Source organism: Chryseobacterium sp. POE27, from assembly GCF_039727685.1.
In the GTDB taxonomy this organism is placed as follows: Bacteria; Bacteroidota; Bacteroidia; order Flavobacteriales; family Weeksellaceae; genus Chryseobacterium.
In genome coordinates this window covers 2660685-2891370 of sequence record NZ_CP152475.1, presented here as the reverse complement: position 1 = coordinate 2891370, position 230686 = coordinate 2660685, and the positions used below count along the sequence as shown (strand labels likewise).

The window sequence follows — 230686 nt, the reverse complement described above, 5'->3', positions numbered from 1 at the left end:
AATTTTTAAAATTTTACCTAAATAATTATCCGTTCTCTGCGCATAAACTCTTGTTTGTTTATCGGATCTTTCGCCAGTGCTCACAAACAAATTCCCATCCTTGCCAAATGCCAGCCTGCTTCCGTAGTGTTTATCGCCGTCATAAGTAGGAGTCGCACGAAAAATAACTTTTACATCCGTAATATTTTTAAAATCAGGTGAGAGTTTACCTTTTGCTACTGCAGTATGATTTCCTTTTTCGTAAGGTTCTGAAAAACTGAAATAAATCGTATTGTTTGTTGTAAAATCAGGATCAAGAGCAACATCAAGCATTCCACCCTGCCCTTTGTCATCGACTTTGGGAAAACCATTAATTTTAGAGATCTGCTTGCCATCTGTTGAAACTACATTCATATAACCCCTTTTATCAGTAATCAAAAGTCTACCATCGGGCAGATTTATAATTCCCCAAGGTTTTCCCAGATCACTGCTTAAAACTTCTACGTTGTAAGGCGTTGAGGTTTTTACGGCTTTAATTCTTGTTTGTCCCACAAAAGCTGGTTTATACTCCGGTGAATTGGGTTCTTTTGTCTCAACACTTCCATCATTTCCGACCTGCTGCGCATTGAGTTTATTTTCTTTACATGATGAAAAAATCAGAAATAAACTGACCGCTGAAATGTAAAATTTATTGATTTTCATATTATTATATTAAGTGATTCTCCTAAAGAATGGAAAAATAATGCCATAAAATTTTGGAAAATAAAATTTTTATTCTACATTTGTAGAACAAAATAGCAAATCGTAGAATATGAAAGAAATAAAACTGACAGATTCTGAAAAAGACCTTATGGAAATTCTTTGGGAAAAACAAAAAGTTTTTATGAAGGATATTTTAGAATCGTATCCTGATCCTAAACCCGCAACCACAACCGTTGCTACACTTCTCAAAAGAATGCAGAATAAAAATTTTGTAGGTTACACACTGTATGGAAATTCCCGCGAATACTTTCCGAAAATCGCGAAAGGAGAATATTTCAAAGAAGAAATGTCTTCTATGATTGACCGTTTTTTCAATAGTTCCGTGACTCAGTTTGCTTCGTTTTTTACCTCGAATGCAAAATTGTCTCAGAAACAACTGAAGGAACTCCGTGAAATCATTGACCAGCAAATCGACGAAAAATGATTTTCCTTTTAAAAATAATCCTGTGTTCTTCATTGCTTTTTGCCGTGTATTACCTGTTTCTGCAGAAGGAAAAAAATGTATGCGTTCAACAGATTTTTTCTGATTTTTTCGTTACTGTTTTCTTACACGGTTCCGTTTATTTCTATTAAATCTGAAACTCCTAAACCTTCAGATCGCTTTCAGACAACCATCGAAGCAACACAAAACGTTTTAGATCTTAGCTCTGGACAAGAAAGTTTAGACCCGATTAATCTTATCTGGATTATATATGGAATTATAACACTGATTCTTTTAACAAAGACCATCCACTCTATTTTAAAAATTAAAAAAATAAAGGGTGAGAAGATAATTTATAAAAATCAGACTGTAGTTTTGGCTGATGAAAACATTTCCCCTTTCAGCTTTTGGAACACCATTTATCTTGGGAAAAATTATCTGATCAACAACCAGATTGATCCACGGATTTTCCTTCACGAAAAAAAGTCATATCGACCAGAAGCACAGCATTGATCTTCTATTTATTGAAATTATTAAAATCGTAACATGGTTTAATCCTTCTATTTATTTCTACAAAAAAAGCCATCGTTGCCAATCATGAATTCCTGGCAGATGAATCTGTATTAAAGAAAAAATTTAACGTAAAAGATTATCAGCATCTTATTCTTGATGAAATTATTTCACAAAAAAACTACAACCTTACCCATACATTCAATTTTAATAACACCAAAAAACGATTTATTATGATGAACACTAAAAAGTCTAAACTGACAAAACTCAAAAAAATATCCAGCATACCTGTTTTACTTCTTGCGTTCGGATTATTTGTGCAGAAAACATATGCCAATCCGATCGAAAAAATCATTGAGGAAACGCAGAATAAGATTTCAGAACCTTTGAAAAACTCAGTTTCTGAAGATATTGGAAAGACATTTAGCGATGTTGAAAATGAAATTTTAGATCAACCAATTGAAACACGACCAATACGATTTGAAAATACAAACAGTAGAAAAGCTGTTCAGGATACAATTCGCCCGAAAGAAGGTAAAAGCACAAATATAAAAGAGGAAACAGCAGCAAGGAACACAGAAACAGCAACGCCTAAAGACGATGTGACATTACTTCCACAGTATCCTGGAGGATTTAATGCATTGAGAACGAAGATTTCAAAGTTATTTGACGCATCAAAAATGAATGCTGACAAATCCAAAAACCTCAATAGAGCTGAACTTACCTATACCATTGATGAAACAGGAAATGTTATTGATGTAGCCGCCACCGGAAATGATGAAATTTTCAATACTGAAGCGATTTCAGCACTAAAGAAAGCCAATGAAAATGTTGTCTGGACACCTGCGGAAAAAGACGGAAAACCTGTCCGATACAGAATGAAAATTCCGTTGACTATGTCTTTTCAGTAAATTATTAAACACTCATCTCGAGTGTTTTTTTATTTTCAATGCTTTAGAATTTTTCTATGGATACTATTTTTTCGAGGTATCGAATACTTTTCAATGTCAAATATTTCTTTCGTACTTTTGTTAGATAAGATCACAATTTTCTATGCAATTCAACCTTCAATCAGAATATAAACCTACCGGCGACCAGCCGCAAGCCATTGAAAAGCTTACAGAAGGTATCCAAATCGGTGAAAAATACCAGACTCTTCTGGGCGTAACCGGTTCCGGTAAAACCTTTACCGTAGCCAATGTCGTACAGAATGTACAAAAGCCAACACTCGTCCTGGCCCACAATAAAACGCTGGCAGCACAGCTCTTCATGGAATTTAAGGAGTTTTTCCCGGAAAATGCCGTTGAATATTTTGTAAGCTATTACGACTATTATCAGCCGGAAGCTTATATCGCAACAACCGGAACTTATATCGAAAAAGATCTCAGCATTAATGAAGAAGTTGAGAAACTAAGACTTTCTGCAACGGCAAGTTTACTTTCCGGGAGAAGAGACGTTCTGATCGTAGCATCGGTATCATGCATCTATGGTATAGGAAATCCTACAGAATTTCACAAATCACTGATTTCCATAGCGATTGGAGAGAAAGTTACGCGAACAGCACTTCTGCACTCGCTGGTTAATGCACTTTATTCAAGAACATTAAATGAGTTTCAAAGAGGAACATTCCGGGTAAAAGGCGATGTTATTGATGTTTTTCCTGCCTATGCGGATAATGCCGTAAGAATTCAGTTTTTTGGAGATGAAATTGAAAAAATTCAGAGTTTTGACCCCGTTTCTGGAAATGTAACTTCCAGTTTTGAGCAGATACAGATCTATCCCGCCAATCTTTTCGTAACCTCAAAAGAAACTTTGAATGGTGCCATTCGAAATATTCAGGATGACCTTGTAAAACAGGTAGATTTTTTCAGTTCCATTGAAAAGCCATTAGAAGCAAAAAGACTTCAGGAAAGAACGGAACTGGATCTCGAAATGATAAAGGAATTGGGGTATTGTTCCGGAATTGAAAATTATTCAAGATATTTGGATGGCAGATTGCCTGGCACGAGACCTTTCTGTCTACTGGATTACTTCCCGAAGGATTATTTAATGGTTATTGATGAAAGCCATGTTACAGTACCGCAGGTCCACGCCATGTACGGCGGCGACCGGAGCAGAAAAGAATCTTTGGTGGAATACGGATTCAGGCTTCCTGCTGCGATGGACAACAGGCCTTTAAAATTTGAAGAATTCGAAGCTATTCAGAATCAGGTAATTTACGTTTCTGCGACACCTGCAGATTATGAACTGGAGAAAACTGGAGGTGCCTATATTGAACAGATTATACGCCCTACAGGTCTACTCGATCCTATTATTGAAATAAGACCTACGTTAAATCAGATTGATGATTTAATGGAAGAAATTCAAAAAAGATCTGATGTTGATGAAAGAGTTCTTGTAACTACTTTAACAAAAAAAATGGCGGAGGAATTAACCAAATATTTCACAAAATTCGGAATCAGAACGAGATATATCCACTCTGACGTTGAAACGCTGGAACGTATTCAGATCATGCAGGATTTGCGTGTAGGGCTTTTTGATGTTTTAATCGGAGTAAATTTATTGAGAGAAGGGCTGGATTTACCTGAAGTTTCTCTTGTAGCCATTTTGGATGCCGATAAAGAAGGAATGCTGCGAAGCCGAAGATCCATGATCCAGACGGTAGGGCGGGCTGCGAGAAACCTTAACGGGAAAGCCATTATGTACGCCGATAAGATTACAAAATCAATGCAGGCCACACTGGACGAAACTGAATACCGTCGGGCAAAACAAATTCAGTACAACGAAGAACATGGTAAAGTTCCTGTTGCTTTAAATAAGAAAATCTCCGAAAGTTTAGTCGGGAGAACTAAAGATTTCCCGGATGAAAGATACACCCAGAAGGAAATTCTTCAGAAAGTGGCGGAGGCAAAAGCCAATTACACCACCGAAGATATCGAAAAAGTAATCTTACAAAAGCAAAAAGAAATGGAATCTGCGGCAAAAAATCTGGATTTTATTAAGGCAGCAAAATTGAGAGATGAAATTGCAGCTTTAAAGGGATGATAATAGTTTCGGCGGCACCAAAGGTGCCGCCGAAACTATTCAAAACCTATAGGTCTTGTTTTTTATATTTTTCATAATTCACGGCTCCTCCGCGAATAGGAATCAGCAGATCCATAAGGCCATTTAATTTGATCTCATAAATTGTTGACAGCTGCATTCCTAATTTTCCTTTGGGCATTCCTTTACGGTGAAACCACTCAAGGTAACTTACAGGCAGATCTGCCAAAACCGTTCCTTCATATTTCCCGAAAGGCATTTTCACCTCACAAATTTCTTTTAATATCTCGGGGTTTATTCCGTATTCCATTTTATACAATTAAATCAATTTTCTGTTCAAGTTCATCATCTTTATCCGGTAACTTGAGATCCGGTGTATCATCATCCGAAAATTCATTTCTGTAAACCTGGATCAGCAGTAATGTAAGAGAAATAAGAATGGGACCGAAAACTAATCCCATGAAGCCAAAGAGATTCATTCCCATAATAATTCCGAAAACAGTATTTAAAGGATGAATATCTTCCAGCTTTTTCAACAGCGTAAAACGCAAAACATTATCCGTCAAGCCAACAACAACAACACAATAAGCCGCCAGCCCAAGTCCCATTCCGGTATTGCCTTCAGCAATCATATAAATACAAATCGGGATATAAATAATGGCAGCACCTACAACAGGGATCATAGAAGCCGCCGCCGTTAAAGCAAAAAGCAACACCGGGCTTGGTGCTCCGAATATAAAATATCCTATCAGTGCGACAATACCCTGGCCAAGAGCCACTACAGGAATTCCTATAGCATTTGCCATGATCAGCTTTCTCATTTTTTCGCCTATTAAAGAAACGTTTGATCGCTTCAATGGAGCTGAAGATGATAATATTCTTTCAAAAAAATCTTGGCCTTTCAAGCATGAAATAAAGAATAAAATACATTGACATGACAACAGTTAATGTATTGAAGGTACCGCTCAGCGCTTTGGTAGAAAACTGTCCGACATTATTCTTAAGCTTATCCATATTTTCTTTGCTTAAGATATCAAAACCGGTTTTGGAATAGATATAGGTATGAATTTTTTCAAGAAAAATATTAAACTTATCCATATAAGCCTGTGCATTTCCCAGCTTTTCAATCAATAGATCGCCGATAAAATAAACAGGAAGAATAAGCACGACAAGACTTGCAAACATTAAAGCCAATGAAGAAGCCCATGGTTTCCATTTTTTTTCTTCCTGAAGATAAAAATTATATTTTCTGCAAACTACATAAATGGTAATCGCTCCCAAAACAGAAGGGATAAAAAGAGCAAGATTGAAACAGATTAATCCCGTCAAAACCAAAATGATGGCAAGAAGTGAAACCTGCTTTATTTTAACACTGCTTATTTGTTCTTGTTTATTCATTATTTATTAAACATTATTTGTCTTGGTTTTCCCAGATAAGCGCAGTACAAAGAATACATTACTACAAAGATAAATGGCGCCGTTAAAATGATTCCGATAAAACACAGTACAATTCCTGCCATTGATAAAAGGAACCCTACAAATGTTGCGCCAAGGAAAACTCCGTAATTTTCTTTTACGATATTAAATGATTTTCCTAAGGCTTCCGTTGCAGATACATTTTCAAATAACAAAATCGGATATCCCAACATCAGGAAAGGATATACAAAAATGATGGGCAGGACACACAACGAAAGAGCAACTGTAGAAATTATTCCCGCTAATAAAGCGTAGATTAAAATATTGACAAAATTCTGTTTGTAACCAATGAAAAGATCAGAAAATTCAATAGGGTTTTTCGTATTGTATTTATTGGTCATGTAAATTAACCCAACATACAGAGGAGAAAGCAAAAGCCCCAAAAGTCCCGATAAACCAAAATACAGAGGCATTCCGGGTGCACTGAAAACCGAGAAATTTGAAAAATCACCAGAATCGCGCATTTCTTCAATCATCGCGGCAGAATTCATTCCCGTAAGAGACTGGATAATTGCACCTAAAATGCTATAGATAATCATCGCAACTACCGCGTAAAGGAAAATCCCTTTATACATTTCGAAAGCATGAGAAATAACGGATCCTGTACTCTTTTCCGGAACAGAACCCTGTTGGTCAAATTCATTAAATTCTGACATAATGTGATTTTTTTAATGTTATTACTACCAAATTAAACTTTTTCCGGCAGAAATACATTAAAAACAGTTTAAAATTAATTCTTCTCTGAAAAAATAACCTTATAAAGCGAGTAAATCATCGCGTTCCAGAACGGAAAAGTAAATAATCCTCCTATAAAAAACAACGCAAAACCAATATATTTAAACAAAACAGCAACCATAATGCACACCAAAATTTCCAGGAAATACATTCTGAGTGCTTTAAAATTTAATGAAATTGATTCTAAAATACTTTTGTTCATAAAGAACATCATCGGCGCCACAAACATTGTAATCGCAACCCAGATTACACCCAATATAATCGTTTGGATACTGTATGCAAAAATGAAATACCAGAAAATATAATAACCAATATATTTAAAAAAATTCAATCCGTTGTATCCGGTAAAAAGATCACCAAGTTCAATTTTTTCACCAAGATCCATCTTTCTGTAGATCTGGTAAAAACCGAGATTCAAAGGGTACAAAAATATATTTGTTCCCATTATCCAAAGCGAAAAATTCTGAAAATTTTCCGTTGAAAGAAGCTTCTGAAGTTCTGCCGTGTACACCTGAACGCCTTCTTTAGCATACTTTGCAGTTTCTAAATAGCCCGTTAAAATTCCATATTTCGCATCGCAGAAAAACAATACGGTCATCATAATTCCAAAATATATGATGGAAAACATCAGCTGAAAAACCAATGTTTTATTCCAATAGAAAAATGCCTGCTTCAGTATAAGATCTAATCCCGGTTTCTGTGGATATTTGTTTTCCATGAAAAATATTTTGTGCAAAAGTAAACATCAATAATTACTTTTGCGGAATGTTTTCAGTGAATCATCAAAAATTTATGGAAATGGACGAACTTTCGCTTCAGAAAGTTCCTTATTTCTTCATTGTCGATTTTCTTGCGCAGAATGTTGAAATATTTAAAGAAAATGAAATTAAAAAAATCAGGCTTATTAATTGATTTTCAAAACTTTTCAAACATAAAAAAACAACATGCATTATCCAAAAAAATAGAATGGAAATCATTTCCCGAGACGTTGGAAAGCTTTAAAAAAGGCTTTGATAAAGTTCAAAAAAATATTCGCTTAGGAAACTCATATCTGGTAAATTATACCCGAAAAACAAAAATTGAAACGAATTTAACACTGGAAGAAATTTTTTATCATTCTTCTGCGAAATATAAAGTGTTTTATAAAGATTTTTTTGTATTTTTTTCTCCTGAAACTTTTATTAAAATCATTGACGGCAAAATCCTTACTTATCCCATGAAAGGAACTATTGATGCTTCGCTTGATAATGCGGCAGAGATCCTCAAAAATGATAAAAAGGAAAAAGCAGAACATTACACCGTGGTAGATCTGCTGCGAAATGATCTCAGCATGGTGGCAGATGATGTGAAAGTTGATAAATTTCAATATACCGACTTCATTAAAACCAAGCAAAAAGATCTGTACGCCATGAGCTCTGAAATTTCAGGAACCTTACAGCCCGAATATGACGGAAAAATAGGAAGCATTATGGAAAGAATTCTTCCGGCGGGATCTATTCTCGGTGCTCCAAAACAGAAAACATTGGAAATAATTCTTGAGGCAGAAGAATACAGCAGAGATTATTACACCGGAGTTTGCGGCTGGTTTGATGGTAAAAACCTCGACAGCTGCGTGATGATTCGTTTTATTGAAAAAGAAGGCGATGAGCTGTATTTCAAAAGCGGCGGCGGAATTACGCACATGAGCAGATTAGAAGACGAATATCAGGAAATGAAAAACAAAATTTATGTCCCAATTCATTGAAAGTATTAAGATAGAAGATCAGGAGATTTTCTTATTAGATTTGCATCAGAAGCGTGTAGACGCGACTTTTGCCCACTTCGGAAAAGAAGGCACGATTGATCTTGCCAAAATTTATAAACATCTCGAACATGATGAAGATGGTCTTTTCAAGTTAAGAATTGTTTACAGCCTGGACAAAAAAATCCGGACTCAGTTGATTCCTTACGCTATTCCTGAAATTGAAAACTTTCAGATGGTGGAAAACAACAGTTTCGACTATTCTTTCAAATTTGAAGACCGAAAAGAACTGGAAAAAATGAAAATGAAGGCTAAAGCCGAAGAGATCATTATCATCAAAAACAACCATATTACCGATACTTCCTACTCGAATCTTCTTTTTCTTAAGGGGAAACAATGGTTCACCCCAACTTCTTATCTTTTAAATGGTGTACAGAGACAAAACCTTTTAAGAAAAAAAGAAATTAAGGAAACCGAGATTACCTTACAAAACATCAAAGAATTTTCTCATTTTCAGATCATTAATGCTTTAAATGACTTTGATGAAAATTTCATTTATCCTATTGACAGAATTATTAACTTACCGGGAAATGAAGAATATTCTGATCTTTAATTTTCCTTCAGATAATTAAAATATGCTTTCTGTATATCGGCATTGTTTTTACCGTAGGTGTTGACTTCCAATATTTTAGACTGCACATCCGGTTTGAAGAAATTCTCAAGTACGCGATCTAAAGTTAATTCTTCATCGACTTTAGTGTAAGAAAATCCGAAATGTTTTGCCAGAAACTCTGCATTCTTATGATGCTTCGTGGCAATAAACTCGTCCAAAGTATTCGGATTTGCATTTCCAGGTCCTGGAATAATTTTAAAAATATTTCCTTCTCCATTATTAAAAATCATAATTCGTACAAACGGAGGAATATATTGATTCCAAAGACCATTGACATCATAGAAAAAACTTAAATCTCCCGTAATCAACAAAGTAGGATTAGAATTTTTTATGGCAAATCCCATTGCCGTGGAAGTGGAACCGTCAATTCCACTCGTTCCTCTGTTGCAGTAGATTCTTCTTTTACCATAATCAAAAAGCTGTGCATATCTGATCGCAGAGCTGTTACTAAAATGTATATTGTAATTTTCAGGAATTGCCTGTGATATTTTATTGAAAAAATAAAAATCAGAAAATTCTACAGTATTTAAAAACTTTTCGTGCTTTGCATCTTTTTTATCCCTCAACACATCCCAGAGATTAAAGTACGGACTTGGCTCGAGATTAATGAATTTCAGCAATTTAGAAAAGAAAGTTTCCGGTTTCACTTCTACTTTCTCCGTCAATGCAAAATAAGTGTCCGGCTGCCATACTTCATCCAGATGCCAGTGCTGTTTTGGACGTGCCTTTCTAAGAAATTGTTTCACTTTTTTTGAAACTACATTCTGTCCTACCGTAATCAGCAGATCAGGGGCATAGGTTTTAAAATCTTCTTCCGTAAAATTAAAAACATAGCGATCAATATGCCTGAAAAACTTTTCATAATGAAGGTTGGAATTTGCTTCACTTAAAACCACAACAGAATGGTTTTTAACCAATTGAGTCAGCTGATTTTCAAGCTCCGGACTATAATCCCTTGTTCCTACCAGAATCATTATTCTCTGCGAAGTATTCCAGTCAGCCACTAAATTAGATGGAATTTCGTATTCTTTTTGCTTTAATGTTTTTTCTATCGTAGGAAAAGTCGGCAGCTCCGAAACCAGCTCATACAGAGGCTCTTCAAGAGGAATATTGATATGAACAGGTCCTTGCTTTTCAATACATAATTCAATGGCTTTTTTAATAGTATCAAAATTAAGGTCTTCCGCGTTTTCCTTACTGTCTTCAAGTAACTGGAAATCTCCGTAAGAATGCTGATGAAAAAGATTATTCTGCCTGATGGTTTGTCCGTCAAAAATATCCACGTAATCCATTGGTCTGTCAGCTGTTAACACCAAAAATGGAATGTTGGAATAAAAAGCTTCCGTAACCGCAGGATAATAATTTGCTGCCGCCGAACCACTGGTACAGGTTATTGCCACAGGTTTCTTCTCGCTCATCGCCATACCTAATCCTACAAAAGCCGCACTTCTTTCATCAACAATACTGAAACAGTTGAAGCTGTCCGTCTCCGAAAAATGGATCGCCAAAGGAGCGTTTCTGGATCCCGGTGAAATGATAATATCTGAAATTCCGTATTGCTGAAGAAGATGTGCGAGTATCTGAATACTTCTTTTGGAAGAATATTTTTTCATAAAGCAAATTTAGCGGATAAATGCTTAACACGAAAAGAATTTAATTTAAAAAAACTGTAATTTAGCCATTCGTTAAATTTCTAAAAATGGACAAAATACCTAGTGTAGACCTGCGTGATTTCCTTTCGGGTGACCCGGAACGCAAACAGAAATTTGTAAATGAAATCGGAAAAGCTTATGAAGAAATTGGTTTTGTTGCCTTAAAAGGCCATTTTCTTGATGACAAATTAGTAGATGAACTGTATGAAGAGGTGAAAAACTTTTTTGAACTGCCAACGAACTCGAAACAAAAATATGAGATTCCGGGGATTGGCGGACAGAGAGGCTATGTAGGATTCGGTAAAGAAACTGCAAAAGGCTTCAAAAAAGGAGACTTGAAGGAATTTTGGCATTTCGGGCAATACGTGTCTGATGATTCCAAATATAAAAGCGAGTATCCTGACAATGTAATTGTTGAAGAGCTACCAAAGTTCAATGAAGTGGGTAAAGAAGCTTATCAGATGCTTGAAAAAACAGGACAGTATGTGCTTCGGGCTTTGGCATTGTATCTTGATCTGGATGAATTTTATTTCGATGATAAAATTGCGGAAGGAAACTCTATTTTAAGGCCAATTCATTATCCGCCAATCACAGAAGAGCCGAACGATGCGGTAAGAGCAGCAGCTCACGGCGATATCAATCTGATTACCCTTTTGATGGGATCTCAGGGGAAAGGTCTTCAGGTTCAGAATCATAAAGGAGAATGGATTGACGCCATCGCTGAACCTGACGAACTGATGATCAATGTTGGAGATATGCTTTCCAGACATACCAACAACAAACTGAAATCTACGATTCACAGAGTGGTAAATCCGCCAAGAGAACTGTGGGGAACTTCAAGATATTCCATTCCGTTCTTTATGCATCCTGTGAGTTCGATGTCGCTGAATGCTCTTGAAAACTGTGTCGACGAAAACCATCCGAAATTGTACGAAGACACTACAGCAGGGGAATTTTTACATGAAAGATTAATCGAATTGGGATTGATAAAAAAATAATAGTGAAACCGGGTTGTCTAGCCCGGTTTTGTTTTTTTAAAAGTTCGCGTGAAATTTTTCTATTAGAATCTTCTTGTATTTTTCAGCTCTTACCAGATCTTTTTTATGAACCCAAAAATCATAAGAACTTCTGAAGTAATATTCCTGGCATTTTGGCGGTAAATATTGATTGATTTCATCCTCATCCGTATGCTCTATAATGTCATATTTCGGAAGTTTCAGATTGAGCAATTTCCGATGTAAGGAATATCTGCGCAGAATATCATAATCTACCCATGAATTACATGAGAAGGTCGCTATATCTTTTTTAAAATACTTTTCAAAATAATAAAGCATGAGTTGTTTTTCGGTATTAGTCAATTTATTGCTTCCGAAACTGACAAAAACAGTAAAAAACCAACGATCTTTAGCAATCTTCTCAATTTCTTTATAGTTCACATCTTCTCTTCCGGATGGTGAGCTGTTTAGTCGTTCGGCTTTTTTTAATACATCTGCTAAATACATTTCTGAAGTACGGATAAACCCTTTAGCATCATTGTTTTGGTAATATTTCTGATATTCAGATATCTTTAAAGTTAAATCATTTTCCATCTTTCCGTAAACAAAGTCATGAAGCGCGCTTTTATCTCCTGTAAATTTTACAGAATCCTGCTTAAGGTTTATATTTAAAGAATCCTGCGGATTTAAAAAAAGGAAAATATTTCTTTTAATTTTTTTGTCGTTCTTATAAAGAACAGAAATATTTTTCACTTCATTTGTTAAATTCAGGGCTTTCTTTTGATTAACTCCAATATCAACTTTTTTCTGAGCGTATTTAACCTCAATCGGGAAATTACTCTTATTGTTAATCGCTATATTCTGAGCCGGACACAAGCAGGAGAGCACCAGAAATAATAATATTTTACTTTCTATTTTTATTCTTACATATTTCATCAGGGATAAACTTAAGAAAATTATTTAAAGAATTTAAAATAAATTAATATACCACTCTGTATTGACATATTATTTTTTTGATTATCTTTACATAAGTATCAAATTTTTAACTAAAACAATATGAAAAATTTAAAAAAACTAAGCAAAGGCCAATTAAAAAACATTAAAGGAGAAGGAATCAATCTTCCGGAGCCTGAATTTTGTATGTATGCATGCGGAAACATCATCGTTTGCGCAGCTTGCAGTAAAGATTTCAAATGTCCGGTGGATGACACTATGTAATTGAAATTCAGAAAAATCATAAAGAAAGCCGTTCCTTTTGGGAGTGGCTTTCTTTCAATCAAAGAACCTCAATTGCTGATCTTTTGTTCCCGTAAAATTTTTGGTTGAAAGCTTAGGAAATTCCTTACCGTCAAAAAACTTTTTACCTCCTATTTTAAAGGTATTGTGAATCATTTCTGCAATATTCCCCTCTCCTTTTTGCCTGTTAAAATACCTTTTATCCCCCAGTTTTCCACCTCGCATGGAGCGGATCAAATTCAGAACTTTCTGCGCACGGTCCGGAAAAGCATTTTCAATCCAATTCACAAACACAGGTTCCACCGTATCATTTAACCTCACCAAAGTATAGCCAAAACTTTGCGCTCCCGCATCCGCAATAGCTTTTAAAATCGTCAAAGGTTCATCGCTGTTCAGTCCCGGAATGATGGGCGCTATCATTACATTCACAGGAACTTTGTTTTCAGACAATATTTCTATAGCTTTTAATTTGTTTTTTGCAGAACTCGTGCGTGGCTCCATTTTTCTTCGCAGATCTTCATTAATAGTCGGAATACTTAATGAAACCGAAACAAGATTTTGTTCAGCCATTGGTTTCAATAGATCAAGATCTCTCAGCACCAAAGCATTTTTTGTAAGGATATTAACAGGATGCCTGTAATCGAGACAAACCTGCAGAATTTTTCTTGTGATCTCAAACTTTCTTTCGGCAGGCTGATAACAATCTGTATTCCCTGAGAGCAAAATCGGTTCCGGTTTATAATTTCTTTTCTGAAAAAATTTCTCTAAAAGTTCAGGCGCATTTTTCTTTATCATGATTTTCCTTTCAAAATCAATTCCGGCGCTGTATCCCCAATATTCATGAGTAGGTCTTGCGAAACAGTATGAACAACCATGCTCACAACCCTGATACGGATTCATTGAATATTCCATCGGGAGATCTTCGCTTTTTACCTGATTTACAATTGTTTTCGGAAAAACTTCTGTAAAAGAGGTTTTCAGGGATTCAAAATCTTCATCTTTAGGTTCAAAGGTGTAACGATCGAAACGGTTGATTACATTTCGCTGAGCTCCCTGACCTTTTATGATGTTTTCGTTCTGCATTGCACCGTAAAATTAGAACGGAAATTTTACATAATAATAAGTTTTAACATTAAAGTTTTCCACAAAAAGATCCGGCACTGATACAGTGCCGGATTGTCATAAATTGAATATATTTTACTACTTCAGTGCATAAAATTCTATTCCATGATAATCTTCTTCCTGACTTTTCTTATCGAAATGTCTATGATAATCTGAATAGGAATCACTGTATTTTTTATCTTTTCTGTGTAATATTTTCTTAATTCCGATGATACTTAATACCGCCAAAAGACCAACTCCTCCTGCCAGTATAACTCCAACTTCCTTTTTCATATTTTGCTTGATTTATTAACCCTTTTACTGCAAAAAAGCATACCCAATTATTATTTCAAATGTATAATTTTTGTTAACATATTGAGCATACATTAAAATACCACATGAAAGACAATTGGTTTAATTATTGTATTTTAAAATAAAAAAGTATTATGGAAGGCACAGGAAATATTGACAAAATGACAACATTAAGCCAGGTCATGACAAGACTTGCGCAAAGAGGCATTCACAGAGAATTCAGAATGAATGAAAATGGTGAGGTAAAATTGGATAATTCTGAAAAATCATATCTAGCTAAAGAGCTTACCATCATAAAAACCTACCGCTTTGAAGGAGCAAGTAATCCTGATGACAGTGCGGTACTCTATCTGGTAAAAGGCTCTGACGGAAATCTGGGCATCATCATAGATTCATACGGTGCGGAAAGCAATCATCCTAAGGAATTTGACAATTATCTTCGGGAAGTCCCTATTCTTGAAAGCGACGAATTTGATTTTGATTAATATTAAAAAGCCCGGAACTATTCAGTTTCGGGTTTCTCTTTTTTCTTAAATATTCCTTTTAGAAATCCTTTTTTCTCCTGATCTTTATCTTTCTGCTGAGATTCTACATGATTCTTCTTCATAGCCTGACCGATCTGCCTGGCAGATGTTTTCATATCTTTTACATCTTCTTTTACATTTTTCACGGTAGTTTTAGCTTTATCTGCCGTTTTTTTAGCTTTATCAATATTAATACCGATAAGTGTTTTCTTTAAACCCTGCTCGATACCTTTCCAGAAAAGATTGAAAAATGATTTGGTAGGATCTCTTTCTACATCTTCTACATCAACATCTTCGGGAAGTTTCCCGGAATCTGATTTTACGAGAAGATTGGCAATAGCGGTAAGGAATCCTTTTTTCTCTTTGTTTTCTTTATCCAAAATAGCGACCTTCAGATCCTTATGTTTAAGGTTGAATTTCCCGTTCAGTCCTTTAGGGTTTCCCTTGAAATTGAAAAGCATTTCCTGAATCGTTCCTGTAGCGGTAACATGCAGGTACGGGCGGATAAAAGGATTAATTCCTGTAGCAGGAAGATTGGTCGTTCTTCCGGAAATCGTAAAGTTATCTCCTTGATCGGCAACATCGAAGCCCCAGTTTACAGAAAGTGGTGCCATATTCATGAATGAACAGTTGATTTTAATGTCAACCTTTGTAGGTTTACCCTTCATTTTTGCAGAGTTGAGGTTTGTAACATTCATATTAAAGTTGCCGAACGTCAGTTTTCCCGGGCCTGCACTTTCCGGGGTATCTTCCTCATACACCAATTTAGAATCCTTAAGATTAAGATGATTCACAACCATCGGAATCTTAATAGAACGCAGCATTCTTGAGTACAAAGGTTTTTCCTTCGGATCATCTTTAGGAATTTTACTTCTGAAAATATTGGCATCCGCATTCTGAATCGTAACATTTGAAGTATTTATTAATTTCTGGTCCGAAAACAGATCCCAACTTCCATTCGCTGTAATCTGATTGGCTGTAATATCATATAAATCCCTTTCTACAGGAATCATTCTGATAAACTGAGCCCTAGAAACACGCGGTTTCATTGCAAAATCTGTTACTTTGATGTTGTTTTGATCCAGTTTTAAAAGTCCGGCTGTCATATTATAGAACTGGGTTTTATAGGCGAAATTCTTAGTCGAAAGAACGTATTTTTTTATTTTCGCTTCAATCCCGGAATTATCCTTTTTTGATAACAATTGAATATCATTAATAGTAGCATTCAGATCACTAAAACTAAGAGGCTGATTGTTTTTTTCATACGTAATATCCGAATTCTGCAAAACCACTTTTCTGATCAGAATAGGAAATTGGATTCCATCTAAATTTGGTTTCTTGATGGGTTTTACCTTTGCCGTACCGGCTGTAATTTTACCTTTAATATGGCTCAGGAGAATGTCTTTTACATCAAGATTCATTTTTTTATCAACGAAATCCCATTTATTAATAGTAAATCCGATATAATCTGCCACAAGATTCATTGATGTTTTTTCCGGCGTGGTACCGTTCGGAACAATTGAAATACTTTTTATTTCTCCTTTTTTAGGGGTTAAATTAAAACTGCCGAACGTAAAATCCTGGTGATTGGAAAACAAGACATCTTTCCCGGAAACTTTAAAATCTTTGTATCCTACAGGAATTATTTCTGCTCTGGTTTCTTTATCGAATTTCAGCTGGCTCACATCTACATTAAGATCTTTCGCATACATAAGCTTAGTGCCGTTCGGTTTCATGATCTGCACCGTAGCATTATTCAGTTGTATATTTTCGAGATTTAATTCAAAATCGGAAGGCTTTTTCAACTTCACAGGAACTGCGCTGGTAGTGTATACCAAAAGATTGGGATCATAAAAACTAGCATTACCAAGAGAAACTTTATTTTTTTTCAGAACCACGTCTTTAAATTCCATCTTTTTGATGACAAACTGAAACAGCTTATTTTTTTTAGGGTAATATTTTTTAAACTGATCAAAATCCAATACCGGAACAAGCTGAAAATTATCTATAGACATCTGTCCGTCTGATGTTTTAATGGAATTAATTCTTAAAGCATACACATCATCGGGACGAATAAAAAAATTCTTTCCCTTAATATCATATTTATCAAAAACAACAGGAAGCTTGTCTTCAACGGATTCTTCGGTAAGCTGCAGATTTTCTACATACAGGTAAAGATTCTGAACGGATATAAACTTTTGTTTAGTATGCCTGAATACACTGATATTTCCGTCATTAATTCTGATATTCTCAAAATTTACAGGATTTCTTTTCTTGCCGGTTTTGTCATCTGCGGGCTTGGCGAGAATTACATTCAGATTAGGTTTCGAAAGCAGAAGATCCGATGAGCTGATCTGCTTATTAAAAAGGGCATCATAAATTCCGAAACGACTTATTTTCAATGTATCGATAGTACCCTGAAGTCCTATTACATTGATATTTTGTGGATTTTTACTATTGACCGATATTTTAGTAGCCAGAATATTTCCGGACAACAAATCAACCTCCATATTCTTGTAGGAAACCTTGTAATCGGTATTATTTTTAATGTATTTCGGGAGCTGGGTTTTAAGCCAGATGTTGAGTCCAAAATTCGCCAATAAAATAATCACCAACAAAATTCCCAGACCAACAAACATCTTTTTAACCCATTTTTTCATGCTTACTTATTTTGTTTTATTGGCATAAAGATCAATTCTTTATACCGAGTTCAATCACATACCCTTCATGACTCCTGATATTGATAAATTCTCCTCCGTCAAAGCCCAGATACTGTCCTTTAATACCCGTCAGTTTTCCGGTAAATTCCGGTCTTTTATCGAGCGTGAAAGATGTTACTTTTTCCGGTTTTTCATAGGGATAATCCAACCTCCACAGATCTTCACCTTCACTGTAAAATTTTTGGAAATCCTCAGGAAAATATTCTTTTATTTTCTGCTGAAAATCTGCTAAATCGATATCATCTTCCAGATCGTCCTGGAGCATTTTTTTCCAGCTGGTTTTATCAAGAACATGTTGTTTGAGAGCAACCTCTATCATTCCCGCTTCATATCTGTTTTCAGTTCTAGCGATAGGCAGAGCAAAAGTCGCGCCCTGATCAATCCAACGTGTCGGGATCTGTGTATTTCTTGTGACTCCCACTTTCACTTCTCCCGTATAAGCCAGATAAACCGTATGAGGCTGAAGCTGAATTCCTTTTTCTACTTCCAAATCCCGTTCCGCAATTCCCAGGTGTGCTGTAGAAAGCTCGGGACGAATGATCGTATCACTGGCATAGGGACTTTCAAAAAAACAGCTTTTGCAGAAACCCATCCTGTAAATAGGTTTATTCTGCTGGCAGTTTACACATTGAAACCCGGTATGCTTTATAGTTAATTCTTTCCCGAAGAGCTCATTCATATGAATAAGATCACCCGAAAGATTAAGATAATATTGAATCGGCTCATCGTTGAAGCTGGTCATTTTTAAAATTTGTCCCTGAAACTGCATATTAGTTCTATTACTTTTTAAAGTAAATTTAATGATTATATTTTCAAAAAATAAATTTATATTTTTGCGTAAATAAAAGTCACGAATGATCTATCTAGTAACTGGCGGAAGCGGATTCATTGGTTCTCACCTGGTTGAGAAATTATTAAAAAAGGGACATTCTGTCATAAACATTGACAATTTTGATGATTTTTACAATTATCAGATAAAAATTAAAAATACATTAGAGTCAATTGATAAAAATTCGGATTTTGAGTTTTCTGAAAAGGAGAAAGACATTCAGCATTTAATTTCTATTTCAAAATCAGACAATTATACACTTTATTATCAGGATATCCGGGATAAGGTTGGCTTGGAGGAGATTTTTAAAAAACATAAAATCGATTTAATTATCCATCTTGCCGCATTGGCAGGTGTTCGCCCATCCATCGAAAGGCCGCTAGACTATGAAGAAGTCAACATCCGCGGGACCATGAATCTTTGGGAATTATGCAAAGATTTCAATATTAAAAAATTCGTTTGCGCTTCATCTTCAAGCGTTTACGGAAATAATGAAAAAATTCCTTTTTCTGAAACCGATAATGTAGACAATCCTATTTCGCCTTATGCTGCGACCAAGAAATGTGGAGAAATTTTAGGCCATGTATATTATGATTTGTATAAAATCGATATGATTCAGCTGAGGTTTTTTACGGTGTACGGCCCCAGACAAAGACCGGATCTGGCCATTCATAAATTCACAAAACTAATTTCGGAAAATCACGAAATCCCTTTCTACGGCGACGGAACTACCGCCAGAGATTACACCTATATTGATGATATCATTGATGGCATCACAAAATCCATTACTTATCTGGAAAACCATTCAGGTATTTATGAAATTATAAATCTTGGAGAAAGCCAGGTAATCAGTCTTCATCAAATGGTTTCTACGATAGAAAATGAATTGGGAAAATCTGCCATCCGGAAAAATCTGCCAATGCAGCAGGGAGATGTCCTTAAAACCAATGCAGATATTACAAAAGCCAGGACATTAATAGGCTATAAACCTGACACAAACTTCCAAAATGGCATAAAAAAATTTGTGGAATGGTTTTTGAGAAAATGACCTCAAGTGGCTACAGGAGATTATTCTAAGGGTTTCCGTGGCTTATAAATGAACAAAATTTAATAAAAAGAATTGAAAATCAGGTATAAAAAAAGCGTATAATATAAGCTATTTTTATACTTTTGCAAAAAAAATTAAAAAATTATGTACTGGACATTAGAATTAGCTTCATATTTAAGTGACGCACCTTGGCCAATGACAAAAGCAGAGCTTATTGATTATGCAATCAGAACTGGTGCACCTATGGAAGTTGTGGAAAACCTTCAGGCCATCGAAGATGAAGGAGAAATCTATGATGCAATCGACGAGATCTGGAGCGACTATCCTACGGATGAAGATTATCTTTGGAACGAAGACGAATATTAATTGAAAGCATTAAGCTTTAGGCCTGGCTTAGAGCTTTTTTTGCCCTTTTTTATATATCAATTTTACACGATAAGCGTGTTATTAAAAACGCTTAAAGCATATCGCTTAGGCATAAAGCAAAAAATTTATGAGTTTTTTAAACAAAGTTCTTAAAGGGTTTTTGGGAGACAAAAAAAGCGCAGGACCTAAAAGAAGTAAAAAAAGTTGTAACAAAAATCAAGGCTGTTGAACCGACTATTCAGGAATTATCTGATGATGGTTTAAGAGAGAAAACTGCTGAGTTTAAAGAGAACATTAAAACGGCAACAGAAAAAATTACTGCTCAGATAGAACAGATCCAGGAGCAGATAAAAAATTCTAAAAACGTAGACGAAAAAGAAGCGCTTTTTTCAAAAATTGAGGCTCTAAAAAAGGAATCATACGAAATTGAAGAAAAAGTTCTCAGCCAGATCCTTCCTGAAGCTTTTGCACTGGTAAAAGAAACAGCAAGAAGATGGGCTCAGAATGGCCAGATCCGTGTAAAGGCAACCGACTGGGACAGACAGCTGGCTGCTGCAGGAAAAGATTTTCTGGAAATCCAGGGAGATGACGTTATCTGGAAAAACTCATGGGATGCAGCCGGAACTCCTGTAAACTGGGATATGGTGCATTACGATGTTCAGTTTATCGGAGGGGTAATCCTTCACAGCGGAAAAATTGCCGAGATGGCAACCGGTGAAGGTAAAACGTTGGTAGGTACACTTCCTATTTTCTTAAATGCACTTCCCGGAAGAGGGGTTCACGTAGTAACGGTGAACGATTACCTTGCCAAAAGGGACTCTGCATGGATGGGACCATTGTACCAATTCCACGGAATGTCAATCGACTGTATTGATAATCACCAGCCGAATTCGGACGGAAGAAGAAAAGCATATAATTCAGATATTACCTACGGAACCAACAACGAATTCGGGTTTGATTATCTGAGAGATAATATGGTGACTTCCCCTTCAGAACTTGTACAGAGAGAACTGAATTTTGCCATTGTCGATGAGGTTGACTCCGTATTAGTAGATGATGCGAGAACACCGTTGATTATTTCGGGACCTGTTCCTCAGGGAGACAGACAGGAATTTGACGTGCTGAAACCTTCTATCGACAGAATCGTTGAAGTTCAGAAAAAAACTGTTTCCGCAATATTTAATGAAGCTAAAAAATTAATTGCAGCAGGAAAAACAAAAGAAGGAGGATTCAAATTGCTTCAGGCCTACAGAGGTCTTCCTAAAAACAGACAGTTAATTAAATTCTTGTCAGAAAGCGGAAACCGTGCATTGCTTCAGAAAACAGAAGCACAATACATGCAGGACAACAACCGTGACATGCCGATTGTAGATAAAGATCTTTACTTCGTCATTGAAGAAAAAAACAATCAGGTTGATTTGACAGATAAAGGGGTGGAATACATGTCTCAGGGTAATTCTGACTCTAATTTCTTCGTACTTCCGGATATCGGAACTGAAATTGCTGAATTGGAAGCTAAAAATTTATCTAAAGAAGAAGAATTTGAAGCCAAAGAAAGACTTTTCTCCGATTTTGCCGAAAAATCCGAGAGAGTTCACACGATGAGCCAATTGCTTAAAGCCTACACCTTATTTGAAAAAGATGATGAGTATGTTGTAATCGACGGTGAAGTAAAAATCGTTGACGAGCAGACGGGTCGTATTATGGAAGGAAGACGATATTCAGACGGTCTTCACCAAGCTATTGAAGCGAAAGAAAATGTAAAAATTGAAGCTGCAACACAGACTTTTGCAACCATTACGCTTCAGAACTATTTCCGTATGTACAACAAACTTGCGGGGATGACCGGTACTGCAGAAACCGAAGCAGGCGAGCTTTGGGAAATCTATAAATTAGACGTTGTGGTAATTCCTACTAACCGTCCTATTCTAAGACATGATAAACAGGATTTAGTTTTTAAAACTAACCGTGAAAAATATAACGCAGTCATTGAAGAAATTGAAAAATTAACAGCCGCAAGAAGACCTGTTCTGGTAGGTACAACTTCAGTTGAAATTTCTCAATTACTATCAAAAGCACTGCAGTTAAGAAAAATTCCTCACCAGGTTCTTAACGCGAAACTTCACAAGAAAGAAGCAGAAATCGTTGCAGGAGCAGGACAGCCGGGAGTTGTTACCATTGCAACAAACATGGCGGGTCGTGGTACGGATATTAAGCTAACGAAAGAAGTAAAAGAAGCCGGAGGTTTAGCGATCATCGGAACAGAAAGACACGATTCAAGACGTGTTGACCGACAGTTAAGAGGTAGAGCGGGACGTCAGGGAGATCCGGGAAGTTCTCAGTTTTATGTGTCTTTGGAAGATAATTTGATGCGTCTTTTCGGATCTGAAAGAATCGCTAAAATGATGGACAGAATGGGTCATAAAGAAGGTGAAGTTATTCAGCATTCTATGATTTCCAAGTCGATTGAAAGAGCTCAGAAAAAAGTAGAGGAAAATAACTTCGGAACAAGAAAAAGACTTCTTGAGTATGATGACGTAATGAATAAGCAACGTGACGTAATTTACAAAAGAAGAAAGAACGCCTTATTCGGAGATCACCTGAAGTACGATATTGCCAATATGATTTTTGATGTGGCCAATTCTATCGTCACAAAAGGGAGAGCTACAGGAAACTATAAGGATTTTGAGTTCGAAATAATCAAGACTTTCACCATGGAATCTCCGGTTTCTGAAAATGATTTTAAATCTAAAACCATTCAGGATCTTACCAATATTTTGTTTAAAGCTGCGCAGGAAGATTATCAGATGAAACTGAATCTGCTGAAAGAAAAATCATTCCCAATTATTGAGAATGTGTATCAGAATCAGGGATCGATGTTTAAAATGATTCAGGTTCCTTTCACTGACGGACACAAAACGATGACGATCGTTACAGATCTTAAAGAAGCGTACGAAACTCAGTGTGACAGCTTAATCAATGATTTTGAAAAGAATATTACCCTATCAATCATCGACGAAAACTGGAAGCTTCACCTTCGTGAGATGGATGATCTGAGAAGATCTTCACAGGGAGCTGTATATGAACAGAAAGATCCGTTGGTAATTTACAAACAGGAATCTTTCCATTTGTTCAGCGAAATGATCGACAAACTGAATAAAGAAATTATTTCATTCTTATATAAAGGAGAAATTCCTGCATAAAATAAATAATTTCAAAACGATACAAAACCGTTTCAGAACAGCCTGGAACGGTTTTTTGTTATTCTGCGTATATTAATTTTATGACAAATGTCAATTCAATTATTTATTTAGAATAATTAAAAACAATATATTTGCAGAAAATTTTACTTTCATGAAAAATGTACTGATTTGTGCGTCACTATTGGGTTCTATGCTGACATTTGCTCAGGAGAAAGATTCTATCAAATCTAATGATATTGAAGAAGTCGTTGTAAATGGGAAATATTACAAAAAGTATGTAGAAAAAGAAGGATCTTCTTCATTACGTCTGAATGAAGAGCTTATAAAGATCCCCCAAAACATTTCCATTATTACTAATAGAGCCTTAGAAGACCAGCAGGTTACTACAATTTCGGATGGACTTTTAAGAAATGTGGCGGGAGCTCAAAGATTAGAACATTGGGGAGAAATGTACTCAAGAATTAATATGAGAGGATCTCGTGCAGGTGCTTTTTTTAACGGAGTAAATGTAACATCAAATTGGGGTCCATTATCTGAAGATATGAGCTATGTTGACCATATTGAATTCGTAAAGGGGCCTGGAGGATTTTTAATGTCTGCTGGAGAGCCCAGTGGAATTTACAATATTGTTACTAAAAAACCTACAGGAAATCCATTTAATGGTTCAGCCAGAGTTACATTAGGCAGTTTCGATATGTACAGAGCTGAAACAGACTTGGACACCAGAGTTTCTAAAAAAAGTTTCAGTTCGTTTAAATTTAATGGGTTCACAAAAAAATAGTTTCAGAGACTATGAATTTAATAATAGATATGTTGTAAATCCTTCTGTAAAAGTAGAGTTGACAGATAAAACAACTTTAACTGCGGAATACATCTACCAAAAAGCAAAAATGTCCGAGGTAGGTTCAGCTTATGTATTCTCTACAGAAGGTTATGCTACCAGACCTGTAAATTATACACATACTGATCCCGGAATTATGCCTTCAAATATGGAAGACCATACTGTGAATCTAAATTTACAACATCAGTTTAATAAAAACTGGAAATTAACAGCTCAGGTTACTTATCTTAATGATTACACTAATGCAAGTGACATTTGGCCGGATGCAGTTAATCCAGACGGCACCATGATTAGAAGACTTTCTTACTGGGAAGGCTCCAATGTTATGAGATTCGGACAGGTTTACTTGAATGGATACGAAAAAACAGGAAAAGTTTCACACAGGATTCTAGCCGGTTTAGATTTAGGAAGTAAAAAATATTTAGCCGACTGGAATTATTCTCACGTTTTAGATTCAACACCATTTAATACTAATATTTTAACGTATCAACCTGTAACTAATGGATATGGATATGAAGGTTGGATTGAGCGAATCAATAATTCGCCTTTAAACCAAAGAGCAACTCCGGGAGGAACTATTGATCAAAATTATTCCGGTGTATATTTGCAGGATGAATTAGGATTTTTTGAAGACAGATTACGTTTAACAGTCGCTGCGAGATATACAAATATCAAACAAAACAATTATGGGGATACTTTTGAAGCAGATAAAATCTCTCCAAGAGTCGGTTTAAGTTATTCTATTGATAATAATACATCCGCATATGCTTTATATGACCAATCTTTTACACCACAATCCGGCTTGTTCAGAGATGGATCTACTGCAAAACCTTTAACAGGAAACAGCTATGAAATAGGATTAAAAAGAGATTGGTTTAATGGTAAATGGAATACAACGTTGTCCATCTATAATATCAGAAAAGACAATGCTATAAGTAGTGATCCAACAGATCCAACCTACAAGTATTCAATTCTGGATGGGAAAACTGGTGTTCAAGGTGTAGAATTCGATCTGAAAGGAGAAATCTTGAAAGGCTTTAATGCAATCTTGAATTATGCTTATACAGATAATGAATATAAAGAGGCAATAACTTATATAGATCCACTAACAAATACTCCTAAAATTCTTCACAAAGAAGGAGATAAAGTAGCAGGCTACGCAAAGCATACCTTAAACGGGTGGTTAAATTATACATTTACGAATGGTGTACTTGAAGGATTTGGACTTTCTTTTGGAGGCAGTTATTTAGCGGACAGAACATCATGGACATGGGATTCCACGGGTACAACTAAACCAATGAATGATTATTTGAAATTTGACGCAGGAGCTTCTTGGGAAAATTCAAAAATACGCGTGAATCTTAATATCTTTAATGTATTTAACAGATACCTTTATTCAGGTGCAAATTATGGTTCGTACTATTATTATCAAGCAGAAGCGCCTAGAAACTGGAGATTTTCAATTTCTTATAAATTCTAATAATTAAAAGTTAGCCTCTCAAAGGGTTAACTTTTTTCTCATCCCATGAGAAAGAAGCATCATCATAAAAAAAAGCCTTCATTTGTCAAAAAATGGTCTGCCAAACTGCACTTGTGGTTTGGCTTATCTGTTGGTTTGATTATTTTTATCGTTTCGCTTTCAGGGACAATATATGTTTTTAAGAATGAAATTCAGAATGTTCTGAGAAAAGATGCGATATATGTAAAAGCTGAAACGATTACGCAAAAACCAATTTCCATTGAAGTTTTAAAAGAAAAAGTCTCTTTGAAAATTCATGAACAATTTCCGGTAGCTTCTGTTGAAATCCCTTTGGATAAAAACAAATCCTACGAATTTCTCTACTACGAAAAAGATAAAAAAGCGTGGAATTATTTTGACGAAGTTAAAATCAATAAACTAGTATATGTCAATCCGTATAATGGCGAAATTCTAGGCGTTTACAATGAGAAATACGATATTTTTCCAATCCTTAAATCCATTCACTGGAGTTTATTGTTAAAAACAGACTGGGGAAAATATGTTGTAGGAATTCCTGTTGTGCTTTTCGTCATTATGCTAATCACCGGAATTATTCTTTGGTGGCCGAAAAATAAGAACGCAAGAAAAGGACGCCTTTCATTCGACTGGAAAAATGTAAAAACCTGGAAGCGTAAAAACTACGATCTCCATAATATTCTTGGATTTTATGTCTCATTTATTGCTCTGTTATTAAGCTTATCCGGAATCTATTTCTCATTTCCGTGGGTGAAAAACACTTTTAATTTGGCATTATCCGGAGCATCAGAACTTCCCAAAGAAAAAGAGATAAAGTCGCAGGATTCGCTTTCAACCAAAAACAACTCGGTTTTTGACCTTGTTTCACAAGAGACAAGAAAATTGTATCCAACTTCATCAAGTTTCAGAATTCCACTAAATGGGAAAAATAAAAAAGGGAAAGAATTAAAAAATATTCCTGTTACGGTTTACGGTGAAGAAGTAAAATTTGCAATAAGATACCAGGTTGTTTTTGATAAATATTCAGGGAAATTATTATCCGATAAACCTCATCATAGACTTAATAACGCTGAAAAATATGCCCATGCCAATTATGACATCCATACAGGTTCCTACTTTGGGATCTTAGGGAAAATCATCTGGTTCATCGCAGGGCTGGTTTGCACATCATTGCCGGTAACCGGATTTTTAATATGGCTAGGTAAAAAAAAGAAAAAAGGAATTAGAACATCATGAAAAAGATCATCTTATCAGTAGCCGCTTTAACTGCGATTACAATTACAGCACAACAAAAAGACTCTTTACAGATAAAAAACGTGGATGAGGTCGTTCTGACGGCTTCCAGAAAAAGAGAAAATATCAAAGAAATTCCAAGTTCTGTAACAATTGTCAATCAGAAACAGATTCAATCGCAACTTACTGTAAATTCAGATATCAGCAATATATTACAATACACCGTTCCCAGCCTTGCCACAAGCTCGGGAATGACCACAAATAGCGGCCAGACTCTGAGAGGAAGACAAGTTTTGGTGCTGATTGACGGAATCCCGCAGTCTACCCCTTTACGTAATGGTTCAAGGGATATCCGATCTATTGATCCATCGGTAATTGAAAGAATTGAAGTGATAAAAGGTGCCACATCAATTTATGGAAACGGATCCGACGGAGGAATCATCAATTATATCACCAGGAAAGCCGGCAGTGACCGTAATATTTCAGGGCAATCGCAAATCGGGATTACCGGGCAGCTTTACGGAGGAACGTTAGGTTTTCGGGCAAGCCAGTTTTTAGCCGGAAAAATTACTTCGAAATTTGATTATGCTGCCTCCATGGCGTATGAAAAGACCGGATATATGAAAGATGCTGATGGCATCAACCTCAGCCCTACTTCAAGCCCTGCCCGAATGAATAATTACAACGGAATGCTCAAACTTGGCTATAATCTGAACGAAAAACAGAGAATAGAAGTTTCTTATATAGGGTACGCTTCAAAATCTGATCTCGATCTTGGCCTTAAAACCGGAAAATACGGAATTTCTCCAACGATTGGGGAAGGATCAGCGATAAACCAGGAAACAACCCCACAGGGAACACCAAGAAATCATAATTTCAAGCTCAGCTATGATAACAGAAATCTGTGGAAAGGTACTTCTCTGAACATCAATTTATATCTACAGGATTTCAGAACCGTGTACGGATACAGCGATACCTTCCTGAACGGCGGGCAGTCTAATGTTATTTCAAAGAAAAAAGGAGCACGTTTTAACTTAGATACCCAACTTTGGAATACACCGAATTCACAAGGAGAAATTATATACGGAGCTGATATTTTGAATGACCAAACTGTTCAGAAACTGGAAGACGGCAGATATTGGACACCCGATATGGATATGACCAACATCGCTCCTTTTATGTTAGTGAAAATAGATTTATTTAAAAAATTCATCCTGAAAGGAGGACTCCGTTACGAAAATATAAAGGTGAAAGTCGGCGATTTTAACACTCTTTCCACCATTAAAAATGACGGAACATTTACCAAAAGTATTTTCGTAAAAGGCGGAGATCTGGAATACAATGCCCTCGTCGGAAATATCGGATTCCGTTATAATATTAACCCTGAAATTAATATTTTCGGAAGTTTTTCTCAGGCTTATTCCATCAATGAGTTGGGAAGAATCTTAAGAACCTCAACTTCAGATACAATTAATAACCTGGAAACAAAACCCATCATCGTAAACAACTACGAACTTGGAACAACCGGACAGATTACCAGATGGCTCAATTATGAAGTGACTTCTTATGTGAGTACCTCAAAACTGGGAGCCTCTTTCATTCAGAGTCCGGATCGCGCACTGATGATTCAGAGAGCGCCGGAAGTGGTATATGGCGTTGAAGGGTTTTTACATTTTAATCCGGCAAGATGGATCAATTTCGGAGGAAGCTACAGCTGGATGGAAGGAATCACTTCTCCAAAGGACGACGGCGATTATTCAACCAAAATCAACAACAGCAGGATTTCCGCACCGAAGGTTTTAGCCTATATTCAGGTAAGACCAATTCAGAATCTATCCGTAGGATTGGATATGCTTCATGCGTTTGAGCAGGACAGATTCCAGCCGAATGCCAAGACAGGACTGTATGTCTACGGTGAAGGAAAAGTTCCCGAATACACAATTTTCAACTTTAAATCCAGTTACGAAATTAATAAAAACTGGAGAGTTGCCGCAGGAATAGAAAACCTTTTCAACAGAATGTACCAGCCTGCAATTGCCTGGTGGGCGGCCAGAGACAGTGATTTTACCAATGCCCTGGGAATGAGAGGAACATTTATGGTGGAATATAAATTCTAAAATAACTATTTATAAATATTCTAAATAAATTTAAAGGCTTATCTTTGCCGTACTTAAGGATTTTTATGAGAAAAAAACATCATCATAAGAAAAAAACAAGCACTTTTAAAAAATGGGCAGGCAAACTGCACCTGTGGTTTGGTCTTGGGATCGGGTTCTTAATTTTTATCATTTCCGTTACGGGAGCCCTGTATGTTTTTAAAGATGAGATTGAAAACTTTACCCGAAAGGATGTTATCTATCACAACGAAAAAAATATTGAACAGAAGCAGGTTCTTCCGATCCGTTTTCTGGAAAAGGCTGTTGTAGAACAGGTAAAGGAAAAATATCCGGTACATTGGGTAAATATTCCGATTGATAAAAAAATGTCGTATCTCTTTTACTGGTACGAGCATGACCCGAAAGGCTGGAACTATTTTGATGAATTTCCGATCTATAAAGTCGCTTATGTAAATCCTTACAACGGAAAAGTTTTAAGAACCTACGATGAGAAAAACGGATTTTTCCAGATCGTAAAAATGATTCACTGGAGCTATCTTCTCAAACAGTCATGGGGAACGTATCTGGTGGGAATTCCTGTGATTATTTTCATCATCATGCTGATTTCCGGGATCATCCTCTGGTGGCCCAAAAAATAAAGCGGCTAGAAAACAACGTTTCTCCTTTAAATGGCAAAATGTAAAAGGCTGGAAAAGGAAAAACTATGACCTTCATAATGTTCTTGGCTTCTATGCTTCTATTTTTGCTTTAATATTTTCGATTACAGGATTATTTTATGCTTTCTTTGTCGTTCAGGCAGCGATTTACTTTATTTTTTCTGGAGGAAAGACGGCTTATCCTGATTTTTCATCGATCAAAACCAAAGCTCCGATCGAATTGAGAACCGAAGGAACTTTAGACAAAATCAGCAATACCGTTAAGGCAAAATATCCTGATTCTTATGGATTTTCTATTGATCTTGGCCATGAACACATGGATGATCACGAACACCCGAATTTTGAAGTTTATGTGAAACATTTATCTTACTCTTATCATAAAAGCAGCAGTCTTATTTTTGATGAAAATTCTGGAGAATTGCTTCATACTCATGATATGAAAGACAAAAATTTCGGTGAAAAAGCTGTTAGTGCCAACTATGATATCCACGTTGGATCCATTCTGGGACTTCCAACAAAGATCATAGCTTTTTTCGTGAGCCTCATATGTACCTCATTACCAGTGACTGGCTTTATGATCTGGTGGGGAAGAAGAAAAAAGAATAAACTGAAAACAACATAATATTTTTTTTAAATAAAATGCTGCTTAATCGTCTAATAATAAGATCTTTTTTATAATTTTAACCTTTTACAATTATTAAGAAGAGAAATGTCATTAGTAGATTTGTCAAAACACGTTGCGCTGGGAATTGATATCGGCGGAACGAACACAAAATTTGGAGTGGTAAACCACAGAGGTGAAGTTTTGGAAAAAGGAAATATCCGAACAGATGCCTATCCTACCGTAGAAGAATATATTGATGCTTTATACGAGGCTGTTTATCCACTGATCGAAAGCCACGGAAAAGAAAAAAACTTTGATGGGATAGGAGTAGGTGCTCCAAATGCCAACTACTATACGGGAACTATAGAGCAGGCGCCCAATCTTCCCTGGAAAGGAGTAATTCCGTTTGCGGAACTGATAAAAGCCAAATTCGGACTGCCTTGTACCATCACCAATGATGCCAATGCTGCTGCCATAGGGGAAATGCTTTTCGGAGCCGCAAGAGGGATGAAGGATTTCATCATGATCACTCTGGGAACCGGTGTGGGAAGCGGTATCGTTGCCGGGGGTAAACTGATCTACGGACATGACGGATTCGCAGGTGAACTTGGACATACCATCGTGAAACCAGGCGGAAGAAAACATTGGAGCACAGGTTCTGAAGGCTGTCTTGAAGCCTATGCTTCTGCAACAGGAATTTCAATTACCGCAAAAAAAATGCGTGCCGAATTTCCGGAATCTATGTTGAATCAGTATCCTGAAGAATCCATCAATTCTAAAACGGTACACGAATGTGCCCTGAAAGGCGATCCTATTTCTATAGAAGTTTTCCGATATACGGGTCAAAAATTAGGTGAAGCCCTGGCCAATTTTGTTATGTTTTCGTCTCCTGAAGCGATCCTTCTTTTTGGCGGAGTGATCAAAGCAGGTGATTTTATTTTAAAACCTACAAAACTTCATATGGAAAGAAACTTACTTCCTATTTTCAGAAATAAAGTGAAACTGGTTTTCAGTGAGCTTGACGAAGCAGATGCTGCTATTTTAGGAGCAAGTGCTTTGGTTTGGGAGAAATAAATTGAAAGTTATTTACATAGATACAAGCATCCTTTTTAAGGGTGCTTTTTTTATTGCTAAATATTTTAACGCAAAGAGAAATTGTTGTCTCGCTGATTCGTTCTTTGCTCTTTTTAAAATATTCGCGCTTTTATAGTTCTTTGCGGTAAATATTCACGCAGATTGGCAGATTGAGCAGATTTTTGTTTTTGGAATTCATAGTTATCCTGTTTTAATATGCTTAAAATCTCAAAGCAAATTATTAGTAGCTTCTGTAAAAAATAATTTGTCTCATCTATCGTCACAATTTGTGTTTAGAAATCTTTGAAAGTATAAATTGAAAAACTTTTCCTTATTTTTGATCTGTTTTTTCTCCATTACTATTCCTTAAACGAGAAAATATTTAAATACAATAATCAACCAAAATGGATAATAATAATTTAGAGCAAATTACGTTCGGAGGTGGATGTTTCTGGTGTGTAGAAAGCTGTTTTAATATGCTGAAAGGCGTACAATCTGCTATTTCAGGATACTCCGGTGGACATAAGGATAATCCGACCTATGAGGAAGTATGTACCGGAGAAACAGGTCATGCGGAAGTGGTACAGATTACCTATGATCCAGCAATTATTTCTTACGAGCAATTGATGGATGTCTTTTTTTCCTTCACGATCCTACTCAACTGAACCGTCAGGGTAATGATATCGGCACTCAATATCGTTCGGTAATTTATTATAAAGATGATGCAGAAAAGGCAAAGGCTAAAGAGGCTATCGAAAAGTCTAAGGAGTCCGGAAGATGGCAGGGAACTTACGTAACGGAATTAACGAGATTTGAAAAGTTCTGGCCGGCGGAGCAATATCACCAGGGATATTATAATGAGAATCCTACGCAGCCTTACTGCAGTGCTGTTGTCGGACCGAAAATTCAGAAATTCAAAAAGCATTTCGGTGAGCTTGGAATGCTGAATGAGTAATAGAGTAAATGAGTGCTGTTTCAGAATATGGGACAGCACTGTTTTATCTAAAAACACTGTTCTTTTAATCCGGACAATGCTTTATTTATTCTGGCCAATGCCTTATCAGGTTGAGACAAAGGCTTATTTACTTTGGAACGTACCTTATATACTTTTGCCAAAACCTTATATACTCCGGAGGATGCCTTATACACTTTGGAGGATGTCATATTTATTTTGTAAGAAGCCTAATATGTAAATTGAAAAGGCTTTCATCAATCTGAAAGCCTTTTATTATTTTTTCCTGTAAAACATTTCCGTATGTGGAATATCATCTTCAAGGTATTTTTTGCCGGTGTCTTCAAAACCGAATTCTCCGTAAAAATTCAATAAATAATCCTGAGCAGAAATCCTTATTTCAGAGGTGTGAAAACGTGCTTCGATAGTATCAAGCGCATATTGTATCAACTGTTTCCCCAGTCTTTTTCCTCTTGCCTTTTCTGTGGTAAGAACTCTTCCGATGGAGGCTTCGGGATATTTAATTCCTTTATCAAAAATACGGCAGTTGGCAAGGACTTCGCCGTTTTGTTCCGCCCAAATATGAACTGCTTTCTGGTCATAATCGTCAAGATCCGGATACGGACAGTTTTGCTCTACCACAAAAACATCTATTCTTGCTTTTAGAACATTGTATAATTCGGGAACGGTAAACTCGTCGAATGTTTTGATTTTCCAGAGAATGTTATTCATCGAAGCTTACATTATTATTAGCCAAAAATTCGTTGGTCTTCTGGATAAAGTTAAGAATTTCGTCACAGCCTTCTTTTTTCTCCGCAGACGTAACGTAGATTTCAGGAAGATCTTCCCATGTTTTGTGAAGCTCAGCTTTATAGTCTTCAACATTTTTTATAGCGACATTAGGCTTCAGCTTATCCACTTTGGTGAAAACAATGGAAAAAGGAACTCCGCTTTCGCCACACCACTGAATAAATTCCATATCAATCGTCTGGGGTTTGTGGCGGGAATCTACGAGAACAAAAAGATTAACGAGATTTTTTCTGTTAAGTATGTAATTGGTAATCAGCTTTTCAAAATCTTTCCTTATTGACTTTGAAACTTTGGCATAGCCATATCCCGGTAAATCCGTTAGGTACCAGCTTTCATTGATCAAAAAATGATTGATAAGCTGTGTTTTCCCGGGTGTCTGCGAAGTTTTAGCAAGATCCTTATGGTTCATCATTGCATTGATCAATGAAGATTTTCCTACGTTGGATCTCCCTATGAAAGCATATTCGGGAATATTGGGCTCCGGGCAATCCTGCCATTTTCCGCTACTCTTTACGAAGTTTGCTGTTTTAATAACCATTTTGAAATATTTTTAGAAAAATAAACCATTAAGAAGTTCTTAATGGTTTATCTGTATTTTAATTTAGACTTTATCTTTTAACCAGCTGTACAGAATTTCATTGAATTCATCTGGCTTTTCCATCATCGCTGCATGACCGCATTTTTCAATCCAGAACAGATCTGAATTCGGAATAAACTTGTGCATATCCTCCGCAACTTCAGGGGGTGTCACATTATCCTGTCTTCCCCAGATCAGGCAGGTGGGCGTTAAAATCTTCGGCAGATCATGAAGCATATTATGTTTAATAGCACTTCTTGCCAGCATAACGGTTTTAATTCCTTTCATTCTGTCATTGACTACCGAAAAAACCTCATCTACAAGGTCTTCCGTTGCAATCTTCGGATCGTAAAAAACCTCTTCCGTTTTCTTTCTGATATAGGAACGGTCATTCTTTCTCGGAAAACTATCCCCGAACGTTCTTTCATATAAACCGGAACTTCCTGTAAGAACAAGATTTTTGATAAGATCTGGTCTTGCCAACGTTAAAATCAACCCGATATGACCTCCCATTGAGTTTCCTACAATGGTTACAGGTGCATCTATATGAGTTTCTATAAACTTGGCGATATATTTTGCTATCGTTGTAAGATTGGTATTGAGTACCGGCAAATCGTAGATTGGCAACTGAGGAACATATACTTTGAATCCTCTGTCTGAAAAAAAATCCACCATCTTATCGAAATTACTCAACCCACCCATTAAACCGTGCAGCAGCACCAATGGATGTCCTTCTCCCGCCTCAACGAAGGTATATTTCTTTTCTTTTTTTGTACTGAATATCATATGATGCCTTTAATAAAGCCTTGCAAAAATACAAATTAAACCTCAAAAATATTTTGATAAGCCTAATTTAAAATAAAAATAATATACCAAACTCTTTTTTAAAGCTTTTTTTCTTAAACACTTTGCTATGGCTTGAATAACAACCGATACAACAATCTACATACCAGTTTATTATATAGCTGGAATTCAATCTTTAATAAAACTTATCAACATTAAGGCAAAAAGTGGGGAAAAGTGGGAACTTTTGGAAATTATTATATAAATTTGTCCCAAATGAAAAATTTCATTGGAACATATGAGTGTAAAATCGATGATAAAGGGCGCTTAAAGCTACCTTCTTCTTTGATTAAACAAATGGAAAACTTCGACGACAAAGCGTTTGTAGTTAAGAGATCCGTGTTCCAATCCTGCCTGGAGGTTTATCCCATGAATGCCTGGGATAAAGTGATGGGCAAAATTAATAAACTAAACAGATTCATTAAAAAGAATGCTGATTTCATTAGAATGTTTACGGCAGGTGTAAAAACAGTAGAGCTGGACAATGCGGGAAGACTTCAGATTTCGAAAGATCTTATGACTTTTGCTGATCTTCAGAAGGATATTGTAATTACCAGTGCAGGAGAACTTTTCGAGATTTGGGATAAAGACGCTTATGAAAAAGTGATTTCCATTAACGAAGAAGATTTTGCAAGCCTCGCCGAAGATGTGATGGGCGCTTTCGATGAAGAATAAACAAAGCTGATTATTAATTAAAGCTAAAAAACACAACTTAAACATGTATCATAACCCCGTTTTGTTGAAGCAAAGTGTTGATGATTTGGTGACGAATCCAGACGGAACATACGTGGACTGTACTTTTGGCGGCGGCGGCCATTCAAGAGAAATATTGAGCAGACTCTCTGATAAAGGAAAACTTTTCAGCTTTGATCAGGATCTGGATGCGCTGAAAAATACAATTGATGATCCGAGATTTACATTAATCAATCAGAATTTCAGGTTTCTGGAAAACTCATTGCTGATGTATGGTATTTCTCAGGTTGACGGTATCCTGGCTGATCTGGGAGTTTCATCCCACCAGTTTGATGAGGCAGACAGAGGCTTTTCAACAAGAAGTAATGCACCGCTGGACATGAGAATGAACGTGATGCAGAATCTTGATGCCAAAAGGGTGATCAATGAATATGAAGAAAGTGAACTGGCCAATATATTTTACCATTACGGTGAATTGAGAGAAGCAAGAAAACTGGCAAGAGATATCGTTCATCACCGGAAAACAAAAAGCATAGAAACAACGGAAGATCTGAAGAAAATGTTCAGCTATATTCCGCCACACAAAGTGAATAAATTTTATGCACAGCTGTTTCAGGCCATCAGAATAGAAGTAAACCAAGAGCTGGAAGTGCTGAAAGAAATGTTGGTTCAGGCCTACAGGGTATTAAAGCCGGAAGGCAGACTCGTCGTAATTTCTTATCATTCTCTGGAAGACAGGCTGGTTAAAAGATTTTTAAAAAACGGAATGTTTGAAGGCGAGCCTGAAAGAGACATTTACGGAAATTATAAAAAAGCGTTTGAGCTGGTGAAAAGTAAAGCAATCATTCCCGATGACAAGGAAATTGAAGAAAACTCAAGAGCCAGAAGCGCAAAAATGAGAACAGGAATAAAAGTTTAAAAGTGAATGAGTGAATTGTCAATAATGAATTTTTAAAATTGACAATTGACAATGAAATGACTTCACTGCTTAGCAAATTGACATAACATTGGCAAAAAGAACAACATATCGTCCTCAGAAGAAACTTACTTTTATAGACATTATAAAAGGAAACTTCCTGAATCGTGATGAGATCAAAATACATTACAGGTATTTTCTGCTGTTGTTTATTTTAATGATGGCGATGATTTACAGTAACCATCTGGTGAATAAGAAGATCAAAATCGTTAATGCCTTAAAGGAAGAAACGGAAGAGTATAAATCAAGAAACGCTTACGCACAAAGTAAGCTTATCAAAGTAAAAATGGAATCGGAATTGGGGAAAGAGGTTGCCCGGGATTCGTTAATGACCTTGGAAAGCCACCCTCATAAATTGCTCATAAAACTGGATAGTACGGATGCAAAAACAAAATGAATACGATAACAAGCGTAAGAAAACATTACGTTGGGGCTACCTCTTTGCAGTGGTAGCTTTGTGCGTGTTTGTCATGTTCTTAGCGAGGATCGTCATTCTTCAGAATACCAACGTCCAGGAAATTAAAGACGATTACATTAATAAGAATTATCGCGAAGCTACTCTTAAAGCAGCTCGTGGAAATCTATTTGCTTCGGATGGCTCCATTCTCGCAACGACTGTCATGCGTTACGATATTTATCTTGATTTTAAAACAATGAAGGATACCATTTACACGAATAATATTGGTGCATTGACGGATTCTTTAAGTAAAATGTTCGGAAAGCCAAGAGGCGAATTCAGGAAAAAATTTGACGAGCAGAGAAAAAAGAAAAACCAATATTATACGTTGGTAAAAGGTCTCGATTTTGATCAGTACGACAGAATCAGAAAATTCCCGATCTTTAAAAAGGGCAAAAATAAAGGCGGCTTCATCGTCGACAGAAATTACAAGAGAGAGCTTGCCACTTCTGAGATAGGTGCAGGAACGATCGGGATGGATGACGGCGTACACACTGCCGGCCTTGAAGGCGCTTTCTCAAAATATTTAAGAGGAACCGACGGAAAAAGGCTTGAACAAAGAATCAACTCCTCTCAATGGAAGCCAATTGACTTCTGGAAAGTTCAGGAACCTGTGGATGGCGAGGATGTTTATACGACTTTAGACCTTAGAATTCAAGACATTGCGCATTCAGCTTTACAAAAACAGCTTATCAATTTCGAAGCAAAACACGGAACGGTGATCGTAATGGAGGTTGAAACAGGGAAAGTCCGCGCCATGGTCAACTTAAGAAGAGATGACAACGGTGACTATGTAGATTCCTACAATTATGCTTTAAAAGACAATATTGAACCCGGTTCTACTTTTAAAACCATTTCGCTTCTTGCAGCTATGGATGATGGTTTCATCGATGAAAATACAACGGTAGATGTCGGGAACGGAGTCTGGGTGTATGCAAAACAAAGAATTTCCGATGGCCACGGTGGAGGAACGTATGACATCAGTGATGTTCTGGCCAAATCCAGCAACGTTGGTTCGGCCAAGCTGATTACAAAATACTATGCAGAAAAACCACAGATTTTTCTTGACCATTTAAGACGGTGGAAATTGTTTGATAAAATGGATATTGAGTTGCCGGGAATCACAAAACCTAAAATTGTAACACCCGAAAACAAAAGATGGAACGCCGCAACGCTGGCATCAATTGCCTACGGATATTCGTCAAATATTAACCTGTTACAATTGGCCACGTTTTATAACGGTGTTGCCAACAAAGGTAAAATGCTGAAACCCCTTTTCATCGATAAAATCATGAAAGACGGAAAAGTAATGTACACCGCAAACCCTGAAGTAATGGTTAATAAAATGGCATCCGAAAAGGCCATCAGTATGATGACTCATGCTTTGACGAAGGCTGTGGAAAAAGGAACGGCAAAAAGTATTTTCACTCCCAATTTGAAAATGGCAGGAAAGACAGGAACGGCAAGATTTGAATACTGGCTTCCAGGGCCAATGAAATACCGCGCATCGTTTGCAGGGTTCTATCCCGCAGATAATCCGAAATATACGTGTTATGTAATGATCAGCGAGCCTAATACGGCAAAAGGATTTTACGGAGCCACCGTTGCCGCACCGGTATTTAAAGAGATTGCAGGAAAAACCTTCCTAAAAACACCTCAGAATATCGAAAGAGAAATGCTGGTCGACAAAAAGGTAAACCTTAATAAAATGGTTGAACCTAATGTAAAAGTCGCCGTCAATAATAAACAAATGCCCAATGTTGTAGGACTTATCGGTAAAAACGTAATCCCACAGTTGGAAAATTTAGGATATCGTGTTGACTTTAAAGGCGTGGGAAGAATTAAAGAGCAATTTCCGCTGGAAGGCACCATGATTAGTAAAAATCAGAGAATTTATTTGTCTCTGCAGAATTAAAGAGAGTCCCGAAGGGACGATTTAAAACAGAATAGGATAAAATCCTATTAAAAAAGAAAATATTTTAAGAATATAAAGCATCAGTATAAATGCAGTTAAATGAATTATTAAAGAGAATTCCAGTTTTAGAAATTCACGGTGATGATAGTTGTGAAGTTTCAGAATTGGTATTCGACAGCAGAAAGGTTACGGAAAACTCATTGTATATCGCAATGAGAGGCACGGTTGTGGATGGGCATTCATTTATTGCATCTTCTGTTGAGAGAGGCGCAAAAGCCATTGTTTGTGAAGAATTCCCTGAAAATATAGATGAAAATGTCACCTATGTTAAAGTAAAAGATTCTTCAAAAGCTTTAGGACAGATCGCTTCCAATTTTTACGGAAATCCTTCAGAAAAATTAAAACTAATCGGTGTTACAGGAACCAATGGCAAAACATCTGTTTCTACGCTGCTTTTTGATGTTTTTAAAAATTTGGGTTATGACTCGGCTTTGCTTTCTACAGTGGAGATTAGAATTTCAGATCAGGTAATTCCGGCAACGCATACGACTCCTGATGTTATTACCATCAATAAAATTTTGGCTCAGGCCGTTGAAGAAGGATGTGAATTTGCTTTTATGGAAGTCAGTTCCCACGGGATTGCCCAAAACAGAATTGAGGGACTTCATTTTAAAATCGCTGGTTTTACCAATCTTACTCATGATCATCTGGATTATCACAAAACTTTTGATGAATATTTAAAAACAAAGAAAAGATTTTTTGATGGACTTGATGCCGAATCTGTTGCGATCACCAATATTGATGATAAAAACGGAAACGTAATGCTTCAGAATACAAAAGCTACGAAAAGGTCTTATGCCTTAAAAACAATGGCAGACTATCACGGAAGATTACTTGAAGTAGATTTTAACGGAATGCTGCTGAATTTCAATGGAAAAGAATTCTGGACTACACTGACAGGAAAATTCAATGTTTATAATTTATTGCTTGTTTTCGGAATTGCTTCTGAGCTGGGCTTTGAACAGGATGAAATTCTTCAGGCGATCAGCCAGTTGAAAAGAGTTTCGGGGAGATTTGAGACGTTCAAATCAGACGGTGGAATCTTTTTTATTGTAGATTATGCCCATACTCCTGACGCCCTGGAAAATATCCTGGACAGCATTAATGATATCAGAACGAAAAACGAAAGACTGATCACAGTATTCGGTTGCGGAGGCGACAGAGATCACTCAAAAAGGCCTGAAATGGGAAATATTGCCACGAAAAAATCAACATTGGCCATTATCACTTCAGACAACCCGAGAACGGAAGATCCGGCAGCTATTATTAAAGAGATTGAAGCAGGCGTTGAGCCGCAGAATTTCAGCAAATACACTTCAATTCCCGACAGAAGAGAAGCGATAAAAATGGCCATAAAATTTGCCGAACCAAAAGACATCGTGCTTGTAGCCGGAAAAGGGCATGAAAACTATCAGGAAATCAATGGTGTAAAACATCATTTTGATGACAAAGAAACGATTAATGAGCTTTGGAAATTAATGAGCAAATAAAAATTTATAATCGATAATTGATAAATGTTAATTGATTTTATCATTCATCAATCATCATTTATCATTTATTAAAATTTGAAAAAATGCTATACTATCTATACGAATATCTGACCGACCACGGCATCCATGTTCCCGGACTTGGATTGTTAAAATACATCTCTTTCCGTGCAGGAATGGCGGTTCTGTTTTCTTTAACCATTGCGCTTATTTATGGGAAAAGAATCATCAATTATCTGAGAGCAAAGCAGATGGGCGAACTGGTGCGCGATCTTGGACTGGATGGGCAAAAGCAAAAAGAAGGAACTCCTACAATGGGAGGTCTTATCATCATTCTGGCAACCCTGATCCCGGTTTTATTGTTCACAAGAATCACAAATATTTATATCGTTCTTCTCATTGTTTCGGTATTATGGATGGGTGCCATCGGTTTTCTGGATGATTATCTGAAGAAAATTAAAAAGAATAAAGACGGTCTAAGTGGTAAGTTTAAGATCGTAGGACAAGTTGGATTAGGGTTAATTGTCGGTGTTACAATGTATTTCCACCCCGATATTACGGTTAAAAGAAAATATGCCGATGCCAAAGTGGTAAACCGCAACAATGTAGAGCAGAATTTTATGCCAACAGAAAAAATCGCCGTTTCCACAGTGCCTTTTGCTAAAAATAATGAGTTTGACTACAGTGGTATGCTGTTTTGGATGAATGATAAGGATGCTCACGAATGGGCGTGGATTGTTTTCATTCCCATTGTTATTTTTATTGTAACGGCCGTATCAAACGGCGCCAATATTACAGACGGAATCGACGGCCTTGCCGCAGGAACCAGCACGGTTATTCTACTGACACTCGGCTTGTTTGCTTACCTTTCGGGAAACATCATTTTCGCTGATTATCTGAATATTATGTTTCTTCCGAATATGGGTGAAACCACCATTTTTGTCGTAGCTATGGTAGGAGCTGTGATTGGTTTTTTCTGGTACAATACCTATCCTGCACAGGTTTTTATGGGAGATACCGGAAGCTTGATGCTGGGAGGCGTAATCGCTGTTTTAGCTATTATTTTAAGAAAAGAATTGATGATTCCCATACTGTGCGGAATCTTTTTGATAGAAAACATTTCCGTGATGCTACAGGTTATTGTTTTCAAATACAGAAAAAGAAAATACGGGCTGGAATACGCCCAGAACAATAGATTATTCAGAATGTCACCCCTGCATCATCATTATCAGAAAGGCGGTTTCCACGAAAGTAAAATCGTAAACAGGATGATCATTATAGGGGTAATGTTAGCAATTGTATGTCTCATTACATTGAAGATGAGATAAACCGGCAGTAAGCATCAGGCTTACAGCATAAAGCAAAAAAGTATGAAAATAGTTGTTTTAGGAGGAGGAGAAAGCGGTTGCGGTGCTGCTTATTTGGCTAAAAAACAAGGTCTGGAGGTATTTCTTTCAGACAAAGGAGCCATTAAAGATCAATATAAGCAGTTTCTTACAGATAATGAAATTGAATTTGAAGAAGAAAACCACAATGAAGAAAGAATTCTGAATGCCGACTGGATTGTCAAAAGCCCGGGAATTCCCAAAAAAAGCGGAGATCATCTATAAGATTCATGATAAAGGAATCAGGCTTTCTTCTGAAATTGAATTTGCTTCGGAATTTACAGATGCCAAAATTATTGCCATTACAGGAAGTAATGGAAAAACAACGACCACGTCTCTGATCTACTATATCCTGAAAAACGATGGATTGAATGTAGGTTTAGGCGGAAATATCGGTTACAGCTTTGCCAAGCAGGTTGCCGATGAAAATCATGAATATTACGTATTGGAAGTCAGCTCTTTCCAACTCGATGATATTCAGAATTTCAGACCATACATCTCTTTATTACTGAATTTGTCACAGGATCATCTGGATCAGTACAATTACAATTATGAAGAATATGCTTTGGCGAAATTCAGAATAGCTGAAAACCAAGAAAATGATAATTTCTTCATTTATAACAAGGATGATGAAATGAGCAAAAATATCCTTGAAAAGCTGGAGATTAAAGCGAAAATGATTCCTTTCTCCACCAAAGAAAGACTCAACGACGGAGGTTTTGTAGATGAAGACCGTATTGTGGTGAAGATGAAAGATGAATTCTCCATGAAAATTGAAGAATTGTCGCTCCTGGGAAATCATAATGTTGCCAACAGCCTGGCAGCGTCAATTGCCGGTAAGATATTGGAAATCAATAATGAAAGCATAAGAAATTCATTAATGACTTTTCAGGCGGTTGAACACAGGCTGGAGTTTGTCACAGAACTTGAAGGGGTGAAATACATCAACGACAGCAAAGCAACCAATGTCAACGCCACCTATTATGCCTTGGAAAGCATGAAAAACCCAACCGTTTGGATCGTGGGCGGAATAGACAAAGGAAATGACTATACCGAAATTGAAGATTTAGTTAAAAGAAAAGTAAAAGCAATTGTTTGCTTAGGTATTGATAATGAAAAAATTATAAACTTCTTTAAAAATAAGAAAGAGTTTATTTACGACACTTCAAGCATGGAAGAGGCGGTAAAGATCTCAAAATCTCTGGCTCAGAAAGGAGATACTGTTTTGCTCTCCCCATGCTGTGCAAGCTTTGATTTATTTAAAAGCTATGAAGACAGAGGAAAACAGTTTAAACAGCAGGTATTAAAAAATAAATAGAGTCCCAAAAAACTCCCTCTCCCTTGGAGAGGGTTGGGGTGAGGATATTATGAACGAACAAGACACAGAAAACAGATTTGAATTCCTGAAGGGCGATAAAGTACTTTGGATGGTCATTCTTGTGATCTCCATTTTCTCTATTTTCCCGGTCTATTCTGCAAGCTCAAATCTGGAATATATTGTGAATAACGGGACCACCACAGGTCACGTGATTAAGCATATGTTCTTTGTGGTCTTAGGTCTTGCGATCATGAGAGTAGTAGGAATGGTGAAATATGAATACATCGGCAAGCTCAGCAGCATCCTGTTAGGTTTAATGATTATTCTGTTGGTAGTCACCATGTTTACCGGCCAGACCATCGATGGGGCAAGTGCTTCCAGATGGCTAAAAATCCCCGGAACACCGATATCCTTTCAGCCATCTTCATTTGCTTTCCTGATGCTGATTATTTATCTCTGCAGGTATTTAACCAAAAAGATCACAAGAGAAAGGCTTCCGATTGAGAATATTATGTACATATTCGGGCCTATTCTGCTGGTTTTTGTACTCGTTGCAAAAGACAACGGATCTACGGCATTAATGATTTTAATGGTCTCTGTCATTGTTTTGATTATCGGGCAGCTGCACTGGAAATATATTGCAGGATTTATCTCTGTATCATTTATCGCCATTGTTTTGTTTTTAATTGTTGCTTTAAATACCAACCTTATCGGAGGAAACCGGGTACACACCTGGATGAGCCGTATCGAAACATTTACCTCAAGCAAAGCCAAAACAGCAGATGTTGACGATGAAAGTGTGAAAGCCAAAAACTACCAGGTGATGCAGGCCAAAGCGGCTATTGTCCATGGCGGAATTACCGGAATGGGACCCGGAAAAAGTGCATTAAAGCAAATGCTGCCACAATCTGCCTCCGACTTTATTTTCGCAGTGATTGTTGAAGAATACGGACTTATAGGAGCGGCTTTTCTCATCAGTCTGTATCTCATTATGATGATCAGGATCGTGATGATCGCCAGCAAGATGCCGGCTTTCTTCGGATCGTTGCTCGTGCTCAGCCTCGGGGTGATGATCTTTGTGCAACTTTCCGTAAATATTGCGGTGGCCATTAATCTGATTCCGGTGACTGGTCAACCATTGCCATTGATCAGCTACGGAGGAACATCCATGCTCGTCACCTATTTACAGCTGGGAATTATTTTAAATATCAGCTCAAGAATCCAGATTTATGATGAAGAAGGATTGGGCAAAAGGCAAAGTATTGCAGAAATAAATGACATTGCTTAAAGTAACAGAGAGTCCCGAAGGGACGACATAAATCAGGATAGGATATAAATCCTATTAAAGATATAATGAATGAATGAATGAATTATTTAATTGATTAAATATATAAAAATGAACAATCAATCAGCCGGTAGTCAAAAGCCAAAAGCCCTTCGCATACTGTTATCCGGAGGCGGAACAGGAGGACATATCTTCCCGGCAATTGCTATTGCAGACGAAATCAAAAAGAGATTTCCTAAGGCCGAGTTTTTGTTCATTGGTGCCAACGGCAAAATGGAAATGGAAAAAGTTCCGCAGGCTGGGTACAAAATACAAGGAATCGATATTACCGGAATCAACCGCGGAAATATCCTTTCCAATTTAGGGTTGCCTTTTAAGATTTTAAAAAGTTTATCCAAGTCCAAAAAAGATCATTAAAAACTTCGCCCCTGATTTGGCTATAGGCACAGGTGGTTTTGCCAGCGGGCCGGCTCTGTATGAAGCCAGTAAACTGGGGATTCCGATTTTTATTCAGGAGCAGAATGCACACGCAGGCGTAACGAATAAAATTTTAAGTAAAAAAGCAAAAGCCGTGTTTACCGCTTATCCCAAAGTAGAAGGCTTCCCGGCTGAAAAAATAAAGTTTCTGGGTAATCCCATTCGTTCAACTATTGTTTCCGGAATGCAGGATATTGTTCAGGCAAAAGAAAAAATGGGTCTTGATAAAGATAAACTGACCATTTTATCTGTCGGCGGATCTTTAGGTTCAAGAACATTAAACAATGCCTGGAAAGAAAATCTGGAAAACCTAAAGGAAAAAGGCTACCAATTGATCTGGCAGACCGGAAAACTGGACTATAAAGAAATTGTTGATGGGTTTCAGTTGTCAGTTGATGGAAATAACCAACAACCAGCAACCAGCAACCAGATACAAATAAAAGAATTCATCAAAGACATGGAAACCGCTTATTCCGCAGCAGATGTTATTGTTTCAAGAGCGGGAGCCATTGCCATTTCAGAACTGGCAGTAGCACAGAAACCGGTGTTATTGGTTCCATTTCCTTTTGCAGCGGAAGATCACCAGACTAAAAATGCGATGAACCTGGTAGAAAAAAATGCTGCAAGAATGGTAAAGGACTCTGAAATACAGGAAAAATTCTGGAATACCCTTTCAGAGATCTGCGAAAGTGAAGAATTGAGAAAAGAAATGTCTGATAATCTGAAATATTTTGCTAAGCCAAATGCAGCTAAAGAGATTGTGAATGAGATTTTTAAAGTGATATAAGTATAGTAGATGTCAAACGAACTATCAGTATATAGAAAATTCATTTATAAAGATGATGCTTTAGAATTAATTAAAATTCTTGAAGTTAATCATATTGATTATGAATTGGCAGACAATTCCTCCAGATTAGATTCAAACTTTGGAGCAGATGTCAACAGTCAGGAATTTGAATTAAAAATCCAGAAAGAAGACTTTAATAAAGTTGAAGAATTAGAGGAAAAGCTTGTAGAAAATGATGTGCAAAATGTTGAAAAAGATTATTATCTTTTTGAATATTCTGATGAGGAGCTTATTGAAATTATACTAAAAAAGGAAGAGTGGAGCAAATTTGATTACATGCTGGCTCAGAAAATTTTAAAAGAGAGAGGAAAAGAAATTAGTCCGGAAGTTCTCACGGTTATTACAAAACAAAGATTAGAGGAATTATCAAAAGAAGCTGAAGTTCCGAAACTGTGGTTTTACTTAGGATATTTCTTTGCATTTATTGGAGGCTTTTTAGGTATTATAATAGGATATACCATAATGTCTTACAAGAGAAATTTATCAAACGGAGAATCTGCTTATGTCTATAAGGAAGAAGACCGAAAACAAGGCAGGAATATATTAATCTGTTCAATAATCGGAGTTGTTTTTTGGATTGTTGTCAGATATTTAAACAAATATTAAAAATGAACATTTTAAAAACATATCAGAATTTTTACTTCGTGGGAATCGGAGGTATCGGGATGAGTGCTCTGGCACGGTATTTCCATGCTTCGGGCAAAAAAAGTTTCGGGGTATGATAAAACCAATACCAAGCTTACGCAGGCTCTGATGAACGAAGGAATTGATATTGTTTTTGATGATATAATTGACGAAAAAATCACGTCTCTTCAAAAGGAAGATACATTAGTAATTTATACACCGGCTATTAAAAAGCTTAGGATTTTAGATTATTTTAATAACAATCAGTTTGAAGTCTTAAAACGCGCAAAAGTTTTAGGGTTAATTACGGAAAATACAGATTGTATCGCAGTTGCCGGAACTCATGGAAAAACAACAACTTCTACATTGGTTTCGCATTTATGTAAAGAAGCAGATTTGCCGTTTTCCTGTTTCCTTGGAGGAATTTCTGAGAATTTTAAATCGAATTTCCTTTATAATGGGACACAGTATTCTGTGGTTGAGGCAGATGAATATGACCGAAGTTTCCTGAATCTATCCCCTGACTGGGCTGTGATCACATCGATTGATGCCGATCATCTCGATATTTATGGAGATAAAAATACTATTGAAGAAGGGTTCAGACAGTTTGCCGCATTGGTTCCGGAAGACAAACAGCTTTTTGTAAGAAAAGGAATTGACATCGGAAGACCTCATCTTACCTATGCTGTAAACGAGGAGGCAGATTATTATTCCGATAACCTGCGCATGAAGAATGATACGATCTATTTTGATTTTCATACTCCTGAAGAAACGGTAAAAGACTTTGCCTGGGAAATTCCGGGAATCCATAATGTAGAAAATGCAACGGCTGCATTGGCGATTCTCCACAAGTTAGGAGTAAGCTTTGAAACTCTTAAAAAGTCAATAGCCAATTTTAAAGGCATTAAAAGAAGATATACTAAACACAGATATGATAACGGTAAAATTTACATCGACGATTATGCTCACCACCCGACTGAAATTAATGCCGTAATGAGCTCGATCAGAACTTTTTATCCGGAAAAGAAACTGTTGGTAGTCTTCCAGCCGCATCTTTTCAGCAGAACAAGGGATTTTGCAGATGGATTTGCAGAAAGCCTGAGCCAGGCCGATGAATTGATCCTGCTCGATATTTATCCTGCGAGAGAGCTTCAGGAAAACTTTGAAGGAATTACTTCAAGTTGGTTATCGGAAAAAGTGACTTTAGATAAAAAGGAAGTTTCAACATTAAGCGATGCTTTTAATAAGATAAAAGAAAAAGAATTTGACATCCTTCTGACGGTAGGCGCAGGGAATATTGACACGTTGTATGACCCTATTTGTGAGTGGATGAAAGGAACACAAAGCACACGAAGATAATTTTTAAAATATTGAAAAAAGGGTTCACAAAGCCGCTTCGCTTAAAAAAGCATACAAGTGGAAATAATCGAGTGATAAATTCATTATTACTCTTATAGTTGAAACAGTTTTGTGAACCCCATGTTCAAAAAGAATAAAAATACACAAATGGATGAAAATGAAATTGCAAGAATTGTAGTTGATTCAGGATTAAAAGTTCATAGGAGTCTGGGATCTGGTTTATATGAAACGGTTTATGAACAATGTCTTGAATACGAATTGATAAAGAGAGGATTGTTGGTTGAAAGACAGAAATTTCTTTCAATACAATATGAAAACCTTAAAGTGAAAAACGCATTTAAAGTTGATTTGTTAGTAGAAAATAAAGTTGTTGTAGAAATTAAAGCTCAGGAAGCTTTGGATAATTTTCATAATGCTCAATTATTGAATTATTTAAAGGTTGGAAACTATAGATTAGGATTATTGTTAAATTTTAATTCTAAGCTTTTTAAAAATGGAATTAATAGAATAGTTAACGGATATATCAAGTAATTGTGGCTTTATAAGCGAAGCGGCTTTGTGAAACTAAAAAAAGCAGTAATAATAAATAAAAACTTTGTGAACTCCGTGTTCAAAAACAAAGACAGTAGCGAAAAATAGAATTACGGATATATACATAATCAAAAAAGCTCTTACAAGCGAAGCGGCTTTGTGAAACTAAAAAAAAGCAGTAATAATAAATAAAAACTTTGTGAACTCCGTGTTCAAACAAAATGAAAAATAAATACAGAATATTAAAAATTGCCGTCACAGTAATTCTTCTTGGGTTTCTGCTGAGCTTTTCACTGAAGAAATTCAGTGGTCAGAAGATTACGGACAATAAGATTTCTGTAAAGATGAGCGAGAAAACGCCGGTATATTTTATTGATGAAAAAGACATCAGGGAGATTGTAAAGAAAGAAAACCCTTCCGGGAAAGTGGGCGACTTGAATATTCCTGCGCTGGAAAAAAAGATCAATGCCCTTCCTGCGGTCGACAGTGCCAATGTTTATTTGAATCTGAATGGAAAACTGAATCTGGATATCAAGCAAAGAGTACCTGTTTTCAGGCTGAATAAAAACGGCAGAGACTTTTATGTAGATGAAAAAGGAGTTGAATTTCCGATCTCTAAAACATATTCCCATCCTTGTATGCTGGTGACGGGAGATGTCCAGAAAGATGAATATAAGAAATTGGCTGAGCTGGTTGAGAAAATTGATAAAGATGATTTCAGCAAGAAATATTTTATCGGAATATCGAAGGACAATGGCGATTATAACCTGCTGACAAGCGAAGGAAACTACAAAGTGGAAATCGGGGATCTCGATAATATTGAATTTAAGGTAAAAGGCTTTAAAACTTTCGTGGAAAAATACCTGGTGTTTCAGGATCCCGAAAAGTACAATATGGTGTCTGTGAAATACCAGAACCAGATCGTAACGACTTTAAATCCTTATTTTAAAGAAAACGACAGTATTCTGAATGTAAGAAATAAAGAACTGGCTAAAGCTTCCATTGTTCCGGTAAAGAAACCCAACGATAAGCCAAAGCCGGTTGAGATAAAAAAGACAACGAAAAAAACAACCTCTTCATCAAAACCAAAAACAGTAACCAAGCCAAAAGAAATCAAAAAAACAGAGAAGAAGCCAACGGCAGAAAAGCCGAAAACAAAGGCAAAAGTTAAAATAGAATAAAAATCAAATCGATATAAACAATGGAAAATCAAGAGTATTCAGTAGGTCTGGACATCGGGACGACGAAAATCGTCGCGATTGTCGGAAGGAGGAATGCACACGGGAAAATAGAAGTTCTCGGTGTAGGGAAGGCTAAGAGTCTTGGTGTTCACAAAGGTATTGTGAATAATATTTCACAGACCATTAATTCAATCAAGGCTGCTGTGTCTGAGGCACAGTCCAGCGCAGGAGTTCCTATCCGTAAAGTGACGGTAGGTATTGCAGGAAAGCATATCCGTTCTCTCCAGCACTCCGATTATATTATGCGTGAACATCCGGACAAATTCATCACAGATGATGACATTGAAGCATTGAAAGATCAGGTCAAGAAGCTGGTCATGCTTCCCGGTGAAGAAATTATCCATGTCCTTCCTCAGGAATATAAGGTAGACTCCGAAGGAGAAATTCAGGAACCTGTCGGTATGCACGGAAAACGTCTGGAAGCCAACTTCCACGTTGTCGTAGGCCAGATGGGAAGCATCCGCAACATTGCAAGATGTGTCCGCGAAGCAGGGCTCGAAATGGAAGCTCTTACGCTGGAACCTTTAGCGTCTTCGGAAGCGGTACTAACCAAAGAAGAAAAAGAAGCCGGAGTAGCTATCGTAGATATCGGTGGCGGAACTACGGATATCGCTATATTTAAGGACAATATTATTCGCCACACCTGTGTAATTCCTTACGGTGGCGGAATAATTACAGAAGATATTAAAGAAGGCTGCTCGATCATTGAAAAGCATGCGGAACAGCTGAAAGTAAAATTCGGTTCTGCAGTTCCCGAGCTGGAAAAAGACAGTACGTACGTAACGATCCCGGGGCTTCACGGCAGACCGGATAAAGAGATTTCTCTGAAAACGCTTGCACAGATCATCAATGCAAGAGTGGAAGAAATCCTGGAAATGGTGAATACAGAGCTTAAGGCGTACGGAGCATTCGAACAGAAGAAAAAACTCATTGCAGGTATTGTTCTTACTGGGGGGTGGTTCCAATCTGAAGCATCTTCGTCAGCTTGCCAATTATACCACAGGTTTCGACAGCAGAATAGGTTTTGCCAATGAATATATAGCGAACGATAAAAATCAGTATCTTAAAGGACCTGAATTCGCGACTTCCATCGGATTGCTGATGGAGAGTTTAAAGATCAGGGACAAAAAGCAGCATGCTGACATTCAGGAGACCGTTCAGGAACAGGCAGAAGTAAAAGCAGAAGCCCACGTTCCCGCAGCCGATACAGTACATGAACCGCTACAGCAGACAGAAGCTGCCCAGCAGGAACAGACACTGAGCGAGCAGCAGGCTAAAAAAGCGGCGAAACTGACGTTCGGACAGACGCTAATGGAAAAAGTAAAAAAATTCTTTGAAGAAGTAGAGTAAATTATAAATGATGAAGTGATAAGCGATACATGATTTTTCCTTATCAATTATCATCAATCAATTATCAATTATAATTATAAAAAGTATAGTTATGGAAAATTTAGGGACACAGGGGTTTTCGTTTGATTTGCCAAAAGGAAATTCATCAATAATAAAAGTAATCGGTGTAGGAGGCGGTGGAAACAATGCCCTGAAGCACATGTACGAAAAAGGAATTCACGGGGTAGATTTCGTGATCTGCAACACAGATGCCCAGACATTGGATAATAACCCGGTTGCCAACAAAGTGCAGCTGGGAACTACCATTACCGAAGGTCTTGGCGCGGGGGCAGACCCTGAAGTAGGAGAAAAATCTGCTATCGAAAGCATCGAGGATATCAAAGCGGCAATGGGGCAAAATACCAAAATGGTCTTCATCACTGCCGGAATGGGTGGTGGTACCGGAACCGGTGCAGCTCCTGTTATTGCCAAAGTCGCAAAAGATATGGGAATCCTTACGGTAGGGATCGTTACCGTTCCTTTCAGCTTTGAAGGAAAAAGAAGACTGGAGCAGGCGGAAAACGGACTAGATAAATTAAGAAACAACGTAGACTCTCTTATTGTTATTAATAATGATAAGCTGAGGCAGCAATTCGGAAACCTTGGTTTCAAACAGGGATTCTCAAAGGCCGATGAAGTGTTGACTAATGCTGCCAAAGGAATGGCTGAAGTAATTACCGGTTACTTCGATGTAAACATTGACTTTAGAGATGCTAAATCTGTGCTTCAGAACTCGGGAACGGCATTAATGTCTACAGGGGTAGCTTCAGGGGAAAATAAAGCCGAAGAAGCCGTAAGAAAAGCACTGGATTCCCCATTGCTGAACGATAACAAGATTACCGGAGCCAAAAACGTGCTTTTGCTGATCAGAAGTGGCGCGGAAGAGGTAACGATGGACGAAATCGGGGTGATCATGGATCATATCCAGAAAGAAGCCGGACACACAGCCGATATTATTTTCGGGGTGGGTTCTGATGAAGAGCTCGGCGATTCTGTAAGCGTTCTTGTAATTGCTACAGGTTTCTCAAACGACAATAAAAAGTTTTCCGGGCCTACAGAGAAGATCAAGATCAGCCTCAATGACAGCTTCGATTCACCGAAAGAATCTCCTTTTAAAACAAGACAGGAGAGAGAAGAAGTGCCTGAGCAGGGCTATGATTTCGGGGGGAAAAAACCTTTTCAGACTGGATGATGAAGACAATGATGCGCCATTCTTCGGATCGTCCCCTGAAAAAAAAATGACCATTGAAGAAGAACCTGCCAGAACCGAAATAAAATTCACTGACAGAGAAGAAGATACATTACATACACCGGAACAAAGCTGGAGAAACGAAGAGGAAGAAGAATCATTCAGCCTGTTTTCACTGGATGAAGAACAGGAAGATGCCAACGACCTTGAAATAGAATCTTTCAAGTTTGATTTCGACCATAAAAAAGAAGAACAGCAGACCACAGGATCTTCCGCATCTTCTTATTTTGAAGAGAAGTCTGTAGAATTCAGCTTTTTTGTGAATGAGCCGAAGAATAGCGAGCCGAAGTCTGACTCCGGACAGCCAAAAGCTGAATTCACCGCTGCAAGCGAAGTAAACCAGCTTACGCAAGAGCCTCTTCAGAAGGTAGAGCATTTCTTTCAGCATCTGAAAGAAGAGCCGGTAGTGGAAACTAAATCGGAAACGGAAGCTCCGAAGCCTGCGGAAGAAGAATTCACGTTTGTGAATAAAACTGTAGATCAGGAGAGAGTAATGGAAAGAAGAAACAAGCTGAAAGAATTCAATTCACGCTACCAGAGCTTCGACAGCACCAGCGAGTTTGAGTCTGTTCCTGCCTTCAAAAGAAAGAATATCTCTATTGACGGATCCAACGCTTCAGATCAGAACATCAACACCTATCTGTCTGACAACAACGGAAACATGCAGATCAGAGAAAACAGGTTTTTGAATAAAGATGTAGATTAATTGCTACTGGCGATTGGCTTCTGGCAAATGGCTTTAAAAGTCAGATTAAAGAGCCAATAGCTAATTGCCAATAGCTAAATGCCAAATAAAATGAGTTTAGAAAATACCATAAGCGAAGCGATAAAAACAGCGATGAGAGCTAAAGACAGAGTGGCTTTGGATTCTCTTCGTGCTGTAAAGTCGCAGATATTACTCCTTAAAACGGAAGCCCGGGACGCAGAAGTGACCGAGGAGCAGGAGATCGCCATTCTTCAGAGAATGGTAAAGCAGCGTAAGGATTCTTACGATCAGTTTACTGCGCAGGGAAGAAATGACCTGGCAGAAGTAGAGGAAGCCCAGATGAAAATCATAGAGCAGTTCCTTCCCAAGCAGCTCTCTGCAGAAGAGCTGGAAGCTGCGATAAAAAACATTATTGCCGAAACAGGAGCCGGATCAATAAAAGATTTAGGTAAAGTAATGGCAGCAGCTTCAAAATCTTTAGCCGGTAAATCCGACGGAAAGAGTATTTCCGAGACGGCAAAAAGACTGCTCTCCTAGTTAGTTGTTGGTTGACTGTTGCTTGTTGACAGGCCTTAAAACCATCAACTTTTTTTATAAGGATATTCAACCTTTGCATATCGATTTGATTAAAGAAGCCCGGAACCTTATCAGTTCCGGGCTTACTTTTATCCTTAGTTAATGTTCAGTTCCGGGGAACTGAACGTTGTCTTAGTTCTGAGAGGGAAATCTTTTCATGGTAGTGATTTCAGAATCTTTTCAAATATAAGCTTTTTTATTGATGATACCCTCTAATAACCATCATAAAATCAGCTTTATATACAGAATATACAGATCTTTTAGTATTCTTGCATGCCGTCCCTCAACAGCACTGCCTCCACCCTATAAGATCCATATCTATTCCAATAGCCTTCCACATTATATATAGCTCTTTAGTATTTCCTGCATTACTGTCCCTCAACAGCACTGCCTTCACTCTATAAGATCCATACACCTAATTCAATAGACTTCTACATTATACAGGTCTTTTAGCATTCCTGCATTGCCGTCCCTCAACAGCACTGCTTTCATCCTATAAGATCCCTGCTCATGAGACCTCCAAATCATCGCTTTCCTTTAAAACACTCCACTCTGAAATTCCCCTTCGCTCTCAAACGCTAAGACGTTTCTATTTTTTTATTTTCCGACTTCAAAACCCTTCCACATTATATACAGTTCCTTTATTATTTCCCGCATTGCTGTCCCTCAACAGCACTGCCGTCATCCTATAAGATCACTGTTCATGAGAACTCCACATCATCGCTCTCCTTTCAACACTCTACCCTCAAATACTCCAACTCCAAAACCCTTCCCCATTATATACAGGCCTTTTAGCATTCTCTGCATTACTGTCCCTCAACAGCACTGCCGTCATCCTATAAGATCACTGCTCATGAGACCTCCACATCATCGCTCTCCTTTCAAAACACTACAAAACTACTACTAATGAAACTCCCATCCCGCTCTCAGGCGCTAAGATGTTCCGATTTTTCTATTTTCCGACTTCATAAAGCCTTCCACATTATATACAGTTCCTTTATTTCCTGCATTGCTGTCCCTCAACAGCACTGCAATCATCCTTAAGATCACTGTCCATGAGTTCCTCTACATTACGCTCTTCTTCAAATACTCTTACGCTAAAATTCTTCTCATACTGTTATCTTCTCATACTTTACATTAATACTGGTCCTTTACTCATCTCATATGCCTGATCAAAATAGCCACTCAGCGAAACAACCTTTGAATTATCCATTGGGTTGATATACCTTAGGAACATCTGTTCCGTAGAATGTCCTGTTGCTTCCATCAACAGAGAAGTTGGGATCTTTCCGTAGAAGTTCGTGGCAAAGCTCCGTCTTCCGATGTGGCTGGTAATCAGCTCCCATTTCTCTTTGATCACTGTTGCCAGTCTGTGAAACACCCTTTTTTTCGCCTTCACTTTGTTGTGCAATCCTGCCAGCCTGGCGATCTCCTTGATCTGTCTGTTGTAGACCGCATCTCTTATCTCTTCAGGGAATTCGCCACCATTTTTCCTGATAATCTCAACGACGGCGGGGTGCATGGGCAGGGTAATTTCTTTCCTGGTTTTCTTCTGCATAAAAGAGACACATGTGATCCCTTTCACCTCGATCAGCTTTTCGCTGGTGAACTTCATAAAATCGGAAACCCTCTGACCGGTATAGCAGCTGATCAGCAGCCACTTTTTCGCCGATAACAGCTCATCCGGAACCTCACACTCCTCAATACTCCTGATCTCATCGTCTGAGAAGGTGATCATTTCACGGCGAAGGCCATCCCTGCGGATATCCAGCTCGCGGACTTTCGTTCTCATTCCTTGCCGCTCTAAATAATTAAGAATGGTCTTTACAAAGTGGATGCTTCGGTAGATGGTATTTTCGCTGTACCTTTCTTGTTTTCCGAAATCGATGAATTCGCGTACAAACTCGTAGTTGATCTCATTGACCTGAAGCCTTCTGCAAAGTTTTCCCTGGAAACGCCCCATAAGACGAAAAAACACCATATACCTCTTGTAGGTAGAATGGCATATCAGCGCTCTTCGTGAAGCAATATACTCGTGCATATAGCTCATGAAAGTATCCGGGGTGTACACATGCTCCTTTTCCAGGCTGAGGTCTTTGACGATTCTCGCCAGCCTTCGGTGCGAAACCGGTCTTTTTCTTTTGATGCTAAGAATATCCAGGAGACGCATCCGGATATTATCAAGCTTGTGATTGATCATTTTGCTTCTTTTCAGGTAGATGTTGATGGGCCTTTGCCTGTCGCTATCCCATTCATGAGGGTCTATCCTGAGATAGGTTCTGAAGCGAAAATGAACTTTGCCCTCTGCGTCGCGAACCACAACACGCAGATCGGCCGATTCCCCCTTGGCAGGGAGGAAATACTGAATTTCCATAGTGTTAAATTATAGGTTTTTAAAAAGTTTTTTTTTGACCCCTAATTTAACATAAAAAAAGTAGTCCAGCCTAGACTACTTTTCCGGACAAATGTAAACAAATTATTTTTACTTCCAAATAAATAACGAATTGTTTTTTAGTTGATTAGTTTTTTAAGCAATGTAAAGACCGCTTGAGAAACTCTCGAATTAATACACCTGATTTTAACATAGAATTTAGCATTAAGTCTTTGTAACAATTGATTAATGCAGAAAAGTAGTCTAGGCTGGACTACTTTTTAAAACACTCCCTCTATAAAACTAAAAATGATGATTTATTCCCTGACACCCAACTCTCTGCGCGTATTCCTGAGGATTTTGTCCTTTGCGGTACTGCTTGTTCCGGTGTCAATATCCTCTCAGTTTTCGTTTTCATCCGGTTCCGATCTCTTTATTTCCGAAGGCTCCTACCTGTACACCGAACAGCCGGTTACCCTTACCACTACAGACACTCCCCGCCCGCAGCTATCAACAAACAGCCAGGCAGTAGCTCCCCAACCTAAGGTGATTAAAGCATCATCAAAAGCCTTAGCTCCCGGACCTTCTGCAGAAAGCAAAAGAAATTCTTCTTTCCGTTATATCCCTTCTGAAAACACGCATCACTTCAGCACCCCGGGAAGCCTCTCTTCACTGGCCGTTCTGGAAACTTCTCTCCTGAAGCTGCAACATAAAACAATACCATCATCTTTTCTTCTATTGATAAGCGCAAGATGGGATCAGGAAAAATATATTCATGACACATACTATCCTTTTCAGCTAAAACATATCACCATCAATCATTTCGGACGTCCTCCGCCTGTGCTTCAATCTTAAGGCACAAGAGTTTTTTTGACACATTAGTCACATAAGAGGTAAGATTGCAACTTTGAAAACAAAAAGAACACATCAGTTCTTGAAAATCGAAGATTTTCCTTGGCATCAAATGGTCATTCACTATCCACTTTGTTTGTCATCCCATAGGAATCTCAGCAAAGAAAATCACATAACATTAGTGGAATTAGTGTTCAACTATTAGTGCCATGCGTGTTTCATCAATTTGAGTGTTTTTTCGTAACAAGGTGAAGAAAAAATGTATCGAGAATGACATTTATCCTCAAACTCACAAACTTCTCGATACGATTTTTTCAAAATCTACTCGAAGTGACGAGCCCGTCGAAGCTATTATTGAGTGGGAGGGTTTGAGAGTGGGAGCGTTTTAGGGTCGGAGGGCCGTCAATTCGAGTGTTTTTTCGTAACGAAGTGAAGAAAAAATGTATCGAGAATGACATTTATCCTCAAACTCACAAACTTCTCGATACGATTTCTTCAAAATCTACTCGAAGTGACGGAGGGTTTTAGTGAGGGTGAATTTTAGGATTGGAGGGCCGTCAATTCGAGTGTTTTTTCGTAACAAGGTGAAGAAAAATGTATCGAGAATGAATTTATCCTCAAACTCACAAACTTCTCGATATGATTTCTTCAAAATCTACTCGAAGTGACGAGCCTGTCGAAGCTATTATTGAGTCGGAGGGTTTGAGAGTGGGAGCATTTTAGGGTTGGAGGGCCGTCAATTCGAGTGTTTTTTCGTAACGAAGTGAAGAAAAAATGTATCGAGAATGAAGTTTATTCTCAAACTCAAAAGCTTCTCGATACGATTTTTTCAAAATCTACTCGAAGTGACGAGCCTGTCGAAGCTATTATTGAGTCGGAGGGTTTGAGAGTGGGAGCGTTTTAGGGTCGAGGGTCGTCAATTCGAGTGTTTTTTCGTAACAAGGTGAAGAAAAAATGTATCGAGAATGAATTTATCCTCAACTCACAAACTTCTCGATATGATTTTTTCAAAATCTACTCGAAGTGACGGAGGGTTTTAGTGAGGGTGAGTTTTAGGGTTGGGGTGGAATATGGGATGGTTTGAGAGGGGAAATAGTGGCTTCGAGTCACCTCAGCCACCAGGACTCTCCCACACTCAAACTCTAAAACCCTCCAACTCTAAAAACTCTGCGAGCTCCTATAAGTGAAACGCCTTTGTGAAACTAAAAGCACATCATATATAAAAAATCTTAGCGCACTTCGTGTTCAAATAACAAAGTCAACAAAAAATACAAACAACAAACATAAATACAAAACAATGAAACAATTAATTACAACAGCTGTTCTGCTCTTCAGCACCACAGTATTCGCTCAGGTGGGGATTAATAATACATCTCCAAAAGCTACCCTCGACATTACCGCCAAAACCAACGGAACCAAACCCGAAGGACTCATCATCCCGCAATTATCCGGAGACCAGATCCGTGCAGCAACAGCAGCGTCAGTCTATGGGACAGCACAAAAGGGCCTCATCGTCTATGCATCTGCTGCCGATTCGGCTCCTGCAGGAGCGACAGCAAGTATTACCGCTCCGGGATATTATTATTTCGACGGCAGTGCATGGCAGAAGATCGCAACCGGAAATACGTTAAATACCTCTCTTGCCAGCGGAAACATCTTGGTGGGAAGTTCATCGAATGTAGCCACAGCCGTAATTCCAACAGGAGACGTAGCCATTTCTAATACCGGAGCCACTTCCATAGGTGCAGGAAAGGTAACAACGACCCACCTTGCCAATAATGCAGTAACCGTTGCCAAGCTCCCTACAGGAGCTACCGCTACAACTTTTCTAAGAGGAGACGGAACATGGGTGACACCTACTGATACCAATACCACTTACACCGGTTCAACATCTATAGGCCTTAATGGAACAAGCTTTGAAAGAGCTGCATTAACAGGAGATGTAACAGCTTCAGCCAACAGCAATGCTACGACCATAGCAGCTAACGCCGTAACAACATCGAAGATTGCCAATAATGCAGTAACCGTTGCCAAACTTCCTACAGGAGCTACCGCTACAACTTTTCTAAGAGGAGACGGAACATGGGTGACACCTACTGATACCAATACCACGTACACAGGTTCAACATCTATAGGGCTCAATGGAACAAGCTTTGAAAGAGCTGCATTAACAGGAGACGTAACAGCTTCTGCCAACAGCAATGCCACCACTATAACAGCTAATGCCGTAAATTCAGCTAAAATCGCTGATGGAACCGTTGCTAACGGAGACTTGGCGAATATGGCAGCTTTTACCGTCAAAGGAAACGCGACCAATGCCGTAGCTGCCCCAACCGATATTGCCGCAGGAACAGACGGCAATGTATTGAGAAGAAGCGGAACGGCCTTAGGCTTCGGAACTGTTGATACGGCAGGAATTACAGATGGTGCCGTGACGACTAATAAGATTTTGGATGCTACAGTAGCCAACATAGATCTTGCAACAGGCACAGGAGGAATTTACAAAGGAAGCGGATCTTTAGCCGGTAACACCACAGTGGCACAAAATGCCAATACCTTAGCTTTTACTTCTACTGCAACTACTGGAACCAGTCATTTTACGGTGGATGGTAGTACATTAAATGTAGATGCCGTGAATAATAGGCTGGGGATAGGAACAAGTTCTCCATCAACGAAGCTAGAGATTAATTCAAGTACATCTGGAGCAATAAAAATAGTTGATGGTACACAGGGAGATGGCAAAGTGCTGGTGAGTGATGCAAATGGTTTGGGAACATGGAAAAATGCATCTACAACCTCTGGTACATTGATTTATAGCGGAGCAGCTACCACACGTTATGTACCGGGTTCAACATATATCAGAGTTGACCTTGGCTCCATTCCTGCTACAGTTTGGGATAAGGTCTATAACGCAGCCGGAAGAGCATATATAATATCTCAGAATATAGCATTGGGCTATATTCATCAAACAACTGTATGGGCAATCGGAGACCGTAATAATTTCCAGACTTATGGCTTCTTTTTTAATGATGTCTACTGGTCTACTTTTAATTCAAGCACATCAACTTGGCAGTATCAAGCCTCACGTGCACCATTGCCGGATTTTATTGAAATATATGTTTTCTAATCAATGAAGTATAGCCCCCGCTCGCGCTGGTTTTAAAATATAACGGGAAATCCGATGTCGCGGATTGCAATCCGTGACTTACATAACCAATTAAATCTAATCCTCATAGGTTTTAGAAACCTGTGAGGATTTAATAACAAATTTAACAACCATTTAAAATCAACAACAATGGCAACAATTCTTCACAAAATCAAAGCGTATCTCTACGATAACGTTTTAACCAAAGACAATCCTAATGACCTAACCGCCAAAACAGCAAGTGAGCGAAGCCTCAATGTACAGCAGATCTGCCAGTCAGCTGCCAACCGCGGAGGGGCAGATATTTCTGCTTCGGCAATGGAGCATGCGACTGAGCTTTTCCTGAAAGAAATGGCATACCAGCTGTGTGACGGGTATTCTATTAATACCGGCTACTTTACAGCCAATACCACCATTCGTGGGGTTTTTGATAGTCCGTCAGAGACATTTAACAAAGATAAGCACAGCATCATCTTTCAGTTCAACCAGGGAGAGAAGCTTCGTGTAGAGATTCCCAATATTGAAGTTGAAATCCTGGGCGTGGCAGAGGCTTCTGCAATAATCTTGCAGGTGACGGACGTGAAGAGCGGTTCGGTCAATGATCTTCTTACTCCCGGAAGAAACCTTAAGATTGCCGGAAGCAAGATCAAGGTAGCGGGTAACGATCCTTTTGTTGGGGTATTCTTTGTGAACACGACTTCTAATGTAAGAACGATCGTAGAGGAAAGTGATATGGTAACCAATAATCCTTCGGAGCTTATTGTGGTGGTTCCTCCATTACCCGCAGGCACCTATCATCTGGAAGTAGTAACCCAATATGCCGGCAGTATCATGCTCAAAGAACCCCGTACCGCTGTTTTTGACCGCGAGCTCACCGTACAGTAAAACATGAGGATTGCAACGGTGCTTGCAAGGGGCATGCAAGGGAGCTAACAAGGCCATTACACCGAGGCTTGCAAGGTGTCTGCTTCGGTGCTAACACGATGCTTGCACCGTACCGTGCAATCGGATTGCAAAAAGAAGAAGCTCTTTTCCGGCCGGCAAAAGAGCAGTGTATCATAAAGTCCGGCTAATATCATTTGTCTGCGCTCCGGTTGGGTTTTGGGCCCCGGCCGGAGTTTTTTTGTGGAAGGGTTTTCGAGTTTGAGGGTGAGAGTGTTTTTGAGTATCTGAGTATGGGAGTTTCTACGGAACGACAAAGAGTTGTAAAATGCCGGTGACTGAGGATCTCGAAGTCACATCCTCCCCTACATCATGGAAAATTAATTTTAACGCCACGAGCGCAAGGTTTTGTTTGAAATTAATTGCGCATATTTTCCGTTCGCAAAGGTACTTCGACAGGCTCAGCATAAACTATAATGCTCAGCAAATGATAGCTAAATTTAATATTGCATTGTTTTTTTGAACACGAAGCCCACTAAGATTTTTTGAAAGTATGGTGCATACGTAGTTTCACAAAGCCGTTGCACTTAAAAGAGAACGCAGAGTTTATCGTCACTTCGAGTAGATTTTGAAAAAATCGTATCGAGAAGTTTGTGAGTTCGAGGATAAATGCCATTCTCGATACATTTTTTCTTCACCTTGTTACGAAAAAACACTCGAATTGACGAGGAATCCAATACTTAAAATTTAGTATCACCAAGCCGTTCCACTTAGAAGAGAGCACCAAGCCAAGTATTGTGAAGACTAACTATAAACTTTAGAAACCCCACCTTACCACTCCGATTGTCATCCCGTAGGGATCTAAGCCCGAATCTTTACATGCTAATGTTAAAAACTATGCCGAGATTCCTCCCGGAAATCGAAGATTCGACGGAGTCAATGACAAAGTGGGTGTTTTAGGGTCGGAGGGTTTGAGAGTATGAGAGTGGGAGTATTTGGTGGCTTCGGCTCCGTTCAGCCACCAAGACTTTTTAAAAGTTGCTAACATTTGTTGAGCGTTAGAGATTCTTCACTCCGCTTCGCTGTGTTCAGAATGACAGCTGAGTATAAGGAACCGCAAATAGTTGTAAAATGGTGGGGTCTGAGGTCACTTGAAGGCCTGCGTTACAAGATATACTTAGTATCTATAAAATCAGTCAGCCAGACATTATTTTCGGAAAGGTAAAACAGAATTCCTTCTTTAAACATTTGCCCTGTCATGATGGTCAGAATAACTGGTTTTCCATGACGCATGCCGACCTTTGTTGCCGTTTCTTTATCACTGCTTAAATGAACATGTTGCCTGTTTCTTTTTTCGATTCCTTTATCTAAAATAGAATCGAGATTGGCCTGCGCCGTTCCATGGTAAAGGAACTCAGGCGGTTGTTGTGGATTCAGCGCTAAATCAATATCAATAGAATGCCCCTGATTGGCTCTGATCCTGGTTTTGTCTTCATTAAAAATAAAACGCCTCTTGTCATTGGTTTCTACCACCTCATCAAGATCTTCAAGGGTGAAATGTATTGCATGGTTTGAGCATTTTTCCTTTAATTCCTCAACATCTGCCCAGCCGTTTTCATCTAAATTTAAGTTGATGGTTTCAGGTTTATGACGGAGAATGAGGCTGAGGAATTTGCTTATCTTTTTCTTTTGCTGTTCGTTCATGGTTGGTGTTTTATTTCATTAATTTATTCTCCAATATAATACATAATTTTTCAATATCCTGTCTTCTTACCAATTGTGTCTGACAGCCACTGGTGGTGACTGAGGGCCTCGAAATGAATTTTAACGCTACGAGCGCAAGGTTTTATTTAAATGATGGTGTTTATTTTTTCGTTCGCAATGGCGCTCTGCTCAGCAAATGATAGCTAATCCACACTTCTAAAATCATGCTTTTCATATACATTGGTGCCTGCCACCGAAGCTATGCACTCCTGTCACCCTGAGCTTGTCGAAGGGCCAGTATAATACTCACATCCTAATAACTAAGGCTTCGACAGGCTCAGCCTGACACCGTATATCATATTGTTTTTGAACACGAAGTCCACTAAGATTTTTTGAAAGCATTACGTATAAGTTTCACAAAGCCGTTCCACTTAGAAGAGAACGCAAAGCCCCTATTGTAATGGCTGGCTGCAATTGATAATAAGCACAACTTATAAATTCCACTCCCTTGGAGGGGTGGCGAAAATTCAAAGAATTTTTGACGGGGTGGTTCAAGAATCTAAGCCCGAATCTTTCCATGCTAACTTTAACAGCTATGCCGAGATTCCTACCGGAAATCGAAGATTATCTCCTTTTAGTCGATGAATGTTATTTCGACGGAGTCAATGACAAAGTGGGTGTTTTAGGGTCGGAGGGTTTGAGAGTATGAGAGTATAAGTATTTGGTGGCTGAGCGGAGCCGAAGCCACCAAGACTTTTTAAGAGTTGCTATCATTTGCTGAGCGTTAGAGATTCTTCACTCCGCTTCGCTGTGTTCAAAATGACAGCTGAGTGTAAGGAACCGCAAAGAGTTGTAGAATGGTGGTGACTGAGGATCTCGAAGTCACATCCTGTACATCAAGCAAGACTGACGAGTTTATCAAACAGTAATTTCATTCCTTTTGTAGCCGTTTCTTTCATGACAACGGCTCTTTGTCCGTACCCAAAGCCTGTTTCATTAGGGTTAATAACAATAAGAAGACAGTCGTCTTTGATATCATGGAGCAATCCGGCAGCCGGATATACCTGTAAGGAAGTACCGATTACAAGGAAAATATCAGCTTCCCTTGCCATTTTGGTCGCTTCTCTCATCAACGGAACATCTTCCCCGAACCACACGATGAAAGGCCGCAACTGCGCACCATCTTCTGCTTTATCGCCAATGTTGATATCGCCTTTCTGTTCGTAAATCAGGTTTTTGTTATTGCATGAACATGATTTGAACAGTTCGCCATGCAGATGCAGGATATTGTTGGAGCCTGCCCTTTCATGCAGATCATCAATATTCTGGGTAATGATCTGAACATCGAAATGCTGTTCCAGTTCAGCCAGCAAATGGTGTGCTTCATTGGGTTGTACTTCATGAAGCTGTCGACGGCGCTGGTTGTAAAATTCCAGGACCAGACTCCTGTCTTTTCTCCATCCTTCGGGACTGGCAACATCTGTAATGCTATGATTTTCCCAGAGTCCGTCTCCGTCTCTGAAGGTTTTTATTCCGCTTTCGGCACTGATTCCGGCACCGGTTAATATGGTTAGTTTTTTCATTTTGTTTTTGTTATGTAATTAAACGCAGAGCCCACAAAGAATTTTTGTAAACAATCTTTAAAATGGGTTAAAGCTCATTCCTATTGATGATAACCCACATTTTAATATAATACACCCGTTGTGCATTTGATCCATTCTCGTCCCTTCGAGTAGATTTTTTCAAAAATCTACTCGAGAAGTTGCACTGCGAGTTGCCATACTTATAGGTTCTCGATAAAAAATTCTTTCAGAATTTTACTCGAACAGACGGACGAATATTCGTATTGTGTAATTAACGCACACGTCACTTCGAGTAGATTTTTGAAAAAAATCGTATCGAGAAGCTGGGCTGCCTGTCGGTGGTATTCATAAGTTCTCGATACATTTTTTCTTCACCTTGTTACGAAAAAACACTCGAATTGACGAATCAAATATTGAAATATTTCAAAATGCACAATGGATTATATTATTTTTCAATAATTCTTCTATAAATGTCTTCATTTTCATCATCAAAGCATACGAAAATGACTTTCTCAAGGATATCAGATTTAAAATCCCTTACCGATTCAACCGCAATTGTTCCGGCTAATTCTTTAGGGAATCTGTACACACCCGTGCTGATGTTGGGAAAAGCGATGACTTTTACCCCCAGGCTTTCAGCCAGCTTCATGGAATTTCTATAGCAGTTGGCCAAAAGAGCAGAACATTCTTCTTCATTTCCATTCCAAACCGGCCCTACGGTGTGAATAACGTATTTAGCAGGAAGGTTTCCGGCCTTTGTCACAACCGCTTCTCCGGTTTTGCATTTCCCCTGCCTGTTTCTGATTTCTTTACATTCTTCTAAAATCTTTGATCCACCCGCCCGGTGTATGGCCCCGTCTACTCCACCTCCGCCGAGTAAAGAAGAATTGGCTGCATTGACGATAACATCTGCTTGAATTCGGGTAATATCTCCTTTTATTATTTCGATTTTCATGAGACCTTAATTAACTAGGATTTAAATTTACAATCAAACTTTCAATTTCAGTATTGATCGGCTTCTTAAAATCTTTTCCTATAAATACTTTTATTACCTCAATATTTCCGGCAATAGCTTGGTTAAAAGCTCCCAGCTCTTCAGCAGGAATCCATAATTCATTATGATTCTTTGCTCCGACATTTTGAGACGGATATTTATTCAGGAAACTCTCCACCATTTCAAAACGTGTTACGAACCTAAGATAGTTTCCTGATTCGTCTCGCGTATTCCATTTTTCGGCAATTTCGGAAGCATAATCTTCGTTAAGAACCGGATAGAATATCGGCTGCCATTCCAGTCTGGCAGGAAATTCTTTGTACTTGCTTTCGATAATTAAAAGCATTTCTTTCTCCCCGACCGGTCTGTATAGCGTTTTTGTTTTCATTTCTTCTTCTTCTTAATTTAAGTTTCGGCTAAAGCCTTTTAACCATTCAATCTTTAAAATGGGCTAAAGCCCATTCCTATTGATATGATAATCCACTTGACGAATCAACACAAGTATAGTACATTTTGACATGCTGTATTTTGATTCAATAGCCAACTTAAATTTGTCTTTATTTAAAATTTATTCATCCATCCTTTTAAAATCCTTTGCATACGGAGAATATGATCCGAATAGGGCATCAAACTTCGTCGTAAGCTTTTTAATACTGAATTCTTCATCCAGCTGATCCAGGCAGGTAATGACCAAGTTTTTGCGGTATGCATATCCATAGCCTTCATCCACTTTCAAAGCATAATTCAGCAGCTCATAATCCAGATCTCCTGTACGGAAGACTCCCTGGTATTCATTAAAGGCACAGGTTTCTTCTTCATTGTTCTGCAAAGGCAGTTGCTTTTCATTACTCATCCATCCGTTGCCGTGGCGTGTAGCATAGATTCTGGTGACATAAAACATTTCGATATGCTCAATTCCTAATTGCCGGCATACTTCATGGGCATTTTTTGATGTGGTATGAGCATACGTCACATTTGGAAATACACCATGATCCATATCGAGCAGGATTCCCTGGCTGCCTTCAAAAATAAGATGTTCAAATGAATTGAGGTAGTCATAACCTGCAATATTCCACTCTATCTGATCGATGGCATTCAGAAAATCATCCAGCGCATTTTGTATCTCCTCTCCTTCCGAAAAGCCATAATAAAAGGCTATCCCTTTTAGCTTTTCGATCAGCAGGGATCTTGGAGCGATCAGGTCGGCGGCAAAAAGCCTGTACGGACTTTCATGCCGTTTCATGGTAGCTCCTACTCCTTTTCCGCAGGTTCCATGTTCGGTATTTCTCACATCTTTTCTGTTGTGAAGCACATCGAAAGGCGTCGTCACTCTGGCCAGCGGATGAATATGAAGGTTGGTGTTTCCGTTTTTATCTTTTAATTCCTTCCATTCATTATACAGGAAAACCGGATGGATGGTACAATGTTCCGTAAAATAAGACGGCAGCCCCCGCAATGCTCCGCTGCAAAAGCTGGAATGCACATGCTTCCTGTCATCGATCATCACCGTATGTGCGGCCTGTTGCCCTCCCGAAAACCGGATCACAACAGCATTGGAATTCCGGGATGCCAGAAAATCTGTGGTAATCCCTTTTCCTTCGTCTCCGAATCCCAAACCTATGACAATATCTGCTGTTTTCATCTTTTATAGTATCTGAATTTCACCCCATCCTTCACGGTTTCCGTATCCTGACTCTTTGTAGGTCTTGCATACGATTTCTTTGACAACGTATGGCACATCCCTGTAATCGGTTATAGAAACACAGTGTTGCCCCAGCAGTTCTTTCCAGCCACGGTCTGCCCGTATGGCCTGCTCTGAGTGCAGAACACTGATGTGATACACCTCATATTTCTTCCTTGCTTCGGCAAGGAGTTCTGTATGGGTAAACGTCTGCTGCCCCGTTCCCATGATTTCTCTGATTGCAGAGGCAGGAAGCGTTTTCAGGCAAGGTTCATCACCTATGGTAAACAGCAGCCCTTTTTGGTTTCTTTTTTCAAAGGCATCGGTTCTGGTATGGAAAGCGGCAAAATACCAGGCCAGAAGATAACTTTCTCCAGCGTTTCCGCCCCCTCCGGATTCGATGTATGTTCGGGTAAGCCACATATCAAGTTCTTCATCCCCGGATTCAAACTGCCCTGCCTGTAAAGGATAATTATCACATTCATGATCCCCGATTCCCATAAATAGCAAGGCAGCATCGGGAACGCCCCCCTGAATGATTCCGCCCATTAATTTAGGAAGCCCTTCCTGAATTAGGTTGTAAGGAATATGTCCCATGCTTCCGGTAACATCCAGCCCTAAAATAATCGGAAATGAGTTCAGATGTACGGATGAATCTCTTGCCTCCCTGAAAGATATGCCATTTGGATTCATAGATTCATGTGCCTTTCTTTTAGCATTCTGAGTGAAAATTTCACCTGCACTTTTTGATGCATATCCCATCTTTCTTGCTCTGTCGAAACGAGCGTCCATGTCGTATCTTGTACTTCCCATAACTTAAAATTTTAGTTTAAGACTGATTTGTATTGTTTTGTTAAATAACACGTTTTGAATGTACTCACACCTTTAATTGCGTTATTATTACACAAATTTAAAGCATTATGATTTTATCAGCCAAATCAATTTGTGTTAATTTTACGCTAAATAAATTAAACACTTGATTTTCAGTATTAAAATTTTAAGGAATAAGTATTGGGATTGATAAATTTTGGCTAAAGCCGTATGGTATAAATTAATGAAAACCGACTGAAGCGTGTTCCTATTGAATGACATTTCTAACATGATTTCCTGCTTTTCTTTTTATAATCCCACGCAGATCATGCTGATTACGCAGATTTATTTATCAGAAATAAGTAAGATGTGTCATTAAATTATAGATCAGCACTTGATACGAAACTAAAACTATTTTATTTCAAAATAAAAGCCTTCTTCTTCCAGTTCTTTATACTTTTCCTGATTGAAGGTAAACAGCTTTCCGGGCCTGCCGCTGCCTTCTTTCCTTACATTCTGAGTTTCATTTAATAGTCCGTAGCTCATGATCTTTTTACGGAAATTACGGCGGTCGATCTCCTGCCCGATAATGGTTTTGTAAAGGTTTTCAAGATCTGAGAATGGGAATTCTTCATTTAATAAATTAAAACCTATCGGATGATACTGTATTTTGGTGCGGAGTCTTTTTAAAGCCATATCAATGATGGCCTTATGATCGAAAGCCAGCTCAGGAAGATTATTGACACTGAACCATTGGGCATCATCCGCATCCGAATCGGCAGAAAGCTGATGGTAAGAAGGATTCACCAATCCAAGATACGTTACAGAAACGACCCTGTTACGCGGATCGCGACCCACGTTACCAAAAGTGTACAGTTGCTCCAGGAAATCGGGCTTTATACCGGCTTCTTCATGAAGCTCTCTTCTGACGGCATCATCAAGGTTTTCATCATCAAGAACCAGTCCGCCAGGCAGCGCCCATCCTCCTTTAAAGGGTTCGATATTCCTTTTGATTAGGAGAATCTGAAGGTCTTTTTTTATCAAAGTATCCGAAAACCACGGCGTCTACCGCTACTTTTATATCCTGCAACTTCTTTGAAGTATTCATAGTCTTAATTTGCGTTGTGAGTACACAAAATTACGATTTAAAGGAAAGATGATCAACATTAAAGTGAAAATTCTGCCAAATCTCTTTTATTTAATTTACAAATAGTCTGTACTGAAGGGGAAAGTTTTCACTGTAAAGGTTTCTGATTGTTTTTGAACACGAAGTACACAGAGATTTTTTTATATGATGTGTGTTTAAGTTTCACAAAGGCGTTGCACTTAAAAGAGACCACAAAGTGTTTCTTCAATATATGATTTAAACTTCACACTTATCTTTTAGCTCTTAATTAAAATCCCATATTTGAGAAATTGCTTTGATTAATATCGTAAAATCACTGTAATAAAATAGTGATTTTACGTATTGATTTCCTGATAATTATATTCAATTTTGGATAAACAAAAGGGAACGCCGAAATCCTAAAAAAAGTAGGCACTCAAACTAATTTTTATACCATCATGAAATCATTATTGAGAGTATTTATTGTAGTCATCATTATTATTGGAGGAGTCCTGATTATTATTGGAGGAAAGAGACCTTTTCCTGAGCCGGAATGCCTTGTGTGCGGTCCGAATCTTGTGAGAATTTTAGGAATTGCAGAGGTGATCATCGGATTGGGAGCATTGGTAATCCAGGGAAATCTTCTGCAAAAACAGAGGAATATTTAAAAGAAAAAGACCGAAAATTTTCGGTCTTTTTTTATATTAATCATTGAGTTTCAAAACTGCCATGAAGGCCGATTGAGGTACTTCTACCCTTCCGATCTGCTTCATTTTCTTCTTACCTTCTTTCTGTTTTTCAAGGAGCTTTCTTTTTCTGGAAATATCTCCTCCGTAACATTTTGCGGTAACGTCTTTTCTTAATGCTTTAATCGTTTCCCTGGCAATTACTTTTGTTCCTAAAGCGGCCTGAACAGCGATATCAAACTGCTGTCTCGGAATCAGCTCACGAAGCTTTTCGCACATTTTTTTTCCAATATGATACGCATTGGAATCGTGAATCAGTGAAGATAAGGCATCTACCATATCTCCGTTGATCAGGATATCCATCTTTACCAGCTTGGAAGCTCTGAAACCTATAGGATGGTAATCGAATGACGCATATCCTTTTGAAATTGATTTCAGCCTGTCATAGAAGTCGAAGACTACTTCAGCCAAAGGCATATTAAAGATCAGCTCTACCCTTTCTGAAGTAAGGTAGCTCTGGTTAACGATCTCTCCTCTTTTCTCAATACAAAGAGTCATTACCGCTCCCACAAAATCTGATTTTGTAATAATGGAAGCTTTGATGAAAGGCTCTTCCACACGATCCATTGTAGACGGATCCATCATTTCGGACGGATTGTTGATGAGGATCGGAACTTCCGGTTCTTTTTTGGTATATCCGAAATAAGAAACGTTCGGTACTGTTGTGATCACATTCATGTTAAACTCACGATCCAGACGTTCCTGCACAATTTCCATATGGAGCATTCCCAGGAATCCGCAACGGAACCCAAAACCTAATGCTGCCGAACTTTCCGGCTCGAATACCAGTGAAGCATCATTTAATCTCAACTTTTCAAGAGAGAATCTGAGTTCTTCGAAATCTTCAGAATCAATAGGATAAATACCCGCGAAAACCATCGGCTTTACTTCTTCAAAACCTTCAATAGGTCCTGATGCCGGCTTTTCGAATGATGTCACGGTATCTCCCACCTTTACTTCTCTCGCATCTTTAATTCCGGAAACCAGATATCCTACATCACCACACTGAATGGTCTTTTTCGGAACCTGCTTAAGTTTCAGTGTTCCCACTTCATCTGCACCATATTCTTTACCGGTAGCGAAAAACTTAATTTTCTCATTTTTAGAAATACTTCCGTTTACTACTTTAAAGTAAGCCTCAATTCCTCTGAACGGATTATACACCGAGTCAAAGATTAATGCTTGAAGCGGCGCATCAGGATCTCCCACCGGAGCCGGAATTCTTTCAACAATCTGCTCCAGCAGTTTGTGAACGCCTTCTCCTGTTTTCCCTGAAACTCTTAAAACGTCATCATAATCACAGCCGATCAGATTCATGATCTCATCGGTTACTTCTTCCGGATTTGCAGAAGGAAGATCTATTTTATTCAGAATCGGAATGATGGTAAGATCATTTTCCAGGGCAAGATACAGATTACTGATCGTCTGTGCCTGAATGCTCTGTGCTGCGTCTACAATAAGAAGCGCTCCTTCACAGGCAGCAATGGACCGGGAAACTTCATAGGAGAAATCTACGTGTCCAGGAGTATCAATAAGGTTTAAGATATATTTTTCGCCTTTATATTCATAATCCATCTGAATGGCGTGAGACTTAATCGTAATCCCGCGTTCTTTCTCCAGATCCATATCATCCAGTGTCTGAGACTGAAGTTCTCTTTGAGTGACGGTATTCGTGTACTCCAAAAGACGGTCTGCCAGCGTACTTTTTCCGTGGTCGATATGAGCGATTATGCAAAAATTTCGTATGTTTTTCATTTAAGAACGTTGTAATTTGCAAAGATAACAAAATGCGAGAGAATTTCTAATTCTTAATTTTAAATCGTGATTTAAATACTTTTAATAACAATTTTAAGTTATAATAGAAAATACTTTCTCTTTCTATTCTACGGATGAATGAAGCAAAAAGAGAGACACATCGTATTCCTTTTTTATTGTTCATATTCTTCTGAAAAATCATATTCTCCGGTTAACGGATCAATATAAACAGGAAACTTATCTTCTCTCCTCATCCTGCTTTGTCTCATGCTCTTTTCAAACAATCCTACAAGACCTACGGCAAGACCACCATACACCCCTCCGTTTGTAGCTCCTCCAACACTTATAAACAGAGAGGAATTCCTAGCCGGTACCAGATATCCCCAGTTGCTGATCAGATAAAAACCTCTGTCATTTTTATTCAGCTCCTGAAATCCGGAATAGGTTTGTTTATACGGTTTTCCATTTTCTACATATCCATACATTTCCCTTGCTGAAATTCTGTTTTTTTTGCCGTTCTCTTCTTTTACGGCTTTTGTTACAGATCCATTTGCATTTTTTTCCAAGATATATTTTCCATGTTCCGGAGTTTGGTTCATAAAGGCTTCATGGCTCAGATAGACACCATCTTTCAGCTGATCATTCTTATATGCCGCAGAATTATTTCTTACATAGCCTTCATAATCTGTGAGAGCATCCAGAGAAACTGCATTTTCTCTGGGCTTAACCGTATAGGTTTTCTTTAGGAACATAGCAAAAACCACCGGGATGTTTTTCATCATTACATCCGAAATATTCCTGCTTTTGAAGCTGTACACCGTATCTTTTTTATAGATAAATTTATATTGGTCGCCTTCTTTCATGAAAGCCTGGGCAGAAAATTCAATATCGCCTTCGGTTTCTTTTCCGTCCGTTTCTCCAAGATATGTCTTCAAGTGTTTCAGCACCAAAACCATTTCGTATTTTCCGCCTTTGTGATTGCTGTCGGCATACCATTTTCCTAGGAAATCGCCGACTGTGGCAGGAAAAATGATTTCTCTCATTTCTTTATTATCTCCAAAAGGCAGTTCGCCAATATTCTGATCAGCTCGTTGGTCGATGACTTCCAGAGATTTGTAAATATTTCCTTTTGGATTGGAGAGATTTCCCCTTTCTTTAATTATTTCCTGCTTCTGCGAAAAGATGAGGACTGAGACGAAGATTAGAATGATTTGCAGTAATTTTTTCATAAAATAAAAGTCGTTGGTGAATAAAGATAGCTTTATCGGTTGAAATAACCTTTTGTAAAAATAAAGATTATTTTAAATTAAACGACTCTCACAATAAATTGCAAGAGTCGTCCAACATTAAAAAAATAAACTATTATGGTTTTATTTTTGTCTTGTAGCGTTGTTGTTTCCGTGAGGTTTTCTTTCATTCATTTTATCTCTCATCATTCCCTCTGTCTGAAACAGCTTCAAGACTTTCTGACAAGGAATTACCTGCTGCATTTTATCAGCATATTTTTTCCTGTTGTCCAGCAGCTTCTGCCCTACGTCAAAACTTTGCTGAAGTTTAGCCTTCGCTTCATCATCAGACAAATTATCCGGATTAAAATCAGAATTAAACTGACTTTTTATCTGCTTCTGACTTTCAAGATATTCATTGTAAACATCTGTAAATTCTTCTTTGTCACTGGGATCTATATCCAGATTATCCATCACCATATTATTTCTGAATTTTGTCAGAAGTGCTTTTCTTTCTTCCGGGGACAGACTGTTGATGACTTCCTTTCTTTGCTTTGGATCCATCTTTTTCCAGTCGTAATCGGTTTTTTGGGCATTAAGACCAAACCCGTATATGATAAAAAGCGTAAATAATATCTTTTTCATCTTTTCTTTTTAATTATACAAATCCAAATAAACATCCTGAGTTGAATTGCTCGCCAATTCTGAGATTTCAGAATTTGAGAATGAATCCAGGTATTCGCTCATCTGAGTTTCCTGCTGTTTAGCTGTAGATTTCACCGCCGGTGTCAGCGTTTGCTGTTTTTCTTCCGATTGTTCCGGAGCAGAAGACTTGCTATTACTTTTGGTTGCCACTTTTTGATCATTGTTTTCAACAGAAGTTAAATCAGATTTCAACGTTTCGTAGGCGATCTCACTTTCTGTCTTCTCCTCCTGTTTGTCTGCTCTATAAGAAAGATTTGAACTTGCATTCTCTTTCGTTATTTCATCGTCTGAATTGAAAACAAAAGTCGCTCCAAAAATCAATGCCAGTGATGCCGCGGCGGCATAAGCCCAATTGAACCTGAAAACCGGAGCTTTCTTACGAGGAAATACCTTGTTTATGACATGATTCTGAACATCCTCATATACGTTTTCAGAAACTGCATAAATATTCTTACGTTCCAGCTTTTCCAGGTCAAATTCATTCAATCCGCGCACTACTCTCTCCTGAAGATTTTCAAACAAATCATCAGGCATCGTGTAAATATTTTTACGTTCTAATTTTTCTATGTCGAACTCTTTCATTTCAGTTTTCTCAAAAATTATCTTTCGTAATTTTCCTTTATATAATCTTCTATTTTTTGTTTGGCATAATGATAATTTGTTTTCAGCGTCCCTACCGACATATCTACAATTTTAGATATTTCTTCGTAAGGCAGATCATCATAATACCGCATCATAAATACCAGTTTCTGTTTTTCAGGCAGGCTTTGTATGGCTTTCTGAAGCAAAATCTGTATTTCCTCAGCATCTTTACCCACATTATCAGCCACAAGATTCTGCATATGATACTCCGGATCTTCATCTGTTTTCTGCATTTTCTTCAGTTTATTGATCTGCTGCAAGGCCTCATTGGTTGCAATTCTGTAGAGCCAGGTGTAGAGCTGACTATCATTTTTAAACTGATGAAAATTCTGATAAGCTTTAATAAAAGTTTCCTGCAAAGTGTCCTGAGCAAGATCTCCGTCCACAATAATTCTTCTTATGTGCCAGTACAATCTGCTTTGATAAGCATCCATCAAAGCGCGAACTCCTTTTTCCTGAGTTCGTGGGTTTTGCATCAACGAAATAATTTCCGCGTCCTTAATCTTCATAAGATGCTTTCACTGTTTTGGATTACAAAAATAACTGAAAGTTAAATGAACTATTCAATTTTCAGTCCAATATACTCATTATTTACAAATATTTATACGCCCTGCTCTGATAAATATTGTATCCGTGCCGATGCGTTTTCCTTTTTAATATTATGTTAAATTGCTGTGTATCCTTTAAAATTTGAGCCAAAAAGTTTTTAAATATAATCAATTGAATTCTCAAAGAAATTTGTTTCAGTCTAAAATGAAAAACCATTTTAATTTAAAATGATGTAAACAAGCGTCGGGCTTTAGCCCGATTTCAAATAAGAATACAATAAAGGCTTTAGCCAAAACTTATGGTAGGTTTTGGCTAAAGCCCGGCTTTTTTCATGGTGTAAATGGACTAAAGCCCATTTCTATTGATCTTACCGTTGAAAACATCTTTAAAAGAAATTTAAAAACTTAAGCCAAAAAACTTCTGTCTTCCCTCTCCCATCTTCCTTCTAAAACTTATCTTTGTTAAATGCAAATAGTAATTATCGGTTCCGGAAATGTGGCCTATCATCTGGCAAAAGCTTTTGTTCTGAATCATATTCCTTTAGCCCAGATTTTTGGAAGGAATGAGAAAGAGCTAAGCAAAATCTCCGAAGAATTAAAGATTCCTTTTTCTACGGAAAAACTTCAACCCGCAAATCTGTATATTATTTGCGTAAGTGATAATTCAGTGGAAGAAGTTTCCGGAATTATTACCTCAAAAGACTGTCTGGTAGCTCATACTTCCGGATCGCTGCCTAAAGAAATTTTGGTTGGAGAATATAGAAAATCAAGCCTTTATCCTTTGCAGACTTTCTCGAAATCTAAAGTCCTTGACTATTCCAAAATTCCCTTTTTTATCGAAGCTGAAAATGAAGAAGACCAACAAATCCTCTTTGATCTTGCCTCTAAGATTTCAGAAAATGTAATGGAAAGCACTCATGAAAAGAGAAAATACATTCATTTAACCGCTGTTTTCGCATGTAATTTTGTCAATCATCTTTTTGCAAGAGCCAAAGAAATTTCAGATTCGCAGGAGATTCCGTTCGATTATTTTTTACCGTTGATTGACGAAACCGTTCAGAAGATTCACGAAATAGATCCGAAAGAAGCACAGACCGGACCCGCTGTGAGAAACGACAAAAGAATTCTGGAACTGCACGAACAGTTATTAAAAGACGAAAGTCTTGAAATTTATAAAACTCTGAATCTTTCCATCAAAAAGATGTATCAATTGCCATAATGTTTTAACTTTGAGAAAAACCAAAAAAATGAACACGAACATTATACGCTCCCTTATCACCGGAGCGGCCATTGTAATCACAGCACTTATCCTGGGTTCAAGCTTTAAAAATAGGAATTTAAAACAAGATACAATATCCGTTACCGGTCTGGGTTCCAAAGATTTTATTTCGGACGAGATCAGCTGGAGCGGAAGTTTTGATGCCAGCGCTTTTGATGCGAAAGAAGCGTATAATATCATCTCGCAGGATAAAGAAAAAGTAAAAGCTTTTTTCTACGGCAAGGGTTTCAAACCCGGCGAATTTACTTTTGGCGGAGTCAATTTTTCCAGATCTTACCGCACCATAACAACAAAAGAGTCTGACGGAACAGAAAAGTCCGAAGATATTTTTGATGGCTACAAAGCAACCCAAAGTGTTATTTTCAGAGCTAAAAAAAATCCTGCTTTGATGAAGAAAATTGAAAGCGTGATCGACAAAACCGCAGAACTCATCAATAGTGGTGTACAGTTTGAGCCTTCTGCGGCACAATATACCTATTCCGATCTTTCTTCATTGAAGCATAGCTTAATAGAAGCCGGATCAAAAGACGCCAGGCAAAGGGCTGAAAAAAATTGTAAAAAGCGCAGACGGAGATTTAGGCAAATTGAAAGATGCTTCGATGGGTGTATTTCAGATTACCGCAAAAGGATCTACAGATGAAGACAGCTACGGCGGGAATTTTGACACCTCAAGTAAGGAAAAATCAGCAAGGATTACGGTAAGACTTACTTATAATCTTGATTAGATTAAACTTTTTAAATTAAAAATGAGTTACAAAGAAAAATTAAAAAATATTAAAGCTTTTGTATTTGATGTAGACGGCGTTTTTACAGACGGAAGCGTGTATCTTATGCCCGGCGGAAATATGTCCCGGGTGATGAATGTCCTGGACGGTTATGCGGTTGTAAAAGCTTTAAAAAATAATTATTTAATCGGTGTGATCACAGGCGGAAACGATGAAATGGTGAAACACAGAATCAATTATCTGGGGATTGAAGATTATTACCCGAAATCTCATGATAAGATGGTTGATTTTGAAGATTTTAAATTAAAATATGATCTCACCAATGAAGAAATTCTAACCATGGGTGACGATATTCCGGATCTTCATATCATGAAAAATTCTGCAATTGCCGCCTGTCCTGAAAATGCAGTTCCCGAGATTAAAGAAATTGCCACCTATATTTCCCCGGTTAGAGGTGGGAGCGGGGCAGTACGTGATGTCATTGAGCAGGTGATGAAAGTACAGGGAAAATGGCATGATGACAACACTCAATCCGTTTAAGTAAAATCAATGAAATTATTATTAGCATCACAATCTCCGAGGAGAAAAGAATTACTGACCAACCTGGGTTTTACCTTTGACGTTGTAAAAATTGACTGTGAAGAAATTATTCCGCAACATATAAAAGTAGAAGAAGCTGCCGGTTATCTTTCTGAACTGAAAGCTGATGCATTCCGTACATTGGAAAAAGGAGAAGTTCTGCTGACCGCTGATACGGTAGTAGCGATCGACAACAAGCTTCTAGGAAAACCAAAAGATGAAAATGATGCCAGAGAAATGCTTAGACTACTTTCAGGAAAAACCCACCAGGTTTATACCGGAATTACCATTAAAACACAAGACATAACTATTACGGAAACTGACCTTGCAGATGTGGAATTCGAACATCTTAATGATAATGAAATAGAATATTACATCCAGCACTACAAACCTTTTGATAAAGCCGGAAGTTACGGAATCCAGGAGTGGCTTGGGATGGCAAAAATAAAAAAAGTAAACGGAAGCTTTTATACCATTATGGGGCTTCCTACCCATTTGGTTTACAAAATTTTGAAAGAAATGTAACGAGTTTCAAAATAAAATTTTATTATTTTTACAGAATTATCAAACCGCTTTATAATAAAAAGTGGATTAGCAAGTTATATTGAAATAATGAAAAAAAATATTTTATTCCTTTTAACACTTTGTATTGTTGCATCTTGCGCTACGAAAACCAAGAAGCCGGAGCAGCGATCGAAGTTCATGAAAGGATTTTCGACATACTACAATACGTTATTTAATGCTAAAGATGCCTTAAATAACGAGTTTGAAACAAGAGATAAGACCCATAAAGATAATTTTTATGCGCCTTATATTCCTGTTCTTACTTACGAAGACCAACCTTTGGGAAGTGATCTGGGACAATCTACCGCTTTTGCAGAAAATTCCATGAAAATGGCGGAAGTAAACCGTCCTGCACAGAACAACAATAAAAGGGGAGGAGCTCCGGCAATGCCACCCGGAATGCCAGGAGATGCAATGTCCGGAGGAAATAATACTATGATTTCCGAAGATCCGAACCAGCCCGAACAGAAAGGAGCAACTACACTGGAAATTGCAGAGGCTAAAGCTTTAAAGGCCATCAATAAATATTCTGTCATCAAACATGGCGAAGAGCAGAACAAGCAGATTTTTGATGCTTATATGATTCTTGCACAGGCAAGAATATATAGAGGAAAATCACTGGACGCGCTGGATGCCTTAAACTATGTGTTCACACATATGAAGGACGATAAAAGAATTCCTCTGGCAAGAATTTATCAGGGTCTGGCATACGATCAGATTAAAAACTATCATAAAGCCCATGAAACTTTTGCTAAATTAAAAAGTGAAAAAATCAGTAAGCAATATGAAAAATTATTAAGCATCTATTATTCCGAGTCCCTTCTGGATGCCGGAAAAAAAGAGGAAGCGGTGAAAGAACTTGATAATGCTTTTGAACTGAACAGCAACAGAAAGCTTAAAAGCAGAATTGCCTACCTGAGAGGACAGGTGCTGGAGAATCTCAATCAGAATGAAAAGGCGAGAGAAAGCTTTATGGCAGCTTACAAATATGCCAACGATTTTGAATTTGAAGTAAAATCGCAGATCGAAATTGCCAAAACTTTTAACGGCAACGGAGATTACAGCGGTGCCAGAAAATACCTGGAAGATATCAGTAAAAAAGGAACTTACGGTTCCAGAAAGAATGAGTTCTACTACGCTTTAGGATTAATGGCCAACAAAGCCGGAAAGAAAGAAGAAGCTCAGGAGTATTTCAGAAAGTCATTGAAAGAAAAGGTTTCCGACGGACAGATCCGGGGTCTGGCTTATTATGAAATAGGGAAGGGGTATCTTGATAAAAACGACTATATCGGAGCCGGTGCTTATTATGATTCGGCATTAGCGGTAATGACGTATGAGCCTTCGAAAGTTCTTTTGGCCGATCAGTCTGTCTATATTAAGAAAATCTCAAGAAATTATTACCTGATCAAGAAAAACGACAGTATTCTGAATCTGGCAAAAATGTCTACGGAACAGAAAACTGATTTTTTCACGAAATATATTGCTAAAATTAAAGCCAAAGAAGAGAAAGAAGAGCTTGAAAAAAGACGTGCGGAAAGAAACAAAGGTTTCGATACGGGAGATTATAGCTCTGCTTCTATTTTTGCCAACAGTTCAAATTCTTTCGAAGACTTTGGCGTAACAGCAAAAGGATTTTATTTCAGCAATACAGGTACGGTTTCCAAAGGGACACAAACCTTTAAACAAACCTGGGGAGACAGAGCGCTTATTGATAACTGGAGGTTTTCCAAGAAAATGGCTACGATCGAGGATATGAAGAATGATGCGTTGGGAACAACCGCTGCGCCAAACCCGAGACGTTTTGAGCCGACTTTCTACATCGAGCAGATTCCTACCGATGCCGGGAAGCTTGGCCAGCTGAAAAAAGACAGAGATACCGCTTCGTTAGGACTCGGAATCATGTATCAGAATTACTTTACCAATACCCCTTTAGCCACCAAAACCCTGTATGATCTGGTAGATGTGAAACCCGAAGAAAAAGTAATGCTTCAGGCTTTGTATGAGATTTTTGCGATGAATCATGAGAAGAATCCGCAGGCTGCAGAACGTGCAAAACAAATCCTTTTAAAAGATTATCCTTATACTTCCTATGCAGAATTTGCAAGAAATCCAAAGAACAGTACTTTCGTAAAATCTTCAGCAGATGTTGAAAGTCAATATAAACAGGCCTTTTCTTTATATGAATCTGAAAAGTTTGCTGAAAGTAAAGATCTGATTGATAAAACTATTCAGCAATATCCGAAGGATGCACTGGTTCCGAAACTCTATTTGCTGAATGCATTTAATTCCGGAAAGGCGAGTGGGAAAGAGGTGATGATCCTTCAGCTTGAACAGATTGTTTTAAATTATGGCAAAACTCCGGAAGGTGAAAAAGCCAAAGAAATGCTCAACTATCTGAAATCTGATATCTCTTTTCAGCCAACGGATAATAAAGGAAATGTGATGGTTCAAAACAACGTGAATAACGTGAACAATCCTCCTCAGCAACCCTCTTCACAGCCCCTCAACAATAATGGTGTTCCTCAAAAACCCGGTAGCGGACAGATGATGAATCCGCAACAGGGACAGACGCAGAGATTAAATAACAACAGGCCACAAAGAAAACCGAATCCTAATCAGCAGTTACAAGTGGAATCAATTCCTACAAAACCACAATAAATAATAAAAGCGAAGAAATTACTCTTCGCTTTTATTATTTTATTTTAAACCTGATCAGATTGAGTCTGAAGATTTCTTTTTCTTTACACCATGAAAATCTTTAAGATAAAAAGGCTCAAAATAGGCTATATCTTCAAATTCTTTTTTATTAATTTTTTCTAACGTTTTCTTTATCAGGAATTGAGCAGAAGGGTAAACCTCTTCATTAAAATCGGCATTTGGCAACTGTAAAACCTCTTTTGCTTTTTTGGCACCGTCGCCTACAAAAATTACTTTTTTTATCTTTCAGTTCTTCAAATGAAGTTTCATCTAAAATTTTTGCTTCCGTTTCAGAGAGTTCCTTACCTGTTGTGCCATCATACATGCCCGTATAAACCTCCATTCGTCTTGCATCGACTAACGGGACAATAATATCATAGTTTTTGCCTAAAAAAGGCTCTATCATGCTTTCCAGAGAATTCACAGCAAGCAACGGAATTTTTAATCCGTAACAGAATCCTTTTGCAGACGAGGCACCAATCCTTAATCCAGTGTAAGATCCTGGACCTTTTCCCAAAGAAACCGCTTCAATATCCTTTAAAGAAATCCCGGCTCCTTCCAGAGCCCATTCCACAAATGTGTGAAGACTTTCGGATTGTTTATAGTTTTCTGAAACTTCTTCGGTGAGACACAGTAGTTTTTCATTATCTGAAATCGCTACTGAGCAGTTTTTTGAAGAGGTTTCGAGGTATAATATTTTCATGTAAAATGTAACAATTTAACAGTTTAACAATGTACCAAATATTAGGTAATTTTAAATAACTACAATATCCGGTACAAATTTAACCATTATTTTGAGACTGCTTTCTGTAAATCGTTCTCGGTTCGGACTGAGCAGAAGGGTAGATGGTCATATCGGAAATACAGACATGTTTGGGTGCATTGATACAATAAGCAATAGAATCTGCAATATCTTCGGCTTTCAGAGGTTCGTATCCGGCATAGACTGTCGCCGCCTTTTCGCTATCTCCTTTGAATCTTACCATTGAAAAATCGGTTTCTACGGCACCCGGCTGAATATTGGTTACTTTGATCCCGAATTCCGTGAGCTCTATTCTCATTCCTTCGGAAATCACATCAACTGCTTTTTTTGTAGCACAGTAGACCACGCCGTTGGCATAGGTTTGCCTAGCAGCAACAGAACTTATATTCACAATGTGCCCCGAATTTCTTTCCTTCATTCCGGGAATAATCATTTTTGAAATATATAAAAGTCCTTTTAAATTTCCATCGATCATAGAATCCCAGTCGTCGGTTTTTCCTGCAGAAAGCGGATCTAAACCATGTGCATTTCCGGCATTGTTAATCAGAACATCAATATTTTTCCATTCTTCGGGAAGTGAATTAATGGCAGTTTCCACTTCCTCCAGATTTCTAACGTCAAAATTTAAACTAAATATCTCGGTGAATTGAGAAAGTTCTAATTTCAACCTCTCCAATACTTCTGATCTTCTGCCACATATAATGATTCTGTTTCCTTGTTTTGCAAGAAGTTCTGCTGTGGATTTTCCTATTCCGGATGTTGCTCCGGTGATTAATATTGTCTTCATAAAAAATTGAAAATTTTTAAAATACCAACGTAACAGTGTATCAGTGTAACAGTCTGGCAATAAGTATATTCATTAATTGGTAAACTGCTACACTAATACATTACATTAATTTAATTTGCATCGAATGCTTCAAAAGCATTATCAATATGTTCAATAATTAAATTTCCTTTTTCATCAGGAAGAACGGAAATGATATCAAACCGCACTTCCTTGGTTACATTAAATTCCTGCATATAATGATCTGCTGCAGAAACCAACAATCTAATTTTCTTTTTGTTAACAGATTCCTGTGGCAGGTTAAAAACATCAGTAGAACGGGCTTTCACCTCGCAGATGATAATGAAATCATCCTTTTCTGAAATGATATCAATTTCAGCTTTCTGAAAACGAAAGTTTCTCGCCAGAATTGTATAGCCTTTTTTCAGTAAAAATTCTGCTGCTAATTCTTCTGCCTTTTTTCCTAAATCATTGTGTTGTGCCATTGTTGGGTAAAGGTTTAGTGTTTGAGAGTTGAGGGTCTCGGGGTTTAGCGTTGAAATTATATTTAAAAATATACCATAGAATATTTAATTTTCAAATTCAACCATAACCTTATCCTTAACCTCCAATCTCACATTTGCGCCAATGATCAAGGGCCGGTTATCTTTAATATGTCCATTCGGAAAGCCAAAAACCACAGGAAAATCATACTTTGAAATTCTTTCTGAAATAAGCTGATATGCAAATTCATCAAAACTATCATTGTACGAAGCATTCTCTTTTTCATTTCCCATATTGGTCATTCCTCCGATAATCAAACCTTTAACTTTTTTGAAAACACCTGCAAGCTCCAGGCTCATCATCATTCTGTCAAGCGCATAAAAATTTTCGCCAATATCTTCAATGAATAAAATTTTATCTTTAAACTTAAAAGAATAATCGGTCCCTAAAAGCGCGTAAACTAATGCTAAATTACCTCCGACCATCTGTCCATTACAATAACCTGTTTTATTTAATTGGTGTGATTTAAGATCATATATTAAACTTTTCCCATTTAATATATCAAAAATAAGATCATAACTTTCGGTGGTTACTCCAAAGCTCGACGTTTTAATCGTCTGTCCATGGATTGAAGCAAAACCTTTTTTTAAGAAGAAAGCTCTGAATTACCGTATTATCAGAATATCCGATATACCATTTCGGATCTTTTTTTAAACTTTTTCAGATCAATACTTTCAAGAAGATGCTGACATCCGTATCCACCTCTGGAGGCCCAAATGGCAGAAATTTCGTTATCATTTAAGGCCCAGTTGATATCTTTAATTCTTTCTTTTTCTGTTCCGCCATAATTGTAGCCATTGGAAAAATTACTGTAAAGATGCTCTCCGAATACAGGTTCGTATCCTTTATTTCTGATCATCTCAATTCCTTTTTCAAGCTGAGAAGGTTCTACCGCACCGGCAGGGGAAATGATGGCTATTTTATCACCTTTATGTAATGATTTAGGGAAAATTATTTTTTTCATTTCTGTTTTTGGTATTTTACCTCGGTTTTTTCGGCTTCTTCAAGTCTTTTATCAAACTGGTTGAATTTTTTGAAACTTTGTAAAAAGATAAAGAAACTGAAAACAATAAGTATTCCGCCTACGATTCTTCTTATTTTATTGGCCAATTTCTGGGTGAGCTTATCATGAAACTGCTTGGCAAGGAAGATCTTGGCAAGATCTATAAGAAGATAAGTTCCGATCACAATTCCTATGTATAAAATAAAATTGCCGGTATTCGGATACTGATTTCTTACAGATATCACCGTTACCAGCCAGAAAAGAATGACACCAACATTCAGAAGATTAAAGAAAAATCCGTTAATGAAGGTTTTAAAATAATTCTGATTAATAAATTTTTCTTCTCCCGGGATATGCATTTTGGTCTTCGTGACCATCATTACAATTCCGTAGACAAATATCAGAATGGCGGTAATTCTGTAGAAACCGGGGTGTTTGTCGATTAAAGTTACGATATCCGCACTTGCATAATAGGCTGCCAATATGCAGAGAAGATCTGCTGAAATAACCCCGATATCAAGTGCTAATGCGTGTTTCGGGCCTCTGGAGAAGCTGGTTTCGATCAGAAGGAAAAATATCGGTCCTATAAAAACCAGACTCAGCATGAATCCTAATATGACTGCAGATAAGATAAGTTCAAACATCAAGTTATTTTTTAAATGAAAATCAGCATTTTCATTCATTTATACAAATTTAAACTTTATGATTTAATTATTCAATAACTCTGGATTTAAGAAAAGTATTAATTAAAATAAATTTTTAAGTTTATCTGCTTTACAATAAAAATCCGTCTCACTTTATCATGAGACGGATTCTATCTTTTAGCTTGAAAATTATTTATTCAACAATCTTAAAATCCAGTTGTTTCTGAATCAGATTGGCTTTCACAACCTTGATCTGTACCTGATCTCCAAGCTGATAACGTTTTCCGTGTCTCATGCCATAGACCGCGTGGGTTTTGGCGTCATAAGAATAGGAGTCATCAACAAGATCTCTCAGTTTAATTAAACCTTCCGCGCCGTTTTCAGGAATTTCAACCCAGAAACCAAACTCCGCCACTCCGGAAATCACTCCGGTGAAAGTTTCTCCCAAGTGTTTTTCCATGAATTTCACCTGCATGAATTTAATGGAATCTCTTTCCGCATCGGCAGCCAGACGTTCCATAGAGCTGCAGTGTTTTGCTTTTTCTTCAATTTCAGTTTTATTCGGTGATTTTCCTCCATCAAGATAATGCTGCAGCAACCGGTGTGCAATAAGATCGGGATAACGGCGGATAGGAGAGGTGAAGTGGCTGTAGTACTCGAAACCAAGGCCATAATGCCCGATTGGTTCCGTAGAATACACGGCTTTACTCATACTTCGCATCGCAAGCGTTTCGATCATATTCTCTTCGCCTTTACCTTTTACATCATGCAAGAGCTTATTCAATGATTCTGCAACTTTTTTAGTATTGGCCAGATCCATTTTATATCCGAAAGTCGAGACAAAATCTCTCAGCGATTCTAACTTTGCAGGATCCGGATCATCGTGAACCCTGTAAATAAAGGTATTTTGGGTAATATCTCCTTTCTTATTTAATGAAACAAATTCAGAAACCTTTTTATTGGCCAATAACATAAATTCCTCGATCAGGTGATTGGAGTCTTTGCTTATTTTGAAATATACTCCGATCGGTTCATTGTTTTCATCAAGATTAAATCGTACTTCACTTCTGTCAAATGTGATAGCGCCCTGTCGGATACGTTCTGCCCGCATTATTTTCGCTAATTTATCCAGAACATTGATTTCTTCCTGATAATCACCTTCTTTTGTTTCGATTCTTTCCTGAGCTTCCTCGTAGGTAAATCTTCTGTCGGAATGAATAACCGTTCTTCCAAACCATTGTTTTTTGATTTTGGCATCATCATCAAGCTCAAAAACGGCTGAAAATGTAAATTTATCCTCATTGGGACGAAGTGAGCAGACATCGTTACTCAAAACTTCGGGAAGCATCGGTACAACGCGGTCTACCAAATAAACCGATGTTGCTCTCTGATACGCTTCGTCATCCAGAATTGTTCCGGGAACCACGTAATGAGAGACATCAGCAATATGAACCCCGATTTCCCAATTTCCGTTTTCCAGTTTTCTGATGGATAAAGCATCATCAAAATCCTTAGCATCTTTCGGGTCAATAGTAAATGTGGTGATCCCACGCATATCCCAACGTTTTGATACTTCGTCATCGTTGATACTTCTATCGATTTTATCGGCATCTCTTTCCACTTCTTCAGGAAATTGATACGGTAATCCATATTCTGCAAGAATAGAGTGAATTTCCGTTTCATGTTCTCCGGGAGCTCCCAAAACCTGTATAATTTCTCCTTGCGGATTTTTATCTCCGGGTCTCCATTCAGTCATTTTTACAACAACTTTATTACCGTCTTCAGCACCTCCGAATTTTCCTTTCGGAATAAAAATATCCGTATTGATGGTCTTTTTATCGCAGACTACAAACCCGAAATCCTTGTGAGGAACCACCTGTAGAGTACCCACAAATTCTGTTCTCGTTCTTTCCAAAACTTCCAGAACAGAACCTTCCAGTTTTTTACCTTTGTAAGTGTAAGTAACGATTAAAACTTTATCACCCTGCAATGCATCTTTCACATTTTTAGAATGGATAAAAATATCATCTTCCAGGCCTTCTACTTTTACGTAGGCATTTCCGGACTGGTTAAAATCTATGGTTCCTGTTAAAGTTCCTTTGATATTAAGATTGACGATATACTTTCCTTTTTCAGTTTCTTTAATTCTCTCAGCAGCCTGCAACTTGTGCAAAGCCTGAATGACAAGTTCTCTCTGTCTGGGATTTTTATAATCTATTCCATCCGAAATTTGTTTATAATTGTATATTTTCGTGGAATTTTCATTCATAAAACGCAAGATCAGTCTGCCGATTTCCTGTAGTTTATGATCATTTTTCTGACTTATATATTTTCTTTTTTTTGGCATTTTTTAAATTTTAATTTTTTTTAGTTTGAACCTAATTTGACCATTTGTGGTAATATTACATAGAATAGCACACAGAATCACGCTTTCATTAGTCATCATTAATAAAATGTGATATGTAGTTTTGCAAGGTTCATTTATTACGACTTCAGCAATTTTCTTTCCAAGTATTTCAATAAAGAGAAGTTTAGTTCTGCATAAATTTAATACAAAAATGGAAAAGTGATGGGAAAACCTTTTATTAAATATTTTTAATTAATAATATAGGCTTTTTTGGAAATGACAGCATGATAATGTCTGCCGGACGGTGCAAATATACAAAATAAAAAATAAATAAGGCTTGTAATTTGATTTACAAGCCTTTATAATTTAGCAGTATGTTATTTTATCAACTCTTTTTTGGTGTCTGCCACCTTCAAAATCTGTAGAGAGGAATTTATCTACTATTTCAATGGTCAGCTCTTTGGAAATGAATCTTGCCGGGATTGATATCATATTGGCATCATTATGCTGTCTTGCCAAGGAAGCAATCTCCGGCATCCAGCACAGAGCGCAACGAATTTTCTGATGCTTGTTGGCTGTAATCTGAACACCATTTCCGCTTCCACAAAATAAAATTCCCAATTCATTTTCTCCCTTCTCTACTGAAGTAGCTGCCGGATGTACAAAGTCCGGATAATCCACACTGTCTGTGGAGAACGTTCCAAAATCCTGAACGTCAAAGTTTTCCGACAAATAGTTCTTAACAATCTCTTTATACTCGAAACCTGCATGATCAGCAGCAATAGCAATTTTTCTTTTCATAACTGTTTAATTAGTCTTTTCCAGATTTATTTCAACACAAAGGTAAGAATAATAACAATGCTTGTTAGTCTTTCGGGAGTAAATTGTGAATTGCATTGTGAATAACTGTGGATAACTCTGGTAAAATAAATGTTTCGTAACATTAGAAAAATTTGTAATGAAAACTTCGTCCAAAAAAAATGTTAAAATTTTCAAAAAACTTCTTTGCACGAATTCTTGGGTTTTTCAAGAAATCACTTACTAATAAAGAGAATTGGGGAAAAGTTATTAATAATTGTTAGTAACGAAGTGAAAAATCAGATTCACAGCAGATTATAATGTAAATAAAATGTTAATTGAATATAAAATTAAGTGTTATGAAAATTTTAACAAAAACTTATCCCCTAAATTCACAACACTCAACAACAATGACATATTCTTTTTTTTTAATAAAGAAAAAATTGTTGATAGATGATTGTTGGGTTTTGCGGGAAACTTTTCTGAAAACTTTTATCGGGTTGCGACAATTCAAAAATTTTAAAATCTTACATTTGTGAAAAGAAAATTCAACGATATTAATGGAGCAGGTTAGCGGCGGGATTATTAAAATCCTGTATTAATAACCGGCTGCCAATGACCCGAAGAAATAATATAAATGTACATATGAAAACAATTAACGATTTTAATTTTAACGGTAAGAAGGCTCTTGTAAGAGTTGATTTCAACGTTCCTCAGGATGATCAGCTTAAAGTTACAGATAATACCAGAATTGTAGCGGTAAAACCTACAGTAGATAAAATTCTTCAGGATGGTGGGGCTGTAATACTCATGGCACACCTGGGAAGACCTAAGGGTGAAGTAAAGGATGAATTTTCTCTTAAGCATATTCTTGACGAGGTTTCAAATGTCTTGGGACATCAGGTAAAATTTGTTGAGGAATGTATAGGGGAGAAAGCAGAGCAAGCTGCTTCTGATCTTAAACCCGGAGAAATCCTTTTACTGGAAAATCTACGTTTTCATACTGAAGAAGAAAAAGGTGATGAAGCTTTTGCTGAAAAGCTATCCAAATTAGGTGACGCTTATGTAAACGATGCCTTCGGAACTGCACACAGAGCACATGCTTCTACTGCTGTAATTGCTAAGTTTTTTCCTTCAACTAAATTTTTCGGTTTATTGATGGCTAATGAACTTAAAGCGATTGATAAAGTATTAAAATCTGGTGAACGTCCTGTTACAGCGATACTTGGAGGCTCTAAAGTTTCAACCAAAATTACGATTATTGAAAATATTCTTCCTGCAGTAGATAATCTGATCATTGGGGGCGGTATGGCTTTTACATTCATTAAAGCGCTTGGCGGTAAAATCGGAACTTCATTGGTAGAGGAGGATAAATTGCCTTTAGCGCTGGAAATTTTAGGAAAGGCTAAAGAACACAATGTAAAAGTATATCTTCCTTCTGATACCATTATTGCCGAGAGTTTCAGTAATGATGCGGAAAGAAAAGAATCTGATATTTATGATATTCCTGAAGGTTGGATGGGAATGGATGCTGGTCCAAAATCAAGAGATCAGTTCAATGATGTTCTGCTAAATTCAAGAACGATTCTTTGGAACGGGCCGATAGGAGTTTTTGAAATGTCAAACTTTGCAGCAGGAACAGTAGCTCTTGGTGACAGTATTGCTGAAGCTACAAAACTTGGAGCGTTCTCATTAGTTGGGGGAGGGGACAGTGTAGCTTTTGTGAAACAATTCGGTTATGCTGAAAAAGTAAGTTATGTTTCTACCGGTGGAGGAGCGATGCTGGAAAGTCTAGAAGGTTTAGAACTTCCTGGAGTGGCGGCTATTAATAATTAAAATTCTTCTTTATTTAAAAAAATAATCCACTGATTTTTTTTCGGTGGATTTTTTATGTTTTTATTAATTTTCTTCTACAATGTAATACTTAAGGCTCGTATAATTTGTATTTTTTAATAATATTATTTTACTGCAATTTTTGGTGTAAAATAAAAAAACTCATAAATTTTATGAGTTTTAAGATTTTGATAAAGAAATTGTGAAAAAAATCGACCTTCAGAAATGGGCTAAATTTCTATTTTCTATTTTTTTTTCGATAATATATATCAAACTTGAAAATTCGTTAGAAAAAAGTGCTTTTACGTTCGAAATTGTTCCAAAGATGATAGCTTTTGGCCAAAATAAACCGGATTTTTTGTATTTTTCGCTCAACATAGAGATATAATATGAATCCAGAACCAAAGGTTTGATTTTTCTTAATTTCCAGTTTGGTTTTTTGGCGATGAGATTCTCCATTCCTTTTTTTGTGAAATGATAGATATGTCTTGGTACGTCATAAGCTGCCCAATATTCTTTATAATGTAGGGCATCATAAGAAGTGGGGTTGGGAACGGCAATAATCAATAATCCATTGTCTTTTAATTTTTTATTGAAAATTTCAAGCATCTCATCCTGATTTTCAATATGTTCGAAGACATGCCATAAAGTAATGGCATCCAGGCTATGATCTTCAATGTTATTTATGTTGTCTAAAATCGTCGTCTTTGATGATTTATTTGCAGCAGCATTTCTGGCATCTGCATCCGGTTCAAATCCGAAAACGATGAAATCATTTTCTATATACTTTACGAATTCACCTGCTCCGCAACCATAGTCCAGTACTTTTGAACCTTTTTTTAATTCTGTCCAAAAGAATTGTTTTCTTATACTGAAGATTGAATGATTGTAGAAATTTATATAATTTTTCTTTTAAGCTTCCTGAATCCTGATGGTGGGAAATATAGTCTTCACTTTCATAATATCTGGAAATATTTTCCGGAATAGGAGAGGTTTTAAAAACTCCTTTTGTTTCGGTTTCTTTAATTTCAAATATTTCCTGTGAAAGAAAATGATCTTTAATTTTCATTATATTCGGTTTCTGTAATAAATAAAATTAAGATATTTATTGTTTATAATACGTTCATAAATACCTTATTTTTCGCTTTAAATTTATTTATGTTTCACGTGAAACATTTTGTATTTAACGGCCTAAATAGACTAATAAAACGTTAATATCGGCAGGTGAAACACCACTAATTCTGCCAGCCTGAGCAATTGTTTTTGGACGCACATTAGTCATCTTTTGTTTTGCTTCTGCAGAAAGACTTGATATTTTAGTATAATCAAAATCGTCGGGAATTTTTATATTTTCCAGCCTGTTTAGCTTGGCAACGTTTTCTTTTTCTTTTTCAATATAGCCTCTATATTTAATGTTTACTTCCGCCTGTTCTCTTACTTCATCGTCATATTTTGAAGCAAATTCTTTGATGGCTTCAATATTTTCAAGCTTTTCCAACGTCATATTAGGTCTTGTGAGAATCTGAGCTGCTCTGTAAGCCTGATCAACAGGACTGCTTTCAATGGATTGTAATATAGGATTTATTACTCCCGGTTTTAAAGATGTTTCCCGAAGAAAGCTTTCAAGTTCTTCACTTTTAGATACTTTCTCTTCAACTCTTTTTAATCTTTCCTCTTTTGCTAATCCCAGATCGAATGCTTTTTTGGTTAGTCTGATATCTGCATTATCCTGTCTTAAAAGGAGCCTGTATTCAGCTCTGGAAGTGAACATTCTGTAAGGTTCTTCAGTACCTTTTGTAATCAGATCATCAATTAATACCCCAATGTAGGCTTCATCTCTGTTAAGGATAAATTCATTCTTTTCGTGTACTTTGTTGTGTGCATTTATACCCGCAATAAGACCTTGTCCTGCAGCTTCCTCATAACCGGTTGTTCCGTTAATTTGTCCGGCAAAGTATAAATTATCAATAATTTTTGTCTCCAATGTATGCTTTAACTGAGTAGGAGGGAAGTAGTCATATTCAATAGCATAACCTGGACGGAAAACTTTTACATTTTCAAATCCTGGAATATGTTTCATTGCTTTAATCTGGACATCTTCCGGAAGAGAAGAACTGAACCCATTAACATAGATTTCTACTGTTTTCCATCCTTCAGGTTCTACAAATAGCTGGTGCCTGTTTCTTTCTGCGAAACGATTGATTTTATCTTCAATACTCGGACAATATCTAGGTCCTAAACTTTGAATAGTACCGTTAAACATTGGACTTCTGTCGAATCCTTCACGTAAAATATCGTGTACTGTTTCGTTGGTATAAACGATATGACAGCTTAATTGTTTTGTTAACTTAGGAGTGTTTAAATAGCTGAATTTTTGAGGATTTTCATCTCCTTTTTGTTCTTCCATTTTAGAATAATCAAGGCTTCTTCCATCTACTCGCGGTGGGGTACCTGTTTTCATTCTTCCTGCTTCAAAACCCAGCGAAACCAATTGTTCCGTTATCCCGAAAGCTCTTGGTTCGCCCATTCTTCCTCCTCCAAGTTGTTTATCTCCTACATGAATCAATCCGTTTAGAAATGTTCCGTTGGTAAGAACGACAGAGCGGCTTTTTATCTCTATTCCTAATGAGGTAACAACACCTGTAACTTTGTTATTTTCTACGATAAGCTGTTTTACCATGTCCTGAAAGAAATCAAGATTAGGGGTGTTTTCTAAAGCTAATCGCCATTCTTCTGCAAAAAGCATTCTATCGTTTTGTGTTCTTGGTGACCACATGGCAGGACCTTTTGAAAGGTTAAGCATTTTGAACTGTATCGCAGATTTGTCCGCTACAATTCCTGAATATCCTCCCATTGCATCGATCTCGCGAACGATCTGTCCTTTGGCAATACCTCCCATTGCAGGGTTGCAGCTCATTTGCCCGATAGTCTGCATATTCATTGTTACCAGCAGTGTTTTTGAACCGAGATTGGCAGCGGCAGCGGCAGCTTCACATCCTGCGTGGCCTGCACCCACTACAATAACATCATATATTTCTGAAATCATTTTTATTGCTTGTTTTAAGCTTGAAATTTTAATCTTTTATATAAATGTTTCACGTGAAACATTCTTTTAAATTACAGTCTGAAATCGCCTGTAATACGCTTATTTAGCCCCGATCGCAGCATTTGTCTGAGCTCATTTTCTTTTGAAAAAAAGAAAATAGCGAGTGCGGAGAGCGGGATCAAGCTTCTGAAAAATAATTAATAAAATAGAATTAAATTATTACACTTTTTTATTTCAGTTGCTGTATTTTGCTAAATAAAAATCTTCTTTGCTTCGCATTAATTGTTCCTCTTCTTCGGATTTATCTTTGTATCCCGAAAGATGGAGAATGCCATGTGCCAATACTCTTCTCAATTCTTCTTCATAATTTTTGGATAGAGTAGAAGCATTGTCTGAAATGCGGTGCAAAGATACAAAAATCTCTCCGCTTATGGTTCTGCCTTTTACATAGTCGAAAGTAATGATGTCTGTGTAGTAATCATGCTGTAAATAATCCTGATTTACTTTGAGAAGATATTCGTCGTCACAGAATATATAGTTGATTTCGCCAAGCTTTTTTCCTTCTGAAAGAATAATATCTTCCAGCCAGGCTTTATAATCTGAATTAACAGTTTCGGGTAAGTTTTCGTAAAAGAATTGTATCATTGTATTAAAACCAGTGTCCTAAAATAACACTGAATATGCCTTTTTGATTATTTTTAAGTGAGTGACTGAAGTTTATTTTAATCTGTCCAAACGGTGATCTGTATCCTGCGGTAATTCCCGTGGAGCTGTAATTTAATTTGGCAGCATCTCTGAAGCTAATGTCATCTGATAAATTGGCAAAAGAAAAGTTTCCGCTTATGAAATAATTTTTATTGAATTTAAATTGAACATCATTGGAAATGAGGGCAACATTATTTGTACTTAACTGTCCGAAATAAAAGCCTGAAAAGCTTCTGAAATTTATGATGTTCTGTTCAAAAATTCCACCCAGTTTATATTGATAAAACTGAGGGAGATTTTCTCCTATCGTGATTCCTCCATAAAGATTCAAGCGGTAAGAAAATTGCTTTGAGAGCGGAATATTTATTCTGATGTCTGCTTTTACCTGCACCAGTCTTTTTTCAACTTCCGATTTCATAAGATCGATTACTTTACCTTCTGCACTTATATAAATACCACGGGTAGGGAAGTCTTTGTCATTCTGAGTATCACTTTTTAGAAAAACATAGGGATTCAGAAAACGGTTAATGCGTAAATTGTTCCCATTGGCTTCAGCTTCGAAATAATCATGGCTGATACCTGCCCCAACAGCAAATTTGTCTCTCCAGATAGATTGTATATAAGCTTCATTTCGGAGCCATGTCCATTGATCTATTTCATAATTATTGATGTCTTTTAAATTAAAACGCATTCCGGAAGAATAAAGTCCAAATCCGGGTATATATCCATTATCTATAAAATAATTTAAATAATATCTGGGTTTATCACCAATGACAACATCAAGAGATAAATTAGAATTTTTAAATAAAAGGCGCTTTGCAGAATAGTTAAGGAGAAGCCCCGTTTTGAAAATTTCATCATAATGTAATCCGAATTTCAGGAAATGGCGGGCATTATCCTCAGTGACATATAATTTGAGATAATTAGCATCATTTTCTGATACAATATCGTAATTAATAAATTTATAATTATTGGTAGCAACAAGCTTGTCGATCCTCTTGTTAATACTTCCATAAGTCTGCATAGAAGGAAGTCGTAGACCCATCTTTCCGAGAACGTAGTTTTTACCGTAAATTTTGCCTCCTTCTATCGAAAGGCTGTCTATCTTATAGACATTTGAATATATTGGATTTATACGCTGTCTGAGACGGTCGAATGGGCGTTTGGGAAGCTCATCCAATATCTGTGAATATTTAAGACCTTCTGCATACCCGCTGTCAAGAATTTTTTTCTTTTCATCGTAGCTTGTTGCGGTCATCCCTTTTAAATCGGGCTTTATATTAATATCGGTGTATTTATACTGTCTTCTGGTATCTTTTTTAATACCAAAATCAATCACCTGGTTCAGGATAGAGATGATGTTTCCCAAATCTTCCCGTTTAGATAGATCCTGGTTAAGGTCGACTCCGATTACAATGTCGATTCCCTTATCTTTTAAGGGTTTTGAAGGATAATTGACGGTCATTGCACCATCTATATAAATACTGTCGCCAATTTTTACAGGATCCATTAATGAAGGAAAAGCTGAACTTGCCATGATAGACTGTACAAGATCTCCCTTTTCAAAAATTTCCATATTTCCACTTTCAAGATTGGTGGCTACACACATGAATGGAATAGGCAGTTTTGAAAAGTCATTAATATTAGAAACATTTTTAAAAAGCTCTTTTAATAGATAAACGTTCTTTTGTCCTGTACTTATGGAAGAGGGGAGTGAAATTTTTCCATCTTTTAAAGGAATGGAAAGCAGATATTTGTCGACAGATTTATTAAAGAAAGTGGTTTCCTGTCTCGTAGCTTTAGGATCCATGATTAATGAATAAAAATCTGTATCCATGACGATTTTTTCGATCTCTTTACCGGAATATCCTGAAGCATACAAACCTCCTACAATGGCTCCCATGCTTGTTCCTGCGATATAATCTACCTTTACTCCTAACGAATCCAGCACTTTAAGTACACCGACATGAGAAAATCCTTTAGCTCCGCCACCGGCAAGTGATAATCCTATTTTTGGATTTTTCGGAATTACCAGATTTTTCTTTACCTGTGATTGTATCAAAAACAGATGAAATACCAATAAAAGGATCAGGAATTTTCTCATTTGTTAATCTTTTACATAAATCCGTTTCACCCGCGGTGAAATGGAGGTTAATACTTCGTATGTGATGGTTTTGCAGTAATCTGCAAATTCTTTTAATGTTGGCTTTGCGTTGAATACAGTTACCGTATCACCTTCTTTTACATTTGAAATTTCATCTACATTAATCATCATCATATCCATACATATATTTCCAACAATAGGTGCAAGGGTTTTATGTATTCCTACGTTTCCAACCTTATTTCCGATCAGTCTGGGGATACCATCGGCATATCCTACAGGAATTGTAGCAATTTTTGTGGGATGATCAGTTTTGAATTTTCTGCTATAGCCTACTGATTCTCCGTTTTCTACTATAGATATTTGGGAGATGACTGTTTTAAAACTAACTACAGAACGCAGCTGTTTTTGTATTTCACTATTCGGTGATTCTCCTAGCATTCCGATCCCGATTCTTACCATATCATACTGGTGATTCGTATAACTTGTGATTCCGGATGAGTTCAGGATATGACGGATAGGAGTGTAACCTAAATTTTCTATCAGATAATTTGAATTCTTATCAAAAATTTCAAGTTGTTGTAAGGTAAATTTTTTTTCTGAAGGAACATCGGAAGAAGAAAGATGACTGAAAATACTCTGAACTTTCAGGTTTTTATGATGTAAAGTCTGGTTTAGTTCTTTGAGTTCAAAATCTTTAAAACCAAGACGATGCATTCCGGTTTCCAGTTTGATATGGATCGGATATTTTTTATCATAACCTGATTTTTGTACAGCCTGATAAAATAGTTCCAGTACCCTGAAACTGTAAATTTCCGGTTCAAGATTATAGGCAATGATAGTTTCATAGCTGTGCTGTTCCGGATTCATAACTACGATTGGCACTGTAATACCTTTCTTACGAAGCTCAACACCTTCGTCAGCAAAAGCAACGCCCAGATAATCAATATGATGATGTTGTAAAAATTCTGAAACTTCATAACTTCCCAGACCATAAGCATTTGCCTTGACCATGGCCATCATTTTGGTTGTTGGTTTCAGTAAAGATTTATGAAAGTTAATATTGTGAAGAATTGCATTAAGATTAATTTCAAGTACCGTATCATGTTTTCTCAGTTCAAGAATATCTTTAAGCTTTTCAATCTCAAATTTTCTCGCACCTTTCAATAATATAATCTGATTTTCAATTTCTGTAAGATGTTTACTGTCAATTAATTCCTGAGTATTAATGAAAGTGAAAGTTTTAGATTTAAATAATTCACTATATTTTGATATTACATGGCCGATCAGAAATACAAAATCAAATTTCTGCTCATTTACAAGTTCCGAAACTTCATGATAAAGCTCTTCTGAATTCGAATTTACTCCCAGAATATCCGTAAGAACAAGGGATTTTTTTAGGCTTATTATATTCATTTAAAAATTGTAAAGCTGTTTTTAAAGAATCCAAATCAAGGTTAAAAGAATCATTAATGATAATATTATTTTTAATTCCTTCAATAGCTTCAAGCCTCATTTCAACCGCCTTTAATGCATTGATTTTTTCGACAATCTTTTCGTTTTCGAGTCCTAGTTCCTTTAAAACGGTTAGAAGGGCTAAGGCATTTGTTAAAGTAGCTTCATCTCTCTGATGAACAGGAAAAGAAATTTCTTCACCGAAATATTGAACAACAACATTTTCTTCTTTTGAAATATTACTTTTAAAATAAACCTGATTATCTTGTTTAAAACCGTAAGAAATTAATTTTTTACTTGAATATAAAACCTTTATTTTTTTGTCAACCAATATATTATCTCCATTGTAAATGATGAATTCAGAATCTTTGAAAAGCTTGATTTTTTCATCAATCAACTCTTCTTCTGATTTGAAATTGGCAAGATGTGCAGATCCGATATGAGTCAGTAAACCAATCTGCGGATGGAAAATATTTTCCAGCCTTTCCATTTCATCAGGTTTTGAAATTCCTACTTCAAAAATTCCCAACTCGTGAGACTTATTAATTTGAAGCAAAGATAGTGGAAGACCAATCTGAGAATTAAAACTTTTAGGGCTTTTTACGGTTGAAAATTCATTCCAAAGACATTGATAGAGCCATTCTTTTAAAATAGTTTTACCATTACTTCCTGTAATTCCGATTGATTTTATATGAGAATTTTCAAAGTGATATCGGGCAAGTCTCTGTAGAAATTCCACAGAATCATCAACAATAATCCATGTAATATTTTCGTATTGAGCATCATAATGTTCACAAATGATCACCTCAATTCCCCGGTCAATAGCAGCTTCAATAAACTTTTCTCCTGAATTTTTCTGGGTATTGATGGCGATAAATGCAGTATTTTTGGTAGAATAAATAATCCTGCTGTCAAACGCTATATTTTTGATTATCTGGTTTTTATCTCCAATAACTTTAGCGCCGGTGATTTTTGCGATATCTTCTGCGTTGTAATTCATTTATAAATCGTCTATTATGAATTTTTTTGTCTTCATCATGATAATTATTATACAATCGTAATATTTTCAGATGTTCTGATTCTAATCCGTAGATCAGAGTTGTTTGTTCCGCAATTAAGAGTTTATTATAATCAGGAAATTTTTCAAGCTTCTGAAAAATTACTTTTTTTATCAATGATTAATCCTAATTTATGATTAAGGATATTTATAAAATTCTGATATTCTTTATAGGTAAATCTGTTTCCTATATAATCTTCAATCTGTTCCAAATCCTGAAGAGCAAATCTAGACCACCTTATTTCCATATTTTTTCAGAAATCGTTCTTCAGAAATTTTCATAACATCTTCATGAGAATGATAAATCCCATTTTTAAAGTCATTTTCAGCATCTTCTAATGATTGTAAAAAAGAATTTTCAGGTTCAATAATCTCTGCAATTCTCAGTAATTCTTCCGGAAGAAACTTTTTCTCTTTCATCTTCCGGAAAAAAGTAGGCTCGGAAATACCGCTCTTTTCTATGATATATTTCAGCTTGAAAGGTGAATTTTTCAAGATCTCATCAATCGAATTGCTGATTTTTATATAATTTTTAATTTCCAATATCATTTTCTGATAGTTTTTACTATTATATTTTGAGTAAAATTACTAATAATTTTGATATTAATTATTTTTTGTTTAAAACTTCATCCACAAAAACCTTTCGGCTCACAGCATCATAAGATTCTGTTTCTCCGAGTTCTACGAGATCTTTTCCCTCGGAAGTTCTCATCGAATAATTAGCCAGATTTCCTGTTCTTCTACAGATGGCGTGTACCTTGGTTACATATTCTGCAGTTGCCATGAGATTCGGCATCGGCCCGAAAGGCCTTCCTAAAAAGTCCATATCCAAACCGGCAATTACAACCCGGATTCCGCTGTTGGCTAATTGGTTCGCTACATCTACAATGCCTTCATCGAAAAACTGTGCTTCATCAATTCCCACCACATCACAATAGGAAGCCAATAAAAGTATTTCATTGGGATTTTCTACCGGTGTACTTCGGATTTTATTCTGATTATGAGAAATCACATCTTCATCAGAATATCGTGTATCCAGTTTTGGTTTGAAAATTTCCACATTCTGCCCCGCCATTTCTGCCCTCCTCAGCCTTCTGATCAACTCTTCGGTTTTACCGGAAAACATCGAGCCACAAATAACTTCCATCCAACCACTTTGTTTGGAATGATTAATTGTATTTTCTAAAAACATTTGTTAAATTAGCCGTATATTTTTAACATCAAAAGTAAGCAATTTTTTAACAAGATTCTTATATGCAAAACATCCAAGATTTAAAGGAAAAGATTTTTTTTGAATCCAAGAATATGATCGCTATTCTGGATAAAATAAGCAATGTAGACGAGTTACTTTCCAAGCAGGATCTTGTAGATGAGCTTGCCAACAGGATCTCGTTTTTACGATTGCTTGAAAAAAATATAGAGTATTTTGGAACTGAAAATTTTTCGCCATCTCAGGAAAATCAAGAAAAAATTTCCTCTATCCAGTATAGTGAAACAGAAAATATAATAGAGGAAGAAGAAGTTATTTTCAATAACAGGCTCAACGAGATCGGGGAAAATGAAAAATACCCTTCATCTGATCAGGTTACTGAAGAAGAAGCAATCTTCAATAATCAGCTGAATGAAATTGTGGAAGGTGAGCTTCACGAAACATTAGTTAATTTTGTTGAAGAAAATCCTGAACCAGAAATTTCTGACAATGAAAATTTTGCTGCTGTTGAAAAAACTGAAGATGTATTCACTGAGCAAATGGAAGAAATTGATGAAAATGAAATTTCTAATGAATCAGATGATATCTTAAATTTTGTAGATGAAGAAAGAATTTTAGCCAATTCAGAACCTGAAAATGATGACGATATCGATGAGGATATGTTCAGCAACGAACATACTGAAGAAGAGGCTATTTTTAATAATCAACTAAACGAAATCGATGAATTTGAGAACGAAGTTTCTGATGATCAGGCAGATTTAAATAATACCGAAGAACAGGAGAATATTCGTCATCATTTTGAGAATGAAGTGAAAACTGGAAACAGTCCGGAGATCACCGAAAGAATTCCCAGTATTTTTGATACGGAAACTTTAGAAGAAGAACTATTAATTGAGGAAACTGAAGATCATTTTACGGTTACCGGAATGACGGTTGAAAACGGAGAAATGCCTACTGATACATCGAATGTGGAAAGTATTTTAACGGAAATCAAGCATGAAGCGGTAGCCGAGGAAATACAGGAGCAGACCGTTCTTGCTGAAATCAACGACAGACGCAAAATCGTTGATATCGACAGACCTGTTCCGGAAAAAGAAAAAGATAAACCGGCATCTGATGAAAGTTTTGAGAATCTTGATGCTTATCATCACGAGAAAAAGATAAAATTAGCCCATATCAAAGGCTTAAAAACTGTTCAGTCACTTTTTGACGATGATCATCTGGAAAGAGATGTACCGGTAGAAAAAGCAGTGGAGAAAAAAGCAGATAAAGGCGGCATTTTAAAAACCAACATACCGACCGACTTTATGGAAGCAGAAAAGAAAAAACCGGAATTTAAGCTGGATTTGAATGATCGTATTGCTTTCACAAAAACACTTTTCGGCGGAAGTCAGTCTGAACTTAATGAAACGGTAAATAATCTCAACAGTTTCAGAACATTAGAAGAGGCAAAAGAGTACCTGAGCGATCTTTATTATTCTAAAAAATGGAATAAAGTGGATGAATATGCCCAAAGACTCTGGATATTGGTAGAAAACAAATTTTTATAACTTAAATTTTGAGCGGAATTCTATATTTTGTTCCCACACCGATCGGGAACCTTGAAGATATGACCTACAGAGCGGTAAATGTGCTGAAAGAGGTAGATTACATACTATGTGAAGATACAAGAACTTCCGGGATTCTTCTGAAGCATTTCGAGATTTCCAAGCCGTTAAAATCTTATCATCTCCATAATGAACATCAGGCAACGGAAAAAGTAATTACTGATCTTAAAAGCGGACAGAATATTGCTATTATTACCGATGCCGGAACTCCGGGAATTTCGGATCCTGGTTATCTTCTTGCAAAAGCAGGTGCCGATCATCAGATTGATATGATTTGCCTGCCGGGAGCAACAGCATTTGTTCCGGCTTTAGTAGTTTCCGGCTTACCGAATAACGAATTTCTTTTCGCAGGATTTCTTCCCCAAAAAAAAGGGAGACAAACTAAGCTGAAGCAGCTTGCCGAAGAGAAAAAAACCATCGTTATCTACGAAAGTCCACATAAAATCAACACAACATTAGAACAGATCAAAGAATTTTTCGGGGAAGAAACTAAAATCAGTCTCAGTCGCGAAATTTCAAAAAAATTCGAAGAAACGAAACGCGGAACAATTCTTGAACTCATTGAATTTTCAAAAAGCAAAACCTTAAAAGGTGAGATCGTACTCATCGTAAATAATTCCATTTAATTGAAAAAATTAATTTTCGTACTGTTTTCGTCGGTTTGCCTCGGACAGACGGATCAGTATAAACAGATACTTTTAACTAAAAAGCTGGGCAAAGAAATACGTTCTTATTCAAAAGGTTACGGAATGCTCACTGATGTCAAAACCGGGAAAGCCGGAATTGTAGATTCTTTAGGGACTATTACTTTTAACTCTTCTTTTAAAAGCGAAATTTCACGGATCTGGAAAGACCGTTTCATCCTGAAGGTAAAAGCAGGAAATTCAAACGGAAAAACCGCAGTCATTGATGAAACAGGGAAAGAACTCATTCCGCTGGATAACTTCAAATTCAGGACATGGGAAAATAAAGACCGCCTGATCTATACAAAACAGGGAAAAGAATGTGTATATGACTTTAACGGGAAGCAGATTATTCCTTTTTCAGATAAAATAGAATTTGGGAGTGAGAACAGATTTTTTGTTAAAAAGAACGGAGTCTGGCTGATTTATGATTTCGATGGAAGACAGATTTCAGACAGGGAGTTTACGACTGATCTCCGCTTTTACAAAGGGAGAACTTATATCGTAACCGGTGACAAATCAGGTGAAATTATTGACAATAATGGTAAAACTTTAACGACCATTTCCAATCATAACGTCGATAATATCAATGCGTTTCCATTTCTCGTGACACTCGATACCGCAAAAAATACCTACGGAATTATTAATGACAAAGAAAGTGTAATTGCTGATGAAATCTATGATCAGGCTTTTGTGGGGCGGGAATATATTTATCTCACAAAAGATGACAAAGTAAGTATTTTTTCAAAGAAAGAAGGGAAAGTATATGATCTTGATTATCATTATGTAAATCCGCTCTTTAATGGTTTATTTAAAACATCACAGGACCAGAACAATCCCAAAGCAGCAGTGGTACGCTTATCAGGTGAAGTTGTTTTTCCGAAAGAATATGACAGGGTAGAAGGCCTTAGCATGCACGGAGAAAAGTATCTGTATCTACGGAAAAATGATGATGAACAGATTTTAGATAAAAATTTAAAAAGTATTTTAAAAGAAGATTATGAGATTGAAAAAATATTTCCCAATACTCTTATCTTAAGCAAAGAAGATATTTACTACAAATTCTCCCCTAAAGACGGGCAATATGTGGAATTGAAAGGTTTCAAAGAAATCAAACCTTTTGAAATGTATCCGATGCTCGTCGGCAAAAACATCGACAATTTCTACGGAATATTGGATGAAGAGGGAAAAGAAGTCGTTCCGTTCATTTATGATGACATTATTACTTTTCCCGGAGCCAATGAATTTGTCATTAAAAAAGATAATAAATTCGGGGTTAGCAATCATCAAAATGAACCTTTAGCGGAAGTTGTTTTTGATAAATTTATACAGGATAAAAAAGGAATAAAGCTCATCAGGGGAAAAGAAACGCAATATATCTATTTTACTGAGCAGAAAGACCGTAATTTTATGGATTAGAAAATTGGCTGATTAAAAGGCATAAAATTTTGCTAAAACTATGATTTAAAATGCAATGAATAACATTTTGTAATATCTTTGCGCACTGTTTTATTTCTGTAAAATTAAATAATGTATATTAGTCAACTTTCAAAAGGCTAGTAAGTTATAAAGAAAACAATTGTCATAAATATGAAACTATTAGAAGGAAAAGTAGCGCTAATAACGGGAGCTACAAGAGGAATCGGAAAAGGAATCGCTGAAATGTACGCTCAGCAGGGAGCAAAAATTGCTTTCACTTATGCCGGATCTGTTGATAAAGCCAAGGAATTAGAAACCACTTTAAGTTCTGTAACTCAAATTAAAGGATATCAATCTGACGCATCAGATTTCGATGCGGCTCAGACATTGGTAGACGAAGTTATGAAAGAATTCGGAAAAATTGATATTCTCATCAACAATGCGGGAATCACCAGAGACAACCTGCTTCTGAGAATGTCGAAAGAAGACTGGGATAAAGTAATCAACGTAAACCTGGATTCTGTATTCAACCTTACTAAAGCGGTAATCAAACCAATGATGAAAGCTAGAGAAGGATCTATCATCAATATGACTTCAGTAGTAGGAATCAGCGGAAATGCAGGGCAGGCCAATTATGCGGCTTCCAAAGCCGGAGTTATTGGTTTTACAAAGTCTGTAGCCCTTGAATTAGGTTCAAGAAATATCCGTTGCAACGCCATCGCTCCGGGATTCATCCAGACTGAAATGACAGACGCCCTTGATGACAAGGCAAAAGAAAAATGGAATGAGGCCATTCCTATGAAAAGGCTTGGTCAGACAAGAGATATTGCCAATGCCTGCGTATTCTTAGGAAGTGAAATGGCTTCTTATGTGACAGGCCAGACCCTTAACGTTGATGGAGGTTTATTAACTTAAAATACCATTAAATAAAACTAACAAAATCCGCCTGATATGGGCGGATTTTGTTGTTTATGTAACTAAGTTCCATACTTTAATTTGGTTCTTTGGTCTTAAGAAAAAAGGACATTTATAAAAAGAATTTATATAGAAATCAATCTTTAAAAACCTGATTTTCCTGCTCCTGAACCCTGATAAAAGTCGTCCTTTTAGAAAGTTCTTTCAAAGTAGAAGCGCCCACATACGTACAGGTAGACCGCACGCCGCCGAGAATATCCTTTACCGTTTCGGAAACCGGACCTTTGTAAGTAACCTTTACGGTTTTTCCTTCAGAGGCTCTGTATTCCGCAACACCTCCGGAATGCTTTTCCATAGCTGTTTTTGAACTCATTCCATAAAAAAAGACGGTATTTCTTGCCGTTTTCCTCTACGATCTCGCCGCCGCTCTCATCATGTCCGGCAAACATTCCTCCCAGCATCACAAAGTCGGCGCCACCACCAAAAGCTTTCGCCACATCTCCCGGAACTTTACAGCCGCCATCTGCAATGATATGGCCTTTTAGTCCATGTGCGGCATCGGCACATTCAATAATGGCCGAAAGCTGGGGATATCCTACACCTGTTTTTATGCGGGTCGTACAAACGGAGCCCGGCCCGATGCCTACTTTAATGATATCTGCTCCCACGAGAAGAAGCTCTTCCACCATTTCTCCCGTCACTACATTTCCGGCAATAATGATTTTATCAGGGAAATTGGTCCTTGCTTTCTTCACAAATTGCACAAAATGTTCTGAATACCCATTGGCTACGTCAATACAGAGAAACTCTATTTTCGGATGTTTTTCAAGAATGGTTCTTATTTTTTCTTCATCCGATTTCCCGGTGCCGGTGCTTAAAGCAATATACTGATGGATGCTTTCGGGTTGCGAATCCAGAAACTGAGACCATTCTTCAGGGGTATAATGCTTATGAATGGCAGTAATAATCTTTTCTTTGGCAAGCTCCACGGCCATTTCAAAAGTTCCGACGGTATCCATATTGGCGGCAATGACCGGTATGCCGCTCCATTTTTTCAGGGTGTGTCTGAAGGTAAATTCCCTTTCCAGATCAACCTCTGAACGGGATTTCAAAGTAGAACGTTTCGGACGGAACATTACATCTTTAAAACCCAGCTTTATATCATTTTCTATTCTCATAATTTGGATATTATTGAATAAAAATAAGGAAAAAGATTGATTGTAAATCTCAAAATTACCCCTATTTTACCATAAGTACTTTATAACATAGCGTAGGATTTGCTCCTTCGGAGCAATATCTGTGTAGATCAATATCGCATCTTGTACCGGAACTCCATAGGAGTTCTATCTTATCATAGCACACCTACGGCGTGCTTGCGATATTGTATTGTTTTTCTGCTACACAGCTATTGCTCCTCTGGAGCATAAAAATTATTTTTGTCCATTTCTGATAGAAAAAAGAGGCTGCCCAACTTTTAGGACGAGGCAAAAAGGCTCGTTGATGAACCTCAAAGATTGAAAAACGAAGCATAAAGGGTGAATGTTGATGCAAAAAGGCTCGTCGATGAACCTAATAGGTTGAAAAACCAGACAAAAAGAGTGGATGACGAAGCAAAAGGGCTCAACATTGAATCTAAAAGACTGGATTTTCAGGCAAAAAGGCTCGTTTACGAAGTATTAAGGGATGATCAGTACCCTATTTTGAGATCAGACAGAGAATTCAGGCATGAAAAGTAAGAATAACTTCTGCAAATGTTTTTAAAAAGCAATACATTTGAAACCATGGATTTCCCCGTAACCTTTCATATTTTCGGTAAAACTATTCTGGCACATCCGCTTTTTGAAACGGTTGGAATTTTTATAGGTATGCGTTATTATTTTTATTTAAAAAGAAAAGCAAGTGAAAAAATGTCTTTCAATACTTCTGCAGCAATTTTAATAGGAGCAACTGCAGGAGCTTTGATAGGGTCTAAATTAATAGGCAATCTCGAAAATCCATATATACTTTTTGGAAATTTCAGTTTAAAAAGAATTTGGACCAATAATACGATTGTCGGAGGTCTGGCATTTGGTCTTATAGGAGTTGAATGGGCAAAGAAAATTGCAGGGCATAAAGAAAGTACCGGAGACTTAATTGTTTTTCCATTAATTCTGGCAATGATCATCGGAAGAGTCGGTTGTTTCCTTACAGGGATTTACGAAGAAACCTACGGTCTTCCTACAGATTCCATTTTTGGAATGCATCTGGGAGATCAGTATCTAAGGCATCCCGTTGCTTTATATGAAATTGCTTTTCTCATTACACTTTGGATTATTTTAAAAGGGATTCAGAAAAAAAGATACATTTCCTTCTGGTTTTGTATTTCAGCTTTTTATGATCAGTTACTTTAGTTTTAGATTTATGCTGGATTTTATCAAACCTAAAGTAGATATTGTGGCAGGACTTGGAACAATACAGCTGGTTTGTGTCGGCGTGATTTTTTATTATTTCTTTAAACTCAAAGAAACAAAAGTTGTAAATTCACTTTAAATATTACTCATGAAACTGCTAACATTACTTGAAGTTGGAGATCTCACCGGATTGTTTGTATTTATAATTGGCATTGTGTTAATTGTACTTTTTGTTATCTCAATGTTTGTAGCAGCTATTGTACAAATTATTTACGAATGGGATAATAAAAGAAAATTTTCAAGAGGACAGTTTTGGAGAACCGTTTTGATATCTATGCTTGTTTGCGGACTTATCAGTGGTTTTGTTTGTGGAGGAATGTAAAAAATTAATTATGCCAGTAAGAAACTATACGTATTACGATTATACCATAAGCCTTTGCCCGGAATGCCTGAAAAGAGTGGGCGCAAAGATTATTATTGAAGACGAAGCGGTTTTCATGACGAAAAGATGTCCCGATCATGGATTTTTCAAAACGAAAATTGCTTCTGATGTACAGTATTATAAAAATATCAGAAACTATAATAAAGCTTCGGAAATGCCTGTCCATTTCGGAACGGATGTAGAATACGGATGTCCTTATGACTGCGGTTTATGCGTCGACCATGAGCAACATAGCTGCCTCTCCATTGTGGAAGTTACCGACCGTTGCAATCTCACCTGTCCGACCTGTTATGCGATGTCTTCGCCCCATTACGGAAGTCACAGAAGCCTGGAAGAAATAGAAGCCATGTTTGATATCATCGTTAAAAATGAAGGCGAGCCGGATGTCGTACAGATCAGTGGAGGAGAACCTACGATACATCCCGAGTTCTTTAAGATCATGGATATTGCCAAGTCGAAGCCGATCAAGCATTTAATGTTGAATACCAATGGCGTACGGATTGCTAATGACCCAGGTTTTGCAGAAAGGCTGGCGACTTACGCTCCGGAATTTGAGATTTATCTTCAGTTTGATTCCTTTAAACCGGAAGTTCTTGAAGATTTCAGAGGAAAAGACCTCACGGATATCAGGATGAAAGCCCTGGAGAAATTAAATGCTTTGAATCTTTCTACAACGCTCGTTATTGTGCTTCAAAAAGGAAAAAACATTGACGAGATCGGAAAGATTATTGATTTTGCTTTAAAGCAGAAATGTGTCCGCGGAATTACTTTTCAGCCTGTCGAAATTGCAGGAAGAAACCGTGAAGATTCTGCGCATGAAAAGATAACACTGACCGAAGTAAGGCAGGAAATCCTGAACCAGTTTCCGCTTCTCAATTCGGATGATATTATTCCGGTTCCGTGTAATCCGGATGCTCTGGCGATGGGATACATTCTGAAACTTGAAGGAGAAACGATTCCTTTAACAAGATATATTAATCCCGCTGATCTCCTGAATAATGAAACGAGAAACACCATTGTATATGAGCAGGATACAGGGCTACAGATGCAGCTTCTGGATATTTTCAGCACCGGAATCTCGGTGGATAAAGTGAAACCGAAGGTAAACCAGCTGCTGTGCTGTCTTCCTGAAGTTTCGGCCCCGAACCTCGATTATGATAATCTTTTCAGGATCATCATTATGAATTTTATGGATGCGCACGATTTTGATGTTCGCGCCGTAAAGAAATCCTGCGTGCACATTGTAAATAAAGATTTAAAACTGATTCCTTTTGAGACGATGAATCTTTTCTACAGGGATGATAAGAGTAAGTATCTGGAAGAATTGAGAAGAGAGGATAGAGTTTTATTCTAATGTTCTTTTGATTTCCTATAAATTTTCACGGATGCTTAGTGATTTTTTGTTCACTAATAACGACATAGGAAAATGGAGCGTTAAGAAAATTAATTCTGTGAACGTTAAAAAAATTCTACTGTTTGAGTGCGACACAGATTTTGAGTCGAAGAACAAAATGTTCAATTCGCGCGAGTTTTAGAATTTTTAGAGAACAGAAATAATTTTTAGCGAAAGTTTCCAAGTCTTGAATTTATTGTTCTTTTGTTTCAAGACAAAAGAACAATAAATAAGGCGTAAACAATTTTACGCCTCAATATTTTAAATTAATCAAACTTCATTACCTCACTCAACGTATTCATATACTCATATGCCGTAAGGTCGAATTTCACGGGAACAATCGAGATATATCCATTCGCTAAAGCTGTTTCATCGGCATCTTCAGATTCATCCATATTGTTGAAGTATCCGGTAAGCCAATAGTATTTTTTACCGTGAGGATTTACCCTTTCGTCAAAACTTTCTTCCCATTTGGCGTTGGCTTGTTTGCAGACTTTTACGCCTTTGATTTCTTCTTTCAAAAGTTTAGGAATGTTTACATTTAAAACAACTCCTTTAGGCATTGGGTTTTCCAGTGTTTTCTTTACAATATTCTGAATGTATTCTTTTGCCTGGGTAAAATCTGCTTCCCAGCTGAAATCCAGTAAAGAGAAACCGATGGCCGGAAGGTTTTCTACACCGGCTTCCACTGCTGCAGACATCGTCCCGGAATAGATCACATTAATGGAAGAATTTGCCCCGTGATTAATTCCTGAAACAACAATATCCGGTCTTCTCGGCAATATTTTATCAAGAGCCATTTTTACACAGTCAACCGGCGTTCCGCTACAGGAAAAATCTCTTTGCGGACCGTCAAGATGTACTTCTTCATAGCTTAAGGTAGAATTGATGGTAATGGCGTGGCCTTTACCGCTTTGTGGAGAGTTGGGTGCTACCACCACTACTTCTCCGATTTCGTTCATAAAACTAACAAGATTTCTGATACCGGGTGCTGTAATTCCGTCGTCATTAGTAACCAGAATAAGTGGTTTTTCCATATTAAAATTTAATTTTAACAAAAATACTTAAAACTATCTGATATTTGTAAAGAAGGTATTAAATTTGATAATTTGTAACAGTAATTTAAAAATTACTACTCATTAAAATACTTTTTTTAAAATTAATTAAAAATACATTACAGATTTATGTGGAAAAATTTTAAGCTGAATAAATTTTTACTCCTCATTCCATTAACAAGTCTAATGTTTTGTTTCAACTCGCCTAAAAATGATGATGAAAAGATGCAGACGATAATGGTGAGCGTTAAAAATACACTTTCTTACTTGCATTACAGCCCGAAACCCATTAATGATGCGTATTCTAAAGATGTTTACAAGCATTATTTTGAATTGGTGGATCCGGGCAAAAGATACTTCCTGCAGGCAGATATGGATGAATTTGCAAAGCACGAAACCAAACTTGATGATTATATCAATCAGGGAGATCTTACCTTCTACAAACTCACGGTAGACAGATTGTATCAGAGAGCAGACGAAATCGATAAAATGACTCAGGATATTTTCAGTAAGCCGATTAATCTTAAAGAAGACGAATCTTTGATTCTTGAGCCTAAACTGAAAAAAGCACCCGTAAGCAAACAGGAATTATATAATGAATGGAAAAAATTCATCAAATACAATATTCTTCAGGAAATTGAGTCGATGAACAGTAAAGAAGAGGCTCAGAAGGAAAAGAAAGATTCTGTTCAAAAATATAATCTTAAAGATACTATTAAATACCAGCCTATCGCGCCGGATCAGAAGATCAAAAAGGCAACAGATGAGGTGAAAGATCTTGTGAAAGAAACATTTACAAGATTTAAGAAGAGAAAAAAATGGATTGGTTTACCGTGTATATGAATGCGTACACTGAAGTTTTTGATCCTCACACCAACTATTATTCACCAAAAGATAAAGAAGACTTTGATACCAACTTTACAGGGAAAGTCATCGGAATCGGAGCCATCATTCAGGAGAAGAAAGGAAACCTTTATCTGGGGGCTTTAACGATCGGAGCACCCGCGTGGAAATCCAAACAGCTTTCCGAAGGAGATAAAATTTTAAAAGTAAAATCCAAACCTAAGGAAGATGCCGTAAACGTAGTAGGAATGCTTTCTGACGAAGCAGTACGACTGATAAGAGGTGAAAAAGGAACGCCGGTAACTTTAACTGTTCAGAAAAAGGACGGATCCATAAAAGACGTTACCATGATCCGTGAAGAGGTTGCCATTGAAGATACTTTTGCAAGAAGTATTGTGATGAATTCACAAAACGGGAAAAAATACGGGTTTATTAATTTACCAAGCTTTAACGCAGATTTTGAGAATCCGAACGGAAGAAATGCTTCTGATGATATTAAAAATGAAATCCTTAAGCTTAAACAACAGAATATAGAAGGAATTGTTCTTGATCTGAGAAATAATGGTGGAGGATCATTAACGGAGGTTGGTGATATTATGGGACTTTTCATGCAGGCAGGGCCTTACGTTCAGGTAAAAGACGGAAACGGAAAAATTCAGACCTTAAAGAATAAAAATGAAACTCCTGTATGGACTGGTCCGTTGGTGATCATGCAAAACGAGCTTTCTGCTTCAGCATCAGAAATTTTAGCGGGTGTAATGCAGGATTACGGAAGAGCAATGATCATCGGATCGCCGCAATCTTTCGGGAAAGGAACAGTACAGACTTTTGTAGATTTAAACAGATTTTTAAATACCGAAGATGATTTTGGCTCTTTAAAACTGACGATCCAAAAGTTCTACAGAATCACCGGTGAGTCTACGCAGAGAAAGGGAATTGTTTCAGATATTCAGATGAAAGATTTCTTTACTTATGCTGAAATAGGCGAAAGATATGATGATTATGCATTGGCTTGGGATAAAATTCCGGCAACGAGCTTCCAGAAGCTTAATTATTTCAATATCCAGGCTTTAGAAAAAGCAAGTAATGACAGAATGGCTAAAAATGCAAAATACCAGTTGCTTTTGGAATCTGCACAATGGAGAGAACAACTGGATAAAGAAGAAACAATCACGCTTAATATTGATAAGTTTAATGAACTTACAAAACAGAGAAAAGCGCAGATTGAAAAATTCAAATCATTAACCAAATTTGAAAACGGACTTCAGTTCTCCATGTATCCGAACGAAATCGAAAGAGAAAAGAAAGACGAAGCTTTCAAGAAGAAATCTGAAATCTGGATCAAAAATCTTAAAAAAAGATCTTTACCTTCAGGAAGCAATGAATATTATTGCAGACATGAGTGTAAAATCCTAATTTAGAAAAATATAGGTATAAAAAACCGTTGCCCGAGATTCTCAAGCAACGGTTTTTTTAATGGATGAAAATCAGACTATTTAATTTCCACACATCCTACTCTTCCTCCTGCATTTCCGGTTGGCTGAGTATGGAAATCATCAGCCGCAGCATGTACAATCAGTCCTTTGCCCAAAATATTTTTAGATTCGTCAGTACATCCCAGGCACCATTTATTGGTTTTAAATGTAAGAGTGGCATTTCCGGTCTGGTCGGCAACAAGATTTCCGATATCACCCATATGGAAGTGTTCTGCGCCCCACTTTCCGTGATCGTCTTTTGCCGGATTCCAGTGACCCCCCTGTAGAAGTTCCGTCAGCTGCTGAACAATCGCCTTTTTCATGAATGTGTACAGCATGAATTCCTGGCGTAAGGTTGGTTACATCAAGTTTCATAATAACTTCGTCACCTTTCTGAGTAAATTTCGCCGTTCCTCCGGTCTGCGTGTTACTTTTAGACATGACCTGATAGGTTTTTGTTGTTCCGCAAGAAACAACCAGCAAAGCACCGGCCGCGATTAATGATAATGTTTTAGCTTTCATTTTTGAATGATTTAAGTGATTTCAATATAAAATTAAAAAAACATTTACTCAAAAGCCGTATGATTTCCGATTCTTTTCTGGAATAACGATAAATGGCAAATATTTTTCGTCTAAAGATAATATTTCAGCATTTGATTGCTATTTCTGAAACGATTCAGAATTCAAATTCTACGACTCAGCAACAAAAATTTATTTCAGATAAAATTTCATCCTACTTTTGAATCGAAATTAAAAGCTATGAAAACAAAACTATTATTTCTCGTCTTATTTTTATGTGCTGCTTTAAGTTTTGCACAGACAAAAATTTCAGGAAAAGTAAGCTATAAAAATAAAGGAGTAGGAGAGGTAAATGTAACACTAAAAGATACTTATGACGGTGCAACAACGGATGCCAACGGAAATTTCTCTTTCGAAACTTCAGAAAAGGGAAATCATGTTCTTGTTTTTACCCATCCGAAATACATTGATGTTGAAAAACAAATTGTCATTGAAAATCAGGAAATTACAGTCAATGCGGAATTAAAGGAACAGATCAGTGAAATTGATGCCGTTGTTGTATCTGCAGGATCTATCGAAGCAAGTGACCGAAAAAGAGCGACCGCATTGCTGACGCCGATTGACATTTATACCACGGCTGGTGCTGACGGACAGATTTCTTCGGCGTTAACCTATCTTCCCGGAGTTCAGAAAGTTGGCGAATCAGAAGGACTTTTCATTCGTGGCGGAACCGGGACGGAATCTAAAATTTTTATGGACGGAAGCTTAATCAACAACTATTTTTCAAATTCGGTGCCGGGAATCGCCGGGAGAGACCGTTTCAATACTTCGCTTTTTAAAGGGAATATTTTTTCAAGCGGCGGATATTCAGCCTTGTACGGTCAGGCTCTTTCCGGTGCCCTGATGCTGGAAAGCGTTGATCTCCCGGATGAAAGTTCTTATGATTTTGGGTTTTCACCCATATTTTTAAACGCGGGATTTCAAAAGCTCGGCGAAAATAAAAATTATTCTTTTGGTGCGACCTTAGGCTATTCAAATTTAAAAATGATGCAGGAAGTTTTTAATTTTAATACAAATTTTACGGAAGCTCCTCAGGGACTTAACGGCGACCTGAATTTCAGATTTAAAACAAAATCAGGAGGGTTCTTTAAATATTACGGTATGTATGATTCCAATAAAATGGGAGTGAAAACGCCGAGTCTGGAGCCGGAAGATTATGAATGGTCTTTGGTTTCATTAAATGGTAAAAACACATATCATAATTTATCTTTCAAACAAAAATTCGGCAAATATCTGCTGAACGCGGGAACTTCTTATTCTTTCAACAGATCGGATCTTGATTTTTCGACTGAAAAAAATGATATTAAGACCGGAAATACAAAACTTTTAACGGATGGAAATTATATTAATTTTAAAGCTGTTGTGGAAAGGAAAATAAATAAAATCAGTGCGTTACGAGGCGGTTTTGAACTCAACAGTACCAGCGAAAAAATGAATTTTAATGATTTTGTGGAAAAACATTACAAAGATTTGATTTCATCGGCTTTTGTGGAAACAGATTTAGAATTCAGCAATCATTTATCTGCTAAAATAGGAGTGAGAGCAGAGCATTCGTCTTATCTTGGGAAAAGCAATATTGCGCCACGTTTAGCATTGGCTTACCGTTTGGCTAAAGACTGGACAACCTCTCTAGCGTACGGACTTTTCTACCAGAATCCTGAAAGCAAATACATCAACGGACCGGCTAATCTTGATTTCCAGAAGTCGCAGCATTATATTTTTCAGGTTCAGCGAACGACAGAAGGAAGAAGTCTCAGGTTTGAAGCGTTCTATAAAAAGTATGATGATTTATTAAAAGTAAAAAATATGCAATATATTGACGGGCAGAATCAATATGTACAGACCGCAGACAATAATAACGGCTACGGCTATGCCAAAGGCCTGGAATTATTCTGGAGAGATAAGAAGACTTTTGACAATATTGATTACTGGATCAGCTATTCGTTTCTGGATTCTAAAAGGGATTTTATGAATTATCCGGTAAGTCTGAAACCTAATTTTGCTTCTGAACATACAATTTCTGCCGTAGCAAAAAGATTTGTACCTAAATGGAAAACAGGTTTTAATCTTTCTTATACATATGCAAAAGGCCGCCCGTATTACGATATTGCAACACACGATGTAAACGGCGAGCAAAAATATTTTGTAAGAAATGAAGGAAGTTTGAAAGATTATAATGCCCTTAATTTCAGTGTGAATTATCTTCCGAATTTAGGCAAGAAAGATGCTAAGGTTTTTACAGTGCTGGTATTGAGTGTATCCAATATTTTAGGCTCAAAAAATGTCTACGGATATAATTTCTCAATGGATGGCTCAAGAAGTTCTGCTGTGGTTCCGCCGGTGAATACTTTTGTTTTCGTTGGAGCATTTATCAGCTTCGGGGTAGACAGAACACAGGATGCTATTAATAATAATCTGTAAATAAATAATTTAATACAACTAAAAATCTATCTTTATTCAATTAAATATTAACTTAAAAAATTAGGAAAAATGAAAAAATATCTATTAACCTTTGCTTTAAGTCTGATAAGTTTAACCGCTTTTGCCCAGGCTGATTATGAAAAAGTAATGTCTGAAAAAATTGCTAAGCTAGAAGCCTGTAAATCACTGGATGAATTCCAAACGCTGGCCAACGATTTCGACAGAATCGGAAAGAAAGAAACCCAACAGTGGCTGCCGTCTTATTATGCCGCTTTTGCTTACATTCAGAAAGGAAGAATGCTGATGCGGGAAGGAAAAATGACCGAACTTTCTGCACAAGCCAACGCTGCGGAAAAATATATGGATCAGGCAGAGGCTATTGTCGGGAAAGATAATTCCGAGATTCATCTGCTTAAAAAAATGGCTTTTTCGCTGAAAATGATGGAAAATCCCGCAGAAAGATATATGACAGACGGAATGAAAGCCATGGAGGAGCTTAAAAAAGCAGAAAGCCTTGATCCAAACAATCCAAGGGTGACTTTAATAAAGGCTGAGGATACGTATTTCACTCCGGAACAATACGGCGGAAGCAAAGCAAAAGGAATGGAAGAATTCAAAGCAGCTTTGGAGAAATTTAAAACGTACACTCCGAAATCTAAAATTGATCCAAACTGGGGAAGGGCAGAAGCAGAATATTTTCTGAGCGGAGCCGCAAAATAAAAGAATAATAATATGATCTGAATAACCTTCTCGTCGCAGAAGGTTTTTTTATTCCGTTCAGTCACGAAAAATAACGGTTCGGCAAAAAATTATTTTTAATACTTTTAATATAGACTATTTTTGAACCAAGAAAATGAACAATGAAACGTAAGAATCTTATTAATCTATGCTGGATATCATTGGCAACGGCCATGTTCTTCTTTTTTTGTTTTTACAGATGAGAAAACGGTGGGAAATTTTCTGCTTACTATTATTATATCTTTCATGTATTCCTTTGTTTTGAGTATTGGTAATGGCTTGATTAATGATTTTCTCAACAAAAAGTTTCCCTGGTCTGAAGCGACAACCAAGAGGGCGATTGTAAGTATAGTTTCTATTCTGATCGCCAATATTATCATGGTGTATTTCTGCAATTATATGAACTTTGTTGTTTTCCAAAAAAGTGGCTACTACAGAACAGTATTTTTCTGGAAAATATAATTTTATCAATTGGTTTACCATCAATATTGCGTTGCTGATTTCGGCTTTTCTCCATGCAAAAGGTTTTATGGAAGAGCTGAAAAAAACATCCAAAAAAAGAAGTTGTCGAGCAGAAACTGATTGCAAAATCTGCCAATGCACAGTTTGAAAGTCTTAAAAATCAGCTGGATCCGCATTTTTTGTTTAATTCTTTAAATGTTTTAAGCTCCTTAATTGATGAAAATCCGAAACAGGCTCAGAAGTTTACTGCTTCAATGTCAAAGATTTACAGATACGTTCTGGAGCAGAAAGACAAAGAACTGGTAACTGTGGAAGATGAACTGGAATTTGCAAAAACGTATTGTGAATTATTAAAAACACGATTTGAAGACAGTGTAGGTTTTGTTTTTGACGTAAAAAAAGAAGATTACAGGAAATTTGTAGTTCCGTTGTCATTGCAATTGCTGTTGGAAAATTGTATTAAACATAATTTTGCCACTTCTTCAAAGCCTTTATTAATTAAAATTTTTTCTGAAAATGATACGCTTTGCATCGAGAATAATCTGCAGGTAAGGGAACAGATCAAAGAAAGCTCGGGAATAGGGCTTCCAAATATTGTTCAGCGTTATTCATTATTGACAAAGAAAAATGTTTTTATCGAAAAATCCGAGGATTATTTTAAAGTAAAACTTCCGGTTATATCTTCTAAATTAAATATAGCTAATGCAATAATAGAAGATCATGATAAGTCCTACGAAAGAGCGCAGAAACGCGTAAAAGAAATAAAAAGTTTCTACAGTAATCTTATTTCTTACTGCATTATAATTCCTTTTTTAATCATTATTAACTTAATGACAAGCCCTGATAACATCTGGTTTTACTTTCCAATGCTGGGCTGGGGAATTGGCGTTGCTGCCCACGGAATGAGTGTTTTTGCAATCGGCAAAAGCTGGGAAGAAAAAAAGATCAGAGAAATTTTAGAAAAACAAAATAAAAGATAAATAGTATGGAAAATATTAGTAAAGATGACTTCCGATACAAAGAAGCTGAAAGACAGGTAAAAAAAGATCAAACGGTTTTATGTTTTCGTTTTTGTATATATTGGGGTAAATATTTTTATTTTGTACTTGAATTACAGAGAATTAGAACCTGGCGAAACAATCTGGCAGCTGAAATATTTTTTACTTCCGTTGGTTTGGGGAATTGCGGTTGTCGTTTCTGCGATGAGAACTTTTATTCCTGGTTTTATGTTAGGAAGCAATTGGGAAGAGAAAAAAATTAAGAAATTGATGGAAAAGGAGAAGCAACCATAATAAGGATTTAAACAAAATATCTAGTGAAAACTTTACAGATTCTCTTTACCATTTCCATGTTCACATGGTTTATGACTGAATTTCTTTACAAAAATCTCCTGAAATCAGGCGAAAAAGATAAAAAAAGGAACAGATAAATCTACTTTAAATATTCTTTGGATTGCTATTCCTTTTTCAATCATGAGTTCTGTCACGGCTTCTTACGTAACGAAATTTCCGATCACTGATGAGATCTGGATTTATTATCTCGGTGCCGGATGTATCTGGATTGGGATCATTTTGCGATTTATCATTATCAAATCTTTGGGAAAATATTTTACGGTGGATGTCACCATAAGACAGGATCATAAAATTAAGAAAGAAGGATTTTACAAGTATGTAAGGCATCCGTCTTATACTTTTTCTTTACTCACATCTCTCGGACTCGGATTGTATCTTAATAATTGGCTCTCTTTGGTTTTGGCTTTAGTTCCTACTTTTGTTGCTTTCAGTTATAGAATTAAAGTAGAAGAAAAAGCCTTAATAGAAGAATTCGGAGAAGAATACCTGGAGTATAGAAGAAACACAAAAAAAGCTTGTTCCGTTTGTTTATTAGCGTAAATTTTAATGGTTAAGGTTTACTAATAAATACAAAAAGCAAAAACATATTTTTCCATTGAATTCAGATTTTTACAATTCAGGATGAATATTCAACGGTTCGGTAACATAAAATTGAGTTGAGGCTCTTCCCCTTCATATATTTGTCTCAACAAAAACAAACAACTAATTATTAACATTAAAAAAATTATGGAAACTTACATCAACAAAGAAGATCTTGCATACCAAAAAGCTACCAGAAGAGTAAAAGAACTGAAAGGATTTTATGGAAATCTTACATCATACGTCCTGGTAATTTCTTTTTTAGCTGTATTAAATATTATAACGTCACCGGGCTATCTATGGTTTTTCTGGCCGATGCTAGGCTGGGGAATAGGAATTGCGGCCCATGCGGCAAATACCTTCTGGATAGGAAAAGAATGGGAGGAAAAGAAAATCAGGGAACTGATGGATGAAGAAAGAAGAAATACAAAATCTTTATAATAAACTCAATCAAATACTTAAAAATTAATACGATGAACTACAATCAGGCACAACAAAGAGTCAACGATTTAAAAAAATTCTATAAAAGCATTTTATGGTTTGGTATCGTTGCGGTAATCATTTTTGCAGATGATATTTTTGAAAAAGGAATTTTCAATTTTTCACTTTGGGACGGATCAATTATTCTGGTGATCTGGGGAATTATTTTGACCGTAAAAGCAGTAAAACTCTTCCTTCTGGATGATGAATGGGAAAGAGATGTTATTGAAAAAGAAATGAAAAAAATCAAAACAGCCGCTGAAGTTTTAAAACCGGTAATTTTGATTAATTTTATTCCGAAATTGTAAAACTAAATCTGAAACTCAATGATAAAAACCGTCATTATCGAAGATGAAAAACCTGCTTCAAGAAAATTGGAAAGAATGCTTAGTGAATTTCCTGAGATTGAATTGGTTGGCAAAATAGAATCTGTAGAAGAAGGAGTAAAATGGTTTTCGGAAAATGAACATCCGCAGCTCATCTTTTCGGATATTGTATTGGGAGATGGCTTATCATTCGATATTTTTGAGAAAGTTCAGACAAAAGGTTTTATTATTTACACTACGGCTTTTGATCAGTACACGCTGAAAGCTTTTAAATTAAACAGCATTGATTATCTTTTAAAACCGATCTTAGATGAAGATCTGTCGGCCGCCATTGAAAAATTCAAATCGTTTATTCCGTCAGACAGTTCTGTGAATTCTCAGGAGATCAAGCAACTGATAAAAAAGGATAAATCTACACTTTCCCGGATTTTGGTAAAAATTGGTTACAACCTTAAAATTATTCAGACACAGGAAGTAAGCTGTTTTTTTAGTGAAAATAAAATTGTTTATCTGCAGACGCAGGAGAGAAATTATCCTTCAGATTTCACACTGGATGAACTGGAAGATGTACTTGACGAAAAGAATTTTTTCCGTGTAAATAGGCAGTTTATTATCAATTCAGATTACATTAAAAATATTCACACTTCGCCCAACTATAAAGTCGAACTGGAGTTTCAGCCGCAGGAAGAAATTACCGTCAGCCGTGACCGTGTGAAGGATTTTAAAGACTGGCTGGTAAGTTAGTTGGAGAGGAAAGATAATAGAGAAAAAGGTAAAAGACTTTCACTACCCGAAACTCAAAACTCAAAACTCAACAAAAAAAATTTTTAACCAGAAATCTATCAACCATTAACTAAAAACGATCAGCTATTTGTAATCTATACGATTGGCGTCTGTGTCTTCAAGTTGTTTCACAATAGAAGGAGGAATCTCGTCACTGTCGATCGGAAAGCTTATGGAATCTGTAATAAATGTTTTCCTGTCTGCCTTTCTGAAGATTTCAAAAAGAGCAATGGGTTCTTGATTAAAACTGATACATGTACTTATAAAATGCAACTCATGGAGCTTATATTCTGGATTTTTCAGCTTTTCCTTGATATCTTTTATTCTTGAGATGAAATGTCTTTGCCGTATGAAAGTATTGCTGTTCATGATAATGAAAACATAATCAGAATATGCTGTTACTTTCCCAAAGTATTTGTGACGGTCACCACCACTCCTTTCTATGAAATACTCGCCCGTTGTTTCAGACTTGTAAATTTCTGTGGCAGAACGCCAGATCCGGTCTTCTTTTGCCTGTAAAGGGCTTTCCGGCAGGTTTCTGTTATAGGAATACCAACAGCCAACCAATTTGTCTAGCAGTTCTGTATTTTGCTTTACGTTGTTCATTTCAATTCTGAGATCATTGAAATTAAATGACTCCGTATTGGAATTAATAAAATCAATATAATTTGAATATCCCAATACTTTTACAATCAAACTTAATTTTGCCAGATTTGGTTTGCTTAAAATGGTGTTTTCGTTATGATAATATTTCTTTAGTTTATTGATAATCAAATGCTCATACAGGTAATTGGAACCTATGAGATCCGGTTCTTTTTTTATTCCTTTTTGTTTATTTTCGTTGATAATAAGATCATTAAGTTCCGAAACAATATATGACCATTCGGTTTTTGAAACGTTTTCCCAGTGAGTTTTCTTTAAAAAATGCATCGCCAAAAAATTCATCAGCTTTTCCAGATGCAGAATATCTTCTTTTCTCATAATTTTTATTTATAAGACTAATATAAGATTATTTTAAAACTAAAAAATACTGTTGTACGACTTTTATATTTCAAGATCAAAAGATATTTGAGTAGAAACTAAAAGTTAAAATGGAAACAAAAATCTTATTACAAAATGACCTTCTCTGGAACAGAATTCAGATTTTTTCATTAGACCATCCCAATGCGGAATTTCCTTTTTCCAGCAAACTCGCCAAAGAAGAAAACTGGAGTTTGGATTTTGCCCGAAAAGCAATAATAGAGTATAAAAAATTCGTTTATTTATGCTGCACTTTACCAAATGGAGCTTCGCCAAGTAAAATTGTAGATAAAGTTTGGCATATGCATTTGATCTACACACAGAATTACTGGGAGGAATTTTGTCCAAATGTTCTGCAGCAAAAGCTTCATCATCATCCTTCAAATGGAGGTAAAGGTGAAAATGTAAAACATCAGGCCTGGTTTTATGAAACGTTGAAACATTACGAAGATATTTTCGGAGAAAAGGCTCCTGAAGATATTTGGATTAATCAAAATAAAGAACTGAAACAAAATAAGTTCTCATGGAACAGTTTTAAATTTCTCTCAGTATTCTCAATAGTTTTTATGGTGAGCTCTTGTTCAGATAGAGCAGTTGATTTCTTTTCTTTGATTATTTTAATTCCGATAATTCTTGCTTTGATTATTTTTATTTCAGGAGTATTTAATAAAAACAATAACAAGGACAAAAATAATAACGATGACGGATCTTGGGGAGGTTGTGGTGGAAGTTCATCCAGCTGCAGTAGTTCCTGTGGAAGCAGTTGCGGCGGGGGTTGCGGAGGATGTGGCGGTGGAGATTAATTTAAACTGGAAAAAAATGAAAAAGATTTTCATCCATACAATTCCTGTTTTACTGAGCTTTATCTGGCTTATTTTTATCTACCATACTTTGAGTCCAATTACTTTAAAGGGTCCCAATTTCCTAAATTTTTATTTGATTCTCATTGTAGGATTTTATGTGTCAATTTTTACGCTTAAATTTTTTAAAGAAAGCATTTCCAAAATAACTTTTTATTTTATGATTTCGATTTTTCTTTTGGGAATTGTGAAATTGATCAGAGGAATTTATTTAGGAAAACCTGTTGGATTTTTAATGATGATTTTAATATTTGAAATTATTGTATTTGTGTGTATTAATTTATTTTATGTAAACCATAAGATGAAATAAAATCTCACATTTTTCAAAATAAAAACCCGAAACTAAATTGCTTCGGGCTTATTATTTAAATTTATATTACGAAATTACTCCGCTTCCGATTAATTCATCGTCAATATACCAGGCTGCAAACTGTCCTTCTGCAATCGCGGATTGTGGCTCTTCAAATTCCACATATAATCCTTCTTCAAACTGATACAAAGTTGCTTTCTGCAAAGGCTGTCTGTATCTGAATCTAGCCATCACTTCCATTGATTCTCCGTTTTTTAGTCTTAAATCTTCACGAACCCAATGCAGTTCAGAATTATCAATTTTCAAAGCCCTTTTCAGCAATCCCGGAAACTGATGTCCTTCTCCCACAAAAAGAATATTATTTTCCATATCTCTGGAGATGATAAAACAGCTTTCTTTATGTCCGCCGATTCCCAACCCTTTACTTTGCCCGATCGTAAAAAACTGAGCGCCCTGATGTTTGCCGATCACTTTTCCGTCGGATTTTTTATAATTTATCTTTTGGCTTAAATATTCCTGTTCTTCCCGTTTTGAAGAAAATTGAGGTTTTTCCTGGGCAAAAATCGGAGAGTCTTTAAAAATTTCTACAATTTCACCTTCTTTCGGAACCAATTGTTGCTGTAAAAACTGCGGAAGGCTTACTTTTCCGATAAAGCATAATCCCTGAGAGTCTTTTTTATCAGCCGTTACCAACCCGATTTCTTTGGCAATTTCCCTCACCTGAGGTTTTGTCAGTTCACCAATCGGAAACAACGCTTTAGAAAGCTGATCCTGGCTTAGCTGGCACAAGAAATACGACTGGTCTTTGTTGTTATCTTTACCGGCTAGCAAATGGAAAATTTCTTTACCATTTTCGTCAATTGTGGAATCTACACGGGCATAATGTCCTGTTGCTACTTTATCTGCTCCCAAAGACATCGCCGTTTTCATAAAAACATCGAATTTTACTTCTCTGTTGCACAAAACATCAGGATTCGGAGTTCTTCCTTTCTGATATTCATCAAACATGTAATCTACGATTCTTTCTTTGTAAAGATCACTCATATCGATCACCTGAAAAGGAATTCCAAGCTTTTGAGCGACCATAAGAGCGTCATTACTGTCTTCAATCCAGGGACATTCATCTTCTAAGGTCACTGAAGCATCATTCCAGTTTCTCATAAACAGCGCCACCACTTCGTGACCTTGTTGTTGCAGCAAATATGCTGTCACACTGGAGTCTACACCTCCTGAGAGGCCTACTACTATTTTCATTGTATTCAATTTTACGAAACTCTTAACGGGAGTTGTTAGTTTGATGCGGCAAAAATACGATTTAAAAGATTCGTAAAAAAAGTTATAATTTTAAACATCGACAAAAACAATAGTATTATGAAAAAGATTATTATTTCTCTGTTTACTACAATTTCAGGCCTACTATTTTCGCAGGTCGCCGTAGGAACCTCACCGGAAAACAGTAATCGCTGGACCTTCGGAGGCGGAATCGGAGTGGGTTTTGGCAGCAATAGCGCTTTTTATTTATCCGCTTCCCCACGAGTGGGTTACAGGCTTACAGATGATCTGGAAACCGGAATTGTGGGAAGTGTGTCATGGCAGACCTCCGATTTTTATAGATCAACCATGTTTGGAGCAGGGCCTTTTGTTAATTATTATTTCGCGAGATCATTTTATGTCGGTGCTAATTTCCAGCATTATTTTATCAATTATAAAGACAAATATTATGATTATAAAATGAACGAAGAGGAAAGTGCTTTATATCTCGGTGGAGGTTATATGCAGAGAATCGGGAATAATTCTTTTATGCAGATCGGATTGATGTACAATGTTTTATGGCAAGAAAATTCAAGTATTTTTTCGAGTGGATTAATTCCGAATATCGGTTTCGTGGTGGGATTGTAATCTTATTTTTTCATAATTTTTTTGCTGTTTGTATTCAAATTATTCCCGCAGATTTTGCAGATGGCGCAGATTTATTTAAATTATCTTTTAAATCCTGCAAAATAAGCGAGAGAAAATTTTACTTACATAAAAATAAAACAAAAAGCACCGAGAATTTCCCGATGCTTTTTTCATTATGATTAAATTATTTATTTACGATTGAGAAGACTTTTCAGCCGCAGATTTTTTTGGCTTTGAAGTTTTTCCGGTCAAACCATCTTTAGCTTCGTTCAGCTCCAAAACTACAGTTTCTCCTTCAGATAATTGTTTGTTTACCAGCATTTCTGCCAATAAATCTTCAATATATTTCTGGATCGCACGTTTCAGTGGTCTTGCTCCAAAATCTTTATCCCATCCTTTTTCGGAAATAAAGTCTTTCGCTTCATCAGTTAATTCAACTTTATATCCTAGTTTTTCAAGTCTGCTGTAAAGCTTATTCAATTCAAGATCAATAATTCTCTTAATATCATCTTTTTCAAGAGAGTTGAAGATGACAATATCATCAATTCTATTAAGGAATTCAGGAGAGAATGCCTTTTTAAGCGCATTTTCAATGGTGCTTCTCGCTCTTGAATCCGTAGTGGATTTTTTAGCAGAAGTTCCAAATCCTACACCGTCTCCGAAATCCTTAAGATCTCTTGTTCCGATGTTTGAAGTAAGAATGATAATCGTATTTCTGAAGTCGATTTTTCTTCCTAAACTGTCTGTAACATGACCTTCATCCAGAATTTGCAGCAAGATATTGAATACATCAGGGTGAGCCTTTTCGATCTCATCCAAAAGAACCACAGCATAAGGTTTTCTTCTTACAGCTTCCGTTAATTGTCCGCCTTCTTCGTATCCAACGTATCCCGGAGGCGCGCCAACCAATCTGGAAACCGCAAATTTTTCCATGTATTCACTCATATCGATTCTGATTAAAGATTCATCAGATTCGAATAATTCTCTTGCCATTACTTTAGCCAGCTCCGTTTTACCAACTCCGGTAGTTCCTAAGAAAATGAATGTACCAATAGGACGGTTCGGATCTTTAAGACCGGCTCTGTTTCTCTGAATAGCTTTAACGACTTTTTTCACAGCATCTTCCTGGCCGATTACTTTTCCGTTGAGATTGTTATCCATTCCGGCAAGTTTATCAAGCTCATTTTTACCTACTTTGGTTACAGGAACACCACTCATCATAGAAACGACTTCCGCTACATTTTCTTCGGTTACAGTTTCTTTTTTCTCCTTTACATCTTTGTCCCATTTATCCTGAGCAGAATTCAGCTCCATCTGAAGTCTTTCTTCCTCATCCTTCAGTTTTCTTGCTTCGAGATAATCCTGAGCTTTTACCGCTTTTTGCTTTAATTCCTTGATCTCTTCGATTTTCTTTTCAAAATCAATGATTTCGGTAGGAACTTTCATGTTTTTAATATAGACACGAGATCCGGCTTCGTCCATTGCATCAATTGCTTTATCCGGTAAAAAACGGTCTGTAATATATCTTGACGTCAAATTAACACAAGCTAAAATTGCTTCATCCGTATAAACAACATTGTGGTGTTCTTCATATTTATCTTTAATCTGATTTAAGATCTGAACAGTCTCTTCAATAGAAGTCGGTTCTACCATTACTTTCTGGAATCTTCTTTCCAGAGCACCGTCTTTTTCAATATACTGACGGTATTCATCAAGTGTAGTGGCTCCGATGCATTGAATTTCACCCCTTGCCAAAGCTGGTTTAAACATATTGGATGCGTCCAGGCTTCCTGTTGAACTTCCCGCACCAACAATAGTATGAAGCTCATCAATGAATAAGATGACATCTCTGTTTTTCTCCAGTTCAGTCATGATCGCTTTCATTCTTTCCTCAAACTGACCACGATATTTTGTTCCGGCGACTAAACTTGCCAAATCCAGCGTGATCACACGTTTTCCGTAAAGAACTCTTGATACTTTTTTCTGTTGAATTCTTAATGCCAGACCTTCTGCAATGGCAGATTTACCAACCCCAGGCTCCCCGATAAGAAGCGGATTGTTTTTCTTTCTTCTTGATAAGATTTGAGAAACCCTCTCAATTTCTTTTTCACGACCGATGACAGGATCTAATTTTCCGTCTCTGGCCAAAGAAGTCAGGTCTCTTCCAAAGTTATCCAAAGTTGGCGTTTTACTTTTTGCCGAACCCAGATTTCCCGTAGGTTTTCTCATTTGCTCAAAATCCTCTCTTTCATCATCGTCATCATAAGCACTCATTTGTGGTGCCTGCCCCGAGTTTTTAAGCATAGTCTGGTATTCTTTTGAAACTCCTTCATAGTCAACATCATAAGCGCCTAATATGTTTGAAGTAGGGTCCTCATATTTATAAAGAATGCCCAAAAGCAGGTGAACGGTATTAATCTCATTGCTTTTATATTGTCTGCATTCCAGTTCAGCACGCTTGATCGCATGATCTGCCATCTTCGTGAAAGAAATATTGGTAACCTCCTCAGAAATAGGATTAAGACTTGCTGTATTTAAAGTTTCAATTTTTCTTCTGATTTGTGTAAGATCCGCATTAAGGTTTTGAAGGATTTCTTTTGCAGAGTTTTCTGTTTTTATAATACCTAAAAGTAGATGTTCTGTATTAAGAAATTCACTCTTGAGCCTTTTCGCTTCGCTCTTGCTTTGTTTGAACACCTGGCTCAAACCTTGTGAAAACTTATAATCCATAATATATCTCATTAGAATAAAGGCAGCATTGCCATTTATTCATTATCTAAATTACAAATATTTTACCAAAATTCAATAAATGACTTTATGGCAGAAAAAATTTTATTATCTTATTGAAAATGATTAAGTTTGTTGTCCTTTTAAAAAATTTTCATGATTCCTGAAATTGCCACCTATATAGGATATTCCGCATCATTGTTTATCGTGCTGAGTTTTATACTGAAAGATATCAGAAAAATCAGGATTGTAAATATGATTGGCTGCATTTGCTTTGTGATCTACGGAATCTTCAGTGGAATGCTTTGGCCGGTTATCATCCCGAACGGACTCATCTGTTTCATACAAATTTACCATCTTTTGGCAGATAAAAAAAAGTAATGGACAGGAGAAAGATCATTACGTCTGCATTCAGTAATTTGTGTACGGATCAGCGTATAGAAAAGGTATGCAAAACGTTACATGATAATGGCTACCAAATCGAGCTCATAGGAAATGACTGGAACGGAGCCGAAAAAATGTCCCGTCCTTATCCTTTTACCAGAATACATTTAATTTCAAAAAGTTTAAAAACGGCTTATTTTGAATTCAACTGGAAATTATATCGTGAATTAAAGAAAAAAGCAGATCACAGTACCATTCTGCACGCCAATGATCTGGATGCTTTGCTTCCGAATTATTTAATTGCTAAAAAGCTGAATATCCCGCTGGTTTTCGACAGTCATGAAATTTTTTCGGAAATGCCGGCTATTCAGGGCAAAATGTCACAAAAATTGTGGAGATATGTTGAAAAAAAGATCATTCCTGACATAAAATGCATGATTACGGCAAGCTCAGGATATGCCGACTGGTTTAGAAATAAATATGCTATCGATCCTGTGGTCATTCAGAATTCGCCCAAAAAGCTTGATTTTAATCAGCAGATTCCTGAGAATAATCCTAAAATTATTTTGTATCAGGGTGCCATTAATCCGTTTCGCGGAATTGATAAAGCGATTCTGGCTATGAAACATTTAGATAATGTTATTTTTAAAATTGCTGGTGACGGACCCCTGAAAAAAGAATACGAAAATTTGGTTCTGAAAGAAAATCTACAGCATAAAGTTGAGTTTTTAGGAAAATTATTGCCGGAAGATTTAAGAAAAGTTACGCTTACTGCCGATTGCGGAATGAGCATTGAGGAAAACGCAGGGGAAAGCTATTATTATTCTCTACCGAACAAAGTCCTGGATTGCATTCAGGCGAGAGTGCCGGTAATACTGTCAAATCTTCCTGAATTGCAGAGGATTAAGCGACAATTTGACATCGGAGAAATTATTAAGGATCATCATCCTGAAAATATTGCACAATCAATACGGGTGGTTTTAGATAAAGGGAGAAAAGCTTATCAGGCTGAACTTGAAAACGCTGCTGATATTTTTTGTTGGGAGAATGAAGAGGTAAAACTGTTACGTGTTTTTGAAAAAGCTTCATCTTCGCGGGGCTTCAAGCCTAAAGCATAATTTAGTATCTTTGCACAAGAAATTAGTTTAGAATGACCATTAAAGAAAAACAGCAGGAAATTATTGACGAATTTGCATTTCTTGAAGATTGGGAACAGAAATACGAATATATTATCGATCTTGGAAAAGAGTTGAAAGGACTTTCTGATGATAAAAAAAAGGACGAAAATCTGATCAAAGGCTGCCAAAGTAAAGTCTGGATTGATGCTGAATTCAGAGACGGTAAGTTATTTTTTAATGCCGATTCTGACGGGATTTTACCAAAAGGAATTGTTTCTCTTCTGGTAAGCATTTACAGCGGTCATTCTACTCAGGAAATTTTAGATTCTGATTTTGATTTTATCGCTGAAATAGGATTGCAGGAATTCCTTTCCCCCTCAAGAGCCAACGGATTGATGGCCATGACGAAACAGATTAAATTTTACGCAGTCGCCTACCAACTGAAGTCGTAATTGTGACAAGAATTTTAGCATATCGTTTTTCCGCTTTTGGTGATGTTGCCATGACAGCACCTTTTTTCCGGGAATTTCTGGAACAAAATCCGGATGTGGAAATCATCATGGTTTCAAGAAGTAATTTTGAGGCTTTATTTGCTGATATTCAGAATGTTACATTCAAAGGAGTGAACCTTGACGATTATAAAGGTTTTTTTGGATTGACAAGACTGGCCAATGAGCTGATTGATGAATTTCACCCTGATCTTATTGCCAATCTTCACGATGTGATCAGAACGAAAATTCTTGATAAAATCTATCGAAGAAAGGGACTAAAAGTTTTTAAAATCAATAAAGGAAAAGAAGAAAAAGAACATTTAACGGATATTTGGAATCTTGATAAAATTCAGCTGAAAAAAACGGTAGAACGTTATGCTGATGTCTTCCGCGAAATGGGATTCAAGGTTAAACTTTCTCACACTTTAAGGCCAAAAGCAGTAGAAAAATCCGGAATTGGTTTTGCCCCTTTTGCCCAGCATAGAGGAAAAATGCTTCCGCTGGAAAAGTCCTACGAATTGGCAAAAATTCTATCGCAAAAGTACCATGTCTATTTCTTTGGTGGTGGAAAAGGTGAAACTGAAACACTGCAACAATGGGAAATGGAAATCCCCAATACACAAAGTCTTGCAGGAAAATTAACCCTTACGGAAGAATTAGAAAAAATTTCACATTTAGAATTAATGATCTCTATGGATTCCGCCAATATGCATTTGGCGAGCCTTATGGGAACGAGGTGTATTTCCATTTGGGGGCAAACGCATCCGTATGCCGGGTTTTTAGGATTTGGGCAAAGCGAAAATGATGTTGTGCAGGTGAAAGATCTTACCTGCAGGCCTTGTTCCGTTTTTGGAGACAAGCAGTGTTTCCGTGGAGACTGGGCCTGCCTGGAAGAAATGAATATTCAGAAGATTGTTGAGAAAGTGATATAAAGAAAGTTCTATTTGAATCAATATTTTAGATATTCCAATAGCTGATTAGTTCGAAAATGTCTTACAATTTACTTTTTCTGAAACCTTCTTTCAATCCTTTTGCCATATAGCCTCCGATTGAAACAGCTAAAAGAGCAAAACAAAATATAAGAAAAGGCCAGAAAAAAATGTTCAGAAAACCCCCACGAACTGCTTTTGAAGGTTTTTCGGGATCATAATACACCGTTACTTCATCATCACTTTCCTTTCCGCTGCTGCTGTATTCTGTTTCAATGCTCCTGATTAAATTGTTTTGATCCGTGTACTGTATCACTGGAGTGTACATTTTTGTCGGATTTCCCTGATTATTATTGGTGTAGCTTCCTGAATACCCGACAATTTTCCCCTCAGTTTTATTACCTGTAAAAAGCAGCGTGAAATTTCTCCCCAATTTTCCGAGACTGTACACTATTCCTCCTCCGCCTAGGGTAAGAAGGATTAGGGTAAAAGAAATGAAAAAAAGATTGACTAAAAAATCAGGTTTTCTGCTGCTTTCCATTTTATTATTATTTACCGTATAATTTCAAGCTCATCTGAATTTTTTGGAATGTGAAATAATATCGGAAATTTGATAACTTCCTCTTTTACTTTTCCATCTGCAGAAACATGTTTTATTTTTGTTCTTAAAGCAGAGCCTTTATCATCTATATTTTCTAGTGTAACGAGTCTTCCGTTGCCGTAAAAAACAACTTTAGTATTGGTAAAAGGCTGAACTTCTGCATTTTTCTCCGTAAAAGCTTCCCTGTCAAAAGCGTCTCCTTCGGCAACTTCATTGGGTTTTAAATAAAAAGAAGTATTCATTTCTACATCTTTTTTGTTTTTCATTTTGGCAAAAGCCCCATAATTTTTTGCTGCTAGTAGTTTTTTAATTTCTTCATATTTGTTCATCACTTTTTGCTCGATATCAGGAATTTTGGTTAAATCTTTCGATGTCGACCATCCTTCAAACTGATAAGGAACTTCAGCCTCAAATTCAAATTCTTTTTCAAAATAAGGAAGTCCCGACTCAGGAATCGCAACGGGAGGTAGCTGAAATACAGTTACTTCGCTGATATCGTTATGATCCCAGGCATCTTTTCTGTAGCTTACTGAAAGGGTAAAAGGGGAAGCATTTTTATCTGAAGTTGTAATCCTGTCTTTTCCTACATTCGGATAGAGCTTTATGGTAAGCTTTTGTTTTCCACTGTGTAAGATGCAGGAATTGATCGGGGCAGATGAAGTCATTGCTCCTTTTATTCCCATTTTCTTTGCCACAGGAACATCATTTACAAGGATCTCAAACTGGCATCCACTGTCACCATTGTCAAAATCTACACTGTAATAAGGTCTTGTGGCAAATGAGTTTACTTGTTGTGCTATCTGTGATGTCATTTTGTTTTCTGTTTTTACTTGAGATGGTTGGTCTTTTTTTTCATTTTTGTTCTGAGAACAGCTGTAGCTGAAACAAGATGCCGCTACCAAAATGAATTGTATGCTTTTCTTAATCATTTAAATAAAATCTTTGATCTATATCTGCTTTACCTTCTTTAATGATAACAAATTCTTCAGTGGTTTCTCTTTCTGCGCTTCCGAATTTTGCTTTGTATGTTAAAGTTACTTTAATTCCCGAATGTCTCACCACCGGTTGTACATAAATTCCTTTATTATCGTCCCAGCCAGCCCCGAATCCTAGTGAAAAATATCCTTTTCCTTCGGCTTTAGCTTCAAAATCGTAATCTGCTTCGTAGATTATTGCTTTTACTTTTCCTGTTGCTTTTGCAGATAATGTCAAGCTAAATCCGAACTGTCCTTCGGCTTTCAATTCTCCTTCTTTCTTTAATCGACTTAGTTCTATATTGCCTTGAATAACGAGTTTACCGTAAAATTTAAGATCAAAGCGAACTTCCGCATCAGCTGCATAAGCCAGCAGGTCTAAAGCGGTAATTACAGCCTGAGCTGCAGGGTGAAGTTTTTTTCCCCAGGCAATCAGGTCAATGGTTGCTTCGGCACCAATGAAGGGATCTGCTTTGGCAACAAGTCCTATGGTAGGAACTAAAATATGGTCTTCATTTTTTTCTTTCCGTCCGAATTTGTATTCCCAGCCGGCACCAATAGCAATCTGAGGAGACAGAACTTCTATCGTCAACGGTGTTCTGCGAACTCTGGCCATCATACTTTCCGCCATTCCCGAGGTAGAGCTGCCGCGGTCTTTTCCGGTTACATTGTCTACGAACTTTTTAATTTTAACAAACCTTCCTATAAGTATTTTAAGGTTTTCAGCTAATTTCTGATCCAGTTTTGCGGTTTCCGTCCCGTTCCATTTTGCTTCAACCGACAGACTGAATTTTGTTTCAACAGTTCCGTCATAGCCATCAATATCGGAGGCCTGTGCTTTATTTACGGCGTCACTTACTCTGTGCTGCCGCATTTCTACCCATGTATCCCGATAGTATAATGGATTTTTCATGCCATAATTAAGATTGATCGTCCAGCTTACATTGGGGAAGACTTTTATTTTTGCAATCTGATTCGGATAACGGCATGTGCTGACGGGAAGAAAATACGTTTGTGCCATATCTTCTTTCAAAATGAAATAGTTAAAAAGCCATAGAAGATTAGCGACATCCGGTGCAACATTATATTTATTTCCCTCCAGAAATGTTTTGTTAAAATGATAAGGAAGCATTATGGTAATTTTGCTGTCTCCCTGAAACTTATAGTCAACGTCTGCCCGCCAATGCTGTACAGCAGAGGGGTTGTAAGATTTGTCGGTTTTTATAACATCCCTGTCGTTTTTATTCTGATCAGTAGCTGTAATTCCTGCATTTTTCTGCTGTTGACCATGTGTTGAATCTTCCTGTGTATTAAATCCTGACTTATCTCTTTGTGCAGCATATACTTTTTCAACCTGGAAAACATTGGTCCGGACGGTATGTTTTTGTCCTTCATCTAAAAGAAGTCCCTGGCAGAAAACATCTTTTGTCGATAATTTATCTAAAGTAATGGAAATGTTTTTTCTGGTATCCCCGGCTAAAATTCCGAAGGTTTGGCTGGTTCTGTCAATAGGATTTGCAGTATCTTCTTCGTCAAAAATCACCAATGGAGATCTTTCTGCGTCGTCTTCGTCTTTTATTGAGATCTTGGAATAGCCGCAAGGATCATATTCCCTTTTTGTGTATCTAATATCTCCGATATACTGGATCTGATTGTTTTTCTGAGTTTCAAACTGCCCGAAAAGCGAGCTTATCGTGTCGTAAGGAACCAATAATTCTCTTGAAGTATCGTAAACCCATTTTCCATTTTCAAGCCTGGCCCAATCGGTGGCCGCTTTTTCCGAGTCATATTCACCGGTAGGGCGTATTGCATCTGCGGAAATCAATACCGGAGCGGTATAGCCGATACTTCCTTTCAGTTTCAGATAAAATTTCTCATCCTGTTTTTGTGTATTGTGATTTTTCTGCCATTCCGGATCGAGAAAGAATCTGACGATTTTTCTTCCATTATAAACAAACTGTCCCGGATTAGTTATTTCAACATTTTTCTGTATAGCAACGGTTTTTCCTTTGTTAATCAATTCAACATCAAAAACAAACTTATCTAATCTGTTGTTAAAATCAGGAAAAAGATGAGTGTATATTTCCACTTCCACCGTTTGCCCGTAAGCTGCTTTTTTCTCTGTATCCTGTAATGGAATATAACCGCCTTTAGGAAATTTGAAGTGACAGTACAGAACCTGGGGTTTATCTAAAGCAACGACTCTTATCGCTTCTGTTTCATTGAGTTCGGGATAAACACTGTAGGGTATCAGTAAGTGGATAACCCCGACATTTCCCGCTCCTGTTTTAATATCGGAAACACTGATTTCTTTATTATTGCCTTCAAGAATTTTATGATCCTGCGTTTTTATCGTCTGAAAAAAATCATTCGGTCCCAGTTGCGGATGTAGGGTTTTATAGGCCTTCCATATATGTTCACGGATGAGCAGCCATTTAACAGTATTTATCGTATTTTCAGGATTTCTTGTACCTGCTCCCAAACAGGTTTTGTCAAGATAAGCTGTAAAAGAATTTTGGGAATGTCCCAATTCTACAATGAATCCGGATCCGTATTGTTTTACGTTCTGTTTCGGCTCTCTGATGAGCGCTTTTTTTATTCCTGCCGTTCCCATCTTTAAAAACCGAATTTATAAGGTTTGTCTCCGTCAAAATTCTGCATATTGACCAAAGGATTTACATGAGACTGTAGCTCATTATCTGCATTTTTAATATTCTTTTTTGAAGGTTCTCCAATTTGTCCGGTTTTAAGAATGCTGATGCAATCCTTTCCTCCGATAGGGCAGGTCGCTTTGCTATCTTCCAGAAGAATATAGCCATCGGGCGGTGAATATTTTTCTTTTTCGTAGAAACCGCTCCATTCAGTGACAGTGGCAGAACAGGGTGAATTATTCTGTTTTTTGCAGGAGCCGAAAGTATTCTTCTCAAAAGTAGCTCCGATATCTTTATGGGTAGCAACGAGCTTGGTACTGCCGTTGAGGTCGTTGACGAAATATTTTTGTTGTGTGAGTACTTTTAATTTGTCCGGTGTAGTACCAAACTGACATTGGCACAAGGCACCCTGTACTACTTTTTCTTTTTGAGACATATTAATAATTTTGTGTGGTATGTAAAATTAGTGTTTTTTATTTAAACGGATTACCAGTCATTTTCATATTCATTTTTATAAAAACCCCATTTTTTCTGTTCAGAAACTACCAGTCCTCCCGTAATGAACGGGCTGCTTTTATTCAGCTCTTTATCGTTAAATTCTTCAGTATTTTGCTGATATTGTGTATATTGTATTGTTTTAATGAGAAGCTTATTACCATTTATATCTTTTGTGTAAACCTCAAAATAAGCTCTTGTATGCATTGGAAAATGATAATAAAGATCCAGATCAAAAATTACCTTTAAAGACATAAAAGCTTCCGTTTTTCCCGGATTTTTTGAGGTAAAGTAAGGATCGGCAGGAAGTTCTTCACTTTGAAATTCTATCATAAATGAATGATAATCAGTAGGTATTTTCTGAATTGTCTGTATTCCGGGAAATCTTAAAGCCGGTTGGTAGGGGATAACGGATAGAAATAAAGCGCTCGAAGTTCTTCTTGTTTCACCGTAATCTATGAATTTAGGATGAAAAAAAGATTCCAGAACCAATCATGATGGAGGCTTTTTTCTATTTCTGACCGGTCATTGAGTTTTTTGTCGACGGTTTCAAAAAATGTTTCCAGGGCTTCACTGGAATACTTATCAGATAATTTTGTTTTTTCCTTTTTCCAGCGTTCTCTTATTTCTTCAATATTGATAATTTCATGAGTAGAAAGTCCTTTTTCATTGAGATAGGTCTGAAGAGGATATAAAGCTTTTGAAACAGCATTTCCCAAGATTTCACTCATTCCGTCGTGTTCATGCTGATTATAAAAGATAAATTCTTTGTTGATCGTTAAAATTCCCTTGTAATCTTGTAAATCTAATTCTGTGGTAAGCTCATAATCCATTCTTTTTTCCGGGACGTCTGATTTTCCTGAAAAGTACTTCACTGAGACACCGTATTTTCTTGGCTTCAGGCCTGAAGGTTGTATCCGGATGCTGTTTAATCTTCGCAGTATTTCTTTTTTTGGGCATGAGTATGTCCATAGCTGAATCAATATTTAGAATTGGCTAGGCAAATTTAATAATTTGTTTGCAAAGGGTAGGAAAGGGATTAAAATAAAAAAATCTCCCTTAAAAAAGAGAGATTTCTGTGGGCCCTGAGGGATTCGAACCCCCCGACCCTCTGGGTGTAAACCAGATGCTCTGAACCAACTGAGCTAAGAGCCCGAATTTTTTTGAAAGGTTTCGTTTCCTTTTCTGTGGGTCCTGAGGGATTCGAACCCCCCGACCCTCTGGGTGTAAACCAGATGCTCTGAACCAACTGAGCTAAGAACCCTCTTTATCGTTGTTTTCTCGATTAGAGTGGTGCAAATATACGACTTATTCGGAAATCTCCAAATTTTTTTTCTAAAAATTCTCCCACTACAAAATTACTTCCGCCGATAAAAATCATTTCATCTTTTGTACATTTCTCTTTTGCAGACAGATACGCTTCCTGTACAGAATTGAAAATTGTATAAGAAATTTTTGCTTCCTTCAGCATGTCTTCATACTCTTGTGGGTGTCTGCCCCGTTGGATAGACGGTTTCGCAAAATAAAACTCAGCATTTTCCGGCAAAATTTTCATGACTTCATCAATTTTCTTATCATTCACAAATCCTAATATAATATGCTTGCGCTTATTGATGGAATTTAATTGTGCAAAAACATATTCCAAGCCTGCCTGATTATGTGCTGTGTCACAGATGGTAAGCGGATTTTGAGAGAACTCAAACCAGCGTCCAATAAAACCTGTATTAAGATGAACATTCAAAAGCCCTTTTTCAATATTTTCATTAGCAATATTGAAATTCAATTTTCGTAATTCTTCAATTAATGCTAAAACAACTCTGATATTTTTCTCCTGATAATTTCCTTTTAAATCAGATTTTAAATCACTTCTTATTAAAGTTGCATCAATAAAAGAAGTGTTTTCTTTGTCGGCTTTATTTTTAATGATGTTTTTCACGACCTCGTTTTCATCTCCGGAGATAATGGGGATAGGGGTTTTTATAATTCCGGCCTTCTCAGCCGCAATTTCTTCAATGGTATTTCCTAAAATATTTTGATGATCGAGCTGAACATTAGTAATCGCTGAAACTAAAGGGGTAATAATATTTGTAGAATCCAATCTTCCTCCTAAACCAACTTCAATGATCGCAATATCAACTTTTTGCTGATAAAAATATTCAAAAGCCATGATGGTGGTAAATTCAAAAAAAGAAGGACGGATATCTTCAGGCAGGGTTTTCAGTTTTTGAATAAAATGATAGACAAACTCTTTATCACAGTTTTTACCATTGATTTTTATACGTTCTGTAAAATCGATAAGATGAGGTGAATTGTAGATTCCGACTTTATACCCCGACTCCTGAAGAACGGAAGCCAGCATATTGCTCGTAGATCCTTTTCCGTTTGTCCCTCCAATGTGAATGCATTTTATTTTTTCCTGGGGATTCCCGAAGAAATCACAGAGTCTTTGGATGTTATCTAATCCGGGCTTATAGGCTTTCTGTCCGTCGGTCTGATAATTTGGAGTCTGCACGAACAGCCATTCTACAGCTTCCTGATATTGCGATTTTGTCATAGTGCAAAATTCTCAAAAGTTTCAGAAATATGAAACAATAATTTTTTCCAAGTTGTAACTTTTTTATATTTGGTTCGTCTAATAGGAAAAATCGTAATTATGAAAAGAGTTTTGACTATTATTTTGGGATTATCTTGTCTGGCTGTCAGTGCCCAGAAGAAGTGGTCTTTGAGAGAATGTGTGGATTATGCGACTAAACATAATCTTCAGGTGATCCAAAATGAATATTCGAAACAGACGCAGGATATTAACCTGAAAATTGCGAAGAAAAATTATCTTCCTTCCATATCCGCAAATATTGGAAGTACAGTAAGTTTCGGGCAGGCTTCCTTAGGAACGGGAAGTATCAGGAATGACAGGTATGGTAACAGTGCCAATCTTTCCGCGGATATCCTCGTTTATAATTATGGCAGATTAGAAAAAACCATCAGAAAGACAGAATTTGATGTAGAGGCAAGTCAATATGATATTGAAACGATTAAAAATGATATTTCCCTTCAGATTGCCCAACAGTATTTAACAACCTTACTGAACAGGGAAATTGTAAAAATTTCTCAGGCAGCAGTAGAAAATGCGCAGAAACAGTACGACAGGTCGAAAATTACTACAGAGGTCGGAACTACGGCTCAAACCGTTTTAGCTGAAGCGGAGGCTGGCCTGGCAAGGGAAAAGCAAAATCTGAAAACAGCTGAAATCAATGTAGGAAGAAGCCTTTTTGCCTTGGCTCAGTTGCTTCAGCTTCAGGATTATAAAGATTTTGATGTGGAAGATGTTAATGTGCCGGATCAATTGGCACCACAGTTGAAATCGGTAGATGAGGTTTTAACGACCGCTTATGAAAATCAACCTCAGATTAAAGCAGCAGAGAGCAGAATCAAGTCGGCTGAAGCACAGACAGAAGTTACAAAGACCGCTTTCTGGCCAACCTTAACAGCAAGTGTCGGAATAGGATCTTTCTATAATAATCTTCTTAATACAGATATTACAGGAATAGATGAAAACAGGAATTTAATTTATGAAAGAATGTTTTTCGGACAGTACAAGGATAATTTCGGACAACAGGCTGCCATATCTTTAAATATTCCGATCTTTAATAAAGGCATTACGAAACTTCAGGTAGAGCAATCAAAACTCAATGAAAGTATTGCTAAAGTAAGTATGCAGCAGCAAAAACAGGTCGTTCGTGAAAACGTACAGAAAGCACAGTTTGATGTAGATGCGAATTATGAAATTTATTTATCTGCGGTTCAGACCGAGAAAAGTACAAAGCTTGCTCTTGATTTTGCAGATAAAAGCTACGCAGCAGGAAGATCTACGATCTATGATGTAAACATTGCAAGAAACAACTACGCCAATGCCCAGGGAACGGTAGCCCAGGCAAAATATAACTATCTTTTCAGTCTTAAATTGTTGAATTTCTATTCAGGAATTCCGCTAAGTTTGTAAAATGTCTATCCAATCATTAGAAAAATATTTACCACAGCATACGCTTCAATACTTAAAGATCTGGTTTGCAGATTATTATATTCATATAAAGATTACACGCAACAGGAATTCAAAGTTAGGAGATTACCGTAAACTTCTGGATAATTCCCATGAGATCACCATTAATTCAACGCTGGTTCCGGAGCTTTTTTTCTTTGTACTTACCCACGAGCTGGCCCATCTTATTGCCTTTGAGAAATATGGAAGAAGAATTTCTCCTCACGGCAATGAATGGAAAGAAACTTTTCGCCAGATGCTCTTACAAAGCATCAATGTTTATCAGGAAGATCTAAGGCCAATTATTGCAAACTTTTCAAAATCTCCTAAAGCCAACTTCATGGCGAGCCCGGATCTCGTTAAATATTTTCATATTGAAAAACAGGACGATACCCTTGTATTTATTGAAAAACTGCAAAAAGGGGACTTCTTTATTTACCGAAACGAGAAGTATTTGTTAGAAGGTCTTATTAAAAAAAACTATCTTTGTAAGAACCTGGCTACGGGAAGGAAGTATTCTTTCAAGCCTTTGGCGAGGGTAGAAAAATGCACTTAATAATGTCAAAATCAAATAGATATTGCGTGATTATGGCGGGAGGAATCGGCAGTAGATTCTGGCCTTTGAGTACGCAGAAATTTCCAAAACAGTTTCACGATATTTTAGGAGTGGGGCGCACGATGATTCAGCAGACATATGACCGAATCAGCAGGATTATTCCCAATGAAAATATATTTGTGATTACTAATACAGAATATGTTGAGCTTTCGCATCAGCAGCTGCCGGAACTTCCACAGGAAAATATTGTTGGAGAACCTCTTCTGAAAAACACGGCGCCATGTAATCTTTATATGGCAAATAAAATTGCCGAAATTGATCCTGATGCAACAATGATCGTTTTACCGGCAGATCATCTCATTTTAAAAGAAGATACTTTTCTGGAAAAAGCAGAACTGGCTTTTGAACTGGCTTCTGAAAATGAATATCTGGTTACCTTAGGAATTACCCCTACGAGGCCGGATACCGGGTATGGATATATTCAATTTGTAGACAAGCATGATTCTGATTATTATAAAGTAAAAACTTTTACGGAAAAACCGATTCTCGAAATCGCAAAAAGCTTCCTTGAAAGCGGAGACTTTTTGTGGAATGCAGGAATTTTTATATGGAATGTTAAAAGTATTCACCACGCTTTCGAAAAATATCTTCCCGAAATGACACAGCATTTCATGGCCTGCGAGTACAATGCAGAGAGTGAAAAAAGCTGTATTGAACAGATTTATCCTAAAGTTCAGAAAATCTCGATTGACAATGGTATTTTAGAAAAAGCAAAAAACGTGTATGTGATTCCCGCAGATCTCGGATGGAGTGATTTGGGAACGTGGACTTCCGTGTATGAAAATACCGAAAAAGACGAAAACAGGAATGCCGCCAGGCAAAAACATATCTTAACATACAATTCGGAAGGTAATGTCATCAATATTAAAAACAGTAACAAAGCGGTAATTATTGATTCATTAAAAGACTATATTGTTGTAGATACAGACAAAGTTTTGCTCATCTGTCCGAAAGAACATGATCAGTTAATAAAGGATTATGTAATGGATCTTAAAAACTTCAAAAAAGGAGATAAATTCATATAAAATAATCAGGAAGCATCTGCGTTCTTTTAAATATGATAAAACTTATAGATAAAGTCCATCTTCTTATTTTTATGGTGTTGGGAATTCTTTTGTATGCTCAGGAGAAAAAGCAGTTTCCCAATGTGCCGGTGATTTTACAGAAAATTAATCCGAATACTAAAACAGATTCCTGGATTTTAGTTTATAAAAGCTATGGGAAAGATAATATTCTCCGACAATCCGGTGCTAAACAAGAATATGAATCACAATCTTCAGGATTCAATATCGGAATTGCTGAAGAAGATGAATTCTATTATATTGTAGACTTTTCATCCGGAAAACCTGAATACATTACAGATCTTAATGCACTCCGAAAGTTTGTAGGAAAAGTAGATAATATTCAGGATGCTGCTGTTTTTGCAGCGACGGAAGGATACATTATTGATGAAGAATTCAGAGATCTGGCGGCAAATTATTATGAAGATAAATCCAATTATTACCTTGATTTGGGAAAATTAACTTCAAAAGAATGTCCTTATCAGAAAAAACATTTTACCTTAACCATCGGGAAATCAGCAGAAACAATTTCAAATGTTAAAGATAATGGTCCTTATATTGAGCTTTATAATAAGAAATGCACCAATAATCCGAGGCTTTTAAAAATTGAAAAAAAGAAGAACCAAAAGATGAGCCTAAAAAATCAAAAAAATCTACAAAACGCAGATAACTTTTACGAAACAGAGCGGTTAATTCTTCGTCCGATGAATTTGGAAGACGCAGAATTTATTTTTGAACTTTATAACAGTCCGAAATTCATTCAGTATATTGGTGATCGCGGAATAAAAACTGTTACAGATGCTGAAAATTATATTAAAAACAGATTTCTTCCTCAGTTTGAGAAATTGGGCTACGGCAATTATTTAGTGATGACGAAAGATGGTAATCATAAAATTGGCGGCGTGGGAATATTTGAAAGAGAGGGACTCGACGTCGTAGATATCGGTTTTTCTCTTCTTGATAAATTTGAAGGAAAAGGATATGCTTACGAAGCTGCTTTAAAAGTAAAATCCATAGGAATGAAAGATTTCGGCTTAAAAAAAGATTTCAGCGATTACCACCAAAGATAATTTTTCTTCCCAAAAACTGATTGAAAAATTAGGTTTGAAATTTAAAAAATACGTTACCATTCCAGGCGATTCTGAAGAGCTGATGTATTTTGAAACAGAGTAATTTACTGTTCTTTATAGGATTCGTAATGAAGGAAATCTTAAAATAAAATCATTAAGTTTGTCATCCTGAAAGGATCTATACAAATCTTGAAAAGTTTGCATTGAGATGCTTTTAGCATGACAAATAGGCTGTAAAATTATCCTTCTAAAATCTGTTCTGTAGCCGTTTTGGAAGTCACTTTTTCAATCACTCTTTCGCAGATCCCTTTCTCATCAAAAATAAAGGTGGTTCGCACAATTCCCATATATGTTTTTCCAAACGTTTTCTTTTCCTGCCATACCCCGAATTTTTCAAGAATTTCGTGGCTTTCGTCGGCAATAAGATCATATGGGAAGGCAAATTTACTATGGAAATTTTTCTGCTTTTTTACAGAATCACCACTGATTCCCAACAATTGAAATCCGGCCTTTTCCAGTTTAGAATAATTATCACTCAGATTGCAGGCTTCCACAGTACACGTAGGAGTATTGGCCTGAGGATAAAAGAAAATAACTAATTTCTTCCCGATTAAATTTTCAGAACTCACTGTTTCTCCATCCTGATTTATTCCTTTAAATTGAGGTAATTTATCTCCAGTTTTCAACATAATGATTTATTTTTGTTCAAATTTAATGGTTACATGACAAAAAAGCAAAGAGCCGAGCTTGTTCAGACAGAATTAGAAAAATTATATTCCGAAGTTCCCATTCCACTGGATCATACTGATCCCTATACTTTAATGGTTGCCGTAGCACTTTCTGCCCAGACGACCGATAAAAAGGTAAACCAGGTTACCCCAAATCTTTTTAGAGTAGCGGGAACTCCCGAAAAAATGGCTAAGCTGGAAGTTTCAGAAATTAAAGAATTAATTAAGGAAATCGGACTTGCGAATACAAAAGCCAAAAACCTGAAAAGAATGGCAGAACTGTTGCTCGAAAGGCACAATGGAGTAGTACCCCAAACCTATGAAGAACTGGAAGCTCTTCCCGGAGTTGGTCATAAAACGGCTTCAGTGGTCATGAGTCAGGGCTTCGGATTTCCCGCTTTTCCGGTAGATACGCATATTCATCGTTTGATGACACAATGGAAACTGACTTCAGGTAAAAACGTCGTAGAAACCGAGAAAGATGCAAAAGCCATATGGCCGGAAAGTGTCTGGAACAAGCTTCACCTTCAGATCATTTTTTACGGACGAGAATATTCCCCGGCAAGAGGAAAAGGGGAAAAGGATTTTATTACAAAAATGTTATTTGAAAAATAAATATAGCGGCATAAATTACCCTCTTCTGGAAAAGTGGATAAATTTTCAATGAAAATTTAGACGGGGTGGTTTAAAGATTAAATCACTACAAATCAAGCAATCTGCGATGATAATTAATCTGCCCCAAATGATAGCTCAGATGCCCAAACAGATGAATCATGAAATATCCTGTAGTCATCTCATAGCCTAAAGGTTCAGACGGATATTCTTTCTGAAGGTCTTCTGGGGATAATCTTTCAAGCGATGAATTTACGATTTCGATCGTACTTTCGATCTGCTGAATCAATTCGGTTCTCGGAACATCTTTTAATGAAAATTCAAGTTCTCTGTTTCTTACATAGCCTGAATTTCCAAGTGTTGCGCCGATATAATTATTAAGGTTTCCAACAAGATGAAGACAAAGGTTTCCGGCAGAATTAGAGATGTTTTTATCGGTTTTCCAGATGATTTCTTCATTTCGATATGATTCGATCTCCGTTTTTAATTTATTCAAATCTCTGGTAAAAAGTGATTGTAAGCTTTCTGTCATCATGATCTTTCTTTATGAATTTGAGATAAAATTAAAGAATATTCCAAAAAAAGCCACAAAAATTAATCTGTGGCTTCAATATTTTAGTGAGGGATTTCTTCTGTCAGAATTTCGTTTCCTGCTTTATCGTAATAAATGCAGGTAAAATTATCCAGATCAACAACCCATTTTTCAATTCCGGTTTCCGCGCAATCTTCACAAAATTTCATATAATCGGTTTCACCTCTCTGATGACTTTTAAGCTGCTGAACAAACGTTTCTTTATCAGAATCATCAGCAATTACTAAATCTTCATATTGAGGTTCTGAAATTGTCGTAAAATTATTTTCTCCAAAATATTTGGTATGGCTGTCTTTCACCCAGGTTTCGAAAGATTTTACACCGAATTCTTTAATTTCTTTAATGTAATTTGGGAAATCTGCTCCTGATTTCACTTTGCTGTGCGCATTTTCAATTTGTTCTATGGTAAACATTTTTTTCTTTGTATTTTTTTATTAAGCTTATTTTTACCGCAAAAGGGGCAAAAGAATTTTAAAAATATTTTAATTTAAAGTCAATTAAAAGTTTTCAAAAGCTTATGTTTTCTTTCAAATTCTATTAATTTTTCTCAAAAAAATTATTTAAATCTTTTGTAACTTTTGTGGTGAAAATAATTATTTCTGTTTTTTCGCCCAAAGCTCCATTTTTCTGTTCAAAACATCTAAAGGAAGACATCCCTGGCTCAGAACTTCGTCATGAAGCTTTGCCAAACTGAATTTGCTTCCCAGCTCCTTCTGATATTGATCTCTCAACTCACGGATTCTTAAAGACCCGATTTTATATCCCAACGCCTGGCCCGGCATTGCCATATAACGTTCAACCTCTGCGGTCGCACCGGCTTCATCATAGGAAATATTGCTTAAAAAATACTTGATGGCTTCTTCCCGTGTCATTCTTCCGGTATGTAAACCTGTATCTACAACCAATCGTACAGCTCTCAGCATCTGGTCGCTTAAGTATCCCATTTTTTGATAAGGATCTGTATACAATCCGAATTCAGGACCTAAAGTTTCACAATAATGCGCCCAGCCTTCTCCATATGCACCAAACCATCCGAATCTCATGAATTTAGGTAGCTTTGTATTTTCCTGCTGAAGGGAAACCTGATAATGATGTCCGGGAATTGCTTCATGCAGAAAGAGTGATTCCATTCCTGAAGTTACGTTGAATTTTGTAGGATCCGGAAGTGGAACATAGAAAATTCCCGGTCTTTTTCCGTCAGGTGTTCCCTGAATATATTCTGCACTCGCACTGGCTTCCCTGAATTTTTCTGTCTGCCTGATCTCAAACTTAGTTTTCGGGGTTACGGAAAACATGGTTTTCAGCTGCGGAGTTATTTTGGTTAATATTCCGTTAAAAGCATTCAAAACTTCTTTCGATGTTTTATAAGGCATTGCTTTAGGATCTGTTTTCACATAACTGATAAATTCTTCCAGCGTTCCGCTAAAGCCAACCTGTTGTTTTACTTTTTCCATTTCGGAACGGAGCATCGCTACCTGCTGAAGTCCTATTTTATTGATTTCTTCAGGAGTTTTGTTGGTTGTCGTCCAGCTTTTTGCATAATACTGGTAAATTTCCTTTCCGTTAGGCAGGCTGTTGTAACCATCTGTGTCTCGTGCTTTTGGCAGATATTCTTTCTCAAGAAAATCGCCCATCTTAACGTAAGCAGGAATAATTTTCTTGGTAATGGTTTCTTTATAAAGAGCTGAAAATTTTTCTTTCTGCTCTTTAGTAAAATCTTTAGGGAAGTTTTTTATTGGACCGTAAAAAATATTTTTATCTAAATCGGTCGTCGTAATTTCTTCGGCTCTCATCTGCGGAATCATTTTTACGACAAGTTTTTTAGGCAAAACCATTTTGTTGTTGATTCCTTCGCGGAAATTATCCGTTGCCGCATTCATCCAGTCCGGAAACTTTTCCATCCTTTTGAGCCAGTCGCTGTAATCTTTTTCTGTTTTGAAAGGCTGGCTGCCTTCTCCGCTTCCGTACAGCGGGAAGTTCAATGGAAGTCCTCCGAATTGGGTGAAAGGAATGTATTCCGGGTGATACCGGTATGCCTGAACTTTGTCTTTCAGCATAAAATCCAGCACATCATACACAACTTTATCGTCATCAGAAAGATTTTTATAATCAACATTTTCCAGCTGCTTCTGCACAGAATTGTAAAAAGCAACCTCCCCGGAAATAAAATCCTTATCTATATTGATGGGAAGCTGGTCATTATATCTTAAATCTCCCTGCGAAGTGGCGTCCAAAGGATATAATTTCAGATATTGCTCATAATAATTGGAAGCAATGGAGTCCAAATTGGAAGGCGTTATTTTGGTTAAAGGAGAATCATATTTTTTGCAGGAAGTAAGGCTTACAGCGATACCCAACCCGATCATGGTTTTCGATAAAATGTTTTTCATTTTTCAGATTTCTTAAAAAACAAAAATAAATATTAAAACGATTGATTTTATTTTTAAATTTAAAAACGCTAAGATTTTGTACAAAAGTTGTAAAGTCTTTTAAATATGGCTTATTTATGTTAGAAATCACATCAGCAAATTAAATAAAACGATTTTCCCAAAAAAATATTTTCCCAAAAATTTTTCACGTTCAATCTATTTTTTATCTTTGTTGAAAACGTTTACAATCATATTATTACAGTTCTTTTTTAAGAAAAAATGAAAGGGATTTTAAAAATTTACCATCCGGACGAAACGCTAAAATACAATATCAGAAATACTTATTGTAAAGCGGTTTACAGCAACCAACAACATTTCCTAGAGGTTGAAATTATTACGGATGACAGTCTGGATCATGTGGATGATGATTCTCTGCAGTACAACTTTCCTCAGCTTTCGCTTGAAGTTTTTGATTTCCCTATCGACTCTGCGGAAATAGAAGGAAAAACTATTACGATTAATGATTCCGACGAAGAAACTTTCACGGAAGTAGATCTTTTTGATGACGAAGAAGCTTTTATCTATGATAATGAGCTTCAGTTTGATAAGAATGAAGAAGACGTACTTCAGGTAGTATGGAAAGGGACGATCAATGATTTCTATACAGGTTCGGAAACCCCGATTCCTTTCAGGCTAAAATGCGAATTTAAGCAGGACGATATTGAAGTAGACGAGGATTAATCCTTCTCACTTCTTTTTCCGATCCTTATATCAGATTTCTTTTCAGAATTTTTTGGAAAGAAGTTTGCTGTGGATGAAAATAACAAATTTTAAAGTGTTTTTAAGCATTTTTTAAGATATGATTTCATAATATTCCACTACATTTGTCGTTACAACTCTTATAAAAATACACATTAATGCTGTTAACGGAACTTACTCAGATTTTATTTGCACAGGTTGCTGCACCTGCGGTCGGGGCAGAAGATTTAGAATTTTCATTTTGGAAGATCATGTTTCATGGAGGCGCTTTCGCCAAAATAGTAATGGTGACCGTGCTCCTGTTGGGTGTATTTTCCGTTTATCTCTTCTTTGAGCGTTTTTTCTTTATTAAAAGACTGACGTCAAAAACAGATGCCAACTTTATGGATAATATTGAAGATTTCATTAAAGAAGGCAAAATGGAATCAGCGCTGGATTACTGTAAACGACAAAACTCACCGGAAGGAAGAATCCTGGAAAAAGGAATCTCAAGGCTTGGAAGACCGGTATCTGATATCGTAAGTGCTATGGAATCTCAGGCTCAGGTTGAGGTTGCCAATATGGAAAAGAACCTGAATCTTCTGGCGGTTGTACCAAGTATTGCACCGATGTTGGGGCTTTTGGGAACGGTGATCGGGATGATTATTGCTTTCTTTAATTTGTCTCATGCAAGTGGGTCTTTCTCTCCAAAAACGTTGTCTGAAGGTATTTATACGGCATTAGGACAGACTGCGGTTGGTCTTGCAGTGGCAATTCCGGCGAACTTTTTTTATAATATTTTATTGACAAGAATTGATAAATTTGTATTGAAAGCTCAGAATATGTCGGGAGAATTTTTAGATCTTATCAACAAACCTTTATAAGTCTTCATATGAAACCGAAAGGTTCCGTCTGACCATTAAAAAACAAGAAAAGTAAACAGATGAAAATTCAGAGAAGAAATAAAGCAAACCCCGAGTTCAGTTTGGCAGCGATGACCGATGTTATCTTGCTGATGCTGATCTTCTTTATGGTAACATCTTCCGCCGCGAATCAAAGCGCCATTGATGTAAAACTGCCGAAAACGGGAGCTGTTGAAGATAATATTCCAAATCCTCTTACGGTAAGTATCAAGCCTGACGGATCTTATTTTGTAGATGATACTCCTGTTGAAAAAGCACAGCTTGAGCAGACGATCGTGAATAAGCTAACCAGCCAGACCAACAAATCTTTTACCATACGTGCAGACGAAAATACGATGCATAAAGATGTGGTTTTTGTAATGGAGATTGCCGAAAAGTATAAATTTAATATTGCCATTGCAACGGTTAAAGATAAATAACAACTCCGAAACCCTCGGAAAGGATCCTTTTAAAATGAGAAGCGAGATTATAAACAGAGACGAACAAAACCGGGATCGGGTAAAAAGTGCAGTGCTTTCTATCCTGATCTGGTCTGCGATCTTGTTATTTGTTTTTTTATATAAATTAAAGCCGGAACTGGATGAGCAACCCGAAATTGTAACCACCATGCTGGTAAATTTCGGGGACAACAGAAACGGAAACGGAGCGGAAGAACCCGCCGACCAACCGGGAAGTTTAGCAGCTGCAACGGAGGATGTCACAGAGCCTGCAGAAGCCTCTGTTCCTGAAACGAAAACGGTAATCAAGCCGGAGCCTCAGCCTGAAACACAAAAATCAGAAGCTAAGGATAAAATTATTACCGGAAACAATTCAAAAATAAGTGTTCCGAAAAAAGAAGAATCTAAGGCAGAAACCAAGAAATCTTCAGCCAGTACCAGCGCTGCAAAGAACAATAAAAAATCCGGAGCCGTAACCTCAAACTCAAAAACAGGAAACGGAGACGGAAAAGGAACAGCAGCCATCGGAAACCTGATCAGAGGACGAGGAACAAAAGCCGGAAGCCAGGGAGACGGAAATGGAATCGGAAACGCAGGTGATCCTTTAGGTGGTGATGGAAATGGAGACAGTAAAGTGGGGATCGACAGAAAACTGGTTGGGTTTATTCCCGGAACAATGGGTAGAGGAGGAGCGCAACCTGCCAACAGCTGTACCGCAAGCGGAACCATCACCATTGCCTACACGGTTGATAAAGCCGGAAATGTAGTTTCTGCAAGAAGATCAGGCGGAACTTCAGATCCGTGTATTACCTCCAACGCAGTCTCATGGGTTAAGAAATATGTAAAAGCTGAAAAAGCCAGTGTTTCTTCCACCGGAACCTATAAAATTACTTTCTAAACATACAAAAACACTTTATTCAAGTGCTTTTTTTATTTCTGAAATTCTGTTAATCACTGGTAACGCGAAAATACCGCTGGTCTGAAGATAGAGTTCATAAAAGGTTTTTCCTTTGTCCAGAAAGTCATTGTTGGCTTCTGCTTTTCCTTTGTAATAAAAAAGATTCCCCAGCATTTCATAATAATCTTTATGATCTCTTTCCTGTCTTTCATTTACGATTTCAATGATTTCCTCTTTTGTTTTGGAAGAAATTTCTGTGAAGCTCATCTTGAAAATATCTCTCATTAAAGAATCGAAATCCAATTCTTTTTGCATTAAACTTTCTTCAGGTTTATCCAAAATCAGTTTTTCCAAGGCTTGGCTTAACTGGCGTATAAGTCTTAGCGTAAATTCTTTATCTGTTATCATAATCTGATTTAAAATTAACGGTGATTTCGAGAACCTCAATCACCGAAAGGGTTTGAATATTATCCTAATTTTGTTGTTATCATAAGTTAGTTGGTGCATGAGGCTTCCGAAGTCACCTTTTATGCAAAAAATAAATATGCCAGAGCAATAGAAGTTATAATTCCTACGAGATCTGCCAGAAGCATTGCAACTACAGTATATCGTGTATTCTTCACGGCTACTGCCCCAAAATAAACGGCGATTACATAAAAGGTCGTATCTGAGCTTCCCTGAAGAACAGCTGCTAATTTTCCCTGAAAGCTGTCTGCCCCGAAAGTCGCCATTGTATCGACCATCATTCCTCTTGCTCCTGAGCCGGAGAGCGGCTTAATGAGAGCTGTCGGCAGTCCGTCTACAAAGCGTGGATCCAGATTGGCGGTATTGGCAACCCATTTCATTCCGTCAATAATCACATCAAAAACTCCGGAAGTCCTTAGCAGGGAAATCGCGATCAGCATTCCGACCAGGTAAGGGATAATTTTAACGCAGGTGGTAAAACCTTCTTTAGCCCCTTCAATAAAAGCATCAAAAACATTAATCTTTTTATAGACTGCACCTAAGACTATTGCCAGAAAGATAAAGAGTATTAAACCATTGCTTAAAACTTTACTGAAATCATCCAGCTGATCTTTGCTTAATTGCACGAGATACACTACCAATAAAGCGATCATTGCTGAGATTCCTCCCACATAAGCGATCACAACAGGTCTTAATAAATTGATCTTCTGATAAAGGGAAACAATAATCATGGCTGCCAAAGTTGCCGCAAAAGTAGCAATCATACAAGGCAGGAAAATATCTGTAGGGGTTTTCGATCCCATAGAAGCGCGGATGGCAATGATAGAAACCGGAATCAGCGTCATTCCTCCTGCGTGGAGACAAAGAAACATAATCTGCGAATTGCTGGCTGTATCTTTATTCGGATTAAGTGTTTGTAGGCTTTCCATTGCTTTTAAACCGAAAGGTGTGGCTGCATTGTCCAGCCCGAGAAGATTGGCGCTGAAATTCATCAGCATATGCCCGAAAGCAGGATGGTTTTTAGGAATCTCCGGAAAAAGCTTTGAGAAGAAAGGCTGAATAAAGCGGCTTAAAAGATTGATTCCGCCGGCTTTCTCCGCAATGCTCATGAATCCCATGAACAAGGTCATAATACCGATCAGCCCGAGACATATTTTTACGGCCGTTTCGGAAGTTCCTATTACGCCGTCTGCTTCCTGAACACGGTAGACTTTTACATCCTGTGTAAGAGAGTCTGTTTTATAGTGAATTCTGCTGTCTGCAAAATCAGTTCTTTTTACCAGACTGTCCCTCACGATTGGAGAAAGCGTATTCATTTTCTGGGTTGCGATCTGCACTGTGTCACCGCCTTTACCCACCACCATATCGTTAAAAATGGTTTTGTAATGGCTTGATGAAATGTATTTTATACTGGCGATGGCGATGGCAATAATGATAAAGGCCGACCAAATTCTGCTGAGAACCATTCGATTGAATTAAATTTGTTTAAACTTATCAAAAAAACTTCAGATAACAAAGGTGCGGAAAGGTTTTTAAATTTTCCTAATAAAAATTATGTTGATCCTAGAGAAGGTTCAGATAATTGTAGAATCACTATACTATAATTCCGGAATTTCTGCTAAATTCGTTATCATGAAAAATTTGTTTTTTATACTCTTTGTTTCAACGGTTGCAGCCGTTTCCTGTTCCAAAAAGGAGCCACAGGATCTTTATCCGGCAGACAGCCCGAAAGCAAATTACGATACGGTGGCAGTAGATTCTTTTTCGTCCGGTGCGACATCTGTGGATGTGGTTCGCCAGATCAGAATGTCTTCTAAAAAATATCAGGATTCCCTCAAAGAAGCTTTGGAACTTCAGGAGCAGGAGAAAAAGATTCAGCAGGAACTGGAAAAGGAAAACAAGAAAAAAGCTGAAGAAGAAAAAAAGCAGAAGACGGCTGAAACAACTCCTGAGGCAGGAACAAAAACAGAATAACAGACTTTTCATTGAAGAATCTGATGCATCAAAAGAATAAAGAATCATCTTCACAGATTTAATATTGAATATCATTTAAATTATTAATACATATGAAAAAAAACATTTTATCAGGATTAATCGTGGCAACATTGGTTGTATCATGCACAAAATCAACTTCAAAAACTGAGAAGGTAGAAAATCCTGACGGATCCGTTACTACCACGACAACCACTGTTTCTGAAAACGGAATTGGGGTAGATACATCAAAGATCAATGATGTGAAGGAAAAAACTGAAGTCAGAATTGATGAGGCAAGTAGAAAGATAGACAAAGCGGCGGAGGATGCAAAAAATAAGATCGATGCCACTGCAGACAAAACAAAGGAAAACCTGAACCAGGCAGGTGAGGATGTGAAAAAAGCAGCTGCCAAAGGTGCTTCGAAAGTAGAAGAGGGCGCAAAAAAGCTTAAGGAAGATTTGAGTAAATAATCCGACATTACATAAAACCACAGCATTTTGCTGTGGTTTTTTTATTAAAAAGATTGTTATTTATTTATTCAGTTCCAGTAACGGATCTATATATTCTCGGTCATTACTCAGTCTCGGTACTTTATTCTGGCCTCCCAGTTTACCTTTGGATTCCAGCCAGCAGTAAAAAAAGATTGGGTTTGGCAATGTGAACGATCGGCCGTTTCAGTGTTATATTATTATAGCGTTTCGCTTCGTAATCTGAGTTGATGGATTTCAGATGATTGTCAAAAACATCAATAAAACGTTCCAGATCAACCGGCATTTTACAGAACTCGAAGATCCATTCATGGGCACCGCCTTCGTTGTCTTTCATAAAAACGGGCGCCCCCGTAAAGTCGGAAACGGCGGCATGGGTTTCCTCACAGGCTTTTGAAAGTGCAGATTCTACATTCGTGATCATCAGTTCTTCACCGAACGCATTGATGTAATGTTTTGTTCTTCCCGTAATCTTTATTCTGAAAGGATTGGTACAGGTGAATACGACGGTATCGCCGATCAGATATCTCCACAATCCGCCGTTTGTTGTGATAACCATGGCGTAATTCTTACCGACTTCCACATCTTCCAGGCTTACCACTTTCGGGTTGGAAAGGTGAAACTGATCCATCGGGATAAATTCATAGAAAATACCATAATCCAGCATCAGCAGCATTTCGTCGCTGTTTGATCTGTCCTGAATTCCGAAGAATCCTTCGGAGGCATTGTAGATTTCGTAATAGTTAATATTTTTTCCTATGATCTGCTTATACTGCTCTCTGTAGGGTTTGAAGCTGATACCGCCATGAAAGAAAACCTCCAGATTCGGCCATAGCTCAGAGATATTGCTGATATCAGTTTCCTTTATGACCCGCTGAAGAAGAACCATCATCCAGCTCGGAACCCCCAGGATACTTCCTACATCTTCATTTTTTACTTCCGAGGTTATGGCTTTCAGCTTGCTTTCCCATTCTCCCATCAGCGAAACCTTCTTGCTGGGTGTTGTGGTTATTTCTACCCAGAACGGAAGATTATCAATGAGGATCGCCGAAAGATCACCAAACTTGGTGTTGAAATCCGCATACAGCTCTGAGCTTCCTCCCAGACGAAGGTTTTTATAATTGAAAAGCTGGTTTTCCGGATGATTGTTGGCATAGATAGATACCATATCCTTTCCTGCTTTCATGTGGCAATATTCCAGACTCTCTGCGGAAATAGGGATAAATTTGCTTTTGGCATTGGTGGTGCCTGAAGACTTGGCGAAATGCTTGATATAGCCGGGCCAGGTAACATCTTTTTGTCCCTGACGGGCTTTTTCGATATAAGGTTCTATCTGTTCGTAGGTTACGATAGGAACTTTGTTCTTAAAATCCTGGTAACTGGAAATAGAATTGAAACCATATTTCTTTCCGTACTCGGTATCTTCAGCATGGAACAGCTGTGAAAATAAAATACCATTCTGTGTTTCAACAGGATGATCCATAAAGTTCTGAATCTGATCTATCCGCTGACGGATAAACCAGTTGACCACAGTATTGAAAAGTGCTTTCGTTGCCATTTCAACAAATATAACAATATTTGTATTTTCTGAGAACTTTTTATTATGATAAATAATAGGTAAAGCTTATTTTCTCATTACCCGCCATGACTTCACAATAATTTATTCTGATTGAGCGTTTTATGTAATTGTTATAAAAGTTTTCAAACATATTAATATGTTTCTCATAAGAGAAGACGAGCAAAGGCAGGGGGGTAAAAAACAAAAACCGCTACAATCTGTAACGGTTTCATATAAAGATAAGTTGTTCTTAGCAATATTCGTCGTAAGCTGCCTGAAGATTGGCTGCGATAGCCCCTGCAGGATTTCCTTCGATATGGTGTCTTTCCAGCATGTGTACCAATTCACCGTCTTTAAAAAGAGCTACACAAGGAGAACTTGGCGGGAAAGGAGCCAGGTGTTTTCTTGCTTCCATGACAGCTTCTGTATCGAAACCTGCGAAAACAGTAGTCAGGTGATCAGGTTTTTTATCTCCGGTCAAAGAATATACTACGCCCGGTCTTGCTGCTCCTGCTGCACATCCGCAAACGGAATTGATTACCAGAAGAGTTGTTCCCTGTTGTTTTAATGCTTCTTCTACCTGAGCAGGTGTTGTCAGGTCTTCGAAACCTTTATCTGTAAGTTCAGCCTTCATAGGCATTACTAAATCTGTTGGATACATATTTTTGTTTTTTATTCAGCTACAAATTTAAGCATTTCTTTAGTTTCCTTCAATATATAAAAACTATCGGTGCTTTTGTTAAATGAAATGGGTACCAACAGTGGGCCTTCGACTCCGCTCTGGCTACGCCAATCGAAATTCCCATCCTTCGGAGGGGTGGCGGAAATTCCATTGGAATTTGCGACGGGGTGGTGTGTTACGCTATCAGAGTGCAAAGGATATATTTCAACCATGGTTTGCTTTAAGTAGTTTTATCGGTTATGATGGCAATACAAATAATGGCATACGCTCGATGGTGGCTGAGCGGAGCCGAAGCCAGCACTCTCACAATCTCCCTTGAACCACCCCGTCAAAAATTCTTTGAATTTTCGCCACCCCTCCACCGAGGGGAATTTTTAAGTTGTCCTTCTTATCAATTGCAGCCAGTCATTACAATAGTTGGCTTTATGTTCTCTTCTAAGTGGAACGGCTTGGTGAAACTTATATACGCCATACTTTCAAAAAATCTTAGTGCGCTTTGTGTTCAAAAAAAACAATGCAATATTAAATTTAGCTATCATTTGCTGAGCAGAGCGCCATTGCGAACGGAAAATATGCGCAATTAATTTCAAATAAAACCTTGCGCTCGTGGCGTTTGAAATCCATTCCCATGATGTAAAGAGGTGATGATTTCAAGACCCTCAGTCACCGGCATTTTACAACTTTTTGTCATTACGCAGAAACCCTCATACGCTAGCACTCTCAAACCCATCCACACAGTTTGTCATCCGTAGGAATCTCGGCATCGTTGGTAATATTAGCATGTAAAGATTCGGGCTTAGATCCCTATCGGGATGACAATCGGGATGGATAGAATGGAGGTTTGTGAGAAAATCTGCTTAAACCACCCCGTCAAAAATTCTTTGAATTTTCGCCACCCCTCCGGAGGATGGGAATTTTTAAGTTGTGCTTATTATCAATTGCAGCCAGCCATTACAATAGGGGCTTTGCGTTCTCTTCTAAATGGAACGGCTTTGTGAAACTAAATATACACAATACTTTCAAAAAATCTTAGTGGGCTTGGTGTTCAAAAACAATGTGATATACGGTGTCAGGCTGAGCCTGTCGAAGCCTTAGTTATTAGGATGTGAGTATTATACTGGCCCTTCGACAAGCTCAGGGTGACAGGAGTGCATAAATTCAGTGACAGACATCATAGCAACTCTTAATAAAGTCTCGGTGGCTGAGCGGAGCCGAAGTCACCAAGATCCCTCCACTCAGAAACCCTCAAACCCTCAAACTCCAAAACCCTCAAACAAAAAAGACTGCCCTTCCGGACAGCCTCTATTTGTTTTTGTCAACACCGCTTACATCGTACTGTCAACACACCCTTGACAGTACGGTCAACACCTCGTTGATGCTACCATCTACAGACCCTTGATCGGGCGGTCAACGAGGTGTTGACAAATATGACTGATTTTCTTCATCATAGTACCATAAGCAATTTATCAAATATAGCGGTTCTGGGTTCTTTGAGCAGGGCGCCTTGGGTGAACTGAGTCACGATCTCTAAGCGATAGGTTCCTGCTGACAAGTTCGGAATCACCACCATAACCTCTGAAGGATTATTGGTCACCATATCACTCTCTTCTACCATCGTTCTTAGATTAGTGCTGACATTCACAAAGAATACCCCGATAAAAGGATCGTTGCCGGCTACTTTGATCTTGCTTCCTGCAATCTTAAGGTTTCTGCCGGGAGTAAGAAGATCATTAACCGAGCTACTTTTCACATCCGTCACCTGTAAGATCACCGCAGAAGATTCTGCTACACCCAGGATTTCGACCTCAATATTAGGAATCTCTGCCCTGAGCTTTTCTCCCTGGTTGAACTGGAAGATAATACTGTGCTTATCTTTATTAAACGTCTCCGAAGGACTGTCAAATACTCCACGAATAGTGGTATTGGCTGTAAAGTAACCGGTATTAATGGAATACCCGTCACACAACTGGTATGCCATTTCTTTAAGGAACAGCTCCGTTGCATGCTCCATCGCCGAAGCGGAGATATCTGCCCCGCCACGACCTACGGCTGACTGACAGATCTGCTGTACGTTGAGACTTCGCTCGCTTGTCGTACGTGCCGTGAAATCATTAGGATTATCTTTCGTTAAAACGTTATCATACAGATACGCTTTGATTCTGTGAAGAATTGTTGCCATTGTTGTTTATTTTAAATGGTTGTTAAATTTATTATGATAAACCCTAACAGGATTGACAACCTTGTTAGGAGTTATTAATTTGTTGTTATTATAATTTCTCGATAAAGAAGGTAAGATTACTGGCTACTGTCGGACTTGTCATATTATCATTAGATAGCATAGTAATACGATATATTTCTCCTGTAGCATGAAGGGCAACTATCATTCTTCCCTGATCCCTCACAAGTGGATTAAAAGATTTATTCCAGCCAGTCCAATTATTAGCATTTACAGTAATTTGAGTTTGAGTTGTTGCTGTTGTTGTTGGTGTCCCTCCCCCTGTCAGTTCAGCCCAGATAGTCATTTGCGTTGTAACAGCTGGGCTTAACTGAATTGAATTATTAGTATCCCTTACATTAGCAACTAAACCTCCATATCTCACTGATAGATTTCCAAAAGTCGTCTTGGTCGCATTCTGAACAGCAGCATCTGTTGTTGTAGGAATAGGGCTGATTACTTTCTTTAAATATTGAATCGGATTTACACTTATATTTTCTCCAACAGTAGCACTACAGCTCTGACCCAGAAAGCTTAGCGGAACTGAAATGGTATTGGGAGAGGTAAAGTTGGGTGTTCCGGATATAGAATAAGATATGGAGCCATTTCCATAATTTAGCGTTCCAGGATTTAGTGTAAATGTCAGTCCATTCTGGGAGAATGACGTCCCGGAAGAATAGCTTCCTCCGTTACCTCCGGTGTAAGGAACAGTGAGAGTTCCATTATAAGCCGTGCCGGAAGTAAAGGTTGCCGGAAAAGTAGAAGAATCGGTACAATTAAGAGATACAATAGCAGGAGCTATCGTAGGATTATTATTCACCGATCTCCATTCAGTCCCATTCCAGAATACGAATCCTTTAAAGGTTAATCCACCGGTTCCCATATTGTAAACCATCAAACCATTAGCAGGAGAAGCTATCGTCGTTTGGTCTGTAGAACCTGTTAAAGCAACTCTGGGAATAAGCATTCCTTTGTTGGTAGAAGCAACTTCTAAAGCTGCACTGGCATCCGGGCTGCTTGTTCCAATTCCGATCTGGCCATTATCTTTGGATACAAAATCCGTCCCTGCGGCTCTGGCTGTACCATCTGCTTTCGTTCCCAACTTTACCATACCGTTGGTGGTGTCATTGATCCAGGCATCGTTGGTAGTATCCCCGGCTGCTGCACCGTTCATTTTCTGCCATGCGCTACCGTCGAAATAGTAATAACCTTCAGCGGTAATGTTTACTGTTTTGGTATCTGTGGGACTTGCTGCCGATTTGGCATAAACAATCACTCCTTTTTGGGCTGTTCCGTATGCTGCTGTCTTGAGCGCATTGCCATCCAGTTGAGGAATAAGAAGTCCTTCCGGCTTGCTGCCGTCAGTGGTTTTAGGAGTAATGTCTAGAGTGGCTTTGGGAGAAGTGTTGTTAATCCCCACTTGAGCGAATGCTGTGATGCTGAAAAGCAGAACAGCTGTTGTAATTAAATGTTTCATTGTTTTGTATTTATGTTTGTTTATGTTTTGATGACTTTGTTATTTGAACACGAAGTGCGCTAAGATTTTTTTATCTATGATGCGTTTTTTAGTTTCACAAAGGCGTTGCACTTATAGGAGCTCGCAGAGCTTTTAGAGTTGGAGAGTTTTAGAGTTTGAGTGTGGGAGAGTCTTGGTGGCTGAGCGGAGCCGAAGCCACTATTTCCCCTCTCAAACCATCCCATATTCCACTCCGACCCTAAAACGCTCCCACTCTCAAACACTCCGACACAATGATGGCTTCTACAGGCAGTAGATTTTGAAGAAATCGTATCGAGAAGTTTGTTTGAGGATAAATTCATTCTCGATATATTTTTTCTTCACCTTGTTACGAAAAAACACTCGAATTGACGAAACACGAATGGCACTAATGGTTGAACACTAATTTCACAAATATTATGTGGAATTCTTTGCTGAGATCCCTACGGGATGACAAACAGAGTGGATAATCTCCTTTGCTAAAGCATTTGTTTTTATTGGCGTTCAACAGTTTATGTTATTTGTGATAAAACATTAGTGTTATCCGTGTTTAAAATTGGGCGGAGGACGCCCGAAATGATTGATGGTGATATGTTTTAACTGAAAAGGGTAGAACGTGTTATAAACATGTTTTTCCTCATCCCTTCTTGCTCTTACAGATAGAAGAAAAGATGATGGTATTATTTTATGCTGAAACTTTACCGGAGAAGAAGCTCCGATAACAGCTATTGAAGATGAATTGAAAAGGAGTCCAAGACTATGTTTGCCTATTGGACCATTTTTATAGCAAGTATTTTCTGTTGGAGTATTTGTGAACTTCTTATGGGAAACTTTGGAACAAGATGTTTTGATCAAAACCCCGGACCACTTCTTAAAAGATGCTTTTCTCAGGTTTTGACTGGAAATATATATTGGAGAATCTGCATACAAATACGAGTCTTCGGATACAAAGACTACAGAATCAGGGGATATAAAGGTTTGAGCGCTCAATAATGATGAAACGATGACCACAAAAAGGCACAGTAATACCACGCAAAAGCGTTGGAGGGAGAGGGCTTTAGAGGGAAGTGTCATTTGTAGTCTCATGTTTTGTAAGAAAGTAGTCTATCGTAGACTACTTTCTTACATACAAGGCTCACCATTGCAAAACTTCTTAAAAAACAGGTGAAAAACGAGGGGCAGAATTCAGCCTGTTTTGCGCCATATTTTTCTTTAAAGACTTTATGATAAACAAAACTAAGAAATTAGAAAACAATTTGTTGTGTTTGGAAGTAAAAAGAATTTGTTTACATTTGTAGCTGAGAAAAGTAGTCTACGATAGACTACTTTTTTTTATACTCCTATACAACAAGATACATTTTTGTATGATGAAGTGTAGAAGCTTCATTTATGAATGACAGATTATACGGTTAAAGCCTGTTAACGGAACTTGTTTTCAGATCGATCTCAAAATGATCTGCCGGATCTCCTGTATAAAGGAGGGATAGTACTTTAAAAACACTTTTTAGATTCAGGATCATAGGATCATCACCCTCATATTTACTGAAGAGCTTTTCTAGCATCATGTACTGCTGAAGTCTTTCGCCGGGAATATCTTTTTTAGCAAGCTCATCAGCCGACTGAAACTTGTACAGATCGAAGATCAAATCTTCCATTTTCCATTTCTTAAAAGCTTCCTTATGTATTCTTGTTTCCTGCAGCTGTTTGTTGGTTTGTACTAACAGCAATAGGTCTTCACCGGTGAACTCTTTCGTCTTTTCAATAAAATCTTTTGGCCAGTCGCCGGGAATCATTCTCAATCTTACCAGTTCTTTCAGGTGAAACAACATAAAATCGTGATAGGATGCCGATTTCAGGATATCCTTATTCCAGACGGTCTTTTTGCGGTCTTTCTGTAAAACTTCATATTCTTTTTCATACAGCGGGAACAGTTCATTAAATTGGGGAACATCATTTAATACTTCTGTCCGTACCTCCATCTTATCAGGAGACTGTATCGTAAGCACTTTATAAGCCGGAATATAAGCGGCGAGCGATGGAACCTGAATATTTACCAGCATTCTGCCATTAATTTTTCTTATTCCTGTGTCGTTGATATGCATATGTCCTGCGAAATGGATCTGCAGACCGGCCTCCGCAAAAGCCTGTGCGACCTGTTCTTCAGGCACTCTTTCCATCTGCCATTTCTTTTCTCCCAGCAGATCTTTGATCTCTTTTGTTGCTCCGTCGTTGAAGTCAATCATCGGATAGTGGGTGAATGCAATCACTGTTTTGCCGTTCTTGCGTGCTTCTTCCATGGTCTTTTTTACCCATTCAATAAGATGTTTTTTGTGGGTGAGCACATTATTGTATCCGATGCCGGCACCTGTGTAATTCTCGGCATTGGTAGGATTTTCTTTGGTGTTTTTAGGAATGTAGGTGTTGCCGTCGATGGCCATTAACCAAACCCCTTGTACAGGTTCTGCGACATAGCTGAGATCGGGAACCGGAAAACCTTCGGAGACATTGTACATTCTTTGGGTGTAATCTGCGCCCTGCAATGCTTTTTCGTAGGAGTAGTCTTTAGGGGAATACTGCGTGAATGGCGTGCTCCAGAAAAGATCTTGCTTTTTGGGATAAAAGCCGAAGTCTTTCAGCTCATTCAGAATTTCGAGATATCCTGATTCTGCGATGTCTTTGGTAATGATGCTGTTACCGCTTTTCTTTACCCCTTCTTTGCTGTAAATTCCGATAGGGTAGCCGTCCTGCCCGAGAAAATCGTCTTTCCCTGCATCCTGCCGGAATGGCCCTACCGGATCATGATTTCCGGTTGTCATATAAAATTCGATGCCGTATTTCTGATGGTACTGCTCCAGGATTCTGTGTAACCCTCGGAGGTTATACGCCTGTCCGTCATCTGAAAAGTCACCGGGCATGGCGACGATTTTAATACCCTTTTTAGCAATATCATCTAAAGCTTTCAGTAGGGCAAAATAGTTTTCATTAAAGATCCTGGTAGAATGCAGCTGTGCATCCATGGTCCTGAGAATCGTTTCTTTACCTGTCCGCGGATTGATAATTCCTTTAAAATCATTATCCGAAAAGCTTCCGTACAGATCCTGAAAATGCACATCCGACAGAAAAGCAATCTGCACCGGCTTCTGCTGCGCCGAAAGCAGCGTACAGGCAAAGATTAAAAATGAGAATATTCCTTTATTCATCTTAAAAAAAAGACGAAGGTAAAGGAATATTTCAGAAAAGGTTTTAATTGAGTTTTAAATAATAGTTAAAGAGTATTTATTCTTCATTAGTTTCCGGCGTAAGTAGTGAGCATATATTTTGTGGCATCTCTCAGGCTTTTACCATTGTTCGGATTAATTCCATCCATAGTAAAAAACTCTACTTCATTATCATATTTTGAATAATAAGTATTTCCCAGTGCATTGTCAACAGTCAGCGTGTCCGGCTTTGTAATCTTTTTAAAGTATTTCAGTTTAACTGTATCAACGGGTAGCAGTTGATGTTTAGGGTTTTTATCATTACAACTGGTGAGTTTATACTCATTTCCATCCCAATACATGCATCTGTTTTCACTTTCATCATCTCTATTTCCATATGATAAACCGGCAAACAAAACAAGAATCAGCATTCCAATTCCAACTCCGTTTTTTGCCATTTGAGGGACATTAAAAATAGGTGTATTCGTAATGTTGATAATTATCTTAGAAAGCTTTTCTGAAATTGAATCTTCATCGTTGTCAATTTTCAGTTGTATTTTGGTGTCACCTTTATCTTTTTCAAAAGAATAGTTATCGCAGAAATGCTGAAAATTGTTGTAGCCGACATACCAGCTTAACTGATCTAAAGTAATTTCATCAATATCATAATCCTTATTTTCTTTCACTAATCTTTTATGATATCTCACAAAAGTTCTTACATCCCTAGATGAACCAAATTTTGCTTCCAGTTCTAAACTCAAAAAAGTCATAATAGAAACATCACTAATCCTTGTTCGGTTAAGTTCTTTTTTTGCTTTTTCATATGCTGTTTTTACCAGCAATTTTCTCTTTTCAAACATAAATTTCAATAAAGGGGTTAAGATGCTGCCTAAGTTAGACAAAACTTGGACAGTCTCGTTACGGATTTCCGTAAAAACCAATGATTTAGTGCCTTTTGTTTGTCCTGCGTCTGTCTAGGAAAAAGGCTTGTTTCCGTCAGATATTTGTAAAAGAAATCAGGGATAAAAAATAAAATAAGAAATACAAAAACCTGATTTCAAAAATCACCAGATAAAACGGAAGAAAACTCCGGGTTGGGAAGCAGATGTTTCTCTTCCGTTTTTGAAGGTTCACTTCCCAAAAAATTTAAGAAGCGCTTCGAAATTTTTTAACGTGTAGCACCGCCTGCGATCGGTTTCGCAGGGAAGAACACGAATGCTTTAACAATTAAATTTTTTGACAAGATGATTCAATTTATATTAATGCTATTCAGTTTAGCATTCGGACACAATAATGCCCATACATCAACATGCAATAACAATAACAACGGACAGGTAACGACACAATTAGCACCGGGAGGCGGAACGGATCCGGGAACTGGAGTGGATCCGGGAACGGGAACCGGTGGAGATGGCGAGCCGGTAGGAGGAAACACAGGACAATTACCTCCTCCATTTACAAATCCATAAATTTTCAGAAGGGCAGATAGTATTATCTGTCCTTTTTTGTTACTTTGCATTAAACTAAACATCATGAAAATACCAATTCTATTTATTTTACTATTACTAATATTTTCTTGTAAAAAAGAAAATATTAGTACTGATGATAATGCTAATTTTCATAAAGCATTTATATGTAGAGAATCAAAAACATACGATTCAGCATTCTATTATTACAACTTAGCCAAAAATGATCTTATTGAAATTAATGATTCGATAGGCGTAGCCAAATCATTAATAAATATGGCAATAATTCAAACCGACAGAGGCGAATTTTTAGGAGGTATTGAATCTTCGCTTCAGGCGAATAAATATCTTAAAAAAGAATCGGACAGCTTGGTTAGAGTTTTACTTGGTAAAAGTTATAACAATATGGCTATTGCATCAAATTATCTAAAAAACTTTGAAAATGCATATAATTTTTATCTCCAAGCTTTAAAATATGTTGATAATAATGAAGACAGATCTGTCTGCTATAATAATATTGGTGATTTGCTAATTAATGTAGGAAAACCTCATCTTGCAATAACCTATTTAGAAAAAGCCATTCATGTAAAAGATAGTATTAATTACTCTAAAGCATTAAACAATATTGCTAAGGCAAAATATCTTATTGATGCAAATTATAACCCTATACCGGAATTAAATAAAGCACTAGAAATTAGAAAAATAAAGAAAGATGGTTCCGGCCAAAATTCAAGTTTTGAAACATTATCAACTTATTATTTAAATAAAGATAAGGATCTTTCTCTGCAATTTGCAAGAAAGATGCTTGAGGCAGCAACCAATAATGAAAGTCCTAGCGATAAAATATTGGCATTAAAAAGAATTATTATTTTAGATCCTAAAAATTATTTAGAAAACTTTCAAAAGTTCAATTCGATGACTGATAGCCTACAAATTGTTAGAAATAAGGATCAGAGAAAATTTGCTATAATAAGATTTGATGTTGATAAGATAAAGAAAGAAAAAGAGGAAAAAGAAGTAGAAGTATCACAGCGAAATTTTGGTATTGCAGCTTTAGGGTTAGCTTTAATATTTGGTATTTTTCTCTACAGGAGACGAAAAATACGCCTCCAGCAAGAAAAAGAACTCGAAGTAAAAAACACACAGCTCAAAATGTCTAAGAAAGTTCATGATGTAGTGGCGAACGGGCTTTATCACATGATGGTGGACGTACAGAATAATCCGGAAATGGATAAAACCAGAATCCTTAATAATATTGAAAAGATGTATGAAGAGTCCAGGGATATTTCTCATGAAACGATCATTGAGGAAGATTTTTCGTCACGTTTTGTTAAAATGATTTCGTCTTATTCTTCCGCAGAGCAAAAGGTTTTGACGGTTGGATATAATGAGAATATCTGGGAAAACGTCTCTTACCATATTCAGCTGGAACTTTATTATATCCTGCGTGAAGTTCTTGTGAATATGAAAAAGCACAGCAACGCAAAGCTGGCATCTCTTAAATTTGAAAAAGATAATACCCATTTAAAAATAAAATACACGGATAACGGTGTTGGAATTGATCATCTGAATCAGCGTAAAGGCGCAGGAATTCATAATACGGAAAACCGTATTGAATCCATCGGCGGAGATATTACTTTTGAAAAAAATCCTTCAGGCGGATTAATAATTCAAATAACTATTCCAATACACTAAATTATGTTTAAAAAAAGCACTAATAGCCGAGGACCATGAGATCAGAAATTCCGGGATCGTCAATACTCTCGCGGAATTGAACATTAAAAATTCTGATTTCGTAAGTTATTGCGATGATGCACTAAAACTCATTCAGACTGCATTTACTGAGAATAATCCTTATGATCTTCTCATCACTGATCTCTCATTTGATAAGGATCATATCCATCAAAAAATAAAATCCGGTCAGGAATTAATTCATGAAGCACGGAAGATTCAGTCGAATTTAAAAGTTATCGCCTTTTCTATAGAGAAAAAACCTAAAGTCATTGATGATCTTTATAAAGTTTATCAGATCAACGGTTTTGTAGCCAAAGCGAGAAATGATGGGAAAGAGCTGAAGAATACAATAAAAAAAGTTTTTAACGGAGAAACGGTGATTCCGCAGGAGATTTTAAACTCTATCCGCAATACGTCTCTTGAATTTAAAGATTACGATATCCTTTTGCTTGAACTTCTTTCCAAAGGCTGGAAGCAAAGCGAGATTGAGGAACATTTTAAAAAAGAACGGCATCACTCCGGACAGCAAAAGCTCCATCGAAAAAAGATTAAATGACCTTCGCGACAGTCTTGGCGCCAAAAACAATATTGAACTGATTGTCATATGCAAGGATATCGGCATCTTGTAAATTACAGTCAAAAAGCAGTTTAAAAAACCTTTCGGAATAATCCGGGAGGTTTATTTTTTACCATTTACGGAAAACCGTAAGGATTCCGGATCTAATGCTCATAATTTTGGATTATTAATTAAAAATCAATTATGGGAAAATTTACAATCAGTCAAAGAGTAAACAAAGAGTATCAGTTTAACCTGAAATCAGGAAACGGAGAAATTATTTTAACCAGCGAAGGTTATATTCAAAAAGCTTCTTGTTACAAAGGAATCGAATCGGTGAAAGTAAATTCTCAGGACGATTCCAGATATGACAGAAGAGTAGCAGTGAATGACAAAGACTATTTCGTCCTGAAGGCCAGGAACGGTGAAATCATAGGAAAAAGCCAGCTATATTCCTCGAAATCAGGAATGGAAAACGGAATCGCTTCTGTAAAATCCAATGCGCCAACTGCAGAAATTGTAGATGAAACCCTTTAATACTAATTCTATGGATCTTAAAATTAAACTTGAGCAGCTTCACCAGAAAGTTATCGGACTGAAAGATCAGATCGGCACCGAAGAGGCTACAAAAAATGCTTTTGTCATGCCTTTTATACAGATTTTAGGCTATGATATTTTTAATCCGACAGAAGTGGTTCCCGAACACGTCTGTGATATCGGAACCAAAAAAGGGGAGAAGGTAGACTATGTGATCAGAAATAATGATGAACCTATTTTCATCATTGAATGCAAACACTGGAAAGAAAGTGCCGATGCCCACAATTCGCAGCTTCACCGGTATTATCATGTTTCCAAAACGAGATTTGGCGTGTTGACGAACGGGATTATTTATAACTTCTACACAGATCTTGAAAAGCCCAATATTATGGATGAAAAGCCCTTTTTCACGATTAATATTGAAGACTTAAAAGACAGTTCGATCAAAATCCTGGAAAACTTTACCAAGAAAGATTACAACCTGGAAAGTATCTTAGACTCTGCGGAAGCGCTAAAATACATCAAAGCCATCCGGAAAGAATTTGAAAAGGAAATTGAAAACCCTTCCGATGAACTGGTAAAACTTCTGGTCAACCGCTTTTTTGAAAAGCATCTGACTGCCAACAGAATGGTTTCTTTTAAGGAATATACAAAAAAAGCACTCACGACTTCTATTAATGAATCGATCAGCTTCCGGTTGAAATCGGCATTGAGCATCAACGAACAGATCGAAAAAAGAGAAGAGGATGTAAAAAATGCACAGCCCATCGACGATAACAACGAATCTAAAATCGTCACCACCGAAGAAGAGTTGGAAGGATTTCAGATTGTAAAAGCCATTTTGCGGGAGAAAGTTCCTGCTCCGAGAATTGCTTATAGAGATACTTTATCCTATTTCGGGATTTTACTGGATGACAACAACCGGAAACCGCTTTGCAGGCTGCATTTTAATACAAACAACAAATACCTCGAGCTTTTTCACAATGGTAAAGATGCCGGAGAAAAGATTTTGTTAAATAATCTCGATGAGATCTATCATTACAGAAACCAATTGCACCAGACGTTGGAAAATTATAATTAACAACCATGAAAAAACTAATACCCTTCATCATACTTACTTTCAGCGTATTCCTTTTACATTCCTGCATGAAAGCCAATGACAATATTTGGCACGACGGAAGATGTACCGGTTCTGCCAATTGTTCGGCATGCACAACCTGCTCCCGATGCGGACACTGCGGTAGCGGAGGAACGTGCGGCGTGTGCAGTGGAAGTTCTTCTGGCAGAAGTTCATCTTCCGGTAGTTCCTATAAAAAAAGAAAGCCTAAAAAGGACAAAACTTCAAGTTCCTATACTTCTTCAAAAAATAATTCAGGCAAGACTCCGAAAGTTGAACTGAATGTCAATGTCAATTCCAACAACAGTTATCTCGCCGGAATCGGAACGGTCAATATCTATGAAAAACGGTCATCAAAATCTAACATAATAACCACCGTTACTAAAAACACCAAATTGATTCAGCTTTCAAAAGAAGGTCTATGGTATAAAGTTCAGGTGAAACCGAGTGGAAAGAAAGGATATGTTTATTATAAGGATGTAAAATGATTATTCGTGTATTAAGAATAAGCGCATCACTTTTTTCTATTATTTTTAGGAGGCCTTATTTATCTTATTTTCAGAACGGAAAGACTGATCATGTTTCGTTGGGTCGAGTATCTGAACCTTTCCGATATCATTACTAATTTACAAAAGATAAGCACTCTTTATATTTTGCCAGATTGGTTTAAATACAGTTTGCCAGACGGATTATGGATCTATTCTTACACAGCTATATTATTAGAAATATGGAAGAAAACCATTACAAAACAAAATGTTTTTTGGATTCTAAGTATTCCTACGACAGCTGTTTTATCTGAATTTTTTCAACTACTTAAAATTCTTCCGGGAACTTTTGACCTTACAGATTTGACCTTTTATTTTGTAGGAATACTGATTCCTTTTTGTCAGACAATAATAATAAATTTTAACAAAACAAAATTATGAAACACATTAAACACGCAATTTCAGCAGTCTTATTTTTATTCTTTATTTTCATTGCCTTTGGAAGTATTGATGATAAAAAAAGCAAAGTACCAAATTACACAAGTTTAGAATCTTCTGATGTGCATCCACAGGAAGTAAAGGTGGAAAATATTGACCCCCAAAAAGGAAGCTATCATTATAAAGTTAAAAGAAAAAGCAAAAGAAGATTGGCCAAATGATTATTCAACACAGGAATATTGGATTAATGAGCAAATTGAAGCATATGATTACATGCGAACCATTGATGATAATTCCATTAAGAAGCAGGCAGAGAGAGATTGGCCATTAGATTTCAGTACACAGAAATATTGGTACGAAGAACAGATTGAAGCCAAAAAAAGATTAGAATGAACCCTTTTAAATTCTTTCTCACCTTCTGTGCGCTATGTTGTTTCATCGGTATTTTCAGGCTTCCCATAGAATATTATACTTTCCTCAGAATTCTTGTTTCTGTAGCGGCGTTACTGGTGTTATACATTACCTTAAGCGCTAAGCAACATTATTTCAGTATAATCTTTCTTGTTATTCTTATCCTTTTCAATCCTGTTTTTCCTATTTATTTGTTCCGGAAAAGCCTTTGGATTCCTATCGATACGATTACGGGAATACTATTTCTGCTGATCACTTTCGTGGATAGGCTGGCGCTGATAAAAGAAAAAATCATTACCGAAGAAACAACAGATCAGGCAACAAACCTCAGACTTCCTTCGCGGGACAAAATTATTAACCCTAAAAAACCAAAAGAAAACCAATCTTATGGACAACAATCAGATAACGGAAAATCTTAAAGCCCATTTTCTAAGATTATACCAAATGGCCATTTGTGATGACGACTTCAGCGCCCTGGAACTGAAAATGCTGTACCGATGTGCCGAAGAAAGAGGTATTTCCTCCAAAAACCTGGACGAAATTCTTTTAAACCCGATCAATTTAAAATCAATCGTTCCCAAAACAATCGAGGAAAAAGTAGATTATCTGTACGATCTCACGGTAATGATCTGGGCAGACGGAGTCGTTTCTCCCAACGAATATTCTGCCATGCAGAAATACGTGCTGATGTTCGGATTTCTGGAAGAAAATGTAACGGCTATTGTCGATTATCTCATCGAAGCCGTAAAAATAGGAAAGAACAAAAGTGAAATTTTATATGAACTAAAAAACTAACCTGCCATGGATACCACCAGCATAAAAAATTTATTTAAACTAAAATCTGTTCCGATAGAAAAACAGGAAGAACCGCTTCCCAAAACCGAAACCAATACCTCCGAAGAATCTTCTGAAGAGAGCCGGAAAAGAACGTATCACGAATCAGGATACAGAGACAGCTCGCGTACCAGCGGCAATCATTCTACCTTATCGATATGCCTGGATGCCGTTTATTCCAAATTCCAGAATGAGGAGAAAGAAATGGTTGAAAAACAGCAGAAGCTGAAAGAATCTTACATCAATGAACAGAAAAACAGGGAAACTGAAATCAAAGCTTTAACAGTTTCTCAGGAAACGAAGGAAGAGCAGCTGAAAACCAAAAACAGGGAAATTGAAAATCATCAGAATAGTATTGACAATTTAAAAGCGGAGATTCTTGATCTGCCCAGAAACCCCGAAAAATATAATGTAAAAGCCACCAAAGGAGCTTCTGCAAAATTCTGGATCGGGCTGATTCTTCTGATTCCCATCACGTTATATTTAGCTACCTTTTACATTTCCACTTCCTATTCTGCTTTCTTTAAAAGCTTTGATGCAAGAAGCACCGTCATACAGAGTGTTCTGGATGCCAATGCATGGATGAAAGCATGGAATGACGGCTTTATCGAAGTGGCTTTCGTGACTTTGATCCCTTTTGTATTTCTGGGCTTAGGTTTTCTGATTCATATGTTTGGGGAAAATAAAACGAAAGTTAATTACATTAAATTGGGTTTGCTGTTTCTGGTAACTTTTGTTTTCGATTCTATTTTAGCGTATGAGATCGAGTCAAAACTATATGAATTAAATAAAACCTTTGATTCTCCTCCGTTTGACCTTAAAATAGCATTTACTAAAATTCAGTTTTGGGGAATTATTTTCGCGGGATTTATTGTTTATATTATCTGGGGACTGGTTTTCGACTTTGTCATGAAAGAACATCGTGAAAAAGACAGAATAAGAAGCGAACAGGAAATCAGGCAGAAAAAAGTTCTTTCCCTTTCAGAAAAAATTACTGCTTTAAAACATGAAATTGAAGAGATTACCGCCGGTATCGGAAACATTAAAGAGTTGATCATCAAAACACGCGGAAGAATCGAAGAGCTTCAAAACATTATAGACGGTGTGATTATTCCGACCAAAGATTATAAGCTGTATGCTTCGGAATATGTTCAGGGCTGGATCACGTTTATCGGGGAAAAAATTGCGGTTTCCAAAACAGAAAAGCAGACGATGATCGACAGCTGTATTGAGACTTATACTACCAATCTCGAAACCGTTGGAGCTAATTCGGATAATCAGAATTTAGTGTATTTATCAGCTTTATAAAATCAATCTTATGAAAAAAATATTTTATCTGTTCATGATTATTTCTCTGGTATCATGTTGTAAAGAAAGCAATAAAGAAGATGAACCCAAAAAAAGATTCTGTGGTAATAGTCCCTGATCTCAACAACATCAATGTCAGCATTCTCATCGATTTGTCAGACCGGATAGATCCAGCAACCAACCCCAATCCCACGATGCAGTATTTCCAAAGAGATGTGGAATACATCAAAGCCATCGAAAAAGGATTTCTAAATCATATCAAATCAAAGAAAATCATCACGTACGACGATCAGATGCAGGTGTTTTTTAATCCGGAACCTTCCAATCCGAAAATCAATGACTTTACGAAAGAACTGAAAGTTTCATTCGATAAAAACACCCAGAAAAGCTACTTTGGTCTGGTTGATAAAAAGTATTCCGAATTGCCTTTAAATATTTACCAGTCAGCCATAAAAGACGGTAATTACGTAGGATCCGATATCTGGGAGTTTTTTAAAAATAAAGTGAAAGACTATTGCATTAAAGAAGACAAAAGAAATATTCTTTTTATTCTCACGGATGGCTATATGTACCATGACAACACGAAGTTTGCAGAAGGAAATAAAACATCTTATCTGACGAGTAAATTAATTAGGGCGAACAATCTCACCAGTTCAGATTTTAAAAATTTAATTGAAAAGAATGAATATGGTTTTGTAAAAGCCAATGACAACCTCAGCAATCTTGAAGTGATCGTCCTGGGAATCAATCCGGAAAAAGGGAATCCTTTCGAGGAAGCTATTATCAAAGAATACTGGGAAAACTGGTTCAAAGAAATGAAAATCAAAAAGTATGAGATAAAATCTGCCGACCTTCCTTCTAATATGGAACCAATTATCTTAAAAGCCATTTCAGGAAAAAAACTAAAAAACACAATTAATATACGCGTTCTGCATTTGATTCATCTCCGTCCATTCGAGTAGATTTTTGAAAAAAATCGTATCGAGAAGTACTCTTTTCTTTCGCCACCGAAAATGAACGTGTAATTTTTATGCTCCGGAGGAGCAATATCTGTGTAGCAGAAAAAACAATACAATATCGCAAGCACTCCGGAGGTGTGCTAACTAAATGAAAACTGTCGCAAAATATTGAACTCCTCCGGAGTTCTGGTATTACAAGATGCTGATATTGATCTACACAGATATTGCTCCTTCGGAGCAAATTAAAATGATGATGCCACGCAATATGCTGTAAAATTATTACTAAAAAAACGGGAAAAAAAGCCTTAATAAAGAGACTATCCAAACTTTTCGGACAGCTTTTTGTTTTATTTAATCCCAGTCTGCGGCTATAAATTCCATCTTGTGTCCCTGGTCATCTGTAAGGGTTAAAAAATGGCCTTTCACAGAATATCGGGTTACATTTCTGAGTTCCTTCGAGAAATCATTTTCCAGCTTCATATCCTGGCAGGCTTTCAGCGTAGAGCCGATCTCTGAAATTTTCACTTTTCCGTCATTTTTAAATTCGGCCGTAAAGAACATATTATTGCAGCCTGCAAAGGCGGTTCCTTTGACCTTTTCTTGTTCTGCTTTTTCGGTAAGGTTAATATTGGCATTATTTCTAATAAGATCAGATTTGGAATACCCTGCAAAAGAAGTAAGCATCCACTCGCGTTGAATCCCGGAATTGAGATCTGCGTGTTTTGAAATATGGGTACTTGCAGAAGTGCAATTTATCAATATTCCTGAAAATAAAACGGACAAAACCGAAACAAATATTGTTTTCATAGCACACTGAAATCCAATTTCATACCATTCCGGGGCCAGAATATGGTAAAAATTAGTAAATTAGCGACACAAAAATTATTTTATAAAATGAAAAGAATACTTCTACTATTCACTTTCCTTTTAAGTTTTGCTCAAATGAGGGCAGACGAAGGAATGTGGTTGTTAATGCTTGTTAAAAGACTCAATGGTGTCGATATGCAAAAAGAAGGTTTGCATCTTACACCGGAAGAAATTTACTCCGTGAATAATTCGAGCTTAAAAGACGCGATCGTAAGCTTCGGAGGATTCTGTACCGGGGAAATTGTTTCGGGACAGGGCCTTATCTTCACCAATCACCATTGCGGTTACGGTGCGGTAGCAGCAGCTTCTACTCCGGAAAAAGATTATTTAAAGAACGGATTCTGGGCAATGAAGCAGAAAGACGAATTCAATGCTAAAGATCTTTATGTGAGATTTTTGGTAAGAATGGATGATGCTACACAGAGAATCAATTCAAAATTAAACAACAATATGTCCGCTGCAGAAAGAAAAGCAGTGATCGATGCTGAAACAAAAGCGATCCAGTCTGAAAATTCTGAAAACGGAAAATATACAGTAGTCGTAAGAGATTTTTTCAACGGAAATGAATTTTATTATTTTGTTTACCAGGATTATAAAGATATCAGACTGGTTGGTGCTCCGCCATCCGCATTAGGAAAATTCGGGGGTGATACCGACAACTGGGAATGGCCAAGACATACGGCAGATTTCACTGTTTTCAGAGTGTATGCTGATGAAGCAGGAAATCCGGCTGAATATTCTCCAAGCAATGTTCCGCTAAAACCTAAACATTTCTTACCTGTTTCCCTTAAAGGTGTGAAGCCGGGAGATTTCTCAATGATCTTAGGATATCCGGGAAGAACAAACCGCTACCTTACTTCTTACGGAATTCAGCAGATGGTCAACAAAGATTACCCGGCTTGGGTTGAAGCTTCCAAACTTGCCATGGATGTTATGAAAAAGTACATGGACAAGGATAAAGGAACTCAGCTGAACTATGCTTCACAATATGCTTCGGTAGCCAACTACTGGAAAAACAGACAGGGTACTATCGATGCCGTCATTAAAAACGGAACGATTACAGACAAGCAGAAAGTTGAAGAAAAATTCAAGACATGGGCTGTGCAACCGGAAAATATCGTTCAGTATGAAACGGTTTTAGAAGATATCGGGATTTATTATAAGCAGACATCAGACAGAAATGTTGAAAGAATGTATATGTCTCAGCTTTCAAGAAATGCTAAATATTTCACTTTAGCCTTACAGGTTGGAAGTGTTCTTAAAGCATACGCAGATCAGGATATGAAAGGAAGACTTGCGATGAAGCCAAAAGTAGATGCGGCTTTAAAAACAGCTTACGAAAACATCAACACCAAGCTTGAAGGTGAAATGATGAACTTTATGGTCAATCTTTATCAGACAAGAGTCAACAAGGATGTTGCTTCAGAAACGATCATGGGTCTTGATGCTAAAAACCTTTCCAATGTGGCGTATTCTTCCATATTTGCCAATAAAACTTCAGCAACGAACTTTGTATTAAACCCTGACAAACTGAAACTGGATGCCGATCCGCTTTGGAAAATTGCCAACGGAATTGTGGCTGATCAAAAGGTTTCAGCAGAAAGATTCGTGAAGATTGATGATAATTTTGCTAAAAACAACAGATTATTCTTAGCAGGATTAATGAAGGCGATGCCTGAGAAAAAATTCTATCCGGATGCCAACTCTACGATGAGATTGACGTACGGAACAGTAGATAAATTGCCAATCAGAGAAGACAGAAACTATTTCGGTGTTACGGATAACTATTATACGGATATGACCGGTCTTGTTGGAAAATACAAGAAAGGTGATGAAGAATTTGATCTTCCGCAAAGAGTGATTGACCTTTATAACCTTAAAGATTTCGGTCAGTATGCTGATGCTAAAGGATATATGCCGGTTAACTTCCTTTCTAACAACGATATTACAGGAGGTAACTCAGGTTCACCGGTAATCGACGGAGACGGAAACCTTATCGGTATCGCATTCGATGGAAACAGCGAAGCCTTAAGCGGTGACATCGTTTTCGAACCTGAATGGCAGAAAACCATCAACGTAGACGTTCGTTTTGTTCTTTGGACGATCGACAAATACGCCGGTGCAAGAAGGCTGATCGACGAATTACAATTGGTAAGAGACGAAAACACGCCTGCAGATACCAAAACAAAAATGCCTAAAGCAACTTCTGCCAAAGGAAAGAAGAAATAATCTTAACCGATATATTTAAAGCCGCGAAAGTTTTCTTCCGCGGCTTTTTTTTATTTTTGATTGAATATATTAGCAACAAAATTCGAATAATAAATGAAAACTGATGGCATACAATTTAAAGCAGTCATTAAACAAAGCGGTAATCTGAACGCGGCCTTTGTGGAATTTCCTTTTTCTACGGAAGAATTGTTCAACAAAAAAGGACAGGTAAAAGTCAAGGCAATCTTTGACGATAAAGTAGAATATCGCGGAAGCCTGGCTAAAATGAAATCTGATGGTCATCTTTTAGGTTTAACCCAAGAAATAAGAAAAGAGCTGGGGAAGACTTTCGGTGATGAAGTTTCGGTCAGTCTCATTGAAGACAAAGAAGAAAGGACGGTAGAAATTGCGAATGATATTCTTATCATTTTCAATGAAAATCCTGAATCAAAAGCATTGTTCGACAAGATGAGCTACACGCACCAGAAAGAATATATCCGATGGATTAATGAAGCTAAAAAGCCTGAAACGCGAGAAAACCGCAAGGTCAAAATGGTACAGATGATTCTGGATGGGAAGAAGGGGGTTTAGAAAATTTATATAGCTCAACAGCTTATTGATAAGATATTTTTGACAAATTCTGACTAAGAAAATCTGGTATCTTTTGAAAAATATTTAGAAATCCAGAAATGTGCCCTTATAATCCTTTTTTAGCATTATCATCCATCTTTGAAATTATTAGCAGCAGGAATTTACACAGGAATTAGAAATGATATTAAGTAATAATTATAAATATGAATTTTTTACTATCAGTAAAGTGGATATTCTGATTTCGTAAACAGCTTTGTTATTTAATATTTTAATATAATTTATAAAAATCAACACGTGTTTAACTGTACAACCATTTTTATAAAAGGTTTTTTACATTTTGTTTAATAAATATAAGCTATAAATCTTAAGATTAATGCTAATTTATGCGAAGTCCTTTATTTAAGCGGTTTACATGTAAATGTGGAAAACTTTATGTATTGCTAATTTTCTAATACAAAAAGTCTTTAATACCTTTGAAAAACAATAAACTCGAGGGGCAACTCGAGTTTATAATTTTTTCCTTTATGGAATATCTTATTAAGTTTTTAGAACTTATAGCGGCTCTTCTGAATTTTTATCATGCGGTTTTGCCGTTCTTCAAAAAGAATCAATAAGAGTACGTTCTAAAAAAAAGCCTCCTCATCACAGGAGGTTTTTTTATCAAAATAAAATTTCAATTTGAAATGTCTTTTTTGATGAGACAAATATAGAACAAAATATATTATTGTTGTCATCTGTAACAAATATTTTCAAGTCTAAAATATCTTCGTAGAATAGATTTTAATTGTTTAATGCCTTTATTTAAAGACATCGTAGGTTAATAATTAATAAACAAAAAGTTATCAACGTACATGATTTGCATAATTAAAAAAAAAGTTTATATTATCAATATTTTAAATAATATCATTGATCCAAGCTTATAAAATATTTTACAAATGATTTCACATATTTATCTCATCAATTATTCAGCTATTTTTAAATAAAACTTTTATTATTAACACATCAACCATTCCAAAATTCCCGATCAAGACTTCTGTATTGTATCGCTTCCGAAACGTGATACGAAAGGATGTTTTCAGATTCTTCCAGATCGGCAATCGTTCGGGCTACTTTCAGGATACGATCGTAGGCTCTTGCTGAAAGGTTCAGTTTTTCCATTGCGGTTTTTATCAGGCTGAATGAGCTTTCGTCAAGTTCACAGTATTTTTCAATTTCTCTTGGTCCGATTTGAGCGTTGTAGCTTATTTTCAAATCTTTATATCGCTCTCTCTGAATTTCACGCGCGATCAGGACACGCTTTCTGATGTCTTCGCTTTTTTCACCTTTTCTCCGTTCTGCCAACTGCTCAAATTCTACTTTCTGTACTTCAATATGAATGTCTATCCTATCCAGAAGCGGCCCGGAAAGCTTGCTCATATACCGCTGCATTTCATAGGTCGTTGAGGTGTTATTAGGATCATCAGGAAAGAAACCGCTGGGACTTGGGTTCATGGAGGCAACAAGCATAAAACTTGCGGGATAATTAACGGTAAATCTTGCCCTCGAAATCGTTACTTCGCGGTCTTCCAACGGTTGCCTCATCACTTCGAGTACTGTTCTTTTGAATTCCGGCATTTCATCAAGAAACAGCACGCCATTGTGAGCAAGAGAAATCTCTCCGGGTTGTGGATAACCTCCGCCACCAACCAGCGCAACGTCAGAAATTGTATGATGCGGCGCGCGAAAGGGGCGAACCGTCATTAAGGAAGTTTCCGTTCCCATCTTACCGGCAACGGAATGTATTTTTGTTGTTTCCAAAGCTTCTTTTAAACTTAACGGAGGTAAAATACTGGGAACCCTTTTGGCGAGCATTGTCTTTCCGCTTCCGGGTGGTCCTATTAAAATAATATTATGTCCGCCGGCCGCAGCAACTTCCATGGCCCGTTTTGCGGTTTCCTGTCCTTTAACTTCGGAAAAATCAAAAGGGAAATCATTTATTTTCTCCTGAAATTCTTTTCTGGTGTCTACTTCTACTTTCTGGAGTGGTTTTCCTTCGTTAAAAAAATCGATAACTTCTCTGATATTTTCTGCAGCGAAGACTTCAAGATTACTTACGATAGCGGCTTCCCGGGTATTTTGTTTCGGAAGAATTATTCCTTTAAAGCCTTCTTCACGGGCTTGTATGGCGATTGGTAAGACACCGCGCACCGGTTGTAGTGTTCCGTCAAGAGAAAGCTCTCCCATAATGATGTAATCCTGAATGTTTTCGGCAAGAATCTGGTCGGATGCCGCAAGAATTCCAATGGCGATACTCAGATCGTAGGCAGCGCCTTCTTTACGGAGATCAGCAGGTGCCATATTGATCGTGATCTTTTTTCCGGGAATTTTAAATCCTACATTTTTCAGAGCGGCGGAAATCCTGTAGCTGCTTTCTTTAATGGCATTATCCGGAAGACCAACGAGATGATATCCGACACCACCGGTATCTACATTTACTTCAATCGTGATCGTCTGTGCCGAAACGCCATGAATGGCACTTCCATAAATTTTTATCAACATTGTCTGTGTTTTGATGCAAAAATAATAAATTTTATAATCATCCTCAGATGAAAATGTAATGTAAATTAAAAAGGCTCCGGAAATTAATCAGGAGCCTTTCATCAAATGAATTCAAACTATCACTTAGATCTATTTCTTAATAAATTTATTTTTAAATACTTTTCCGTTCTCAGATTTAGAGACGATAATATAGGTTCCCGGAACTAAAGAGCTTACATCAATAGCTTCAGAGAATCTGTGATCCTTTTTTTGTTGAATCAGCTTTCCGGACATATCAATGATGGATACTTCTGTGTATTTCTTATCAGATTCTTTTCCGATGTAAATGACCTGTGATGCAGGATTCGGATAAACGCTGAGGTTATTTTCTTTAGGTTTTGTTTCTCCTGTTCCAAGGCTTCCACAAAAGTCCCAGTTTCCGAAATTTAACTTTGTAAAAGCAAATTCTGACAGCATTTCACACTGATCAGGGCAATATTCCGTACAGGCATAAAATCCGAAAGTTCCTGAAGTTGTAGCGGTATAAGAATCTCCTGTTTCCCCCGGAATAATACAAGGCTCTGAAGAAGAAGGCGGATTACTTCCCGGAAGACAGCTGAACCAGGTGTGAGTTCCGTAAAGCTGTGGAAATCCGTCATTAAACTGTACGGAAGCTCCTTCGCAAACATTATATTCTCCCGGAGCAATTTCTTCAAAAGTTCCCGGCTGCAAATCGACCATCATGAACGGAAGGCCATAAGCATAGCCATCTGCAAGAATAGGCGTACTTTCCGCGGTACAGTCGGTCTGCGTCACTTCAACTTTAAAATAATACAGCATATCATCGGTCCCGTTGATCGTTAAGGTCTGCGATGTTGCTCCGGGAATGGTCACCCATGGATTGGTATTTGGAGTCTGCCAATCCCATTCCTGCTTATACCATTGGTAGGTTGCATAAGTCTGAGTTGTGGAAAGCGTTTCTGATTCCGTATTACAGAAAACAACCTTATCAGGAAACATGGTTCCCAGTCGTGGGCTTGTAATTTCCGGGGTACATTGTGCTTTTATGTTTAAAAAACTTAAAAATAAAAGGCTTAAAAAAATCAGTTTTGTTTTCATATAAAATTATTTTGTCATTATTATCTGCGACTAATCAAGTAATATCCTGATCCCGAACTTTACATTAAAATTCAAAGGTTTTTCTTTATAAATGGTTTTCAGCGAACTGTTATCTTTAAAATGATATCCCAGTCCCGGCTCGGCATAAATTCCTATATATTTTACCACTTTAAACTGAACGCCTACAGCTGTATTTACAGATACCTGAACAGGTTTTTCATGGATTTCCTCTTTTGTTTCCTCTTTTATTGTTCCGTCTACGATATATTTTGTCCTGATATCTCCGGAAACGGCCTTTTCTACGGAACCTCCTCCCGTAATGTAACCTGTAAAAGCTCCTTTCTTTACCACATTATAATTCACCTGAACCGGAATACCTACATAATGAATATTCTGTTCACTGCTGATAAAATCAGACTGACTGCCGGAAGTCAGCTCTGCAGAAAGCTTTGTATAATTGATGCCTGTTCCGATGCTCCATCTTTTTCCTAAATTCTTGTACACGGAAGCACCGAAAGTAACCGGGGTTTTGTGCCTGATGGTTGCATCCACTTTTTTATCCTGATTGGCCAGAAGAATTGTCATCAAAGGATCTTCGCCTGTTTCCAGCCCCCAGATTTCAGGGAGGCTGGGCGTTGTTCCGTTCAAAGTGGCATACCCGGGGAACTGATCGGTAGCATTTGAAGATGCATTACCTGTAGCAAAACCAAGCATCCAGTTTTGTTTAGTTTTGTTTAGTGCCAGCTTTGTTTTTTTATCTTTTTCAAACTTTTCTTTCCATTCTCTTTCTTCTTTTGTCATGAGAATGCTGGTTCCAACCTCTTCATTGTCAGAATTATTTTCAGTCGAAATCACATCTTCCGATTTTGTTAAACTCTGATTAGAACTATTTTCATAAATATTATCTTGGTTTGGTATTGCAGGATTAATGCTGTTTATAGGAATTTTATTATAATCTTTAAATAAGTGCAATGCCATTCTTTTATCAAAATCGAACTGCTGTATTTTAACAATTTGCCTGGAAGAAATAACATTCTGCGTAGGTTTTACTATCGTACGGTCCTGAAAATTCCTTCCGGTGATTTTATATTCTTTTTTTAATTCCTTGTCTTGTCTGTTAATATTAAAATCAAACAGCTTACCCAGAATCAAGAACATGACAATAACCGCCGCAGCACCGCCAATACGGTACCACAAGGATAAATGATTAAATGGAATAACAGCCTTCTGCGCCTTAAGATCATTCGGTACAAAGCCCGGCATTGCCTTGTCTTCGTCCTTTACAAATAATTCTTCACTGATATTTTTCCACAATCCATCAGGAACATCTTCTGTGTGATCTTCCATTTTTCTGCGCAGATCATTTAACCATTCATTACTCATATTGCGCTGTTTTAGATATTTTATGTTCTTTTATTTTCCGGGCAAGCATTGATTTTGCCCTGTGAAACTGCGATGCCGATGAATTTTCTGCAATTCCCAGTATTTCCGCTATTTCTCTATGACTTTTCTCTTCGAAAACAAACAGGTTGAAAACCGTTCTGTAGCCGTCGGGAAGCGTATGGATCATATTCATAATTTCCTGCTGCGATATTTCTTCAAGATCTGGCTCTTCTTCATGTTGGATATCAGGAATTTCCGAATCATCAGCGATTATCTTAAAATCCACATTTTGTTTTATATGCTTTAAAGATTCATTGACTACAATCCTGGTGATCCAGGCTTTTAAAGAACCGTTTCCTCTGAATTCAAAAGAATCTATCGAACGGAACATTTGTATAAAGCTGTTTTGTAAAACATCATTCACACTGTCCCTGTCAATGATATATCTCGAACAAACATAGGCCAGACTGCCTGAATGAACTTCAAAAAGCTCTTTCCAGGCCGCTTCTTCCTTTTGTAAAAGGCGGCTAACCAGAATCTGTTCGTTACTTTCTTTCATTGGATTTATGGCATCCTCACGGACCACCACTTACTTAACATAATGCAAAGATAGGCTGCTCCAAATTGAAGCCTGCCTATCTTGCCAATAACCGTTGCCTAATTTTTAATACTAATGGGAATTTCATACTTTATGCTCTGATAAGGGGTCAGATCAACTCCTTCAACGGTTATTTTTTCTGCTTCCCAAGCAAATCTCATAGACCAGTCGTATCCTACAAAAAAACCTTTTTGCTTGGCCGCCATAAGCACAGAGACATTCTTTGTCACTCCGTCCAGCGTCATTTGAAAACTAAGGATTTTCGGTTCAAAAGTAAGCTCTACGACATTCTGTTCCGGATTTAATTTGGATTTAAAATTCAGTTTATATTCAATTTTTCCTAAATGTGCCAAAACGGTATCTGCTTTCACAGGATCATTTACAATGCTTCTTACAATCTCTTTCATCGGAAAGTTTCCGAATGTGATAATGCTGTCTTTAGCTGTAAAATCAATAATTTTCTCATTAAACATTCCTCCTTGGGAGGTTACTAATCTTGCCCTGTAATTCCCGTTGATATCATTCAGCTTTACTGGTACAGGCTCGTAGTTGTCATTCATACAGGATGTTAAAGAGAATCCTAATATGGCGATCGCAGCAACGATCAGGAAATTAAGTACTGTCTTTTTCTTCATTACTTTAAATTTTAACATTAAACATTATCCTTGAGTACTCATTATATAAATCCTGATTTTGAGAAATCTTGCATGAAAATTGACAGAAATTCTTAAAAAATTCATAATCACCTGATTTTTAATGGTAAAAATTTATATTTTAAAAATTATTTAACTTTCATTATTTTAATACTTTTGTTAAAGCATAAATTTTAAATCATAACAGAGCAAACTAGATAATTCATCATCATGACAGTAAAACCTGAAATCTCATGGGAAGATTTTGAAAAAATTGATATCAGATGCGGAACGATTATTTCAGCGAATGATTTTGAAAAGGCCAGAAATCCCTCTTATCAGTTAGAAATAGATTTTGGAGATTTAGGCATAAAGAAATCCTCTGCACAGATAACCTCTTTATATCAGAAAGAAGAATTAATAGGCATGCAGATCCTTGCTGTTGTTAATTTTCCGAAAAAGCAGATCGCCAATTTCTTTAGCGAATGCCTGGTTTTAGGATTGTACGGTGAGGATAAAAAAAGACGTAACCCTTCTGACTCCTTCATTGCCGGTGAAAAACGGAATGCAGGCAGGATAAAATAAAAACAAATGATACAACACATCCCTCTAGAAAGAATCTTATTTATTGATATTGAAACCGTTCCAAGGTCTGGAGCATGGGAAGAATTGTCTGAAGCAGAGCAGATGCTTTGGGATAAAAAAACAAAATTTCAGAGAAAAGATGAAATTTCCGCCGGTGAATTTTATTCCGAAAGAGCGGGAGTTATGGCCGAATTCGGAAAAATCATCTGCATTACCATCGGAATGCTGGAAAAAAATGATACGCTAAAAATCAAAAGCTTTGCAGGAGACGATGAGAAAAAAATTCTCATGGAGTTTGGAGAAATCTTTAACAGTCCGAGATTAAAAGACGTAATTCTGTGTGCTCACAACGGTAAAGAGTTTGATTTTCCCTGGATTGCAAGAAGGTTTCTGATTAATGGCATAATGCCGCCGGTGCCATTTCAGATGTTTGGAAAAAAGCCTTGGGAAATTCCTCATATTGATACGATGGAACTCTGGAAATTCGGTGATTATAAAAGCTTTGTTTCATTGGAACTCCTGGCCCATCTTTTCGGAATTCCCACCCCGAAAGATGATATTGACGGCTCAATGGTTTCATCAATCTACTACATAGAGAAAGACTTGCAAAGAATAGTTGACTATTGTGAAAAAGATGTCTTAACTTTGGCAAACATTTTCCGGCGAATGCGTCAGGAAGATTTATTGAAAAGGTACATCAATTTAGATTAAAAAATGAAATTTACAGACGATCAGATTGCTGACATTGGTGAAGAGATCATCAAAGTCTTAAAAACCGTATATGACCCTGAAATTCCGGTAGATATCTACGAGCTTGGACTTGTGTATGATGTTCAGATTTCCGATGATGCAGACGTTAAAATCATCATGACACTCACGACTCCAAACTGCCCTGTTGCAGAAACGCTTCCACAAGAGGTAAAAGATAAAGTAGCTGAAGTTGAAAATGTAAAAAGTGTCGATCTGGAGCTTACTTTCGAACCAAGCTGGCATAAAGATATGATGAGTGAGGAAGCTAAATTTGAGCTGGGAATGCTTTAATTTAGTTAAAATAAATCAGGGCTGTCAAAAATAAATTGACAGCCTTTGTTTTGTTTAAAATTCAGAATATTAATAGTCTAAACTTCTCTCGCGATTTCCTTTCCTTCCCGTCTGCTCCATTCGCTCCAGGAACCCACATATAAAGACGGAATATTAAATCCTGCATAATCCAGCGCTAAAATCGTATGACAAGCCGTCACTCCTGAACCGCAATGAATAATCAGGTTTTCAGGTTTTCCTTCCAATAATTTTGAATATTTTTCTTTTAAAACCTCAGGTTTCAGAAAGTTACCATTCTCATCGAGATTCTCAGAAAAAGGAATATTAATCGCTCCCGGAATATGTCCGGCAACCAGATCAATCGGTTCAGATTCGCCTTTATAGCGGTAAGCATCCCGAACATCGATGACCGTTGAAGAATGGTTTGTTAGTTCATTTTCAACATCTTCCAGTGTCGAAACAGGAAGAAGCCATTTATCTTTTTTGATAAATTCAGTTTTTTCAAATGTTTCTTCTCCGGAAGAAAATTCTAAACCTTCTTTTTCTGCATTCTGAAAACCACCGTCCAAAACCTGCACCTTTTCAAATTCAAAAGCTTTCAGCATCCACCAAACTCTTGCGGCCGCATTGGCTCCGCTTTTATCATCATAAACAATAATATGTGAATCTTCTGAAATTCCGAATTTTGATACTGTTTTTGCAAATTTTTCAACGCTTGGAAGGGGGTGTCTTCCACCGAAAGCGGCATTTTCCCCGATTTCTGCCAGATCCTTATCAAGATCGATGAATCTTGCGCCTTTAATGTGTTTATTCAAATAATTTTGATAGACATCTTTACCCGCTCTTGCATCAAGAATAACAAGATTCTTTGCGGAAAGGGTTTTGAATTCGGAGGGAGAGATTATTGGTGACATTTTATTGATTTTTTTGGATTGGTTTAAATATAAGTTTTGGCTAAAGCCATTTTGTATTTTGAAAAATAAAGCGGGCTAAAGCCCGCCCCTATTGATTTTTTATCTGATAATTTATATTTAAAAATGAAAAATATCTTTTGCTTTGTTATAAGAACTTTCGAAATTCAGAAGGTTCAGCTTATGGCTGGCTTTTTCCACGCTCATAAAATTAATGACCTGTTCGGTCGGCATATTTCCTACCAGGTCATCTTTTGCCATCGGGCAGCCGCCGATTCCTTTGATGGCGCTGTCAAATCTTCTGCAACCCTTGTCGTAAGCCGCTTTTAATTTAGAGTAGGAATCTTCATAGCGGTTATGAAAATGACCTCCAAAATTGATCTCCGGATATTTTGAGGGAATTTTCTCAAATAAAAGAGCAATCGTTTCCGGCGTTGCAACTCCTGTTGTATCAGACAGTAAAATATCTTTAATTCCAATTTCTGAAAACCGTTGAGCCCAGAAATCTACATCTTCCCATTTCCACATTTCACCATACGGATTCCCGAAAGCCATAGAGAAGTAAATATTCAGCTGCTTATTTTCATTTTTCACCAGTTCCGACATCTTAATAATCTCATTAAAAGCTTCTTCCTGGCTTTTATTGGTGTTTCTGTGCTGAAAAGTTTCAGAAATAGAAAAAGGAAAGCCTATAATATCTACAGATTGGTGTTTTAGCGCTTTTTCGGCACCTCGGTAGTTGGCGACGATCGCAGAAACTTTTGTGCGGGATCTGGATTTATCAATGTTTTCGGCAACTTCGGCAGAATCTGCCATTTGTGGAATTGCTTTCGGAGAAACAAAACTCAGGCAATCGAGTACATCAAAGCCCACATCCATCAAAGAGTTGATGTAATCTATTTTTTTATCTGTGGGAATAAATTCTCCCCAACCCTGCATTGCATCACGCGGACATTCAGTAAGAAACATGTTTTACTTTTAGATTTTCTCAAATATAATAAAACTAAACAATTTCGTTTTATCCTGAACAAATCTATCATTATTTTGATTGTCAAACCTTTATATGTCATTTAAAATTTCAATCGGATATATCAGTTTACAAATAAATCATTCAGAACACCAAAATTGTTAACTTTGCGGGAAATTTATACTAATAATGAGCGCAATAGAATTCAGCCCTTTGTGGAAAGAAAAGTTACTGAACCGTTTTCTTAATTATGTAAAAATATATTCAACCAGCGATGCCGAAAGCGAAACAACACCTTCTACAGAAAGACAGTGGAATATCGCCAACTATATTGTGGAAGAACTGAAAACGATAGGTCTTGAAAATGTATCGATTGACGAGAATGGGTATATCATGGGATATGTGCCTTCTAACCTTGAAGGAGATACTAAGCCGACCATTGGGTTTATTTCACATTATGATACTTCACCTGATTTCAACGGGGAAAATGTAAAACCGCAGGTGTGGGAAAATTATGACGGAAGTGATCTGGTTTTAAATCAGGCAACAGGATTTACTTTATCGCCTTCAAAATTTGAAAGCCTGAAAAAATATACCGGTCAAACCCTGATCACGACTGATGGGAATACCCTTCTGGGTGCCGATGACAAAGCCGGCTGTGCTGAGATCGTAACCGCTGCGGAATATCTGATTGCGCATCCTGAAATCAAACACGGTAGAGTAGCCGTAGGATTTACGCCTGATGAAGAGATCGGAAGAGGAGCCCATAAGTTTGATGTTGCTAAATTCGGTGCCGAATTCGCTTATACCATGGACGGTGGTGAAGTAGGAGAACTGGAATATGAAAACTTTAATGCGGCAGGTGCTGTGGTAAAAATCCACGGACTGAGCGTTCACCCGGGTTATGCCTACGGAAAAATGGTGAATGCCGCTTTACTGGCATCGGAATTTGCACAAATGCTTCCTGCGAACGAAACGCCGGCTACAACGAAAGGGTTTGAAGGATTTTATCATTTAATGGATCTGAACGCAGATATTTCCGAAGCTAAACTCCAATACATTATCCGTGACCATGATGCCGATAAATTTGAGGCAAGAAAGAAATTCATGGAAGGAAAGGTTGCTGAATTTAATCAAAAACATGGTGAAGGAACTGCCGAAATTGAGATCAAAGAGCAATACAGAAACATGAAGCAGCAGTTTGAAGGAAAAATGCATATCATTGATCTGGCTGCAGCGGCAATGAAAGAAGCGGGAATAGAGCCTAAAATCAAAGCCATCAGAGGAGGAACCGACGGAGCACAGTTGTCTTATATGGGGCTTCCGTGTCCGAATATTTTCGCGGGAGGAATCAATTTCCACGGACCGTATGAATATGTTGCTTTGGAGAGTATGGAGAAAGCAATGGAAGTGATTGTGAATATTGTAAAATCTTAAGATCTAGACATACATTGAAAAGCCAGCTCAATGAGCTGGCTTTTTATTTGGATGATTTGAGTCCGGAACTTAGAAAGTTGAGCATTTTGCTCAAACGTCGGAGCTTTTTGCTTGGTGTTCCGGGTATTTTGCTTGGTGATCGGACCTTTTTACTCAAACATCTGAGCTTTTCACTCAAAAATTTGAGCTCCGAGCTAAGAAATTTGAGCTATCTACATCAAGATCGGAGTTATTTGCTTCAATGAGAGGCTGGCGATCTTACTGATTTCCCAAAAAAGCATCCCAACCCTGCGCCGTTAAAGCGACCAGTTGGTTAGATCCTCTTGCGATCATGAAATTTCCTTCTTCTTTTTCAACGGCATGCCCGATAATGGTAAAATCCGGGTGATTTTTAATTTTATCAAAATCATTGGGAGAAATGGTGAATAATAATTCGTAATCTTCTCCACCGCTTAAAGCAGTCATTACAGGATTTAGATTAAATTCATCAGCCGTAGTGATTGTCAGATTATCCATCGGAATTTTCTCTTCATACAATCTGAAGCCTACTTTCGACTGATCCGAAAGGTGAAGGATTTCCGAAGCCAGGCCATCAGAAATATCAATCATTGAAGTAGGGGTGATATCCAGTTGCTTCAAAATTCCCTTTACATCGGTTCTCGCTTCAGGTTTTAACTGTCTTTCCAGAATATAATCGTAGCCTTCCATTTCCGGCTGCATATTAGGATCCGCAAGGAAAACGGCGTGTTCTCTTTCCAGGATCTGAAGACCCATATAAGCACCTCCCAAATCGCCTGTTACCACAAGCAGATCATTAGGCTTTGCCCCGCTTCTTTTCACAATATTTTCATCGCTTTCAATTCCGATAGCGGTGATGCTCATTACCAGTCCGGCATTGGAGCTGGTGGTATCTCCACCGATTAAATCAATTTTATATCTTTCGCAAGCCGCCTGAATTCCTGCATAAATTTCTTCCAGCGCCTCCACCGGAAAGCGGTTGGAAACTGCCAGCGAAACCAAAATCTGTGTTGGCGTGGCATTCATGGCCGCAATATCACTGAGATTTACGACCACTGCTTTATAGCCCAAATGCTTTAGCGGAACATAGCCCAGATTGAAATGAACGCCCTCTGCCAGGACGTCTGTCGTAATGACTATTTTTTTATTTTCAGGATTGATCACCGCTGCATCGTCTCCCACGCCAAGCTCCGAAGATTCGTTGGATAAAGGAAAGAATTGCGTTAAGTGTTTAATCAGCCCAAATTCTCCCAGTTTGGAAATGGGGGTCAGTTCCGGATTTTTATCTTCAAACATAAATTAAAATATAATTGATGATTAATAATTGATAAATGATGGTTAAAATCAGCCATCATTTATCAATTATCATTTATTTAGTAAATACTGCCGGATCAATATTCTCCGGTCGGAAGGGAAGATTTTTAAAATCTTCTCTTGTTAAAACCACCGTTTCAGGAGTTTTGTATTTATTCATGGCTTCTACCACATCATCCGGCGGTGTTGTCATTTTTCTCAACATCATATCGATCCATACCCCTGTTGCTTCAGCGGTTGCGCAGTGTTCTCCATCCGGAGTATAAAATTTGTGTACAAAACGATAGATAGAAGAGTCTTCTGCGCATCCGTCGATTTCCAGGCTTACGATCACGGTCTGATCGGCATAAATTTCTTTAAAAAAAGAATATCTTTCATGAAGAATTACAGGCCCGATTCCCCAGCGGCTAAGCTGGGTAACCCCCATTTTTTCTTTGGTCATAAAAGCCATCCTCGACTGAGCGCAATACTGAACATATGATGAATTGGCTAAATGCTTGTTGGCATCGAGATCACTCCAACGGACCTCGAATTTATGGTAGAATATCATTTACAATTTATTTTGGTGATAATTTTTCAAAATTACTCAAATAAGATGGTTTATAAAAATTGTAGTTTTGCAAAAATAATCTTGCGCATAAGATTAACAGAACTATGAGACGAATCATCATTATCGGAGGTGGTGCTGCAGGATTTTTCTGCGCTGCCAATCTTGACGAAAACCTTTACAAAATTACTATTCTCGAACAGAACTCGGATGTACTTCAGAAAGTGAAAATTTCCGGGGGAGGTCGATGTAATGTTACTCACGCCTGTTTCGATCCGAGAGAGCTCGTTCAGTTCTATCCGCGGGGGAATAAAGAATTGTTAAGCGTTTTTACCAAGTTTCAGCCGGGAGATACAATGGAATGGTTTGAAAACCGAAAAGTTTCGTTAAAGATCGAAAATGACAACCGTGTTTTCCCGGAAAGCAATTCTTCACAGAGTATTATTAATGCAATGCTGCAGGAAATTCAGCAAAAAAAGCGTTGAAGTAAAAACCAAATGTTCCGTAAGGGAAATAGAAAAGCTTGACGAAAAATATATAGTTAAGACAAGTTTAGGAGATTTTGAAGCTGATTATATTATTTACACTACCGGAAGTTCTCCGAAATCTCTGAAAATGATTGAAAATTTGGGCCATAAAATTGTTGATCTGGTTCCATCGCTTTTTACTTTTAATATCAAAGATGATCTGTTGAAAGACCTTGCCGGAACAAGTTTTGAAATGGCAGAAACCTCCATTCCTAAACTGAAAACAGAAGAAAGTGGTCCGCTGCTGATTACGCATTGGGGACTTTCGGGTCCGGCAATTCTGAAAATTTCGGCCTGGGAAGCGATTAATTTTGCAAAGGCGAAATACAATTTTGAAATTGTGGTGAATTTTATTTCTAAAGATTCTGATGAAGCTGAAGAACTGTTTCAGAAATTCAGACAATCCAACCCAAAGAAAACGATCGGGCAGTCGAAAATCTTTGATGTAACAAACCGTTTCTGGCAAAGAATTCTGGAGGTTTCGAAAGTAGATCTTAATAAGCAGATGGCGAATATTTCAGGAAAAGAAATACAGACAATCATCGAAAACCTGTGCAGAAAGAAATTTCAGGTGACGGGAAAATCAACCTTTAAAGATGAATTTGTTACCGCCGGAGGTGTTGATTTAAAAGAAATCAATTTTAAAAATATGTCTTCGAAAGTTTTGCCTAACTTTTATATCGCAGGAGAGGTTCTGAATATTGATGCGGTAACCGGTGGCTTTAATTTCCAGGCCTGTTGGAGTGAAGCGTGGCTGATTGCGCAGGATTTGAATAATTTATAATATATAGCTATGCTAATAAAACAAATAATTGTATGTATTTCGCTGGTTGTTTTTACAGCGACAAATGCACAGGAAATCGAAAATAAGATCGTTGAAAAGATTACTATTGATGAATCCAATAAACCGGCGGAATATCCCGGAGGAATTAATGCTTTCCGAAATAATTTTTCACGTATGCTTAATGTCGCTAAAATAGACGAAAAGGGAACAGTGAAATCAGAAATCCAATTAGTGATATCCGAGGACGGTAGCGTGACAGATATAAAAGTCATAGGAGACAATAAATCTATGAATAAAGAGATGGAACGTGTGATGAAAACCATGTCTAAAACAAAGTGGACTCCCGCTATGATTAATAATATTCCTGTAAAATATAGATCTAAGTTACCTATCACAATGAATTTAGAGTAGAATTATATTTATCATGCTCTCAGTCAGAAAAAATATTCCAAAGACCCTTAAAATCCTTTTTATTTTAGGATTCGGGTATTTCTTTTGGCTGATGCTGAAAATTACATGGGAATATGTTCCGCTGAAGACAGATGTAAGTTTTTTAATGATTAAGCAAACGGAAGTCACCAGCCGTCCGGAATATCTTTATTTCTTCTATACTCACGTTTACACGAGCATTTTTGTGCTGCTCACAGGCTTTTTGGCTATTCTCAGAAAAGGTTTAGGAATAAAAGACCTTCACAAAAACATTGGAAAGATCTATATTTTTCTGATTCTTTTTCTTGCGGCTCCTTCAGGTATTTACATGGGCATTTTTGCCAACGGAGGGATATGTTCTAAAATTTCGTTTGTTATTTTGGGATGTTTATGGTGGTTTTCTACGTTGAAAGCGTATCAGCTGGCGCGGCAAAAGAAATTTAGAGATCATCAACAATGGATGTGGCGGAGTTTTGCACTGACGATTTCTGCCATTACGCTGCGAATGTGGAAAGTAATTATCGTATATTTATTTCACCCGGATCCGATGGATGTTTACCAGATCATTGCATGGCTGGGCTGGATTCCCAATATTTTATTCATTGAATATTTAATTGCAAGAAAATTGCTGTGACAGTCTTGTATTATCATTAACACCAACCATATTATATGAAAATTTTAAAATTAACTTTCGTTTTCGTTTTTGCCATTGCCTTGATAAGCTGTAAAAAAGAATCAAAAGACACAAGTAGTAACAAAGGCAGTCTTGCCGCCAAAAAAAGATTCGGTTGTTGTTCCTGAAATTTATAAAGAATATTATGGAATTTACATGGGCGACTTTGCGGGAAAGGAGATGATCACACCAGAAATCGGAGAAGAGTATGAGGGAGAAGTTTATAAGAAAATATCCCTGAAAATCAATAGAATCACGAAAGACAGTGTCTACGGACAAAGCATTGTTGATGGAAATCAAAGACCTTTTCGCGGTGTTTTTAATGAAACGTCAAAATCTTTTATTCTTGATGAGCCGGGAAATGATAAAACTGACGGAAGATTTGAGGTTAAGTTAAAAAACGACAGCCTTACCGGAACATGGAACGCATTCAATAAAACGGCAGTAAAAGCACCATCGAAAAATTTAAAACTGATCAAAAAAGAATTTGTTTACAATCCGAATTTCATGCTCAGCCCGGATAATGACCTCATCGACTGGGAAAATCCGAAGAACTTTGTTGAAAAATATACCGATGAACACACTGGTAATACAGAAACCTATACTGCTTCCAAAAACAGGGTGGCCTCTGATGCGGTATTTAAAATCAATGCATCCAAACAGAAATTAACGGAAAAAGATCTTAAGAATCTCCGTAAGCTGGATATGGAAATCATTAAAAACTCCGTGTTTGCACGTCACGGCTATTCATTCAAAAAGGCAACCTATAGGAATTTCTTTGAGCAGACCGACTGGTATATTCCTGTTTCCAATAATGTAGATAACGATCTTACCCCTCTGGAAAAAGAGAATGTAGCCTTGCTAAACCGCTTTATCAAATACGCAGAAGACAAATACGACAGCTTTGGAAGGTAATTATATGGTAATTTCTGATTTAGTGAAAGGCAGCAACAGCAGACATCCGGCAGCATAACAAGCGATATCTATCCAGGAAAAAGAGTTTCCAACGATAATATACATAATGCTTCCCGGCTGAAATCCCACCTTATCGGCAATATTGAAATATTGTGTCCATTCTATGAGGCAGGAAAAAATAAAGATCCCCAAAATAAGTTTCCGGGTGTCTTTAATGATTACAAAAGATTTCACGAGTGTATAAAGCAATATCACAACGATCACATCTCCAAGGTAAGCCCGGATAAAGAAAATATCTTTTAATACGGTAGCAATGAGAACTTCAATGAAGAAAAGAAAAATGGAGAAAAGAAAATATTTCAGGTTGAAGGTTAATTTTATCATAGGGGAGTACTGTTTTTCTTAACAATGATATTGAAAATTTGATCAATATATTCAATGAAAGTTTTATGCTAATTTAGGTGATTTCGGCGGCCGAAGGCCGCCGAAATCACCTAAATTAAATATTCTATCCTAAAATTTTGCATTAAATTTCGATATTAAAAAATATTTCTGCTATTTTTGCTGAAATTAATACAAGATGAGGAAAAATTATTTATTATTCACTTTATGTGCCGTGATTTCTTGCGGAACTGCAGATCAGGACACCTCGGAATTCGACAATCCGATTTTGGTAACAAAAATGGTTCAGGATGGCAACAATTTTACATTCAGCTACAGCGGCACCAAGATAACCGAAATGAAAAACACGACTGAAAACTGGACGAGAACCTTTACTTATACAGGAGACTTAATTACAAAATATGTTGATACTTTCTCCGACGGTACTTTTGATACCGTACTTCTTACCTACAACAGCAATCAGAAAATTACGAAGAAAACATCTACCTCAAGTGATCTTCCCAATTCATCGAATATCATAACATATATTTATATAGGAAGTGATCAGATTAAAATAACACAGGCTTTTGTTTCTCCGGGTAATACTAAAACATACGTCAGGGATGCTTACACCAATTCTGATGGATCATTAAAAAACTGGACAGAAACCGTTACGGATGTTCAGCCTACAGTTACCTACACCGGAACGGGAAGCTTGCAAAATATTGTTTACGACGGAGGACATTATCCTTTCAAAAATGTAACAGGCTTTACAAAAATGCTGGAAAGTGAGGACATGAACGGATCCGCAAGGAATGTTAAAGAGTATAAAAATCTAATAACATATTCTAACGGAGGAGAAGAATCAACCATTTTTAAATCAACCTACGAGTACAATACTAAAAGCTATCCTACAAAAGCTATCCGGGATTATTATCACAGTAATAATCAGCCTTACAAATCGGAGATGACAACCTACGAATACAATCATTTATAATACAGAGCGCTTCGGCGCTCTTTTTTGCTGCTAAAAAAACAATCAAATATTTACGGCATGAAGAAAGTTATCTTATTTTCAATATTGTTTGTTAGTAGCTTATTGTTCTCGCAGACAGAGTACGCTTCAGTTTCACAGCTTCCGGATTATGCTGTCTTAAAGAAGAAAATGAAACTGGATGATGTCTTTACCAAGGCTGATACTCCTGCGGAATTCCCCGGCGGAATGGAAAATTTCAGACGGCAGTTTGCAGAAAAAATGGATATCATCGATGTGAAATCCAAAAGTATTGATACCCGTGTTTATTTTATTGTCGAAAAAACAGGCTATGTGAGATCTGTAGCGGCGACAGGAAGCGACAAAAAAGCATTCGGATGCGGCAGAAGTAGCCGTGAGAAGGTTATTCGTAAAATGGAAACCCGCAACTATTAACGGAGAGCCGGTACGCTATCTTTATACATTTCCTCTTACGCTAAAAAAGCATTAGGTTAGAATAAAACTCACACAAGCTCATAAAAAATGATTGGTTATCCACCAATCATTTTTTTTATGGAATTAAGCTTCATTAAAGCTTCTATCGGTGTCAAAGTATTGATGTCTATTTTGGTAAGTTCTTCCCGGATATTTTCCAAAACAGGATCATCGAGCTGAAAGAATGAAAGCTGCATATTTTCTTCAGTTACCCTTTTGATACTTTCCGAAGAGCTGCCCTGAGTACGGCTGGCTTCCAGAGTTTTCAGGATTTCATTGGCTCTGTTGACCACCTTTGACGGCATTCCCGCCAGCTTGGCCACATGAATCCCGAAGCTGTGTTCGCTTCCGCCGGGAATCAGTTTTCTTAAAAAAATGATATTGCCTTTATTCTCCTGGATTGAAACGTGAAAGTTTTTTACCCTGTCAAAATTCACCGTCATTTCATTTAATTCATGGTAATGGGTAGCAAACAAAGTCTTTGGCTGAGTCGGGTGCTGATGAAGGTATTCTGCTATGGCCCAGGCAATGGAAACTCCATCATATGTGGAAGTTCCGCGGCCGATTTCATCTAATAAAATTAAACTTCGTTCGGAAATATTATTCAGGATATTGGCAGCTTCGTTCATTTCTACCATGAAAGTCGATTCTCCTGCAGAAATATTATCTGTTGCCCCAACTCTTGTGAAAATTTTATCTAAAATACCGATTTCAGCATGTTTTGCCGGAACAAAACTTCCGATCTGAGCCATGAGACATACGATGGCAGTCTGACGAAGGATCGCCGACTTACCCGCCATATTCGGTCCCGTAACCATGATAATCTGCTGAGAATCTTTGTCTAAGAAAATATCATTCGGAATATATTTTTCTCCTAAAGGAAGTGCGTTTTCAATGATGGGATGTCTTGCTTCTTTTAGATCAATAGCAAAGCTTTCATTGAGAACAGGTTTTGTATAACTTTCAGAAACAGCTAATTCCGATAATCCTACTGCCACATCAAGCTGTGCAATGATATTCGAATTTTCCTGAATCTGATCCATATAAATGATCGTGTCTCCGCATACTTTTCTGTAGAGTTCATTTTCAAGGACTCCGATTTTCTCTTCTGCACCCAGAATCTGGTTTTCATATTCTTTAAGCTCTTCTGTAATGTAACGTTCGGCGTTTACCAACGTCTGCTTTCTGAGCCAGTCTGCCGGAACTTTATCTTTATGGGTATTCCGGACTTCAATATAGTAGCCGAAAACATTATTAAAATCAATTTTAAGGCTTGAAATTCCTGTTCTTTCAATTTCTCTCCGGCACATTTCATCAAGAAAGCCACGACCTTTCGACTGAAGCCCCCGCAACCTGTCGAGTTCTTCGGAGATGCCCTCTTTAATAACATTTCCTTTCGCCAGATTCACCGGAAGCTCATCATTCAGATGATTCTGAAGACATTTGATCAGTTCCTCCTGATCATATAAGGGATCCAGCCATGCCAATACATCTGCATGAGGATGAAGCAGACCTTTAATTTTATGAATATTAATTAAACTTTGGCGCAGATATCCCAATTCTTTCGGGGAGATTTTTTCGGCTGCCAGTTTTCCCATCAGTCTGTCAAGATCTGAAATGGATTTCAGCAGCTGGGAAATTTCATATTTAAGATGATCGTTTTCGTTTAAAAAATCAATTAAAGAAAGCCGTCTGTTGACTTCCCCGACTGATTTCAAAGGGAGAATAATCCTTCTTCTCAACAGTCTTCCTCCCATTGGGGTTGAAGTTTTATCTATAATATCCAGCAAAGATTTGCCTTGTGGACTGCTCGGATATACAATTTCAAGGTTTCTCAGGGTAAAATGATCCATCATCAGATAATCCTCCTGCGGAATGATCTGAATTTTGGTGATGTGTGACAGTAAATTGTGATGCGTATCTTCAACAAGATAAGCGAAAATGGCGCCGGCAGCAGTAATAGCCTGTTGCTGATTTTCAATACCGAAACCTTTTAAGGAATTGGTTTTAAAATGGGTCGTAAGTTTTTCATACGCAAAATTATATTGGAAAGCCCAGTCTTCCAGTTTAAAAGCACTCCTATTTTTGATCTGCTCCGGAATCTGGACACTTCGTTGATAAATAATCTCACTAGGATCAAAGGTATTCACAATATGAAGCAGCTTTTCCAAGTTTCCTTCACTTACTAAAAATTCTCCCGTAGAGACATCTACCAAAGCGATCCCGAATTTCTCTTTTTCCTTATGCAGAGAAAGCAGGAAGTTGTTCTTTTTTTGAATTTAAAACCTGATCATTGAAGGTAACGCCAGGTGTCACCAATTCCGTTACTCCTCTTTTTACAATCCCTTTCACCATTTTCGGATCTTCCAGCTGATCGCAGATCGCAACCCGCATTCCTGCGCGTACCAGTTTTGGTAAATAAGAATCTACGGAATGATGGGGAAATCCGGCCAATTCTATATGACCTTCTCCATTGGCTCTTTTGGTAAGAACAATCCCTAAAATCTGTGACGTTCTGACAGCATCCTGGCCGAAAGTTTCGTAAAAATCCCCAACCCTGAATAGCAATAGCGCATCAGGATATTTCGCCTTGATGGTATTATACTGCGTCATTAACGGGGTTTCTTTTTTCGCTGTCTTTGCCATTAAAATCTGTCTTAAAAATTAGGTTGGTAAAAATATGAAATAAAATAAAAGAAGTAAAGTGTTTAAAAGCACGATGTGAATTTAACTTTAAAATCCAAGACCTTATTTTGCGATAAAAGACATTTCAATCATTGAAATGTCTTTTATCGTTTTAAATTAATTATTTTTAAAATGCTCTATTTTGGAAGTCCTCTTTTCAGAGCGATTTCTGCTCTTTTGATGGCTATTTTCTCTTTCCAGTCCATGTATTTCTTTTTGAAATTCTTCTTCATTATATCGTCGAATTTACGCTGAACGGTAAGGTTCCATAAAGAATGGGCTTTTACGGCCCAAGATTTGTCCCATGCTCTCAGAGAAATGGAGAAGCTGCCATCGAGGTACTTCATCCAGTGCCACCAGCCGGTTGGCATAAACAGTGTGTCTCCGTGCTCGAGAAAGCATTCGATGCCTTCTACACCATCCAGGGCCGGGAATTTTGTAAAGTCAGGGTTTTCAATACTATAATCTTCCAGTGCATACGTCGCATAAGGAAGCTGGTAAAGCCTTTCTTTCCATTTGTAATCGAAAAGAAGAATATGCTTTCTGCCGTTGAAATGGGTGTGAAAGATGTGCGCCATGTCAATATCAAAATGAAGAAATGTCTCGGACCCTTTTCCTCCGAAAAACATGGAAGGATATTTATCCAGAAATCCTCCCATTAACTCTTTGGGAGCAATATAATCAGCCAGTAATTTTTTAGCATGCTTTATAGGGTCAAAAAAGAAAATTCTCAGATCGGTGGGTTCTCTTTGGATAAGATCGATATAATCGGCAAATTTCATTTTTGCGACAGCAGCGTTAATGGGAGCTGCGGGATCTGCCTTGGAACTGTCATACAACGGAACTTCTACATCTCCTACTACTTCCTTCACATACTCCATCGTCCATTTTTGATAAGCAGGCCACTTTCTCGCCATGTTTTTGATTACCACAGGTTTTCTTGGCTTTAGATACTTTTCAATGAATTCTTCTCTTGTAATGTCATCTACGATATCTATCGGCTTTAGATTGATTCCCATTTTTTTTAATTTAATGTTACAAAATTATTAAATAAAAATAGATGTTAACATATTTAAGCTTTTTTTAATCTATGATTCCAATCATTTTTACCTATTTGTTCTAAATAAAAATATTTTATACAAAATACCCTGTAAAATATTACAGGGCAAAAACACAAAAATGAATAGCTCGAATCCATTCCGTGACTAATATAAGGCTTTGATTTATAAAACAAATTTGATAAAAGTTAATAAGAATAAGCAAAAGCAGATCTTCAGGGAATATTTTTCTATCACAATAATTTCTGGCTTAAAATAAAAAAACATGATTTGTTTTTTTTACTAATATTTTTCTTTTTTTAAAAAATTTCAAAGAAATTATAACTGTGTTTTTAGTGATATGTAGTCTTTTAACTTTTTTATAATATATCAATCTTTAAAATTGTGTAACAAAAAGCTTTAAAGACGAACTAATTACATAAATAATAAATTATGAAATCGAAAATTACTTTATTCGTCATGATTTTTTTCTCTGTGCTATCATTTGCGCAGAAAACAGTTTCGGGAAAAATCACGGATGAAGACGGCGTTGCAATCCCCAGTGCGAGTGTAACGATAGAAGAGCCGGGAAAAGATGCTATTCTTGCCTACGCAATTACCAACTCCAAAGGAGAATACAAAGTGTCGTTTACTTCTGCAGAATCTAATGTAGATCTGAAAGTAAAGGCATTCAATCAGAGACCTTTAACCAAGCAGATCAGCAACAGCGATCAGACGGCAAACTTCAAGATGGAAGGGGAAGCCACTGAAATTAAAGAAGTGCAGCTGAAAACAAAAATGATCACGGCTAGGGGTGATACTATTGCTTACGACCTGAAAGCTTTCGATAGCAAAAGCGATAGAACGCTTGCTGACGTTATGAAAAAAATCCCCGGCATCGAAGTAAATACTGACGGAACAATTCTTTACCAGGGGAATGCCATCAACAAATTTTACGTTAATGGAAAAGACCTGATGGAAGGAGGATACGGAACCATCAACAACTCACTTCCGAAAGATGCGGTACAGAAAGTTGAGGTTCTTGAGAATCACCAACCCGTAAAGATCCTTCAGGACAAAGTGCCTTCGGATCAGGCTGCCATCAATATCAAACTGAAAAACTCCGTAACTATGACCGGTAGAGGTGAAGTAGGAGTAGGTGGAAGTCCTCTGCTGTGGAATGTTAAATTAACGCCAATGTTTTTCGGACAGAAAAGCCAATGGGTAGTCAATTACAAAAGCAACAATACCGGCGAACAGGTAGAAAACGAAGGAAATATATTAGCGTTTGGAAACAGATTTGAAGGAAGAAGAATCAATGCCTCGCAAAATGACTGGCTGAATGTAGAAAATGCAGACACGCCGAATCTTCCGGTAAAAAGATACCTGATGAACAGTGTGCATTACGTGTCTGCCAACTATCTCACCAATATTGATAAGAAAAAAGAATGGGAACTGAAAGCCAATGCTAATTATACCAATAATGCGGTAGAAAGGGAATCGTATGCTAAAACAGATTATTTTGCAACAACAAATGAACCGGCATCAACAGTTACTCAAAATATTTTTAACAATTTCTATACAGATAAAGCAAAAGGAGAATTAATATTTACAAAAAATGCAAAGAAGGGATTCTTTAAAAATACAACAAGCTTTTCCCAGTATTGGAATGCAGACCGGGGAATCGCAGATAGAACAAGCACTATAGGAAATTCTGACAGGCATGGAGAGCAAGCTGTTGAATCTCCTACAACATCCTTCCAAAATTCATTGAGTACCATTGTTCCGTGGAAAGAAAAAATGGTGAATGTATTATCTTATATCAGCTATCAGAACGACAGGCAGACCCTGGAAGTATCGCCGGCTTCGTATTTACAGGTTCCGGGTTTCTTTACACCAAATACTTCGGGCCTCGCCACACAAAACATGAGACTGAAAACCTTTGAAGCCAACCATTCTGCGAACATTGGTTTTTCTACAAAAGGATGGACATTTACTCCGGAAATAGGATTTAATTTTAAATCAACAAATTTAGTATCTGATCTTTCTAATGTACTGACCAATCTGCCAGCTATTGATGATCCTAACCCGATCTATACTCCGATATCGGCTTACAGCAATGACCTTACCTATACTACAGCAACGCCTTATGGAAGTGTCGGCGTGAATTATAAAAATGATTCCTGGATGATTTATGCAAACTTCCCGGTAAATTCAAATAATATTAAAGCGGATGATCCTGCGAGATCAGTTTCAAAAGATGTGAATAAAGTGACTTTTGAACCAAATATTTTTGCACAGTATACATTTGCTTCATTCTGGAAAGCTTCAGTAAATGCGAATATCAACAATAATTTTGGAGAGGTGAATACTGCATATTCAGGATTTATGATGACTTCACCCAATGGAATCAATGCGATGGATGCAAACAATCCAATACCTCAGAATAATAACAAATCTGCGGGGACAAGAATAGAATACAGGAATCCTCTGAACAATTTATTCTTTAATGTTAATTACAGATTTTCCGATGCAAAAAGAAATCTTATCTCTGCTCCGATCAGAAACAATGCCGGGTATACCATTATGCAGTATATTGAGCAGGATAATCATGTCTTAAATAATGGCTATTCGGGAGAAGTTGGAAAGTATTTTCCAAAATTTAAAACCAATGCTTCAGTGAGCTACAGCAATAATACATCAAAATCTGATGCTTACCAGAACGGATTTGCTTATACCAGCAGAAATAATGCTCAATCATACGGATTCAAATTTAACAACACTTATTTCAGCTGGATGAGTATTGATTACAATTTTAATATTTCCAGAACAAAGCAGGTGAGCAAAAGTAATACTCCACAGCTTAATAATGAGAATTCAAGAAGCGGATTCAACCATAATTTAGGCGTTTTCTTTTATCCGTTAGAAAACCATACCATTGGATTTAATTGGGATCAGGTAAATACAAGTGCTGCTGAACAAAATTATAACAATGGTTTCTATGATCTTTCTTATCAGTTTACCTGGGCTAAAAAGAAAATTGATTTTGAGCTGAAGTGGATGAACATAGCCAATAAGAGAGTGTTTGAAACATATAATATAAATCCTCAAAGTATCTCTTACACCAGAATACAGCTTCGGCCAAGCCAGGTAATGTTTACCGTAAAATTCAACTTTAAATAAAAAAGTAAAACCAATCTCAATGAGGTTGGTTTTTTTAGTTTAAAAACTTTTAGTTAAACTTCATTGTTCTCGTGCATCGTGCTGTAGAAATTCGGGAAACGGAGTTGTACGGTTGTTCCCTGGTTTTCGTATGAGCTTACAATCAGTTCGCCGTGGTGCATTCTTACGATATTCCGGGCCAAAGGAAGTCCTATTCCATAGCCTTCATAGTTATGTGTATTAGAGGCCCTGAAGAACGGATCATAAATTTTATTCATTTCTTCCTGCGGAATTCCGATTCCATTATCTTTAATAATGATATAAACATCATTGTCCGTCGCTCCGAGCGAAACTTTTACCTGCTGAAAATTAGAATATTTACAACCGTTCTGGATAATATTGGTAACCGCGAGATGAAGAAGCTGTTCATTCCCCTGTACTTTCAGCTTCTTGGGGTTTTCCGGAAGCATACTGATATCAAGATAAATATTGTTTCTTGAATCGATTCTGCGTAGTGTCTCAATAACATCCCAAAGAAGCTGATCCATCCTTACCTTATCCATTTTCTGAATCTTACCGTCGAATCCTGTTTGCGCAATCATCAGCAATGCTTTGATCTTTTTTATCCAATTTCTCGGCCTCATCCAGGATGATTCCAAGAGTTTCCTTGTATTCGCTGTTGGTTCTTGAGATCGAAAGTGCTACATCTGCTTCCCCCATGATAGATGTTAAAGGTGTTCTCAATTCATGGGAAACATTTCCGATGAGGTGGTTTTGGGTTTCAAAAGAAGTTTCAATGCGATTCAGCATATCGTTGAATGTTTCCACAAGCTCGTTGAGTTCTTTATTGTCGGGCTGAGGTTCCAGTCTGAGGTGAAGGTTTTCTGAGCTGATATCCTTTACTTTACCCGTGATTTTTAAAATTGGTTTAAACAATGTTTTCGACAGATAAAAAGAAAAAATCATACTGAAAAACAGCGACAGAACAATACAGGTGATTAATGTTCTTTTAAGAAAGCCGAGATAATAAACTACATAATGATTTTTTGCCGAAGCGATAGCGATATAGCTTTTATTATCATGCCGGAAGGTCTGACCTATATAATAAAATTCTTTATCATTATAGTTGGCCTCTCCCTTTTTTACGATATTTCTGAAAAAAGATCCCGGAATATGAATTTCCTGTGAGATTTTATTGAAATTGGAATCGGTGGGAACCGCGAAAACATAGTCTCGTTCCATGGGAAGCTCTTCGTCATTCAGACCGTTCAGAATATAGTTTTCCGGAAGATCCAGATTATCCTTGCTTTTCTCTACCTGTATGATGGTCGTGGTACGTATTTTTAAAAGCTCATAAAACCGTTGGTGAGAGAAATTAACGATAGAAAAATACACCAAGCCACTGAACAGCAGGATAATGGCTGTAAAGACCAGCATCAGAAGAACCATGGTTTTGGTCTGATTGGTAATAACTTTGTTGAACATCTGTTATGGTTTTTTTAAAACATATCCCATTCCTATAACGGTATGAATCAGTTTGTTATCTTCCTGGTTGTCCAGCTTTTTCCTGAGGTAATTAACGTAAACATCCACAACATTAGTTCCCAGTTCATAATTAACGCCCCATACAGCATCCAGAATTTCCGCCCTGGAAATCACCTTTTCAGGGTTATTCAGAAAATACATCAGCAGTTTATATTCTGTTGAGGTAAGCGAGATTTCTTCATTGTTTCGGGTAACCTTCTTAGTATAATCATTCAGAATAAGATCTGAAAACTGGTAGATATGTTCTTGGTCTACTTCAGGCTCAGGAATTTCCGGATTACTTCCGTTGCTGCTTCTCCTTAAGAGCGATTTCACACGAGCGACAAGTTCAATGAATTTGAAAGGTTTTACAAGATAATCGTCGCCTCCGTTTTCGAGTCCCAGCACAATATTTTCCGAAGTTCCGAGCGCCGTCAGAAAAAGGATCGGAACATGTTGATTGGTCTTCCGGATTTCTTTGCAGACATCAAGACCGTTCATTTCCGGGAGCATAATATCCAGAATCACCAGATCAAAATCGCTCGACTCCACCATCTGAACGCCTGTTTTTCCGTCAAAAGCTACCGAAATTTCATAGCCGTTTTCCTGGAGTCCTTTTTTGATAAAGGATACTACGCTTGTTTCGTCTTCGATGAGAATGATTTTTTTCATTGGAGTAAGGAATTATACAAAAATAGAAAAATTAAATAACCGGAAAAATTGCTTATCGAAGTTGGATGGTAATTATAATGAGTGTATCTCGGATCTGAATGTTTTTAAAAAAAAATTTTAGAATATTGTATAAATGAACATCGAATGGATTCACAGATAAGAAAAGTTTAAATCGAACTTTCTAAAGGAGAATTCTAATAAACTTCTAATATGAATTTTTAGTATAAAAAGAATGCTGATGAATGGATAAAAACAAAAAACCTCTGTTAACCGAAGTAACAGAGGTTTTTTAGTACCCCGGGCGGGACTTGAACCCGCACGCCAAAAGAGGCACAGGATTTTAAGTCCTGCGTGTCTACCAGTTCCACCACCAGGGCAGGCGTGGAGCGAAAAACGGGATTCGAACCCGCGACCCCAACCTTGGCAAGGTTGTGCTCTACCAGCTGAGCTATTTTCGCAAACTGTGCGGATGAAGGGACTCGAACCCCCACGCCTCTCGGCACCAGATCCTAAGTCTGGCGTGGCTACCAATTACACCACATCCGCGTTGTTTTTTATTTCGGAACTTATTTTAAAGAACTTCTCTCGTTTTCAGTGGTGCAAAGATAGAATAATTTCTTTTACCTCCAAAATTTTCAATAAAAAAAATTAAAATTTTTACATTTTTTATGTCCGACCCCCTTTATTACATTTCATTTTATTACTTTTACATCGTTAATTAATATGATATGGAATTACAAGGAACTGTAAAGAAACTTTTTGATGCTCAGACTTTTGCGAGCGGTTTCCAAAAAAGAGAAATGGTTATTTTAACGCAGGAGCAATATCCGCAGCCGATAAACATAGAATTTTTGTCTGATAAAATCAGTTTATTGGATAATCTGAAAGAAGGCGAAAATGTAAAGGTAGGAATCAACATCAGAGGAAGAGAATGGGTTTCTCCACAAGGTGAAACTAAGTACTTCAATTCGATTACAGGATGGAGAATCGAGAAAGTTTCTGACAATGCTTCAGAGCCTACACAGGCAGCACCTTCTCAGTCTGCATCCTCTGTTTCCAATGAAAATCCTTTCGCCGGAGACGATGATGACGATTTGCCTTTCTAAATTAAAAAATACTATTGAAATACAAATCCTGCTTTCTTAAGTGGGATTTTTTTTCCTGAAAAATGATTCGACTAGACGAAAATGAGATTTCTTTTCCCGATCCGGAAGTGTATGACGGCCACGAAGGAATAATTGCTTTTGGTGGCGATTTGTCGGTAGAAAGAATTTGGTTTGCCTATCAACACGGTATTTTCCCCTGGTACAATTCGGGTGAAGAGATCCTCTGGTGGTGTCCCGATCCGAGGTTTGTACTGTTTCCTGATGAGATAAGGGTTTCAAAATCGATGAGGAAAATTCTGAATCGGGAAACTTTTACATTTTCTGAAAATAAAAACTTTAGAGCGGTTATAAAAAACTGTCAGGAAATCAGCAGAAACGGACAGGCCGGGACCTGGCTGTCAGATGAACTGATGGAAGCTTTTATTAAACTTCATGAATACGGCCTAGCAAAAAGTATCGAAGTCTGGCAAAATGATGAACTGGTAGGCGGGTTTTATGGTCTGCAGATCGGAAATGTTTTCTGTGGCGAAAGTATGTTTGCTAAAGTAAGCAATGCTTCAAAAGCAGGATTTATCCATTTTGTTGAAACCCATAAAAATAAATTGGAACTCATTGACTGCCAGTCTCACACCGATCATTTGGAAAGTCTTGGTGCGAGAATGATTCCCAAGCGGGAATTTTTGAAAATTTTACATAAAAACAATGAACACCGATAGAGAAAAATGGATTCTTCTGGTCTTCCTGAGTATTATCTGGGGATCTTCTTTTATTTTAATTAAAAAATCTCTTGATCACTTTAGCCCGTATCAGGTAGGAGCATTGAGAGTGCTTATTGCCGGAATTATCCTGATGCCTATTGCGGTTTCAAAATATAAACTCTTTCCGAGAAAACATCTGAAATGGTTGTTGCTGGCTGCTTTTACGGGAAATTTTATTCCGATGTTTCTTTTTCCTATTGCGGAAACTGAAGTCAGCAGCAGTATTGCAGGGATTGTTAACTCAATGATGCCGATCTTTGTGATCATTGTCGGAGCTTTAATCTGGAAGTTTGAAACGACAAGACGACAAATTACGGGAACTTTGATAAGCTTTACCGGCGTTTGCCTGCTTGCTTTCGGAGGTAATGCGGAAAGCGGTACATTTAAGCTGATTCCTATTTTGTTGCTGTTGCTGGCTACCCTGTGTTATGCAGTAAGTACAACAACCGTAAAATCTAAATTAATGGAGGTTTCTTCCTCGGTTTTATCAGCTTTTGTCTTTTCGTTTGTACTGTTCTTTCCATCATTGATTGCGCTTGCATTTACGGGATTTTTCTCAACTTTCAGTTTTGACGAAGATCATCTGACGGGACTGATGTTTGTAAGTTTGCTGTCGATTTTCGGAACCGGACTGGCTATGATGATGAATTACCGTTTGCTGAAAGTCTCTTCTCCGTTATTCGCTTCCACAGTTACGTTATTGATGCCTATTGTTGCGATTATATGGGGAATTCTCGATGGCGAAAAATTATCTGTTCTGCAGTTCGCCGGAGCAGGAATCATTATTGCAGGACTGATCTTTTTAAGAAGTAAAACGGGTATTATAAAAAAATAAATCCCACTTTTTGTGGGATTATTTATGGTCGGTTTAAAGATTTACGTTTAAATTGAATTACCCTTCAGAATTTTTCTTTTTTACCCGGGCTTTTACCTTTTTCACTTCATCTTTGATAAAAGGATATTTCTTCTGCATATCCGAAACCAGAGTAGGGTCCAGCTCCAATGCATGAAGCAGCATTTCATTGCCTTTTTCCTGATCTTTCAGGTTGAGATAACAATTGCTCAGCTGATAGTATAATTCCGCTCTGTGATGCGATTTTAAAGCATTATTTAAAACCAAAATGGCTTCCTCATATTCGCCTAGCAACATCAGAACTTCGGAATAAGCATACCAGTTATAAAACCTTGAAGGTTCTGTTTCCACCAACTTTTTAAGGCAGGCAAGACTTTCCTCAAATTTTCCGGCATCAATGAACAAAAATGCCAATCTTTTCTGGTAATCGAGATTGTTTTCATTCAGGTGAGTCGCTTCTTTTGCAAAATGCAATGCTTCTGTCATACCCCCCCATTTCTTCATAAATATAAGATTGCTCCATCATCGCAAGATAAAACTGAGGGTCTTCTCTTAATGATTTCTGAAAAGCATTTAAAGCAACAATCGGTTGTTTTAGAGCTTTATAGCAAAGTCCTATTTTATAAAATGTAAATGCCTTTGTGTATTCCAGTTCAAGCATTTCTTCATAAACGGCAATCGCTTTTTTATAATCACCCAACGCTTCATAGCAGGCTGCCTTATTGGCATAAACACCTACAGAACTTGAGTTGATGGCGAGTAAATAATCGTAGCCTTTGATGGCTTCTTCATAATTTTTCCTGTTAAAGTAAAATTGTCCGTACTCAAACCAGGCAATTTCTGAATAGGCATATTCATCCAGATATTCATTCAGAAAGGCAATTGCCTCATCGCTCTTATTCAGGTCTGAAAAGCAAACCATACAGTTTTCCAGCGCATAATCGTCGGTTGGATCTTCCTTAAGGGCTTTTCTGTAGTGTTTAAGGGCATTAAAAGGATCTCCAAGATTCACATATTCATCGGCAATAAAGTTGTGAAGAAAGTTTTCTTCTTCTTTCAGTTCTAACGCTTTCTTACAGATGTCAATCGATCTTCTCGGGTTTCCCAGATTCGAATAATACTTCGCGTAGCAGACCAAAAAGTCTGTGTTTTCCATAGAAGAACCTTTCAGCTCGTCAATCAGCTCTTTTGCGGTATTATAATCTTCCCATTCCAAAAGAATTTCAAGCTTTTTGATCTTGATGTCTAAGGAATTGGGATGAAGCTTCAGTCCATAATTCACTGCAGTATCTGCATAATTAAAGTCTCCAAGCTCCAGATAATAAACAATAATGTCTTCCAACTCTTCTGTATCAAAGTAGAATTCATCATTATTTTCCATCATTTCCTCGAACTTTTTTTACAAGTTCATTTCCAAAATATTCTTCCAATATAAAACAGTTTTAAGATTTAAGACCAGAGATATGAGATGTACAAATACTCGCTTCTGAAAATCTTAGTTTTAAATTTAATAATAAATACGATTAAAATGATGAAAAGGTTGTTAACTTTTATTAAATCAAACTATTGATTTTAGCTATCATCTCATCACCTAACCGGTCGGCTTCCTCTTGTGATTTAGCCTCTGTATAAATTCTGATAATAGGTTCGGTATTCGATTTTCTTAAATGAACCCAGTTGTTTTCAAAATCTATTTTTACGCCGTCTACCGTAGATACCTCTTCATTTTGATATTCTTTTTCCATTTTAGTTAAAATATCATCCACATTAATCCCAGGAGTCAGCTCTATTTTCTTTTTACCCATAAAATAGCTTGGGTATCCGGCTCTGAGCTCAGAAACCGTTTTGTTTTCTTTCGCCAGGTGTGTTAAAAACAAAGCAACACCAACCAAAGAATCTCTTCCGTAATGAAGATCAGGATAGATAATTCCTCCGTTTCCTTCGCCGCCGATCACTGCATTTTTCTCTTTCATTAAAGTGACTACATTGACTTCTCCCACCGCACTGGCAAAATACTCCGAATTGTGGTTTTGTGCTACATCCCTCAACGCACGGCTTGAAGACAGGTTGGAAATTGCAGCACCATTTTTATTTTTCAGCAGATAGTCTGCTACGGCCACCAGCGTGTATTCTTCCCCGAACATTTCTCCCTTTTCGTCGATGAGTGCTAATCGGTCTACATCCGGATCAACTACGACTCCAAAATCTGCACCTTCTTTTTTTACCAGCTCACAGATGTCTCCCAAATGTTCCTTCAGCGGCTCCGGATTGTGAGGGAAATGTCCTGTCGGCTCGCAATATAATTTTACCGTTTCACAACCAAGCTTATCCAACAACATAGGAATGGCGATACCTCCGGTTGAATTAACAGCATCTAAAACTACTTTAAAGTTTTTAGATTTAATAGCCTCTGCATCTACCATCGGAAGATCCAGAATCTGCTGAATATGAATATCAAAAGCATCATCTCTTGTTTCATATTTTCCTAAATCATCAACTTCTGCATAGTTGAAATCTTCACTTTCTGCAAGGGCTAAAACTTCAGCACCATTTTCCCCGCTGATGAATTCTCCTTTATCATTTAATAATTTCAGAGCATTCCATTGCTTCGGGTTGTGAGAAGCGGTCAGGATAATTCCTCCGTCTGCTTTCAGTTCAGGAACCATAATTTCTACAGTTGGTGTTGTCGAAAGGCCAAGATCGATAACATTAATTCCCAATCCCTGTAACGTAGCGGTAACCAGAGAGGAAACCATCTGCCCGGAAATTCTCGCATCTCTACCGATAACGAGGGTAAGGTCCTTTTTATTGTTGTTATTCTGAAGCCATGTTCCGAATGCGGAGGCAAATTTTACCACATCAAGTGGTGTAAGATTATCGTTTACTTTTCCTCCGATCGTTCCACGGATTCCTGAAATACTTTTTATTAGTGACATTTATTTTTTCTTAGTTTGTTTTAGAATTTTCTTTTCATCTCCCTCCAGTTTCCGCTGAACTTTTTTTGATATCTTCTAATGCAGGCAGATTTTCAGGTTTTATGCCTCTTTCTCCTAATATTTTTCTTACCGCCAGATTATTTTCTATATGTTCATCGGTAATCTGAGAATCTCCATTCAGATCTTTTTCAACAACATTATGACTGGTCAGTTCGGTAGCAAAGTCTTTGGCTTTTATCGTTAATGTCGGGAGAAAATCAGCTAGTGGACGTGCTTGGGGAACTCCCATTCTTTTCTTCATATCATTTGTTGTAAAACCACCGAACAAAGCCTGGTCGCCTTTAGATCTTATTATAGAAAAGCTTTTTTCATCAACACCTCTTTCGTAGATAATCCCTGAAAGTTTCTTTTCTGTTTTTGATAATTTTTCTCTTGCCGTTACTCTTTCAACATCCAACAATCTTTTTTTCAATAATTTCCTGCCTTCTCGTCTGGACGGCAAAATAAGTTTGAGCAAAAGCAATTTCAGATTTTGAAGAATCTCCATTCTGTGCAATTAAATAGCATCCGTATCGTGTTAAAGCTATATCAGAGATTTCTCTTTCTGAACCGCTTCCCAGTAAGACCATTTTCCCGATATCGGCAAAATGGTTTTTTACATCTTCTCCTACGTTTTCGCAAGCCTTTTTAGCTTTTTCAATAACCTTTAAAAAATTATCCCACTTCGTGTAGTTAAGGATTTCCTGTAAGTCTCTTGCGCTCCAGCATTCTATGTCATTGTATAAATGTGAAGCTTTCTCGAACTTTAAAAATAGCTCTTCGATCAATTCTTTTTTCATATGTTCCTGTGTATTTTTTACAAAAATAAGTAAAAACTGAATCCTAAGAATGTTTAGTTTTCCACAAGAACATTATTTTTTTATGAACAACCGCAATCTTTGTCGCAGTTTGTCCTTTTGGAGCTGAATTTTTTTGGAGCAAAATTCTTTTTAAGTATTCTGAACAAAGAATAACAGGCAAATGCCACAACCACAAGAACAATGACGTATTGTAATAGTAAGGAAGAATCCATTATTTCAATATTTGATAAGCAAACATGGACACAAAATATGCCAAACCTGTCATCATCGCAACCTGAAAAGCTGTCCATTTCCAGCTTTTGGTTTCTCTGTAGACTACTGCAAGCGTAGATACACACTGCATTGCAAACGCATAAAACAAGAGAACTGAAATACCTGTCGCAAAGCTGAAAACTTTTTCGCCATCCGGCTTCACATCTCTTCTCATTTTATCAATCACTTTCACTTCGGGAGCGTCATCTTCAAGGCTGTATAACGTAGACATCGTTCCCACAAAAACCTCTCTTGCAACAAAGCTGGTGAGAATTCCAACGCCCATTTTCCAGTCGTAGCCGAGAGGAGCAATTACCGGTTCTATTCCTTTTCCCATTTTGGCAAGGTAGGAATGATCAAGCTCGACGTTGGTCGCTACAAACTGATCCGGCTTTTGCTTGGGACCGAAATAGCTTAAAAACCAGATGATAATGCTTACGATAAAAATAATTTTCCCTGCTCCCGTAATAAAGCCCCACACTTTCCCCAAAACCATTTTGAAATCGTATCCGAAAAGGGGCTTTTTATAGGTAGGCAGATCCATTACCAGATAAGTTTTTCCTTTGTTTTTAATGAATTTATTAAGAATTGCAGCCGAAAATAAGGCCACGACAAAACCTAATAGATACATTCCCATTAATACCAGGGCTTTATATTTTATTCCTAAAAATGCTCCGTCTGAAATAATTAGTCCGATAATAATACTGTAAACCGGAAGCCTTGCGGAACATGTCATAAAAGGTGTAACCAGAATCGTTAATAACCGTTCTTTTACATTTTCTATATTTCTCGTCGAAATGACTGCCGGAATTGCACAGGCTGTACCAGAAACCAAAGGGACAATACTTTTTCCGTTTAACCCGAAAGGACGTAAAATCCTATCCATCAAGAAAACGACTCTTGCCATGTATCCCGAATCTTCAAGCAGATAAAGGAAATATAATAAAATCCCGATCTGTGGCGCAAAGATCACAATTCCTCCGATTCCCGGAATAATTCCGTTGGAGATCAGGGAGTTTAAAGGTCCTTCAGGCAAATGCTCTCCTGTAAATGCGGAAAGCCATGCAAAGAAATCGTCAATCCAGTTCATCGGATATTCTGCCAGGAAGAAAACGCTTTGAAAAATGATTAATAAAATCATCATGAAAACGACGTATCCCCAGAATTTGTGAACCAGAATTTTATCTAATTTTTCGGTTAAAAGTTCTTTAAATTGAGGTTTTTTAGAAATAACATCTGATAATATCTTGTCAATATGCTGATATCTTCTTACGGTTTCCTGCACCTGTAGCCTCTTCGGAACCAGGCTTTTTGAGTCGGGTTCATTGATCTGTTCAACAACAGAGCTTATTCTTTCAAGATCTGTTCCCAAGGATAAATCCAACCATGCCTTGTATTCATTATCAATACCTTTGTGGGCGGCAACTTTCTGAATAAAATCTTTATGCTCGGCAGGTGTTTCGTAGGATTGAACGGATGTTTTAACAAAATCATTCTGTAAAACAGCTTCTTTTATTTCCTCAATACCAATCTGTTCCTTGGCGTTGGTCTGAATTATTTTTATCCCTAAAGCTTCTGAAAATTTCTGAATATCAATGGAAATTCCTCGTCTCTGAGCCTGGTCAATCTGATTAACCACCAAGATCATAGGAATCCCAAGATCCTGAATCTGCTGAAATAAAAGCAGGCCTCTTTTCAAGCTTAACGCTTCAAGAATGTAAATGACTCCGGCATAATCTTTCTGATTATCCATCACAAATTTTGAAAAAATGGCTTCATCCTCCGAACTTGGGTAGATGCTGTAAGATCCCGGAAGATCTACCACTTCCACTTCTTCATTTTTATACGTATAGTATCCGGAATGGCTGGCTACCGTCACTCCCGCATAATTTCCTGTCTTCTGCTTTTTGTTGCAAAGCGCATTGAAAACCGTTGATTTCCCGACATTAGGATTACCAACTAAAAGCACCTGTTTTTTATGATTTCCCTGCATCAATTCAATTCTTCAACAATAATAAAGTTGCCTTCTTCTTCACGAAGGGCAATGCGGCTTTTTTCCTCTCCGAATTCCACATACATGGGTCCTTTGAAGGGCGCCTGATACAGAATCCTGAATGACGTTTCCGGAAGAAGCCCCATTTCAATGATTTTGTTAGGCATTTTAAGGCTGTCGTTATCATACCCTAAAATCTTTCCCATCCTGTTTTTAGGAAATTCACTTAATTTATGTAAACCCATCTCTTTCAAGAGCCAAAATTTTGTATGCAAATATACGCTATTTAAATTTAATCTAAATAACAAGTTTGTATGAAAGAAATCAACCCAAATACAATTTTGCATTTGGGTTGATCCAATATAATTAGTTATGAATGTTGTTAATCTGCTCTTCCTACTTTTTCAACCTTTCCTACTTTCACCTTTTCGTAAGGTTCTTCAATCGGGTTATTGTTGGCATTGAAGAAATCTTTGTACATTTTTTCCTGCTTCTTCATCATATCTCCGATGGTTCCGTCCATTCCCGGAATTGTTTTAGACATGATTTCCTGTGTCATCATAGGTCTGGCTGTTGCAAAAGGATCTTTCTTGAAATCACTAAATGTTTTTTCAAATTTCTCTCTTGGCATATCCGTTACTTTCAGAGACATATTGGAAATTTTTTCAGAATAAGAAAGTTCTTCCCAATTCTGAACCTTTTTATTTCCCTGCAATATCCAAGAATAATTTTTACCTTCGTCTTCAATTTTTACAATAAGTCCTGGCAATCCTGAAAATTTATAAGGCCCATCCTGGAAAGGTAGTTCCGTGCTGAACCAGGCTGTCCACTTTCTTCCTCCGAAATCTACCGTTGCTTTTTGAGCATTATAGGGTCCTATTTTCTCCTTTTCATTAGAAATCTTCCAGTCAAACTTGATGGTTTCATTATATGCAATAGCCATCGGCGTAAAACCGCTTGCTATTCTTTCCACATACTGAACTTTCATATTAGGATAGTGCTTTACAATCTTTTCTGAAAATTTAGGCATTCTGATGGTTTTTGACAAGTCTTTGAATACTCCGGACTTCTGCATGGCTTCAATCTGAACTTTGATAATGGAATCCTGTCCTATCACTGTGTAATCTCTGTAAACAGATCTGTCTTTCACGATGTCAAGTGCGGTCAGTACTTTTTCAACTTTGGCAGAATCTTTTTTAGGCTTAAAGGTAAGCTCATAAAAAAAACGGTTGGCGGTTTCTTTGGAATCATTGTCCTGTGCGCTTGCTAAAGCAAAAAGAGCGATAAAAAATATTGAAAATAGCTTTTTCATTGTTTTTCTGATGTTTATACAGTATTAGTTAATGATGTCCTGTTTTTGTTACAGTTTTTTGTATTCTTTTTTTCAGAAAACAATATTCTAATGTGATTTTAATCTCTTTAATCACATTTTAATTTCATTCCAAAGAACTTTTAATCTGGTCATTTTAGTTTTGTATCATCGAAAAAGATAAAATACGAACCTAAATCTTAAAAATATGAACAGAACGATTTTAATAGCCACGGATTATTCTCTTGAATCTTTGAATATTCTTAAAAAGGTAATGAGAGAGAAAGACGCTTCGGAAGACCAGAATCAGTATAATATTCTTTTGGTTTCAGGATATGATACAGGAGATTCCATCAGGGATCTTTTGTTTAATACGAAAAGCACAATTTTTAATAAACTTCGTCCGCAGGAATTTTGCGAGGCTTTTGGAATTATTAAAAATAAATATCCACACCTGATCAATAAAATTGTGTGCGATATTTTCACGGGAAGCTTCCAGAGAACGTTTAACAATTATGTGAAGGCTGAAAATATTGTGGAAGCATACTATTCGCTGTCAATCAAAAGTAAAGGGGAAGGGAAATTTGATCTTATTCCCTATATCAAAAAGTGTAAAGATCTTAAAAGTCATGAAGTTTCTGTTGAGATCCAGGAGCGTCTTCCGGAAAAAGGAAGACTGGCTGAAATCTTTGCGGAAGCGTAAAAATCATAATTAAAATTAAAGAAAATGTTAAGGAATTATAGTAACAGCAGGACATTGGGAGACAACATAAGACTGGGAGCGCTGACTGCCTTTACGGCGGGTACTATAAATATTGCTTCTCTGTTGATATTTCTCTCATTTACGTCAAACGTGACGGGGCATTATGCGATTCTGGCAGCAGAAATCAGCAAGGCAAACTGGGCGCAGGTTGCCGTAGTGGGATTGTGGATCTTCCTGTTCTTTTTCGGAGGATTTGTATCGAATTTTATTGTGATTAATTTCAATAAAAAAAGTAAATATTTTGCACACGCAATGCCTTTGATTCTAGAAATAGCCTGTCTTTTGTTTGTAGGAATCTACGGACAGTTTTATTATCGGAAAAGCCTTGAAGAAACTCAGTATTTGGTGGCGGTAATGCTTTTTGCCACAGGTCTGCAGAATGGATTAACGGCAAGTATATCAAACTTTTCCGTGAAAACAACGCATCTTACCGGTACAACGACCGACCTCGGAATTCTTTTTTCAATGTTTACTCAGAAAAAATTCAGAAAAAATGGAGAACTGGTAGGAAGGGCTAAACTCCTGATGAGCATTATGCTTGCCTATGTTTTTGGAGCGGTCTTTTCAGGACTTACTTATTATTATCTGGAATTCAGGGTTTTCTATGTGATCAGCCTGTGTTTATTAGTCGTGATTGGATATGATGCCTACAAAATTCATCTCAGACATTTTAATACCCAATACAGATATAGTAAAATTTATAAAAAGCCTAATCTGCTGGCCTTTCTGTATGATAAAATTCACGGGTCTTCCGAGGTGAAGCAAAAAGGAGAAAAAAAACGAAAGCTTATTTTCGAAGAATAACACCTGTTCAATAAGACTTATATTTAAAAGAGATAAATATCAGTATTAATTTTGTGTAAACTAGCTGTGAATCAATCCTCTAATTGTGTAGTGCAATTGGGGGATTGTATTTTAAAAAAGTCTTTAGGATAGCAGTTTTTCAGGAATTGTTCGTAAGGTTACCCTGTTGATATGTTGATAATTAAATTTTAATTAAAGGTTTTATTGTTTCAATTCTTATTCTGAATCCCTATTTTTGTAAGTTGATTTACTTTTTTTATGTCAGATATTATTCAGCTTTTACCGGATCATGTAGCCAACCAAATTGCGGCAGGAGAAGTCGTGCAGCGACCCGCATCCATTGTAAAGGAACTTTTGGAAAATGCGATCGATGCCGAAGCTACGAAGATTGAACTGATTGTAAGAGATGCCGGAAAAAACCTGATCCAGGTAGTGGATGACGGAAAAGGGATGTCGGAAACAGACGCCAGAATGGCTTTTGAAAGACATGCAACCTCCAAAATCAGGGGGACGGAAGATATTTTCAAAATTGCCACAAAAGGTTTTCGCGGTGAGGCGCTGGCTTCTATTGCAGCAGTTTCCCAGGTCGAGCTGAGAACCAAACAGAAAGATGCAACGATAGGAACCAATATTTACATAGAAGGTGGAGTATTTCAGTTTCAGGACCCCATTCAGACGGCGGACGGGTCTAATTTTTTTAGTAAAGAATTTATTTTATAATGTTCCTGCCAGAAGAAAATTCCTTAAAAACAATAATATCGAATTCAGACATGTGATCGATGAGTTTCAGAGGGTTGCGCTGGCACACGAAAATCTTGAATTTTCCCTGTTTCATGATGATGAAGCGGTTTTCAGATTAAGAAAAGGAAGCCAGATGCAGCGTATCGTGGATATTTTCGGGAGAAAACTACAGCCACAGCTGATTCCTATTAAAGAAGATATTATCTGGTGCAAGCTTCACGGATTTGTAGCTAAACCTGAAGGCGCCAAGAAGACGAGGGGAGAGCAGTTCCTTTTCGTGAACGGAAGATATTTTAAAAGCCCGTATTTCAATAAAGCGGTGCAGGAAGCTTTTGAAGGATTGCTGCTGCCGGGATATATTCCGACGTTTTTCCTTTTTCTGGAGCTTGATCCGGAGAAAATTGACGTCAATATCCATCCTCAGAAAACGGAAGTGAAATTTGAAGACGAGCATTTGATCTTTGCACTATTACGTTCTACCATTAAAAGATCATTGGGGATTTATAACGTAGCACCAAGCCTTGATTTTGAAAAAGATCCTCATCTGGATGAAATCATGCAGAAAACATTTCCAAGCAAAAGTAATGGAGGTGGGAGTGGATTTATCAAAATGCCGGAAATTATAGTAGATAAAGACTACAATCCGTTTCTGGAAGAAAAAGGCGTAAAGCAGTCTGAAATTCAGAATCTTGCAGAAATGTATCATCAGAATATTTCAGCTGAACCTTCCAAAATTAATCTTTTTGAAGATGAAGATTTTGATGAAGACCTGATGAGGCTTCCGAACGGCTACTGGCTCTTTAATAAAGGAGATAAAACCTTGATGCTGGATCTGGGAAGAATGCACAGGTTGGTGGTTTCAGAAAGTACAAAACCTTTAAAAAAAGGAACAACCAATAGTCATTCATTGCTTTTCTCTCTCGAATATCATATGAATGAAATTGAAAAGAATAAATATAAATCAATCAAGAAATTTCTTCCTGAATTAGGTTTTGAAATGAGCATTGCCCATGAAAGCGTACTGAGAATTGATGCCGTACCGGAAGGCCTTAAAGAAACTCAGGTCATGAAGTTTCTGGAGAATCTCTTCGACATTCTGGAATATAAAACCGAAGAAGAATTCATGCAGTTTTATCGGAATCAATGGAGTAAAATGCAGTCGAAATCAAGATTTGATTTTATCTATAAAAAAAGATGCGGAACAGCTCATCAAAGATTTTACAGCACTGGGTTTCCCGGAATTTTTACCGAATGGGAAAAGGTGCTTTTTTGAAGTTCCGTTTAATGATTTTAAAAATAAATTTTAAGTATGTTTAACAGTATCCCTCCGATTACGAGAAATATTATCATTATTAATGTTATTGTATTTATTGCGGTAAATTTCTTATTTCCGCAACTTAATTATTATCTCTCTGCTTTTTATCCGTTTTCTCCCAACTTCAGATCGTGGCAGATCATCACGCATATGTTTATGCATGGAGGGTATGCTCACATTCTTTTCAATATGCTTACGCTGTGGAGTTTCGGGCCGGTACTGGAGCAGGCATTGGGGGAAAAAAAGATACCTTATTTTATATTTTTTAAGCGGATTGGGCGCATTTTTCTTATTTAATCTTTGGAATTTTTATGAGGTACAGCAGCTTACCACACAACTTACCAATGCAAATATCAATGTTTCAGATATTTTTATGAAAGCAGATCTTACTAAATTCAGTTTTAATCAAATGCCTTACATAAATAATGAACAAGCATTAAATCTTTATAATGCACTTACGGTACCAATGGTAGGGGCTTCAGGAGCAATTTTCGGAGTTGTGGCGGCTTTTGCTACATTGTATCCGGATGCGAAAATCGGAATTATGTTTATTCCGATTCCGATGAAGGTTAAATATTTATTACCAATTATTATCATCGGATCGGTATGGCTTGGTGTTTCGGGTAATGTCGGAGGTATTGCTCATCTTGCCCACGTGGGAGGCGCTTTGGTAGGCTGGATTCTGGCAAGGAACTGGAGAAAACATTTATACAGATTCAATTAAAATCCTGTGAAAGTCATACGTCTCATACTTTTCGTTATGCATATAGGAGTTTTTTTTCTGCTGGCAGCAATGCTCCTGAATGCTTATGTTCCGCCGAAAACTTTTCCGTGGCTCAATCTACTTTCTTTAGGATTTCCTGTATTGATATCTGTATATGTCATCCTGACTCTTTTCTGGATATTTAGCTGGAAAAAAAGGGCGTTTGTTTTTGTATTTCTTGGACTTATGTTTTTTAAACCTGTTATGAGATGGGTAAATTATTCTCCGCAGAAAAATGAAGTTCCTGATCTGAAAATAGTTTCACTTAATGCCAAAGGCGGCCTTTACGGAATTAATAATATAAATTCATACGTTAACAGCCAGCATGCCGATATTGTTATGCTACAGGAATACGGAGGTGAAATGAAGTATCACTTCGAAGGATTGCAGGCAGGTCCGCAAAGTTATGTGATCCAGATTTTTTCAAAGTACAGAATTATCGATCAGAAGCAGCTTATTGAAAGCGATTATATTTATAATAATGCCTATGCCTCTCAAACGGATATTGAGATCAAAGGGAAAGGTTACCGTTTTATTAATGTATATCTACAGCCTTTCAAGTTTAGAAAACATATGGTAAAGCTTAACGGCAACAGCGAAGAAGATGAGCAAAAGGTAAAAAACGTAATAAAAAGGCTTATTCCTACCTTCAAAATGCATCAGGATCAAATAGCCTCGATAAGAGAAAGCATTGATAATTCACCGTATCCGGTGATTCTGTCCGGAGATTTCAATTCGGTTCCCAATTCTTATGAATATTACCACTTGCTGAAAGGTCTTCAGGATGCTTTTGTAGAATCAGGTAAAGGAAGCGCCACCAGTTTCCATGATTACAAGTTTCCGATAAGAATTGACTATATTTTTTCTTCAGAATCGGTGAAGCCGCTGAGCTATCATGTAGACCGATCCGTAAAACTGTCAGATCACTTTCCGGTTATTGCCACTTTTAAGCTTGAAAAATAACATCGTTATTCTTCCAGGTAAACCAAAAATCCATCAAAATCATCATCAGGATTTTTTAAAACTTTGGCATCTTTCATCTTTTTTTCTAAACCTACTATAAAAAAGCCTTTTTCAAAAAACTGGCGGTGAATTCCCGGAAGCAGTTCCATGAAATAATCCATGCCGATTTTATTGTTGTGAAGATCCATTTTAGTCTCCAGCGGCTTATTGGGAAATAGTTCTTCGTGAAGATCGGTGAGGCGTTTACAGAAGGCAAGAGCCTTCTCAGGCGAAGATACTTTACAGCAGTACATCATGATAAAGCAGCACCACAAAGCATGCCTGAAAGAATTGCCGATTCCGTTGGTAGAAGCTGTTTTCGGAAATTTTTTCTGTGCAATGGCATAGGCCTGCAATGTCGCATGAAAGCTTAGTAAAGAGAAAATAGGATGCGGAAGAACAAGCGATAAAAGACGCATGATCTTTTTAAGGCTCATACTCCGGATCGTATTAAAAAATATACTGAAAGTTCTCATCAATAAAAATCTCTCCCCTTATCAGAGAGAGATTGCTGTATTTTGTTAAAATTCTTACGCTTTTACGGTCAACAGATTCACTGTTTTAGAGATCGTTTCTCTGATTTCCGTTCTCTTTACGATAAAATCAACGAAACCTTTTTCCTGAAGGAATTCCGAAGTCTGGAAACCTTCCGGTAAATCTCTTCCGATCGTTTCACGAATTACTCTTGGTCCTGCAAAACCGATCAGGGCACCCGGCTCTGCCATGATGATGTCTGCGGTCATTGCAAAAGATGCGGTAATACCTCCGAAAGTAGGATCACAAAGATAAGCGATGTACAGAAGTCCTGCTTCAGAAAGCTGGGCTAATTTAGCCTGTACTTTTGCCAGCTGCATCAGTGAATAAGTCGCTTCCTGCATTCTTGCACCTCCCGACTGACAGATAATCATATACGGAAGTTTTTTCTGAATACAGTAATCTACTGCTCTTCTGATCTTTTCGCCCATTACGGATCCCAGAGATCCTCCGATAAAAGCAAAATCCATACATGAAACCACCATTTCAGTACCTTTTACAGTTCCTACTGCATTTCTGATAGAATCGGTGAGTTTTGTTTTGGCCTTTACTTCTTTCAGACGGTCTGCGTATGGCTTGGTATCTTTAAAGTTCAGAATATCTATACTTTCAACATTAGCGTCCAATTCTGTGAATTTACCTTCATCAAAAAGGATTTCAAAGAACTCTGCACTTCCTATTCTCACATGAAAGCCATCTTCAGGAGAAACATAGTTGTTTCTTCTCAGCTCATCGTGTTCAACGATTTTTCCTGAAGGAGTCTGATGCCAAAGACCTTTGGGAACGTCTTTTTTCTGATCAGTAGATGTCGTAATATTTTGTGCTTTTCTCTTAAACCACTCGAATGCCATATTGTTTATATAATTGATGAAAGATAAATGATGAAAAAAAATGTTAATTGAAATCAATTATCAATCATCACTTATCATTAATTTTTTATTTAAGCGTATTTACGTTATTTAAATCTTCAAATGCCTGAACAAGTCTCTTAGAGAAAGTTTCCTCTCCTTTTCTTACCCAAACTCTCGGGTCATAGAATTTTTTGTTCGGTTTTTCTTCGCCTTCCGGATTTCCGATCTGAGATCTTAAATAATCGATATTATCAACCATATAATCTCTGATTCCTTCTGTGTAGGCAAACTGAAGATCCGTATCGATATTCATTTTGATTACTCCGTAGTCAATTGCTTCTCTGATTTCTTCCAAAGTAGATCCTGAACCTCCGTGGAATACGAAATTCACCGGCTTGGCAGCAGTTCCGAATTTCTCCTGAACGTATTTCTGAGAATTATCTAAAATTTTAGGAGTAAGAACTACGTTTCCTGGCTTATAAACTCCATGTACGTTTCCGAAAGCGGCAGCAATCGTAAAGTTATCTGAAATAGCTCTTAATTTTTCGTAGGTATAAGCTACGTCTTCAGGCTGAGTATATAATTTTGAATTGTCAACGTCAGAGTTGTCAACACCATCTTCTTCACCTCCTGTCACCCCGATTTCCACTTCCAGTGTCATCTGCATTTTAGCCATTCTTTCAAAATATTTAGCCGAAGTTTCAAGGTTTTCTTCTAAAGATTCTTCAGAAAGGTCAAGCATGTGAGAAGAATAAAGGGATTTTCCGGTCTGCTTGTAGAATTCTTCATTGGCATCCATCAATCCGTCGATCCAAGGCAATAATTTTTTTGCACAGTGATCGGTATGAAGTATTACAGTTGCTCCATAAGCTTCTGCAAGTGTGTGAATATGTTTTGCTCCGGCGATAGCTCCCAGAATGGCAGCTTTCTGACCGTCATTGCTTAATCCTTTTCCTGCATTGTAAGCAGCTCCTCCATTAGAGAACTGAATAATGACAGGTGAGTTTAGTTTTGCTGCAGTTTCCAAAACCGCGTTTACGTTGCTTGAACCAATTACGTTTACTGCTGGTAATGCAAATTTATTTTCTTTAGCATGCTGAAAAATATCAGTAACTAATTGACCTGTGGCAACTCCTGCCGGGAAAATTCTGCTCATGTTTTACTTTTTTAATATAAATTATTAGGGTTTGTAAAATTCCTGTAAAGGTAATCATTTTTGCTTAATTGTTAATTTCTTTTGTCTCTTCCCCAAAGTAGCTTCTGCCGGATGGTTTCATAGAAACTGAGATTGTTCGGCTGTACCAGAAGGATCTGGAAACCTGCCTTTTTTATGATGATCTCTTTGTCTGTTTCGATGTGTACCAGCCTCGAGTCCAGGGAAAGTGAATATTGCGGTACGCGGCTTTCCACTTTGAATTTTATTTCCACCTTATCATTTACCACCAATGGCCGCACATTGAGATTGTGGGGTGCAATAGGGGTGATGACAAAATTTTCGTTATTCGGAGAGATAATTGGTCCTCCGCAGCTTAACGAATAGGCAGTAGAACCGGTAGGTGTAGAAACGATAACGCCGTCCCCCCAGAAAACATTCAGAAATTCATTGTTGATGTAAGAATCCACCGTAATCATGGATGTGGTTTCTTTTCTGGAAACCGTCACGTCATTCAGTGCATACGGAGAAAAATCTTCTATTTCCGGTGATATTACTTCAATCACTGAGCGTCGACTGGTTTTTATATCTCCTTTTAATATTGAATCCAGCTCGTTGAATGCTTCTTCTTTGGTAAAGCTGGCCAAAAATCCCAGTCTTCCGGTATTCACTCCTACGATAGGAATTTCCAGATCTTCAATAAAGGTTAAAGAATTAACGATGGTTCCGTCTCCACCGAAGGTAAAGAAAAGATCAATCTCCTTATCCAGCAGATCCTGTTTGCAATTGAAGGTTTCAAAGATTTTTGAAAACTGTAGTGCTTCAGCCATTTCGTCATACAAAACAGATTTTACACCCCTGTTTTCAAGCTCGGAAATAAATTTGCTTAAATATAAAAAGGTATCTAAATCTTTTTTTCTGGGAATATATGGCTGCCTTCATTCGTTTTTTATATTTCTATAAATTTTTGGAAAAACCCGAACCTGTCCTGAAACAAATCTGATTTTTCATCAGAGTAATACTTTTGTACAATCCGGTAGTCGTACCGGTCGAATGTTTCATCAATAGAACTCAGATTTTCATTGCTGATCTTGATCGTTACCTGGATCACATCTTCCGTCATATGGCTGATAAAGGCTCCGTAAAATTTGGAATTGTTGCTTTCCACAATATTGGCGATTTCCGTCATCGAGTATTTTCGGCCGGGCGTTTCAACTGTGAGAATAGCTCCCGATTCTGAAAACAGCGGATATTTCGACAGATCCTGAAAGATATCTTCACAGGTTATATACCCCAGGTATTTTTCATTCTTGTTGATGACAGGAATCACATTGGCATTGAATGTATAAAACAACCTGATGCTATCCATAATATTGTTGTCCTCAAGAATGGCGAACCGCTCGATCTGATGTTCAAGATCCTTAAGAATCCCATCTTGCTCATAAAGAAAATCTTCTGCAATGGCTCCATAAAAGTGGTGGGATTTTTTGATGAAAATATGAGAATATCCAAATGCTTCTAGCGTATCCCTTGCTGATTCTATAGAGTCAGTCAGGCTAAAACACGGAAAGTCTTTTGAGATATATTCCTTGATAAACATTGTGCTAATTTATAAAAAATTAAACGAAACTATTTCTGAAATTCAAACTTTTTTTCCGTAAAAAATAAAAAAAATGAACTTAAAATTTGTTCGTGACGAAAAAAAAGTATCTTTGTCGCCTTTCATTTTTACTTTTTATTAGATTTATTTCAAACTGCACTGTCTCTTAGGCATATGCAGTTTTTTCATTTCAGGGCTTTGGCAAACTCCCACATTACAATTCCCCCACATACGCTTACGTTCAGAGAATGCTTGGTTCCCAACTGAGGAATTTCTATGAAAGAATCAATATTTGGCAGTGCTTCATCACTGATTCCTTCCACTTCATTTCCCAAGATGACAGCATATTTTTTAGACTGATCAATGGTAAAATCTGTAATCATCTTACTGTTGGTCGTCTGCTCAATTCCCACGACTTCAAATCCTTGCGATTTTAAATCATTAATGGTTGTGTTAATATCACTTTCATGGCTCCAGTCTACACTTTCCGTTGCGCCCAACGCGGCTTTATGAATTTCACGATGCGGCGGCTGAGGCGTAATTCCACAAAGAATAATCTTTTGAACCAGAAAAGCATCCGCTGTCCTGAAGGTTGCCCCTACATTATGCATGCTCCTGATGTTATCCAGAACAACAATTAACGGAATTTTTTCAACGGTTTTAAAGGTTTCCACGTCAATCCTGTTGAGCTCTTCCAGTCTTAATTTCTGTACCAATTGTCTATTTTATTTAAATTAATTTATAAATATTTACGATTTCCGGATCGTTTCAGATTTAATTATTTTCCTGAACACATGATCTGGTGAACGCTTCTCTCTATATTCTGTGCAATAGTCTCCATCGGAATATCATTTTCATCATTATTAAAAGGATCTTCAATTTCTTCGGCAATCATCTCCAGGCTCATCAGAACATAATACACAAAAACCGTAAGCGGAATCATAAAAAGACCGATAGAAATCACATACGCAATCGGCAACGCCAATACGTAAAGGATGATAAACTTTTTCACAAAAGAAGAATAGGAATACGGAATTGGTGTGTTCTTAATCCGTTCACAACCTCCGCAGACATCCAGAAAACCCGAAAGCTGAGTATCCAGATAAAGCATTTCAATGTCGGATATTTTACCTTCTTTTTTTAGTTGGTACAGCTTATGCGTCAGGAGAATGACAATTTCGCTGGGTCCGTGATGTTTTATATAGTCTTCAATTTCGGAATAATCTTCATCCAAAGCGCGTCTTGTAGATTCTTTTGAAAGATGCTTGGCCAGAAAATGAGGAAAAAACTTCAGGTATCTTGCAATCTGTTCAGTACTCTTTCTGTCGTCGGCAAGAATAGTATTAATCTTAACAGCAAAGTTTCTGGAATCGTTAACAAGTTTGCCCCAGAGTTTTCTGCCTTCCCACCATCTGTCGTATGCCGTATTGGTTCTGAAAACCAAAAGCAGAGATAATACAAAACCCAATAGAGAATGAATCATGCTTACATTGCTGATGGGCGATTTTGAAGAAAGATGAAGATATTCCACCTCAAGATATTCTATTCCCCAGGAATATAAGCCTATCAGCAGCATCGTCGGAAAAAGGATTTTCAGAGTGTCGCTTTTATGCAGGCTGAAAAGGATTTTCAGGAAATGTTTGGTATTATAAACTCTCATACGATTCGTTAGTCCGTACAAATATAAAATTTCACTTTTACTTTTGTTTTACGGAAAACCATAAATTTTATTGCCCCATTCATTTTTTCTTTGTTAAAAAAAATTAATACATGGGATATTACAGAAAAGGACATTTCAGAAAAGACGGGAAATGGGTAAGTGGTCACTACGTGAGTACATTCGGTAGGAAGAGAAAATCCGCGAGTCCGCAGGGGTGTGCGGTGGTTATTTTTGGAGGAATCATTTCATTGTTAATTTACTTGCTGAGGTAAATTAGGTTGATGCATTAGAAATGATAACTGATATTATCTTTAAAATTTTCCTGAAATTCAAAAAAGCCTTACTTTTATTTCACAATTAAAAACACCACACCAAAATGATCCTCGGAAACGTAGATGTTGTAGCAGATATTAGTAAAGAAGACTTTCAGAAAAATTATTTTAAAAAGCATAAACCGCTGCTGATCAAAAATTTTGCCAGCAGATGGGATGCCTTTGATCAATGGAATTTTGATTTTATCCGCGAAAAGGCAGGAGATCAGGAAGTTCCTCTTTATGATAACAAACCTGCGGATGCTTCCAAAAGCTCCGATGCTCCGGTTACGCATATGAAAATGAAAGATTATATTGATACGATCAGGAGTAAACCCTCGGATCTTCGTATTTTCTTTTACATCATTACTGACCGCCTTCCTGAATTGCTGAAAAATTTCACCTACCCTGATCTGGGCATGAAGTTTTTCAAAAGGCTTCCGACATTGTTTTTCGGGGGAAGTGATGCGCATGTTCTGATGCATTATGACGTAGATTTAGGTGACTTTCTGCATATTCATTTTGAAGGAAAAAAAGAATCCTGCTGTTTGATCAGAAACAGTCGGCATTTTTGTATAAAGTTCCGTTGTCAGTTCATACTGTTTATGACCTGGATTTTGAAAATCCTGATTACGAAAAGTTTCCTGCATTAAAGCACGCAAGAGGCTATGAAATTTTTATGGAACATGGCGATGCGCTTTTTATTCCGGGAGCATTCTGGCATTTCAACAGATATCTGGAGCCGGGATTTTCGATGTCTCTCCGTGCGCTTCCCAATAAACCCAACGTTTTTGCAAGTATGCTGTATCACGTCTTCATTATGAGGTACACCGACAAATTGATGAGAAAGCTTTTTAAAGCTAAATGGGTGAATTACAAGCAGAAATGGGCGTATGAGAAAAGCTCGAAGGCTGGCTTACGGCAAGATGGGGCAAAAGTGGTGGAATAATTTTAATCTTGAGGATATGAACAATATCTTAATTTCACGTAGACATTACAAGGTGCCACAAAAATTCATCTTTGTTTTTTTGATGAAAAATGGTATCTTGTAAATCTCACAAATACAGATAGAATTTAATGCTAGAAAAGAAAGAACATAATTACGAGAAAGCTGTTTTGGTAGGAGTTGTTACACAGCATCAGGATGAGGATAAACTTCAGGAATATATGGATGAGCTGGAGTTTTTGGCGTACACCGCAGGAGCTACCGTAGACAGGCGTTTTACTCAAAAATTAACACAGCCGGATTCCAAAACGTTTATCGGAAGCGGTAAAGCACAGGAAATTAAAGAATACGTAAAAGAGAACGAAATAGGAACAGTCATTTTTGATGACGAACTTTCTCCATCCCAGCTTAAAAACCTGGAAAGAGAAATGGAAGTAAAAATTCTTGACAGAACCAATCTCATTCTTGATATTTTTGCACAGAGGGCGACGACTTCTTATGCAAGAACCCAGGTAGAACTGGCGCAGTACCAATACCTTTTGCCACGTCTTACCAGAATGTGGACCCACCTTGAGCGTCAGAAAGGGGGGAATCGGGATGAGAGGTCCCGGGGAAACAGAAATTGAAACCGACAGACGGATCATTCGTGACAGGATTTCTTTGTTAAAAGATAAACTGAAAACCATCGACAAGCAAATGGCTACCCAGAGAAATAACCGCGGAAAAGTGGTAAGGGTAGCGCTGGTAGGATACACCAACGTTGGAAAATCGACATTGATGAATTCGCTGTCCAAATCAGAGGTTTTTGCTGAAAATAAATTGTTTGCTACGTTGGACACTACGGTAAGAAAAGTAGTGATTGGAAATCTTCCGTTTCTGCTTACCGATACGGTAGGATTTATCAGGAAGCTCCCGACTCAGCTGGTAGAATCCTTCAAATCTACACTGGATGAAGTGCGGGAGGCAGATCTTTTGATTCATGTTGTGGATATCTCTCACGAAAGTTTTGAAGATCATATTGATTCTGTTAATCAGATTTTAATGGAAATCAATGCACATCAGAAACCGATGATTATGGTATTCAATAAGATTGATGGTTTCAGCTACGAAAAGAAGGACGAGGATGATCTTACGCCTTCTACAAAAAAGAATATCTCCCTGGAAGAATGGAAAAATACATGGATGGCAAAATCTAAATATCCTACAGTCTTCATCTCTGCGCTTACAAAGGAAAACTTTCCGGAAATGAAGAAAATGATCTACGATGAGGTAATGAAGATCCATATTTCAAGATTCCCATACAATGATTTCCTTTTCGAGTATTTCGATAACGACGAGGAAGAAAACAACCATAAAGAATAATGAAATATTACTTGTTTCTTTTACTTTTTCTGACTTCGGTTTTCAGCTTTGGCCAGAAATCAAAGATCGATCTGAAGACAATCAGGAAAGATCTTAAAAACGAAAAATCTCCCTACAATTACGATAAGCTGATTTTTAAATATAAGGCTTATCCCAAATCGCTGGATACGATAGAATCACAACATCTTTATTATGGAAGGAACTTCAGAGAAGATAAGGTTTCTACCTTGGATGACGATTTTAAAGTTTTAGCAGAATCCTTCAAGAACGGAGACTTTGACGAATGTATCAGGCAGGGAAAGATCCTGTATGAAAAAGATCCTACCAATCTTGATATTCTGCTGATCTTAATGAGGTCTTACGATTCTAAGAAGGAGGGAAGCAATTTCATGCATCATCTCAATCAGTTCCGTACTCTCACGGATGCGGTCAGAAGTTCCGGTGACGGAAAATCTGAGAAAACGGCTTACTTGGTAAATTCCGTAGGAGACGAATACATTTTGTTGAATATTTTAAATCTCGGGCAGGAATACACCCGTGGTTCAAAACCGTCACGAGACGGAATGCTCGACATTTGGCAAAAAGACCAAAATACCGTTTATATCAAAGTACTTTATATAGATATTTAATTTAAAAATAAATTTAAAAACAGCTTAGTGGAATTATATTATTCATTTTCAGCTTTAATCGTTTTAGCATCCATATTTTCATACCTTAATTACAGATTTCTGAAACTTCCGAGTACCATCGGAATTATGGTGATTGCCATTGTTGTTTCCATATTTCTGGTTTCTTTCGGGGAAACTGTACTGCCGAGAACATTCGGACATCTTCATAGCCTGATGAGCAGCATCGATTTCACAGAGGTGCTGATGGGGGCCATGCTTAATTTTCTTCTGTTTGCCGGAGGGATTCATATTAACATAGATGATCTTAAAGAACAATTTCGACCGGTATTGATATTTTCAACGTTAGGCGTTGTGATTTCTACATTTGTAGTGGGCTTCGGAATGTTTTATATTCTGCCTTTTTTGGGGATAGAATTACCTTTTATCTACTGTCTTCTTTTTGGAGCGCTGATTTCGCCAACAGATCCTGTGGCAGTTCTCAGTATCCTGAAACAGGCGAACGTTTCAAAATCCCTGGAAACAAAAGTTGCGGGAGAATCTCTTTTTAATGATGGGATGGCCGTGGTTGTTTTTACGGTTGTACTTCAGCTGGCGATTGGTAACGAGGTTGATCTCGGAGCAGAAAGCATCGGATTGCTGTTGCTGAAAGAAGCTGGAGGCGGATTGTTGCTGGGTATCGTCTTAGGTTGGGTAACTTCCAGGCTGATGCGTGAGGTGGATGATTATATTATTTCCGTCCTGGTAACGCTGTCTGTTGTAATGGGAGGATATCTTATTGCCCGCCAGATGCACATTTCCGGGCCTCTGACTATGGTCGCTGCGGGATTGTTTATGGGTAATTTTAATGTTAAATTTAAAATGAAATCCATTACCCAGGATTATCTGATCAAATTCTGGGAGCTGATTGATGAGATCCTGAATGCTGTCCTTTTCCTGTTCATAGGCTTTGAGCTTTTGGTGATAAAAGATCTTACTCACTTTATGATTCCTGGGCTCGCTGCCATTGTAGTCGTATTGCTGGGAAGGGTGATCTCTATCTACGGGCCTACCAAATTTATGCAACGAACATTCAGTCCGCAGACGGTAAAAGTATTGGTTTGGGGAGGAATACGGGGTGGAGTTTCCATTGCGCTGGCACTTTCAATTCCGAAAAATGAGTACAGTAATGTTGTATTAAGTATTACTTACTGTGTGGTTGTGTTTTCTATTATTGTTCAGGGACTTACCATTGCGAAGGTGGCTAACCCAAACAAAATTGCCAAAGAAGAGCAGGAGCTGGAAACGATCACTTTAAATGAGGAGAAATAACAAACTGTAAATAAATATATTAAAATAAAAATTGTTCTACAGCTTGTAATTCATTCATAGTATAAGATTTCAGATGAGTATCGTTGAAGAAATAAAAGAATCACTCGCCGCATTATCAATTCCTGAAAAAGCAGCATTCTTTCCGAAGTTTTTTAAAACAGGAAAAGGGGAGTACGGTGAGGGCGATTTGTTTTTGGGAGTAACAGTTCCGGATCAGCGTTCCGTTGCTAAAGCTTATTATCCTGGAATCTCTTTAACGGATTTAAGCAAGCTGCTTTCATCAGTATATCACGAACATAGATTAACTGCTTTGTTCATGCTGATTGCGAAATTTGAGAAAACAAAGAATGATGAGATTAAAACTGAAATTATTGATTTTTATCTGAATCATCTGAAATATATAAACAATTGGGATCTGGTAGATTCAAGCTGTTATAAAATTCTGGGCAGATATTGCTTTGAAAATCAGAAAGAAGTACTGCTGAGAAAACTCTCGGTATCTGAAGAAATGTGGCACAAAAGAATCGCTGTTGTCGGAACAATGCATTATGTAAAAAAAAGGTTTTTTTGATCTCACGAAAGAATTTGTTACCCAAAATCTGAAACATCCTCATGATCTGATGCATAAGGCCAACGGCTGGCTGCTTCGCGAAATGGGAAGGAAAGATGAACCGGAACTAATAGGTTATTTAAACCAATATTACAAACAAATGCCCAGAACCTGCCTGAGATATGCCATCGAAAAACTGGATGAAGATCTGAGACAGGATTATCTGAAAGGCAGAATTTAAATATGAAATAAGCATTATGAAAGACTGTATTAAACTGCTTCTCCTATTATTGCCACTATTATTGGTGACGAGTTGTTTCGATATTTTAGATAAAGTAAATGTAAAAGCCGACGGAAGCGGCGAGTACACACTCATCCTGAATGCCAGTAAAAGTAAAACAAGGCTGGCTTCCATCTCCAAAATGGAAACCATAAATGGAAAAAAAGTTCCGAAAAGAGCGGAGATTGAGGCTAAAATTAATGAAGCTGCCAGAATTTTCAAAGCTACCCCGGGAATTTCCAATGTGAAAACTTCTATGGATTTTGATAATTATATTATTAAACTAAGCTGCAGTTTCAGGAAGATTGAAAACATCAATACCGGACTGGATCAGCTGAAAGCCAGAAATATAATCGGGAAAATGGTTCCTACAAATATCTACGGACAAAATCCGGCTAAGAAAGTATTTACCAGAAATAAAGTCAGTACTTTTAAAAGTGATTACGATAAGATGAGCAGTGCCGACAAAGAAATTTTCAATGATGCTCGCTATATTTCCGTGCTACAGTTTGAAAATACAGTTAAATCGCAATCTAATAATCAGTATTCGCTTTCCCCGAACAGAAAAGCGGTAAAGCTGGAAGCCAATGTTTTAGATCTTATCCTTCAGAAAAAACAACTGCAGAACAATATTCTCTTTCAATAATATCAATCACGAATCATGAAATATCTACTACAAAAAACACAAATTATCATCTTTTTCCTGGGTTTCTCTATGATTTTTGCACAGCAACGTATGAAAATGCCCGCTGATGCTCTTTTCTATATGGAAATCAACGGGAAGCAGCTCGATAAAAAAGATCAACTGGCAGAAATTCAATCCTATTTTGCAGGAAGTTGTTAAAAAAGGGAAAGAAAAACCGACATGGACAGATTATTCCAAAACCGGAATCAAATATGATGCGACACAATATCACTATGCATCCTTTAATGATTCGGTACAGGCTTATACGGCAATTTTTCTTCTTGATAATAAGGGTAAATTTCAGGAATTTGTCAATTCAAATAAGAAAACAGGATTGGAAGTCTCCCGAAAAAACAACTATTCTTATGTGAATCTGGATGATGATACTTTTATAGCATGGAACGGTAATCGTGCTGTGCTGAAACTGATCAATTACAACAAACCATATAAGGACAAATGGAATGATGAGACAATTGCAGATAGTGCTGCAGCAGTCATAGATAGTGTAGCTGCTACCGTTGTAGACAGTGCCTATGTTGAAGAACCCGAAAAAGCATTCGATTATAAGGAAGAAATAAAATATCTGAAGGATGATATTAAATATTTAAAAGAAAGCATAAAAGATAATAATGCCGAAATAGCAAGAATTCAAAAAGATATCAAATATCTTGAAAAACATCACGAGTATCCGAAAGAAAAGAAAGATACAACAGATGAAAATTATTCGGACGACAGTGTAGAAGTACAGCCCGTGCCTGGCCCGGAAGAAGATATGGAAGATCTGCAAATCCCCGAATATGATGATTTTAAGAAAGAAATGGATTCTCTGAAAATAGAAAAGTTCAAGGTGGTGAAAAAATTGGCAGAACAATCTTTCGATCAGTATTTTAACTCTAATCTGGAACTTGACGTACCTGCTGAAATGACCGCTTTCCGCGATATCGGCTCTGATGTTTTTATGTACACAGATTATGGGCAAATTGTCAATAACGGAATTTATGGCAAAATGATGAAGCGCTATGAATTCGGAAGCCTTTTTAGTACGATTTACAATTCAAATTCTTCTTATAATCTCTATTTTGATAAAGATAAAGTAAGGTTGGTGAACAGCTATCAGCATAAAAATCATGAAGTTCAGAAAACCGTTTCGGAAATCTATAAAGGACATAAAAATAAAAAGCTTGCGAAACTTATCAGTGAAAAAAGCATTGGCTACTATGCAATTAACGTTGATGGAAGCAAATATTTTGACATGATGTATGCGCTTATGAAAAATGCTGGAGATTCCGGGTACCAGAAAGAAACGGAACTTATTATGGAAACGGTGAAAATCGTTTTGGATGAAGAAGCCATCGCAAAAATAGCTCCCGGAAACGGAATCTTTGTTCTCAATGAATTAAAACCTAAAACCGTAGAATACACAGATTTTGAATATGACGACGATTATAATGAAAAAGAGGTTAAAAAAACAAAAGAAGTAGTGGTTCCGGATTTTACTTTTGCTTTCGCCACACAAAATGAGGGCTATTGGGAGAGAATATTCAACTTACTGGCTACCAATAAAAATACAGCAAAAAACTTTTCTAAAAACCGAGATTTCTACACATTTAAAGAAGATGAAAGTACAGGATTTATGGATGAACTTTTGTTTGCTGTAAAAGATGGAATCGTTTATGTAACTACTGCTGCAAAGAACTTACAACCGCAAAATCAATCGGAAAAGTCAAAAAACTGGATGAAAGATTCTTCAAAATATCCGGCTTCAGGGAGATTTGATATTCAAAGGATTTTAATTGGGCTGGAAAAAGAATTTAAAAGTACTTCCGAAAGAAAAATGCTTGATGTAGTAAGAAAGAATGTTGGTGAGATCTACTTTAAATCAGAATCAAAAGGAGACCGGATAGAAACTGAGATCGACTATTCGGTGAAAAATTCTTCCGAAAACAGTCTCATGTATTTCTTTGATTTGTTTGACGAGATTTATAAAATTAAAGAATCAGACAAAAAGCTGCCGATCTTATAATGAAGAAGAAACTTATTGTCATCGTTGTACTTATTGCAGCGATATTCGTTTATTTTAAATTATATTATCGGGATAAAGAGTTAAAATTTATTCCCCGAAATGCTGATGTGGTCATTCTTATGGATACCAAAAAAGCAACAAGACAATATATATCAAGCTTTCTGAGTCATCCTTCAGAATGGACCAATGATAAAAATAAAGATCGAAATAGAGTTTCCCTTCTTGAATCGGGACTGAAGATTCCGGATTTTTTACAGATTTTTCACCTTCAAAATACAGGGTTTTCCGATTGGTATAGTATTTTGGAGCTTAAAAACAAACGGAAATTCCTGGCTTATTTGCAACAGGAAAAATTTGTTGATAAAGGCAATGGGCTTTTTCATAAAGGGCATATTTTTATTAAAATAGAAGGTGAAAACTGTATTCTGGGAACTTCCGATTCAGCTTTTGAAAATATAAACCGTCTGTTTCTGGCTTTTTCCCAGAGAACGAATTTTACGTCAGATACTTTTATTGATGGGTCTTTAGGGAGTATTTCAGTTATTTCGAATGGTAAAATCCGTAATTTTTCAATCGATATACATGCTGATGATATAGAAATAAAAACTCCTGGCGGTATAAATGATTTCATTTCCCTTATTTCTAAAGTTCAGCAAAAGACTCCTTTCTTTACGGCCGAACTGAACCGCGGAAATATTAGAAATTTCACTGCATTTTTTGATAAAACCTTTCCCGATTCTGCAGGAATTGATTATTTAAAAGCAACGGCTGACCTTGAACAGGTGAATGACACCATTATGACTTACGGATACGATGATGATTTTAATGAAATCGAGAAAAAAACTGTTCAGAAGATCATTCAGCCCAATTATTATATTTCTCTTCAAAGTTCAGATCCTGAAAAGACAGAACAATATTTTGAAAATAAAAAATGGATTAATGCCCAGCAGCAGTTTGTTGCGATTCCTTTCCAGCCGAATGTAATTGAGAAGAAGAAATCAGGTTTTGAGATTAAATCAACGAGGAAAATAATTCAGCCTTCCGATCAGCTCAATGAAAATTATATTTTCATCAGAAATAATGAATTATTATTTTCTAATTTGAAGTCACTTACCTCGAACGAGAAGAAAATAATTTCAGAGATTGACTATATTTTTTATGGAAACAAAGGGCGAAGTTATTATGTTAAGTTAAAGAGTAAAGAAAACAATCTGCCTCTGATTCTGAGGTAGCAAAGGGTTAAAAATGGATTTATCAGACGTTGCCTATATTAAAACATTCGTACATTATTTTCTTCATTTTGTATTTCCAGTATTTATCGCATTGATCTTTTACCGGGAAAACTGGAAAAAAGTATATCTTATTTTATTGGCTACCATGCTCGTAGATCTGGATCATCTTTTTGCAAATCCTGTTTTTGATCCGGACAGAGGGAGTATAGGATTTCATTTTCTACATTCTTATTACGCGATTGCGGTGTATTTTTTGATGCTGTTTTTTAGAGGAAATATAAGAATCATAGGCATTGGACTTTTACTTCATATGCTGACCGATTTTCAGGATTTTTATTGCTGGAATCATTAAAATAAGATTAATATTTTCTTTTAATATTTCAAAAACCATAGATTTTTTGTATTTTGTAAACGCTTATGAAATTAAAAGAACTTTTACATTATACTTATATTTTTCCCATTTTGGCTGTAGGATATTATTTTTCCGGGTTGATGGGAAACGGAATTGTTTTTGATATCATTGCGGGAATTTTATTGACAGGAAGTGTAATTTCTGCGGTTCACCATGCGGAAGTGGTTGCTCATAAAGTGGGAGAGCCTTTCGGGACTATTATTCTGGCGCTTTGCATCACTATTTTGGAGGTCGCCTTAATTATTTCGTTGATGGTAGCCGGTGGCGACCAGGCCATTACGCTGGCCAGGGATACGGTTTTTGCTGCAGTAATGCTGAT

General features: G+C 37.2%; 198 protein-coding genes, 5 tRNA genes and 27 pseudogenes (2 of these 230 only partly in view). 126 read left to right on the top strand and 104 right to left on the bottom strand.

Translation table 11 applies throughout. The annotated features are described in order from the left end of the window. Positions 1–681 carry the 5' portion of a PQQ-dependent sugar dehydrogenase gene (locus tag AAHI02_RS13700; protein ID WP_346983717.1) on the bottom strand. Its footprint begins 540 nt before the window's first position, so 681 of the gene's 1221 nt are visible here — the first part of the coding sequence; its start codon is at positions 679–681; its stop codon lies off the left edge, out of view. Positions 682–790: 109 nt separating this feature from the next. Here AAHI02_RS13700 and AAHI02_RS13695 point away from each other — a divergent pair, with 109 nt between their 5' ends. From AAHI02_RS13695 to uvrB, 4 genes are all read left to right on the top strand, one after another. After that, complete coding sequence (locus AAHI02_RS13695; protein WP_346983716.1) at positions 791–1165, top strand: BlaI/MecI/CopY family transcriptional regulator; 375 nt, start codon at positions 791–793, stop codon at positions 1163–1165. A 75-nt stretch (positions 1166–1240) separates the two neighbouring features. Further along, positions 1241–1675 carry a hypothetical protein gene (locus tag AAHI02_RS13690; RefSeq protein ID WP_346983715.1) on the top strand — a complete coding sequence of 145 codons (435 nt, stop codon included), beginning with the start codon at positions 1241–1243 and terminating at the stop codon, positions 1673–1675. A 230-nt stretch (positions 1676–1905) separates the two neighbouring features. Continuing rightward, entirely contained in the window at positions 1906–2583 is a 678-nt protein-coding gene (locus tag AAHI02_RS13685) for an energy transducer TonB (RefSeq protein WP_346983714.1), read from the top strand. A 142-nt stretch (positions 2584–2725) separates the two neighbouring features. Then, positions 2726–4717, top strand: a complete 1992-nt coding sequence (gene uvrB / locus AAHI02_RS13680) for an excinuclease ABC subunit UvrB (RefSeq protein ID WP_346983713.1) — start codon at positions 2726–2728, stop codon at positions 4715–4717. A 46-nt stretch (positions 4718–4763) separates the two neighbouring features. On the opposite strand, the gene AAHI02_RS13675 is transcribed toward uvrB, so the two are convergent. The 4 genes and pseudogenes from AAHI02_RS13675 to AAHI02_RS13660 all read right to left on the bottom strand — a co-directional run bounded on the left by AAHI02_RS13675 (position 4764) and on the right by AAHI02_RS13660 (position 7643). Next, positions 4764–5012 (bottom strand): DUF3820 family protein, encoded by a 249-nt coding sequence (locus AAHI02_RS13675; protein ID WP_346986620.1) that lies wholly within the window; start codon positions 5010–5012, stop codon positions 4764–4766. Positions 5013–5025: 13 nt separating this feature from the next. After that, positions 5026–6112, bottom strand: a pseudogene (locus tag AAHI02_RS13670) (AI-2E family transporter). Then, positions 6112–6846 carry a beta-carotene 15,15'-monooxygenase gene (locus tag AAHI02_RS13665; RefSeq protein WP_346983712.1) on the bottom strand — a complete coding sequence of 245 codons (735 nt, stop codon included), beginning with the start codon at positions 6844–6846 and terminating at the stop codon, positions 6112–6114. Before AAHI02_RS13665 ends, AAHI02_RS13670 begins: the two are co-directional and overlap by 1 nt. 74 nt (positions 6847–6920) lie before the next feature. Beyond that, positions 6921–7643: a hypothetical protein gene (locus tag AAHI02_RS13660; RefSeq protein ID WP_346983711.1), complete on the bottom strand. Its 723-nt coding sequence runs from the start codon at positions 7641–7643 to the stop codon at positions 6921–6923. 47 nt (positions 7644–7690) lie between these two features. On the opposite strand from AAHI02_RS13660, the pseudogene AAHI02_RS13655 reads away from it, so the two are divergent. Both AAHI02_RS13655 and AAHI02_RS13650 read left to right on the top strand, forming a co-directional pair. Further along, positions 7691–8669, top strand: a pseudogene (locus tag AAHI02_RS13655) (aminodeoxychorismate synthase component I). Further along, positions 8653–9279, top strand: coding sequence for an aminotransferase class IV (locus AAHI02_RS13650; protein WP_346983710.1), 627 nt, complete (start codon positions 8653–8655; stop codon positions 9277–9279). The pseudogene AAHI02_RS13655 and the gene AAHI02_RS13650 overlap by 17 nt, the downstream one beginning before the upstream one ends. On the opposite strand, the gene menD is transcribed toward AAHI02_RS13650, so the two are convergent. Then, positions 9276–10952: a 2-succinyl-5-enolpyruvyl-6-hydroxy-3-cyclohexene-1-carboxylic-acid synthase gene (menD, locus tag AAHI02_RS13645; protein WP_346983709.1), complete on the bottom strand. Its 1677-nt coding sequence runs from the start codon at positions 10950–10952 to the stop codon at positions 9276–9278. The genes AAHI02_RS13650 and menD overlap by 4 nt on opposite strands. 86 nt (positions 10953–11038) lie before the next feature. On the opposite strand from menD, the gene AAHI02_RS13640 reads away from it, so the two are divergent. Further along, positions 11039–11989, top strand: coding sequence for a 2-oxoglutarate and iron-dependent oxygenase domain-containing protein (locus AAHI02_RS13640; protein ID WP_346983708.1), 951 nt, complete (start codon positions 11039–11041; stop codon positions 11987–11989). A gap of 36 nt (positions 11990–12025) precedes the next feature. Here AAHI02_RS13640 and AAHI02_RS13635 read toward each other — a convergent pair whose 3' ends face one another. Beyond that, positions 12026–12922, bottom strand: a complete 897-nt coding sequence (locus tag AAHI02_RS13635) for a hypothetical protein (RefSeq protein WP_346983707.1) — start codon at positions 12920–12922, stop codon at positions 12026–12028. A 120-nt stretch (positions 12923–13042) separates the two neighbouring features. Here AAHI02_RS13635 and AAHI02_RS13630 point away from each other — a divergent pair, with 120 nt between their 5' ends. Then, entirely contained in the window at positions 13043–13204 is a 162-nt protein-coding gene (locus AAHI02_RS13630) for a hypothetical protein (protein ID WP_346983706.1), read from the top strand. Between the two features lie 54 nt (positions 13205–13258). On the opposite strand, the gene AAHI02_RS13625 is transcribed toward AAHI02_RS13630, so the two are convergent. Both AAHI02_RS13625 and AAHI02_RS13620 read right to left on the bottom strand, forming a co-directional pair. Then, positions 13259–14305: a PA0069 family radical SAM protein gene (locus tag AAHI02_RS13625; RefSeq protein ID WP_346983705.1), complete on the bottom strand. Its 1047-nt coding sequence runs from the start codon at positions 14303–14305 to the stop codon at positions 13259–13261. A 117-nt stretch (positions 14306–14422) separates the two neighbouring features. Beyond that, positions 14423–14617, bottom strand: a complete 195-nt coding sequence (locus AAHI02_RS13620; protein WP_042720274.1) for a hypothetical protein — start codon at positions 14615–14617, stop codon at positions 14423–14425. Positions 14618–14769: 152 nt separating this feature from the next. Here AAHI02_RS13620 and AAHI02_RS13615 point away from each other — a divergent pair, with 152 nt between their 5' ends. After that, positions 14770–15120, top strand: a complete 351-nt coding sequence (locus AAHI02_RS13615) for a hypothetical protein (RefSeq protein WP_042720280.1) — start codon at positions 14770–14772, stop codon at positions 15118–15120. A 17-nt stretch (positions 15121–15137) separates the two neighbouring features. On the opposite strand, the gene AAHI02_RS13610 is transcribed toward AAHI02_RS13615, so the two are convergent. Together AAHI02_RS13610 and AAHI02_RS13605 are read right to left on the bottom strand one after the other, a co-directional pair. Then, positions 15138–17819 (bottom strand): hypothetical protein, encoded by a 2682-nt coding sequence (locus AAHI02_RS13610; protein ID WP_346983704.1) that lies wholly within the window; start codon positions 17817–17819, stop codon positions 15138–15140. Positions 17820–17850: 31 nt separating this feature from the next. Further along, positions 17851–18648, bottom strand: a complete 798-nt coding sequence (locus AAHI02_RS13605) for a DUF2797 domain-containing protein (RefSeq protein ID WP_346983703.1) — start codon at positions 18646–18648, stop codon at positions 17851–17853. Between the two features lie 85 nt (positions 18649–18733). Between AAHI02_RS13605 and AAHI02_RS13600 the strand changes: the two genes are divergently transcribed. The 10 genes and pseudogenes from AAHI02_RS13600 (at position 18734) to msrA (ending at position 32300) form a co-directional block, all read left to right on the top strand. Then, entirely contained in the window at positions 18734–19756 is a 1023-nt protein-coding gene (locus AAHI02_RS13600; protein ID WP_346983702.1) for a GDP-mannose 4,6-dehydratase, read from the top strand. 144 nt (positions 19757–19900) lie between these two features. Beyond that, positions 19901–20122 carry a DUF2795 domain-containing protein gene (locus AAHI02_RS13595; RefSeq protein ID WP_027382805.1) on the top strand — a complete coding sequence of 74 codons (222 nt, stop codon included), beginning with the start codon at positions 19901–19903 and terminating at the stop codon, positions 20120–20122. Positions 20123–20249: 127 nt separating this feature from the next. Further along, positions 20250–23325: pseudogene (secA, locus tag AAHI02_RS13590) on the top strand (preprotein translocase subunit SecA). Positions 23326–23476: 151 nt separating this feature from the next. Continuing rightward, entirely contained in the window at positions 23477–24106 is a 630-nt protein-coding gene (locus tag AAHI02_RS13585; RefSeq protein WP_346983701.1) for a TonB-dependent receptor plug domain-containing protein, read from the top strand. Continuing rightward, positions 24087–25646: a TonB-dependent receptor gene (locus AAHI02_RS13580; RefSeq protein WP_346983700.1), complete on the top strand. Its 1560-nt coding sequence runs from the start codon at positions 24087–24089 to the stop codon at positions 25644–25646. The genes AAHI02_RS13585 and AAHI02_RS13580 overlap by 20 nt, the downstream gene beginning before the upstream one ends. A gap of 45 nt (positions 25647–25691) precedes the next feature. Beyond that, positions 25692–26897 carry a PepSY-associated TM helix domain-containing protein gene (locus AAHI02_RS13575; protein ID WP_346983699.1) on the top strand — a complete coding sequence of 402 codons (1206 nt, stop codon included), beginning with the start codon at positions 25692–25694 and terminating at the stop codon, positions 26895–26897. Beyond that, complete coding sequence (locus AAHI02_RS13570) at positions 26894–29011, top strand: TonB-dependent receptor (protein WP_346983698.1); 2118 nt, start codon at positions 26894–26896, stop codon at positions 29009–29011. The genes AAHI02_RS13575 and AAHI02_RS13570 overlap by 4 nt, the downstream gene beginning before the upstream one ends. A 65-nt stretch (positions 29012–29076) precedes the next feature. After that, a pseudogene (locus AAHI02_RS13565) lies at positions 29077–30289 on the top strand (PepSY-associated TM helix domain-containing protein). A gap of 87 nt (positions 30290–30376) precedes the next feature. Next, the gene (locus AAHI02_RS13560) at positions 30377–31345 is read left to right on the top strand and encodes an ROK family protein (RefSeq protein ID WP_346983697.1); all 969 of its coding nucleotides are present in this window, start codon (positions 30377–30379) and stop codon (positions 31343–31345) included. A gap of 404 nt (positions 31346–31749) precedes the next feature. Further along, positions 31750–32300 (top strand): annotated as a pseudogene (gene msrA, locus AAHI02_RS13555) (peptide-methionine (S)-S-oxide reductase MsrA). 273 nt (positions 32301–32573) lie between these two features. Here msrA and AAHI02_RS13550 read toward each other — a convergent pair. From AAHI02_RS13550 to AAHI02_RS13540, 3 genes are all read right to left on the bottom strand, one after another. After that, positions 32574–33029, bottom strand: coding sequence for a GNAT family N-acetyltransferase (locus tag AAHI02_RS13550; protein WP_346983696.1), 456 nt, complete (start codon positions 33027–33029; stop codon positions 32574–32576). Further along, entirely contained in the window at positions 33022–33645 is a 624-nt protein-coding gene (gene yihA / locus AAHI02_RS13545) for a ribosome biogenesis GTP-binding protein YihA/YsxC (RefSeq protein WP_346983695.1), read from the bottom strand. Before yihA ends, AAHI02_RS13550 begins: the two co-directional genes overlap by 8 nt. A 63-nt stretch (positions 33646–33708) precedes the next feature. Further along, complete coding sequence (locus AAHI02_RS13540) at positions 33709–34470, bottom strand: alpha/beta hydrolase (RefSeq protein WP_346983694.1); 762 nt, start codon at positions 34468–34470, stop codon at positions 33709–33711. Positions 34471–34743: 273 nt separating this feature from the next. Between AAHI02_RS13540 and mraZ the strand changes: the two genes are divergently transcribed. From mraZ to AAHI02_RS13455, 17 genes and pseudogenes are all read left to right on the top strand, one after another. Further along, positions 34744–35202: a division/cell wall cluster transcriptional repressor MraZ gene (gene mraZ, locus AAHI02_RS13535; protein WP_346983693.1), complete on the top strand. Its 459-nt coding sequence runs from the start codon at positions 34744–34746 to the stop codon at positions 35200–35202. A gap of 43 nt (positions 35203–35245) precedes the next feature. Then, positions 35246–36139 (top strand): 16S rRNA (cytosine(1402)-N(4))-methyltransferase RsmH, encoded by an 894-nt coding sequence (gene rsmH / locus AAHI02_RS13530; RefSeq protein WP_346983692.1) that lies wholly within the window; start codon positions 35246–35248, stop codon positions 36137–36139. An 88-nt stretch (positions 36140–36227) separates the two neighbouring features. Then, complete coding sequence (locus AAHI02_RS13525) at positions 36228–36593, top strand: FtsL-like putative cell division protein (protein WP_346983691.1); 366 nt, start codon at positions 36228–36230, stop codon at positions 36591–36593. Continuing rightward, entirely contained in the window at positions 36577–38568 is a 1992-nt protein-coding gene (locus AAHI02_RS13520) for a penicillin-binding transpeptidase domain-containing protein (protein WP_346983690.1), read from the top strand. Before AAHI02_RS13525 ends, AAHI02_RS13520 begins: the two co-directional genes overlap by 17 nt. 89 nt (positions 38569–38657) lie before the next feature. After that, positions 38658–40118 carry a UDP-N-acetylmuramoyl-L-alanyl-D-glutamate--2,6-diaminopimelate ligase gene (locus tag AAHI02_RS13515; protein ID WP_346983689.1) on the top strand — a complete coding sequence of 487 codons (1461 nt, stop codon included), beginning with the start codon at positions 38658–38660 and terminating at the stop codon, positions 40116–40118. A gap of 83 nt (positions 40119–40201) precedes the next feature. After that, on the top strand, positions 40202–41443 hold the full coding sequence (gene mraY, locus AAHI02_RS13510; RefSeq protein ID WP_346983688.1) for a phospho-N-acetylmuramoyl-pentapeptide-transferase: 1242 nt from the start codon (positions 40202–40204) through the stop codon (positions 41441–41443). 42 nt (positions 41444–41485) lie between these two features. After that, positions 41486–42818: pseudogene (gene murD / locus AAHI02_RS13505) on the top strand (UDP-N-acetylmuramoyl-L-alanine--D-glutamate ligase). Positions 42819–42867: 49 nt separating this feature from the next. Then, a complete protein-coding gene (locus AAHI02_RS13500; protein ID WP_346983687.1) occupies positions 42868–44106 on the top strand; it encodes an FtsW/RodA/SpoVE family cell cycle protein in 1239 nt (412 codons plus the stop codon). A gap of 108 nt (positions 44107–44214) precedes the next feature. Further along, positions 44215–45367, top strand: a pseudogene (gene murG, locus AAHI02_RS13495) (undecaprenyldiphospho-muramoylpentapeptide beta-N-acetylglucosaminyltransferase). Between the two features lie 9 nt (positions 45368–45376). Beyond that, complete coding sequence (locus AAHI02_RS13490) at positions 45377–46033, top strand: hypothetical protein (RefSeq protein WP_346983686.1); 657 nt, start codon at positions 45377–45379, stop codon at positions 46031–46033. Between the two features lie 2 nt (positions 46034–46035). Further along, positions 46036–47410 (top strand): annotated as a pseudogene (murC, locus tag AAHI02_RS13485) (UDP-N-acetylmuramate--L-alanine ligase). 147 nt (positions 47411–47557) lie between these two features. After that, the gene (locus AAHI02_RS13480) at positions 47558–47941 is read left to right on the top strand and encodes a GxxExxY protein (protein WP_346983685.1); all 384 of its coding nucleotides are present in this window, start codon (positions 47558–47560) and stop codon (positions 47939–47941) included. A gap of 221 nt (positions 47942–48162) precedes the next feature. Then, positions 48163–49122, top strand: coding sequence for a cell division protein FtsQ (locus tag AAHI02_RS13475; RefSeq protein ID WP_346983684.1), 960 nt, complete (start codon positions 48163–48165; stop codon positions 49120–49122). A gap of 20 nt (positions 49123–49142) precedes the next feature. Further along, positions 49143–50532: pseudogene (gene ftsA / locus AAHI02_RS13470) on the top strand (cell division protein FtsA). A gap of 91 nt (positions 50533–50623) precedes the next feature. Further along, positions 50624–51601 (top strand): annotated as a pseudogene (ftsZ, locus tag AAHI02_RS13465) (cell division protein FtsZ); the annotation flags it as partial. A 124-nt stretch (positions 51602–51725) separates the two neighbouring features. Beyond that, positions 51726–52526: a hypothetical protein gene (locus AAHI02_RS13460; RefSeq protein ID WP_346983683.1), complete on the top strand. Its 801-nt coding sequence runs from the start codon at positions 51726–51728 to the stop codon at positions 52524–52526. A 90-nt stretch (positions 52527–52616) separates the two neighbouring features. After that, positions 52617–53063 carry a GatB/YqeY domain-containing protein gene (locus tag AAHI02_RS13455; RefSeq protein WP_346983682.1) on the top strand — a complete coding sequence of 149 codons (447 nt, stop codon included), beginning with the start codon at positions 52617–52619 and terminating at the stop codon, positions 53061–53063. 1171 nt (positions 53064–54234) lie between these two features. Here AAHI02_RS13455 and AAHI02_RS13450 read toward each other — a convergent pair. Beyond that, positions 54235–55476, bottom strand: a complete 1242-nt coding sequence (locus tag AAHI02_RS13450) for a tyrosine-type recombinase/integrase (protein WP_346983681.1) — start codon at positions 55474–55476, stop codon at positions 54235–54237. Positions 55477–55782: 306 nt separating this feature from the next. Between AAHI02_RS13450 and AAHI02_RS13445 the strand changes: the two genes are divergently transcribed. The 3 genes from AAHI02_RS13445 (at position 55783) to AAHI02_RS13435 (ending at position 60355) form a co-directional block, all read left to right on the top strand. Next, the gene (locus tag AAHI02_RS13445; RefSeq protein ID WP_346983680.1) at positions 55783–56328 is read left to right on the top strand and encodes a hypothetical protein; all 546 of its coding nucleotides are present in this window, start codon (positions 55783–55785) and stop codon (positions 56326–56328) included. A 1294-nt stretch (positions 56329–57622) separates the two neighbouring features. Then, complete coding sequence (locus tag AAHI02_RS13440; RefSeq protein ID WP_346983679.1) at positions 57623–59452, top strand: hypothetical protein; 1830 nt, start codon at positions 57623–57625, stop codon at positions 59450–59452. A 168-nt stretch (positions 59453–59620) separates the two neighbouring features. Then, positions 59621–60355: a DNA-binding domain-containing protein gene (locus AAHI02_RS13435; RefSeq protein WP_346983678.1), complete on the top strand. Its 735-nt coding sequence runs from the start codon at positions 59621–59623 to the stop codon at positions 60353–60355. A gap of 1161 nt (positions 60356–61516) precedes the next feature. Here AAHI02_RS13435 and AAHI02_RS13430 read toward each other — a convergent pair. The 7 genes and pseudogenes from AAHI02_RS13430 to AAHI02_RS13400 all read right to left on the bottom strand — a co-directional run bounded on the left by AAHI02_RS13430 (position 61517) and on the right by AAHI02_RS13400 (position 68214). Continuing rightward, complete coding sequence (locus AAHI02_RS13430; RefSeq protein WP_346983677.1) at positions 61517–62056, bottom strand: RNA 2'-phosphotransferase; 540 nt, start codon at positions 62054–62056, stop codon at positions 61517–61519. An 896-nt stretch (positions 62057–62952) separates the two neighbouring features. Beyond that, positions 62953–63639, bottom strand: a complete 687-nt coding sequence (locus AAHI02_RS13425) for an NAD-dependent deacylase (protein WP_346983676.1) — start codon at positions 63637–63639, stop codon at positions 62953–62955. Between the two features lie 445 nt (positions 63640–64084). Next, complete coding sequence (locus AAHI02_RS13420) at positions 64085–64594, bottom strand: O-acetyl-ADP-ribose deacetylase (RefSeq protein WP_346983675.1); 510 nt, start codon at positions 64592–64594, stop codon at positions 64085–64087. Between the two features lie 10 nt (positions 64595–64604). Beyond that, positions 64605–65021 carry an ADP-ribosylation/crystallin J1 gene (locus AAHI02_RS13415; RefSeq protein WP_346983674.1) on the bottom strand — a complete coding sequence of 139 codons (417 nt, stop codon included), beginning with the start codon at positions 65019–65021 and terminating at the stop codon, positions 64605–64607. Between the two features lie 180 nt (positions 65022–65201). Further along, complete coding sequence (locus tag AAHI02_RS13410) at positions 65202–66275, bottom strand: adenylosuccinate synthetase (protein ID WP_346983673.1); 1074 nt, start codon at positions 66273–66275, stop codon at positions 65202–65204. Positions 66276–66278: 3 nt separating this feature from the next. After that, positions 66279–67127, bottom strand: a complete 849-nt coding sequence (locus tag AAHI02_RS13405; protein WP_346983672.1) for a hypothetical protein — start codon at positions 67125–67127, stop codon at positions 66279–66281. Between the two features lie 408 nt (positions 67128–67535). Further along, positions 67536–68214, bottom strand: a pseudogene (locus AAHI02_RS13400) (NUDIX domain-containing protein). A gap of 473 nt (positions 68215–68687) precedes the next feature. On the opposite strand from AAHI02_RS13400, the gene AAHI02_RS13395 reads away from it, so the two are divergent. Next, complete coding sequence (locus AAHI02_RS13395; RefSeq protein ID WP_346983671.1) at positions 68688–68897, top strand: hypothetical protein; 210 nt, start codon at positions 68688–68690, stop codon at positions 68895–68897. A gap of 36 nt (positions 68898–68933) precedes the next feature. Here AAHI02_RS13395 and lepA read toward each other — a convergent pair whose 3' ends face one another. The 5 genes from lepA to AAHI02_RS13370 all read right to left on the bottom strand — a co-directional run bounded on the left by lepA (position 68934) and on the right by AAHI02_RS13370 (position 73812). Continuing rightward, positions 68934–70730: a translation elongation factor 4 gene (gene lepA, locus AAHI02_RS13390; protein ID WP_346983670.1), complete on the bottom strand. Its 1797-nt coding sequence runs from the start codon at positions 70728–70730 to the stop codon at positions 68934–68936. Between the two features lie 173 nt (positions 70731–70903). Further along, positions 70904–71959: a hypothetical protein gene (locus tag AAHI02_RS13385; protein WP_346983669.1), complete on the bottom strand. Its 1056-nt coding sequence runs from the start codon at positions 71957–71959 to the stop codon at positions 70904–70906. Between the two features lie 141 nt (positions 71960–72100). Continuing rightward, a complete protein-coding gene (locus AAHI02_RS13380) occupies positions 72101–72601 on the bottom strand; it encodes a hypothetical protein (RefSeq protein WP_346983668.1) in 501 nt (166 codons plus the stop codon). Between the two features lie 9 nt (positions 72602–72610). Beyond that, positions 72611–73243 carry a hypothetical protein gene (locus AAHI02_RS13375; RefSeq protein ID WP_346983667.1) on the bottom strand — a complete coding sequence of 211 codons (633 nt, stop codon included), beginning with the start codon at positions 73241–73243 and terminating at the stop codon, positions 72611–72613. Positions 73244–73260: 17 nt separating this feature from the next. Beyond that, positions 73261–73812: a sigma-70 family RNA polymerase sigma factor gene (locus AAHI02_RS13370; protein WP_346983666.1), complete on the bottom strand. Its 552-nt coding sequence runs from the start codon at positions 73810–73812 to the stop codon at positions 73261–73263. Positions 73813–74317: 505 nt separating this feature from the next. On the opposite strand from AAHI02_RS13370, the gene AAHI02_RS13365 reads away from it, so the two are divergent. The 5 genes from AAHI02_RS13365 to AAHI02_RS13345 all read left to right on the top strand — a co-directional run bounded on the left by AAHI02_RS13365 (position 74318) and on the right by AAHI02_RS13345 (position 79656). Then, the gene (locus AAHI02_RS13365) at positions 74318–75070 is read left to right on the top strand and encodes a DUF2520 domain-containing protein (protein ID WP_346983665.1); all 753 of its coding nucleotides are present in this window, start codon (positions 74318–74320) and stop codon (positions 75068–75070) included. A 28-nt stretch (positions 75071–75098) separates the two neighbouring features. Continuing rightward, a complete protein-coding gene (locus AAHI02_RS13360; RefSeq protein WP_346983664.1) occupies positions 75099–75770 on the top strand; it encodes an SIMPL domain-containing protein in 672 nt (223 codons plus the stop codon). Positions 75771–75876: 106 nt separating this feature from the next. Then, positions 75877–76395 carry an HAD hydrolase family protein gene (locus tag AAHI02_RS13355; protein ID WP_346983663.1) on the top strand — a complete coding sequence of 173 codons (519 nt, stop codon included), beginning with the start codon at positions 75877–75879 and terminating at the stop codon, positions 76393–76395. A 9-nt stretch (positions 76396–76404) separates the two neighbouring features. After that, positions 76405–76959 carry a Maf family nucleotide pyrophosphatase gene (locus AAHI02_RS13350; RefSeq protein ID WP_346983662.1) on the top strand — a complete coding sequence of 185 codons (555 nt, stop codon included), beginning with the start codon at positions 76405–76407 and terminating at the stop codon, positions 76957–76959. An 87-nt stretch (positions 76960–77046) separates the two neighbouring features. Then, positions 77047–79656: a tetratricopeptide repeat protein gene (locus AAHI02_RS13345; protein ID WP_346983661.1), complete on the top strand. Its 2610-nt coding sequence runs from the start codon at positions 77047–77049 to the stop codon at positions 79654–79656. Positions 79657–79710: 54 nt separating this feature from the next. Here AAHI02_RS13345 and tsaB read toward each other — a convergent pair. The 7 genes and pseudogenes from tsaB to rpiB all read right to left on the bottom strand — a co-directional run bounded on the left by tsaB (position 79711) and on the right by rpiB (position 86580). Next, positions 79711–80398, bottom strand: a pseudogene (gene tsaB, locus AAHI02_RS13340) (tRNA (adenosine(37)-N6)-threonylcarbamoyltransferase complex dimerization subunit type 1 TsaB). Between the two features lie 79 nt (positions 80399–80477). After that, positions 80478–81245, bottom strand: coding sequence for an SDR family NAD(P)-dependent oxidoreductase (locus AAHI02_RS13335; RefSeq protein WP_346983660.1), 768 nt, complete (start codon positions 81243–81245; stop codon positions 80478–80480). Positions 81246–81355: 110 nt separating this feature from the next. Further along, positions 81356–81727: a YraN family protein gene (locus tag AAHI02_RS13330; protein ID WP_346983659.1), complete on the bottom strand. Its 372-nt coding sequence runs from the start codon at positions 81725–81727 to the stop codon at positions 81356–81358. Between the two features lie 84 nt (positions 81728–81811). Then, positions 81812–82749: pseudogene (locus AAHI02_RS13325) on the bottom strand (LD-carboxypeptidase). Further along, the gene (locus AAHI02_RS13320) at positions 82746–83432 is read right to left on the bottom strand and encodes a LysE family transporter (RefSeq protein ID WP_346983658.1); all 687 of its coding nucleotides are present in this window, start codon (positions 83430–83432) and stop codon (positions 82746–82748) included. Before AAHI02_RS13320 ends, AAHI02_RS13325 begins: the two are co-directional and overlap by 4 nt. A 193-nt stretch (positions 83433–83625) precedes the next feature. After that, entirely contained in the window at positions 83626–85779 is a 2154-nt protein-coding gene (gene rnr / locus AAHI02_RS13315) for a ribonuclease R (RefSeq protein WP_346983657.1), read from the bottom strand. Positions 85780–86145: 366 nt separating this feature from the next. After that, positions 86146–86580 carry a ribose 5-phosphate isomerase B gene (gene rpiB, locus AAHI02_RS13310; protein ID WP_346983656.1) on the bottom strand — a complete coding sequence of 145 codons (435 nt, stop codon included), beginning with the start codon at positions 86578–86580 and terminating at the stop codon, positions 86146–86148. Positions 86581–87222: 642 nt separating this feature from the next. On the opposite strand from rpiB, the gene AAHI02_RS13305 reads away from it, so the two are divergent. Continuing rightward, a complete protein-coding gene (locus AAHI02_RS13305; protein WP_346983655.1) occupies positions 87223–88413 on the top strand; it encodes a phosphoglycerate kinase in 1191 nt (396 codons plus the stop codon). Between the two features lie 216 nt (positions 88414–88629). Here the strand turns inward: AAHI02_RS13305 and AAHI02_RS13300 are convergent. The 8 genes and pseudogenes from AAHI02_RS13300 to AAHI02_RS13265 form a co-directional block, all read right to left on the bottom strand. Further along, a pseudogene (locus AAHI02_RS13300) lies at positions 88630–89479 on the bottom strand (class I SAM-dependent methyltransferase). A gap of 114 nt (positions 89480–89593) precedes the next feature. Next, positions 89594–91456: a tRNA uridine-5-carboxymethylaminomethyl(34) synthesis enzyme MnmG gene (gene mnmG / locus AAHI02_RS13295; RefSeq protein ID WP_346983654.1), complete on the bottom strand. Its 1863-nt coding sequence runs from the start codon at positions 91454–91456 to the stop codon at positions 89594–89596. Positions 91457–91690: 234 nt separating this feature from the next. Then, positions 91691–92101: an rRNA maturation RNase YbeY gene (gene ybeY / locus AAHI02_RS13290; RefSeq protein ID WP_346983653.1), complete on the bottom strand. Its 411-nt coding sequence runs from the start codon at positions 92099–92101 to the stop codon at positions 91691–91693. A 4-nt stretch (positions 92102–92105) separates the two neighbouring features. After that, complete coding sequence (locus AAHI02_RS13285; RefSeq protein WP_346983652.1) at positions 92106–94265, bottom strand: patatin-like phospholipase family protein; 2160 nt, start codon at positions 94263–94265, stop codon at positions 92106–92108. Positions 94266–94268: 3 nt separating this feature from the next. After that, a pseudogene (locus AAHI02_RS13280) lies at positions 94269–96717 on the bottom strand (bifunctional UDP-N-acetylmuramoyl-tripeptide:D-alanyl-D-alanine ligase/alanine racemase). Between the two features lie 143 nt (positions 96718–96860). Then, positions 96861–97022, bottom strand: coding sequence for a type II toxin-antitoxin system RelE/ParE family toxin (locus AAHI02_RS13275; protein WP_346983651.1), 162 nt, complete (start codon positions 97020–97022; stop codon positions 96861–96863). Further along, a complete protein-coding gene (locus AAHI02_RS13270) occupies positions 97003–97323 on the bottom strand; it encodes a hypothetical protein (RefSeq protein WP_346983650.1) in 321 nt (106 codons plus the stop codon). The genes AAHI02_RS13275 and AAHI02_RS13270 overlap by 20 nt, the downstream gene beginning before the upstream one ends. Before the next feature lie 58 nt (positions 97324–97381). Continuing rightward, entirely contained in the window at positions 97382–97966 is a 585-nt protein-coding gene (locus AAHI02_RS13265; RefSeq protein ID WP_346983649.1) for a thymidine kinase, read from the bottom strand. A 62-nt stretch (positions 97967–98028) separates the two neighbouring features. Here AAHI02_RS13265 and AAHI02_RS13260 point away from each other — a divergent pair, with 62 nt between their 5' ends. The 4 genes from AAHI02_RS13260 (at position 98029) to fabG (ending at position 102608) form a co-directional block, all read left to right on the top strand. Continuing rightward, positions 98029–99534 carry a hypothetical protein gene (locus tag AAHI02_RS13260; protein WP_346983648.1) on the top strand — a complete coding sequence of 502 codons (1506 nt, stop codon included), beginning with the start codon at positions 98029–98031 and terminating at the stop codon, positions 99532–99534. An 8-nt stretch (positions 99535–99542) separates the two neighbouring features. Beyond that, positions 99543–100217: a 16S rRNA (cytidine(1402)-2'-O)-methyltransferase gene (gene rsmI / locus AAHI02_RS13255; RefSeq protein ID WP_346983647.1), complete on the top strand. Its 675-nt coding sequence runs from the start codon at positions 99543–99545 to the stop codon at positions 100215–100217. Next, complete coding sequence (locus tag AAHI02_RS13250; RefSeq protein ID WP_346983646.1) at positions 100218–101693, top strand: WG repeat-containing protein; 1476 nt, start codon at positions 100218–100220, stop codon at positions 101691–101693. Between the two features lie 171 nt (positions 101694–101864). Further along, positions 101865–102608, top strand: coding sequence for a 3-oxoacyl-[acyl-carrier-protein] reductase (fabG, locus tag AAHI02_RS13245; RefSeq protein WP_346983645.1), 744 nt, complete (start codon positions 101865–101867; stop codon positions 102606–102608). 136 nt (positions 102609–102744) lie between these two features. On the opposite strand, the pseudogene AAHI02_RS13240 reads toward fabG, so the two are convergent. After that, positions 102745–103786, bottom strand: a pseudogene (locus AAHI02_RS13240) (GMP reductase). Between the two features lie 357 nt (positions 103787–104143). On the opposite strand from AAHI02_RS13240, the gene AAHI02_RS13235 reads away from it, so the two are divergent. From AAHI02_RS13235 to AAHI02_RS13215, 5 genes are read left to right on the top strand one after another with little or no spacing between them, the layout of a single operon-like run. Then, on the top strand, positions 104144–104344 hold the full coding sequence (locus AAHI02_RS13235; RefSeq protein ID WP_346983644.1) for a hypothetical protein: 201 nt from the start codon (positions 104144–104146) through the stop codon (positions 104342–104344). A 15-nt stretch (positions 104345–104359) separates the two neighbouring features. Further along, complete coding sequence (locus tag AAHI02_RS13230; RefSeq protein WP_346983643.1) at positions 104360–104998, top strand: prolipoprotein diacylglyceryl transferase family protein; 639 nt, start codon at positions 104360–104362, stop codon at positions 104996–104998. A gap of 10 nt (positions 104999–105008) precedes the next feature. Then, positions 105009–105137 (top strand): hypothetical protein, encoded by a 129-nt coding sequence (locus tag AAHI02_RS13225; RefSeq protein WP_346983642.1) that lies wholly within the window; start codon positions 105009–105011, stop codon positions 105135–105137. A 9-nt stretch (positions 105138–105146) separates the two neighbouring features. Beyond that, the gene (locus AAHI02_RS13220; protein WP_346983641.1) at positions 105147–105380 is read left to right on the top strand and encodes a hypothetical protein; all 234 of its coding nucleotides are present in this window, start codon (positions 105147–105149) and stop codon (positions 105378–105380) included. A gap of 10 nt (positions 105381–105390) precedes the next feature. Next, the gene (locus AAHI02_RS13215) at positions 105391–106794 is read left to right on the top strand and encodes a radical SAM protein (RefSeq protein ID WP_346983640.1); all 1404 of its coding nucleotides are present in this window, start codon (positions 105391–105393) and stop codon (positions 106792–106794) included. Positions 106795–107099: 305 nt separating this feature from the next. Here the strand turns inward: AAHI02_RS13215 and surE are convergent, their stop codons facing one another. Further along, positions 107100–107870 (bottom strand): 5'/3'-nucleotidase SurE, encoded by a 771-nt coding sequence (gene surE, locus AAHI02_RS13210; protein ID WP_346983639.1) that lies wholly within the window; start codon positions 107868–107870, stop codon positions 107100–107102. Positions 107871–108017: 147 nt separating this feature from the next. On the opposite strand from surE, the pseudogene AAHI02_RS13205 reads away from it, so the two are divergent. Beyond that, a pseudogene (locus AAHI02_RS13205) lies at positions 108018–110147 on the top strand (carboxy terminal-processing peptidase). Positions 110148–110223: 76 nt separating this feature from the next. Here AAHI02_RS13205 and AAHI02_RS13200 read toward each other — a convergent pair. Beyond that, positions 110224–110728 (bottom strand): annotated as a pseudogene (locus AAHI02_RS13200) (superoxide dismutase family protein). Between the two features lie 237 nt (positions 110729–110965). Between AAHI02_RS13200 and AAHI02_RS13195 the strand changes: the two are divergent. Both AAHI02_RS13195 and AAHI02_RS13190 read left to right on the top strand, forming a co-directional pair. Next, on the top strand, positions 110966–113206 hold the full coding sequence (locus AAHI02_RS13195) for a TonB-dependent receptor (RefSeq protein WP_346983638.1): 2241 nt from the start codon (positions 110966–110968) through the stop codon (positions 113204–113206). Positions 113207–113275: 69 nt separating this feature from the next. Next, a complete protein-coding gene (locus AAHI02_RS13190) occupies positions 113276–113926 on the top strand; it encodes a hypothetical protein (RefSeq protein WP_346983637.1) in 651 nt (216 codons plus the stop codon). A gap of 159 nt (positions 113927–114085) precedes the next feature. Here the strand turns inward: AAHI02_RS13190 and AAHI02_RS13185 are convergent, their stop codons facing one another. Next, positions 114086–114499: a hypothetical protein gene (locus AAHI02_RS13185; protein WP_346983636.1), complete on the bottom strand. Its 414-nt coding sequence runs from the start codon at positions 114497–114499 to the stop codon at positions 114086–114088. An 86-nt stretch (positions 114500–114585) separates the two neighbouring features. On the opposite strand from AAHI02_RS13185, the gene AAHI02_RS13180 reads away from it, so the two are divergent. The 6 genes from AAHI02_RS13180 to AAHI02_RS13155 all read left to right on the top strand — a co-directional run bounded on the left by AAHI02_RS13180 (position 114586) and on the right by AAHI02_RS13155 (position 117887). Further along, positions 114586–115386: a 2TM domain-containing protein gene (locus AAHI02_RS13180; protein WP_346983635.1), complete on the top strand. Its 801-nt coding sequence runs from the start codon at positions 114586–114588 to the stop codon at positions 115384–115386. Between the two features lie 120 nt (positions 115387–115506). Further along, the gene (locus tag AAHI02_RS13175; protein WP_346983634.1) at positions 115507–115698 is read left to right on the top strand and encodes a 2TM domain-containing protein; all 192 of its coding nucleotides are present in this window, start codon (positions 115507–115509) and stop codon (positions 115696–115698) included. Positions 115699–115878: 180 nt separating this feature from the next. Continuing rightward, positions 115879–116298, top strand: coding sequence for an isoprenylcysteine carboxylmethyltransferase family protein (locus tag AAHI02_RS13170; RefSeq protein ID WP_346983633.1), 420 nt, complete (start codon positions 115879–115881; stop codon positions 116296–116298). A gap of 186 nt (positions 116299–116484) precedes the next feature. Continuing rightward, on the top strand, positions 116485–116778 hold the full coding sequence (locus AAHI02_RS13165; protein ID WP_346983632.1) for a 2TM domain-containing protein: 294 nt from the start codon (positions 116485–116487) through the stop codon (positions 116776–116778). A gap of 32 nt (positions 116779–116810) precedes the next feature. Then, a complete protein-coding gene (locus tag AAHI02_RS13160) occupies positions 116811–117125 on the top strand; it encodes a 2TM domain-containing protein (RefSeq protein ID WP_346983631.1) in 315 nt (104 codons plus the stop codon). A gap of 18 nt (positions 117126–117143) precedes the next feature. Then, a complete protein-coding gene (locus AAHI02_RS13155; RefSeq protein WP_346983630.1) occupies positions 117144–117887 on the top strand; it encodes a LytTR family DNA-binding domain-containing protein in 744 nt (247 codons plus the stop codon). Between the two features lie 123 nt (positions 117888–118010). Here AAHI02_RS13155 and AAHI02_RS13150 read toward each other — a convergent pair whose 3' ends face one another. Further along, positions 118011–118907, bottom strand: a complete 897-nt coding sequence (locus AAHI02_RS13150; protein WP_346983629.1) for a hypothetical protein — start codon at positions 118905–118907, stop codon at positions 118011–118013. A gap of 110 nt (positions 118908–119017) precedes the next feature. On the opposite strand from AAHI02_RS13150, the gene AAHI02_RS13145 reads away from it, so the two are divergent. After that, positions 119018–119749 (top strand): hypothetical protein, encoded by a 732-nt coding sequence (locus tag AAHI02_RS13145; protein WP_346983628.1) that lies wholly within the window; start codon positions 119018–119020, stop codon positions 119747–119749. A 433-nt stretch (positions 119750–120182) separates the two neighbouring features. On the opposite strand, the gene mnmA is transcribed toward AAHI02_RS13145, so the two are convergent. Beyond that, positions 120183–121370 (bottom strand): tRNA 2-thiouridine(34) synthase MnmA, encoded by a 1188-nt coding sequence (gene mnmA, locus AAHI02_RS13140; protein ID WP_346983627.1) that lies wholly within the window; start codon positions 121368–121370, stop codon positions 120183–120185. Positions 121371–121487: 117 nt separating this feature from the next. Here mnmA and AAHI02_RS13135 point away from each other — a divergent pair, with 117 nt between their 5' ends. After that, on the top strand, positions 121488–122015 hold the full coding sequence (locus AAHI02_RS13135; RefSeq protein WP_346983626.1) for a hypothetical protein: 528 nt from the start codon (positions 121488–121490) through the stop codon (positions 122013–122015). A 192-nt stretch (positions 122016–122207) separates the two neighbouring features. Here AAHI02_RS13135 and AAHI02_RS13130 read toward each other — a convergent pair whose 3' ends face one another. After that, entirely contained in the window at positions 122208–124745 is a 2538-nt protein-coding gene (locus AAHI02_RS13130) for an ATP-dependent Clp protease ATP-binding subunit (RefSeq protein WP_346983625.1), read from the bottom strand. Positions 124746–124898: 153 nt separating this feature from the next. Between AAHI02_RS13130 and AAHI02_RS13125 the strand changes: the two genes are divergently transcribed. The 4 genes from AAHI02_RS13125 to AAHI02_RS13110 are packed head-to-tail and all read left to right on the top strand — an operon-like array spanning position 124899 to position 127667. Next, on the top strand, positions 124899–125123 hold the full coding sequence (locus AAHI02_RS13125) for a hypothetical protein (RefSeq protein WP_027378606.1): 225 nt from the start codon (positions 124899–124901) through the stop codon (positions 125121–125123). Continuing rightward, positions 125123–126244 carry a glycosyltransferase gene (locus tag AAHI02_RS13120; protein ID WP_346983624.1) on the top strand — a complete coding sequence of 374 codons (1122 nt, stop codon included), beginning with the start codon at positions 125123–125125 and terminating at the stop codon, positions 126242–126244. The genes AAHI02_RS13125 and AAHI02_RS13120 overlap by 1 nt, the downstream gene beginning before the upstream one ends. A 32-nt stretch (positions 126245–126276) precedes the next feature. Then, a complete protein-coding gene (locus AAHI02_RS13115) occupies positions 126277–126696 on the top strand; it encodes a SufE family protein (protein WP_346983623.1) in 420 nt (139 codons plus the stop codon). A 2-nt stretch (positions 126697–126698) separates the two neighbouring features. Continuing rightward, positions 126699–127667 carry a glycosyltransferase family 9 protein gene (locus AAHI02_RS13110; RefSeq protein ID WP_346983622.1) on the top strand — a complete coding sequence of 323 codons (969 nt, stop codon included), beginning with the start codon at positions 126699–126701 and terminating at the stop codon, positions 127665–127667. Between the two features lie 61 nt (positions 127668–127728). On the opposite strand, the gene AAHI02_RS13105 is transcribed toward AAHI02_RS13110, so the two are convergent. The 9 genes from AAHI02_RS13105 to AAHI02_RS13065 form a co-directional block, all read right to left on the bottom strand. Further along, positions 127729–128205 (bottom strand): DUF3592 domain-containing protein, encoded by a 477-nt coding sequence (locus AAHI02_RS13105; protein WP_346983621.1) that lies wholly within the window; start codon positions 128203–128205, stop codon positions 127729–127731. A gap of 11 nt (positions 128206–128216) precedes the next feature. Next, positions 128217–129077, bottom strand: coding sequence for a hypothetical protein (locus AAHI02_RS13100; RefSeq protein ID WP_346983620.1), 861 nt, complete (start codon positions 129075–129077; stop codon positions 128217–128219). Between the two features lie 109 nt (positions 129078–129186). Next, positions 129187–131853, bottom strand: a complete 2667-nt coding sequence (locus AAHI02_RS13095; protein WP_346983619.1) for a hypothetical protein — start codon at positions 131851–131853, stop codon at positions 129187–129189. 2 nt (positions 131854–131855) lie between these two features. Further along, positions 131856–132326 (bottom strand): DUF4280 domain-containing protein, encoded by a 471-nt coding sequence (locus AAHI02_RS13090; protein ID WP_346983618.1) that lies wholly within the window; start codon positions 132324–132326, stop codon positions 131856–131858. A gap of 50 nt (positions 132327–132376) precedes the next feature. Further along, positions 132377–132718, bottom strand: coding sequence for a hypothetical protein (locus AAHI02_RS13085; protein WP_346983617.1), 342 nt, complete (start codon positions 132716–132718; stop codon positions 132377–132379). A 122-nt stretch (positions 132719–132840) separates the two neighbouring features. Continuing rightward, positions 132841–133260 carry a hypothetical protein gene (locus tag AAHI02_RS13080; RefSeq protein ID WP_346983616.1) on the bottom strand — a complete coding sequence of 140 codons (420 nt, stop codon included), beginning with the start codon at positions 133258–133260 and terminating at the stop codon, positions 132841–132843. A gap of 204 nt (positions 133261–133464) precedes the next feature. Next, positions 133465–133540: transfer RNA gene (locus AAHI02_RS13075), tRNA-Val, on the bottom strand. A 33-nt stretch (positions 133541–133573) separates the two neighbouring features. Beyond that, positions 133574–133649 (bottom strand) — tRNA-Val (locus tag AAHI02_RS13070). Between the two features lie 21 nt (positions 133650–133670). Then, the gene (locus tag AAHI02_RS13065; protein ID WP_346983615.1) at positions 133671–134939 is read right to left on the bottom strand and encodes a folylpolyglutamate synthase/dihydrofolate synthase family protein; all 1269 of its coding nucleotides are present in this window, start codon (positions 134937–134939) and stop codon (positions 133671–133673) included. Positions 134940–135038: 99 nt separating this feature from the next. Between AAHI02_RS13065 and AAHI02_RS13060 the strand changes: the two genes are divergently transcribed. From AAHI02_RS13060 to AAHI02_RS13045, 4 genes are read left to right on the top strand one after another with little or no spacing between them, the layout of a single operon-like run. Beyond that, positions 135039–136385: a TolC family protein gene (locus AAHI02_RS13060; protein WP_346983614.1), complete on the top strand. Its 1347-nt coding sequence runs from the start codon at positions 135039–135041 to the stop codon at positions 136383–136385. Between the two features lies 1 nt (position 136386). After that, on the top strand, positions 136387–136977 hold the full coding sequence (locus AAHI02_RS13055) for a SprT-like domain-containing protein (RefSeq protein ID WP_346983613.1): 591 nt from the start codon (positions 136387–136389) through the stop codon (positions 136975–136977). A 2-nt stretch (positions 136978–136979) separates the two neighbouring features. Continuing rightward, the gene (locus tag AAHI02_RS13050) at positions 136980–138062 is read left to right on the top strand and encodes a mannose-1-phosphate guanylyltransferase (RefSeq protein ID WP_346983612.1); all 1083 of its coding nucleotides are present in this window, start codon (positions 136980–136982) and stop codon (positions 138060–138062) included. Positions 138063–138094: 32 nt separating this feature from the next. Next, entirely contained in the window at positions 138095–139168 is a 1074-nt protein-coding gene (locus AAHI02_RS13045) for a GNAT family N-acetyltransferase (protein ID WP_346983611.1), read from the top strand. Positions 139169–139407: 239 nt separating this feature from the next. Here AAHI02_RS13045 and bcp read toward each other — a convergent pair whose 3' ends face one another. Then, the gene (bcp, locus tag AAHI02_RS13040) at positions 139408–139857 is read right to left on the bottom strand and encodes a thioredoxin-dependent thiol peroxidase (RefSeq protein WP_346983610.1); all 450 of its coding nucleotides are present in this window, start codon (positions 139855–139857) and stop codon (positions 139408–139410) included. 33 nt (positions 139858–139890) lie between these two features. On the opposite strand from bcp, the gene nth reads away from it, so the two are divergent. Beyond that, positions 139891–140511: an endonuclease III gene (nth, locus tag AAHI02_RS13035; RefSeq protein ID WP_346983609.1), complete on the top strand. Its 621-nt coding sequence runs from the start codon at positions 139891–139893 to the stop codon at positions 140509–140511. A gap of 85 nt (positions 140512–140596) precedes the next feature. Here the strand turns inward: nth and AAHI02_RS13030 are convergent, their stop codons facing one another. The 3 genes from AAHI02_RS13030 to AAHI02_RS13020 form a co-directional block, all read right to left on the bottom strand. Beyond that, complete coding sequence (locus AAHI02_RS13030; protein ID WP_346983608.1) at positions 140597–141043, bottom strand: DinB family protein; 447 nt, start codon at positions 141041–141043, stop codon at positions 140597–140599. Positions 141044–141123: 80 nt separating this feature from the next. Continuing rightward, positions 141124–141513 carry a DUF1398 family protein gene (locus AAHI02_RS13025; protein ID WP_346983607.1) on the bottom strand — a complete coding sequence of 130 codons (390 nt, stop codon included), beginning with the start codon at positions 141511–141513 and terminating at the stop codon, positions 141124–141126. Between the two features lie 180 nt (positions 141514–141693). Then, the gene (locus AAHI02_RS13020) at positions 141694–143490 is read right to left on the bottom strand and encodes a DUF885 domain-containing protein (RefSeq protein WP_346983606.1); all 1797 of its coding nucleotides are present in this window, start codon (positions 143488–143490) and stop codon (positions 141694–141696) included. 258 nt (positions 143491–143748) lie between these two features. Between AAHI02_RS13020 and AAHI02_RS13015 the strand changes: the two genes are divergently transcribed. The 4 genes from AAHI02_RS13015 (at position 143749) to AAHI02_RS13000 (ending at position 146465) form a co-directional block, all read left to right on the top strand. Then, the gene (locus AAHI02_RS13015) at positions 143749–144210 is read left to right on the top strand and encodes a hypothetical protein (RefSeq protein ID WP_042722834.1); all 462 of its coding nucleotides are present in this window, start codon (positions 143749–143751) and stop codon (positions 144208–144210) included. A 176-nt stretch (positions 144211–144386) separates the two neighbouring features. Further along, entirely contained in the window at positions 144387–145091 is a 705-nt protein-coding gene (locus tag AAHI02_RS13010; RefSeq protein WP_346983605.1) for a MotA/TolQ/ExbB proton channel family protein, read from the top strand. Positions 145092–145150: 59 nt separating this feature from the next. Beyond that, positions 145151–145549 carry a biopolymer transporter ExbD gene (locus AAHI02_RS13005; protein WP_346983604.1) on the top strand — a complete coding sequence of 133 codons (399 nt, stop codon included), beginning with the start codon at positions 145151–145153 and terminating at the stop codon, positions 145547–145549. A gap of 34 nt (positions 145550–145583) precedes the next feature. Then, entirely contained in the window at positions 145584–146465 is an 882-nt protein-coding gene (locus AAHI02_RS13000) for a ferric siderophore ABC transporter substrate-binding protein (protein ID WP_346983603.1), read from the top strand. A gap of 15 nt (positions 146466–146480) precedes the next feature. Here AAHI02_RS13000 and AAHI02_RS12995 read toward each other — a convergent pair whose 3' ends face one another. Both AAHI02_RS12995 and AAHI02_RS12990 read right to left on the bottom strand, forming a co-directional pair. After that, a complete protein-coding gene (locus tag AAHI02_RS12995) occupies positions 146481–146873 on the bottom strand; it encodes a hypothetical protein (RefSeq protein ID WP_346983602.1) in 393 nt (130 codons plus the stop codon). Positions 146874–146992: 119 nt separating this feature from the next. After that, positions 146993–148396: a nucleoside recognition domain-containing protein gene (locus AAHI02_RS12990; RefSeq protein ID WP_346983601.1), complete on the bottom strand. Its 1404-nt coding sequence runs from the start codon at positions 148394–148396 to the stop codon at positions 146993–146995. Positions 148397–148562: 166 nt separating this feature from the next. On the opposite strand from AAHI02_RS12990, the gene AAHI02_RS12985 reads away from it, so the two are divergent. Together AAHI02_RS12985 and AAHI02_RS12980 are read left to right on the top strand one after the other, a co-directional pair. After that, positions 148563–148904: a hypothetical protein gene (locus AAHI02_RS12985; RefSeq protein ID WP_346983600.1), complete on the top strand. Its 342-nt coding sequence runs from the start codon at positions 148563–148565 to the stop codon at positions 148902–148904. Between the two features lie 92 nt (positions 148905–148996). After that, positions 148997–149374 (top strand): hypothetical protein, encoded by a 378-nt coding sequence (locus AAHI02_RS12980; protein WP_346983599.1) that lies wholly within the window; start codon positions 148997–148999, stop codon positions 149372–149374. A 60-nt stretch (positions 149375–149434) separates the two neighbouring features. Here the strand turns inward: AAHI02_RS12980 and AAHI02_RS12975 are convergent. The 7 genes and pseudogenes from AAHI02_RS12975 to AAHI02_RS12945 form a co-directional block, all read right to left on the bottom strand. Then, positions 149435–150950 (bottom strand): annotated as a pseudogene (locus AAHI02_RS12975) (GH3 auxin-responsive promoter family protein). Positions 150951–151200: 250 nt separating this feature from the next. Then, the gene (locus tag AAHI02_RS12970; RefSeq protein WP_042722826.1) at positions 151201–151611 is read right to left on the bottom strand and encodes a BrxA/BrxB family bacilliredoxin; all 411 of its coding nucleotides are present in this window, start codon (positions 151609–151611) and stop codon (positions 151201–151203) included. Between the two features lie 1465 nt (positions 151612–153076). Further along, the gene (locus AAHI02_RS12965; protein ID WP_346983598.1) at positions 153077–153811 is read right to left on the bottom strand and encodes a DNA-binding domain-containing protein; all 735 of its coding nucleotides are present in this window, start codon (positions 153809–153811) and stop codon (positions 153077–153079) included. Between the two features lie 88 nt (positions 153812–153899). After that, positions 153900–155324, bottom strand: coding sequence for a hypothetical protein (locus tag AAHI02_RS12960; protein ID WP_346983597.1), 1425 nt, complete (start codon positions 155322–155324; stop codon positions 153900–153902). Between the two features lie 558 nt (positions 155325–155882). Further along, positions 155883–156416 (bottom strand): hypothetical protein, encoded by a 534-nt coding sequence (locus AAHI02_RS12955; protein WP_346983596.1) that lies wholly within the window; start codon positions 156414–156416, stop codon positions 155883–155885. A 335-nt stretch (positions 156417–156751) separates the two neighbouring features. Then, a complete protein-coding gene (locus AAHI02_RS12950; protein ID WP_346983595.1) occupies positions 156752–158542 on the bottom strand; it encodes a metallophosphoesterase in 1791 nt (596 codons plus the stop codon). Positions 158543–158628: 86 nt separating this feature from the next. Continuing rightward, positions 158629–159399: a hypothetical protein gene (locus AAHI02_RS12945; protein WP_346983594.1), complete on the bottom strand. Its 771-nt coding sequence runs from the start codon at positions 159397–159399 to the stop codon at positions 158629–158631. A gap of 402 nt (positions 159400–159801) precedes the next feature. Between AAHI02_RS12945 and AAHI02_RS12940 the strand changes: the two genes are divergently transcribed. The 11 genes from AAHI02_RS12940 to AAHI02_RS12890 all read left to right on the top strand — a co-directional run bounded on the left by AAHI02_RS12940 (position 159802) and on the right by AAHI02_RS12890 (position 168387). After that, a complete protein-coding gene (locus tag AAHI02_RS12940) occupies positions 159802–160008 on the top strand; it encodes a hypothetical protein (protein WP_346983593.1) in 207 nt (68 codons plus the stop codon). 63 nt (positions 160009–160071) lie between these two features. Continuing rightward, positions 160072–161700, top strand: a complete 1629-nt coding sequence (locus tag AAHI02_RS12935; protein WP_346983592.1) for an ATP-binding protein — start codon at positions 160072–160074, stop codon at positions 161698–161700. Positions 161701–161776: 76 nt separating this feature from the next. Then, positions 161777–162295: a DNA-binding response regulator gene (locus tag AAHI02_RS12930; protein WP_346983591.1), complete on the top strand. Its 519-nt coding sequence runs from the start codon at positions 161777–161779 to the stop codon at positions 162293–162295. A gap of 204 nt (positions 162296–162499) precedes the next feature. After that, the gene (locus tag AAHI02_RS12925) at positions 162500–162832 is read left to right on the top strand and encodes a YegP family protein (RefSeq protein ID WP_346983590.1); all 333 of its coding nucleotides are present in this window, start codon (positions 162500–162502) and stop codon (positions 162830–162832) included. 10 nt (positions 162833–162842) lie between these two features. Continuing rightward, positions 162843–163913 (top strand): type I restriction endonuclease, encoded by a 1071-nt coding sequence (locus AAHI02_RS12920; RefSeq protein WP_346983589.1) that lies wholly within the window; start codon positions 162843–162845, stop codon positions 163911–163913. Positions 163914–163918: 5 nt separating this feature from the next. After that, entirely contained in the window at positions 163919–164437 is a 519-nt protein-coding gene (locus AAHI02_RS12915; protein WP_346983588.1) for an SH3 domain-containing protein, read from the top strand. A gap of 588 nt (positions 164438–165025) precedes the next feature. Beyond that, on the top strand, positions 165026–165265 hold the full coding sequence (locus AAHI02_RS12910; protein WP_346983587.1) for a hypothetical protein: 240 nt from the start codon (positions 165026–165028) through the stop codon (positions 165263–165265). Continuing rightward, positions 165262–165702 (top strand): DUF6804 family protein, encoded by a 441-nt coding sequence (locus tag AAHI02_RS12905; RefSeq protein ID WP_346983586.1) that lies wholly within the window; start codon positions 165262–165264, stop codon positions 165700–165702. Before AAHI02_RS12910 ends, AAHI02_RS12905 begins: the two co-directional genes overlap by 4 nt. After that, positions 165671–166078 carry a hypothetical protein gene (locus tag AAHI02_RS12900; RefSeq protein WP_346983585.1) on the top strand — a complete coding sequence of 136 codons (408 nt, stop codon included), beginning with the start codon at positions 165671–165673 and terminating at the stop codon, positions 166076–166078. Before AAHI02_RS12905 ends, AAHI02_RS12900 begins: the two co-directional genes overlap by 32 nt. Positions 166079–166084: 6 nt before the next feature. Continuing rightward, the gene (locus tag AAHI02_RS12895) at positions 166085–167425 is read left to right on the top strand and encodes a beta-carotene 15,15'-monooxygenase (RefSeq protein WP_346983584.1); all 1341 of its coding nucleotides are present in this window, start codon (positions 166085–166087) and stop codon (positions 167423–167425) included. Positions 167426–167505: 80 nt separating this feature from the next. After that, entirely contained in the window at positions 167506–168387 is an 882-nt protein-coding gene (locus AAHI02_RS12890) for a hypothetical protein (protein ID WP_346983583.1), read from the top strand. Between the two features lie 348 nt (positions 168388–168735). Here the strand turns inward: AAHI02_RS12890 and AAHI02_RS12885 are convergent, their stop codons facing one another. Beyond that, positions 168736–169191, bottom strand: a complete 456-nt coding sequence (locus AAHI02_RS12885; protein WP_346983582.1) for an META domain-containing protein — start codon at positions 169189–169191, stop codon at positions 168736–168738. Between the two features lie 87 nt (positions 169192–169278). Between AAHI02_RS12885 and AAHI02_RS12880 the strand changes: the two genes are divergently transcribed. Then, positions 169279–171480, top strand: a complete 2202-nt coding sequence (locus tag AAHI02_RS12880; RefSeq protein WP_346983581.1) for a S46 family peptidase — start codon at positions 169279–169281, stop codon at positions 171478–171480. 93 nt (positions 171481–171573) lie between these two features. After that, a complete protein-coding gene (locus AAHI02_RS12875; protein WP_346983580.1) occupies positions 171574–172050 on the top strand; it encodes a YdeI/OmpD-associated family protein in 477 nt (158 codons plus the stop codon). A 1002-nt stretch (positions 172051–173052) separates the two neighbouring features. On the opposite strand, the gene AAHI02_RS12870 is transcribed toward AAHI02_RS12875, so the two are convergent. The 5 genes from AAHI02_RS12870 to AAHI02_RS12850 form a co-directional block, all read right to left on the bottom strand. Further along, positions 173053–174588, bottom strand: coding sequence for a YifB family Mg chelatase-like AAA ATPase (locus tag AAHI02_RS12870; RefSeq protein ID WP_346983579.1), 1536 nt, complete (start codon positions 174586–174588; stop codon positions 173053–173055). Between the two features lie 129 nt (positions 174589–174717). Beyond that, a complete protein-coding gene (locus tag AAHI02_RS12865; protein ID WP_346983578.1) occupies positions 174718–175686 on the bottom strand; it encodes a T9SS type A sorting domain-containing protein in 969 nt (322 codons plus the stop codon). Between the two features lie 30 nt (positions 175687–175716). Continuing rightward, positions 175717–177069, bottom strand: a complete 1353-nt coding sequence (locus tag AAHI02_RS12860; protein ID WP_346983577.1) for an outer membrane beta-barrel protein — start codon at positions 177067–177069, stop codon at positions 175717–175719. Further along, positions 177062–177628 (bottom strand): RNA polymerase sigma factor, encoded by a 567-nt coding sequence (locus AAHI02_RS12855; protein WP_346983576.1) that lies wholly within the window; start codon positions 177626–177628, stop codon positions 177062–177064. The genes AAHI02_RS12860 and AAHI02_RS12855 overlap by 8 nt, the downstream gene beginning before the upstream one ends. 98 nt (positions 177629–177726) lie before the next feature. Then, positions 177727–178302: a DUF4840 domain-containing protein gene (locus AAHI02_RS12850; protein ID WP_346983575.1), complete on the bottom strand. Its 576-nt coding sequence runs from the start codon at positions 178300–178302 to the stop codon at positions 177727–177729. Between the two features lie 228 nt (positions 178303–178530). Between AAHI02_RS12850 and AAHI02_RS12845 the strand changes: the two are divergent. From AAHI02_RS12845 to AAHI02_RS12835, 3 genes and pseudogenes are all read left to right on the top strand, one after another. Continuing rightward, positions 178531–178879: pseudogene (locus AAHI02_RS12845) on the top strand (tRNA-binding protein). An 11-nt stretch (positions 178880–178890) separates the two neighbouring features. Further along, entirely contained in the window at positions 178891–179595 is a 705-nt protein-coding gene (locus AAHI02_RS12840) for a 3'-5' exonuclease (protein ID WP_346983574.1), read from the top strand. Between the two features lie 3 nt (positions 179596–179598). Then, a complete protein-coding gene (locus AAHI02_RS12835; RefSeq protein WP_042722805.1) occupies positions 179599–179925 on the top strand; it encodes an SUF system Fe-S cluster assembly protein in 327 nt (108 codons plus the stop codon). Between the two features lie 77 nt (positions 179926–180002). Here the strand turns inward: AAHI02_RS12835 and AAHI02_RS12830 are convergent, their stop codons facing one another. Together AAHI02_RS12830 and AAHI02_RS12825 are read right to left on the bottom strand one after the other, a co-directional pair. Continuing rightward, the gene (locus tag AAHI02_RS12830) at positions 180003–180839 is read right to left on the bottom strand and encodes a sulfurtransferase (RefSeq protein ID WP_346983573.1); all 837 of its coding nucleotides are present in this window, start codon (positions 180837–180839) and stop codon (positions 180003–180005) included. Between the two features lie 117 nt (positions 180840–180956). Continuing rightward, positions 180957–181805, bottom strand: a complete 849-nt coding sequence (locus AAHI02_RS12825; RefSeq protein WP_346983572.1) for a hydroxymethylglutaryl-CoA lyase — start codon at positions 181803–181805, stop codon at positions 180957–180959. Positions 181806–181992: 187 nt separating this feature from the next. Between AAHI02_RS12825 and pepT the strand changes: the two genes are divergently transcribed. Continuing rightward, positions 181993–183240, top strand: a complete 1248-nt coding sequence (gene pepT, locus AAHI02_RS12820; protein WP_346983571.1) for a peptidase T — start codon at positions 181993–181995, stop codon at positions 183238–183240. Positions 183241–183498: 258 nt separating this feature from the next. On the opposite strand, the gene thiL is transcribed toward pepT, so the two are convergent. Continuing rightward, on the bottom strand, positions 183499–184554 hold the full coding sequence (thiL, locus tag AAHI02_RS12815) for a thiamine-phosphate kinase (RefSeq protein ID WP_346983570.1): 1056 nt from the start codon (positions 184552–184554) through the stop codon (positions 183499–183501). 73 nt (positions 184555–184627) lie between these two features. Next, on the bottom strand, positions 184628–185122 hold the full coding sequence (locus AAHI02_RS12810) for an acyl-CoA thioesterase (RefSeq protein WP_346983569.1): 495 nt from the start codon (positions 185120–185122) through the stop codon (positions 184628–184630). A 104-nt stretch (positions 185123–185226) separates the two neighbouring features. Here AAHI02_RS12810 and AAHI02_RS12805 point away from each other — a divergent pair. The 4 genes and pseudogenes from AAHI02_RS12805 (at position 185227) to AAHI02_RS12790 (ending at position 188447) form a co-directional block, all read left to right on the top strand. Continuing rightward, a pseudogene (locus AAHI02_RS12805) lies at positions 185227–186430 on the top strand (NAD(P)/FAD-dependent oxidoreductase). A 9-nt stretch (positions 186431–186439) separates the two neighbouring features. Beyond that, complete coding sequence (locus tag AAHI02_RS12800; protein ID WP_346983568.1) at positions 186440–186841, top strand: energy transducer TonB; 402 nt, start codon at positions 186440–186442, stop codon at positions 186839–186841. 13 nt (positions 186842–186854) lie between these two features. Then, positions 186855–187493 (top strand): DUF2306 domain-containing protein, encoded by a 639-nt coding sequence (locus AAHI02_RS12795; protein WP_346983567.1) that lies wholly within the window; start codon positions 186855–186857, stop codon positions 187491–187493. 132 nt (positions 187494–187625) lie between these two features. Continuing rightward, complete coding sequence (locus tag AAHI02_RS12790) at positions 187626–188447, top strand: YARHG domain-containing protein (RefSeq protein WP_346983566.1); 822 nt, start codon at positions 187626–187628, stop codon at positions 188445–188447. Here the strand turns inward: AAHI02_RS12790 and AAHI02_RS12785 are convergent, their stop codons facing one another. Then, complete coding sequence (locus AAHI02_RS12785) at positions 188448–188831, bottom strand: DUF2809 domain-containing protein (RefSeq protein WP_346983565.1); 384 nt, start codon at positions 188829–188831, stop codon at positions 188448–188450. 196 nt (positions 188832–189027) lie between these two features. Here AAHI02_RS12785 and AAHI02_RS12780 point away from each other — a divergent pair, with 196 nt between their 5' ends. Both AAHI02_RS12780 and AAHI02_RS12775 read left to right on the top strand, forming a co-directional pair. After that, positions 189028–189825: a hypothetical protein gene (locus AAHI02_RS12780; protein ID WP_346983564.1), complete on the top strand. Its 798-nt coding sequence runs from the start codon at positions 189028–189030 to the stop codon at positions 189823–189825. Between the two features lie 57 nt (positions 189826–189882). After that, positions 189883–190257 (top strand): hypothetical protein, encoded by a 375-nt coding sequence (locus AAHI02_RS12775; RefSeq protein ID WP_346983563.1) that lies wholly within the window; start codon positions 189883–189885, stop codon positions 190255–190257. A gap of 95 nt (positions 190258–190352) precedes the next feature. On the opposite strand, the pseudogene mutS reads toward AAHI02_RS12775, so the two are convergent. Beyond that, a pseudogene (mutS, locus tag AAHI02_RS12770) lies at positions 190353–192942 on the bottom strand (DNA mismatch repair protein MutS). Between the two features lie 176 nt (positions 192943–193118). After that, positions 193119–194000, bottom strand: a complete 882-nt coding sequence (locus AAHI02_RS12765; protein ID WP_346983562.1) for a cupin-like domain-containing protein — start codon at positions 193998–194000, stop codon at positions 193119–193121. A 471-nt stretch (positions 194001–194471) separates the two neighbouring features. Here AAHI02_RS12765 and AAHI02_RS12760 point away from each other — a divergent pair, with 471 nt between their 5' ends. Beyond that, on the top strand, positions 194472–197201 hold the full coding sequence (locus AAHI02_RS12760; RefSeq protein WP_346983561.1) for a carboxypeptidase-like regulatory domain-containing protein: 2730 nt from the start codon (positions 194472–194474) through the stop codon (positions 197199–197201). 53 nt (positions 197202–197254) lie between these two features. On the opposite strand, the gene AAHI02_RS12755 is transcribed toward AAHI02_RS12760, so the two are convergent. From AAHI02_RS12755 to AAHI02_RS12730, 6 genes are all read right to left on the bottom strand, one after another. Next, positions 197255–197782, bottom strand: coding sequence for a HAMP domain-containing sensor histidine kinase (locus tag AAHI02_RS12755; protein ID WP_346983560.1), 528 nt, complete (start codon positions 197780–197782; stop codon positions 197255–197257). After that, on the bottom strand, positions 197754–198665 hold the full coding sequence (locus AAHI02_RS12750; RefSeq protein ID WP_346983559.1) for a histidine kinase dimerization/phospho-acceptor domain-containing protein: 912 nt from the start codon (positions 198663–198665) through the stop codon (positions 197754–197756). Before AAHI02_RS12750 ends, AAHI02_RS12755 begins: the two co-directional genes overlap by 29 nt. Before the next feature lie 3 nt (positions 198666–198668). Further along, positions 198669–199376: a response regulator transcription factor gene (locus AAHI02_RS12745; RefSeq protein ID WP_346983558.1), complete on the bottom strand. Its 708-nt coding sequence runs from the start codon at positions 199374–199376 to the stop codon at positions 198669–198671. A 293-nt stretch (positions 199377–199669) separates the two neighbouring features. Further along, positions 199670–199753, bottom strand: a tRNA-Leu gene (locus AAHI02_RS12740). Between the two features lie 5 nt (positions 199754–199758). Further along, positions 199759–199834: transfer RNA gene (locus tag AAHI02_RS12735), tRNA-Gly, on the bottom strand. Positions 199835–199840: 6 nt separating this feature from the next. Further along, a tRNA-Leu gene (locus tag AAHI02_RS12730) sits at positions 199841–199922 on the bottom strand. A 182-nt stretch (positions 199923–200104) separates the two neighbouring features. Here AAHI02_RS12730 and AAHI02_RS12725 point away from each other — a divergent pair. The 3 genes from AAHI02_RS12725 (at position 200105) to AAHI02_RS12715 (ending at position 202075) form a co-directional block, all read left to right on the top strand. Further along, a complete protein-coding gene (locus tag AAHI02_RS12725) occupies positions 200105–200482 on the top strand; it encodes a DUF3127 domain-containing protein (RefSeq protein WP_042722786.1) in 378 nt (125 codons plus the stop codon). Positions 200483–200544: 62 nt separating this feature from the next. Next, positions 200545–201198, top strand: a complete 654-nt coding sequence (gene aat / locus AAHI02_RS12720; protein ID WP_346983557.1) for a leucyl/phenylalanyl-tRNA--protein transferase — start codon at positions 200545–200547, stop codon at positions 201196–201198. Beyond that, entirely contained in the window at positions 201185–202075 is an 891-nt protein-coding gene (locus tag AAHI02_RS12715; protein ID WP_346983556.1) for a DMT family transporter, read from the top strand. The genes aat and AAHI02_RS12715 overlap by 14 nt, the downstream gene beginning before the upstream one ends. Before the next feature lie 57 nt (positions 202076–202132). On the opposite strand, the pseudogene AAHI02_RS12710 reads toward AAHI02_RS12715, so the two are convergent. The 7 genes and pseudogenes from AAHI02_RS12710 to AAHI02_RS12680 form a co-directional block, all read right to left on the bottom strand. Continuing rightward, positions 202133–203523, bottom strand: a pseudogene (locus tag AAHI02_RS12710) (tetratricopeptide repeat protein). Positions 203524–203646: 123 nt separating this feature from the next. Further along, the gene (glmM, locus tag AAHI02_RS12705; RefSeq protein ID WP_346983555.1) at positions 203647–205029 is read right to left on the bottom strand and encodes a phosphoglucosamine mutase; all 1383 of its coding nucleotides are present in this window, start codon (positions 205027–205029) and stop codon (positions 203647–203649) included. Between the two features lie 34 nt (positions 205030–205063). Next, complete coding sequence (locus AAHI02_RS12700) at positions 205064–205501, bottom strand: hypothetical protein (RefSeq protein ID WP_346983554.1); 438 nt, start codon at positions 205499–205501, stop codon at positions 205064–205066. After that, the gene (locus tag AAHI02_RS12695) at positions 205476–205868 is read right to left on the bottom strand and encodes a BRO family protein (protein WP_346983553.1); all 393 of its coding nucleotides are present in this window, start codon (positions 205866–205868) and stop codon (positions 205476–205478) included. Before AAHI02_RS12695 ends, AAHI02_RS12700 begins: the two co-directional genes overlap by 26 nt. Before the next feature lie 232 nt (positions 205869–206100). Beyond that, positions 206101–208134, bottom strand: a complete 2034-nt coding sequence (feoB, locus tag AAHI02_RS12690; protein WP_346983552.1) for a ferrous iron transport protein B — start codon at positions 208132–208134, stop codon at positions 206101–206103. Further along, positions 208134–208340, bottom strand: a complete 207-nt coding sequence (locus tag AAHI02_RS12685; protein WP_244428712.1) for a FeoA family protein — start codon at positions 208338–208340, stop codon at positions 208134–208136. Before AAHI02_RS12685 ends, feoB begins: the two co-directional genes overlap by 1 nt. A gap of 176 nt (positions 208341–208516) precedes the next feature. Further along, the gene (locus tag AAHI02_RS12680; protein ID WP_346983551.1) at positions 208517–209446 is read right to left on the bottom strand and encodes a GLPGLI family protein; all 930 of its coding nucleotides are present in this window, start codon (positions 209444–209446) and stop codon (positions 208517–208519) included. 205 nt (positions 209447–209651) lie between these two features. On the opposite strand from AAHI02_RS12680, the gene AAHI02_RS12675 reads away from it, so the two are divergent. The 6 genes and pseudogenes from AAHI02_RS12675 to AAHI02_RS12650 all read left to right on the top strand — a co-directional run bounded on the left by AAHI02_RS12675 (position 209652) and on the right by AAHI02_RS12650 (position 214792). Beyond that, positions 209652–210146: a hypothetical protein gene (locus AAHI02_RS12675; protein ID WP_346983550.1), complete on the top strand. Its 495-nt coding sequence runs from the start codon at positions 209652–209654 to the stop codon at positions 210144–210146. A 24-nt stretch (positions 210147–210170) separates the two neighbouring features. Continuing rightward, positions 210171–211010 carry a YoaK family protein gene (locus AAHI02_RS12670; protein WP_346983549.1) on the top strand — a complete coding sequence of 280 codons (840 nt, stop codon included), beginning with the start codon at positions 210171–210173 and terminating at the stop codon, positions 211008–211010. Between the two features lie 258 nt (positions 211011–211268). Next, a pseudogene (gene mutL / locus AAHI02_RS12665) lies at positions 211269–213058 on the top strand (DNA mismatch repair endonuclease MutL). Between the two features lie 2 nt (positions 213059–213060). Continuing rightward, positions 213061–213363: a rhomboid family intramembrane serine protease gene (locus AAHI02_RS12660; protein WP_346983548.1), complete on the top strand. Its 303-nt coding sequence runs from the start codon at positions 213061–213063 to the stop codon at positions 213361–213363. Further along, positions 213254–213790 carry a rhomboid family intramembrane serine protease gene (locus AAHI02_RS12655; RefSeq protein WP_346986619.1) on the top strand — a complete coding sequence of 179 codons (537 nt, stop codon included), beginning with the start codon at positions 213254–213256 and terminating at the stop codon, positions 213788–213790. The genes AAHI02_RS12660 and AAHI02_RS12655 overlap by 110 nt, the downstream gene beginning before the upstream one ends. 36 nt (positions 213791–213826) lie before the next feature. Next, positions 213827–214792 (top strand): endonuclease/exonuclease/phosphatase family protein, encoded by a 966-nt coding sequence (locus AAHI02_RS12650; RefSeq protein ID WP_346983547.1) that lies wholly within the window; start codon positions 213827–213829, stop codon positions 214790–214792. Between the two features lie 5 nt (positions 214793–214797). Here AAHI02_RS12650 and AAHI02_RS12645 read toward each other — a convergent pair whose 3' ends face one another. From AAHI02_RS12645 to AAHI02_RS12615, 7 genes and pseudogenes are all read right to left on the bottom strand, one after another. Further along, positions 214798–215307 (bottom strand): hypothetical protein, encoded by a 510-nt coding sequence (locus AAHI02_RS12645; RefSeq protein ID WP_346983546.1) that lies wholly within the window; start codon positions 215305–215307, stop codon positions 214798–214800. 54 nt (positions 215308–215361) lie between these two features. Beyond that, the gene (accD, locus tag AAHI02_RS12640; RefSeq protein ID WP_346983545.1) at positions 215362–216216 is read right to left on the bottom strand and encodes an acetyl-CoA carboxylase, carboxyltransferase subunit beta; all 855 of its coding nucleotides are present in this window, start codon (positions 216214–216216) and stop codon (positions 215362–215364) included. 85 nt (positions 216217–216301) lie between these two features. Next, positions 216302–217372 carry a class II fructose-bisphosphate aldolase gene (gene fbaA / locus AAHI02_RS12635; protein WP_346983544.1) on the bottom strand — a complete coding sequence of 357 codons (1071 nt, stop codon included), beginning with the start codon at positions 217370–217372 and terminating at the stop codon, positions 216302–216304. A 71-nt stretch (positions 217373–217443) separates the two neighbouring features. Next, a pseudogene (locus AAHI02_RS12630) lies at positions 217444–218311 on the bottom strand (NAD kinase). A 7-nt stretch (positions 218312–218318) separates the two neighbouring features. Continuing rightward, the gene (locus tag AAHI02_RS12625) at positions 218319–218969 is read right to left on the bottom strand and encodes a CBS domain-containing protein (RefSeq protein ID WP_042722767.1); all 651 of its coding nucleotides are present in this window, start codon (positions 218967–218969) and stop codon (positions 218319–218321) included. Between the two features lie 185 nt (positions 218970–219154). After that, a complete protein-coding gene (locus AAHI02_RS12620) occupies positions 219155–219685 on the bottom strand; it encodes an RNA methyltransferase (protein WP_346983543.1) in 531 nt (176 codons plus the stop codon). Between the two features lie 62 nt (positions 219686–219747). Beyond that, positions 219748–220629 carry a bestrophin family ion channel gene (locus AAHI02_RS12615; RefSeq protein WP_346983542.1) on the bottom strand — a complete coding sequence of 294 codons (882 nt, stop codon included), beginning with the start codon at positions 220627–220629 and terminating at the stop codon, positions 219748–219750. Between the two features lie 110 nt (positions 220630–220739). On the opposite strand from AAHI02_RS12615, the gene AAHI02_RS12610 reads away from it, so the two are divergent. From AAHI02_RS12610 to AAHI02_RS12555, 12 genes and pseudogenes are all read left to right on the top strand, one after another. Then, a complete protein-coding gene (locus AAHI02_RS12610; RefSeq protein WP_346983541.1) occupies positions 220740–220901 on the top strand; it encodes a hypothetical protein in 162 nt (53 codons plus the stop codon). Between the two features lie 104 nt (positions 220902–221005). Continuing rightward, a complete protein-coding gene (locus AAHI02_RS12605; RefSeq protein ID WP_346983540.1) occupies positions 221006–221593 on the top strand; it encodes a cupin-like domain-containing protein in 588 nt (195 codons plus the stop codon). Further along, the gene (locus AAHI02_RS12600) at positions 221527–221889 is read left to right on the top strand and encodes a cupin-like domain-containing protein (RefSeq protein ID WP_346983539.1); all 363 of its coding nucleotides are present in this window, start codon (positions 221527–221529) and stop codon (positions 221887–221889) included. The genes AAHI02_RS12605 and AAHI02_RS12600 overlap by 67 nt, the downstream gene beginning before the upstream one ends. Positions 221890–222017: 128 nt before the next feature. Beyond that, a pseudogene (gene hflX / locus AAHI02_RS12595) lies at positions 222018–223248 on the top strand (GTPase HflX). Further along, positions 223248–223877, top strand: a complete 630-nt coding sequence (locus tag AAHI02_RS12590) for a DUF4919 domain-containing protein (RefSeq protein ID WP_346983538.1) — start codon at positions 223248–223250, stop codon at positions 223875–223877. The pseudogene hflX and the gene AAHI02_RS12590 overlap by 1 nt, the downstream one beginning before the upstream one ends. Before the next feature lie 27 nt (positions 223878–223904). Further along, positions 223905–225185: a sodium:proton antiporter gene (locus tag AAHI02_RS12585; RefSeq protein WP_346983537.1), complete on the top strand. Its 1281-nt coding sequence runs from the start codon at positions 223905–223907 to the stop codon at positions 225183–225185. Between the two features lie 73 nt (positions 225186–225258). Next, a pseudogene (locus AAHI02_RS12580) lies at positions 225259–225976 on the top strand (DNA alkylation repair protein). A 16-nt stretch (positions 225977–225992) separates the two neighbouring features. Then, positions 225993–226661, top strand: a complete 669-nt coding sequence (locus AAHI02_RS12575) for a hypothetical protein (protein WP_346983536.1) — start codon at positions 225993–225995, stop codon at positions 226659–226661. A 106-nt stretch (positions 226662–226767) separates the two neighbouring features. Beyond that, positions 226768–228723 (top strand): hypothetical protein, encoded by a 1956-nt coding sequence (locus AAHI02_RS12570; RefSeq protein WP_346983535.1) that lies wholly within the window; start codon positions 226768–226770, stop codon positions 228721–228723. Further along, complete coding sequence (locus AAHI02_RS12565) at positions 228723–229955, top strand: hypothetical protein (RefSeq protein ID WP_346983534.1); 1233 nt, start codon at positions 228723–228725, stop codon at positions 229953–229955. Before AAHI02_RS12570 ends, AAHI02_RS12565 begins: the two co-directional genes overlap by 1 nt. Before the next feature lie 13 nt (positions 229956–229968). Further along, positions 229969–230307: a DUF6122 family protein gene (locus AAHI02_RS12560; protein WP_346983533.1), complete on the top strand. Its 339-nt coding sequence runs from the start codon at positions 229969–229971 to the stop codon at positions 230305–230307. A 65-nt stretch (positions 230308–230372) separates the two neighbouring features. Then, positions 230373–230686 carry the 5' portion of an ionic transporter y4hA gene (locus AAHI02_RS12555; RefSeq protein WP_346983532.1) on the top strand. The gene runs 757 nt beyond the window's last position, so only the first 314 of its 1071 coding nucleotides appear in the window; its start codon is at positions 230373–230375; its stop codon lies off the right edge, out of view.

What these genes read in the sequence shown, in the direction of transcription:
- AAHI02_RS13695 (WP_346983716.1), top strand. Translation starts at nt 791, where the DNA reads ATGAAAGAAATAAAACTGACAGATTCTGAAAAAGACCTTATGGAAATT.
- AAHI02_RS13690 (WP_346983715.1), top strand. Translation starts at nt 1,241, where the DNA reads ATGTATGCGTTCAACAGATTTTTTCTGATTTTTTCGTTACTGTTTTCT.
- AAHI02_RS13685 (WP_346983714.1), top strand. Translation starts at nt 1,906, where the DNA reads ATGATGAACACTAAAAAGTCTAAACTGACAAAACTCAAAAAAATATCC.
- uvrB (WP_346983713.1), top strand. Translation starts at nt 2,726, where the DNA reads ATGCAATTCAACCTTCAATCAGAATATAAACCTACCGGCGACCAGCCG.
- AAHI02_RS13665 (WP_346983712.1), bottom strand. Translation starts at nt 6,846, where the DNA reads ATGTCAGAATTTAATGAATTTGACCAACAGGGTTCTGTTCCGGAAAAG.
- AAHI02_RS13660 (WP_346983711.1), bottom strand. Translation starts at nt 7,643, where the DNA reads ATGGAAAACAAATATCCACAGAAACCGGGATTAGATCTTATACTGAAG.
- AAHI02_RS13650 (WP_346983710.1), top strand. Translation starts at nt 8,653, where the DNA reads ATGTCCCAATTCATTGAAAGTATTAAGATAGAAGATCAGGAGATTTTC.
- menD (WP_346983709.1), bottom strand. Translation starts at nt 10,952, where the DNA reads ATGAAAAAATATTCTTCCAAAAGAAGTATTCAGATACTCGCACATCTT.
- AAHI02_RS13640 (WP_346983708.1), top strand. Translation starts at nt 11,039, where the DNA reads ATGGACAAAATACCTAGTGTAGACCTGCGTGATTTCCTTTCGGGTGAC.
- AAHI02_RS13635 (WP_346983707.1), bottom strand. Translation starts at nt 12,922, where the DNA reads ATGAAATATGTAAGAATAAAAATAGAAAGTAAAATATTATTATTTCTG.
- AAHI02_RS13630 (WP_346983706.1), top strand. Translation starts at nt 13,043, where the DNA reads ATGAAAAATTTAAAAAAACTAAGCAAAGGCCAATTAAAAAACATTAAA.
- AAHI02_RS13625 (WP_346983705.1), bottom strand. Translation starts at nt 14,305, where the DNA reads ATGCAGAACGAAAACATCATAAAAGGTCAGGGAGCTCAGCGAAATGTA.
- AAHI02_RS13620 (WP_042720274.1), bottom strand. Translation starts at nt 14,617, where the DNA reads ATGAAAAAGGAAGTTGGAGTTATACTGGCAGGAGGAGTTGGTCTTTTG.
- AAHI02_RS13615 (WP_042720280.1), top strand. Translation starts at nt 14,770, where the DNA reads ATGGAAGGCACAGGAAATATTGACAAAATGACAACATTAAGCCAGGTC.
- AAHI02_RS13610 (WP_346983704.1), bottom strand. Translation starts at nt 17,819, where the DNA reads ATGAAAAAATGGGTTAAAAAGATGTTTGTTGGTCTGGGAATTTTGTTG.
- AAHI02_RS13605 (WP_346983703.1), bottom strand. Translation starts at nt 18,648, where the DNA reads ATGCAGTTTCAGGGACAAATTTTAAAAATGACCAGCTTCAACGATGAG.
- AAHI02_RS13600 (WP_346983702.1), top strand. Translation starts at nt 18,734, where the DNA reads ATGATCTATCTAGTAACTGGCGGAAGCGGATTCATTGGTTCTCACCTG.
- AAHI02_RS13595 (WP_027382805.1), top strand. Translation starts at nt 19,901, where the DNA reads ATGTACTGGACATTAGAATTAGCTTCATATTTAAGTGACGCACCTTGG.
- AAHI02_RS13585 (WP_346983701.1), top strand. Translation starts at nt 23,477, where the DNA reads ATGAAAAATGTACTGATTTGTGCGTCACTATTGGGTTCTATGCTGACA.
- AAHI02_RS13580 (WP_346983700.1), top strand. Translation starts at nt 24,087, where the DNA reads ATGGGTTCACAAAAAAATAGTTTCAGAGACTATGAATTTAATAATAGA.
- AAHI02_RS13575 (WP_346983699.1), top strand. Translation starts at nt 25,692, where the DNA reads ATGAGAAAGAAGCATCATCATAAAAAAAAGCCTTCATTTGTCAAAAAA.
- AAHI02_RS13570 (WP_346983698.1), top strand. Translation starts at nt 26,894, where the DNA reads ATGAAAAAGATCATCTTATCAGTAGCCGCTTTAACTGCGATTACAATT.
- AAHI02_RS13560 (WP_346983697.1), top strand. Translation starts at nt 30,377, where the DNA reads ATGTCATTAGTAGATTTGTCAAAACACGTTGCGCTGGGAATTGATATC.
- AAHI02_RS13550 (WP_346983696.1), bottom strand. Translation starts at nt 33,029, where the DNA reads ATGAATAACATTCTCTGGAAAATCAAAACATTCGACGAGTTTACCGTT.
- yihA (WP_346983695.1), bottom strand. Translation starts at nt 33,645, where the DNA reads ATGGTTATTAAAACAGCAAACTTCGTAAAGAGTAGCGGAAAATGGCAG.
- AAHI02_RS13540 (WP_346983694.1), bottom strand. Translation starts at nt 34,470, where the DNA reads ATGATATTCAGTACAAAAAAAGAAAAGAAATATACCTTCGTTGAGGCG.
- mraZ (WP_346983693.1), top strand. Translation starts at nt 34,744, where the DNA reads ATGAAAAATTTCATTGGAACATATGAGTGTAAAATCGATGATAAAGGG.
- rsmH (WP_346983692.1), top strand. Translation starts at nt 35,246, where the DNA reads ATGTATCATAACCCCGTTTTGTTGAAGCAAAGTGTTGATGATTTGGTG.
- AAHI02_RS13520 (WP_346983690.1), top strand. Translation starts at nt 36,577, where the DNA reads ATGCAAAAACAAAATGAATACGATAACAAGCGTAAGAAAACATTACGT.
- AAHI02_RS13515 (WP_346983689.1), top strand. Translation starts at nt 38,658, where the DNA reads ATGCAGTTAAATGAATTATTAAAGAGAATTCCAGTTTTAGAAATTCAC.
- mraY (WP_346983688.1), top strand. Translation starts at nt 40,202, where the DNA reads ATGCTATACTATCTATACGAATATCTGACCGACCACGGCATCCATGTT.
- AAHI02_RS13500 (WP_346983687.1), top strand. Translation starts at nt 42,868, where the DNA reads ATGAACGAACAAGACACAGAAAACAGATTTGAATTCCTGAAGGGCGAT.
- AAHI02_RS13490 (WP_346983686.1), top strand. Translation starts at nt 45,377, where the DNA reads ATGTCAAACGAACTATCAGTATATAGAAAATTCATTTATAAAGATGAT.
- AAHI02_RS13480 (WP_346983685.1), top strand. Translation starts at nt 47,558, where the DNA reads ATGGATGAAAATGAAATTGCAAGAATTGTAGTTGATTCAGGATTAAAA.
- AAHI02_RS13475 (WP_346983684.1), top strand. Translation starts at nt 48,163, where the DNA reads ATGAAAAATAAATACAGAATATTAAAAATTGCCGTCACAGTAATTCTT.
- AAHI02_RS13460 (WP_346983683.1), top strand. Translation starts at nt 51,726, where the DNA reads ATGATTTCGGGGGGAAAAAACCTTTTCAGACTGGATGATGAAGACAAT.
- AAHI02_RS13455 (WP_346983682.1), top strand. Translation starts at nt 52,617, where the DNA reads ATGAGTTTAGAAAATACCATAAGCGAAGCGATAAAAACAGCGATGAGA.
- AAHI02_RS13450 (WP_346983681.1), bottom strand. Translation starts at nt 55,476, where the DNA reads ATGGAAATTCAGTATTTCCTCCCTGCCAAGGGGGAATCGGCCGATCTG.
- AAHI02_RS13445 (WP_346983680.1), top strand. Translation starts at nt 55,783, where the DNA reads ATGATGATTTATTCCCTGACACCCAACTCTCTGCGCGTATTCCTGAGG.
- AAHI02_RS13440 (WP_346983679.1), top strand. Translation starts at nt 57,623, where the DNA reads ATGAAACAATTAATTACAACAGCTGTTCTGCTCTTCAGCACCACAGTA.
- AAHI02_RS13435 (WP_346983678.1), top strand. Translation starts at nt 59,621, where the DNA reads ATGGCAACAATTCTTCACAAAATCAAAGCGTATCTCTACGATAACGTT.
- AAHI02_RS13430 (WP_346983677.1), bottom strand. Translation starts at nt 62,056, where the DNA reads ATGAACGAACAGCAAAAGAAAAAGATAAGCAAATTCCTCAGCCTCATT.
- AAHI02_RS13425 (WP_346983676.1), bottom strand. Translation starts at nt 63,639, where the DNA reads ATGAAAAAACTAACCATATTAACCGGTGCCGGAATCAGTGCCGAAAGC.
- AAHI02_RS13420 (WP_346983675.1), bottom strand. Translation starts at nt 64,594, where the DNA reads ATGAAAATCGAAATAATAAAAGGAGATATTACCCGAATTCAAGCAGAT.
- AAHI02_RS13415 (WP_346983674.1), bottom strand. Translation starts at nt 65,021, where the DNA reads ATGAAAACAAAAACGCTATACAGACCGGTCGGGGAGAAAGAAATGCTT.
- AAHI02_RS13410 (WP_346983673.1), bottom strand. Translation starts at nt 66,275, where the DNA reads ATGAAAACAGCAGATATTGTCATAGGTTTGGGATTCGGAGACGAAGGA.
- AAHI02_RS13405 (WP_346983672.1), bottom strand. Translation starts at nt 67,127, where the DNA reads ATGGGAAGTACAAGATACGACATGGACGCTCGTTTCGACAGAGCAAGA.
- AAHI02_RS13395 (WP_346983671.1), top strand. Translation starts at nt 68,688, where the DNA reads ATGAAATCATTATTGAGAGTATTTATTGTAGTCATCATTATTATTGGA.
- lepA (WP_346983670.1), bottom strand. Translation starts at nt 70,730, where the DNA reads ATGAAAAACATACGAAATTTTTGCATAATCGCTCATATCGACCACGGA.
- AAHI02_RS13385 (WP_346983669.1), bottom strand. Translation starts at nt 71,959, where the DNA reads ATGAAAAAATTACTGCAAATCATTCTAATCTTCGTCTCAGTCCTCATC.
- AAHI02_RS13380 (WP_346983668.1), bottom strand. Translation starts at nt 72,601, where the DNA reads ATGAAAAAGATATTATTTACGCTTTTTATCATATACGGGTTTGGTCTT.
- AAHI02_RS13375 (WP_346983667.1), bottom strand. Translation starts at nt 73,243, where the DNA reads ATGAAAGAGTTCGACATAGAAAAATTAGAACGTAAAAATATTTACACG.
- AAHI02_RS13370 (WP_346983666.1), bottom strand. Translation starts at nt 73,812, where the DNA reads ATGAAGATTAAGGACGCGGAAATTATTTCGTTGATGCAAAACCCACGA.
- AAHI02_RS13365 (WP_346983665.1), top strand. Translation starts at nt 74,318, where the DNA reads ATGCAAATAGTAATTATCGGTTCCGGAAATGTGGCCTATCATCTGGCA.
- AAHI02_RS13360 (WP_346983664.1), top strand. Translation starts at nt 75,099, where the DNA reads ATGAACACGAACATTATACGCTCCCTTATCACCGGAGCGGCCATTGTA.
- AAHI02_RS13355 (WP_346983663.1), top strand. Translation starts at nt 75,877, where the DNA reads ATGAGTTACAAAGAAAAATTAAAAAATATTAAAGCTTTTGTATTTGAT.
- AAHI02_RS13350 (WP_346983662.1), top strand. Translation starts at nt 76,405, where the DNA reads ATGAAATTATTATTAGCATCACAATCTCCGAGGAGAAAAGAATTACTG.
- AAHI02_RS13345 (WP_346983661.1), top strand. Translation starts at nt 77,047, where the DNA reads ATGAAAAAAAATATTTTATTCCTTTTAACACTTTGTATTGTTGCATCT.
- AAHI02_RS13335 (WP_346983660.1), bottom strand. Translation starts at nt 81,245, where the DNA reads ATGAAGACAATATTAATCACCGGAGCAACATCCGGAATAGGAAAATCC.
- AAHI02_RS13330 (WP_346983659.1), bottom strand. Translation starts at nt 81,727, where the DNA reads ATGGCACAACACAATGATTTAGGAAAAAAGGCAGAAGAATTAGCAGCA.
- AAHI02_RS13320 (WP_346983658.1), bottom strand. Translation starts at nt 83,432, where the DNA reads ATGTTTGAACTTATCTTATCTGCAGTCATATTAGGATTCATGCTGAGT.
- rnr (WP_346983657.1), bottom strand. Translation starts at nt 85,779, where the DNA reads ATGCCAAAAAAAAGAAAATATATAAGTCAGAAAAATGATCATAAACTA.
- rpiB (WP_346983656.1), bottom strand. Translation starts at nt 86,580, where the DNA reads ATGAAAAGAAAAATTGCTATTGCTGCTGATCATGCAGGTTTCGAGTAT.
- AAHI02_RS13305 (WP_346983655.1), top strand. Translation starts at nt 87,223, where the DNA reads ATGAAAACAATTAACGATTTTAATTTTAACGGTAAGAAGGCTCTTGTA.
- mnmG (WP_346983654.1), bottom strand. Translation starts at nt 91,456, where the DNA reads ATGATTTCAGAAATATATGATGTTATTGTAGTGGGTGCAGGCCACGCA.
- ybeY (WP_346983653.1), bottom strand. Translation starts at nt 92,101, where the DNA reads ATGATACAATTCTTTTACGAAAACTTACCCGAAACTGTTAATTCAGAT.
- AAHI02_RS13285 (WP_346983652.1), bottom strand. Translation starts at nt 94,265, where the DNA reads ATGAGAAAATTCCTGATCCTTTTATTGGTATTTCATCTGTTTTTGATA.
- AAHI02_RS13275 (WP_346983651.1), bottom strand. Translation starts at nt 97,022, where the DNA reads ATGGAAATAAGGTGGTCTAGATTTGCTCTTCAGGATTTGGAACAGATT.
- AAHI02_RS13270 (WP_346983650.1), bottom strand. Translation starts at nt 97,323, where the DNA reads ATGATATTGGAAATTAAAAATTATATAAAAATCAGCAATTCGATTGAT.
- AAHI02_RS13265 (WP_346983649.1), bottom strand. Translation starts at nt 97,966, where the DNA reads ATGTTTTTAGAAAATACAATTAATCATTCCAAACAAAGTGGTTGGATG.
- AAHI02_RS13260 (WP_346983648.1), top strand. Translation starts at nt 98,029, where the DNA reads ATGCAAAACATCCAAGATTTAAAGGAAAAGATTTTTTTTGAATCCAAG.
- fabG (WP_346983645.1), top strand. Translation starts at nt 101,865, where the DNA reads ATGAAACTATTAGAAGGAAAAGTAGCGCTAATAACGGGAGCTACAAGA.
- AAHI02_RS13230 (WP_346983643.1), top strand. Translation starts at nt 104,360, where the DNA reads ATGTTTTTAAAAAGCAATACATTTGAAACCATGGATTTCCCCGTAACC.
- AAHI02_RS13225 (WP_346983642.1), top strand. Translation starts at nt 105,009, where the DNA reads ATGCTGGATTTTATCAAACCTAAAGTAGATATTGTGGCAGGACTTGGA.
- AAHI02_RS13220 (WP_346983641.1), top strand. Translation starts at nt 105,147, where the DNA reads ATGAAACTGCTAACATTACTTGAAGTTGGAGATCTCACCGGATTGTTT.
- AAHI02_RS13215 (WP_346983640.1), top strand. Translation starts at nt 105,391, where the DNA reads ATGCCAGTAAGAAACTATACGTATTACGATTATACCATAAGCCTTTGC.
- surE (WP_346983639.1), bottom strand. Translation starts at nt 107,870, where the DNA reads ATGGAAAAACCACTTATTCTGGTTACTAATGACGACGGAATTACAGCA.
- AAHI02_RS13195 (WP_346983638.1), top strand. Translation starts at nt 110,966, where the DNA reads ATGAAAACAAAACTATTATTTCTCGTCTTATTTTTATGTGCTGCTTTA.
- AAHI02_RS13190 (WP_346983637.1), top strand. Translation starts at nt 113,276, where the DNA reads ATGAAAAAATATCTATTAACCTTTGCTTTAAGTCTGATAAGTTTAACC.
- AAHI02_RS13170 (WP_346983633.1), top strand. Translation starts at nt 115,879, where the DNA reads ATGAGTTCTGTCACGGCTTCTTACGTAACGAAATTTCCGATCACTGAT.
- AAHI02_RS13165 (WP_346983632.1), top strand. Translation starts at nt 116,485, where the DNA reads ATGGAAACTTACATCAACAAAGAAGATCTTGCATACCAAAAAGCTACC.
- AAHI02_RS13160 (WP_346983631.1), top strand. Translation starts at nt 116,811, where the DNA reads ATGAACTACAATCAGGCACAACAAAGAGTCAACGATTTAAAAAAATTC.
- AAHI02_RS13155 (WP_346983630.1), top strand. Translation starts at nt 117,144, where the DNA reads ATGATAAAAACCGTCATTATCGAAGATGAAAAACCTGCTTCAAGAAAA.
- AAHI02_RS13150 (WP_346983629.1), bottom strand. Translation starts at nt 118,907, where the DNA reads ATGAGAAAAGAAGATATTCTGCATCTGGAAAAGCTGATGAATTTTTTG.
- AAHI02_RS13145 (WP_346983628.1), top strand. Translation starts at nt 119,018, where the DNA reads ATGGAAACAAAAATCTTATTACAAAATGACCTTCTCTGGAACAGAATT.
- mnmA (WP_346983627.1), bottom strand. Translation starts at nt 121,370, where the DNA reads ATGAAAATAGTAGTAGGCCTCTCAGGAGGTGTAGACTCCAGTGTGACA.
- AAHI02_RS13135 (WP_346983626.1), top strand. Translation starts at nt 121,488, where the DNA reads ATGAAAAAGATTATTATTTCTCTGTTTACTACAATTTCAGGCCTACTA.
- AAHI02_RS13130 (WP_346983625.1), bottom strand. Translation starts at nt 124,745, where the DNA reads ATGGATTATAAGTTTTCACAAGGTTTGAGCCAGGTGTTCAAACAAAGC.
- AAHI02_RS13125 (WP_027378606.1), top strand. Translation starts at nt 124,899, where the DNA reads ATGATTCCTGAAATTGCCACCTATATAGGATATTCCGCATCATTGTTT.
- AAHI02_RS13120 (WP_346983624.1), top strand. Translation starts at nt 125,123, where the DNA reads ATGGACAGGAGAAAGATCATTACGTCTGCATTCAGTAATTTGTGTACG.
- AAHI02_RS13115 (WP_346983623.1), top strand. Translation starts at nt 126,277, where the DNA reads ATGACCATTAAAGAAAAACAGCAGGAAATTATTGACGAATTTGCATTT.
- AAHI02_RS13105 (WP_346983621.1), bottom strand. Translation starts at nt 128,205, where the DNA reads ATGGAAAGCAGCAGAAAACCTGATTTTTTAGTCAATCTTTTTTTCATT.
- AAHI02_RS13100 (WP_346983620.1), bottom strand. Translation starts at nt 129,077, where the DNA reads ATGACATCACAGATAGCACAACAAGTAAACTCATTTGCCACAAGACCT.
- AAHI02_RS13095 (WP_346983619.1), bottom strand. Translation starts at nt 131,853, where the DNA reads ATGGGAACGGCAGGAATAAAAAAAGCGCTCATCAGAGAGCCGAAACAG.
- AAHI02_RS13090 (WP_346983618.1), bottom strand. Translation starts at nt 132,326, where the DNA reads ATGTCTCAAAAAGAAAAAGTAGTACAGGGTGCCTTGTGCCAATGTCAG.
- AAHI02_RS13085 (WP_346983617.1), bottom strand. Translation starts at nt 132,718, where the DNA reads ATGATAGAATTTCAAAGTGAAGAACTTCCTGCCGATCCTTACTTTACC.
- AAHI02_RS13065 (WP_346983615.1), bottom strand. Translation starts at nt 134,939, where the DNA reads ATGACAAAATCGCAATATCAGGAAGCTGTAGAATGGCTGTTCGTGCAG.
- AAHI02_RS13060 (WP_346983614.1), top strand. Translation starts at nt 135,039, where the DNA reads ATGAAAAGAGTTTTGACTATTATTTTGGGATTATCTTGTCTGGCTGTC.
- AAHI02_RS13055 (WP_346983613.1), top strand. Translation starts at nt 136,387, where the DNA reads ATGTCTATCCAATCATTAGAAAAATATTTACCACAGCATACGCTTCAA.
- AAHI02_RS13050 (WP_346983612.1), top strand. Translation starts at nt 136,980, where the DNA reads ATGTCAAAATCAAATAGATATTGCGTGATTATGGCGGGAGGAATCGGC.
- AAHI02_RS13045 (WP_346983611.1), top strand. Translation starts at nt 138,095, where the DNA reads ATGATAAAACTTATAGATAAAGTCCATCTTCTTATTTTTATGGTGTTG.
- bcp (WP_346983610.1), bottom strand. Translation starts at nt 139,857, where the DNA reads ATGTTGAAAACTGGAGATAAATTACCTCAATTTAAAGGAATAAATCAG.
- nth (WP_346983609.1), top strand. Translation starts at nt 139,891, where the DNA reads ATGACAAAAAAGCAAAGAGCCGAGCTTGTTCAGACAGAATTAGAAAAA.
- AAHI02_RS13030 (WP_346983608.1), bottom strand. Translation starts at nt 141,043, where the DNA reads ATGATGACAGAAAGCTTACAATCACTTTTTACCAGAGATTTGAATAAA.
- AAHI02_RS13025 (WP_346983607.1), bottom strand. Translation starts at nt 141,513, where the DNA reads ATGTTTACCATAGAACAAATTGAAAATGCGCACAGCAAAGTGAAATCA.
- AAHI02_RS13020 (WP_346983606.1), bottom strand. Translation starts at nt 143,490, where the DNA reads ATGAAAAACATTTTATCGAAAACCATGATCGGGTTGGGTATCGCTGTA.
- AAHI02_RS13015 (WP_042722834.1), top strand. Translation starts at nt 143,749, where the DNA reads ATGAAAGGGATTTTAAAAATTTACCATCCGGACGAAACGCTAAAATAC.
- AAHI02_RS13010 (WP_346983605.1), top strand. Translation starts at nt 144,387, where the DNA reads ATGCTGTTAACGGAACTTACTCAGATTTTATTTGCACAGGTTGCTGCA.
- AAHI02_RS13005 (WP_346983604.1), top strand. Translation starts at nt 145,151, where the DNA reads ATGAAAATTCAGAGAAGAAATAAAGCAAACCCCGAGTTCAGTTTGGCA.
- AAHI02_RS13000 (WP_346983603.1), top strand. Translation starts at nt 145,584, where the DNA reads ATGAGAAGCGAGATTATAAACAGAGACGAACAAAACCGGGATCGGGTA.
- AAHI02_RS12995 (WP_346983602.1), bottom strand. Translation starts at nt 146,873, where the DNA reads ATGATAACAGATAAAGAATTTACGCTAAGACTTATACGCCAGTTAAGC.
- AAHI02_RS12990 (WP_346983601.1), bottom strand. Translation starts at nt 148,396, where the DNA reads ATGGTTCTCAGCAGAATTTGGTCGGCCTTTATCATTATTGCCATCGCC.
- AAHI02_RS12985 (WP_346983600.1), top strand. Translation starts at nt 148,563, where the DNA reads ATGAAAAATTTGTTTTTTATACTCTTTGTTTCAACGGTTGCAGCCGTT.
- AAHI02_RS12980 (WP_346983599.1), top strand. Translation starts at nt 148,997, where the DNA reads ATGAAAAAAAACATTTTATCAGGATTAATCGTGGCAACATTGGTTGTA.
- AAHI02_RS12970 (WP_042722826.1), bottom strand. Translation starts at nt 151,611, where the DNA reads ATGTATCCAACAGATTTAGTAATGCCTATGAAGGCTGAACTTACAGAT.
- AAHI02_RS12965 (WP_346983598.1), bottom strand. Translation starts at nt 153,811, where the DNA reads ATGGCAACAATTCTTCACAGAATCAAAGCGTATCTGTATGATAACGTT.
- AAHI02_RS12960 (WP_346983597.1), bottom strand. Translation starts at nt 155,324, where the DNA reads ATGAAACATTTAATTACAACAGCTGTTCTGCTTTTCAGCATCACAGCA.
- AAHI02_RS12955 (WP_346983596.1), bottom strand. Translation starts at nt 156,416, where the DNA reads ATGACACTTCCCTCTAAAGCCCTCTCCCTCCAACGCTTTTGCGTGGTA.
- AAHI02_RS12950 (WP_346983595.1), bottom strand. Translation starts at nt 158,542, where the DNA reads ATGAATAAAGGAATATTCTCATTTTTAATCTTTGCCTGTACGCTGCTT.
- AAHI02_RS12945 (WP_346983594.1), bottom strand. Translation starts at nt 159,399, where the DNA reads ATGTTTGAAAAGAGAAAATTGCTGGTAAAAACAGCATATGAAAAAGCA.
- AAHI02_RS12940 (WP_346983593.1), top strand. Translation starts at nt 159,802, where the DNA reads ATGCTATTCAGTTTAGCATTCGGACACAATAATGCCCATACATCAACA.
- AAHI02_RS12935 (WP_346983592.1), top strand. Translation starts at nt 160,072, where the DNA reads ATGAAAATACCAATTCTATTTATTTTACTATTACTAATATTTTCTTGT.
- AAHI02_RS12925 (WP_346983590.1), top strand. Translation starts at nt 162,500, where the DNA reads ATGGGAAAATTTACAATCAGTCAAAGAGTAAACAAAGAGTATCAGTTT.
- AAHI02_RS12920 (WP_346983589.1), top strand. Translation starts at nt 162,843, where the DNA reads ATGGATCTTAAAATTAAACTTGAGCAGCTTCACCAGAAAGTTATCGGA.
- AAHI02_RS12915 (WP_346983588.1), top strand. Translation starts at nt 163,919, where the DNA reads ATGAAAAAACTAATACCCTTCATCATACTTACTTTCAGCGTATTCCTT.
- AAHI02_RS12905 (WP_346983586.1), top strand. Translation starts at nt 165,262, where the DNA reads ATGAACCCTTTTAAATTCTTTCTCACCTTCTGTGCGCTATGTTGTTTC.
- AAHI02_RS12900 (WP_346983585.1), top strand. Translation starts at nt 165,671, where the DNA reads ATGGACAACAATCAGATAACGGAAAATCTTAAAGCCCATTTTCTAAGA.
- AAHI02_RS12895 (WP_346983584.1), top strand. Translation starts at nt 166,085, where the DNA reads ATGGATACCACCAGCATAAAAAATTTATTTAAACTAAAATCTGTTCCG.
- AAHI02_RS12890 (WP_346983583.1), top strand. Translation starts at nt 167,506, where the DNA reads ATGAACCCAAAAAAAGATTCTGTGGTAATAGTCCCTGATCTCAACAAC.
- AAHI02_RS12885 (WP_346983582.1), bottom strand. Translation starts at nt 169,191, where the DNA reads ATGAAAACAATATTTGTTTCGGTTTTGTCCGTTTTATTTTCAGGAATA.
- AAHI02_RS12880 (WP_346983581.1), top strand. Translation starts at nt 169,279, where the DNA reads ATGAAAAGAATACTTCTACTATTCACTTTCCTTTTAAGTTTTGCTCAA.
- AAHI02_RS12875 (WP_346983580.1), top strand. Translation starts at nt 171,574, where the DNA reads ATGAAAACTGATGGCATACAATTTAAAGCAGTCATTAAACAAAGCGGT.
- AAHI02_RS12870 (WP_346983579.1), bottom strand. Translation starts at nt 174,588, where the DNA reads ATGTTGATAAAAATTTATGGAAGTGCCATTCATGGCGTTTCGGCACAG.
- AAHI02_RS12865 (WP_346983578.1), bottom strand. Translation starts at nt 175,686, where the DNA reads ATGAAAACAAAACTGATTTTTTTAAGCCTTTTATTTTTAAGTTTTTTA.
- AAHI02_RS12860 (WP_346983577.1), bottom strand. Translation starts at nt 177,069, where the DNA reads ATGAGTAATGAATGGTTAAATGATCTGCGCAGAAAAATGGAAGATCAC.
- AAHI02_RS12855 (WP_346983576.1), bottom strand. Translation starts at nt 177,628, where the DNA reads ATGAAAGAAAGTAACGAACAGATTCTGGTTAGCCGCCTTTTACAAAAG.
- AAHI02_RS12850 (WP_346983575.1), bottom strand. Translation starts at nt 178,302, where the DNA reads ATGAAGAAAAAGACAGTACTTAATTTCCTGATCGTTGCTGCGATCGCC.
- AAHI02_RS12840 (WP_346983574.1), top strand. Translation starts at nt 178,891, where the DNA reads ATGATACAACACATCCCTCTAGAAAGAATCTTATTTATTGATATTGAA.
- AAHI02_RS12835 (WP_042722805.1), top strand. Translation starts at nt 179,599, where the DNA reads ATGAAATTTACAGACGATCAGATTGCTGACATTGGTGAAGAGATCATC.
- AAHI02_RS12830 (WP_346983573.1), bottom strand. Translation starts at nt 180,839, where the DNA reads ATGTCACCAATAATCTCTCCCTCCGAATTCAAAACCCTTTCCGCAAAG.
- AAHI02_RS12825 (WP_346983572.1), bottom strand. Translation starts at nt 181,805, where the DNA reads ATGTTTCTTACTGAATGTCCGCGTGATGCAATGCAGGGTTGGGGAGAA.
- pepT (WP_346983571.1), top strand. Translation starts at nt 181,993, where the DNA reads ATGAGCGCAATAGAATTCAGCCCTTTGTGGAAAGAAAAGTTACTGAAC.
- thiL (WP_346983570.1), bottom strand. Translation starts at nt 184,554, where the DNA reads ATGTTTGAAGATAAAAATCCGGAACTGACCCCCATTTCCAAACTGGGA.
- AAHI02_RS12810 (WP_346983569.1), bottom strand. Translation starts at nt 185,122, where the DNA reads ATGATATTCTACCATAAATTCGAGGTCCGTTGGAGTGATCTCGATGCC.
- AAHI02_RS12800 (WP_346983568.1), top strand. Translation starts at nt 186,440, where the DNA reads ATGCTAATAAAACAAATAATTGTATGTATTTCGCTGGTTGTTTTTACA.
- AAHI02_RS12795 (WP_346983567.1), top strand. Translation starts at nt 186,855, where the DNA reads ATGCTCTCAGTCAGAAAAAATATTCCAAAGACCCTTAAAATCCTTTTT.
- AAHI02_RS12785 (WP_346983565.1), bottom strand. Translation starts at nt 188,831, where the DNA reads ATGATAAAATTAACCTTCAACCTGAAATATTTTCTTTTCTCCATTTTT.
- AAHI02_RS12780 (WP_346983564.1), top strand. Translation starts at nt 189,028, where the DNA reads ATGAGGAAAAATTATTTATTATTCACTTTATGTGCCGTGATTTCTTGC.
- AAHI02_RS12775 (WP_346983563.1), top strand. Translation starts at nt 189,883, where the DNA reads ATGAAGAAAGTTATCTTATTTTCAATATTGTTTGTTAGTAGCTTATTG.
- AAHI02_RS12765 (WP_346983562.1), bottom strand. Translation starts at nt 194,000, where the DNA reads ATGGGAATCAATCTAAAGCCGATAGATATCGTAGATGACATTACAAGA.
- AAHI02_RS12760 (WP_346983561.1), top strand. Translation starts at nt 194,472, where the DNA reads ATGAAATCGAAAATTACTTTATTCGTCATGATTTTTTTCTCTGTGCTA.
- AAHI02_RS12755 (WP_346983560.1), bottom strand. Translation starts at nt 197,782, where the DNA reads ATGATTGCGCAAACAGGATTCGACGGTAAGATTCAGAAAATGGATAAG.
- AAHI02_RS12750 (WP_346983559.1), bottom strand. Translation starts at nt 198,665, where the DNA reads ATGTTCAACAAAGTTATTACCAATCAGACCAAAACCATGGTTCTTCTG.
- AAHI02_RS12745 (WP_346983558.1), bottom strand. Translation starts at nt 199,376, where the DNA reads ATGAAAAAAATCATTCTCATCGAAGACGAAACAAGCGTAGTATCCTTT.
- AAHI02_RS12725 (WP_042722786.1), top strand. Translation starts at nt 200,105, where the DNA reads ATGGAATTACAAGGAACTGTAAAGAAACTTTTTGATGCTCAGACTTTT.
- aat (WP_346983557.1), top strand. Translation starts at nt 200,545, where the DNA reads ATGATTCGACTAGACGAAAATGAGATTTCTTTTCCCGATCCGGAAGTG.
- AAHI02_RS12715 (WP_346983556.1), top strand. Translation starts at nt 201,185, where the DNA reads ATGAACACCGATAGAGAAAAATGGATTCTTCTGGTCTTCCTGAGTATT.
- glmM (WP_346983555.1), bottom strand. Translation starts at nt 205,029, where the DNA reads ATGTCACTAATAAAAAGTATTTCAGGAATCCGTGGAACGATCGGAGGA.
- AAHI02_RS12695 (WP_346983553.1), bottom strand. Translation starts at nt 205,868, where the DNA reads ATGAAAAAAGAATTGATCGAAGAGCTATTTTTAAAGTTCGAGAAAGCT.
- feoB (WP_346983552.1), bottom strand. Translation starts at nt 208,134, where the DNA reads ATGCAGGGAAATCATAAAAAACAGGTGCTTTTAGTTGGTAATCCTAAT.
- AAHI02_RS12685 (WP_244428712.1), bottom strand. Translation starts at nt 208,340, where the DNA reads ATGGGAAAGATTTTAGGGTATGATAACGACAGCCTTAAAATGCCTAAC.
- AAHI02_RS12680 (WP_346983551.1), bottom strand. Translation starts at nt 209,446, where the DNA reads ATGAAAAAGCTATTTTCAATATTTTTTATCGCTCTTTTTGCTTTAGCA.
- AAHI02_RS12675 (WP_346983550.1), top strand. Translation starts at nt 209,652, where the DNA reads ATGAACAGAACGATTTTAATAGCCACGGATTATTCTCTTGAATCTTTG.
- AAHI02_RS12670 (WP_346983549.1), top strand. Translation starts at nt 210,171, where the DNA reads ATGTTAAGGAATTATAGTAACAGCAGGACATTGGGAGACAACATAAGA.
- AAHI02_RS12660 (WP_346983548.1), top strand. Translation starts at nt 213,061, where the DNA reads ATGTTTAACAGTATCCCTCCGATTACGAGAAATATTATCATTATTAAT.
- AAHI02_RS12650 (WP_346983547.1), top strand. Translation starts at nt 213,827, where the DNA reads ATGCATATAGGAGTTTTTTTTCTGCTGGCAGCAATGCTCCTGAATGCT.
- AAHI02_RS12645 (WP_346983546.1), bottom strand. Translation starts at nt 215,307, where the DNA reads ATGAGAACTTTCAGTATATTTTTTAATACGATCCGGAGTATGAGCCTT.
- accD (WP_346983545.1), bottom strand. Translation starts at nt 216,216, where the DNA reads ATGGCATTCGAGTGGTTTAAGAGAAAAGCACAAAATATTACGACATCT.
- fbaA (WP_346983544.1), bottom strand. Translation starts at nt 217,372, where the DNA reads ATGAGCAGAATTTTCCCGGCAGGAGTTGCCACAGGTCAATTAGTTACT.
- AAHI02_RS12625 (WP_042722767.1), bottom strand. Translation starts at nt 218,969, where the DNA reads ATGTTTATCAAGGAATATATCTCAAAAGACTTTCCGTGTTTTAGCCTG.
- AAHI02_RS12615 (WP_346983542.1), bottom strand. Translation starts at nt 220,629, where the DNA reads ATGAGAGTTTATAATACCAAACATTTCCTGAAAATCCTTTTCAGCCTG.
- AAHI02_RS12610 (WP_346983541.1), top strand. Translation starts at nt 220,740, where the DNA reads ATGGGATATTACAGAAAAGGACATTTCAGAAAAGACGGGAAATGGGTA.
- AAHI02_RS12605 (WP_346983540.1), top strand. Translation starts at nt 221,006, where the DNA reads ATGATCCTCGGAAACGTAGATGTTGTAGCAGATATTAGTAAAGAAGAC.
- AAHI02_RS12590 (WP_346983538.1), top strand. Translation starts at nt 223,248, where the DNA reads ATGAAATATTACTTGTTTCTTTTACTTTTTCTGACTTCGGTTTTCAGC.
- AAHI02_RS12575 (WP_346983536.1), top strand. Translation starts at nt 225,993, where the DNA reads ATGAAAGACTGTATTAAACTGCTTCTCCTATTATTGCCACTATTATTG.
- AAHI02_RS12570 (WP_346983535.1), top strand. Translation starts at nt 226,768, where the DNA reads ATGCTCTTTTCTATATGGAAATCAACGGGAAGCAGCTCGATAAAAAAG.
- AAHI02_RS12565 (WP_346983534.1), top strand. Translation starts at nt 228,723, where the DNA reads ATGAAGAAGAAACTTATTGTCATCGTTGTACTTATTGCAGCGATATTC.
- AAHI02_RS12560 (WP_346983533.1), top strand. Translation starts at nt 229,969, where the DNA reads ATGGATTTATCAGACGTTGCCTATATTAAAACATTCGTACATTATTTT.